Raw genomic sequence first — 230,686 nt, forward strand, 5'->3', positions numbered from 1 at the left:
CGACCAATGACACGTTTAACTTTTTCAAGCTCATTCATTAGGTTGGATTTATTTTGTAAACGTCCAGCTGTATCACAGATTAAGATATCGACACCCTTACTTTTGGCTGCATTAATTGCATCATACATCACTGCAGCAGGATCTGAACCTTCACTTTGGCTCGTCACTTCTACACCAACACGCTCTCCCCAAACCTTAAGTTGCTCTATTGCACCTGCTCTAAACGTATCACCTGCGGCTAGCATTACCTTTTTACCTTCAGCTTGATATCGATGTGCTAATTTACCAATTGTTGTTGTTTTACCTACACCATTGACACCAACCATTAAGATGACATTCAATCTACCATCTTCCAGATTCATGACTTCTGAATGTTCATCGTCTTGATGATAAATTTCAACAATTTTTTCAACGATAACTTCACGTAAATCTTCAGTTTCAGTGATATTTCTACGCTTTGCTTCATCGCGTAATTCTTCAACTAATTGCATTACAGTATTAAATCCGACATCTGCCGTAATTAACATTTCTTCTAATGCTTCAAAGAAGTCTTCATCTACTTTACGGTAACGCGCGATTAAGTTGTTAAGTTGTGCTTGGAAATTTTCACGAGATTTTTCTAAACCAGCTCTAAACTTAGCACCTAATTGCTGTGCTTCTATTTCTTCAAAGTCTTCAATCGAAATCAAACCATCTTCATCAAAGTCTGCTTCTTTTAACTTTTTCGGTTTCTTCTTTTCCTTTTGCTCAACTTGTTCAGCAACCTCTGAATCTTCTTGAGGCTGTCCGTCTGATTCTAATTGTTCTAATTCTTCTTGTTGCTTTGGTTCTTCACTTGAACCCGAAAATTTATCCTTTAATCGTTTGAAAAAGCTCATGCTTGTTCCTCCTCCATGACTTTATCTATCGTATTTAAATTCACGCTTACCAATTTAGAAACACCTGATTCTTGCATTGTAACACCATATAAGCAATCTGAATATTCCATCGTTCCTTTTCTATGCGTTATAACTATAAACTGTGTTTGATCTGATAAGTCTTTCAAATATTGCGCATAGCGAATAACGTTTGCCTCATCCAAAGCTGCTTCTACTTCATCTAATATTACAAATGGCGCTGAGCGTACTTGTAAGATAGCGAATAATAAGGCAATTGCACTTAGAGCACGTTCTCCACCACTAAGTAACGAGAGATGTTGTAATTTTTTACCAGGGGGCTGTACGATTATATCTACACCTGCAGTTAAATAATCATCATCTGTCAGACGCAATTCTGCTTGGCCGCCACCAAATAATGACTTGAAGACCTCAGCAAAATAACCTTGTACTGCATGGAATGTTTCTTTAAAGCGGTCTTTAACTTCCTGGTCCATCTCTTCTATTATTTGTTCTAGTGTCGTTTTAGCTGCTCTTAAATCTGTACGTTGCTCGTTTAAGAAGGTATATCTAGAGTTTATTTCTTCAAATTGTTCAATTGCATTTAAATTGACTGGTCCAAGTTCCTCAATTGACATTTTAGTTAGTTTCACCTTTTTACGAAGCGCTTCAATATCATCATCTAATTCATATAGTTCACTCGCACGTTCATAAGTTAAATGGTATGTTTCGCTTAAATGATCAATCGCATGATTAATTAGGACATCTAAACGTGACTGTTCAGATTTAATATCTTGATACCTGTTTTCTATCGATAAAATATCTTGGTTTGCTTCACTCAATTTTTGATCAGTTGTTTCAATCGTTTCATTTAACTCCAAACGTTTTTGCTTTAATGTTTCAAGTTGTTCAGTTAATTGTGCTTTGGTTTCTTTACTGTCTGTAATTTTTGTTTGAATATTGTTAAATGCCGTTTCACCTGTAACTTCATCTGAATTGAACAATTCGATTTGTTCGTCTAAACGTTGTTGTTGCTCTGAAACTTGTTGTAGTTGTTGTTTTAATTTAGCATCCGTTTGCTTTTGCGTGTTTAAACGCTCTTTGACAACGGCTAAATCTGATTTCTTTTGATGTAATTGTTGTTGTATTTGATTTGAGCTTTCCTTTCCTTCTTTGGAAAGTTTTGTAAAAACATTTATATCATTTTCTAGTTTACCTAATAAATCTTTGATTTCTTGCAAACGCTGTTTTTTATCATTTAAGGTTTGCTTACTCGTCTCACTTTGATAACCATCGTTTTTCTCAAATTGAAATTCCTCATGTTCATCTTTTAAATGCGCTTCATTTTTACGTAGTCTATCCAATTCTAATTCATAACTATGAACTTTTTGTTTAACAGTATTATATTGTTGACCTATATCAAAATATCGCTCACTGTGTTTATCTGAGTCATCTTTAATTGCTTGATATTGTTGCTCAAATTCAACAGTTTGACGTTGATAATCTTCAAGTTGTGCGCGCATTGTAGCAAGTTCATCCTTTTGAGATAGGATACTTTTAGTCTTACGATCACCGCCACCAGTCATAGAACCACCTGGATTAACAATATCTCCATCTAATGTCACAATTCTCGTACGATAACGAATTGTTCTTGCTAAATCATTTGCATGTTTCAATTCTTTAACAATAATTGTATTGCCAAGTAAATTCTGGACAACATTTTGATAAGCATCACTAGTTGATACTGCTTGAGATGCTATATTGACAAATCCTTCAGCTTTTTGTGCTGCAGATAAAATTTCTTGGCTAAGTTGTCTCGGTTGAATGACATTTAACGGCAAGAAAGTCGCACGACCCAGTCCATGTTGCTTTAAATATTGAATTGCTTGTCGTCCATCCTTTTCAGTTTCTACAATAACATGTTGTAATGATGCACCTAATGCTGTTTCAATTGCCTTAGTTAAATCAGATGGTACTTGTACTACTTCCGCAACCGCACCATGAATACCAGAAAGTTTGTCCTTCTTCGCTTTTAAAATATGTTTTACACCATTGAAAAAGTAACTATAATCTTCTTGTTGTGTTGCCAAACTATCAATTCGAGATTTTAATTTTTCATTATAGCGATATGCTTGATGTAATTTGTCTTCATATGTTGTTTGTTGTTGTTTCAGTTGCGTCAATTTACGTTCACATTGAGCAGATTCAGTTTCTAATTCCTTTAATTCCTTTTGCGCACCTTTATATTGTTCTTCTACTGCATTTATTTCTGCTTGTATCGACTTTAATTGTTCAAATGCTTCAATTAATCTTGAATCTAACCTAGATTGTTTAGATTCATTTTCTTGAATTGTATGTTCTAAAAATCGAATATCATTGTTTACATCTGATTGTTCAGACATCAATTGATAATATTCGTCTTTAATTTGTTCTAGTTTTTCATCATGTTGTTCATCAGATACGTATAATTGTGATTCTAATAATTGTATCGTCTCGTTTAATTCCTTTTGTTGCGCTTTCAATTGACTCAGTTGTGTCTTGGCCTCATGTTGTTCTGCTTCTAGTTGTTCTTTCTGACTTTCTAAACTTGCTTGTTCTTCTTCAAAACGAGCATTCGTTTCTGATTGATTTTTTTTGCGTTCTTCAAGTAAATTGAGTTGGCCAGAATACTTTTCAACATCTTCTGTCGCTTTAACTAATTGATAATTTAGTGACTCCACTGTATCATCAAGCTGCTGTCTTTCAGATTTAAATTTATTTAAAGCATTAGTATGTTGTACTTTTTCAGCATCTTTTGCTTCTTGTTGACTTTTAAGTTGATTTAAATTGTCATCTAATTCATGAATATTTTTATTATAGTTTGCAATATCATGCACCGTTACAAGAACATCACTACGTTCCATTTCTTGAGAAAGATGCTTATATTCTTTAGCTATCGCCGCTTCTTCTCTTAATGGTTCAACTCTACCTTCTAAATCATATAAAATATCTTCCACTCTAGATAAATTGTCTTCAGTTTGATTTAGTTTCTGCATCGAAGCTGCTTTACGCTTTTTATATTTTAATACACCAGCAGACTCTTCTAATATTTGCCTTCTATCTACTGGCTTAGCATTTAATATTTCATCCACTCTACCTTGTGAGATAATACTAAACGCTTCTTTTCCTAATCCTGAGTCTAAAAATAAATCCGTAATATCCTTTAATCTAGCGCGGTCATTATTCAAATAATATTCACTTTCACCACTGCGGTACAATCTGCGCGTAACTACAACATCTGTGGCATCAATTTGTAATTTACCAGCACTATTATCAAGCTTCAATTTTACTTCCGCATAATTTTGAGCCTTTCGATGTTCAGCTCCTGAGAAAATGATATCTTCCATCTTCGCCCCGCGTAACGACTTTGCAGATTGCTCTCCTAGCACCCACTTAATCGCATCGGTGATATTACTTTTCCCACTACCGTTAGGCCCTACTATCGCTGTAACACCCTCATCAAATTGTACGTTTGTGTGTTCAGCAAACGACTTAAACCCAACAGCATCTATTGATTTCAAATATACCATGCTATTCTCCTTAAAAAATTACATTGCATTGATTAAATAAACAATGTATTGATTATTCCAAACTGCTTTAATAACAAAGCTATTTAACTTTATTCTTTAATGATTTATAAGCACGTTCTGCTGCTTTTTGTTCTGATTCCTTTTTGGTTTTACCTTTACCTTCAGCTACTGCTGTTCCTTCTAGGATTACTTCTGAAGTAAATAAGCGGTGATGTGCTGGACCCTCTTCATTTATTAATCTATAAGTTACATCACCCTTATTTTGACGATGTACATACTCTTGAAATTGTGTTTTAAAGTCTACCACGCCTTCAAGTTCATCATCTTCAACAAACGGGAAGATTGTCTTTTCTGCAAATTTCCATACAGATGGCAAACCTTGATCTAGATATAACGCACCTACAAAAGCTTCGAAAGCATCAGACACGAGCGACGGTCTCGTACGACCACCCGTTTTTTCTTCACCTTTACCTAATAGAATTAAATTATTTAAGTGAATTTTTTTCGCAAATATTACAAGTGAGGGCTCACAAACAATTGTTGCACGCATCTTTGTTAAATTACCTTCTGGCAATTCTGGGTATTTATCGAACAAATAACGTGAAACCGTCAATTCTAATACCGCATCTCCTAAAAATTCTAATCTTTCATTGTGATCTAAACGATTCATATTAAAATCATTTATAAAACTAGAGTGAGAAAATGCTTGTTGATATAAATCAATTTGATTAAAATTCAAATCTAATTCTTGCATTTTTTCAGCAAACCTCGTTTGGAATGCTTGAACCATTTCCTTTTTTTTATAATTGGTCAATCTCTTTCCTCCTCAGATTTAGAGCTAATCTATTATATACCCTTACATTTTACGTGATTTGTACATAAAACTAAAGAGAAAACTGTTTTAAAAAAACGATAGTAAAACAGCCAACAACACGTCGGGTATTTTACATTGATATTCTCTAAAAATAACAATCGTTGTACTTTTTTAACAATAAAAAATCTGAGCCGTATCTTATAACGACTCAGATATGTGTTTATTATTTTTCAATGCTATTAATAAATTTAACTGCATCACCAACAGTGTTGATTTTTTCAGCTTCTTCATCAGGAATTTCAGTACCAAACTCGTCTTCTAATTCCATAACTAATTCAGCGATATCAAGTGAGTCAGCGCCTAAATCATCTTTGAAAGATGCTTCTTCAGTTACCTTTTCAGCGTCAACTCCTAATCGGTCAACGATGATATCTTTTACTTTGTCAAAGTTTTCCACGTCGATTCACCTCCTTCTAAAAGTTTACTTATAGACTTTTTTATTTTCCCATTTTATCGATTGAAATACAAGTAGTATTTCAACGCTCCAAATGGGAAGTGAATAAATTTACAAGTTAATTCACAATCATCATGCAAAAGTGTAATTAAAATTACAACTTTTTTATAACATTTTTATAAATCGGCCTTTTATTTCAACCATTGACAATTCAATGGTTTTATTCCATAAACATGCCACCATTAACATGAATTGTTTGGCCTGTGATGTATTTTGCCTTATCTGAAGCTAAGAACGCAACAGTATTGGCAATATCTTTATCTTCACCAAAACGTGCTAATGGAATTTGATCTAACATTTGCTCTTTAAGCTCATCACTTAATGCATCCGTCATATCAGAAACAATGAAACCTGGTGCAACTGCGTTTACTGTGATACTTCTAGAAGCTAATTCGCGGGCAACAGATTTCGTCATACCAATAACGCCAGCTTTTGTTGCTACGTAATTTGTTTGACCTGGATTACCAACGGCACCTACCACACTTGATAAGTTGATAATGGCACCACTTCTTTGTCTAAGCATTTGTGGTGTTACCTTTTGAATACAGTTAAATACACCTTTTAAATTTGTATCAATAACGTCGTCCCATTCTTGTTCCTTCATTCTCATAAGTAAGTTGTCACGTGTAATACCAGCATTGTTGACTAGTACGTCCACTGAGCCAAATTGACTTACAACTTCTTTAATCATTGCTTTAACTTCATCACCATTGGCAACGTTGGCTTGTATCGCAAAACTGTCTACACCTTTTGCTTTAATTTCTTCGACTACTGCGTCAGCTTTGTCTTTACTGCCCGCATAGTTCACGGCTACATTGTATCCTTCATCAGCCAATTGTAGTGCAATACTTCGACCTATACCTCTTGATGCTCCTGTTACTAATGCGCTTTTAGTCATTTTCATTCCACCCTTTTACGTCTTCTAATGTTTGAATTGAAGTTACTTTTACATCTCTGTTTATTTTTTTTATTAAACCTGATAATACTTTACCCGGTCCGATTTCTATAAAATGATCAACGCCTTGTGCGATCAACCATTCAGTCGATTCAATAAATTGAACTGGAGAATATAATTGTTTAATCATATTGGCTTTAATGATATTAGCATCTGTTTCTCCTTGTGCATGTACATTTTGAACCACTGGAAACTGTGCATCGTGCCATTCAAATTGATCTACATATTGTGCAAAGTCATCTTCAATCACTTGCATCATTGAAGAATGAAATGGCCCAGAAACTGCTAGAGGTAATACACGTTTCGCACCTCTAGATTTCCCTTCTGCTACTAATTGATCAATTAACGTTTTATGACCTGAAACCACAATTTGACCTGGCGAATTGATATTAGCAGGTTCAATAACTTCATCAGCTGTTGACAAATCTTTACAAATTGCGTTTACTTCATCAAAATCTAAACCAAGCACAGCTGCCATACTACCAACACCATCTGGAAAGGCTGCTGCCATCAATCGACCACGTTTGCGCACAATTTTCACAGCATCTTCAAATTTTAATACGCCGCTTGCAACTAAACTCACATATTCGCCTAAACTATGACCCATTGTATAGTCTGCATCAATATTTTCCAAAGCACTCAGCAAAGCTGAACTATGTGTTAATAATGCAGGTTGTGTATTTTCAGTTTGACCCAGTTTCTCATCTGAATCTGTAAACATCGTTTCTAATAAGTCAAAATCCACAGCAGATTGTGCTTCATTTAATATTGCAGTTGCCGCTTCGTTCTCATTGTATAAGTCACTTGCCATTCCGACCTTTTGTGATCCTTGACCCGGAAAAATTATAGCTGTTTTACTCATTTTCTGCACCTACCGTTTCTTTCATTGTTTGAACAATTCGTTGTTCACCAGCAATTTTTGCTTGTTTGATAGCAGAATAAAATGCCTTTGCACTAGAACTACCATGTGCTTTTACTACTGTACCATTTAAACCTAACAAGACCGAACCACCATATTCTGCATAGTCCATTTTAGTCATTAATTGATTTAAATCTTTACGTAAAATTAAAGCAGCCATTTTATTTTTAAAACTACTTAACAATGTAGATTTAAACATTTTTCCTATAGATTTAGCAACACCTTCGAGATTTTTAAGAATCATGTTACCTGTATAACCATCAGTTACTACTACGTCTGCTACATCTTGCATTAAGCCTTTCGCTTCTACATTTCCCGCAAACTTAAATACTTGTTGCTCAGCCATCAATCCGTAAGCTTTTTTTGTTAAACTATTACCTTTTGCAGCTTCAGTTCCAATATTTAACAATCCAACTGAAGGATGTTCAATGCCACGAATCTTTTGCGCATAGATATGTCCTAATTGTGCATATTGTAATAAATGTTCTGGTTTAGCTTCCGCATTCGCACCAACATCCATAAACACAAACCCTTTACCTGAAATTGTAGGTAATGTTACTACCAATGCTGGTCGTTCTACACCTTTAATTCGCCCAACAATAAACAAACCTGCAGACATGAGCGCACCAGTGTTACCTGCAGATACGCACCCTTCTGCTTCACCTGATTTAACAGCTTCTGCCATTTTTACCATTGAACTATCTTTTTTACGTTTGATTGCGCGTACTGGCTCATCTTCCATAGTAATTTCTTCTGTACAATGTCTCACTTCAACTCTTTCATGTTGAATTGTACACTGAGCTTCATCACCGAATAAAATGATTTCTAAATCACTAAAATCATTTACCGCTTTTTTTACGGCATCTAAAACGATTTGTGGTGCATCATCTCCACCCATCATATCAATAGCTAATTTAACCATCTTGCTCATCCTCACTTATATAATACATTTTAAATGTACCCTTAAATACCAATGCATCTTTTACATATGAATTTACTTGTATTATAAAGTACTTACTTGTACTTTCAATTACGTGTGCTTCTGCACGTACTGTATCATTTAATTTTACTGTTTTTAAAAATTCTACATTACTTTCTTTCGTCAACACACTTGATTTATGTATAAGTGCCACACAAAGCGAATTTGCTTGTGCAAATAATACATGACCACGTGCAATTTGGTTTCTGGTAAATACTGAATCCTCGTCAATATCGATAATAGAAGTTGCTTCACGATTTGGTTGGACATTAATGACGTCCCCAATAATTTCACTGCCGTCGATTGAACGGATACGGTCGTGATTTTTCCTAGCAACTGTCTTGATTCTCTTTCGCAATTCCGGAATATTCAAGTATGTACGGTCCAACCTGATTGTTTGAATACTCACTGAAAACAACGTACTCAAATCCAAATCAGTAATAAAGGGATTTTTTTCTATTTCTTTTTTTATAGCTTCGCGTCGTTCTTGTTTTTTTAACTTCATTTTGCTCAACCCCTACTTTTTAGTACCAAGTCTTAAACATTCCTCACATATCATAACACTTTCTATTTGTTCTACTCAACAAATATCATTATTATCTTTAATTATTTTTCACAATTACTTTTTTAGTAAAGTAGCAAGTAAATAAATTTAGTAACTTAATATTTTTTTCTAAATGATATAGCCATTTTTAACAATAGAAAAATTACAAATTTATTAATCTTTAATTATTTTTAAAATAGTTATTGATTTTAACTAATATTAATTGCATAATGATAAGCAATTCATAAATAAAATATTAATTTGCTTTTTAATAATTTCGGAGGTATTTAAATGAAAAAATTTTTACTCGCAACATTGGCATCGAGTGCAACGATTGCATTGTTAAGTAATACCGTTGACGCTAAAGAGACATCAGCAAGGCAAACGATAACTGAAAGTCAATTAAAGCATCTAGATGATATAAACGTTACAAGCAACCAAGATATTGAAAAATTACTGCAAGATAATGCACAAAAATTAATTCAGAATAAAACGAAAGCTAAAGATGAGAGTTATGTTCGTTCTGCATTTGATCAGTATCATGTCGTTAAGAAAGAAGCTGATCAATCAGGTTCAACACACTATACGCTAGAACCAAATAAAGACAACGTAACAGCGTCTGATAGCCGAATTAAAGTACATGTAAATAACGATAATAAAGTTACTTTAATTAATGGTAATTTAGATAAGCCAAAAATCGAAACAACGAATAAAGTTCAATTATCTAAAAACGATGCAGAAGATAAAGCTCTCTCAGCCTTAGGCATCGATAAAAATAAAATTAGTAATATTAAAGGATATCCTGTTATTAGTGATAATAAACTTGATATTAATAGTGATAAGAAAAAACTTGTTTACGATGTTGAGATTAACTACATACACCCTAAACTTGCACATTGGAAAGTCCAAATTGACGCAAATACAGGTGACGTAATTCGAAAACAAAACTTAATCGAACATGCTAGTGCTACAGGTAAAGGTACAGGCGTAAATGGCGATGTGAAATCACCTTTAAATATTACAAACACACTAGGTAAATATACCTTACACGATACATCTCAAGATACTGAAATCGAAACGCGTTCAGCAAATAGTACTGAATCATTATCATTACCAATTATCAATGGTTCAACTAATTTCAATAAAGATAATCAAAAAGCTGGTGTCGATGCACATTATTACGCTAATTCAGTCTATCACTATTACTTAGACAAGTTTAATCGCAAAAGTTTAGATAATAATAATAAAAAAATTGATTCTGTAGTACATTATGGAAAGCAATATAATAATGCCGCATGGACTGGTCAATATATGGTTTATGGTGATGGAGATGGCAAACAATTTGCACCTCTATCAGGTGCTAAAGATGTAGTAGCTCATGAATTAACACACGCAGTAACTGAAAATACTGCAGCACTTGAATATCATGACCAACCTGGAGCTTTAAATGAATCATTCTCAGATGTCTTTGGCTATTTCAATGATCCTGATAATTGGTTGATGGGAGAAGATGTGTATACACCAGGTAAAGATGGCGACGGATTACGTAGTCTATCAAATCCAGAGAAATATAATCAACCTGCTAATATGGCTGATTATTATAAAGGCACAGACGATGAAGGCGGCGTACATATCAATAGTGGTATCCCTAATAAAGCTGCTTATCTAACTATAAAATCAATTGGCAAATCAAAAGCAGAACAAATTTACTATTTAGCATTAACACAATACCTAACACCTAAATCACAATTCACTGATGCAAAAGCCTCATTAAAAGGGGCTGCAAATCAATTATATGGTGATAATAGTACTGAAACACAAGCAATTGAAAAAGCTTGGAATGATGTAGGCGTTACAGACTAGTAACTGACAATTTGAAACATATTTTCTAATTTAAAAATGCCACGCCCAAAGATTGAATTAATCTTTGGGCGTGGCTATATTTATATTCCTCTATTGCACTTATTTATTCACATCATAATTTCGATTAAGCACATGTTTAGCATATCCATTACATACTAAATCACTACTAGTCAAAGCTCATATATAATAGATTATCTTGAATAAATGTCCTTAATCGCTCATATTGCGGTTCAAAGAACGCACCAGATTGGATTAACTCAGCAGCTTCATCCCTTGCAACTTCAAGCATTTTATAATCTTCAACTACATTGGCTACGAGGAAATCAGGCAGTCCACTTTGCTTTACACCAAAGAAATCACCAGGACCACGCATTTCTAGGTCTCTCTCACTCAATTCAAAGCCATCTGTCGTTTGAGTCATGATATTCATTCTTTCAATTCCTGTTTCAGTTTTCGGAGAAGCAATTAACACACAATAACTTTGATGTTCACTTCTACCAACACGACCACGCAACTGATGTAATGTAGACAACCCAAAACGATCAGCATCATAGATCATCATAAACGTAGCATTGGGTACATTGACTCCTACTTCGACAACAGTAGTTGATACTAAAATATCAATCTCATGATTACTAAATCGTTGCATCACTTCATCCTTATCATCAGATGATAACTTACCATGTAAGAGCCCTACTTTTCCTTCACCATAATATTGTTCTAATGATTCATATAGTGCTACTACGTTTTGTACGTCTTCTAAATGCTCAGAACTTTCAATCAAAGGACAAATGACATAGGCTTGTCGCCCTTTTCTTAATTCAGCTGTCATTTGATTTAACACACTGTCATACGCTTCATGCTTAGACCATGAGGTAATAATTGGCTTTCTTCCTTTTGGTAACTGCTTTATTGAGGATACATCCATTTCTCCAAAGACAGATATTGCCAATGTTCTAGGTATTGGTGTGGCAGTCATAAAGAGTACATTAGTCATCGCACCCTTTTCTCTTAATAATTGTCGCTGATTCACACCAAAGCGATGTTGTTCATCCGTAATTACCAAACCAATATTATGAAATATAACATCATCCTGTATTAATGCATGTGTCCCTATAATACAATCGATTTCATTATTTTCAAGTTGTTCTAAAAGTAGTTTTCTTTTTTTCCCCTTTACCGATCCAGTAAGCAGTGCTACATTCATGCGATCACCAAATATTTCAACTAAACTTTCAGCGTGTTGTTCTGCTAAAATTTCAGTTGGCACCATCAATGCAGACTGATAACCCGCTGTTTTTAAAGCATACATACAAATAGCTGCAACCACTGTTTTACCTGATCCAACGTCTCCTTGTAGTAAACGGTGCATGCGTAATGGTGCCTTTAAGTCTCTGAAAATTTCATTCACACTATTTTTCTGAGCATCCGTTAATTCAAATGGTAAATCTTTAATGAATTGTTTGACTAATTCAATATCATAATCTACTTCGATCGCTTCATCTGATGTTTTTTCAATTCGATTCAACCACTGCATTCTCAATTCAAACATAAATAACTCAGTAAAGGCATATGTACGCCTTGCTTTAAGCAATGATTGTTTATCAGGAGCAAAATGCAACGCATGTAATGTATCATTTAATGTTTCTAATTTATATTTTGCTCTTAACTTATCTGATAGCCACTCATGAATTGTAACTTCACCCAAAACCTGTCGAATCATTTCTCTTAAAGGTTTCTGTTTGATACCTTCTTTTATTCGATATACCGGTTCAAATTGAGTCTCTGATTCACTACTTTGAGTAAAAAACATCCGCATTCCATTGATTTCTTGTTTACTACGGTTCCATTTACCTTTTACTGTAACCATACCGTGCAATTCTATTTTTTTCTTTAAATACGGTTGATTAAAAAAAGTACACTTAACCGCAATATGATTTACCATAATATGCACAGTCAATTTAGATTTATTTCTACCAAAAAAAGCGACAGTAGGCGTTGAATAAACTTCACCCACTACTGTCACTGTCGCCAGATCTTCCGCCTGATTTAAATCTATTACAGTATTATCATCATAGCGTGTCGGTAAATATAATACTAAATCTTCTACCGTATAAATATTCAATTCATTTAGTACAGCCAAACGTTTAGGTCCTAAACCCTTTATCTGTGCTAAAGGGAAAGGACTATCTATTAAGTTGATTTTCGACATTTTAATCACCAAATATTTCTTGTTTTAATCGTTGGCCTGTAGGTGTACCTGCTAGACCTCCTCTTCCAGTTTCACGCAGAGCAGATGGCATCGTTTGGCCAATCTTATACATTGCTTCAATAACTTCATCCGTAGGTATTCTTGAAGTCACGCCAGCTAATGCCATATCGGCAGACACGATTGCATTTGAAGCGCCAGCGGCATTTCTTTTTACACATGGCACTTCAACTAAACCTGCAACTGGATCACATACTAAACCTAGCATATTTTTCAAACAAATTGCAAAGGCTTCGGCAGATTGTTGTGGCGTTCCACCTGCTAATTCAACTGTTGCACCAGCCGCCATTGCAGCTGCAGAACCTACTTCAGCTTGACAACCACCAGCAGCCCCTGAAATGGATGCATTATTAGCTACGACAAAGCCGAATGCACCAGAAGTTAATAAGAAATTTAACATATCCTTTCTACTAGGTTCTAGACGAGGTTTTAAACCAAATAATACACCTGGTACAACTCCCGCAGAACCTGCAGTAGGCGTTGCACAAATTTTCCCCATAGCTGCGTTAACTTCGTTAGTTGCAACTGCTTTACTTACAGCATCTAATAACGTTGGCCCTGCCAATGACTTACCTGATTTAATGTACTCTTGTAATAAGACTGCATCTCCACCAGTTAATCCTGTTGTAGAGGTTACACCTTTTAGTCCTTCTTCTAAGGCATTTTCCATTGTTTGTAAATTTTTATCCATATGAGCATATATTTCTGCTTCTGATAATCCTGTAACTTCCATCTCTTGCTCTAACATAATTTCGTGAATTTTTTTATTTTGTGATTCACATAATGCAATTAATTCTTCCACACTTTTAAACATGTAATAACCTCCATCATGCGTCTCCCATGAGTGAAACCGTCACTACACCATCGACGTTTTTAATTTTTTCTATTATTTCATCGTTAATCGCATCATCTAACTCGCAAGTCATTAATGCTTGGTCTCCTTTTTCTTTTCTTGAAACTTGCATACTACCAACATTAATACTTGAATCTCCTAAGATATTTGCTACACGTCCGATTGTTCCAAAAGTATCCTTATGGAATACTAACAATGCAGGATAATTACCGCTAATAGCAATGTTAAATCCATTGATAGCTACAACTTCAATTTTACCTCCACCTATTGAGACACCTTCAACCGAAATTTCCTTTTCACTATCTCTCATATTAATAATCGCCGTATTTGGATGCGATCTTTCTTCAGCCATCTCAATAAAGTTAACCTTGACACCCATTTCTTCAGCCGTTTCTAAACTTGTCCGTATTCTATCATCATCTGTATCATAGCCAAGCAAACCACCGACTAATGCTACATCTGTACCATGACCTCTATATGTTTCCATAAATGAACCATATAAATAGATATCTACTTGCTTAGGTAGATAATTAAATAAATCACGCGCTACAAGTCCGATTCTAACCGCGCCTGCTGTATGAGAAGAAGATGGGCCGACCATTGTAGGACCGATAATATCAAAGACTGTTTTATACTTCATAATTTATACCCCACTCTTATTTTTAATGTTTCTAATGTGTTGCGCTTACATTTTTGAACGTTGCTATTATTATAACAACTTACTAATCGTTTATAAACCAATTCCGGTTGTAATAATCACTTAAAAACTAAAGCATATTATAGCGCACAATTAATTGTGCACTTATAAGCAAAGCCAATAGTTAATAATAATGGAATTTACTTTTGCAATCAATATGCTAACACATAAAAATATACGCAATTAGATTAATACATCTAACTACGTATATTATGTACCTTACTTTTTAATAGTCTACCTTCACTATTCTACCGAAAATAAATATGGATAAACGGGTTGATCTCCTTGATGAACATCAAGTTCAACATCTTCATAATTTGCTTCTACCCATGATACAATCGCTTCTGTTTCTGATTGATTCGCCTCCGCACCAACTATAAGTGTGACAATTTCACTATCTTCAGCAATCATCGTTTCTAATAAACTTTGCGCTGCATCAATTAACACTGGGTTGCTAGTTACAATTTTATCCTCAATCAAGCCCATAAATTCATCTTTCTTAATTTCAATGCCGTCTATTTTTGTATCACGTACAGCATATGTAATTGCACCCGATGATACCACACTAAGTGTTTCGTTCATACGCGCTTTATTATCTGACAATGAATCTGCTTCATCATAATTGAATAAAGCCGCAATACCTTGAGGTATCGATTTACTTGGTACGACTACCGCTTCAGCATCTACAATGCTAGCTGCTTGTTCGCTCGCCATCATTATATTTTTATTATTTGGTAATATAATTGCACGTTTACATTTAGATTGTTCAATTACTTTAACAATGTCCTCTGTTGATGGATTCATCGTTTGACCACCACTTATAACATGCGTTGCGCCCATTGATTTAAATAACTCAGAAATACCATCACCCATTGAGATGGTAATCACTGCCGTTTCGACTTCATGTGATGCAGTGTTGTTTGATGAATTGCTCTCTTCTTTTTTAACAACTTCTCGATGTTGTTCACGCATATTTTCCACTTTAAGCTTTATCAATTCACCATATTGTTGACCGTAATTGAATACATCACCAGGTTTTTCAGTGTGTACATGAACCTTAACAATTTCATCATCATTAATTACGAGTAAAGAATCTCCAAATGCACTCATGTCATTTCTAAATTGTTGTTCATCGAATGCTTTTTTATCTTTACCAAAGCGTACCATCATTTCTGTACAATAGCCGAATTCAATATCCTCTGTATTAATTACACCATGAAAATCATGTGCTTCATTGACTAATGTGTCTTTATCTAATTTTGTAACTTGTGCATCTATTGTTTCGCCTTTTAATGCACTTAAAAAGCCTTCATAAACAAGTACTAAACCTTTACCACCACTATCTACTACACCTACTTCTTTAAGTACAGGTAATAGATTCGGTGTATTTTCCAAAGATTTTTCGGCTTCTGCTACGATAAATGACAATAATTCTATACAATCCGTTGTTTCTGTAACTTTTGCTTGAGCTGCTGCTCCTGCATCTCTTGCCACTGTCAAGATTGTGCCTTCAACTGGCTTTAATATCGCTTTATATGCAGTATCTACCCCTGCTTGAAAGCTATCTGCTAATTGTTGTGCATTAATCACTTCTAAGTCTTCTAGCTGTTTACAAAATCCTCTGAAAATCTGAGATAAAATAACACCAGAATTACCTCTTGCCCCCATAAGTAATCCTTTAGAAAAAGTTTTACCTAATTCTCCTATATGTTGAGATAAATTTTGCTCTACTGCTTCTCTACCTGATGTCATTGTTAAATTCATATTCGTCCCTGTATCACCGTCTGGTACTGGGTAAACATTTAATGAATCAACTAAATCCGCATGATTTGATAAATTTTGCGCTCCTTGAATTATCATTTCAGCAAATAATTTACCATTAATTTCGCTAACCATTGTACGTTATCCTCCTAGTTTTTCACGCCATTATTCACTCGTACACCTTGTACAAATATATTAATTGAGTTTACTTTTACTTTTAATGTTTGTTCTACTGTATATTTTATTGTTGATTGTAAATTGCTTGCGACTTCAGAGATTTTTGTTCCGAAACTCACAATGATATACATATCTATATTTACTAAACCATTTTCTTCCTTAACAATAATTCCCTTTGCATAATTATCGTATCCTAAAATTTCTGCTATGCCATCTCTAACTTGTTGTCTAGAAGCCATGCCTACAATCCCATAACATTCTACTGCTTTACTGCCTACGACCGAAGCTATTACCTCATTTGAAATGTCTATACTACCATAATCATTCGTGATCTCTAATGTCATCTTTATAGGCCTCCTAGTAATTTGTTATTAAATCATATTTAATTTGCTTCTGATGATAATTTATTATATTTATCCACATTGTACAATTATAGCATAAATTGATTTTAACAAAAGCATTACTGTTATAAAACAGTAATTTTTTTCATGAAAATATTGCTATATAAAAATATCTATGGTACATTATTTGAGTATGTAGTAGATACGTGTATTTATATTTATTAAAGGAGGTACTTTCATGGGCAAACAATGTTTCGTAACAGGTCGTAAAGCTTCAACTGGAAACAATCGTTCACACGCTTTAAATTCTTCTAAAAGAAGATGGAATGCTAACCTTCAAAAAGTTAGAATTCTTGTAGACGGAAAACCTAAAAAAGTTTGGGTTTCTGCACGTGCTTTAAAATCTGGTAAAGTAACTAGAGTTTAATAAATATAATGCACGAAAAAGACCAGTCCTTATGTGGAGGATTGGTCTTTTTTTATTTATTTTATTGTAAAGTTATGACTTATCTCTACTACGAATCACTAATACATTGCCTTTAAAAATCTCAATCTTTCCAAAATCATCAGCTATTTCATTAGAAATCGTTAACGTAGAGCCCTTTAACAAAGTTTCATGATCTAAATTATATTTGAAATGAGTTAGTGAAATTTCAGTTGGTACTGTTGTTGGTACAAATGAGATATATGGTAACGTTGGATTGCGCTTTACAAAATGTTGCCCCGCCGACAAATAGCGAATCTCATTGCAGTCATCAATTAACGCTATTGTTAAGTCTTGCATTTCAAATTCAGGCTTTTCTAAAATTTGGATTGCACCTAAAAAATGATCTAATCTGCCACCCGTGGCACCATATATTTCAATTTCCCTATAACCATAGGCTATTGCTTGTTCCACACCCAATGCTAAATCCGTATCATCCTTTTCCGGATTCAACGGATTAAGTGTGATTTGCCGTTCAATCAAAGCACGTTCATCCTCATTTATAGAATCAAAGTCTCCTACCGCAAATTGTGGTGTGATCTTATGTTCAATTAATACTAATGTCCCACGATCAATCCCTATCCATCGCTCATTAGACTTTCTCTTTAAAATATCAATTGGTAAATTTCTATCCCCACAAAGCAAGTTGACTTTCATCTTTATCAACCTTTCAACAATTTAGTAACTTGTTTATAATCATCTTGTTTAAAGAAATAAGAGCCAGCAACTAGCATCGTTGCGCCATGTTCAATTACATTTTTAACGGTTTCATTATTTATACCACCATCTACTTCTATATCAAAATCGAGTTCCATTCTATCTTTAATAGAAGTTAATTGATCTAATTTTTCGATGCTATCACTGATAAAGCTTTGTCCTCCAAACCCAGGATTTACAGTCATCACTAAGACATAATCTACCATTCTAATAACTGGCAATATTGCATCTACAGGTGTGCCAGGGTTTAATACCACACCTGCCTTTATATTTTGCGATTTGATTTGTTCAATCACTCTATGAATATGCGGCGTTGCTTCTACATGTACAGAAATCATGTCTGCACCATGTTGTGCAAATAAATCAACATATTTCTCAGGTTCCTCTATCATTAAATGCACATCAATAGGTAATTTTGTCCCTTTTCTGACCGCATCCAAAATAGGAAGACCAATCGATATATTTGGTACAAATCGCCCATCCATAACATCGAAATGTACACCATCGACGCCTGCTGCTTCTAAATCCTTTAATTCTTGTTGTAAATTTAAAAAATCTGTTGATAATAAAGATGGATATAATTTTGCCACTAGTATCTTTCCTTTCTATTTGCTATCTCATTGAATAGTTGTACATAATGATCATATCTAAATTGTGCAATATTACCCAATTCAACTTCGGATTTTACCTGACATTTCGGTTCCTTGATATGATTACAATTTCTAAATTTGCACTGTTCACCGAATTCATTTATCTCTAAGAAATAATGTTTTACTTCGTCTTTTTGTATATGATCAAAATCCAATGCACTAAATCCAGGGGTATCAGCTATAAAGCCATTTGACCTTTCATATAATTCAACATGTCGCGTTGTATGTCTTCCTCGATTCAGTGATTTAGATATATGTTGTGTCTCTAATTCTAATTCTGGAAAATAATGATTGAGTAATGTCGATTTTCCAACTCCAGATTGTCCACTTAACACAGCTAATCCTGAACCCCATGCTTGAAACACATCATTAACATCGTCGTTAACACCTATAAATTGTGTTTTATAACCTATTGCTTCGTAAATAGCTAGATTCTGTTTAATCTGACTCGCAATAGTGTCAGTAGTTAAATCCTTTTTCGTTACTAAAATACGCGGACGCAAATGATATGAATGTGCAATAACTAAAAATCGATCTAATAATTGTGTTGAAAAATCGGGCTCCACCGCACTCATAACAATAATGAGATGATCAATATTACTTACAGGTGGCCTCTTCAATTCATTCTTTCTATCATGAACGTGGTGAATATAGCCTTCAGTTACATTCTCCACTTCAAAATCTACGACATCACCAACAATAGGTGAAAATTTATTTTTCCTAAATAATCCACGCGGCTTTGTATCATATAGTTCTCCATCTACATCTACACGATAAACGCCACTAATTGATTTTATGATGCGACCTGTCTTCACTTAGGCACCCCTCTTTTAAATACTATTACTTTATATATTATAGCAAAGCAAATTCATTTTAAATATGAATAAAGCATCTTTATAGAAAATTCATACATTTCTTTTTTAGTATGCTAAGAATTTAATCGTAAAAATTGACTATAATCATAGATTGATTACAAAAAGCATTCTCATATGGTACAACTTTCGAACTATATCACTACACAATTATACAAATACTTTAATAACTTTGTATTATCACACTAAACCATGAGCCTATTTTCATATAATTAAATACTGCTTTGAAATCACTATGACAATGAGACATATTAAACATTTTTATCTCAATAAATAACAAAAGCACCTAGAATAGTTTGATATTGAAACCAAACTGTTCTAGGTGCTTTATTTAAAGGCGATTTATATTCTAAAAATCATAAGGAATATCTTTATCTGCAACTATTTTATTATCAACACGAATTGTGTAACCTGCAGTCTTTCCTTTTTCAATCGTCATCGGAATTTTAACTGTCTTGTTATCTTTAATCTTGAAAGTTTGTGCAGCCGAAGTACCTGGATTGTCTTTATCTCTGATATATACTTTAACTTCTTGTGCTTTATCATCCTTACCTGAATATGGCACTTGATATGTCTCTGTATATTCTTTTGTTGCCTCTTCGTCTTTATCCTCAGATTTATCTTTGTCATCGTCCTTATCTTGATCATCATCTTTATCATCTGCTTTAGGAGCACCAGAAGATACTGTAAAGGCAATCGTAGAACCTTCATCTACTTCTTCAGCTTTTGGAGATTGACTAATAACATTACCTTTTTTAATCTTATCGTGTTCTTGTTCTTCATTGACTACAACTTTAAAGCCTTTACTTTCTAAAGCTGATTTTGCAGATTTAAATGATTTTTTCTCATAATTAGGAACATAAACTTGTTTCACACCTAATGATTCTATTAGTTGTATGCCACTATCTTTAATCTTCACTTTATCGCCAGGATTAATATTTTGATCTTCTATTAAACCTTTAGCAGTATTATTTTTAGTATAGCGCGTATCTACTTTCACATCATCGATACCCAGTTTTTTCAAACGATCAAGTGCTTCATCTTTAGAAACACCATACAAACTTGGCATTTCAACCATTTTCGGGCCTTTTGATAAAATGAGATCAACTTTACTATTTTGTTCAAGTCGTTCGCCCTTTTCCGGGTTTGTTTTAATGATTTTATTTTCTGGATATTTATCACTATATTCACGTGAAATCTTTCCTAGTTCTAGCTTATTGTCATTAAGTATTTTCTCTGCTTGCTTTTCTGTTTTGCCCGATAAATCTGGCGTTTCAAGATATTTATTGCCAAACATCCCCATTGCCATAAACCCAAACAAGCCAAATAGTAATAATACGAGTATCCCTGCATAGATAATCTTTTTACGTTTTGAGCGCTTTTTGGCTGGGACTGCATAAAATGGTTCTTCACTCGATTGAAACGCTTGCTGATTGACAATTGGAATTTGCATTGTTTGCTTTAAATTCTTATTTTTGTCTTCTTTTGTTTTGTTCGCCAACTCCGTTTTATCAATTGCGATGGTTTTCGTATTTGTTTCATCAGATTGATATGTCGGTTCTGATTGTCTTGACGAAGATAATGCTGTGTCTAAATCTACTTCCATTTCATTTACAGTTTGGTAGCGATCTCGTTTATCCTTTTCAGTAGCTTTTAAGACAACGTTGCTCAAGGATTGTGGCACCTCTGAACGTTGTTCTGTAGCATTCGGCATAGGATCTTGAATGTGTTTAATTGCTATACCAACTGCAGTTTCTCCTGAAAATGGTGGTTTCCCGACTAACATTTCATACAAGACTACACCTATAGAATAAATATCTGTGCCATTATCCGTCATTTCTCCACGTGCTTGTTCAGGAGAAAGGTATTGAACCGTACCTAAAACATGATTGGTTTGTGTCATCGTGGTTTCACTTAACGCTTTAGCGATACCAAAATCAAGTATTTTCAATGTTAGATCATCAGTGACAAGAATATTTTGTGGTTTAATATCCCTGTGCACAATCTGAGTTTCATGTGCATGTTTAATTCCATCAATAATCTGCTTTGTAAATGAAATAACCGTTTGTAAATCAAGCGGTTTATGCTGTTGAATATACTCTGCCAAAGTAGGACCTTTAATATATTCCATTACTAAAAAGAAATTTTCATCATTTTCTGTTACATCAAAAACGTTAACAATATTATTATGCGATAACTGACTTAAGTTATGTACTTCACGCTCAAAACGCTTGATCGTCGCTTCCTTTTCCCCAGGAGGAATTCGAATTGCTTTAATCGCAACATTTCGGTCGAGTATTGAATCTTCAGCAAGATAGACTGTACTCATTCCTCCACCACCAAGCTTCTTAATCACTTTGTAGCGTTCATTTATTAAGTTGCCTATCATACTTTATCTCCTTCAATCTCAGCCAATATTACACTAACATTATCATTAGAATCATTAGCTAAAGCTAAGTTAATTAAATTCTGTCCATGTTGCTCTAAGGTATGATCTGTCATCAATTCTTCTTGTATTGCTTGATTCAAGGTGAAATCAGTCAATCCGTCAGAATTTAACAATAGATAGTCAAAGAACTTCGTTTTTTTAACAAAGACATCAGGTGTCACTAATTTATCCGTTCCCATAACCTTAGTAATAATATTTCGTTGTGGATGGTGAAATGCTTCTTCTGGAGTGATTTGTCCCATCATCACTAAGTGATTAACAAAGGAATGGTCATTTGTTATTTGTTCAATTTCTCTACTGTTGACCAAATATGCTCTAGAATCTCCAACATTGGCCACAACGATAAAATGATCAAAAACCAATGCACAAACACATGTAGTTCCCATACCTTTGTATTCAGGATTTTCTACTGATTGTCGATACAAGTCACGATTGATTGCTTTCAAAGTAGTTCTCAACCATGTTTCAGCTTGCTCCTCTTCTATTAGGTTTTCAGCTTCAAAGCGACGTTTTAACTCATCTGTTACAAATTGACTCGCAACTTCCCCTGCTAAATGACCGCCCATACCATCACATAACACTAATAATTGTTGCTCAGTTTGATTGTAAAAAACGCCACCTGCATCTTCATTTTTATCACGATATCTTCCCATGTCAGTAAAAAAATGTGCTTTTAGCATGTCACTACCTCGTTTCTACTTTTCGTTCCTTTGCTCTAAGTTGCCCACAAGCAGCATCAATGTCTGCACCTTGTTCACGGCGAATCGTTGCATTAATACCTAATCGTTTTAATTCTTTTTCAAATTTAAAGATATCTTCTTTTGGTGTTTTAACGTAATTTCTTTCTGGCACGTGGTTTACAGGTATTAAATTGACGTGACAGTTTAACTTCTGAATTAAATGCGCTAACTCTCTCGCATGCTCCACCTGATCATTAACGCCTCCAAATAAACCATACTCAAATGTTACACGTCTATTTGTTTTTTCTTGATAATATTTAATTGCTTCCATCAGTTTTTCAACATTATAAGCTCTATTAATCGGCATTAATTGTGAACGAATTTCATCTTTAGCGCCATGTAAACTCACTGCAAAATTAATTTGTATATCTTCTTCTGCAAAATCATAAATACGTGGAATAATTCCTGAAGTAGACACGGTAATATGGCGTGCGCCAATATTTAAACCATTATCATGATTCACTATTTTCAAGAAATCCATCATTTCATCGTAGTTTTCAAACGGTTCACCAATACCCATGATAACGATTTGAGAAACACGTTCATCTGTTTCATCTAATGCCTTTTGAACAGTTAGTACCTGTGAAACGATTTCTCCAGCTTCAAGGTTACGCTTTAGACCCCCAAGTGTAGACGCACAGAATGTACATCCAATTCGACAACCTACTTGTGTTGTAACACATACAGAGTTCCCATATTCATGACGCATCAACACTGTTTCAATTGTGTAGCCATCTTGTAATTCGAAGAGGAATTTTATTGTACCATCTCGACTTTCTTGTTTAACAACAGTTGTAAGTGTCGTCATTGCAAAGTTATCTTTTAAAATTTCTCTTAATTCTTTTGATAAATTTGTCATTTCATCAATACTATTTACACGTTTTTCATATAACCATTCAAAAATTTGTTTCGCTCTAAACTTTTGTTGACCATGGTCTTGTAACCAATTTTGCATTTCGTCATATCTTAATGAATAAATGGATTGCTTTTCAAAATTGGGAAGAAACTTATTCTTTTTCTTCTTCTCTGCAGTAATCATATATTAATTTTCCTTTCTTTTAATCCTAGTTATGAAAAAGCCATCTGAGTTAAAGTCTTGAGGTAATATTTGCATGGTTTTTACTTTTTCGCCAGTTATTGGATGTTCAAATCCATCAAATTCAAAGTCTTTATTTTCTTTTAAAAATGTATAAATTACATTTTCATTTTCTAATTGTTCTATTGTACACGTAGAGTAAACTAAAGTTCCACCAGGTTTCAAATTATGTTTAACATTATTCAAAATCTCCAACTGAATCTCTACTAAAGCATTGATTCCGTTTTGCGATTGTTCATATTTAATTTCAGGTTTATGTCTTAAAACACCCAAACCACTACATGGTGCATCAACTAAAATCTTATCATACACTTTATCATATTTTTCAGTCGCATCATGTTGAAAAGCAGAAATGTTAGATAATCGTAATTTTCTAATATTAAAATCAATCAAGTCAATTTTATGTTCGTGGATATCTGTGGCATCTACATGACCCGTTTGATTTAAAACTTCTGCGATATGACATGCTTTTCCACCGGGTGCACTACACGCATCAAGCACCATATCACCTTCATTGATATCCATGAGTTCCGCAACAAACATTGAACTCTTATCTTGGATAGATACTAGACCATCTTTAAACATACGTGATTCAATAATCGGTTTTCCACTTACATGTAAACAAATATCTAAATCTCTATCTTGTTCAACAATATAGTCATCATCAACTAAGCGTCTTATCGCATCATCTATTGAAATTCTTGTTAAATTTACTCGTACAGTCTGACCTACTTTTGTTAAATAAGAGGTAGCAATCGCTTCTGTTTTTTCTATACCAAAATGTGTTGTCCAGTGATCGACTAACCATTTAGGCAAGCTATATTGCAAGGCAATACGTTTCTTATCATCAGCAATTTCACTAAAATCAGGTAACTCGCTGCGCATTACATTTCGTAATATACCATTAACAACGTTACCATTATGTGGTCCACCTTTGTATTTTGCAATATTTACGGCTTCATTTATTATGGCATGTTCAGGTATCTTATCTAAGTATACATATTGATAAATACTCATCCATAGTAATTGTCTGACCCAACCTTTTAATTTTGTTTGGACAAATGGTTTCAAGATATAATCTAAGGTATATTTTCTCTTCAATGTCCCATATACCAATTCAGTCAATAAGCCTTTATCCGCTCTAGTCATCTCATATTCAGATAAAACCTCATTGATAACAATATTACTATATGCTTTATCATTTAATATGTCTTGCAATGTCTCAAATGCTAAGCTTCTTACATTTATTTCAGATGTCATGTTAATACCTTCCCGACTAATGATGTTTGAACACCACTTAAATAGTTAGCAGCTAGCATACGTTTTTTTCCTGATACTTGGATATCAGTTAAAGCAATCGCATCATTTGATCCTGTAGCTACAATTATTGCTTTTTTAGTTGTTTCTATAATTGAACCTGGCTCGCCTGATTTCCCTTTTTCAATATGAGCGGCAAATACCTTCAAATTACCATCTTCAAATTGTGTATAGGCAACAGGCCATGGAGATAAACCTCGAATGTGATTGTAAATCGTTTCAGCAGATGCAGTCCAATCAATTTTCTCATCTTCTCTACTAATATTCGATGCGAATGTTGCTTTATTATCATCTTGTGGAATACTATCATTTGTACCATTTATAATAGAAGGCAATGTCTCTTTTAGTAAATCTGCACCTAAAAAGCTCAACTTATCATGCATTGTTCCAACATTATCTTGTGATTCAATTTCAATTTCACTCTGTGAAATAATATTACCAGCATCTAACTTTTTCACCATATACATAATTGTAATTCCTGTTGTTGGCTCACCATCAATTATAGCTTGATGTATCGGTGCACCACCTCGATATTTAGGTAATAAAGATGCATGTACATTGATAGCTCCAAGTTTAGGCGCCTTTAATAAAGACTCAGGTAATAATTGTCCGAATGCAGCTGTGACAATTAAATCTGCATTTAGGTCAATTAGAGTTTGTAAATCTTCAGAGTCTGATAATTTTTCTGGTTGATACACTGGGATACCATGTTGTACAGCAACTTCCTTAACCGGTGGTGGTGTTAGTTTACGCTTTCTTCCTACAGGTCGATCAGGCTGTGTTACAACCGCTATCACGTTATGTTCCGCAATTAACATTTCCAATACCTTTGTTGAAAAATCAGGTGTACCCATAAATATAATTTTACTCATTGTCAAAAAACGCCTCCACTTCAGCTTCAGATAATATTTTTTCTGCCTTATCCGTAAATAACTTACCTTCAAAATGATCAACCATATGGAGTATCATTCGAGCCACATCATCATATGCAGTCATTTCAACTTCATTACCTTGTTTATCGTTAGCCTTTATCACGATCATCTTGCTTCTTGTCACATTTCCATAAACATTAGGTAGACTTACAGAGCCCTCTAAATCCGTCACTTGTTCATTTGATTCATTAATTATTACTGGATTAATTAATTGCAATAAACCATCGATTTCCATATCTATAATCGCTACTTGTTGGTCAATACCAATTTGAGGTGCACAAAGTGCCGAAGCTTCCAAATCATACATTGTATCTTCCAAATCTAGTAACAATTGTTCTAATTCTGAATCAAAAGTTGTAACTGGTGCTATTTGTTTCTTTAAAATAGGATGTTGGTCACTAACAAGTCGTTTAATCGTCATCGAATCGGCTCCTTATAAAAATTCATCAAACTATTATAACTTATTTTAACTAAAAATGCATTACGCATATTCTAAACACGCAATAAATTCAATAACAATCTGCACGTTATTATTACTATTTTTTCTACGAACTATTGTCAAGTCATCATCTCATTAGTCAATCATACAAGCGAACATGTATTGTTTTATTTTTAAAAATAACTAAAGCTCGCCAGATTGAATTCTGACGAGCTTCATTATGTAGTATTAAATTCTACAGATTATTTTCATTTTTATTATCATACAGATAAGCGTTTAATCTGATTACCTTCAGCATCAAAATTTTCTAATGCTAACCAGTCTTCCATTATCATTTTGAGTGTTGGCCATTCAACATCTAACATGGAAAGCCACACGGTATTTCTATTTCTATTTTTATAAATGACATGATTTCTAAAGGTACCTTCATATTTAAAGCCTAAACGTTGTGCTGCTTTAATAGATGGTTGGTTAAGCGAATCACATTTCCATTCATATCTCCGGTACCCTAACGTTTCAAATATATAGCCTGCCAATAAATAATGGACCTCTGTTGCAATTCTAGTTCTTTTCATCTTATTGGAAAAATGGACATGTCCCACTTCAATCGAAGCATTTTTTGGATTAATACGTAATAACGATAATAAACCAAGTGCTTCATTCGTATTATGGTCGACAATTGCAAAGAAATATGGATCTGTTGAGGCAATACGTTGTTCAATATATGCTTGAAACTGTGTATAATTTTGAGGTTGCTCATCTGGTAAATATGTCCAATTCGGTAAATCTTCTGGCGTGCTGAAATGATCAAATAAATCATCTACATGTTTCATGTCTAATTTTTCCAATCTACTATACTGTCCAGTTAAAGTTTGTACATTTGGAAATTCAGGCATATTAAATTCACGTAAAGCCTCACCAATTGGTTGGTCAAATTCATTATAATTCATTTACTTATCTTTCCCCTTTTTCTTTAGGTTCAAGTAATATAGCAAAATTCAAACGAAGTCATCTCCGTTTTATATAACGCTTGATTTATAAGGAAAACTATAACCATTCGTTACCTAAACACTAAAATTAGTTCCTATAATCATTCCACCTTTAACTGTAAAGCGAAATATAAAAATAGGCAATTATTTTTGTGTTAGATCAGATCGTCTGTCGTAGTATTAAAAAATTCAGCTAAAATTTGTACTTCTTCGTTTCCTAATTTAACCTTCTTAGTCTCAATTTGTTTAATGACTTCAGGACTTAATTTGGTATTATATAATGATGCTAAACGATTCGATAATTCTTCAATACTTAATCCAATCGCTTCTCTATTACTAAGTAAACTCATAAGCACAGCCCCTCATACATATTATTTGATTGAAAATCAGTTAACATATTTATGACGTTTAATTCATTTAATATCTAAAAACCACCTTAAAAAATATGAATACAATTTATATTGTTCTCGTTAATATTTAATATAACTGTAATTACAAATAAATGCAAACTAAAATTTGATATTTTTTTTATAAATTCATAAGAAAGTTGACTTAATCCTTATAATTTTAGTCGGTTTTATTTATTTTAAAATGTATTAAAATAAATAGCAAGGTTAATTAGAAATTATTTTAAGATTTTATTACCCTCATTTTAAAATACGAGAAACAATAAAAAACAACTCACTTTTATTAAATCATTAAAGTGAGTTGTTTAAACTTAATTATATTTAATTTTCTTAAACAGTATTATCTAATAGTGATTTAGTGGATTAACTAATCATTAATTAATAATTGTAGCGTTTTTATTACTCCACTCTCATCATTATTTTTTGCAATCAAATTAGCTTGTGCTTTTAATTCCGGGTATGCGTTATCCATTGCGACTTTATATTTCGCAGCTTTAAATAGGTCAATATCATTTAATCCATCTCCAAAAGCAATCGTTTCTGAAATTTCGATGCCTAAATGTTCTTGAATTTTATTTATAGTTGTTCCTTTATTGATTCCTTGCTTCGTAATATCAATCCAACTATCTTCTGAAGCAATGATATATACATTCGCATAACCTTTCGCAAGTAGTTGTGCAGTATATTTACATTTTTGTTGTGCATCATGTACTGTAATCTTTAAAAAATCATCTTTAATTTCTTCAAAACTTTCAATAAGGGTAACATTATGATAAGAACCACGAACAATTTGTAATTCGGAAGGATTCAAGTTATTTAATACAAATGCCGTCTCATCCGTACAGGCGATAATTGTCTGTGCTTCATCTATATGTCTTAAATCATCTATTATCTTTTTCCCTAAACGATTTTCGATTGCAGCTTTATATAGTACTTGCTTGTTATATTTAATTTTAGTTGCGCTATCACCAATAATATATACATCATTCGTGTGTTCACCTATTAACGCCTCAACCCTTTCACACTGTTTTCCCGTACAAAAAACAAATTTAATATCTTTTTCTGTCATTTGATTTTTGAGCAGGTGAAAACTTTCCCTATCAAAGGTACCTTCATTATTAAGAAATGTGCCATCCATATCTGTAACGACGAGCTTTAAATTCATAGAACCCCTCCAATAATTAAATAGTTACAATTTAATTATACCGGTATAATTATCTGAACTCAAACTATTTTTTTCTTTTATAAATGTTCTAATAAAAAAGACCTAACCCTAAGTTGCACATCTTTGATATGTTTCCATAGGTTAGATCCTCTATTACCATAATTTATTTTAATTATTTCAAGTCTTTCTGTAAGTCGGCAGTTGAATGAACTGTCTGTCCTTTTTTCTGCCCTTTTTATATTTTCGTTAACTCCCAAACCCCTTATAACTACTGATAACAAAGCATTTATAACACTAAATTACATCATCATATTAGGATTTATGTCAATTTTTAAAGACAACTTTTCTTTAATATATTGGTCATGATAATAATCATCTAAATATTTTAAGGCATTATGCAAAGCAATTTCACTTTTATATTTTACTAATATTTGAAAGCGATATTCGTTATTGATACGAGCTAAGGCCGCTGGAGATGGTCCAAGGACAAATGCTTTTTCTGACAAATGTTGTAATAAAATCTGATGAATATGTTTTGATGCTTCCATTACTTTTTTCATATCCTTATGCGCAATCGTAAAATTAATTAAGAAAAAGTAAGGTGGATATTTCCCTAACTTTCTATAGTTCATTTCCTTTTCAAAAAAGGCCTGATAATCATTCGCTTGTACGTCTTTAATTGCATAATGATCTGGATTATAAGTCTGAATAATGACTTGCCCTTCTTTCTCATGTCTGCCTGCACGACCAGAAACTTGTGTCAACAATTGATACGTCCGTTCACTAGCTCTGAAATCTGGCAGATTTAACATTGTATCAGCATTTAATACACCTACCAAGGTTATATTGGGATAGTCTAAACCTTTGGCTATCATTTGTGTCCCAAGTAAGATATCTCCATTACCAGCTTCAAAATCATTTAATAGTTTTTCATGTGCCCCTTTACGTGAAGTTGTATCGACATCCATTCTTATAATCCGGGCATCATTAAAGGTATCTTGTAATAATTCCTCTACACGTTGTGTACCTGTACCAACTTGTCTAATATGTTCACTTTCACAACTCGGACAAATATGAGGTGCTGCTTCTTGATGTCCACAATAATGACATTTCAATTGATCCGTAGATTTATGATAAGTCAATGAAATATCACAATTCGGACATTGTGGCACATGACCACAATCCCTACATAACATAAACGAAGCATAACCACGTCGATTCAAAAACAATACAATTTGTTCATTGCGATCTAATCTTAACTGGATTGCTTCTTTAAGTTCTGTAGAGAACATCGAACGATTTCCAGAACTCAATTCTTCTCTCATATCTACAATATTTATTTCTGGCATAGCCTGTTGATTTACTCTATTCGGTAGTGAAAGTAGTTTATAGACATCTTTTTCAGCACGGGCAAAGCTCTCTAAACTAGGTGTTGCACTGCCTAAGACAAGTGGACATTGATGATATTGACTTCGCCATTCAGCGATATCACGTGCATGATATCTCGGATAGTCTTCTTGTTTATAAGAGGATTCATGTTCTTCATCAATAATGATCATCCCCAGTGATTTAAATGGCGCAAAAACGCTAGATCTCGCCCCTACACTTACACTTGCCTTACCGTCTCTAATCTTTTGCCATTCATCGTAACGTTCACCCTTTGACAAACCAGAATGAAGTACGGCTACCTCATCACCAAATCTACGCTTAAATCGCAATACCATTTGAGGTGTTAACGCAATTTCAGGAACAAGCATCATTGCTTGCTTTCCTGATTGTAATACCTGTTCTATTGTTTGAAGGTATACTTCTGTCTTGCCCGATCCAGTTACGCCATGTAACAAGAATGTTCGTTGCGTTCCAGATTCAATAGTTTTGGAGATGGCATCATATGCCGCTTGTTGATCTTGAGTTAGTTGTTGCTTCTTATCTTGTTCGAACACATTTGTTTCAAATGGATTACGTTCTACAATAGTTTCGAACTTTTCAATGTATCCTTTACGTACTAAAGTATCTACACTTGATTTCGAAAATCCCATCGCTTCAATATCTCTTAGTAGTACGATATGTTGACGTTCATCTGCAAGATAAGCGTATAGTTCATATTGTTTCTTAGATTTTTCTAATGTATTAAGAACGTAATCAATATCAATATCTTCGACGATACGAAGTGCTTTTTGCTTTTTCTTTTTCAAACTTTGCGATAATTCCGTGTGCTCTTGTATTACACCTTTTCTTAATAATGGCAATAATTTATCTAAATCACCATTTGCTTGTGCTGCCTTATATAAATATTGGCCGCCATCATTAAATTGTTGCTTTAAGTGTTCTGGCAATTCATTTATTCTGTCTTCATTAACAATAAAATATTTTGTATATTTTGCCTTTATCGCACTCGGTAACATGACCTCGAGCATCGAAATTCGCTTCGTTACAAAATAAGTATTAAACCAATCCGTCAACTCTATTAACTCTGGTGTTAATTCTGGCGTAATATCTTGGATTTCCTTTATTTCTTTTAACTTTGATATATCTATATCGTTATCTGGATGTTCAGTAATTGCCATAATATAACCTTGTATTGTTCTAGGACCAAATGGTACTACAACACGCATACCAATTTGAATCATCGATTGCATTCTAGAAGGCACGAGATAATCAAAGGTGAAATCTACACTTTTAGAAGGTATATCAACGATTACTTTTGCTATCATGTTACTGCCACCTTGTCTCTAAACTGTCAATTATATGTTCTGCAAGGATAACCTTTTTCTCCTTACCTAAACTTAATGCATCGCCATCTTTAAAATACATCGTATAGTCATTATCATCTGAACTAAACCCTATTGTACGGTCTCCAACGTTATTTGCAATGATGACATCAGCATTTTTATGTTGCAATTTCTTTTGAGCATATGCTTCTATATTCTGTGTTTCTGCTGCAAATCCAACTAAATATTGATGTGCTTTGTGTTCACCTAAATACTTTAATATATCTTGAGTACGCTTAAATGTTACTGATAAGGTACCATCTTGCTTTTTCAATTTATGTTCTAGTGGATCTGCAGGAGTATAATCCGAAACTGCCGCTGCTTTAAACACAATATCTTGAGCATCATAACGCGTTTTTACTGCCTGAAACATATCTTCCGCACTTTGGACAGAAACAAATGTAATACCTTCTGGTGGCGTTAAATGCGTAGGTCCTGATACCAATGTCACCTTAGCACCACGTTTAGCTAATGATTCAGCTAAAGCGTAACCAATTTTACCGGAAGAACGATTAGAGAGATACCTTACAGGATCTAATTCTTCAATAGTAGGCCCAGCTGTGATGAGCGCATGCTTTCCATTAAAACTACTGTCAATTAGTGTCTCATCAAAGAACATATTTAAACGCTCAACAATTTGCAATGGTTCTTCCATACGACCTTTTGCAACATAACCACATGCTAAAAAGCCCTCGCCTGGCTCTAAAAATTGATAACCATCTGCACGTAAAATAGACATATTATGCTGGGTTCTTTTATTTTCATACATATGCACATTCATTGCTGGTGCTACAAATTTAGGCGTTTCTGTAGCTAACAATGTAGATGTTACCATGTCATCTGCAATACCATGCGCAAGCTTTGCAATTGTGTTAGCCGTAGCTGGTGCTACAACAATTGCGTCTGCCCAATCACCTAAGGCAACATGTTGGATTTCCTCTGGATTTTGTTCAATAAATGTACTGGTATATACTGGGTTTCTACCGATAGCTTGAAAGGCCAAAGGAGTGACAAATTCTTGGGCATGGTCTGTCAACATCACCCTAACATCATAATTTGCTTGAGTTAATTTACTCGTTAAGTCAATTGCTTTATATGCTGCGATACCGCCAGTTACAGCAAGTAATATTCGTTTCATTACAACGTTCCTCCAACTTATATAAAAATTGTTCATCCATGCCTATCAAATACTTAAAACTAACTGTATTGATTTACATTGCACACATGCTCAGTTCATTACTCCATATTATACACAAATTATGGTTTAAATAAAAAAAGCACACCTTGATGCCACATGGTGTACTTTAAAAATATACAATCAATCGTTTAAAAAGCTTGTATATACGTTATTATATTCATGAATAATTTAGAAAGTGATTATTTAAATGTACCATCTGGGAAAACATCCCCATTGGCAATTTCTTCTAATGCTTTACCTACTGGTTTTTTCGCACTATATTTTTCTAATAATGATGATTCAGGATGCTCATCAATTTCTCGAGCACGTTTTGCAGCTGTTGTTGCAATTAAATATTTAGAATTAATCTTTGCAGTTAATTGGTTTAATGGTGGGTGTAACATTATTTTTTTGCCTCCAATATCATTTTTCTATATTTCGCTTCAATGCGTTCACGTTTCAAATGTTCAGCGTCAACGATAGATTGAATACGTTGCTTTGCTAATTCAACCTCATCATTCACTACAACATAATCATACAAATTCATCATTTCTACTTCTTTACGTGCTTCTTTAACACGACTTTGAATCTTCTCATCTGATTCAGTACCGCGTCCTACTAATCTTTCACGTAAATGGTCTAAACTCGGTGGAGCAAGAAAAATAAATAATGCATCCGGGAATTTTTTACGCACTTGCTTAGCGCCTTCTACTTCAATCTCTAAAAATACATCGTGGCCTTCATCCATCGTATCTTTAACATATTGCACAGGTGTCCCATAATAGTTGCCTACATATTCAGCATATTCTATAAATTGATCTTCTTTAATCAAGGCTTCAAATTCTGACTTTGATTTGAAGAAGTAATCAACACCATCAACTTCTCCCTCACGCATATTACGTGTTGTCATTGAAATAGAATATTTATAAGATGTGGATGGATCATCAAATATTTTCTTTCTAACTGTACCTTTACCTACACCTGAAGGTCCAGATAGTACTATCAATAAACCTTTCTCATTGTCCATGACTTACGACCTCTCTAAGCTATACTTCTATTATTAACACATAATACCATATAAACCAATCCGTTGTATAGCATACTTTGCCACAAACTTCGCCCATGACCAATTCTTTTTGCCATGTTACAATATACTGAATGAATAAAAATAAGGTGGCTGATAACAATGGCATATGATGGTTTATTTACAAGAAAAATGGTGGAATCATTACAATTTCTTGTAGATGGTAGAATCCACAAAATTAACCAACCTGAAAACGACACAATTATCATTGTCGTTCGCCAAAATAGAAAGAATCATCAACTATTACTTTCTATCCATCCAAGCTTTACTAGAATGCATCTCACACATAAAAAATACGACAATCCATTTGACCCACCTATGTTTGCTCGCGTATTTCGTAAACATCTTGAGGGCGGATTTATCAAAGCAATTCGACAAATAGGTAATGACCGTCGTGTAGAAATAGATGTTCAAAGTAAAGATGAAATTGGAGATACTATAAATAGAACAATCATTTTAGAAATAATGGGTAAACACAGTAATTTAATCTTAGTAGACGATACTCGAAAAATAATTGAAGGTTTTAAACACTTAACACCAAATACAAACCAATTCCGTACAGTAATGCCTGGTTTCAAATATGAAACACCTCCCACTCAAAATAAAATCAATCCTTATGATATGAGTGGTCAAGAGGTCTTGAAATACATTGATTTCAATAGTGGTAAAATTGCTAGACAATTATTAAATCATTTTGAAGGTTTTAGTCCACTCATCACTAATGAAATTGTAGATCGACGTCAATTTATGACTGCCGAAACTTTACCAGCAGCTTTTGATGAAGTTATCGCACAAACTAAATTACCAGCAACACCTGTTTTTCATAAGAATCATGAAACTGGTAAAGAAGATTTTTACTTCATGAAATTAAATCAATTTTATGACGATGTGAGTGAATATGAAACAATACATGACTTATTAGATCGTTATTATGATGCTCGAGGAGAACGAGAACGCGTTAAACAGCGCGCTAATGATTTAGTGAAATTTGTGCAGCAACAATTAAATAAATATCATAATAAATTAAATAAGCTTTATGATGAACAAGAAGGTACTAAAGAGAAAGACGAACAACAATTATATGGTGAATTAATTACTGCGAATATTTATCGAATAAAGCAGGGTGATGCTACAGTTACGGCATTAAACTATTATACTGGTGAAGATGTTACAATACCTCTAAATCCAACTAAGGCACCTGCAGTGAATGCACAATATTATTACAAACAATATAACAAATTAAAAACTCGTGAACATGAATTAAAACATCAAATAGAACTCACACAAGAAAACATTTCATATTTTGAAAGTATCGATCAACAATTAAGTCATATTTCTGTAAATGAAATTGATGATATTCGCGATGAATTAGCTGAACAAGGTTTTATGAAGCAACGTAAACAAAGTAAAAAGAAGAAAAAGCAAACCATAGAACTGCAAACCTATACTTCATCTGCTGGAGATACTATTCACGTAGGTAAAAACAATAAACAAAATGATTATTTAACGAATAAGAAGGCAGCCAAGAACCATATTTGGTTCCATACAAAAGACATCCCTGGTTCACATGTCGTTATCCTAAACGATAAACCATCCGAAGAAACAATTAAAGAAGCGGCAATGTTAGCTGGTTATTTCTCAAAAGCTGGTAATTCAGGACAAATTCCTGTAGATTATACTGAAATTAAAAATGTGCATAAGCCTTCAGGTAGTAAACCCGGTTTCGTCACATATGATAATCAAAAAACATTATATGTTACGCCTGATTATGACCATATTCAAAGTATGAAAGTTAACTAAATATTGTTTAAAAAATTTATGATTATAACGCACCATATATAAAACCTATAAAAATGCATGCCAATTTTATTTATCTAACTAAAATTGGCACGCATAAAATTTAAAGCCTTTAAGTGAACGCTCTATTTCGTTTCACTTAAAGGCTTTTCATATAGCAATTTGTCAATTTTATAATATCGATTATCCAGTCAATTAGACATAGCCTTAGCTCATTATAAAATATTGGGTAAACACAAAATAGTACCATTTATACTATTAACTATTGCTAATCATTAACTAAATCAATAGGCATTTGTGTTTAATCACTTCAAATATCAATTTGTTTTAGCCGTTATACATCATAAAATCGTATTATGCTTTACGATAATTAACAGAAAAATTAATATGTTATTTATTCTGGTAATGCAAGCTGAAAGTTAACCCCAAATTGATCTTGTACCCAAGCAAATTCTCTAAATGGTGGCATAGAGGTCTTTGGCATAAGTATCGCACCTCCACTTTTCAAACCGTTAAACAAACGCTCCATTTCCATAGCATTTTCAACAGTTACATAAAGGGACATAGCTGGGTTCATATCTACATCTACACCGTTCACATTATCGATAGCCATAAAAATTTGATCCTTCAATCTAAATATCGCATGTTGAACTTTTCCTGTTGGTGCATTATCACTTTCAGTATATTTAACTAGTGATAAAATTTCAGCATCTTCAAACAAATTAACATATAAATCAATTGCTTTTTCTGCTTGGCCATTAAACATTAAGAATGTCGTAATTTTTGGTATTGCCATAATGTTTGCCTCCTCATTTAATTTACATAAATCGTATTATCGCATTATTATTCTATAAAAATAATGCATTTATCATCTGTAAATGTTGCCGTTTTTAAGAAAGATTCATAAAGCCATTACCTAATACATCTCGCACATCATGAATCACTAAGAATGCATTTTCATCCTCTTCATTAATAAGTTTTTTCACTCTCGTCACCTGAGATTGGGGTACGACGACATAAAGCATGCTAGTTTCATTTTTACCATAACCACCTTTACCATTCAATAATGTTGAACCTCTGCCGGTAAATTGGTTAATTCTATCACTAATAATTTCATTTTTTGCCGAAATCACAGTAACCGCTTTTTTCGGATTAAATCCTTCTATTACAAAAGATGTTGCTCGTTCCGTCACAAATAACATAATAATCGTAAATAAGACATTCGTTAACGGTAATACAAATAAGAATGAAAGCACAACTAAACCATCTAATACAAATATTGCTTGTGATGTTTTAATATCTAAGTATTTATTTAACATCTTAGCAACAACAGATGTACCACCAATCACTCCTCCTGACGCAATAACTAATCCAATGCCAACGCCAACAAGCACACCACCAAATGTAGCATTAACAACAAAATGATGCACACCTGTATTCCAACTTTCCGTTAAATCTAGAAAAATTGAAATTGCAGTATTAGAAATTAATGTATATACTGCTGTTCTTAAACTTAAAAATTTCCAACCAACTAAAATGACGATTGTATTAATAATTAGAGAAGATACTGCCGGAGAAAAACCAAAGCTATACTTTAGTGCTAAGGAAATCCCAACTGTACCCCCATCTCCCAAATTGGAACCTAAAATGAAACAATTCACGGCAATCGCACTAATAAATGATCCAATTAAACATACGAAGATATTCTTAGTATGATTTTTCAATAATTGACGTAACAATTGCATAGACTCCCCCCTTTTTACTGTTACTTGTTAATATGCCCATAATTTATAAAAATATGTATTCACTACCTAAAGATATCGATGAATGGAAAATACTATCAACATCATAATAATATAAAAATTACTTTAGGCATATGATACTAGTTTTGATTGCGAGACTCTTGAGGGAACAGGACAAGCTGAAGACTACAGGCTGAAGCTGTCCCCTAGGAAAGCGAGCAATTACAAAACTACAAGATACACAAAAAATTAAAGCCTAACTCATGTGTAGATTTGTATATGCTGACCACTTTAACGTTACTAGAATAATGCTAATATGCATATACATCGATTAATATTTTGACTTTATATTCAAAGCAGTTAAAATAAATATAAACTAACTTGGAGGAATGATTCATGACTTTTTATATAATTCCCTTACTTGTAGCAGCTTTAGTCTTACTTATAGGTTACCTCATTATTAAAATTATGATCCGTTAAACACATCACAATTTCATCTTAGACAAATCGATAGAACTCATATTCATCGATTTGTCTTTTTTTAATTAAATATCTTTAAACCAATTTACATACTACCTCACAATATGAAACACATCATATCATTTCTAACAGTAACCAGATTAACCTTCTAACTACACCCATCTCACATACAAATCAAAAAACCGACAAAGACTAATGCTTTGCCGGCAATTTAACTTAATATAATTATGATTCAAAAACACTAAAATACTTATAATTCAAAACTAAATATTAAAGTTTACCCTTTTCTTTAATACTTGACTTACACTTTTTATAAATATTCTTCTCTGATGACTTAGAAAGTAATTCATTTTCTTCATCATCATATTGTTGATTTCTATAATCTTCGTCTTTTTTTAAAAATTTGTTTAAGTGTGCAAAATGATTATATGCATCATTCGGGTCCTTTGTCATAACATCCCCTCCGACTATATATTATGACAAGTTATCTCTCCATTCAACTAATGTCTCTATTTCAGATTCAGAAATTTCACCTTTTTCATTTGCCACTTCTATAAGTTCATTATAATCACTTAAAGTATAGAACGGTATACCCGCTGCCTCAAATTGTTCATCTGCTTTTTTCAAACCATAAGTGAAAATTGCCACAACACCAATCACCTCTGCACCCGCTTCTTTAAGTGCATCGACGGCAGTAATTGATGATCCACCAGTTGAAATTAAATCTTCTGCCACGACTACTTTTTTACCTTCACTCTGTGCACCTTCGATTTGGTTTTGTTTACCATGACTTTTGCTCTTAGAACGTACATAATTCATTGGTAAATTCAATGTTTCAGAAATATATGCTGCATGTGGTATACCAGCAGTTGCTGTGCCAGATATAACTTCAACTTCACCAAATTGAGTTTGAATAAGTTCTACTAAACCATCTCTGATTTCTCTTCTAACTGAAGGGTAACCTAATGTCACTCTGTTATCACAATAAATCGGTGACTTAATACCTGAACTCCATGTGAATGGATCATTTGGCGATAGTGATACTGCTTCTATTTCTAGTAATGATTGAGCGATTTGTTTTGCCATATTTAACCTAACCAACTTTCTTTAATTTTATGATAGCTTTCTACTGGATTGTCACTTTGAGTGATCGGACGGCCTACAACAATATGTGTTGAACCGAGTGCCTTTGCTTCTTGTGGTGTTGTGATACGTTTTTGATCATCTGTACTCGTATTTAATGGTCTAATTCCAGGTGTTACTTTTAAGAATGATTCACCTAATTCTGTTGCTAATAATGATGCCTCTAATGGAGAACAAACTACACCATCTAACCCTGATTCTTTTGCTAGTGTTGCATAATTCAATACTGCATCTTCGATAGAAGTTTGTATGTTTTGTTCTTGTTGTAACATTGTTTCTGTCGTTGAAGTAAGTTGCGTTACAGCAATTATTTTAATATCTTTATTATATTTTCGTATACCTTCAACAGCACGCTGCATCATTTCAGAACCCCCTGCAGCATGTACATTAACTAAATCTACGTTTAGTTTACTTAACCCTTCCATCGCTTTTCCCACAGTATTGGGAATATCATGTAACTTTAAATCCAAGAATATATCGTGACCGCGAGATTTAATTGAATTTATTAAACTTGGTCCCGTTTGATAAAAAAGTTCCATACCTACTTTCACAAAAAGTGGCTCATCAAATTGATCTAAAAACTGATTTACAGCTTTCTCAGATTCAAAATCCAAAGCAATTATTGGTAATTGGTTCATCATTTGTCCTACACCTCATTTATAAACTATGTCACTTAGAATTAAGACAAAACAACGCTATTTATTCACGCTATTTTGTCTTATTTGAAAACAAAGTTTACATATTTTTCATTGTAAATGTCATACTTTCAATTACATTTGTTAACGCCGCAGCTGTATCTAACGATGTTAAACAAGGGACACCATTTTCTACTGACGTTCTTCTAATTTGGAAACCATCTCGTTCAAATGTTTTACCTTTTGTCATAGTATTGATAACGATTTGTACTTCTCCATTTTGGATACGTGTTAATAAATCGTCTTCTCCGCCGATTTTTCCAACGATTTCTGCCGGAATATTATTTTCTGCTAACTTATGCGCTGTACCCTCTGTAGCTAAAATTTTATAACCTACTTCATTTAAACGATGCGCAATATTTAATATTTCCTCTTTATCTTTATCACTCACTGTCATTAACACTGTACCATGGTCTTTTACTTCTACACCACTTGCAGTTAACCCTTTGAATAACGCCTTTTCCATCGTTAAATCTTTACCCATGACTTCGCCAGTAGATTTCATTTCTGGTCCTAATGTGATATCAACATTTTTCAACTTATTAAAGCTAAATACCGGTGCTTTGACATATACACCTTCCGAATACGGTTGTATACCTGGTTTGTAGCCATGATCTGTTAATTTTTCACCGATAATCGCACGCATTGCAAGTTGTGCCATTTGAATATCTGTAATTTTACTTAAGAACGGCACGGTACGGCTTGAACGCGGATTAACCTCTAACACGTAAACACCATCATGTGCAATAACAAATTGGATATTAATTAATCCTACAATGTTTAAACCTTTTGCCAAACGAATTGTATAATCTTCCAATGTATCAATTTCTGACTGAGATAATGTCTGAGGTGGGTATACCGCAATCGAATCACCAGAATGGACGCCAGCACGTTCAATGTGTTCCATAATACCTGGGATAATTACTGTTTCACCATCTGAGATAGCATCTACTTCTATTTCTTTACCTGTTAAATATCTATCAACAAGTACTGGATGATCTGGACTCGCTTTTACAGCTTGATTCATATAATCTTCTAATTCTGCATCACTATTGACAATTTCCATTGCTCGACCACCAAGAACGTATGATGGACGTACAACAACTGGATAGCCAATGTTACGAGCATTTTCCAATGCGCCTTCTGGTGATGTTGCTGTTTTCCCTTTTGGTTGAGGCACATCTATAGTATGAAGTAATGCTTCAAATTCCTTTCTATCCTCTGCACGGTTTAAATCTTCTAAAGTTGTTCCTAAAATTTTAACATCATGTTTAGCTAGTTTATCAGCTAAATTGATAGCCGTTTGACCGCCAAATTGTACAACAACACCTTTAGGTTGTTCTAAATCGATGATGTTCATTACATCTTCTTCAGTTAGTGGCTCAAAGTATAATTTGTCTGAAATTGAGAAGTCTGTTGACACTGTTTCAGGATTATTATTAACAATAATAGCTTCATAGCCTGCCTGTTGAATTGCCCATACAGCATGTACTGTAGCATAATCAAATTCAACGCCTTGACCAATTCTAATTGGACCAGAACCTAATACGAGGATTTTTTCTTTTTCTGTAACAATTGATTCATTTTCTTGTTCATACGTACCATAATAATATGGCGTTGCCGATTCAAATTCTGCTGCACATGTATCAACCATTTTATAAACTGGAAGAATATCATTCTCTTTTCTGAGTTGATATACCTCTGCTTCTGACATGTCAAATCGATGTGCAATGACACGGTCACTAAATCCATAATCTTTAGCAAATTTTAAGTAATCAATATTACCTTTATTTTCTTTTAATTGTCGTTCGATATCGATTATATGTTGGAATTTATTTAAGAAGAAATAATCAATTTTAGTCATATTATGAATTTCTTCTAAAGTTGTACCACGACGAATTGCTTCACCAATAAAGAATAAACGTTCATCATCTTGATCACTAATACGTTCTTTAATATAGTCTAAATCGTATGTTTCACCGTTTGGTAAACCTAAATGATGCACACCATATTCTAAAGAACGAATTGCTTTAAGTAATGATTCTTCATACGTTCTACCAATGGCCATAACTTCACCAGTAGCTTTCATTTGAGTACCTAGGACACGCTCACCTTTTTCAAATTTATCAAATGGGAAACGTGGAATTTTTGAAATAACATAATCAAGTGCTGGTTCAAATGCTGCATATGAAGTACCTGTTACAGGGTTTAACATTTCATCTAACGTTAAGCCAACTGCAATTTTAGCTGCTAGTTTAGCAATAGGATAACCTGTCGCTTTAGATGCTAGAGCAGATGAACGTGATACACGTGGATTTACTTCAATAATATAGTAATCCATAGAATGCGGGTCCAATGCTAATTGCACATTACATCCACCCTCAATACCTAGTGCACGGATTACTTTTAGTGACACATCACGTAGCATTTGATATTCAACATCAGATAATGTTTGGCTTGGTGCGACAACGATTGAATCTCCGGTATGAATACCAACAGGGTCAATATTCTCCATATTACATACTACGATGGCATTATCGTTGTGATCTCGCATCACTTCATATTCAATTTCTTTAAAACCAGCAATTGATTTTTCGATTAAACACTGTGTTGCTGGACTATAATGTAAGCCATTTGACACAATTTCCTTTAATTCAGCATCATTATGACAGATACCTCCACCAGTACCTCCCATTGTAAAGGCTGGTCTAACTATTAATGGATAACCAACTTGCTCTTTAAACTCAAATGCTTGTTCTACAGTATTAACTATGTCACTTTCTGGTACTGCTACGTCTAAATCATTCATTAATGATCTAAATAATTCTCTATCTTCAGCTTGTTGAATTGACTCTAATTTCGTTCCTAATAACTGTACGTTATTAGCTGCTAATACACCACTATCATGTAATTGAATCGCCATATTTAAACCTGTTTGGCCACCAAGCGTTGGTAACAATGCATCAGGCTGTTCTTTACGAATAATGCGTGCGATAAAGTCATGTGTTAGTGGTTCAATATAAACCTTATCTGCGATTTCTGTATCAGTCATAATTGTCGCTGGATTTGAGTTTACTAATATGACACGGTAACCTTCTTCTTTTAAAGCTAAACAAGCTTGTGTTCCCGCATAGTCGAATTCTGCAGCTTGACCGATAATAATTGGGCCAGAGCCTATTACTAAAATTGTTTTTATATCATTACGTTTAGGCATTGGTAATTCGCTCCTTCGCTTTATATTCGTTCATCATTTCAATAAACTCATCAAATAAGTAATTTGAATCAGATGGTCCAGGGCAAGCTTCTGGGTGATATTGCACTGAAAATGCAGGTAGTGATTTGTGTTTCAATCCTTCAACTGTTCCATCATTAATTGCGATATGTGTAACTTCTAATTCAGTATTAATTAAGGAATCTTTATCGATTGCATAACCATGATTTTGACTTGTTAATGCTACTTTACCTGTCTTCAAATCTTTAACAGGATGATTTGCACCTCTATGCCCAAACTTCATTTTAAATGAAGTTGCACCTTGTGATAGGGCAAACAACTGATGACCTAAACAAATACCAAAGAATGGAATCACACCTAGAATTCCTTTAATCATTTCAACAGCAACATCTACTTCTTCTGGATCTCCTGGTCCGTTAGATAACATGACGCCATCTGGTGACATTCTGATAATTGTCTCAGCACTTGTATCGTAAGGTACAACAGTGACATTACAACCACGTTCATTTAATTCTCGCACGATATTTTGCTTTTTACCAAAGTCAACTAACACTACACTTAAGTCGTTACCTGTAGATACATAAGGTGATTTTGTAGATACTGTTGTAACTTCACTACGTGGTAAGACTGTTTCTTTCAACTTTGTTATAATGCTTTCAATTTCAGCTTTATCATCGGTAAATGCTGCTTTTAATACACCGTGTTTTCTAATTTTTCTTGTGATACTTCTTGTGTCAACACCAGCAATACCTGGAATTTCAAATTCAACTAGTACTTCATGTAATGTTTTTTGTTTACGGAAGTTACTCGGATGCATACTCGCTTCTTTAACAACGACACCATTAAGTGTTGGTACAAGAGACTCAAAATCATCTCGATTAATACCATAATTTCCAATAAGAGGATAAGTAAATGTAATAATTTGTCCAGTATAAGATGGGTCTGAAATTGTCTCTTGATAGCCTGTCATTGCTGTATTAAATACGATTTCTCCCACAGATAATTTATCTGATCCTAATTTGTAGCCTTCATAATATGAACCATCTTCTAATACAAGGTAGCGTTTTTGCAACATTATTTTTCCTCCTTAAATTTAACTTCGCCTTCTACTAAAGTTAACACTGGTGTACCGTATACTTTATAGCCGATAAATGGTGTATTATGCCCTTTTGATGCAAAATCTTCTGCTTTAATTTCAGTCTCTTTGTCCAAATTGATTACAGTCAAATCTGCAAATCCACCTTCTTCAAGTCGACCATAAGGTAAATCAAATGTTTGAGCAGGTTTAATAGTTAAGTAATCTACTAATTGTTGTAATGACCAGTCTCCATTTTTTACAAAGTGAGTATAAAGTAATGGGAAAGCTGTCTCACTACCAACAATTCCGAATGGTGCTTTTGTCATTGGCTGTGCTTTTTCGTCAGCAGCATGTGGCGCATGATCAGTAGCTATACAATCGATTGTCCCATCTAATAAACCTTCCAATAAAGCTGCTCTATCTTCTTTACTTCTCAACGGTGGGTTCATCTTAAATATAGCATCATCACCAGGAACATCATCTTCTGTGAGCAATAAATGATGCGGTGTAACCTCTGCAGTAACGTGAATGCCTGCTTTTTTAGCATCTCTAATCACACGTACACTCTCTTTAGTAGACACATGACAAACATGATAATGTGCACCAGCAGCTTCCGCCAATAATACGTCACGCGCAATTTGTACTGCTTCACAAATATTCGGAATACCTGGAATTCCTAATTCTTCACTACGTTGTCCTTCGTGCATTGCACCACCATAAATTAAACTGTTGTCTTCGCAATGTGCTACTACAGCTTTATTTACTTTTGCAGCTTGTTGCATAGCCTCATACATCATATTTGCCTGCTGTACACCTACACCATCGTCTGTAAATGCAAATGCGCCTTGATTAGCAAGAGCTTTAAAGTCTACATGTTCTTTACCAGCTTGTCTTACTGTAATCGATGCATAAGGCAATACTCTCACTTGAGCATTTTCTGCAATCAATTGATTTAAACGTTCTAAATTTTCTTCAGAATCAGGAACAGGTCGTGTATTTGGCATTGGACAAACAGTAGTAAATCCACCTCTTGCTGCCGCTTTTGTTCCTGTTTCAATCGTTTCTTTATGCTCTCCACCCGGCTCACGTAAGTGTACGTGTACATCTACTAATCCTGGCGCTACAAATTGTCCTTGTACGTCAATTACTTCTACATCTGAATCTACATCAATTTGCGGAGAAATTGCTTTAATATACTGACCTTCAATAAGAATTGATGTTGTTACGAGTTCATTGTTTTTTAATACTTTAGCATTAGTTAGTAATTTCATTTTTTTGTACCCCTTTTGTTTGTAAAATATAATCTATAACTGCCATTCGTAAATACATGCCATTTTCCATTTGCTTGAAAATGCGAGACTTCGATGCTTCAACCAAGCAATCATCAATTTCAACGCCTCTATTAACCGGTGCAGGATGCATAACAATTGCATTGTCATGCAATCTGTCGTAGCGTTCTTTAGTTAAACCAAATGCTTCGTGATAATTCTTGGATTCAAAGCTAGCTATTTCGCCTGTTTCATGTCTTTCGTGTTGTACTCTTAATAACATTACAATATCGACTTGATCGATGACTGTATCGATATCGACATAAGGCGCTCGAAGTGATTCGTCTTTCCATGCTTCAGGACTGGAGAACATAACATTTGCTCCAAGTGCTGTTAAACTTTGGTAATTGCTGCGTGCAACACGTGAGTTTTTGATATCTCCACATATTAGTATATTTAACCCTTTAAAATCATTGTATTCTTCATAGATAGTCATCAAATCGAGTAAACTTTGTGTTGGATGTTGACCACTCCCATCACCACCATTGATAATAGGAATATTTAACGTTTCTAATTCATCGTAATAGGTTGTTTGTGAATGTCTTATCACCAGAACATCTGCACCCACTTGCTCGAGTGTTTTACATGTATCATAAAGTGACTCACCTTTTTGAACAGATGATGTTGTCGTCTCAAAATCAATTAATTTCAAACCTAACTTTTGTTCAGCTACTAAAAAACTACTCTTAGTTCTCGTTGAATTTTCAAAGAATAAATTTGCTACAAATTTATCTTCGTAATTTCGAGGTTTTAAATCACCCTTTTTGATATCACTTGCGCGTTGTATCAACTCATAAATTTCATCTGTAGTAAGATGTTCCATTGATAATAGATTATCCATCATTTGCCTCCTCAAAATACAATGATTTTAGTTCGTTTCTGTTTTCTCTTTCGGTAAGATTAAATTCAAGATAATTCCTGCGAGAGCTGCGAGAGCCATTCCTTCTATTTCTAATTTCACACCTAGTCCATGTAAATTAAACACTAGGTTGCCTATGCCTATTACTAAAATGACAGATGCGATAACTAAATTTCTGTTACTTGCAAAATCTACTTCACTTTCCACTAACATTCTTAAACCACTCGCTGCAATAATACCGAATAGCAATATTGATACACCGCCCATTACGGGTGTTGGTATTGAAGACACAAGTGCAGTGAATTTTTCTACAAAGCCTAGGATAATCGCTATTACTGCAGCACCACCTATAACATAGATACTGTAAATCTTAGTAATTGCCAATACACCTATATTCTCACCATATGTTGTGCTTGGTGGACCACCAATAACACTTGCAAACATAGTTGATACACCGTCACCAATAATCGATTTATCTAATCCTGGGTCTTTAAAGAAGTTTTTACCGACAATTTTATTTATGACCATTTGATGACCAATATGTTCACTAACCGTTACAAAAACGATGGGTATCAGGACTAAGATCAACCCTATATGAATTGATGGTGTATAGTCTCTAAAGGGTAAGTATACTTCCGGTAAGTGTAACCACTTCGCTTCGACAATTGGTTTAAAGTTAACGAGCCCCATAAAGATCGATACGATGTATCCTGTGATTATTCCAATTAATACTGGAATAAGTGATAAAAACCCTTTGAAGAAACCTTGAACGAGTATCGTAACTAATAAAGTAATCATTGCTACAGCAAGGTAACTTAAGTTGTATCCTTTCATGTCTGAACTATTTTCAAACATTGCCATATTGACCGCTGTTGGTGCTAAGCTTAACCCAATAACCATGATAACTGGTCCTACTACGACTGGTGGTAACAATTTCATCAGCCAGCCTGTGCCACTAATTTTTATCGCTAAACCGATAAGCACGTACATGACGCCACTCATAAATAATGCGGTTAACATGTCGCCTAAACTATGTGAATTCAAGCCAGATATGATTGGCGTGATAAAGGCAAAGCTTGAACCTAGATAGGCTGGTATCTTGGCTTGTGTAATTAATATATATAACAATGTTCCGATTCCTGATGCTAACAGTGCAGAAGATATCGGTAATCCTGTTAAGAAAGGTACAAGTACAGTTGAACCAAACATCGCAAATAGATGTTGAGTACTTAAAAATGCCCACTGTCCTAATTTCGGTTTGTCACGTACATCTAAGACCGGTTTAACTGTCCTTTCAAACATTGTTTCATTTTCCATTGCATTTCGCTTCCTTTCATAAAAAAAATCTCTTTACATCGTATTCATGTAAAGAGACTTCGAAGGGTCTATCAGTTCAATAACCTTAGTTAGATAGTGTATTACAATTGTACTAAGGGTGCTATTGAAGATATGACGGTATAGAAAGTTGCTACTTTTAAATTAGAGTCATCACTGTTACTCTAGTTTAAAAGTTTCACACTTACTAACCTATCCTTTCTCAGTCTCTCGTACTGAATTAAAAGGTTATTATTCAATTACTACTGCATTTCTTGAATCAATCTCATCTAGATAAACTGACACCGCTTCTTCACGCGCTGTCGGTATATTCTTTCCGACAAAGTCAGCTCGAATTGGTAATTCTCGATGACCACGATCGACCAAAGTTGCTAATCCAATCTTTTTAGGTCTCGCATACTGTAATACTGCATCTAAAGATGCGCGTACAGTACGACCTGTATAAAGTACATCGTCTATTATAATTACAACTTGATTGGTAATATTAACATCGATTTCATAGGTTTCTTCATTCGATTGTGCTGTTCTATTCTCTAAATCATCTCGAAACTGCGTTATATCTATTGTTCCAGTTGGTACGACCTTTTCTTCGATGTTTTCTATCTTTTGCTGTATGCGACGTGCTAAAAATGCGCCTCGTGTCTTAATACCTAGTAAAATTAAATTATCAGTACCTTTGTTATATTCTAATATTTCATGCGCAATACGAGTAACCGTACGTTGTATCGCTGCTTCATCCATAATAACGCGTTCTGACATTTTAGGCACCTTCCTCAATTCATATTAATTTGCTTTAGCTACAAGATGATACAAAGAAAACCTCATATCTTCAATGAAGACATGAGGTTTCTCAATAATCGTATCACAAATGAAAACAGAGACATTTCTATGTTATAAGACGCTTTCTCTATCATGAATGTAAATCATTCATGTTTGATTATGCACGAATAGTTACGTTGCATAGATTCATCTGTGTACAAGTTATTAAATTCATGTCTTCGAAGCCTCTCTGGACTTTCATTTAAAGACGTACGTTCGCTTTATTAAACTGTCATTATAATATCATGATTTTATATAATGTGCAAGAACCTGTCTAAGTTGCATTGCGCCTTTTAAATGCATAAATACACTATTCTTATTATAAGTAACCTTTATTGATATCCACTTGCTTTCCAGCCACTATATGATTTAATCATTTTTACATAAAAAATAACCTCATTATCTTTTTGACTCGCGCCATTTTTATAATGAGGTAAATTCATTCATATTACTTGTTATAACCTTTATTTAAAGCATAAGTTATTGATCACTTTTTCTAATATCTGTTAATAATTGCTCAAACTCACTTGGCAATTCCGCAGTTTTCTCAATGTATTCACCTGTAACTGGATGTTCAAAACCAATAACACCTGCATGAAGTGCTTGACCTCCAATGTCTAATGTTTTCTTCGGTCCATATTTAGGGTCACCAACTAATGGGAAACCAATATATTTCATATGAACACGAATTTGGTGTGTTCTACCCGTTTCTAGCTGACATTCAACTAACGTATAATGTTTAAAGTGTTCTAAAACATTGAAATGTGTTACTGCTTCTTTACCGTCATCTACGACATCCATTGATTGTCGATCATTTTTGTTTCTACCAATTGGAGCATCAATCGTACCATAATCATGCGGAATATTTCCATGTACCAATGCAACATATTTACGATTTACAGATTTATCCACCAATTGTTCTACCAATCCACGGTGTGCAATATCATTTTTGGCAACCATCAATAAACCTGATGTATCTTTATCAATTCGGTGTACAATCCCTGGTCGAATCTCACCGTTAATACCTGATAAATCTTTCATTTGATACATTAAACCATTAACCAATGTACCACTGTAATGTCCTGCTGATGGATGTACTACCATGCCCTTAGGTTTATAAACAACTGCGACATCATCATCTTCATAATAAATATCTAAGTTTAAATTTTCTGGTTTGATATCAGTTTCTACGACTTCTTTTTCTGTTACATTTATTTGGTCATTTAATTTTACTTTATAATTTGATTTTACTACTTTACCATTGACTGTGACTAACGATAATTTTATCCAGTCTTGAATTTGAGTTCTCGACCACTCTGAATTTAATTCAGGTAATACTTTGTCTATACGCTGACCTGACAAGTCTGCTTGTTCTATTACAAACTCATGATTACTCATAATTGCAACCTCCTACACTTCTTTTTTCATATCTGTTAATAATGCGACAATAATTAGCAATACACCTATCGTCAAGCTAGCATCTGCAACATTAAATATTGGGAAATTATATCCAAAAATATATGTATCGACAAAGTCTACGACTTCACCATGTAACACACGGTCGATGAAATTACCTAATGCACCGGCAAATAATAAACTAATTGCCACTTGCATCAATAAATTGTGCTTTGCTTCTTTAATATAAAATACTATAAGTACGATAAGGATAATAATAGTAATAATATAGAAGAAACTCATCTTACCACTTAAAATACCCCACGCAGCTCCGTTATTTCTATGTGACGTAATATTTAAAAAGTTAGGAATCACTTCGAAAGAATCTCCAACTTTCATTGAACTCGCTATTATAAATTTAGTGATTTGATCTAAGATTAAAATAACAATCGTAATGAATATAGAAATACCTAAATAGTACTGACGTTTCATGCCTGTACCTCCTATTCTACTATCTGACGCTTTTACAACATCTTTCATTATAGCTTAATCAAACTTATAAAAAAAGTTACAGTTTATATCTATCACATTTATTTTTAGATATGCTTAAAATTTGTCTTTTTTGCAATAATATTTCACTATCTTTCAAACCGTTTACTTAGTTTACATAATATAATTATTTTAAATATACTTTCGTAGTTAACAATACATTGATTCACTTTGCTTTATTTTCTTTAGGATGGATGATGTAATATTTTTTTAATGCTTGTGGACTTATATCTCGCGTCGTAATTTCGAATGGATGATAAAAGTTCATTTCTTTCACTTTGATAGTGCCGTCATCAAAGACACGTTCAATATATGCCACATGTCCATATTTACCTTTAGTAGATTGTAATATACTGCCCACTTTGGGATGATGATTTACAGTATAACCATCCTGTTGCGCTTTTACTTTCCAATATTTAGCATCTCCCCAGGACCTACCAATTTTATTACCCGCATCTCTCACTCTATCAAAAACGTAATTCGTACATTGTCCTTTTACATAATTATTGTGTTTCATCGGATTCGTCGACCATAGTGTATTTTCTGGTTCTGTCATATCTCTATTATCTATACCGTCATAAGTTGCAATTCCTGTAATTATTAAGCCTAAAGTGACTAATGTAGTAATCCTTTTCTTCATGTTTTGACACTACCTTTAACTATAATAATATGCTACATCTATTGCTTGTTACACTTAGTCTTACTATGATCTTTGTTTTATTGAATCAGCTTATTTTCTATACCCTTTTTAATAAATATAATAATGTTAAAAATTTAATTTACCTGAAGTTGTGTATAGTAATTAACTGATATTGTTAGCTCATTTTCTTAAGCGACAGCCTCTGCCTGTAATCTTCGACTCGTCCTGCTTCCTCAGAAGTCTCATCTTATTACTTTCTATAAATTAATATTTAATTTACAATATTCGCTATTTTGGACGATACCATTTGATTTTTTAAAATTAAAACAATAATAGTTATTACTTTATGTCTTGGATTTCACCATATAAATCACATCACATTAAAAATGGCTACGCTCATATCATAAATATAAGGTAGCCATAAACTTAGTGTTTTTTTTGAGTCTATTTTACAGAGCGAAGTTCATTGCAGAATAGCGCTCTTATTTTAAGAATTGGAAATTATAATCCTAATGCTGCAAAATCTGGTAATCTTGTTAAAATTTTTGTCTTAATTTCACTTAAACTAGTGTCTTAACGACAGATTGACAACGTGGACATAAATGATCTAACTCGCCAACAGATCCAAGTTCATCGCTATAATTCCAGCAACGTTCACATTTTTCTCCATGTGCATGTTCAATTTTGATGTCACCATAATTATAGGTTTCACCGCTATCAACTTTATCAACAACTTCAGCTTGTGAAGTGATAAACAATTGTTGTAAATCAGTAAATTGTTGTAAGAATGACGTAGCATCAAAGTGTTCGTTACTACTAATAATTACTTTTGCCTCAAGTGATTTACCGATTACCTTTTCATTACGTGCAACTTCTAAAGCACGGTTAACGTCATCACGCAATTTCATAAATGTATTCCATTTTTCTACAAATGCACTATCAATTTCAACGCGTTCAGGCATACGTGTTAAATGTACACTTTCTTCTTCAACATGAGGTATATGCGACCAAACTTCTTCTGCTGTATGTGCTAAAATTGGAGCCAATAATTTCGTCATATCGACAACAATTTGATATAGCACTGTTTGCATACTACGGCGTTTTAATGAATCTTGTTCTTCGATATACAAGATATCTTTACCATAATCTAAGTAGAAATTACTTAGTTCTACATTAATGAAGTTTTGTAATTCTTGATAAATATCTAAATAGTCAAAGTTATCATAATGATCTAATGTACTTGTTGTAAATTCACGTAATCGATTTAATACATATTTATCAACATCTAATAATTGATCTTCAGCAACTGCGTTTGTATTTGGATTATAGTCATTTAAGTTACCTAACATAAATCTTAATGTATTTCTAATTTTACGATATACATCAGACGTTTGCTTTAAGATTTCTTCAGAAATACGTACGTCAGCTAAATAGTCCACACTACTTACCCATAAACGTGCAATGTCAGCACCTTTTTGTTTCACGATTTGATCTGGCACAATTGTATTACCTAATGATTTACTCATTTTTTTACCTTCGCCATCCATAACAAATCCGTGAGATAATAACATTTTATATGGAGATTGTCCTCTTGTAGCTACTGATGTCGTAATTGAAGAGTTAAACCAACCTCGATATTGGTCACTACCTTCAAGGTATAAGTCAGCAGGATACGATAATTCTGGTCGTTCTTCTAACACACCTCTATGAGATGAACCAGAATCAAACCAAACATCCATAATATCTGTTTCTTTTGTAAATTCACCATTCGGACTACCTGGATGTGTAAAGCCTTCAGGTAATAATGCTTTAGCATCTCTTTCAAACCAAATGTTAGAACCATGTTCTTGGAATAAATCTGCTACATGATTAACTGTTTCTTTCGTCATGATGATGTCACCATTTTCAGCATAAAATACTGGTAGTGGTACACCCCAAACACGTTGACGTGAAATAACCCATTCACCACGGTCACGAATCATATTATAGATACGTGTTTTACCCCAATCAACTTTAAATGTAGTGTCTGTAATCGCATCTAAGATATCTTGACGGACTTTATCAATAGATGCAAACCACTGCGGCGTAGCTCTAAAGATAACAGGTTTCTTTGTACGCCAATCATGAGGGTAACTATGTGTAATAAATTCTAGTTTTAATAATGCGCCTTTTTCTGTTAATAAATCAGTAATTTCTTTATTTGCTTTATCATAAAACAGTCCTGCAAACTGGCCAGCTTCTTCTGTAAAGACACCTTTATCATCTACTGGACTAATAACTGGTAAATTGTATTTTTGACCAACGATATAGTCATCTTCCCCGTGTCCAGGTGCTGTATGAACGCAACCTGTACCTGCATCTGTAGTAACGTGTAAACCGTTAATTACTAATGATGTACGATCAACAAATGGATGCTGTGCTTCAACATATTCTAATTCTTTACCTGTAAATGTTTTATCTAATTTAACATCGTTATCATCCCAACCTAAAGTTTCAGCAACACTTTGAGCTAGATCCTTACCGATGATAAATTTCTCACCATTTACTTCATATTGGCCATAAGTCAAATCAGGGTGTACTGTAATAGCTACATTTGAAGGTAATGTCCAAGGTGTAGTTGTCCAGATAATAAACTTAGCATCTTCATCCACTATGCCTTTACCATCTTTAACATCAAATGCTACAAAGATTGAAGCAGAACGCTTGTCATGATACTCAATTTCAGCTTCAGCTAGTGATGACTCACTTGAAGGTGACCAATAAACTGGCTTTTTCCCTTTATAGATTAAACCTTTATCTGCCATTTCACCGAATAAACGAATTTGAGCAGCTTCATATTCTGGTTCTAACGTAATATATGGATTGTTGAAATCACCCTTGATACCTAAACGTTTAAAGTCATTTTTCTGACCTTCGATTTGTTTTAATGCAAATGCTTCACATTTTTCTCTGAATTCTGCAACAGATAATTCTTTTCGTTTAACACCCTTTTTAGTTAACGCTTGTTCAATTGGTAAACCGTGCGTATCCCAACCTGGTACATATGGTGCATAAAAGCCTTGCATTGATTTATATCGCGTAATAATATCTTTCAAAATTTTGTTTAATGCATGTCCCATGTGTAAATTACCATTAGCATATGGTGGACCATCATGAAGAATATAAGATGGGTTTCCTTTATTTTGGTCTAATACTTTTTGATAAATATTTTTTGCTTCCCATTCTTCTTGAATTTTCGGCTCTTTATTTGGCAATCCCCCACGCATTGGGAAAGCTGTCTTTGGCATTAATAATGTTTCTTTATAATCCATTTTCTACACTCCTTAATACATTTTTCCTCTATTGTGTTTCAATTTAATAACAATAAAAAGAACTCTAAGTTCAATTAACAGGGACGATATAAACCGCGTTACCACCCTATTTAACTCAACTTAGAGTTCTCTCATTGTGCTGTATTGAACTATGGATAACAGTGATATAAGTAATATACATATAAAAGGCTCTCACTATCCCTTTCTCGCTTTGATATGCTGTATTATTACTTACGTGTCTGTTATTTCTTATCTGTACTTTCACTCGTAGCATCAGCTGATTGATTATCCGCTTCTGCTTTAGCTTTTAAAGCTTTCTCTTCTTCTGTTAATTCATTGTCATTTAAATGATTGACATTTTCTTCTGTAACTTGTTCAGCATCTAAGTCATAATTGAGTAAATAATCCCAATCTTCATTTTTTAATAGGTCTAACTGTGCTTCAACAAGCATACGGAATCTAGAACGGAAAATCTTAGATTGACGTTTCATATCTTCAGTTTGGAATGACAAACGACGCGCTTTTTCAACACCGTCATTTACAATTCGATCTGCTTCTGCTTTGGCCTTTGCAATTGTTGCCTCTGCCTCTTTATTTGCTGCAGCTTTTGTCTCTTCACCAGCCTGCTTAGCTTGAATTAAAGCATCGCTAACAGATTGATGAACATCTTTATAAGACTGAATATTCGTCTCTTTATCTTCTATAACTTTTTCTAATTGTTTTTTATCTTCTTTTAATCTTTCGATTTCATTACTTAATTGTTGTAAATAACTCTCTACTTCAGTAGGCTCAAAACCATTTTTGGCTTGAGTAAAAGTTTTATTTTTAATTTCACTAGGTGTAAAAGGCATACATTATCCTCCCTTAATCATACACTATTTTATCATTTCAATAAATACGAGAAATAGTATTCTTTGCAGTTTATTTTATATACTATACTGTAAATGTCGTACAAAAATCAACAATTATTTATTCATAACATATCGTCAACGACAAGTTAAGTATAACATTATTTGAATAAAGTTTCGTATGAAATTCTAACTTTATCCTTTTTCGTAGTACCACCAATGTCAGTAACTTTGGCACGACCAAACCCTTGGATAGATAATAGATCCCCACTTGCTAACTGAAAATCAGCTGCATCGATAATCGTATGATTCACTTTAACGCGCTTCTTATCTATTAATTGTTTGGCAATTGTTCTTGATTTACGAATCATTTCTTTCAATACAACATCAAGTCTTAATGCACTTACGGTTGTATTGAATGACTTCCATTCCTCTTTTGATTGTATCATATCTGATAACGGAATAGAATTAAGTTTAACTGTAGCACCTTTGATGCGATTTAATTCAAGTAACATGTAAGATTCTAATTGTTTTGTCAATGTAAACTGTATTTCTCCATCTATGACGATGTCACCTAACTGCTCTCTTTCAATACCTAATGACATAATTGTACCAAGTATATGTTGATGTTGTAATGTAACGAATTTTTCTGGATAATCAACTGCCATTAGTACAATTTCAAAGTCTGAATCCTCAGGTTCAAAATAAGTAGGCGCTATAATCGCTCGTTTGCGTTCCGCATGTTTACCTCCATACAAATGCACTGTTAATTCTTCGAAACTCGCTACTATTACCTCTAAAATATATTGTTCTCTTGGGTCTAAGAAATTCGTTAGTATTGGTGCATATTGCTCATTAGCTCGTTTACATTTATCCATTAAGTTATCAATAAGTTGTTGTTCTTCTTTTCTAAAATGTTGATAAATATCGATTGCATATCACTCCAAACACAATATAAAAGCACCTATCGTCATACAATGATAACGGGAGGTGCTTAATTATCGATTCATTTTACACTTAAATTCAATTTATAGTTTAGTTTTCCTTACGCAAGATGCATAATTATCATATTAAAAATACTCACTAAACCTCTTTGGAACAACACGAGAACAATAATTGCAACGATGGATGATATATCAATCATGCCTATCGGAGGAATAATCTTCCTAAATGGCTCTAAAAATGGCTCATATATTTTTTGTAAAAATTGTCCGAATTTATTTTCTCGTGCATTCGGTATCCATGACATAAAGAAATAAACAATCATGCCATAATAATAAATTTGAACTAAGAATAATATAAATTTAAATACAGTTGCAAGTAAACCTACATCCATTTATTCTTACCTCTATTCACCTTGATATTCCATGTTATCAATTTGGTCAGTTATATTGCCTGCTACTTCAACATTGTCTGGTGTACATAAAAAGATATCAGTCCCAACACGTTGAATGTCGCCACCAATTGCATAAACAGTACCGCTTAAGAAATCTATGATTCTCTTTGCAGAAACTTTATCAATGCGTTGCAAGTTTACCAAAGTAGCTCGACGATTTTTTAGTTCATCTGCAATATCTTGTGTATCTGAGAATACGCGTGGCTCAAATAAACACATTTTAGAACTTTCTTGTGCAAAGCCGAATTGATCTTGTTCTTGATTATTCATATTCACAACGTTCCTAGTATTATTATTTGATGTATTGCTAGCCATTTGATACTTCCTTTCCCCTGTAGATTGTTGTAATCTAGATGATTGTTTCTTAGGTACGGATTGTATCGCTCTTTGACGTTCATTACTCTCATTATTTGATTGTTCGTTAAAATTATTTTGAGACTGTGCTTGTTGCTTTTGATGTTGTCTATTGTCTTCTTCAGGTGGTGCTTCTAATTGGTCATCCTCTTCTTCAACCACGAAAAATCCGCTAAATAAATCTTTTAAAGCCACGGGGCTCACTCCTCTTTTCCTACAAGTTTAGTCCCAATTCTCACAAATGAGGCACCTGCTTCAGTGGCCAAATGGAAATCATTACTCATTCCCATCGACAATTCAGTACACGGTGCATAATTTAAATTGAGCGCTTTAATTTCATCTCTCTTTATTCTTAATGATTGAAACAAGTCTTTGATATACGACTCATCATCTGTTAACGGAGCCATCGTCATTAGACCGACTACTTCTATATTATCAAATTGTGCTAATTCTTCAATAAAAGTATCTAATTCATCTAATGCCACACCTTGTTTAGATGCTTCGCCTGAAACATTTACTTGTACAAAGCATTTGATTGTGTGTGTCGCTCTCTTATCAATTTCCTTTGCCAATTTAAGACGATCTAACGCATGAAAATAATCCACATCATTGATAACTTCTTTAACCTTTCTAGTTTGAAGCGCACCAATAAAGTGCATTGTCACGTCATTTGGTAAAGCTTGTTGCTTTTGTTGAAAACCCTCTACTCGGTTCTCACCAAAGTGTCTAATTCCTGCACGATATGCATCATTAGCTCGGTCTATTGTAACATACTTTGTAACGGCAATCACGTTTGGCAATGTTGAAATATTACCCTTGTCCGCTGACTGTCGTAGTTGTTGCTCGATGTCATTTAGATTTTCACTTACATTCACTGTATACACCTCTTTATTTTTGACCAATAAATGCTAACATTCTACCAGTTTGACCCTTTTCTACTCTATACGAAAAGAATAAATCCAAATCTTCGGAAGTTGCATAATTAGTAATATAAATATTTTCTTTCGGAACGCCACTATGTTGTAATAACAATGCATTAGCAACCTTTAAATCAATACCATGTCTATCTGACGCTCTCGTTTCTATATACTTTGTACTATCAATTGGCAATGCAGCAAACTTTGCTTTGATATCATCATTAATTTCATATGACATAGATGTAGCTGGTCCTATAACAACCTGTAAATCGTTTAAATTAAAGTCAATTTTATTTATCATTTCAACCACAATTTGCCCAACCGTACCACGCCAACCTGCATGTGCTAAACCTATAAAATGATGCTTTTCACTATAAAAGTATATTGGTACACAATCAGCATAACACATTGTTAATAATACATTAGATTCATAGCTGTACATGCCATCAACCCCATGTAAATCATCAGTTAGTGTATCGATATTCATGCCTTGATGCTCTTCTGTAATTTCTACGACTTTATTTTCATGTGTTTGTATCGGAAACACCCAATGCGCTCTATCAAACTTTATTAATTTAGCTAGTTTTTGTTGATGTTTAGTTATATTTTGTGGATTATCATCAATATATCGCGCCATGTTAAATGCGTGATTTGGATAATTACTAAATCCATTCTTTCGCGTTGTGATACCTAATGTAACATTTTGTAATGGGTCATCTCTATATTCTAAAATATGACTATTTTCCACAAATTTTTCTGGCATTATAAACCCTCCGCTAATTATTATTCAAAATAAATGTTATTCGATTATCCGTTTCCATTTTGATTGACTGTTACTACTTCTAATTTGAATATTGAATAGCCATAAAATAACTTCTAGAATTAAAAATCTAAAAAAGTCATCAGATCTGAGACCTGATGACATAGATACTGTTATTATTACTAACTTCAGCTTAAGTATATTTTGTTTAAGACGTACTATCCGACAAATTAACGTCTAGTTCTTCTTGAACGTCTTTCTTCTCTATTTCTGATGAAGCTTGGAATGTCATCTTCATTTGTTGTATGACTTCTGCTTTCAGTATTGCTTTCTACTGAGTGTGATGAGCTAGCAGCACTTGAACCAATTGAAGTTTCATTAGATGCTACGCTACCACTTGTTGCACTGCTACCAAAACCAGTATTTGAAGCTTTACGACCTTGAGAAGATGGTTTATCTTCAAATCCAGTAGCAATTACTGTAACTACAATCTCATCTTGTAATTCAGGATTGATTACTGTACCGAAAATCATGTTTACATCTTCATCTGCAGCGTCTTGTACAATATCAGCAGCTTCTTGTGCTTCGAATAATGATAATGACTCTCCACCAGTGATGTTCATTAACACACCTTGTGCACCTACGATTGATGTTTCTAATAATGGTGAAGAAATTGCTTTCTTAGCTGCTTCTACCGCGCGGTTTTCGCCAGAAGAAACACCAATACCCATCAATGCAGAACCTTGGTTAGACATGATTGTTTTCACGTCTGCAAAGTCAAGGTTAACTTCACCTGAAACAGCGATTAAATCAGAAATACCTTGCACACCTTGACGTAAAACATTATCTGCTTCTTTAAATGCTTCCATCATAGGCGTTGATTTGTCAACGATGTCTAATAAACGATCGTTAGGGATAACAATTAGTGTATCAACTGCAGCTTTCATTGATTCTACGCCTGCAGCAGCTTGAGTTTGACGTTTACGACCTTCAAAGCCGAATGGACGAGTAACAACACCAACTGTTAACGCTCCCATTTCTTTTGCGATTTTAGCTACGACTGGTGCAGCACCTGTACCAGTTCCGCCACCCATACCTGCAGTTACGAATACCATATCTGCACCTTGGATAGCATCTTCAATTTGTTCACGTGATTCTTCTGCAGCTTTTTTACCAATTTCTGGGTTAGCACCTGCACCTAAACCACGAGTTAATTTTTCCCCAATTTGGATTTTAGACTCAGCTTTAGATAAGTTTAAAGCTTGCCCATCCGTATTGATTGAAATAAACTCAACATTGTTCATACCATGGTCAATCATTCGGTTTACAGCGTTGTTTCCGCCGCCCCCTACACCGATGACTTTTAACGTCGCTAAATGATTAAATCCTTGTTCAAATTCTAACATTTATATTTCCTCCTAGTTTTAATGGCCAATCAATCGAATAGAGATTTCATCAGTTTTTTAAATTTACTTTCATCCTTTTGTTCGTTGTGTTGAGACTTATGTTCAACGTCGCTATCAGCGTTTACTTCTTCGTCATATGTCTCTGTCACTTGTGAATCTTCTGAAGATGAATCTGACGCTGGTGCTTCATCTTGCTTATTCGATTTTTTCTTAAACCAATCAAATCCGCTTGTTTTTGTATTATTCGTCGTCTCATCAGATTCGATAACTTCTTCTTCGAATTCTTCACTGTCATGATTACTTATTGTAACATAATCTAGCAATTCGTCGAAAGTAATGCTACTAGAAATTGTTGAAATTGCTGAAGAGAATTCAGGTTTTCTTATACCCATTTGTGACGGTGTATGAATTCTTACTTTTTCGCTAACCATATCTTGTAATAATTCTTTAACACCTAATAAGTTTGCTGAACCTCCAGTTACTACAAATCCACCATTAACTTTTGTTAATTGTAACTCTTGTAATACATCGAACACTTCAAAGAAGATATCTTCTACACGTGCTTCAATAATATCAGCTAAGTCCTTTTGAGTGAATTGTGCATCCTCTTCACTGTCTACTTGATCCACAGTGAATACATCTTGATCAGATGCTGAATCAAAGAAAGCGTGACCATATTGGTGTTTAACCTTTTCAGCTGTTTCATATGAAGTGTTTAATCCTTCAGCTATGTCTTCTGTAATGTCACGACCTGCCATTTCAATTGCATCCGCATCAACAAGTTCACCACGTTCATAGAAAGCAAGTTGAGTTAAATCTTCGCCGATGTCAATCACACAAGCACCAAGTTCTTTCTCTGTAGCAGATAAAACTGAGTTGTAGTTGTACGCATCAGAATATACATCTAATACATCTACACCACAAGATTCTACACATTTAATCATATTGATTAAGATTGATTTTTGAATCGCAATGACACCTGCATTTACTTTCAAGCTATGTCTCGCAATTAATTCCTTTGGATCAGAAACTTCATTGTCGCCATCAACTAGAAACTTAATCGGAAATGCATTAATTATTTCTGTTTCCGGTACGTTATTTTTTTCTCTGATACCTTCTAGTACATGTTCAATATGTGTACCATTTAATTCAGTATCTTCATAAAATTCTATTTCATTAGATTCATCAAACACTTCAGTGCCGACAATTGGAAGTTTAAGGAACACTTCTTTAATGTCTACACCTGAAGCAATAGAAGCTTTTTTAATTGTATCTTTGACTGCTTGTTTCGCAATATCGAAATCATCGATTTGACCATTTTTAATTCCACTCGTGTAGGTTTGTCCTGTACCTATCACATTAATTCCATTGTGAAATTTTTCGCCTACTATTGTTTTTACACTTGATGAACCGATATCTATACTTACATAATAATGCTCTTCCATAGATAGGCACCTCCTGACAATTACATAATCAAGTTCACACTATTAACAGTTTACAATACAGTTTCGCGGTTGTGAACTATAAACACATGTATTTGTCTAAATTTTTTAATTATTTTTGTCTTTTTTCTTATTTATCTTATTTAAAGCACTTTGCAGCTGATCTTTCGCTTTATCTTCTTGGTTATTTCCTTGTTCAACATTTTTATCCGTTTCTGATTTTTGATCAGAACCACTACTATATGGAATAAAGGAAGCACCAACAGATAAATCAATATAACCTGCTTTTTTCAAGTTTCCACTTTCGTCACGATCTAATGATTGTGACATTTGAGGATAATACTTCATTTTGCTACCAATTGTATTTAAGTTACCTACTACTTGAAGATTATCTGTAGTAAATAATTTCACTTGGTTTTGCATATTGGGTTGTGGATCATATTTAACTTCAGATATTAGCCCCCTAACTTTTGCTGGCATTTCAGCTAACTGTCGTATAATTTTGTCCTTTCGTTCTTTATCGAAACCATCAATAATCGGACCATCATCCAACACACTATCTTGGAAATTTTCCAATTCAGTGCCATCCTCCGTTATTGGAACATATTTATCTTTCTTTTTAATTAATGCCACAATTTGATCTTCTGTCACTTTAACCGTCATTTTATTAGGAAAATGCTTTGTTACTTTGGCATCTTTAACTAATGTGTTTTCTTTTAATTTCTTTTCAGCTTTTGAAGTACTATAAGTATACATTCTTGAATCATCTTTAACATTTATTGCTTTACTGATATCACTCTTCGATACATTATTATTACCTTTTATCTCAACACTACTTATTTTACTCAAAGGTGTGAACATATAGATAAGTATCAATAAGATAAAAAACAACAATACACCGAATACTGAATATTGAATTTGTTTCTGCCTTTTACGCCTTAATTCTCGTTTTTGCTTCAAGTATTCAGAGTCAAATTCACGTACTTTATCGGCCATATTTTTTCACATCCTTTAGAAAGATGGCAAGTGCGCTTTGAATCTATTAATGAACTTTTCTCCACGCTCTTCAAAAGTATTGTATTGATCCCAACTTGCGCATGCAGGAGACAATAGCACTACATCATTCGGTTCAATAATTTCTTGTATTTTATCTACAGCATCTTCAACATCAACTGCCTTAATCACATACTTACCTTGACTCTCACCTAAATTAACAAATTTACTTTGCGTTTCACCAAACGTTACCATCACACGCACATTTTTCATATATGGTATGAGTTCATCGAAGTCATTACCACGATCTAACCCGCCACACAACCAAATAATAGGTTGTTCAAATGAATTTAGTGCAAATTGTGTAGCTAATGTATTTGTTGCTTTGGAATCATTGTAATATTTGTTCGTTTTATTAGTTCCTATATATTGTAATCGATGTTCTATACCTGAGAATGTGGTCAAACTCTCGATGATTGCTCGTACTGAAATTCCTGCTAATAAAGCTGCTAATACAGCAGCAAGAATATTCTCTAAGTTGTGTTCACCAGGTAACACTAAATCATCTTTATGTATGATTCTGAAACCTTTAAACACGATATACCCATCTTTAACGTATATACCATCTACTTCTTGTTGTGTTGAAAAATAATATGTTTTTGCTTTTAAAGTTTCTGACTCAATCAAATGCCTTTGATGATAGTTACAAATCAAATAATCATCTGCTGTTTGATTTTCATAAATTTTTTTCTTTGCATTTTGATAATTTTCTAATGTTTCATGATAATCGATATGTGCAGAGTAAATATTAGTAATAATTGCTATATGTGGCTTATATTGATCTATTCCAAGTAATTGGAATGATGATAATTCAGTAACAAGATAATCAGTTGATGTTACTTCCTGTGCAACCTTTGAAGCAACAAAACCGATATTACCTGATATTTTGCCTGTAACTCGACTTTTTTGAAACATATCACCAATAAGAGAGGTAACTGTTGTTTTACCATTTGTACCTGTTACACCGATAATCGGCGCTTCAGATATTAAATAGCTTAGTTCAACTTCAGTTAATATCTTCAGACCTTTTTTAACAGCTGCATCAATAAGTGGTACGTGGTAAGGAATACCCGGATTCTTAATAACTACAGGATTATTATCCAATAATGACAGTGGATGTTCACCACCAATTACTGTAATACCCATATTTTCTAAATCTTTAGCATGTGAGTCATTACTTAAATCTTTTCCGTCATTGACGATTACATTGGCACCCAATTTATTTAATAATTTAGCTGCTTCATAGCCACTTTTGGCAAGTCCAACAACTAATACATCTCTATTTTCTAACCCTGTATAATTTAGCAATTTAATTCACTCCTATCCATAATCCAATAAGCCCTGAAATTAAACCTACTGTCCAAAACACTGTAACAACTTTTTTCTCGTTCCAACCTACCAATTCAAAGTGATGATGTAATGGTGACATCTTAAATATTCTTTTACCAGTTAATTTAAATGAAGTAACCTGAATCATTACAGATAACGTTTCTGCAACAAATACAAAACCTACGAATATTAATGATAATTCTTGATTTAACATAATTGAAATTGTGGCAAAGATACCACCTAATGCTAAACTTCCTGTGTCTCCCATAAATACTTTAGCAGGGTTTAAGTTAAAAGGTAAAAATCCTAATAATGCAAAAATCATAATCACACAGAATAAGCCGATTGATGTTGCGCCTTGGAAGTATGCCATCAACGCGTACATTATAAATCCAATAATTGATAATCCTGTTGCTAAACCGTCTAAACCATCAGTTAGGTTTACAGCATTAGAAAAACCAACTTGCCAAAATACAATAAAAATGACATATGCAATTGAAAGTGGTACTTCAATACCGATAAACGGAATATGAATGCCCGTTGAAAAATCAGTTAGGTTAAACACTTGACTTAATACAAAGAAAATTACAGCAATACCAATTTGTGCTAGGAATTTTTGTTTACTTGTCAAACCTTGGTTATTCTTTTTCACAACAATAATATAATCATCAATAAAACCAATTAACCCAAATCCTATTGTTACAAATAGCAATAGAATAATTGGATTTGAATTATCGATAAATATAATTGCAAGAATCGATGTAACTATGATACTGATTAAGAAAGTCAGTCCACCCATCGTCGGTGTACCTGTTTTTTTCATGTGGCTTTGTGGACCTTCTTCCCTTATGCTTTGTCCAAATTTCATTCTTTTTAAAGTTGGTATTAATACTGGGACTAAAATAAATGTGATTAAAAGTGCAATGATTGCGAGTAGATAAACCATATTATGCTCCTTTATATATTTAATTGGAATATGTTTTTGTATGTCGTCATGCAGGGTTAAAACATTATGTAAAATGAAACATGGCATATCAGTGATAAGATAATATTTTTGTTATTATCGTTCACTGATATAGCCTATCTTTCAAATTGTTATTCTGTCGTTCTCAAATTTACGAATGGTAAATAAATAACGTCTATTATTCTGATTTATCACTCGATGATTTCTCTTCTTTTTTATCTTTCTTGTCTGTTGTTGACTTATCATCAGCAGATTTTTCAGATGCTGATTTATCTTCTTTAGTTGTTTCTTCTTTTGAGTTTGAACTTGTACTTGCTTCACCATCAATTTCTTCTGATGAAAGTGTAATTTGAATTTTATCATTTTTACTAACTTTTTGACCTTTTGTTACTGATTGGCTAGATACAAAGCCACTACCCTTCATTGTCACTTTAGTATTTGTCATACGTTCAAATGCAATGACTTCTTCTTTTGACCAACCTGTCATATCTGGCATTGTAATATCACCATCAGTTAGTAGTAATACCTTATTATTAGGTAATACTTCTTTATTTGCCGTTACAGATTGACTGGTTACCTTTTCACCATTACCAATAACGATGGCATCTAGGGATTTGCCGTTGATTTTATCTTCGGCTTTCTGAGTAGCCAACCCTTCAACATCTGGAACTTTACTATATTTCACATCTGAACTATCTTTTGTATTGTTCTCTCCGACATTTAAATATTTAAGCGTGTTTGCCATAATTGGTTTGAACGCTTTACTTACACCCATTTCATATGCTTCTTGGTCATTTTGTTGCGCTAAACTCATACCAGCATAAACAATGACCTTTGGATCTTTCTTAGGTGCATCACCGATAAAGCTAACGAAATATGGATTTTCACCTTGGACATATCCTCCATTATCAGGATCAGCAACTTGCGCTGTACCAGTCTTACCAGCGATATCATAACCATCCACACGATAATTTTTAGCGTGACTGTCTTCGCTATTTACAACTTTATCCAACTCTGTACGTACCTTTTTCGCAGTATCTTTAGTAATTGGTTTGCCTGCATACTCTTTTTTACCTTTATAGTAAGTATTATTCGACACTGGATTTGTCACACTGTCGACATACCAAGGTTTAAGCATATTACCATCATTGAAGAAAGCAGATTGCGCTCTTAACATTTGTACCGGAGTAACAGTAGTAGATTGACCGAATGATGAAGTTTTTTGTTGTGCTTCATTATCCCAAGCAATTCCACCAGATGATTCACTATCAAACATGCCGTCTGTAGTTTTGCCAAAACCAAACTTCTCATACCAATGTTTCATCTTATCTGCACCAACTAAGTCTTGTAGATGCATCATTAAGGTATTTGATGAATACGTGAAACCTAATGTCATCGGGATATCTCCCCAACCTACTTTGTTCCAGTCAGAAATTTTAGACCCCATAACCGTTCTCGGTCTTGCAGTATACTCTTTATTTGGTTTGAATTTACCTTCTTGAATAGCAGCTGCTAAACCAAATGATTTAAATGTAGAACCTGGTTCATAGGTATTTTGATATAAATCATTCGCCCATTTTTTCCCGAAGTCTTTTCCTGTTTCAGGGTTAAAAGTTGGTCGTTGACTAAATGCTAATATCTCACCGGTATGCGCATCCATTACCACAGCAAATAAATCTTTTGGTTTATATCTGTCAACCATGCTATCCAACGCTTCTTCAACAAAGACTTGAATATTCGAGTCTATTGTCAGATGAACATCATCACCACGTTTAGGTGTTTTTTCTTTTTTCGTATTCGGTGCAATATAACCCCAAATATCATGAATATATGACAAGGTACCTTTTTGCCCTTTCAGATAACTATCAAAGATCTTTTCAACACCCATCGCGCCTTTAAGTTCCCCACTATCAGGGTCCTTTTGAGCAATACCTATAAGATGAGATGCAAAGTTTCCATTAGGATAAAAACGTTCAGTCTCAGGATATAATGTAATACCTGGTAAATTCATTTTTTCAATTTTTTCCTTTTCTTGATACGTTAAATCGGTACCTTTTTGACCGAATTCAACTTGAAAGGCTTTCTTGTTATTCAACTTATTTTCGATTTCTTTGGCAGACATATCTAAAACCGTTGCTAGTTTTTTTGCAGTTTTCTTTTTATCAGTAACGTTTTTAGGTTTATCGCTACCTTCACTGGCTTTTTTACTCACAATGGCTACAAGTTTATATCGTTCTACGTCTTCTGCCAATATTTTACCGTTTCGATCATAAATCTTACCACGTTCAGGCTGTTCTTGACTGTTTACCAAGTATTTTTCATTAGCTTTTAAAATCAAATCTTCTCCAGATGAGTGGCCGGTCAACATAATATATGAATATCTTAAAACCAACGTAAAAAAGAGCAGTCCGAATCCAAGAATGAGTAGGACTGCCCCTATTTTATTTTGTTTTATTGGTAATTTTGGTTTTTTAAATTTAATTCTTCGCTTCGTCATTATTACGCACTACCTTTACATTGTCGTTCTTAAGGCTCATACCTTGCTTTTTAGCCTTGTCGTAAATGCGTTCATATGATGAGTTCTTTTTAATTTCAGATTCTATTGCGCTATTCTCACTAGATTGCTTTTCTATTTTTGTATCTAAATCTGCAATTTTCCCTCGAGTATCATACGCATCCATTTTTAAAGATAGCATATATATACTGATTAAAGCAATTATTGTTATAAGTCCTATGTATAACATCTTTTCAAATTTTGTTAACTGTACTACAACTTTTCTTTTAACTGTTTTAGGTTGGGTCGAGGGTTTTGTCTCTGGAATTTGTTGTTCAATATTATCATATGGTTGATATACTTTTTCTACTGCCACTCATAATCCACTCCTTATTTCAAGATTTCGGCTACACGTAATTTAGCACTACGCGCTCGGTTATTTATCTCTAAATCATCTTCAGTCGCAATGATAGGTTTACGGTTAACTCGTTTTAATTTTGGTGTGTATGCTTCAGGTATTACAGGTAATCCTCTTGGCACTTCAGGTCCTTTTTCATATTCTTGAAACATTTGTTTACACAAACGATCTTCAAGCGAATGGAAAGTGATGACTGAAATTCGACCGTCTACTTTCACCAATTCAATTGCTTGTTCTAATGAATCTTCGAAAGCTGACAATTCATCATTCACTGCAATTCTAATCGCTTGGAATATTCTTTTAGCCGGATGGCCACCTTTACGTCGAGCTTTTGCAGGAATACCTTCTTTTATAATATCTACAAGTTCTAATGTTGTATTAATAGGTTGTTGTTCTCTGTTTTGTTCGATGCGTCTAGCAATTTGCTTTGAAAATTTTTCTTCCCCATATCTATGGAAAATACGAACCAAACTTTCAAATGACCATTCGTTAACAACTTCGTAGGCCGAAAGTGATTGTGTTTGATCCATTCTCATATCCAATTGCGCATCGTGATGGTAACTAAATCCTCTTTCAGGAACATCTAATTGTGGACTAGATACGCCCAAGTCATAGTAGATACCGTTTACTTTTTCAATATTCAAATCATTTAAAATTTCAGATAACTTTCTAAAATTACTATGTACAAAAGTCACTTTATGTAAATGATCACTCAGTACTTCTTTAGCATTCTCAATTGCATTTGTATCTTGGTCTATTGCTATTAGCCTACCATCATCACTTAATTGCTCTAATAAATAAAGGGCATGTCCAGCTCCACCTAATGTACAGTCGACATATATACCATCTTCTTTTATATTCAAGTAATCAATGGTTTCTTTAAGCATTACGCTGACATGATGAAACACTCTAATTCCTCCATTTAAAAATCAAAATCAATTAAGTCTTCAGCAATATCTTCGAAACTATCTTCAGATTCATCATAGAAATCATTCCATGTTGCTCTATCCCATATTTCAATGCGATTTGATACACCGATGACTGTACATTCTTTACTTAAATTGGCGTATTGTCTTAAATTCTGCGGAATATTAATACGCCCCTGTTTGTCTAATTCCACTTCAACAGCACCAGAGAAAAACATTCTCATAAATTTACGAGCATCTTTCTTTGTCATAGGAAGCGTCTTCATCTTCTCTTCAATAACTTGCCATTCTTCCAAAGTGTAACCAAACAAACACTTATCAAGGCCTCTAGTGATTATAAAACGCTCATTCAAGTCATAACGAAATTTGGAAGGCACTATCATACGTCCCTTTGTATCCAACTGATGTTCGTATTCACCCATGAACATTTATAATCACCTCACCTTCTTATATTTATAATTTACCACATCTCACCACTATCCTCCACTAATTATACAATTTTCACCAAAATTTGTTATAGAACATAAAAAAATGCCCGATTCATCATTCCGATGAATCGGGCTCAACCTTACTCTCTCTAAGGTTTTACAATGATATGATCAAAAGTGTAGGAAAGTGGTGGATAGGTGGAGGGCTTGAACACATCTATCCCAAATTCATTCATTATTTGGATTGGATTCCAAATTCTTTCCTGTAATCCTCCCATTGGGTGGAGCACTTCGTTAATTTCATTAAAATGTTTCATACTTATGTCATTTTCACGTTCAATATTTAATAAATATCGGTTAAGTAGATAATCATATTGCTGTTGATGAATTTCATTATTTTTATCGACTAATAGTCTATTATCATTACTATTTGAAACTTCCAATAATAAGTTTTTATATAATTCATCTTGTCGTTGCTTCATTTGCTCGACTTGTTCTAAGAATGAATCAGAGGCTTGCGCTCTAACAAATCGTTGCTTATCTTCATCTATCCCATCAACTAATACTTTGTTTAAATCAAGTTGATACTGCGATAATAATTTTTCAGTTCTTTCATTAATATAGCTAATACGCAAACGAGGTAAGACAATAGGCATCGATACGTCGACTACTTTGAACACATCACTTAACTCAGCCCAATATTTTATTTCACTCGGACCTCCAATAAATGCAACAGTATTAAACAACCACTCTTCCATTATTGGACGTGTAACAACATTATTAGAAAATCTTCCCGGTTCCTGCTCTAAAATATTTAATAACTCAGCAGTCGAATAAACCTTATCAGATTTACTAAGTTTAAATTGGCCATTTTCAAATGTTAATAACTGTCTCATATTATCTTCGTGTAAGAATAAGTGAACATTTGTATCTGTTTGTATCATTTGTTCTAGTCCACTTTCCTTAGTACGTGCTTGAGTAGCTCTAAATGCTGTGTCGACCTCATGGTGTTGTATGATTAATTGTTTTATAAAAGGCTTTTCAACTTCTCTCAAACCTTCATCATTAGCATCAATGAATAATACGCCATATGCCTTAAATATTTCATTTAATAATGCCTTAAACATATCAGTCCAATTATCGTATTGATCAATCACGTTTCTATATAGATTGATAATGGATTGAGAGTGTTGTGTCTCTGGCAATGCTTGGAAAAACTGATTCAATGTATCACGTAACTCTTCCTTATCAGGAGAATATCTAGAAACATTACTTTCTGGTGGTGTCATAGTATGATATTTAATTTTATGTAGCTTTGCTTTCTTCGAATTATAGGCAAATGTATGATTTACTTCGTCAAAATCATGATCCTCTCCTGCAATCCAAAAAATAGGAACTACTTTTTTATGATATTTTTCTTTTAATTCTTCACTTAACGTTATGATTGAAAAAATTTTATGCAAAGTGTATAGCGGTCCACCAAATAAACCAGCCTGCTGGCCACCAATTACTACTTTTGCACCCTTTTTCAAAGCATCTATATTCTCAACTTGCTCAGATGTAAGTGATAGATCACTCATATACTTTTCAATAACATTAGCTACTGCAATCTCTCTTCCATTATTCTCTAAATCAAATCTCTGCTTAAAGCTATCAGGATTCATTGCATCTAAATGGTAAAATTGCGCTAATGTATGGTCACTATTTTTTAGGTTCGTTATAAATTTATCGTTTTCATTTAGTTTCTCAGTCATACAATACATTCGAAATTCTCCTTATGCTACTCTATTCCTACCTAGTATAAAGTTTATATACTATATTGACAATTTTACGGCTTATAAAAATCCAACTTTTTCATTATCTTTTATTACCTGATTAACAAAAATAGTTTGAACTCTCATAATTAACTTTTATATGTAAACGTACCTCCACAAATTTTCAATTATAAGTAAATACATGTTTAAAACAGTCATTTTTGTGAAAAATCAATATAAATATTGTATAATAGAAATAACAAAACAAAGGGGGAAGCCGTCTATGAGTGAAGTAAAAAGTCTAGGTATCAATTATAAAACAGATGAATTATTTGAAGATTTTAGAAATTTTGGCAACGAAGATTTATATTTAGTTGATGAACTTCGTGGTGAAATGATTGATGCTAGTTCGGATTCGCCATTCTACGGCATTTACGTCGGAGATAGACTAGGTGCAAGGATGGCATTATATAGAAAAGGTGAGGTCGAAGAACAACACTTCCCTGACTTCGAAGATTATAATATCATTTGGAAATTAGAAGTTTTACGTGATTTCCAAGATCGAGGTTATGGTACAACTTTACTAGATTTCGCTAAGAAACAAGGTCTACCAATTAAAGTTATCGCAAGAAATCAATCTAAAGAATTCTTTATTAAACAAGGATTTACTGATTTAAATGAAACAAATAAAGATGGTCATGACGTTCTCGTTTGGACACCATAAACGAAACTGATTCTAGCAGTTTTGTTTAAACATTTTGATTGCGTTAGGAAGCCATTTTTAAAATCAAAACGTAACGAGATTAACTCATATTAAATTGCCGACTCAAAAGTTTGGATTTAAACTTTTGAATCGGCATTCTTTATTTTGAAAGCTTGCGTATTAATATCCAGCGCTTATCTCATATTAATATTATGCTTTAATCTTAATACTTATCTTGTTCTATTTGGCATCTCACATTAAAACCTAGTTAGTGAGGTTATTATTTAAATTATTCATCTTATGTTGCATTTACTTTTACACAGTACATTTATGCACACAAATCACTAGCTATTTATTGGTTTAAAATGATACTTGCTACATCAGACTGTTATACAGTATACATGCTGTCATTTAGTTAAATTAGCAACTAACCCAAAACGATATGTTAAACTGCAAACTATCTTGCAAACATTTCAACTAGAGAATAAGTGAAATGTCTCTCACCTATCACATATGTTTATTTGCATGCATTTAAATTAATCGAATCAATTCTTGCATATCAGTAATTGTAAAATCAGGTTCGATATCAGTAGTGTTTAATTTCTGACGTGGATTGAACCAGCAAGTTTCAATATTTGCGTTTTTTCCACCTAAAATATCAGAAGTCAATGAATCACCTATAATAATTGCATTATTACGCTTGTCCTCACCAATTTCATTAAATACAAAATCAAAGAATTCTGGCATTGGTTTTTGATAACCGGTCTGCTCTGAAACAAACACACCATCGAACCATTGACCAAAAGGCGTTTTTCCAATCCTACGTTCTTGCGTTTCTAGCACACCATTCGTAACAATATATAAGTTGTGTTGTTCTTTTAGCTTTTCTAATGTTTCTAACGTCTTGGGAAAATACTTTATCGGTGCATTGGCTAATTCATCTCTAAAGATATGGTCTGCTTCTACACCATTTACCTTTAACGCATGTAAATCGAAATACGCTTCGAAACGTTTAGATAACACTTCATCCTTAGTTAATAAATTATTCTGAAACGCTTCCCAATGTGATTGATTTACTTTCATAAATGTTTCTAAATCATGCCTAGTTGTATGTAATTGGTAATGTTTAGTTAAATTAAAGAACGCATATGCTTCTGCATCGTGAAAATCGACTAATGTATCATCAAAATCAATAAATATATTTTTACTTTCCATTTTATCCCACTACTTTCTCAATTTACTCGACCGTAATTTCTAATTAAGATAGTAACATATATCACTTAATTCAGCATATAAAATTAGACATTAAAAAATGGCCAAGGTTATCACCTTGACCATTGTCTATATCAATATTAGAATCCGAATAATTTAGAAAGTACGCCTACACCATTTTCAACGATGCTTACAATACCTGTTCCTAATTTAACGTTGTCCCCATCGATTCCTGCTTGTACTGTTTGTTTGATTGCCTCGAATAATTTTTCCATGTTAGTATCTCCTCTACTATTTTTTTATAATTTTCAACTATTAGAATCCGAATAATTTACCTAGTAAGCCAACACCGCTTGATACGATATCAACAATGCTTGAACCTAATTCTGCGTCGTTTCCTGATTTAGCTGCTTCAACTGTTTTTGCGATTGCTTCTGCTAATTTTGTCATTTAAAATCTCTCCCTTTATAATTTATATTTAAAATGTTTAAATTAGAATCCAAATAATTTAGAAAGTACACTTGCACCATTTTCAACGATGCTTACAATGCTTGTACCTAATTTAGCGTTGTCCCCATCGATTCCTGCTTGAACTGTATCTTTAATTGCTTTGAATAAATCTTCCATTAAAAACACTCCTCTATATTTTTTGAGATCTTAAAGCTTTTACAAACTTACAAAATATTTAAAACGATGTTGTGCTTTGGTTTAATAAGCTATCGTTTTGTTATCTATAATATAAAATATAATACAATTGAATTGTGCAATTTTTCCTACTCCACCATTTTTACATCAAATCTGTCTATTTTTACATTGTGAATTACAGTTTTGAAATCCTAACTGTATTATGCACTATTGAATTATATACAATTAGATACAATGATGTATTTTTACAATAATAATATTGATAACTATTTATTATATTCGTTAACTTATTTTGTATTTGTAGTGTGCTATATCATCGGCTCGCTTTCCTAAGGGACAGCTTCAGCCTGTAGTCTTCAGCTTGTCCTGTTCCTTCAGGAGTCTCGCCTTTATATATGTTTCCATTTTTATTTTGTATTAATGAATTATTTTGCTAATCATCTTAGCTTTTTATTTTTGTTGTTTGTATTGATTTAATCTTAATATTTATAAACAATAACGAGATCTAAGTTCATTAACTTATCTTGTGTTTGTAGTGTGCTATATCATCGGCTCGCTTTCCTAAGGGACTGCTTCAGCCTGTAGTCTTCAGCTCGTCCTGTTCCTTCAGGAGTCTCGCCTTTATATATGCTTCCATTTTTATTTTGTATTAATGAATTATTTTGCTAATCATCTTAGCTTTTTATTTTTATCAAGACATAAAAAATCCCCTTCAAAGTTGACGTTTTTGAGTGTCTACTTTGAAGGGAACGATCTTTAATTGTATAACTTTCGTATATAGCACATGGAATTTATGACCCAGACTCTTATGTGTTTACTACTAATAATAAAAATGACCTTTTCGATGAAATGACTAACAAAGTAATATCATTTATACCAATTTCTATATATGACGCCATGTTTGACACCATAAATGATCATTGGTTATTCACTTGAGTCATTACTCCATTGACCTATAATACTAAATGCCGATTATTTCTATTCATAACTAATTCACTCACAACGTTCTATTTACAACGCACAAGTAATGTACGTTGCTTTTTCCGAAGCAACGTACACTGAGCAAATTAATCAATTATTCTAATTCTCTTACAGTTATTTATTAAATACCACTCACGAAAAAATTAAAACATATTTTTATTTAAAATTTTATCAATTAACCAAATAATATTTTTACTCAAAAATATCTAAATAGGATAAAGGAATAGATATGACAAAATCTAATAATATTATATTTGAAAAGTTTAGTTTATTGCTTGAACGAACGATTTATTCGCAGTAATAAAAGTATCCGAATCTGTTTTTAATCTAGGCGTTCCTTTAGGTGATAGGATGACCTTTTCAATCGCTACCACACTGTCAACCTCTAATATATTTATTGTGTTTTTAAAGTTCCTTGAATCATATTCTTTACATTGCTGTAAAATTTTCACTTTTTGTGGTGCTTTATAATAATATTGGTCGTTATTATCTTTAGTGACAGCAGCAACAAACGCCCTATTTGCTGTAATCACTTTATTGTCGTCAATTAATAATCTAGGTGTTCCTTTTTTGGTATGCTCTATGCCATTCACTTCTAATATTTCCCCAACTTCCACACTACGATCGACTTGTGCTTTAAATTCAACATCATGATAAATTTTAAATTTATTAAGCACAGATACAGTTTGTGGATTAAAATGAAAGTATCTTTTCACTTCATTAGATTTTTTATTATTTTTTTCCTTTTGCATAAACTCAGCCTTAAAATTTTGTCTCTTCAAATTAATATTAGAACTCATATTAGGCAAATTCATATTCACTGTATACGGTTTATATTCGTTGTAAATTAATACAATATTAAAATTATATGCAATATCCTCTAATACAGAAGATTTGATATAAATTTTGTTATCTCGTTCAACATATTTCACTTCTTGTGCATGAGGTTCATTATGAATCTCCGTGAACAGCACCTTATCAATGGTAATATCAGGATGTTTATAGACTCTAATTTGTTCATAATGTACATCTTCATATTCGTGCGTACCTTCATATACCGCAAACATTTCTTCCGTGACCGGTATTAAATCCTGTAACTGTTCTGGCATTACGAAATGAACTTGATTATTTTTTATATAGCGATCTGCTTTACCACCTTTAATTAACAGTGCTATATAGTCATATAAATCATCATATCGATGTTCATTCAGTAATTTGAAATTATTTTTATATTTGTCTTCAATTAAATAATCTTCAATATTTTTACCATTCATACGCAACATTTCTGTTAAACGTTTAAAGTAATCGTAGAATTCTGCTTTTTGATGGCTCTTTAAAAATCGTTTTTTATTAAATAACCTGCTTATAAAATCAACTTCAACTATTCTACTAATTGCTTGAAATTCTGCTTTTTCCGGTAAATTTAATTGCAACACTTCTTCTAAAACGGTTAAGTTATCTGCAGTTTTTTCTAATATATTCGTTTCAGTAACAAGTGATTGATTTTCATTGTATCTATTCACATGATAAACCGCTGCTGAGTTCATAGAAGCAGTTTTACATCTGGAAATTGCTTCAATAAAGAATAATTTATCTTCGCCAAACTTTAAATGTTTAAACTTTAGTTTGTTAGATTTTATAACTTCTGCTTTCACAATTTTTCCCGGTGGTCCAACAGCTCTAAATATTTTATCTATTTCATACGGAATGAGACCATTTTCCACTTTAAATGATGTGAACCTTCCCAATTTACTAATTCCTCTATCGTCGTGTTTAATACTTTGTCCAAAGGCAATATCCGAATTATGTTTGTTAGCTTGCAATAGTAACTCTGGAAATCCCTCACTATCCAACCAATCATCTGCATCTAAAAAGGTAATATACTTACCTGTTGCATAATTCATGCCAACATTCCTTGGCTCTGCTGGACTCCCTGTGTTCTTATCTAACTGTATAACTTTTAAAAAATTATATTTTTGTTGATAAGATTCAATAATACTCAACGACGAATCCGTTGAGCAATCATCTACAAAAATCGCTTCAACATAATGATGATCAATATTCAATCGGTTTATTGATTCTATACAATCATGTAAAAACAATTCTTTATTATAAACAGGAACGATAATAGTTACTAATTTATCCATATTAAAACCCCTTTTGGCTGTTCAACATTGAATTACACTAAATTATTTGTATTATCATATTTATACCCAAGGCCACAGGGGTAATATGCAACTATTTTTAACATTTATCTATCATCCACTAAATTATTTAACAACGCGGTAACTTAATTATATTAATGTCGCTTACATATTCAATTTAGCTTAAACAAAAAACCCTTGCTTTTGAATGTATCTCATCACTCAATAAACAAGGGTTTATTACTGTATTACTTATTATTATTTTTATCTTTATTCAAAAACTTCATTAATTTATCTACATACTTGGAATAATCTTTACCTTTTTTCTTTTTCACTTGATCATTCACTTTATTTAATCCTTTTTCTAATTGTCCGTTTTCCACATATTTATTTAGTTGTTGCTTTAATTTTTCTTTCAACAAAATCCCCCTCTATTTATGTATTGATTATCAAACTGTTTATTTGATAATCAATCTATTTATACCTATAACATAATATATTAAACCCTAAATTACTAATTAATCGAACATCATTACATTAATTGTAATATCTGTAATAATTATTTATACTTCATACCACTACTTAAAAATTGATTAAGGGGTTAAATAACTATGGCAAATGTTATTTTTGATGGTACTATCAATGTTAATTCAATAATAAATTGGTTATTAAATCATTATGATGATCATGTATACATATTTTCTAACCAAATTCAAAATTATCAAATGAAAATTCGCCTTAATAAGCGCGTACATTTTAATTATTATGACCATTTTTCTTCATATAACAGTGATATTTTAATTAAAAATATCAAATTCACAATTACTTTAATACCAATTATAAACAACCCTCAACATTTGCGCTTTATTAATAAACATCTCTATCACCAAACGTATGATGCCTATTTAATTACTACCTCATTATGTAATCAAAGTCATAACGAAAGATCAAAAAAACTAAATAATGCGAACATAAGACACTTAAAAATCACAAAACAATCACTCCAAAATAATTTAAAATATATAGATACCACAGTAATCAACACTAGACTGATAGAAATAATTAAAAATAAAGCAAGCACGAATCTTTAGTGAAATTCATTTAAATTATTAAATTATAAAAATATAATACACCTCAAGGCCGATTGACTATATCTAATTACCTAATTAAACTATAATTAATATAAAAATTTCTAAAGGTTGTGACCCCATGAAACAAACTATCGAAGGCTTTATTTATTTAATCATTGTATGTCTATTATTCATGGCATATTTATATCCAATTGTGACATCTGTCTTTGGACTTTAATTCAAGGTAAATGTAATACAAATTTTGATTTACATACATATTTCAAATTTTAAAAGTAACAATGAAATGCTCGAGCACGACTCATATTTAAACATTTAGCGCAAAGATTACATACAATCTATGCGCTTTTTTATTACTATTGCATTTTCAAATCCTATTGCACACCTAGGGTAATGCGTTAGTAATTCGAAAAAATTCGTTACATCTATCAATCATCTAATGACGGTATCTTACATCAGTTAAAATATTGTTTATTGTTTCTTCTATAGACAGCGCTTTTGAAATTGATTTTTCCCCTGGAAAACCAAGATAATCATTAGCAACAAACCAAGACTTTAATTCGGCTAAACCAAAGTCGGTCTCTTTCTTTGAATTATGTCTTCTAACCGTTTCTTCAAATGACAAATCATAGTAGTATGCAAATACATTATCCATCCTATTATTTAAGACATTCCTCAACATGTCACCGTATTTATTTTCAGCTAAAATACCTTCTAGAATGACAAATTCACAATGTTCTATCCCAAATATCAGCATTTTTTCTATTAAAGGAATTGCTAGATTGAATGGGCGATCATGTACATTTAACATTTCCCGTCGAACTACATCTTGTGATATTAATAAATTTCCACGACCCAGTATTTCATGCAATTTGCGAGCAACTGTTGTTTTACCACTACCTGAATTTCCTCTAATAATAATTATATTCACCATAATATATCACCTTATACTAAATTATACTTATTTTAATATGCCCTATTGCTCATAAATAAATCTTTAAATTTTAGATTGTCAAAATGAATTATTAGGGCTATTATTTATATACTTTAGATTTTAGGAGTGACAAATATTGAATACTCTCGGAACTTTATATTTTTTCACTGGAAAAATGGGGGCAGGTAAATCAACAAAATCAAAAGAAATAGCACAAAGAAAAAATGCTGTACTGTTATCAGAAGATGAATGGTTAGCAGCATTATACCCACATCAAATAAAAAACTTCGATGATTATCTTAATTATTCTCAAATAATTAAACCTATATTAAAGATGCACATTCAAAGTATTTTACAAGTTGGCAGTAATGTAGTTATGAACTTCCCTGGAAACACAAGAAAACAACGCGCTTGGCTATTAAGCATTGCAAATGAAATACATGCCAATCACCAGCTCATTTATTTAAACCTTGCTGATGAACAGTGTTTAAAACAATTGAAAAAAAGAGCCGATAAAGAACCTGATAGAAACACATTTGATACGAAAGAAACCTTTGATTATGTATCCAGTTTCTTTGAAGCACCCGATAATACAGAAAAATTAAATATTATTGAAATCACTTCATAGCACATCAACTTAACTTAGTTTATAATTTATCTTAGATAATTAAATAAACTACCATTTAGCTCTTTAATTTGAACGTATTGCTAATTATTTTTTGAAAATGTTCTGATAAAGTAGCATTAAATTTGATTAACCACGATAACATCAACCAAGTTTATAGTTCTAATTACATTGAATTCATAGAATTATATCTAAAAGAAGATAAAAAGACCATTATAGTGAAAAATCATATTTATTTTTGATAGGTGGAGTATTGCTTTATCATTACAAGTTCGATATAATAATTATTGTGTTCAAAAGAGATATGTCCTGGTAGCTCAGCTGGATAGAGCAATGGCCTTCTAAGCCATCGGTCGGGGGTTCGAATCCCTCCCAGGACGCTAATAACTGAAATTTAAACACTTTTCAAAACTAAGAATCCCATAATGACGGGATTCTTTTTATTTTGTCCATCAATAATGTACTATATTAAACTAATTTTTAGGGACCCAAAGTAATATTTTTAAAGCCCACCTATTCATTTAGGTGGGCTTTTCTATATTTGTATCGTTTTCAGTTGTATATTATCATTATCCCATTTGCCTTTTCATAGTGCCGACATAACAGCTTGGCTACTCCACTATCATTAAATATCTGTTAGCTAGTTATATTGCGTTCATTGGTATTTAGAAAACGATGTTTCATAGTCTAGGTTGTTTTAATAGTGCTTATGTAATCAATAACAATGGAAATCTTGTTTCTTTAAGACTATTTTCATCAAATAACACAGGCTATGGTTCCTTTTCATTGGAAGTTTTTCCATATTTAAAGTGTTCTTAGATAACTAAATTAATTAATCACTTATACAATAATACAAAAAGTACATAAACCCATTTATATTCATTTTACTGAATACAAATGGGTTTATGTTTAAATTTCAAATTTATCTTGGTCTATAATTTCATGTTGTCGATTTCTTAATTTAAGTTCTGCTTGTCCAATTGTTTCATCAATTATTAATTCGACATAGCTTTCTTCTATGCTACTTCTAGATTGTGAAATACTTCCAGGATTAACCACATGAACACCACCAATAGTTTCATGTTTTGCCACGTGTGTATGTCCGTAAAACGCAAACTGACATTCATGTGCTTTGGCTTGTTCAGCTAACTGCATACGACTACGATTCACACTATACAGATGACCATGCGTACAAAAAGCCCTTACACCATTGGCTTGCACTACTTCTTCATTTGGAAATTCTGGATAAAAATCAGTATTGCCTTTTACTCTATAAAATTGACTTAGCTCTGTATCATCATATGAAAATTCAGAATCACCTAAATGAATTGCAACATCAACATCTTTATGATATTGTAATACATCATATAAAATACCTTGCTCTGTATGATTGTCACTAATTAATATCCATTTTGTCATTGTTATTCACCTTCTAAGTATGCTTTCAACTTATCTATTGCTCTGCCGCGATGACTGATTTCACTTTTTTCTTCTGGCGATAGTTGAGCCATTGTTTTATTTTTATCTTCTATATAAAAAATTGGATCGTAACCAAATCCATTGTCGCCAATTTTACTCAAGGTAATTTCTCCTTGTACTGTTCCTTTAAATTGCTTAGTTTCTTCGCCAGGTGCACTCATACTAATGACACATACAAATTGCGCCTTTCGATTTGTTTCAGCTTCAAGATTCGCTAGTACTTTTTCAATATTAGCATTATCATCTTTATCTAAACCAGCATATCTGGCGGAGTAAACACCTGGTTCACCGTTTAATGCAAACACTTCTAGCCCACTATCATCAGCAATTACTCTCTTATTCAATGCTTTAGCAGCAGCTTCTGACTTTAAACGAGCGTTAGCTTCAAAGGTATCACCTGTCTCTTCCACGTCGAACCCTTCAATAATTTCTGAAATACCAATAACATTATAGTCTGGGAAAATAACTTTAAAATCATTTATTTTACCTTTATTATTAGTTGCAATTACAATATCTTCCATTATTTCGACTCCTCACATGTTACTTCTATTCGTTCTACTTTCACCTTCATATTTAACCATTCTTCAATAATACGCTCAATGTGTTCTGTATCACCTGTTGCAAAAAACTTATGCTTCGGTTTTCTTTTATAACCTGCGTGTTCATTGCTAAATGTTAATAATGCACTCACTTCTCGTGCAGTTTCTAAACCAGATGAAATGACAACCTTTTCACCACCAAAATATTCATTGATTGGCTGATATAATAATGGATAATGCGTACATCCAAGAATAATCGTATCCGCATCACTATTACGCCATTGTTTAAGTGTTTGATGCATAACAATACTTGTAATAGTTGGATCCTTGTAACGCATTTTTTCTACTAAAGGTACAAATCCAGGACATGCAACACCTGAAACTTCAACATTAGGATTAATATTTTTAATATGGTGTCTATATGCTTCCGATTTTATTGTACCTTCTGTACCGAGAATTAAAACATTTTGATTCTTTGTTGTCATAATTGCAGTGCGTGCACCTGGTTCAATAACACCTATAACCGGTATTGGCAATAAACTCTGTAAATGGTTTAATGCTACAGCAGTTGCTGTGTTACACGCAATTACTAACATTTTGATATCAAATGTCATAAGTTTTTCAGCTAATTCTGTCGTGAATTTTCTAACTTCTGAACCTTCTCTTGGTCCATAAGGGCAACGTTGAATATCCCCTAGATAATAAATGGTTTCATTTGGGAGTTGGCGCATAATTTCTTTCGCAACTGTTAAACCGCCGACTCCTGAATCAATAACGCCTATTGGTTTATCCATATTTGACTTCATCCTCAATTTATTTACTTAATCTTTATTTTAGCACAGTCATAAATTCAAAATCATTTATCATGATTTAAAGTAGGTATATTTTTTAAATTATATATAATATTTCCACCAATTTTTATCTATTTTAAAATATGCTTCTTAAATGAAGTATAAAAAAAGAGACTTAACATCTGTTCAGCACAAATGTTAAGCCTTGTTTACCATAGTTTAAATATTAGTTCACTTGATGATCTGAACCAAAGAATGACTTAAACATATGGAATGAAGTTTCTCTATTTAAAGCTGCAATTGATGTAGTCAACGGAATTCCTTTAGGGCAAGCGTTAACACAGTTTTGAGAATTACCACATTCTTGTAATCCTCCACCACCCATCAATGCATCTAATCTTTCATCCTTAGTCATAGAACCTGTTGGATGTAAATTGAATAATCTAACTTGGGAAATTGCTTGCGCACCAACGAAATCATTTTTACTAGTAACGTTAGGACAAACTTCTAAACATACACCACATGTCATACATTTTGATAATTCATATGCAGTTTGACGTTTTTTCTCAGGCATACGTGGACCTGGTCCAAGATCGTAAGTACCATCAATTGGTACCCATGCTTTCATTCGTTTTAAGTTGTCAAACATTCTTGTACGATCTACTTGTAAATCACGAATAACTGGGAAAGTGCTCATAGGTTCTAATTTAATTGGTTGTTCTAATTGGTCTACGATAGCTGAACAAGACTGTCTAGCTGTACCATTGATTACCATAGAACATGCACCACAAACTTCTTCTAAACAGTTCATGTCCCAAACAACTGGTGTTGTTTTTTCACCTTTACTATTTACTGGATTACGTCTGATTTCCATCAAACATGCAATCACGTTTAAATTTTCTCTATATGGAATTTCAAATTCTTCTTCATATGGTTTAGAATCCGAGTTATCCTGACGTTTAATTATTAATTTAATCGTTTTTTGTTTGCTTTCATTATCTTTTACTGGAGCTTCATTTGCTTCTTTAATCTCTGCCATGATTATTTACCCCCTGTAGACTTAGTAGAATAATCTCGTTTACGTGGTGGAATTAAACTGATATCAACTGGTTCATAAGTGAACTTAGGTGCTTCTGATTTACCTTGATATGTCGCAAGTGTTGTTTTCAACCATTCTTCATCATTTCTATCTGGGAATTCTGGTTTGTAATGCGCACCACGAGATTCATTACGGTTATATGCACCAATCGTAATTACACGTGCTAGAACTAACATGTTCCATAATTGACGAGTAAAGAATACTGCTTGGTTACTCCAAGTTTGTGTATCTTCGATATCAATATTTTGATAGCGTTCCATCAATTCTACAATTTTCTTATCTGTTTCAAGTAATTTTTTATTATCACGTACAACTGTTACGTTAGCTGTCATGATTTCCCCTAATTCTCTATGAATCTTATAGGCATTTTCAGTACCTTTCATAGTTAATAGTTGATCAAATTTTTCTTGTTCTACTTGAACTGCTTTTTCGTACATAGCATCATCTAAGTCAGTGTATGACTTTTCAATATTTGCAATGTAATCTAAAGCGTTAGGCCCTGCAACTGTACCACCATAAATAGCAGAAAGTAATGAATTGGCACCTAATCGGTTACCACCGTGTTGTGAATAATCACATTCACCAGCTGCAAATAAACCTTTAATGTTAGTCATTTGATCATAATCTACGTATAGTCCACCCATTGAGTAGTGTACTGCTGGGAAAATCTTCATTGGTACTTTACGTGGATCGTCTCCAGTGAATTTTTCATAAATCTCAATAATACCACCGAGTTTAACATCTAATTCATGTGGATCCTTATGTGATAAGTCAAGGTAAACCATGTTTTCACCATTGATACCTAATTTTTGATTCACACATACATCAAAAATTTCACGTGTAGCGATATCACGAGGAACAAGGTTACCATAATCAGGGTATTTCTCCTCTAAGAAATACCAAGGTTTACCGTCTTTGTATGTCCAAATACGTCCACCTTCACCACGAGCTGACTCACTCATTAATCGTAATTTGTCATCTCCAGGAATCGCTGTTGGATGAATTTGAATAAATTCACCATTCGCGTACATTGCTCCTTGTTGATATACAATTGATGCTGCAGAACCAGTATTAATCATTGAGTTTGTTGTTTTACCAAAGATAATACCTGGGCCACCTGTTGCCATTATTACAGCATCCGAACCGAATGATTCAATTTCAGATGTAGTCATATTTTGAGCAACAATTCCTCTAGCCATATTATCGTCATCTTTGACTATTCCGAGGAATTCCCAACCTTCATATTTATTAACTAATCCATCTACTTCAAAGCTTCGAACTTGTTCATCCAAAGCATAAAGTAATTGTTGTCCTGTTGTCGCACCAGCATATGCAGTACGGTGATGTAATGTACCACCAAAACGTCTGAAGTCTAATAAACCTTCATTTGTTCTGTTAAACATTACGCCCATACGGTCTAATAAATGAATGATTTGTGGTGCTGCTTCTGTCATGGCTTTAACTGGTGGCTGGTTCGCCAAGAAGTCTCCACCATAAACTGTATCATCAAAGTGAACAGCCGGTGAGTCACCTTCACCTTTAGTATTAACTGCGCCGTTAATACCACCTTGTGCACACACAGAGTGTGAACGTTTAACTGGAACTAATGAGAACAAGTCCACATGTGCACCTTTTTCTGCTGCTTTAATTGTTGACATGAGACCGGCCAGTCCACCACCGACAACAATAACTTTCTTCTCTGCCATAAATTGTCACTCCCCTAAATATATAACTAAGACTTTTAAATTATAAAAATGCGAGAATAGCGCTTAAACCAATATAAGACACTACGATAAACACGATGAGTGATACCCATGTGAAAATTTGTTGTGATCTTTTAGATTGTAGTACACCCCATGTTACTAAGAATGACCATAGACCATTTGCGAAATGGAATGTTACTGATAACATACAAATGATGTAGAAAATTAACCAAAATGGATTAGACACGATATCATGTACCATATCAAAGTTAACTTCATGACCTAATGCACGTTGGATACGTGTTTGCCATAAGTGAATCGCAACAAATATGAATGTTAATATTCCAGTCAAACGTTGTAACAAGAACATCCAGTTTCTAAATCTTGAGTAATGTCCTACATTTTCCTTCGCTGTAAAAGCAATATGTACACCATAAACCGCGTGATAGAAAATCGGAATATAAATGACTACAAATTCCAATACAATTAAAAAAGGTAATGATTCCATAAAGCCTGCCGCTTTGTTAAATGCCTCCACGCCTTTAGTAGCTTGATGGTTTACTAACAAATGGACAAGTAAGAATCCACCTATTGGAATTACGCCTAACAGTGAGTGTAAGCGTCTTAAATAGAATTGATTTTTCGAATATGCCAAAAGGAAGCCCCCCTGTGAAACAAATAAATTTATTTGGTATTCTTTCATACAGTGTATAGTAAAGCGTTTACTTATTTAGTAAAGTTGATGCTAGACAACGAATAAATTTAACGGTGACATGTAAATTAAACTTATTCGTTGTACATCTAATTTAGCGTTGAAGCATATTCCTGATTTAAAATTACATAATTGCTAAAATATGATGCATAATTGATAATATTTCTCAATTATAAAACGCTTACATATACTGTTAAAAAAAAGAATCCCTGTTATTAGATATTGTAACACTAAAATATAAGATTTTGGGCATGAGAATGATTCTCATGCCATAAATTTTGTCACTTCTTGTCATCTAAAGCTTGACGAAGGTTTTGTGCAACCTTAACTGGTAAACCTGCTGCCTGTAATTCTTCAACTGATGCTTCTTTCATTTTCTTGATTGAGCCGAATGTACGTAATAATTTTGTCTTGCGCTTTGAACCTATACCTTCAACCGTATCAAGTACAGATTGAAGACCTGTCTTTTGTCTTGTTTGCCTATGGAAAGTAATCGCAAAACGGTGTACTTCATCTTGAATACGATGTAACAGATAAAATGCCTGGCTATTTTTCTTCAGTGGTATGATGTTGGCTTGTTCACCGTATAATAATTCAGATGTTTGGTGTTTATCATTCTTTTGCAATCCTGCAACAGGAATATCTAGACCAAGTTCATTTTCAAGGACATCAATTACACCATTCATATGTCCTTTACCCCCATCAACAATAATTAAATCAGGTAAAGGTGTACCTTCATTCAACACGCGAGTATATCTACGGCGCACAACCTCTCTCATTGACTTGTAATCATCAGGTCCCTCAACCGTTTTGATTTTATATTTTCGGTAACCTTTTTTATTTGGTTTACCATCTATAAATGACACCATTGCTGATACTGGATCTACACCTTGAATATTGGAATTATCAAATGCTTCGATTCGAATTGGAGTCTGTATCCCCATTCTATCTCCCAATTCTTCTATAGCCTTAATTGTGCGTGACTCATCTTTTGATATTAATTCAAATTTATTTTCTAATGTAACTTCTGCATTATGCTTTGCTAGATCAACCATTTCTTTTTTCTTACCTTTTAATGGTTGTATTATTTTAGTATCAACAACAGACTGAATAATATCCTTATCTAAATGATTAGGTATATGAACTTCTTTTGGCAATATATGTTGATTTAAATCATAAAATTGACCAATAAAGGTATAAAACTCCTCTTCTGGTGTCTGTTGTACTGGAATCATAGTTGCATCACGTTTAATCATATTCCCTTGTCTAATGAAAAACACTTGGATACACATCCAGCCCTTAGATACGCTATAACCAAATACATCTCTTATAGTATTATCGGATGAAGTTATTTTTTGCTTTTTAGTTAAATTATGAATATGTTGAATTAAGTCTCTATATTCCTTAGCTTGTTCAAAATCTAACTTTTCACTAGCGTCTAGCATCTTTTGCTCTAAATTATTTAAAATGGTCTTATCTTCTCCATTTAAGAAATCCGATATCTCTTTAGTCATTTCAGCATACTTTTCTAAATCAACAGGATAGACACAAGGCCCCATACATTGACCAATATGGTAATATAAACACAATTTATCTGGCATTTTGTCACATTTTCTAAAAGGATAAATACGATCTAATAGCTTTTTAGTTTCTTGCGCTGAATATGCATTAGGATAAGGTCCGAAATATTTACCACTATTTTTCTTTACTGTTCTCGTAACGATTAAGCGAGGATGCTTTTCTTTTGTAATTTTTATAAATGGATAACTTTTATCGTCTTTAAGCAATATATTGTAACGTGGTTGATATTGCTTTATTAGATTTAACTCTAGCAATAAAGATTCTGTCTCACTAGAAGTTACGATAAACTCAAAATTACGAATCTCACCTACAAGTCTAGTCGTTTTAGCATCATGTGCTCCTGTGAAATAAGATCTTAAACGGTTACGAAGCTTCTTAGCCTTACCAACATAGATCACTTGATCATTACGATCTTTCATTAAATAACAACCCGGTTCCATAGGAACAACTGACAATTTTTGTTTAATTTCAGCCTGATAGGTTTCCATTATGTGTCCTCCTTTCTATTATAATATTTTATTGACTGCTGAAACTTGCTCTATATTATAAAATAACAAATAACTGTCTAGCAATATATAAAATTGCTTGCAAATTGAAAACTGGGACATTAAATAAATAATGTCCCAGTTCTTCTTAGTTTGACTTATAAGTGTTTATCTAAAACTTCTGCTAAGTTTTCTTTAGGTTGGAAACCAACTACTTTATCTACTGGTTCACCATCTTTAAATACGATTAAAGTTGGGATACTCATAACTTCAAATTTAGCAGCTGTTGATGGGTTTTCATCAACATCTAATTTTAAGATATTAGCTTTACCTTCATAGTCTCCTGCTAATTCTTCTAATACTGGTGCTATCATTTTACAAGGTCCACACCAAGTTGCCCAAAAATCTACTAAATTAACTCCTGATTGAATGTTTTCATCAAAGTTTGAATCTGTTACTTTTACGATTGCCATAAATGCCAATCCTCCTTAAATTTCAAATGATGAGCAAATTATAACAGACTTTATATTATTCTGCATAGCTCTTGCTCACGTTTATTTTAATTCTGCTACGGTTACACCAAAGCCACCTTCACTCGGCATACCATTTCTATATGATGCCACACTTTTATGCTGTTTTAAATGGTTTTGAACACCTTTTTGTAAGGCACCTGTACCTTTTCCGTGTATAATGTAAACTTGTTCGTAATTGCTCAACACAGCTTGATCAAGATATTGATCAACAGCTACCATCGCCTCATCATAACGATAGCCTCTCAAATCAAGTTCCATTTTCACATCTTGTCGATTTTGTCGTCGAACCATTTTTGTAGGTTGCTCTTTTGTTTTTTTCGTTTTCTCTAAATCTTCAATTGGTAATTTCATTTTAATAATGCCCATTTGAACTACAGCTTCATTTTCGTCAATCAACTCTAATACTTCACCTTTTTGTCCATATGTTAATACTTTCACTTCATCGCCGGCTTTAATTTCATCCCACTTTTGTTTTTGAACATTTTGTTTTAGTGAAGTTGATTCATATTGATCGTCTAGTTGTTTCTTTTTATCTATAAGTTCATGCTCTTTTACATCAGCACCCTTTTTATCTCTTAATTCTCGCAATTCTTTAAGTATTTCATCCGCTTCTTTAGTTGCTGATTTCACACGTTGATTTGCTTTTTCTTTAGCTTGTTCTAACATTTGCTTTTCTTGATTTTGATAATTCTCATATTGCTTTGTTAATGATTGATGTGTTTCTTGTGCTTCTCTTAACAGTTGTTCTAATTCAATACGCTGTTCATCAACACGTTTAGAGTTATATTCGAGTGAAGCAATCATTTCATTTATTTCTTGTTCGTCTTGTCCAATCATTGATTTAGCTTTTTGTATAATTTCAATATTTAAACCTAATTTTTTAGAAATATCAAAGGCATTTGAACGACCAGGTACACCCATAAGTAATTTATATGTTGGGCTTAATGTATTTACATCAAATTCAACACTGGCGTTCATTACACCTTGTCGATTATAACTATAAGCCTTTAATTCTGGGTAATGTGTCGTAGCCATAACTAGTGAACCAATTTCATGAACATGGTCTAATATACTCATAGCTAAAGCTGCACCTTCACTTGGGTCAGTGCCTGCACCTAACTCATCAAATAATATCAAACTATTTTTCGTGGCACTTTTTAATATTTCTACAATATTTTTCATATGAGATGAGAACGTGGATAATGACTGCTCTATAGATTGTTCATCACCGATATCACAGTAAACATTTTCAAAGACACTTAATTTACTACCATCCAATGTAGGAATTAACAGACCAGATTGAGCCATCATTATAATAAGCCCCAATGTTTTTAATGTAACCGTCTTACCCCCTGTATTAGGACCTGTAATAATAACAGTTTCTATATCGCTAGCAAATTCAATCGTATTGGCAACCACTGTATCTTTGTCTAGTAATGGATGGAATGCTTTAGGTAAATATACTGTACGCTCTGCTGTAAATTCTGGTTTCGTACCCTTGATTGTTGTTGCATAGCGTGCTTTTGCCGTTAAAAAGTCAATTTGACCTATGATGGACTCTGAAACTAAACAAGCATCAGATTCTTCTGCTACTATACGTGTTAATTCCGTTAATATTCTTTCACATTCAACTTTTTCATCATTACGCAAACGACTAATTTGGTTATTCATTTCCACTATTGATGATGGTTCTATATATAATGTCTGACCTGAAGCTGATTGATCATGCACAATTCCACTAAAATCTTGGCGATATTCAGCTTTAACTGGGATAACATTGCGTTCATTTCTGACAGTAACAATTGCATCCGACAATTTTTTTTGGTTGGACTGACTTTTAACTACTTTGTCTAAATTTTGTTTGATACGTTGTGTCGTACTAGAAATTTTGCTACGAATGCCTTGTAGCTCATAACTAGCATTATCGAACAAGTCATACGCATCACATTTTTGATGAATTTCTTGAAATAAATCATTTAGTACCGGTAATTGTTCCATTCTATCGTTCAGAATTGGATATTTGATTTCTTCATCTTCTTCTAGAATCCCATTATAGAATGTTTTATATTGATTTTGAATTTGAATCAAACGTTTAATCGCATTTAATTCTCTAACATTCAAGACACCACCAATATTGGCTCTATGAAGTAATTGAGTCACTTGTGATAAACCACTTAAACTAGGCATACGATGTTTATTGTATATTTGTGCGATTTCATCTGTTTCATTCATTTGAAATTCAACAGTTTTAAAATCCGTTGCTGGACTCATTTCTGCTACTTTAGCTTTACCTATATCACTCATTGTTTCTTTTTCGACGAGTGCTTTAATTTTATCGAATTCTAAGACATTTAATGACTTCTGTCTCATACAATCCCTCTATTTCTTCATTTTAATATTGTTTTCAATCATTGATTTAAACGCATCTCTAGACATAGTATTTATTACTCTATCTTTAGCTACAAACCCTTTTTGTGCAGTTGCAACGCCATATTGCATAAACTCCAAATGATCAATATGATGTGCATCTGTATTTATAGTCAATTTAACATTAGGATGTTTTTTTAATGTTTCAGCATTTAAATCCAAACGCTTAGGATTGGCGTTAATTTCTAATATAGTATTTGTTTTTTCCGCTAATTCACATAGTTGTCCAATATCAGGTTCGTATCCAGGTCTTCTACCAATAATACGACCAGTTGGATGTGCAATATGCCTTACATAAGGGTTATTACACGCGTTTTCTAAACGACGCATAATCTCTTCTTGTGGTTGATTAAAGCTTTGATGAATTGCCGCAATAACATAATCTAATTGCGCTAAAATTTCATCTTCATAATCAAGACTCCCGTCTGGTAGGATGTCCATTTCAATGCCTGAATATATATCTATTTCTTTATATTTTTCATTCAACTTTTTAATTTCTTCATTTTGACGTAACAAACGTTCAACAGATAAACCATTTGCTACTTTTAAACTTTGGGAGTGATCTGTAATCACCATGAATTCATAGCCTTTAGCAATATTAGCTTTCACCATATCTTCAATACTAAATGCGCCATCACTATAGGTAGTATGCATATGCAAATCACCTTTAATATCACCGAGCTGTATAATATCTGTTAAGTCTTTGTCAAATTCACTACCATCTTCACGAATTGCAGGTGCAATCCAATCTACATTGAAATGTTGGTAAATTTCCGCTTCACTTTGATATTGTAATAATTCACCGTTTTCAGTCTCAATACCATATTCGCTAACTTTTTCGCCTTGTTCTTTAGCTAATTGTCTAATGCGAATATTATGATCTTTAGAACCAGTGAAATGTTGTAACGTGTGATAAAAGGCTGCAGGCTCAATTAACCTGAAATCCACACCTATAGTTTCATCATCATATTCAAGCTCTAATGATACTTTTGTAGCACCCACTGCAACTTCCTTTACTTTATTGGGAATTTGTAACAACGCTTCTTGCACCTTTAAAGGTGACTGTGTACTGATAATAAAATCTAAATCTTTACTCATTTCTTTAAAACGTCTAAAGCTACCTGCCACCTCAAATTTTTCAATTTCAGTAATTGTAGCTAAATATGCTTTAATTTCTGTGTTAAGCCCTCTCATTTGATCAATTGGATACTTTTCTTTTTTAGCACCTAGCGCTTTAACTGCTTCTAAAATATTTTGCTCAGTTTTTTTAGCGAAACCACTTAATGCACTGACTTCGCCATTTTCACATGCACGTTGTAATGACTCCTTATTATCAATATTCAACTCTTTATATAATTTGGCAATTTTTTTACTGCCTAAACCTTGAATTTTCATTAATGGGATAAGCCCTTCCGGCACTTCTTTCTTTAATGTATCTAAAGTAGAAGTTGTACCGTGTTGTCTATATTCATTAATGACTTCACCAACGCCTTTACCAATCCCTTTTAATTCAGTTACATCTTCAATCTCCTCTAATGGACGTTCATCTATTTCTAAACTTTGTGCCGCTTTTCTATAAGCAGAAACTTTAAATGTATTTTCTCCTTTTAATTCCATATAAACTGCTATTTTCTCTAATAATTGAATAATATCTTTTTTCGTCATTACCTTCACCCCATAAAAAAAGGTCAAGACAAGTTACCGTTGCTCTATCAACAGTAAATCGGTTGTGCCCTGACCTCCTATATTTTATTAATATATTATATGTTTAATTGTTGGAAAATTTATATATTGACCACAAAAGTAGATATAAATGGTATATGTGAGATTAATATTTCAGCAATAAAAGATTGCGATAACTGTGTTTGGATGATTGATAAAGGATACAATGCCATAGCATAAATTAAAGTAGTGCATATAATTATTGACGAAACAATACTTAAGAGTACACCAATCAACCGACTCAACATAAACATTTTTTTATATTTGATTATATTATCAAAGCAAACAATTATAGCATAACAAAGAACCTTCGTAATTGTAGCTACAATTAGAAATGCAACTAAATGGTCAAAACGTAACTGTAGATTATCAAATTGAAAAGCAAAATGCATATCATAAGCTCGAGTTTTTGGGAATGGTATAAAGAGCTCTAAATACTGTGACAACTTAATAAAGCACTTTTGTGCAATGTACAATGATAAAAAAGTCGCTCCTAAATGCATAATACTTAACCATACGCCTCTTCTAAACCCAATCATGCCTATGTATAAAAAAATTACTATGATTAATAAATCAATTAACATTAATCTTCACTATTTTTTAATTGCTTTATCTCTTGTTGCAAACGGTAATTTTCTTCTTCTAATTGAACTTTTTCATGCATAATATTAACAGCTGTTAATATCGCTTTTCTTGTAGTATCTAATCCTGTACTTTTTCTTCCTAGAGACTTAAGCTGTTCATCCACTAGATGTGCAACATATCGAATGTGCTCAGGATTATCTTCACCTACAATTGTATAATGTTGATCATTTATCGTTACGTTTATCCTATTTTTAAATTCGCCCATAGTATAACTCCTGACTTAATATAAATTTCCGAATAAAATAAAATTTGTCCTAACATATAACTTTCAATATTTCTAATTTAGAATATTTATCACGAACCATTATACACGACTAAATATTATTTTGTAAGAGGTGTGATTTGTTATATTTGAAAAAATTTATAGTTCGAAGATTTCAAATAATTTTAGAACAATTGAACGATTGCGATATCACAGTTATTCATGCATATTGTTGTTGGGTAGTGTGTATGTTTCATCCTATGGTATGATGAAAACTGTCAATCGAAACAGTAATTTCAAAAAAGAGAGGCAATCAAATGTCAAATGTAGTATATAAATTAACAAATCCTGAAATTCAACAATTAATGTCGAAAATTAACTGCGACACAAGCAAACTACCACAAGGTATGAAAGCCAAAGCCAAATATAAAAACACATCCATTTCCATTTACAACTCAAATAAAGTTATGTTTCAAGGCAAGGAAGCTTCAGCTGTGGCAGGTCAATTGCTACCTAATCATGCAAATACACAAACTGCATCAAAGCATAAAACTACACAATCAAAGATAAATTATAATCAATTTCAATGCATAGGCAGTGATGAAGCAGGAAGCGGAGATTATTTTGGACCACTTACAGTGTGCGCTGCCTATGTTTCAAAAAAACATGTTCAAGTTTTAAAAGAACTCGGAGTTGATGATTCAAAGAAATTAACAGATAAAAAAATCGTCGAACTTGCAGAACAAATTGTTACATTTTTACCTCATTCATTACTAACGATGCACAACACTAAATATAATGAGAAACAATTAGCTGGCTGGTCACAGGTAAAGATGAAAGCTGTATTACACAACGAAGCGATAAAAAATGTTGTAAATAAAATCGAAACAAACGAATTGGACTATATCGTTATTGATCAGTTTGCTGAACGTGGTGTTTATACGCGTTATGCATTAAGTGAGCTTCCACATAGTGACATTACTAAATTCGAGACCAAAGGTGAATCAAAATCTATTGCTATTGCGGCAGCAAGCATTATTTCACGATACGCATTTGTCAAATATATGGATCAAATTTCTGCAGAAGTTCATAGCGAAATTCCCAAAGGCGCAAGTAATAAAGTTGATTTAGCCGCTGCAAGAATTATCGAAAAGAAAGGCATTACCTATTTAGATTCTATTTCAAAGAAACACTTTGCAAATCGAAATAAAGCACAGGCACTTGTTGACAAAAAACGACATTCATAATCAAATTTACATCTCATTTAGAACCTAACATTGCAGTTGTTTATATCTTACTTCACAAATTGTATTTCACACTAAGCCTTGAGTTAACGGTTAATCGTTTGTTGCGCAAATTTATGATTACCAGATATGCTCTTCAGATTTGTATTTTTACCATATGTCAAATTAAACAGTGATAAACAAAACAAAAAGAATTACATCACCAATACTTTCGATGGGGATGTAATTCTTTTTTTGAACTATTTTTATGATTGATTTATTTATAAGTTAAACTAAATTCTTTTCCTTACAAAGTTGTTAAATTATCTAATTGTTGCACCTTGTTGTTGTAACGCTGTTAAGATATCTTCATGTACTGCATTTACCTTATCATCAGTCAATGTTTGTTCAACATCTAAGTATGATAATCTAATTGCAATTGATTTCTCATCCTCTGCAACATGTTCACCTTCATAAACATCAAATACTTGTGCATTTTGAAGTATATCTCCACCATGTGCTTCGATTTCTTTAACAAGCGTTGCGGATGGCACGTCTCGATTTATCACTAATGCAATGTCTCTTGATACTCCAGGGAAACGAGGAATTGGACGATAGTTAATATATCCAACTGAAACTGACATTAATTTATCGTAATTCAATTCAAAGACATAAGTACGTTTTAAGTCATATTCCTTTTCAACTTTTGGATGTAATTCACCAACAAAGCCTATAGTTTCACCATTTAATTTAACAATTGCAGTTCTACCTGGATGTAAGCCTGCAATTTCACCTGCTTCATAATCAAATTGAATATCTAATTTTTCTGCTATACGATCTACGATACCTTTAGCAATAAAGAAATCTATTTCTTCCTTTTTTCCTTGCCAAGTATTAACTGTGTAATCACCAGTTAAGATCCCACTTAGGTACTCAACTTCATCTGGTAATTCACCTTCACCATTACCAAAGAATACATTACCTAGTTCATAAAGTCGGACATCAGCATTTTTACGTGCAACATTATAAGCAACTGCATCAATAAGGTGAGGAATCAAACTTTGTCTCAATGTTGAATGAGCTTCACTCATTGGCATTAACAAGCCGATTGTATCACGCGTTTCTAATGCAAAGTCTTGCGCTCTCTCTTTATCGACTAAAGAATAATTAATTGCTTGGCTTAAGCCTGCACCCTCTAGTGTTTCTTTTACAATACGTGATTTAGCTTGTTTATCAGTCAAAGCACCATGTGTTACATGTTCAAATACCGGCAATGTTGAAGGTATTTCATCATAACCATAAATTCTTGCAATTTCTTCAATTAAGTCTTCCTTAATCGTAATATCTTTACGTCTAGACGGAACCTTGACAGTTAATTCATTATTATTCTTCGTCGTCTCAAAGCCAAGTTGCACAAAAATAGACTCGATTTCTTCAACAGTCAATTCAAAGCCAATTGTATTATTCACTTTATCAACTGAAATATTAATTGGTGTGACGAATGAACCTAAATCACCTTGTGCTACATTATCTGATAAAACTTGTCCATTAGCATACGTTTCTAATAAGTAACAAGCTCGATCGACTGCCTCATTTACAAATTCTGTAGCAATTCCCTTTTCAAAGCGACTAGACGCTTCACTTCTTAAATTCAATCGTCTTGAAGTATGACGAATAGATACCGGATTAAAAATAGCGCCCTCAATTACAACATGCTTTGTAGCCTCTGTTACTTCTGAAAAATCGCCACCCATTACGCCTGCAATGGCAATTGGCGTTTCGCCATTAGTTATAACTATGTCAGATGCTAGTAATGATCTTTCTTGATTATCTAAAGTAGTCATCGTTTCATTCTCATGAGCTTGACGTACTTCGATATGATTTGAACCAATTTGTTCTTGATCAAACATGTGTAAAGGTTGACCGTATTCTAATAGTACATAATTTGAAATATCAACCACATTATTGATAGGTCGAATACCAGCTTTAATTAATCTCATTTGCATCCATTCAGGTGAAGGTGCAATCGTAACATTTTTAACAATACGTGCACTGTAATATGGGACTTTATCAGAATCTTGAACAGTCACTGACAGTTCCTCAGCAGCTTGTTGTGATAATGCTTCTGTTTTAGTCTTTGGTTTATTCATTGCAACGTTGTATAATGCAGCGACTTCATATGCTGTACCCACCATACTTAATGCATCTGCTCTATTTGGTGTAAGATCAAATTCCATTACTTGGTCATCTAAATATAGTGCTTTAAGTGCATCTGTTCCTGGCTCTACCTCTGTAGAAAACACATAAATACCATCTTCAAAGGCTTTAGGCACTAAGTTGCTTGATAAACCTAATTCTTGTAACGAACAAATCATACCTTCTGAGCGTTCTCCACGTAGTTTCGCTCGCTTAATCTTGATACCACCCGGTAATCTACCACCAACTGTAGCGACGATTACTGTTTGTCCTGCATCTACATTTGGTGCGCCACAAACAATTTGCACGAGTTCACTTTCGCCAATATCTACCTGACAAATATTTAGTTTATCCGCATCTGGATGTGGTGCGATTTCTTTAATTTTACCGACAACTAATTTTTTAATTTCTTTTGTATAATCGATAATGTCATCTACTTCGATACCCGTACGTGTAATTTTTTCTGCTAATTCGTTTATTGGTTGATCAATTTCAACATATGTCTCTAACCATTCTTTAGAAATAAACATTATTTTTCACCTCTATCTTCTACTGCTTTAAATTGATTCAAGAATCTTACATCATTAGTATAGAAATGACGGATATCTTCAATTCCATATTTCAACATAGCGATTCTATCAGGCCCCATACCAAACGCAAATCCTGAATATTTATTTGAATCGAATCCAGCCTTCTCAAGTACGTTCGGGTGAACCATCCCTGCACCTAAGATTTCAATCCAACCTGTTTGTTTACATACATTACATCCTGAGCCACCACATTTGAAACATGACACATCTACTTCAACTGATGGCTCTGTGAATGGAAAATAACTTGGTCTTAGACGTATTTCACGATCTTCCCCAAACAATTGTTTAGCTAAAAGTTCTAATGTCCCTTTAAGATCACTCATCTTAATATTCTCGTCTACCACTAATCCTTCGATTTGAGTAAATTGGTGACTGTGTGTCGCATCATCAGAGTCTCGACGATACACTTTCCCTGGACATAGAATTTTAACTGGACCTTCACCATTTCGTTGTTCCATCGTTCTTGCTTGTACAGGCGATGTATGTGTACGCATCAGAATCTCGTCCGTTATATAAAAGCTATCTTGCATATCTCTTGCCGGGTGAGATTTCGGTAAATTTAAAGCTTCAAAGTTATAATAGTCCTGTTCAACTTCAAATCCTTCAACAATTTCATATCCTAATCCTAAAAATAGGTCTTCGATTTCTTCAACTGTACGTGTTAATGGATGTTTGGCACCAATAGACATTTTTCTACTTGGTAATGTCACATCGATTTTTTCAGCCTTTAATTGTCGTTCTAATTCTTCATTTGCTAGAAGTTCACGACGTGATTCTATTTCACCTTCGATTGTTTGTCTAACTTCATTAACTTGTTGTCCATATGCTGGTTTTTCCTCATTAGGTAAATCTTTCATATGTTTCATTAACCCTGTTACAGAACCCTTTTTACCTAAATATTTCACTTTTACATCTTGTAATTCTTTTTCATTTTTAGCTTCATTTATATCGACTAATGCCTGTTGCTTAATTTCAGTCATCGCTTCAGTTTGTGCCATGATTTAACCTCCATTTGTCTATTTTCTTGTTAAGTAAAACCAATAAAAATACAAAAAAGACTTTCATCCCGTTGAAACTGGGACGAAAGCCTTCCGTGGTACCACCCAAATTTATGCATAAGCATACACTTGTAATTATTGATAACGGAGTCATTTCCGACTTAAATCTCTTTAAGTAACCAAAAAGGTGAAAAAAACTAAATGTAGAGATATATCTTTCAGTCTACGGATATACTCCCTTGTGCTACTACATTATTTTAGTTTACGTCTTTTTATTGGTTCATATTCTACTGTTTAACATTACTTTTATTATATACGATTTTCATTTAAAGGGTCAACCTTTCAAATGATAAATCAAGATACTGCCAGCAATAGCAACATTTAAACTCTCTGCTTTTCCATAAATTGGAATTGTTAGGTTTTGAGTTGTTTGCGCCAATAATTGTTGCGACACACCTTCTCCTTCATTACCTAATAATAATGCAAAGTGTTCTTTCGCACTTATCTCGTGAAATGAAACAGCTTCTTCTAATGCCGTTCCGTACACTGGTCCATCAAACGAATCTATAAATGATTCTAAAGAATCAATGATAATCGGTAAATGGAACACACTACCTTGACTGGCTCTTAATACTTTGTCCTGGTATGGATCTGCAGTGCCCTTTTCTAACACAATTAAATCTATACCTGCAGCATCTGCAGTACGAATTAAAGTACCTAAGTTCCCTGGGTCTTGTATACGATCAATCAACAATACTTGCTTTGCTGTTGTTGTTTCATAATTAGGTTTTTCAATTACAGCAAAAAAACCTTGTGGTGTCACAGTTCCAGATAATGCTTCTGCAACTTTTAAATTTATTTCAAATACTTCCTCTGCATATTCAATTAAATCTGAGCTAATTCTAGAAGTATCTACTATAAATAATTGTTTTATCGTTAACTTACTTTGATAAGCTTCTTCGATAAGGTGATAGCCTTCGATAAGGGCTTGACCTGTTTTGTCTCGATCTTTTTTCTTTTTGAGTTTATTTGCATTTTTAACTTTACTATTTTGTGCGGACGTAATCATTTCCATAGCATAGCCTCTTTATTTTCATATTTTAACTTTTAAAAAGTTGTAAGATATTTGTACGTATATTTTTTATAAAGGATAACAAGAAATGTTCCTTTTCAATTAAGATGTTATTTCCTGTATAGTCTACTATATCACCTTTTTCAGGTGAAATCGTCTCTTGTAATTTGATTTTTAGCGTATGTGCTTTAGCGATATCTTTTCGATCCATAATTTGAAAATGTATATGTGGTTCTGATGTGTTACCTGAATTACCTACTTTCGCAATATGTTGTCCGCGAAAGATTTCATCTCCTACTGATACATTTAGTGAATTAGGCTTTAAATGTGCAATTAAACTATATTCATGTTTTGCATGCTTAATTATAATATAATTACCTTGTGGATGTTTTACATTAAATTCTCCAGGTACACAATCTGGAATACCATCAACAACTTCTACAACTTCACCATTAGCTGGTGCAACGACAGTTAAGTTGTAGGCATAGTAATTAGTTAATTGATTAGGGCTACCTTGATAGCTACATTGATCTTTTAACTTCACTAAATCAATAGCATGTTTGTAACGTTTATAATGGAAGTGATGATTTAATAATTCATTATCTCCGCCGGCAATAACCGTCCACGCTTCTTCAATTGGCATAGTATATTGCAGTTTGGAATACTTTGCACTATCTTGATGTTGTATAGGTAATAATGCAAAACCAATTATTTCATTATATTTATTCAATGTAACACTAACACCCGTTGTCCTCTTGTCATCGAACCACAGATATTCGTCTTGTCTGTTTATATGTATATGTTTGTAGAATGAATTCACACTTCTTTTCTCATTATATACTTTTAGTAGCTTTTCCAATTCTAATAGCGCAGATACTTCTTGAAAATCTTCGCTAAAATGATTATATATCCAGTTGACATCACTATTCTCAATTTTTTCAATAATTTTTTGCGGATTCATTGCTTCCATTGATTTCACACAACCTATCGCTCGATATCAAATTTACATCTATATAAATAAAAAATCGCTCAAAAATTATTTAGTGAATAATTAATGAACGATATTAAAAGACTTTCATCAAGTCATTAAATTAATGAAATTATTTTGATACAACTTCTTCACCATTGTATGAACCACAGTTCTTACATACGCGGTGAGATAATTTGTATTCTCCACAATTTGGGCATTCTGTCATACCAGGTACTGAAATTTTGAAATGAGTACGACGTTTGTTTTTTCTTGTTTTAGACGTTCTTCTTTTTGGTACTGCCATGATTAATCCTCCTTATATTCAAACACTAAAATAGTTATTTTCAGATTCAATAATCTATTATACTATAGATTACAAAATTCTGCTATTGCTCTTCGTCATATAATTGTTGTAGTTTTTGAAGCCTAGGATCGATTTGCTGAGACTCAGATTCTTCTGCTTCTTTCGCATTCTCAATCGCTTGCTCTTCGTCAATAACTTCCCAACCATTACCCTCACGTAACATTTGATCACTATTATCTGCGAAAACACGCATTGGCTTTTCAATGATAACTAATTCTTCAGCAATATCCTTTAGATTTATCATGCCATCTGATGCATCATGATAATGTTCATCTTCATCGTCATCACCATACTGATTATACCCTTCTAGATCAAATACTTCTTGAGATCTGATATCTAAAGGAACATCTACTGGAACTAACGTACGCGCACAAGCCATCGTATATGTTCCTGTAACATGCATATCTGCAATGACTTCATTTGATTTTACTGTCAATTCGCCATCAACATTTATTTCAGATAAATCTATTAAATCTAATGATTTTACTAAATGATCAAAATTCACCGTTTGATTGAATTCAAAAGGTTTATCTTGGAATTTTCTTAATTGCGTTATTGACCATTTCATATGGCTTCACCTCTAACAAGCACAAAATTTATTTTAACTTTATAGATATAAGTTGTCAAGATTTTTTCTTAACACAATTATATCTGTTACAATATCTATAATGAATTCTGAAAGGAAGAAATGCAAATGAAAAGCGTTGCACTAGTCACTGAATATAATCCTTTCCACAATGGTCACTTATACCATGCAGAGAAATCAAAGTCAATCACTGATTCTGAAATTTCTATAGCAATCATGAGTGGAAACTTTGTTATGCGAGGAGAACCTGCAATTTATAATAAATTTACTCGAACTCAGATGGCGCTACATGCTGTGGATTTAGTCGTAGAGCTTCCTGCTCATGCTTCACTATCAGCTGGAAGCTATTTTGGTGATGCCGCAGTACGCGTAGCTAATTATTTAAATGTCGACCACCTTGCATTTGGTAGCGAATCGGGCGATATTAATGCTTTTTTAAATCTCGCTGAACAAATGCAAAAAATTGAACAAACCTCAGCCTTTGCTCAAAAAATTAAAGAAGGCAAAAGCTACCCGCGCATACTTAGTGAATTAATTTCAGATAACCATTTATTAACTGAACCTAATAACACTTTAGGGATTTCATATGTTAAAGCCATACAAAAGCATGGCTTTAATATTAATCCAGTTACCATAAAAAGACACGCATCAAAACACCACGATAGTAAAATACAACATATGCACTTTGCAAGTGGTACATCAATCCGACAATCTCTCCAACTTGAAGATCAGGATTGGCAAAACGTAGTTCCATCTCAAATAAAACATTTATACCATTCAAATATTGTGACAACTGAGCGCACATTTAATTACTTAAAGTATGCATTATTAACTCAGAGTCCCTCAAGTTTACAAAATATCTACACAATGACTGAAGGTTTAGAACATAGGCTAAAAGATTTAATCTTGCAAGCAACTTCATTCGAATCATATATGCAGTTAATCAAGACCAAACGCTATACCTATACACATTTACAGCGTGTACTGATGAATGTATTGCTAGATTACACTTATGATGACATACCAACACAAATAGACTCTGTTCGTATACTAGGAATGAATCAACGTGGCCAAAAATACTTAAAATACCTTAAACAACAATTTCCAGACCGAAATTTTGTAACACAAATCAATAAACGTAATGCCATGACATTTAAAAACGAAATTAAGAGTACGAACATCTATAATTTATTATCCAATGATACAGCTAACGACTTTAACACACACGTCATTTTTTAGCCCCACTTCTCGATTTTATCGAGATTAGTGGGGCTTATGCATGAGGCTACTCATGTATTCCTCTATTCACTTCTCGATTTTATCGAGATTAGTCGGGCTTTTGCTTGAGGCTACTCATGTATTCCTCTATTCACTTCTCGATTTTATCGAGATTAGTCGGGCTTTTGCATGAGCACTCTCATGTATTCCTCTATCCACTTCTCGATTTTATCGAGATTAGTGGGGCTTATGCATGAGGCTACTCATGTATTCCTCTATTCACTTCTCGATTTTATCGAGATTAGTGGGGCCTTTGCTTGAGGCTACTCATGTATTCCTCTATTCACTTCTCGATTTTATCGAGATTAGTGGGGCTTATGCATGAGGCTACTCATGTATTCCTCTATTCACTTCTCGATTTTATCGAGATTAGTCGGGCTTTTGCTTGAGGCTACTCATGTATTCCTCTATTCACTTCTCGATTTTATCGAGATTAGTCGGGCTTATGCATGAGGCTACTCATGTATTCACCCTTTTATCAATTGTTCTCGCAATTAAACAGCAAAAAACACCAACCTTTGATGGCTTCATCAAATTTGTTGGTGTCACTGTATTATCTTATTTCTTGAATTTTTCATTTAATGCCTTTTCAACATGTTCAGGCACAAAATCAGATACATTTGCTTTATATGCAGCAACTTCCTTTACTACGCTAGAACTGATAAATGAATAATTAGTGCTAGTCATCATATACATTGTTTCAACATTACTATTTAACTTTTTATTCATTGAAGTTAAGCGTAATTCATATTCAAAATCACTAACAGCTCTTAATCCTCTAATGATAGTTTGAGCACCAATTTGGTCACAAAAATCTACCAATAATCCATCAAAATGATGCACCGTCACATTATCTAAATGTTTAACTGAAGCTTCTATCAAATCTATTCGTTCTTCTACAGTAAATGTACCCGCCTTACTACTATTTCTTAACACACAAATATGCAATTCATCAAAACGATCCGCACTTCTATCAATGATATCAATGTGCCCATATGTAATCGGATCGAAACTACCTGGTATGACTGCTTTAGTTCTAGACATTTTAATCTCCCTTTTCTAATAACAAAGTGTCTGTTAAACCATAATGATATTGTTTAATCTCTCGGAATGGTTCAGTTTTTATTTTTTCATGATGATTAAACTCACAAACGATAATACCATTTTCTTTTAATAAATTAAACTTTGCAATTTGCTCTAAAGCATCATCAATCAACCCTTTTTCATATGGCGGATCTAAAAATATTACATCGAATTGGATTTCACGCTTGGCTAAGGCTTTTAATGCACGTTCTGCATTATTTTTATATACCTCAGCTTGACTTGCAATATTTAAATGGTCTAAATTGCGCTTAATCACTTTAACTGCTTTAAAATTTTGATCAACAAATATTACTTTTTCCATACCGCGTGACAGTGCTTCTATACCTAAAGCACCACTACCTGCAAATAAATCTAACCCTAATCCTGAAACATCATGCAAGCTGTTAAATATCCCTTCTTTGACTTTATCCATTGTTGGTCGTGTGTTACGACCTTCGATGCTCTCTAATGGCTTGCTTTTATGTATTCCAGATATAACTCTCATTTCAACACTTCCATTCTTAAATTATATTCTTTATAATTCATAAGCAAGGAGGAACATAGCTTATGAAACAATCTTTTATTAAAATTGGTGAAGGTTTAACAGATTTATTTGAATTTAATACACTTATCGAATATAACTATGCCCGCATAGATTATATTGTTTACTTTCATACACCGACTTCCGAACACCAACGATCATCTGTAGCCATTATCATGAAACCAACAAGTGGTCGACATTTCCAAGCCATGTATATCATGATTAATGCCTTGAATTATCCATATCCAAATTCCAATAAGAAATTTGAACTAATTAATCAACAGGCTGAGCAGTACAATATAGAAATAAAGGGTGTAGATGTAAAACCACCTGAGACATTTCATGATATAGAACTATATTATAATTATTTAATTAGCGTACTAAGATTACAGCGTTGGATTCCGCCATTACAATAATGTAGCTACAAACCTATGTTTCACTGTACGCAAAGCAAATACATTAAGGCTCTTATTTATGAAAATTCATGTTGTTCCTTTTCATAATGCTTTTTTAAATATTTATAAGGAGAGCCTTCTATTTCTTTCACATACTTTAGTTTCATCAATTTAGTAACTATTTGATCTGAGTCACTTTCATTGATATACATTACAACATAACGTTGCTTTTTATTAGAACTTACGATATGACCAAATTTTCTAATTTGTCTTTCATGTTTCATATGTTTTAAATATATAATTAAACTTGTTCTAGGCACAATATTCATTTTCTTCTCACTCCATTTATTAGCCCTTTTATGATATCATTTCCTATTATTTTTATAAATAACAATTATTTTGCAGTTGAACAATCTTTTGCTATATTACTAAGTATATTTATGTACTAAGGAGGATTTGTACATGTCAAAATTTAATAAAATGTTTAAAGGATCATTCATTGGCTTAGCAGGTATAGTAGGTAGCTTGCTGTTCATTAATAAATATAAAAGAAAGCCTGAAAATTTACCGACACATCATTTTTATAGTCAAACAGCACCCTATATTCTAGCCAATCGCGGTGGATCAGCTGTTAGACCTGAAAATACTAAACTCGCATTTGATAATGCAATTGCTCATAATATAGATGGATTCGCTGTTGGTGTTACCCTGACTAAAGATGATCAAGTCATCGTTTTCAATAGCACCTCATTAGATGCAACAACAAATGGCTCAGGTACAGTGAGTGAACATACGCTTAACGAAATAAAAAAATTAGATGCAGGATACTATTTTACTGATATCAATGGTCAGACACCTTATCGTAACCATAAAGACGCTACTATATTAACCTTAACAGAATTATTAACTTATTATCCAAATGCTAAGGTAAATATTCATTTAATTAATCAATCAACACAACAACGAAACTACCTGATTTGCAAAAAAGTAAATACCATAATTAATGAATATAATTCAGATAATCGTATAGTAATCGGCAGCAATCAAGGAAAAATAATTGATTATTTCAGACACCTTAACCCGAATACAGCAATTGCTGCTAGCAAGAATGATATGATGAAGGGATTTATCCATTTTTATTTAGGTGCTGGCAATTTATTTGCTACAAAAGCACATACCTTTATTCTACCAATTGAACGAAATGGTATAAAATTTAATTCACCACGTTTTATTCACTGGTTAAATGAGCGCAATATCGTTCCTGGATATTGTCATGTTAATAATTTGGATTTGATGAATGACTTAGTCTATCATGGCGCACATACTTTAATTACTGATCGCCCAGACCTTGCAGAGCGCTTTAAACTAACTTATAAATAATCTTGGCTATTATAAAAGGTCGAAGATATAAAGTTTTCGGACAAGTAAAAAAAGGCAATTTCTATTGAAATTATATAGAAATTGCCTTTTTTAATATTCATTTAGAATGATAGCATGTGGCACTATAGTAATGTTTGAATTCATATAATTTATTTTCACGGTTTGTTTGTACACTTTTATTAACCTATCGTGACATATTATTTATAGAGATATACTGAATTTTACAACGTTAGTGTATATTGAGTCATTTCTTACTCTGCATATTTAAGACACCTTGTAAATTTAATTTAATAGTGTTTACTAAATAATACGGATAGACCTTATTTTATTAAATACTTTTTAATATAAATCAACATATTAATGCAACGTATTTTGGCGAGACTCCTGTGGGAGCAAGACAAGCTGAAGACTACAGGCTGAAGCTGTCCCCTAGGAAAGCGAGCCAATAATACTAGATATTGAATAAAACAGCACTCAGATAAATTGAATTCAATCATCTGAGTGCTGTTTTTCTGGGATTTAAGCCCAAACACTTACTTTAAATATAAAATTTTTCTATGTTCCGTTACATTATAACGAACAATTACAAGACCCGCCTGTTGAACAGCCACCAGAATCTTTTTGAAAGAAAGGATTTCCTGTTTCAATTTTTACATTTTCCGAGAATGAATAAGCAATTTTAACTATTACCTCATCAATCAAGTCTTGCAATGCAACTTCCTTTTGTTTGTAATCCATGACGACAGGTAACATTTCATATGCACGTTTTCGCTTTCTCGTTTCTAACATTACCTTTTGATAATCCGGATGATATTTACCAAACCTCATAATTTCATCATAATTTTGCTTCGACTTTAAGAAAGCTTGATATAAAAGATGTGCCTCATCATTATCTGACAATGCTTGTTGCGCCGCTTCATATGCTTTATAAATATGCGAATCCACTATTTTATCACTTAGCGCTTCAATATCATCCAATAACGTTAATGTCTCTTCAGTTATCATTCTTGGTCATCTCCTTTCTTCTTTTCACCTACAAATATGAGTGTATAATAGCCTTCCATTACTTCGCCGCCCATTTCATTATACTTTGCATTCAACATTCTAGAGCGATGCGTATCAGAATTCAACCAACTGTGTATTAACGTCGGTACGTCATTAAAGTCATACCCTACATTTTGACTACTATACGTAAATGGTACTTCCTGAGCATTTAATTGATCTCTTAATGCATCTTCAGTAAATTCAGCACTATCATCTTGTCCTGTTGCTTCGTATAAATTAAACGATGCAATGTGTGCTAATTTATTATTAATTTTTAATGGTTGTGTATTCTTTAATTTGCGCATTTCATTAGTTATTTCATAAAGCGTCATCAACTGATTAGAACTTTGAGCGTATGGCGCATTACCGTGTTTACTTTTTACTTCCTTTTCTTCTTTAGAAGTAACCATTTGATATGGTTTAAATTCAGCTAAAGCATCACTATCTAAAAATCGTACCGCAACGATATGATTCGATTGTTGATCTATATAAATTTGAGCATACATATTTTTAAATTTCACTAATGACTGCGTCTTCATGTCAGTATCAGATAATTCCAGTTCATATTTCTTACCATTGGAAGTAATCGTCGGCTCTGGATTAACGCTGAACTTCTCAAACACATGTGCAGCATTATTAGTAATATGTAATGGTTCAACATTAGCCTTTTTACCTGTTGCATAAACAGATTTAATTATGCCATCTTTGGTTGTAACTAAATAATATGCTTCTTTTTCTTTAAATACGTAGTTTTTATAATTATCTTTATATGGATACACACGATCTGCTTGTCCATATTTTTTAGTCAATTTACTTAGACTTTGACCAACCCACGTCCCTACACCATCTTTGGGCATCGGATTTTCAGCAGTATTTTTACTCTTATCAAAATCCTGAGTTTGTGTTGTTTGTGTTGTTTTCGTAGTATTTTTATTGGGATTTTCTAAAACATCAAACTTTAAACGTGGTGAGTAAAATAGATAAATCAGAAAACAAATTAATACTAAAACACCAATAACTTTAATTATCAGTTTCTTCATCGCTCACCCACCTATTAGCATGTTAGGTTCATTGTACATGGAATTTCATATAACAAGCAAGATAAGACTCTGTATTTGCAAAATCTTCATATAAACGTTATACACAATTTAAATTATGGGTATATGTGCAACAGAGGTGAAATAATAATGACGGATATTAGAATTCATGGAGCAAAACAGAACAATCTTAAAAATATATCAGTCGATATACCAAAGCACAAAATCACCGTGTTCACTGGTCGTTCTGGCTCAGGCAAATCATCTTTAGTATTTAATACCATTGCTGCAGAGTCTGAACGCTTATTAAATGAAACATATTCAACATACATTCAACACCAATTAACACAATATACTAAACCGCATGTAGATTTAATAGAAAACCTACCAGTTTCTATGGTAATCAACCAAAAAAGATTAGGTGGGCATGCACGTTCTACGGTCGGCACAATTTCAGATATATATGCTTCAGTAAGATTATTATGGTCGAGAATTGGTGAACCATTTGTGGGTTATTCAGACATCTTTTCTTTCAATAATCCTAAAGGAATGTGTCCTACATGTTCTGGCTTAGGTTATGTAGAAGATATAGACTTAAATGAACTCATTGATTTTAATAAATCATTAAATGAAGATGCGATACGTTTCCCATCATTTAGGCCAGACAGCTGGCGTGGTAAGCGATATTTATACTCTGGTTTATTTGATAATGATAAAAAGTTAAAAGATTACACAGAAGAAGAATTAAATACTTTTTTATATACTGAACCTAAAAAATTAAAAAACCCACCTTCAAATTGGCCAAAAACTGCAAAATTCGAAGGACTTATCCATCGTTTCAGACGATCTTTTTTATTAAATGATAACTTTGAGAAAAATAAATTCAAGTCTGACATCGAACGTGTTGTATCTTCAAAATCTTGCCCTACTTGTAATGGTAAGCGATTAAATCAAAAGGTATTACAATGTAAAATCAACGAATTAGATATTGCAGATTTTACTGCGCTATCTATTGATGAGGCAATTTCATTTATTGCTAAGTTAACATCTGATAAAGCTAAGACAATTATCGAACCATTATTAAAGCAACTGCAGTCGTTAAGTTATATTGGCTTAAATTATCTGACTTTATCGCGTGAAACTAAATCCTTATCAGGTGGAGAATCACAACGTATTAAACTTATTCGACATTTAAATAGTCCATTAACTGATTTAGTATATATTATTGATGAACCGAGCATTGGCCTACATCCAGAGGATATTAGACGCATAAATGAAATCATTATCTCTCTGAAAGATAAAGGTAATACTGTACTTGTTGTCGAACACGATCCAGACGTAATTTGTATTGCTGACCATATTATCGATTTAGGACCTTTAGCTGGTAAGAATGGTGGGACTATTACCTTTGAAGGTCCGTATCAGCAGTTACTAAATACTACTTCATCTAGTGGTATCGCTTTACGTAAAAATCATAAGTTAAAACCTCAACCCCGCGAATCTCAAGACTTTATCAATTTAAATCATATAACGAAAAATAATTTGATTGATGTTTCGGTCCAAATCCCTAAAAATGTAATGACTGTGGTTACAGGGGTTGCTGGTTCAGGTAAGAGCACATTAATTTCAACTGGATTGAAATATTTTGATAACAGTATTTTCATTGATCAAAAGCCTATACATGCATCTAGCCGTTCAAATCTATTAACTTATTTAAATATTTTTGATGCTGTAAGAGAATACTTTAGTGACCAAACTGGTTTAAAGAAATCATTGTTCAGCTATAATTCTGAAGGTGCTTGTCCTGAATGTCATGGTAAAGGAATTATAAAAACTGAACTAGCCTTTATGCCTGACTTCACACAAGTATGTGACGTTTGTAACGGACAACGCTATAAACCAGAAGTATTAGAAGCTAAAGTTAATAATCATTCTATCGCTGATATTTTGAATTTGACAATAGATGAAGCGCTAGCCTTCTTTGCAGAGAATATTGATATAGAGCAACCTTTACACGCTTTGAAATCTACCGGTTTGAATTATATGACACTAGGTCAAACACTCGATACGCTATCTGGAGGTGAAATTCAACGTGTAAAATTAAGTAAATATTTGACAAAACCTGTAGAGAATCAAATATTTGTATTCGACGAACCCACTACAGGATTACACGAAGATGATATTCCAATATTATTAGACTGTTTTAATAATTTAATTGCTGAGAATAATACACTTATAATTATTGAACATAATTTAACAATGATGACACAAGCTGATTGGATAGTAGATATTGGACCTTATGCAGGTGCTAACGGAGGACAGTGCTTGTATCAAGGATACCCAGCAGGTTTGCTTTCTGTCGAACAATCCCTAACAGCTAAGCATTTACAACGCTATATAAAATAAAAAAAGAGGTGTGCCTATTGGCTCACCTCTTTAGTCTTAATATTGCCCAATATAAGACTAACAATTTCATTTATTAATAGTGTTATAAACCTAATGTTGCTTTAATCAATGATGTCGTTTCTCCACCCGGATATAAAACATAGAGTAATACATAAACTGCGACACCTGTGATTGCCGTAAAGAACCAGATAATTGATGCGATTGGTCCAATTCTTCTATGGATCTTTAACTTATCCTTTAACGCAGTAATAATCTGTACTGCACCTAAGATACCACCGATTGTAGCTAAATTAATATGGAATATTAAAAAGATTGTATAATAAAGTTTTACGGAATCTGGTCCGCCAAAAGCAGTATTACCTATAAAGATTGTTCTAGAAGCATAAATAATAAAGAATGCGAGAGCAAAAAACGCTGCACATAGCATTACCTTTTTATGACTTTCTATTTCCCTTTTCCATATTTTACGCCAACCTATTGCAACAAGGATTGCACTAATAACAATAAAACTCGTACTAATTGTAGGTAAAATTGGTAAATTCATAAATTTCATCCTTATTATTAATTATTAGAACATTTGTATTAATGAGACGACAACAACAAGTACAAAGAATACCACTAAGTAATTTAGTGAATATATAAACATTTTTGTTGCCCATTTTGTTTGATCTGTGCCCTTTTTAAAACTTGTTAATCCCATGTATAACCATCCTAAATTTAATAGTGAGGCTAACACGATAAATGTAACACCTAAATTACTTAATAAAAATGGTAATGGTAATAACAATACAAGCCAGATGAACATACTTACTCTTGTTCGTTTAAAACCTTTAACTGAAGGTAACATTGGAATATTAGCTAATGAATATTCATCTTTACGTTTGATTGCTAATGCATAAAAATGAATGGGTTGCCAACAAAATACAACTAAAAATAATGCAATTGCTGCAACACTAATATTACCCTCAATAGCAGTCCATCCAATTAAAGGAGGTACAGCACCAGGAAAACTTCCAATAACCGTATTCCAAACTGTGTGGCGTTTTGACCAAATTGAATAGAATGAGACATACCCAACTATACCTAATAATCCGATAACACCAGATGGTATATTTAAGGCAAATAATAATGCTTCCCCTATCAACATCATTCCAAAGCTAAGAATTAATAAATTTCTATTTGAAATTCTATCATTGACCGTTGGTCGTTGTTGCTTACTTGGCATGATACTATCAATATCTTGATCATAATAATTGTTCACAGCACAAGCGCCGCCCATAATAAGCGTTGAGCCAACAATCATCATTAAGATTTGTGGTATTGACGAGAGAAAGGAATGATTTGCCATCACAATTGCAAGCCATGAACCAGCAAAAGCAGGAACTAAGTTACCTTGCACAAGTCCCATTTTTATAATCTGTTGCAACTCTTTAAAGGTTACACGACTTGTATTATGCGACAAAGTTTGTTCTTTGTTCATAATCCCCCTCCTATTTTTTTCATATAATACAATGATATATTAAATTAATGCCTTTTACTACATTTATAATAATTTATTTGTGACACTTTAAAGACAATAATAAATCGTCATTTTTATGACACAACTAATTAACGTTTTCTTGTTATAATAATCCTTGAGATTTATTTAACGTTAAACAAGTATGTCTTTTGGGAATATCATTTACAAACTTTTCAATCTGAATTTGTATTAACTGTGATACTAGATTTATTATCCCAATAGTTTTATTAATAAGTGGGGTGTTAATTATTGTTTAACAAGAAAAACCTGAAATGGTTATCTATACTAGCAACATTAATCATGACATGGGTACAACTTGGTGGCGCACTTGTTACTAAGACCGGATCGGAAGACGGTTGTGGTTCAGATTGGCCATTGTGTCACGGTGCATTACTTCCGCAAAATTTACCTATACAAACGATTATTGAATTAAGTCATCGTGCCGTTTCAGGGTTATCATTAATTATTGTTTTATGGTTAGTTATTGTTGCCTGGAAACATATCAGTTACATCAAAGAAGTTAAACCACTTTGTATCATTAGTGTTGGTTTCTTACTTCTTCAAGCTTTGATTGGTGCAGCAGCAGTTATGTGGCAGCAAAATGCATACGTACTCGCATTGCATTTCGGTATTTCACTCGTTTCGTTCTCATCAGTATTTGTATTAACATTGATTATTTTCGAAGTCGATCGCAAATACGAAGCTGATGAACTATTTATCAGAAAACCATTAAGAATATATACATGGTTGATGATGTTAATCGTATACTTAACTATTTATACAGGTGCATTAGTTAGACATAAAAAGGCCAGCCTCGCATACGGTCAATGGCCATTACCATTTAATGATTTAATGCCACACACAGTACAAGATTGGGTAAACTTTACTCATAGAGGCATGGCATTTATCGCATTTATTTGGATAATGTTGACATTCATTCATGCAGTTAATAATTATAGACATAATAGAACCATTAGATATGGTTATACAGCAGCGTTCATCCTTGTATTATTACAAGTCACGACTGGTGCTTTATCTATAATCACACATGTAAACTTATTTATTGCACTGCTACATGCATTATTTATTACATTGTTATTCGGCTTAATTGCTTACTTTGTAATACTCATGCTACGCACAATTCGTAGTGGCGGATAAGTTAACGGGTTCATTAAGAAATATACTTAAATCAAAACCTTAACATATCTTCTAATTAAATAAATAGAATGACGCGTGAACTTTACGATGATAACTTTTATTAACAAGAAACGTCAATTCCTAATGAAATAATAATAGGAATTGACGTTTCTTCTTTTGTTAAATTTTCTGCTGTTTCATTAATATAAAGCATTATAACCATCATATTTATCTAGAACACTAAATAAACGCTTTGATTTATAGAAACATTTCTGAATCTAAAAATCAAAGCGTTGTGTTGTTTATCTAATCGATAGCTCGGACAATAATCAACCTAATCTACTGGCTCTTTTTCAATTTCTATTAATAAATCACCTGTCTCAATGGCTTCACCACTTTGTACAGTAACTTTCTTAATGACACCATCAAATGGCGCTTGTATTGTTGTTTCCATCTTCATTGCTTCAGTTATCAATAATGCTTGACCACTTGTGACATTTTCACCTTCTGCAATTTTCACTTCTGTAACTGAACCTGGCATCTGAGCCCCAATATGATTAGGATTCAATTTATCAGCTTTTGGTTTCACACTTGCATTAGCTTTTACATTTTCATCTTGTATAAAGATACGACGAGCTTGACCATTCATATCATAGAATATAGTACGTACACCTTTTTCATCCGGTTCAGTAATAGTCTTTAATGTAATAATAAGTCGCTTACCAGTATCAATTTCAATTTCAACAGTTTCATTAGAACGCATACCAAAGAAGAAGGTTGGTGTATCTAATAATGAAACATTTCCGAATTGTTCTTGTGTCGCAATAAACTGTTCATATACTTTAGGATATAAAACATAACTTATAATATCCTGTTCAGTAACTTCACTTTGTTGTTTCTCTTCTAATTCTTTTCTTACAGCTTCAAAATCAACAGGTTCTAAATACTCCCCTGGACGGTCTGTTAAAGCAGTTTGTCCTTTTAAGATAACTTGTTGTAGCTCTTTATTAAATCCATTAACCGGTTGTCCGATATCACCTTTAAAGAAGGATACTACAGATTCAGGAAAGTCTAGTTTATGTCCATCTTTAATTACTGCTTCCTCATCTAAATCATTTTGAACCATATACAACGCCATATCGCCGACAATTTTAGAAGATGGTGTTACCTTCACCAAATCGCCAAATAAGAAATTCACTCGACGATACATGTCTTTAACTTCATTAAAGCGATTACCTAATCCTAGACTTTTCGCTTGTTGTCTAAGGTTTGAGTATTGGCCACCTGGCATTTCATGTTTATAGATTTCAGTGTTTGGTGACTTAATATCACTTTCAAAATCGCTGTAATATTGACGTACTGTACCCCAATAATGTGATAATTCTTCCATTCCTTCGATATCAGCACGTAAATTTCTATCAAAACCGTTTAATGCATAATATAATGCATTTCCACTAGGTTGACTCGTTAAACCACTCATTGATGCTACAGCTGTATCTATTACATCAACGCCAGCATCGATTGCTTCTTTATAAATCATCAAGCCATTACCACTAGTATCATGCGTGTGCAAATGAATCGGTAAGTTAACTGCAGATTTCAATTCTCCAACTAATTCATATGCTGCTTTTGGTTTCAATAACCCTGCCATATCTTTAATTGCCAAGATATGGAATCCTTCACGTTCCAATGTTTTAGCCATATTCACATAATATTCTAATGTATAGAGATCAGAGCGTTCAGGGTTTAAGATATCTCCAGTGTAACAAATTGTACCTTCTGATATTTTACCAGCTTCTTGCACCGCTTCATTTGCTACTTTCATTTGATCAACCCAGTTCAATGAATCAAAAATTCTAAATACATCTACACCAGCATCTGCACTTTCGGCAACGAATTTTTTAATCACATTATCTGGGTAATTCTTATAACCTACCGCATTTGAAGCGCGTAATAACATTTGGAATAAAACGTTTGGAATTGCCTTTCTAAGACGTTCTAAACGTTCCCAAGGGTTTTCCTTAAGGAAATTAAATGCAACATCAAACGTTGCACCACCCCATAATTCTAATGAAAAGTTATCTTTCATTACTTGAGCTGTTTTTGATGCAATATTCATCATGTCTTTCGTACGTACTCTTGTTGCCAGTAATGATTGATGTGCATCTCTAAATGTAGTATCTGTAATTAATACATCTTCTTGTTGTTTCAACCAATCAGCAACTGCTTTAGGCCCTTTTTCATCAAGTAATTGCTTTGTACCTTGAAGCTGTTCGATTTCTTTCTTTGCCACTTTTGGTATTGGTGATGTTTCATAAATCGGTTTCGGACGTTTTTCAACATTTGGAAAACCATTAATAGAAACATTTCCAATATACTCTAGTGTTTTTGTTCCACGGTCAAGCGTTGGTTGAATATCAAACAATTCAGGTGTATTCTCTATATACTTCGTTGTGTAATCGCCTGTTTTAAATTGAGGATGTCTCATCACATTTATTAAGAATGGAATATTGGTTTTAACACCACGAATTCTCATTTCTTGTAGTGATCGGTCCATCTTTTCATCAGCTTGCTTAAACGACATAGCATGTGTGGATAATTTAACCAGTAATGAGTCATAATATGGTGAAATTTCTGCACCTTGGAAGCCATCACCTGCATCAAGTCTAACTCCAAAACCACCACTTGAACGATAAGCACTAATTCTTCCTGTATCTGGCATAAAGTCGTTCGTAGGATCTTCAGTAGTGATACGACATTGAATTGCATAACCTAACGTGACAATATCCTTTTGCTCAGGCATATTGATTTCTTCATCAAATAAACTTTCTCCATCAGCTACAAGTATTTGCGTCTTAACAATATCTACACCTGTAATCATTTCTGTAATAGTATGCTCTACCTGAACACGAGGATTCACTTCAATAAAGTAAAAATCTTCACCAGACACTAGGAATTCAACTGTCCCAGCATTAACGTATTCGATATGTTTCATAAGTTGTATCGCTGTATCACAAATACGTTCTCTTAGTTCATCAGATAGTGCTACAGATGGTGCTACCTCAACTACCTTTTGATGACGACGTTGAACAGAACAATCACGTTCATATAAATGAACAATATTCCCATGTTCATCACCAATAACCTGTACTTCAATATGCTTAGGATTATCGATATATTTTTCAATATATACTTCGCTATTTCCAAATGATTTCTCTGCTTCAGATTTAGCACGGTTAAAACCATCTTCAAGCTCTTCACTTGTACGCACAATACGCATACCTTTACCGCCACCGCCACTTGTTGCTTTAATCATTAGTGGAAAACCAGCAGTTTCAGCAAATGCTACAGCAGCTTCATAATTTTCAATTGGTCCATCTGTACCAGGAATTACCCTTAAGTCTGCCTTAATTGCTGTTTCTCTAGCTTTGACTTTATCACCAAACATATCTAAATGTGATACATGTGGTCCAATAAATTTAATGCCTTCTTCGGCACATCTACGCGCAAATGTTTCATTTTCACTTAAAAAACCATACCCCGGATGAATCGCATCCACTTCAGCACGCTTTGCAACTTCAATAATTCTCTCTATATTCAAATATGAATCTGCAGGCCCTAAATCTTCACCTACTAAATAGGATTCATCAGCTTTATATCTATGTAAAGACCCCTTATCTTCATTAGAATAAATAGCAACTGTTTTAATATCTAATTCGGTTGCCGCCCTAAAAATTCTAATCGCAATTTCCCCACGATTGGCCACCATAAGTTTGTTTATTTTTTTCAAAACTTGGTCCCCCTTAAAAGTTTGAATTTTCTAAAAAGTTTGATATTGAATACATTATAGCAAAATACGAACAATGTAAACAGTAAAAAAATCTCACACTTTTTGTTGAATATGACAATTGAAATACCATTAAAGTTGTTTACACTAGTAATTAAATTAACTTTGATTGAGTGATAAACATTGTTTTAAAGCTATTTCTAGCTTATTGTATCATAACTAACAGATAATAAAAAGTTATATATTACGATAAGTTTTTGTTATCATTTATAGTCAGCGTTCTAACTTTTTCGAAATTTATGTGATAATATAAAAAAATAAGCAAACGTTTTCAATGTCTAAACATTGAAATGTTTGCTTATTTTTGTCGTATCAAATCATTTATTAAAACGATTAAATTTTCTAGGAACTTCTACGTTTTTTTGTTGTTTTCTTGCTTGCTTTCTACGATATTCTTCTATTTTAATTTGTTTCGCAGTGATTAATAATAATCCCATAGCAATACTTAAACTAATCATTGAAGAACCACCAAAGCTGATAAACGGCAATGGAACACCTGTTAGTGGGATTGTCCCAGAAATACCGCCTAAGTTTACAAAGGTTTGACTTCCTATATAACTGGCAATACCGACACAAACTAATTTATAGAAGAACGAAGGTGTTTTATTCGCTAGTTGGAAGGCCCTGTATACGATAAAGAATAATAGGCAGATGACAAACAAACCACCGATAAGTCCTAATTCTTCACAAATAATTGAAAAGATAAAATCTGTGTGTGGTTCAGGTAAATAACCTAATTTCATAATACTATTACCTAAGCCCCTACCAAACAGACCACCATTACCTATTGCAATTAATGAGTTTGAAATATGATAACCTGTTCCAGATTCTTTACTAAATGGATTTGCTAATGTACTAAAACGTGCAGTCAAGTAATCAGGTACTAGACCTAATAATAAGAATAACCCACCAATGATAACGATCCCAGTTAGTACTATCAAACCATATTTAATAGACTTTTCTACACCAATACCAGCATAAAATAAAATTGAAAAGAAAATAACTAATATAAGTAACGTTTGACCAACATCTCGTTGTAAAAATACGAGCCCAATACAAAATGATGCCAAAATAATTGGCGACATTAAAATTCTCGGCTCTTTAAACACTTGCGGTCGTTTCTTCTCAATCATATAAGGTATGTACAATATAATCGCAATCTTCAATAACTCTGATGCTTGCAAATTCATAAATCCTAAGTTAATCCAACTTTTAGAACCATTGATATTACTACCAATGACTAAGGTTGCACATAATAATAGAATGATGCCTCCCATCATCCATTGTTGAAACTTTGTCTTTTCCAAAAATTTCACGTTCATAAAGAAAGCCATAAAAAAGACGAGTATCAAACTCATAATGACATACATCAATTGTCTAGTATAAAAATATGTCCCTGATACGGAAACACCACCAGTTAAGGTCCCTTTTGTTGCAGCTACCATGCTGGCGCTATAAACCATAACCAATCCAATAAGACACAGTAATAAATATGTAATTACTAGTGGATAGTCGATATATTTAGCGTTTTTGCCTATATATCGAAAAAATTGCTTTATGTTATTCATTTGACATATCATCCAATTCTAATTTTTAATATCTTATTTTTAAATTTGCAGATTGCATTTTTATTTATTACTTTTTCTTTAAATTTAGTATCTCTATAGCACTATTTAAATTTTATTGTAGTAAGAAAGTGCGCTTTTTACATTATATCAAACATTGTCATAATTTCTCGAATAAATATATCATAAATTATAACTTTTTAATGCTTCGATTTCTAATAATTTCAGAAATAACAAAAGTGACTGCGAAGCAATCAATTATAAATTGATGTTCCAGTCACTTTGCCTGTACTTTATGTAGCTTTAATATTACTACAAAAAAATATTTATTTTAGATCTGGACTTACGCCATACCAGTTTTGAATATTACAAATTAAACATTCGTAAATGCATCATGCAATTTAGAAAGTTCTTTTTCTAATCGAAGCATTAATCCTTTGCCCGCTTCACTGTCAACTAAACCAAGTTCAACAGCGAAATCTACTTCTTTTTGTAATCCAAACATCTGAGTATCGAGTACTTCTTCATACAATGGGCATTGTGGTAATGTAAGATTGTCCATTTGTACTTTAATAAGTTGGAGAATCCTATCAGCATCTTTATTCAACTGGTCATATGCCGCATTATTTAAATCCTGACTCTTTACCATGACATACTCCCCCTATCAATTGTAACTTTATAAATAAAAGTGTATCTTACTGAATAGTAAAAAGCAAGAGTATTCAGTAATATACTAAATACGCTTATGTGTGATAAAATTATATTTAAAGTTAATTTTACATTCACAATAACTAAAGCATACTTCATAAATTGCCTTCTGCTCTAAAGTAAGCGTTTTTATTTACTAGCTTATTTTAGTAAAAGGTAATGAGCTAATGTAATAATGATAATTTTTCGTCACAAAATATTCATTTATTATCGTTGAGTCATTGTTACTCAATATTAGTACTTAATGATTCAAATGATATATTTAATATTATTAATACATAGAATAGTTCAATAGTTATTGTCGAGATTTATCAATAGGAGTGGGATTATGATTCAAATTAAGGGAGCAGTAAATTTTCAAATCACATTAGATAGTACAACTTGGATCTTTGACGACCGTAAGGTACAAATCGAAGACTTGGAAAATGGCGTTTTTGATGGTACCAAACCCATCGCTTTTGAAGACAATAGAGAATGGAATCGTGCAATATTAGAAGGTCAAACCAATCCACCGACACTGAACTCTGAGATTAAATATAAAAAAAGAGCAGTTCTTGAAGGTTCATTTGTCATTAATATGACACCATTTTTCAAAAATGCAGAAATTCAAGAAGGTGCACAACTCATTCGTCTTTCTAATAGCGACCAATCGATTGATGTACCAATTGATTTATTACCATATTTATTCTTCCAATTTTCAAAGGATGGAAAACGTTTATATGATGATAATGCTGTTGATAGCTTTGTATATATTCCAGATCAAGGTTACGATTATCAATTCGAGCATGTTACCCATATTGAGGTGATTTAAATTTGAAACAAGTTCAATGTATCATTTGTGATACGAAGGTTTTTATAGATGAAAACACACTAGAAGCAAAGAGATTGAGAAATGATCCAATGCATACCTTTATGTGTGACGAATGTAAAAGTAGATTAGACACACCTAAACAACGCAACCAAACCTATACATTTAATCATTTAGCTAAAGAGTAGTCATCACAAAACCCGAGTTATATGTTAGTAATGTAGTTAGCCTATTCATGTGATAATTCATGCTATGCACATTAACTAATATATGACTCTTTTTTATAATAAGGTACTAGTCGTTTTATCAATTTAATGAATGATGAAATTTAAAACTGTTATGTTATATGCATGTTGCAGTATAAAACGTGGATAAATTTTTATTGTTTATTAAAAATAAACTGTGCTTTTTTGTATTCTTTACCTAATTTTAAATTTAGTATTTTTTCTAAATTAAGAAGATGTAAGGTATGTATCAAGGTTATGAGGTGATGTCTCTACTCTAAGCATTCTAGCTATGTTCGCTATATTTATACGAAATATTAAAATAAAGAATGCCAACCCAAAAGATTAAAATTTAATCTTTTGGATTGGCATTTTTCAATGATTTATATCCGTAACTCCTATTGTAGTGAATAATCTAATGAGCGATTATATTTACATTTAAGAGATGAAAACTTCATTTATTCTTCTTCTTGCATCATTTGTTTTAAACGTTTAGATTCTTTTTCACGTGCTGACTTTTCTAAGATTGTTTTTCTAATACGAATACTTTCTGGCGTAACTTCTACTAATTCATCATCATTAATAAATTGTAAAGCTTCTTCAAGTGTTAATACTCTTGGACGTTTCATTGTAACTGTTTGATCTTTTGTAGCCGAACGAACGTTAGTTTGATGCTTTTCTTTTGTAATGTTTACAGTTAAATCATTTTCGCGGTTATGTTCACCAACAATCATACCTTCATATACTTCTGTACCTGGTTCCATAAAGTTTGTACCGCGATCTTCAAGTCCCATAATGGCATATGAACTAGCTTGGCCTTGATCCATTGATACTAATGCACCATTTCTACGTCCACCAATTCTACCTTTAACACGTGGTCTAAATTCTTCAAATGTATGGTTAATAATTCCATATCCACGTGTTTGTGACATGAATTCTGTTGTATAACCAATTAATCCACGAGCAGGTACCATAAAGATAATTCGCGTTAAACCATTATCTGTAGTAACCATATCCAACATTTCACCTTTACGTTGGCCTAATGATTCAATAACTGCACCTGTATATTCTTGTGGTACTTCACATTGTACACGTTCAAAAGGTTCACATTGAACGCCATCAATTTCTCTAATAATAACTTGAGGTTTAGAAACTTGTAGTTCAAACCCTTCACGACGCATATTTTCAATTAAGATTGATAAGTGTAATTCACCACGGCCAGCAACAATCCACGTATCTGGAGAGTTTGTTGGAGTAACTTTTAATGAAACATCTGTTTCTAATTGTTGATCTAATCTTTCTTGAATTTGACGTGCAGTTACGAAGTCACCTTCACGACCTGCAAATGGTGAGTTATTAACTTTAAACGTCATTTCTAAAGTAGGCTCATCAATTCTAAGGACAGGTAACGCTTCTTGGTGATCGTGCGGTGTTACAGTTTCACCTACGTTAATATCTTCCATTCCTGAAACTGCGATTAAATCACCAGCTTGTGCTTCTTTAATTTCTTCACGTTTCAAACCGAAGTAACCAAAGATTTTTGTAACACGGAAGTTTTTAACTGAACCGTCTAATTTTAATAGAGATACACTATCTCCTACACGCATTGTTCCACGGAATACACGACCTACACCAATACGTCCAACATAATCATTATAATCTAATAATGCAACTTGGAATTGTAAAGGTTCGTCTTTATTATCTACAGGTGCTGGTACATAGTCGATAATAGTTTCATACAATGATTGCATGTTTTCATCTTGCTTTTCAGCATCTAAACTTGCAGTACCATTAACTGCAGAAGCATATACAACTGGGAAATCTAATTGTTCGTCTGAAGCTTCTAATTCGATAAATAAGTCTAATACTTCATCCACAACACCTTCAGGTCTTGCTTCTGGTTTATCAATCTTATTGACTACTACTACTGGTTTTAGATTTTGTTCTAAAGCTTTTTTCAATACAAAACGTGTTTGAGGCATTGTACCTTCGTAAGCGTCAACAACTAATACAACCCCATCAACCATTTTCATAATACGTTCAACTTCGCCACCGAAGTCTGCGTGTCCTGGTGTATCTAGGATATTAATTCTTGTCCCTTTATAATCTACTGCTGTATTTTTCGCAAGAATAGTTATACCACGTTCTCTTTCTAAATCGTTTGAATCCATTGCTCTTTCATCTACATGCTCATTTTCACGAAAGATACCTGATTGTTTTAATAATTCATCAACTAGTGTTGTTTTACCATGGTCAACGTGAGCGATGATTGCTATGTTACGAACATCTTCTCTTAAATTAGTCATATTACAATTTCCTTTCTCGAGTAAATTCCCACTTTTCTTTGCAACTTTTTTATTATATCATATAATTGGTTAAAGAAAACTATAAAGGTGTGGTTGGGATGCAACAAAAAAAATCTAAAGCAATATTTTGGGTACTCGCTGTCGTAGCGATTGTATTCTTGCTTTTATTTAGCTTTAGTCTAGCAGCTACAAATGTTCCACTGATGATTTTAACACTTATATTATTCATTGCAACATTTGGTTACGGTTTCACGTTAAAAAAGAAATATCGTGAAAATGATTGGCTGTAATTCACTTTAAAAATTAACTTGTATGACAAAGATAACCATTCAAACACCTAAGAAAAAACATAAGCTTCAAATTATAATTAACAAAGCCCTTAAATGAAACATCAATTTCATTTAAGGGCTTTGTTCTTTTATAAATACACTCACTTATGACCTGTTAAACGTTGTTGAATCAACTCTATAATCTCTTTATTTTGAGGAAAGTGATGATATACAAGTTCTTCGTGAAGTTGAGGATTTGCCATAACAATTGAGTTGGCTCTGAATAAGGATAATGGTTGTCCTTGTAAATCAGTACCAACACCTTCTACTTCATTTAATATAATTAAACCACCTGCAAAATCCCAAGGTTGTAACCTAGGTGTTATATATGCTGCCAACCTTCCTGTTGCAACATGAATAATTTCTAATGCTGCCGAGCCATATGCTCTTGCACTTCTTGCTTCATCAACAATTGGCTTAAATACATCTTCTAATTTCGGCTTTGTTAACCAATTGGGATTTATACCGATAATACTTTTCTTTAATGTTGTTGATTCTATAGGTGCAAGTGGCGTTTCATTTTCAAATGCACCTTCACCTACTTTAGCGTGATACAATACATCATTCATCACATCAAAGACAAAACCTGCATATGGTTTGCCATCAGAATAAATGCCTATAGATATAGCAAAGTTCTCCTTTTGATGTACAAAATTCAGGGTACCATCGATTGGATCAACCACCCAGATAATACCTTGTGTATCAGTTAATTCATGTCCATGACCTTCTTCACCTATCACTTTGTGTTCAGGATATGTCTTTTTTATTGTATCATATATAAATAATTCAGTTGCTTTATCTACATTAGTAACTAAATCATTAGGATTAGATTTCGTTTCAATTTCTATGTCTTGTTTCATAATTTTTTTAACATTATTGCCCGCTTCTAAAATCAGACCTTTTGCAAATTCATAAACTGTCATAGTCTCAGCTCCTTAACACTTCTATTATACATTACTTATTACATAAAAAGGTAACGGACGTATTTTTATCTATTTTCTTCATTATATGTATAAGTCCTATTTGAAATTTACATCCAATATCGCTAATAATTTTGTTATACCCTATTTATTATCCCTTCACACGCGTGTTTACATTGTTTAACTTTGAAACAAACCAAATGTATGTTCTTAAATAATGTGCTACAATACAACCAAACTATGAAGTTGTACAGGAGGTTAATATGACAAAATATACTTTTAAACCTAAGGATTTTAAATCATTCCAAGTAGATGGTTTAGATGCACGTATGCAAGCACTCGACGAACATGTTCGTCCACAGCTCACTGCACTTGGAGAGTACTTCGCACAATACTTAGAGACAACTACTGGCGAGCAATTCTATCCTCATGTTGCTAAACACGCACGTCGAAGTGTTAATCCACCAAAAGATACATGGGTTGCCTTTGCTACGAATAACCGAGGCTATAAAATGTTACCACATTTTCAAATTGGCTTATTTGAAGACCAATTATTTGTAATGTATGGTGTAATGCACGAAGCTAAAGATAAAGCCCAACGTGTAGAAGTCTTCGAAGATAAATTTGATGCAATTAAACAATTACCTACAGATTATAGCGTAAGTTTAGACCATATGAATCAAACAAAGACATATATTAAAGATATGTCTGACAACGAACTACATAAAGCAATTGATCGCGTTAAAAAAGTTAAAAAAGGTGAATTCTTTATTGCTCGTACTTTAACACCACAAGCAGCAGAATTAAAATCTGACAAAGCCTTTTTAAGCTATTTAGAAGAAACATTTGAACAACTACTTACTTTCTATAGATAATTCAAATTATCTCTCTATATAAAAGCCATGAATTAAAAATGCCGAGCCTCTTCATATGGCCCGGCATTTTTTATACTTTGCTGTAACTACTACTAATAAATGTATGGATCGTCATCTTTTTTTCTTTTACGTTGTTGTGTTTCCTCATCAAAGGTATTATTGTTGCTATTTCTATTATGTTGCTGATCATTATTGTTGAATGTTTCACCATGATTGTTATTTGTGGTCTTGTTGTTTGGTCTTCTAGCGAATAACATGATACCTGCAATTAACCATAAAATTAATGCAATCAAGTTACTTGAAAAAATAGCTGTCAATGCTGCTACAATTAATAAACATGCAGCTAAAACTCGATTTTTCTTAATTAAAAATGTACCAATTACACCTAATAGCAATGAAACTAACAAATAAATTGTCAATAAAGTCAATGAGGCTTTGAACGTACCTAATGACATCTCTAATCCTTGTTGTTGATTCATTTGATTAAAGATTTCTTTAAAATCAGGTACATTAATCATGAACAAACATAGTACGATAAACAATAAATATACAATACTTAAAGCATTGGCAATCCAAGATAGTATCTTTTCTGCTTTTCTATTCATCTTACTCCTCCTCTCAATGCTTTTCTTCTATCATAGCAAATTTTCATAAGTTTAAACATTCAAGTCAACTATTAATTTTAAGCGTTCAATATAGTACAATTCAAACAATTTCCAAATATTTTAGGTTGACCTAATATTTTTTTTGGGTTAATCTGATGATTATTAAGTTTTATATTGGAGGTGAGGCAATATGTCTCAACAAAATGATACACAACAAAAAAGTATGGACGAAATAAACAATACAGTTACTGTTGTTTCAGACGGTAAGTTCAGTCAAAAGCTATTGTCATATTTAGGACCGGGACTATTGGTTGCTGTTGGCTATATGGATCCTGGGAATTGGATTACATCTATGCAAGGTGGCGCACAATTCGGATACATTTTGCTATTCGTGATTTTACTTTCAAGTTTATCAGCTATGTTATTACAAAGTATGACTGTGAGATTAGGAATAGCAACAGGTATAGATTTAGCCCAAGCTACAAAGCACTACCTCAATAAACCCATGTCCTTTATATTTTGGATAATAGCAGAACTCGCTATTATTGCGACGGATATTGCAGAAGTTATTGGAAGTGCAATTGCACTCGACTTACTGTTTGATATTCCTTTACTTGTAGGTGCTTTAATCACTGTGTTAGATGTCTTTTTACTGTTATTTATTATGCGTTTTGGATTTAGAAAAATTGAAGCGATTGTCGGTACATTGATTTTTACTGTACTGGTTATTTTTATATTTGAAGTATTTATTGCTTCGCCAGATGTTACGAGTATGTTAAATGGATTTGTTCCTCATAGTAAAATTATAACTGATAATAGTGCCTTATTTATTGCATTAGGTATCATCGGCGCAACAATTATGCCCCATAATCTATATCTACATTCATCTATCGTACAAACTAGAATGTATGATAGACATGATATGAAATCAAAAGCGCAAGCTATCAAATATGCTATTTTGGATTCCAATATACAATTATCGATTGCATTTGTAATAAATTGTCTATTACTTATCTTAGGGGCGGCACTTTTCTATGGTGTAAATACTGAAAAACTGGGTGGCTTTTATGATTTATACACTGCATTACACCATCAACCAATTTTAGGCGCATCTCTTGGAGCAATAATGAGTACTTTATTTGCTGTTGCCTTGTTAGCTTCTGGCCAAAATTCTACAATAACTGGTACTATGGCTGGACAAATAGTCATGGAAGGTTTTATTAATTTAAAAATACCAAATTGGTTGAGACGTTTAATCACTAGATTACTTGCAATACTTCCTATTATTTTCTGTTTAATCATTTTCAATAGCAATGAAGCAAAAATGGAACAATTGCTCGTCTTTTCTCAAGTATTTTTAAGTATAGCCTTACCATTTTCACTGATACCATTACAACTTGCAACAAACAATTATGGATTAATGGGTCAATTTAAAAATAAAACTTGGATCAATGTAATCTCATGGATACTTATAACAATATTAAGTATTTTAAATATTTATCTTATTGTTCAAACTTTCCAAGAATTATAACTAACACTTAGATTATATATACTAGAAATCCCCCAAAAATTCCAATGAATATTTGGAGGGATTTTTTATATCAATGTTTGTTAGCGTTATGAAACTTAAACATAAGACTTGTAACGCATCTATTTTAATATATACAATATTAAGCCACACGCATAGCGTATGCTTTATTCCATAATAAAAAGGCAATTTCTATATTATATTAATAGAAATTGCCTTTCTCCATAGTTCAGAAATTTAAATACTTACTGAAACATTTTTAGTTATTTTTCCTTATCTTGCGATTGAGAACCATCTTCTACTGAACGTTCAGCCTTTTGTTGTTTCTCATCATGTGACGTCATTTTTTTACGTTCTTCAAAATTCATTCGACGTTGGTTGGCTGCACTTGGCATTTGTTTACGTCGTTCTTTTTCACGTTGTTTTCGTTCTTTCTTTTCTTGCTTTATGCGTGCTTTTTCTTCTGCACGTTCTTGTTTTTCTCTTTCTTTACGTTGTGCTTCTTCGTATTTCAAGCGTTGTTGTTCTTCATATTCAGCTTGTCTGCGTTGAGCCTCTTCAGCCTCACGTTGTTGTCTTTCTCTTTCCAATGCTTCTTGTTGTTCACGCGTCATTTCATCTTCTTTATGCGCAGTATTATCATTTACAGCATTGCCCTCTTCATCATAAACGCTACTGACATCACCAAAATCGTCTTGTTGTTTTTTATTTTTATAATTATACTTGGCTTGTCTAGATAACACTGCTGGCTCTTCTTCTGAATCGCCATTTGAAGCATTTACCTTTTGTGCCACATCAGAAGAGTATCCACCACGACGTAGTTGATTATCTTCTGAACCTTGTTGCTCTTGAGTAGTTCCTGTGTTAGATTGCGGTTCCTCTCTTACAGGTTCTACCGGCTCACTATAATGACCTTCATTTGTTTGACGTTCAGGACGTTCGTAACGCTCATATGCATCATATGGTTCATCTGCATAATAACCAGGTACAGTTTCAACTTTATCCTTTCTCGCAAACATCATGATTGCTGTGATAAAGAATAGAATCGGTATAATGAGTGGTACAAATAGTAATACTAAAGGTAACGTTATTACAGACGCTACTAAAAATAAAATTCCAGATAATATTCTAATATTCATAGAAATTAAGGCCAAAAATGACACTAATAAACAAATAATGAAATAAACAATTACTGCCCAAATACCATTTTGTAGCCATATTACAAATTGAGTTGTATTTAGACTATTATTCGCGAGTATTTGTTGAATAAAATCATTGCCATTTAAAGATGTCTCTAACCTTTGAATCGATGTATCACTGCTAAATGAAACTAGTGCGATAAACATCGTAATGATGGTTAATAATAGTAAAAATATCCAACTTAACCATCCCAATACTTTTTCAGCTATACGACTCACAGGTCGCCTAACTTGAGTATATTGATCTCCTGACATGTAATCACAACTCCTTATAATGCTTGTCAAATAATTATATCTAATTAATCCTAAAATAACTACTATCTACAATCTATTTTAAGGACATTTTAAAATTTAAAAATCTTTCATTGTATTCACTTAATGCTTCTTTTCCTAAATCTTTATAAACTTCCAATTTAGACTGTGTTTGTTGAGAAGGATAGAAACGGTTATCATGCTTGATTTCAGCTGGTAACGAAGCTCTCGCTGCTTTATTCGGCGTTGCATATCCAACCCATTCTGTATTTTGTTTGTTATTACGTTCATCCAATAAAAAATTCATGAATTTATATGCCCCTGCTTTGTTTTGAGCAGTTTTAGGAATAACCATATTATCGAACCATAAATTTGATCCTTCTTTTGGTACGACGTAATCAAAATCATCATTTTCTTGTACAATTGGTGCTGCCACACCACTCCATACAACAGCAATATTAGCTTCGTGCTGTTCTAGCATCATCGTAACTTCATCACCTACCACACCTTTAACATTAGGACCGAGTTTCGTCAAATTGCTTTCCGCTTCTCTTAGATGTGTGTTATTCGTGTCATTTAAACTATATCCTAATTTGTTGAGTGATAATCCTATAATTTCTCTAGCTCCATCAACAAGTAATATATCATTCTTATATTGTTTGTTATATAAGCTTTGCCAAGAGTCGAATGATGCATTCGGGTAAGCTTTCTTATTATATAAAATACCTACCGTACCAAAAAAGTATGGCATTGAATATTTATTGCCTCTATCATATGGCATATTCATATAATCAGAATCTAAATTTTTAATATTAGGTATCTTTTTATGATTTAAAGGTAATAAAAGATGTTCACTTTTCATCTTTTCTACCGTGTAATCACTCGGAAAGGCCACATCATAATGTGTACCACCGTTACGGATTTTAGCTTCCATAGCTTCATTCGAATCAAATGTCTCATATACTACTTCAATGCCGGTTTCTTTTTGAAACTTTTTGATTAAACTTGGGTCAATATATTCTCCCCAATTATAAACATAAATTTTCTCACCGCTCTTAGTATGTTCTTTAGCAGTATACTTATGACTGATAAATAAACAAATCAAACCAATCAAGATAGAAACAAGTATTAGTTGTAAAAATCGTTTCATCGTTCAATACCTCGCTTCATTTGACCTCTATGTTTGATGAGATTCTGTATTAAGTAATAGCCTAAGACACCTAACAAAATAACCACAAATAGAATCGTAGATATTGCATTAATTTCCATACTAATACCTTTACGCGCCATAGCATAAACCTCAACAGATAAGACGCTGAAACCATTACCAGTAACAAAGAAACTGACAGTAAAATCATCCAATGAATAAGTTAGTGCCATAAAGAATCCTCCAATAATTGCTGGGAATAATTGTGGCAACATGACTTTATTCATAATTTGAAATTCACTTGCTCCTAAATCTCTTGCAGCATCTAGAGTATGATGATTCATTTCATATAATTTAGGTAATACGATAATAACCACAATTGGGATACAAAAGGCAATATGTGAGATTAAGACCGTTGTAAATCCTAACCCTAATCCTGTGAAATGTCCAATTGCTGTAAACATGATTAAAAATGAAGCACCAATCACTACATCAGAAGAAACCATTAATACATTATTCAAAGTAAGTAATGATACACGTATTTTCTTATTTTTTAAATGATACAGTGCAATTGCACCCATCGTACCGATAACAGTAGCAATTGAAGCTGCTAACAAAGCAACTGCAATTGTATTAAAAATGACTGCCATCAACCGATCATCTTGAAATAAATCACGATAATGATCCAGCGTGAAACCTTCAAAGTGTATCATATTACCTGCAGCATTAAATGAATAAACCATCAAAAATAGTATCGGAATATATAACAACGCAGTTAACATAAAGATATATAATTTACCATACCATTTCATGTGATTCACCCTTTTCCATTCGTAGATTTAGTATTTGTAATGATAAGTACAATAGCCATAAAGACAATTAGACATAATGCTATTGTAGAGCCCAGTCCATAGTTTTGAATCACTAAGAATTGTTCTTCTATCGCCGTACCTATATTAATCACTTTATTACCTGCAATCAGTCTAGTAATCATAAACAATGATAATGCCGGAATAAATGTAACTTGTATTCCTGTAAGTACACCTTGTTTTGTTAATGGAATAATGACCTTTCTCAATGTGGTAAATGCATTTGCTCCCAGGTCTGTAGATGCTTGTAGTACGTTATTAGGAATATCTTTCATACTGTTGAAAATTGGTAAAATCATGAATGGAATATAAATATAACTAGCAACAATTAAAAAAGCAGGTGTCGTAAATAACAAATCAGCTTTTGGTAAATGTAGCATAGTCAACACTTGATTGATAATACCATCATGACTGAATATACCAATAAATGCATAGGTCTTTAGCAGTAAATTAATCCACGTTGGTATAATAAGAATTAATAACCATAAACTTTGGTGTTTCGAAGCACGAATAAAATATGCCGCAGGATAACTGATTAGTAATGTGATTATCGTAATTGCTAGAGCATATAAAATAGAATCCCATATCATTTTAAAGTAAGTTGCTGAAAATATTTTTTTATAATTTTCAAAGCTAAAATGACCTTGTAAATCAAAAAATGAAAAATAAATCAACAGCAATACTGGCACAATAATAAACAGTATCATCCATAAAATATATGGTACAAATAAAAATTTATTAATTTGCTTCATTTTCATGCTCCTCATAACTCTCAATACGCTTATCAAATTCCTCTTCTGTTTCACCAGGCACCATAATATGTATTGCTTCTGGATCAAAATATAGTCCTACTTTACTTCCAATTTCAGCCTTTTTAGTGGAATGTATCATCCATTCATAGCCTTTACGATCAATACAGTTTATTTCATAATGGACGCCTCTAAATAACATTGTATCTACCGTGACTTCAAACAAACCTTGTTCTGCTGCTATAAGTGAAATATCTTCAGGTCTAATAACAACTTCAACATGAGTCCCTTCTTCAATTCCCATATCAACACAATCAAAGTCTTGACCGTAAATATTAACAACATAGTCTTTGACCATTTGTCCTTGTACAATATTTGACTCACCAATAAAATCTGCAACAAATCGATTTACAGGCTCATCATAAATATCAGTTGGCGTACCAAATTGTTGTATCTTACCATCTTTCATAACAAAGATATAATCGCTTAACGCTAAAGCTTCTTCTTGGTCGTGCGTTACAAAAATAAACGTAATACCTAATCTGGACTGTATTTCACGTAATTCATACTGCATCTCTGTTCTCAATTTCAAATCTAGTGCCGATAACGATTCGTCCAAAAGTAAAATTTCTGGTTCATTAACAATTGCACGTGCAATAGCTACACGCTGCTTTTGTCCACCACTCATCTCATCAATTGAGCGAGTCTCATAACCAGATAATTTCACTAATGCTAAGGCTTCTTTAACTTTTTGCTTTATTGTTCGCTTATTTAATTTCTTTAATTTTAATCCAAATGCGATATTATCATACACATTTAAATGCGGAAACAAAGCATAGTCCTGGAATACTGTATTTACTTTTCTTTTATTTGCTGGTAAATCATTTATCACTTGGTCTTTGTAAACAATTTCACCATGATCTGTTTGTTCAAATCCAGCAACCAACTTTAAGATTGTTGTTTTTCCACATCCAGAAGGTCCTAATAATGTGTAAAAATGACCCGATTCGATATCTAAATCTATGTTGTCTAAAACAGTTGACCCATCAAACGATTTGCTAACTGATTTAAATGATAATATTGGTTTCATAATTTTTATCCTCCTATAAATAAGATGCAGTAGCAACTACCATAACTCGAGCTTGTGATGTCGATGGATTAAATAGTTTATGTATTTGATTTGCCTTGAAATATAAAGCATCTCCTTGACTCGCATGATACGCTTTATCACCAAGCATCAATGAAATTTCACCTTCTAGACAATAAATAAAAGTATCTGACGGGGATGGCTTAAAGTTTTTATAAGCACTTTTACCTTTCAATGTTAACAATAATGGCTCCATTTCAAACTCATTTGATCTTGTTACAGGCCATGTTAATAAGTAACCTTTATCATATTCATCATAAGTTTTTTGCTCAGCTTGCTTATATAGCACTTTTTCTTCCACTTTAGTTTGAAAAAAATCTCCCGGATTAGTTCCTAATACCTCAAGCACATTTAGAAATGTTTCCATACTAGGTGAAGCATGACCACTTTCAATTTGAGATATATAGCCCTTAGACAAATCCGTGCGTTCTGCCAATTCTTCTTGTGTTAAATTTTTAATACGTCTTAAATCTTTTAATTTTTTACCTATTTCCATAGCGTCACCTATTTTTCAATCTTTCTCATTGCACTCTGAATTTCCAACTTTTTAAAATAGAAATTAAAAAATGCTATATTCTGTTTACTATTATCAAACATTTTGTTTAATGCTTAATAAAAATATCAGAATATAGCAATCATGACAATAGTTATTTATCATTTACACTAAAATATTTTTGTTCTGGTGAACTTTGCACTGCTTTCACTGCTTTATAGCTATTATAGCCACTATTTTTTTCGAATTCTTTGAATATTTGTTTTTCTTCAGCTTTACCTGGCACAACATTTTTAAATTTCTTATATTTATCTATGAGCTGAGTTCCTTCAACTTTTGTTTCGTAATATGCTTCAATTGCGTTAAAAAAAGAAACGACATCCATCATTTCATCATTAGACCAATCTAAATCTATAGGATATTGATATTCCATACTATTAATCCTCCATTCAACCTGACAATATATACTTATTAACCTAAATATATTTTTAAATTAAAAAAATAGCCACTAGTTTGCACCAGTGGCCATTATTCATAAATTGTGTTATAGCACAATTACTATATTACATAGTGTGGATTGGGAATCCAATAGCTTTTTCAGCTGCTTCCATAGACATTTCACCTAATGTAGGGTGAGCATGTACAGTTAACGCTAAGTCTTCAGCATTCATACCAGCTTCAATTGCTAAACCTAATTCAGAGATAATATCAGAAGCACCAGTACCAACAACTTGAGCACCAACTAATGTGTTATCTTCTTTTAATGTTAACAATTTAACGAAACCAGTTGTATCATCTAATGATAATGCACGACCGTTAGCTGCGTATGGGAATTTAGAAGCTTTTACTTCTAAACCTTCTTCTTTAGCTTGAGCTTCAGTGTAACCCACTTGTGCAAGTTCTGGCTCAGTGAAACAAACAGCAGGCATACCGATGTAGTCTACTTCTGAAGCTTCTCCAGCGATAGCTTCAGCTGCAACTTTAGCTTCATAGCTTGCTTTGTGTGCTAATGGTAAACCAGGTACGATATCACCAATAGCATAAATATTGTCAGCAGAAGTACGGCTTTGTTTATCTACTTCTAATAAACCACGATCAGCGAATTTAAGACCAAGTTCTTCTAAGCCTAATTCATCTGTATTTGGACGACGACCTACAGTTACTAATACGTAATCTGCATCAATTGTTTGTTCTTCGCCTTTAACTTCGTATGTTACTTTAACGCCATTATCAGTTTCTTCAGCTGATTTTGCCATAGCTTCAGTTACGATTTCAACGCCTTTTTCTTTCATACCTTTTTTAACAGGTTGAGTCATTTGCTTTTCGAATCCGCCAAGGATATCTTTTGCACCTTCTAAAATCGTAACTTCAGAACCGAAGTTAGCAAATGCAGTACCTAATTCAGAACCGATATAACCGCCACCAACAACGACTAATTTACCAGGAACTTCTTGTAAATTTAATGCGCCAGTTGAGTCGATAACGCGGTTACCAAATTTGAAGTTAGGGATTTCAATTGGTCTAGAACCAGTTGCAATAATCGCGTTTTTAAAGTTATAAGTTTGCGCACTTTTTTCGTCCATAACACGTAAACTGTTGTTATCAACAAAATAAGCTTCACCTTTAACGATTTCAACTTTATTACCTTTTAATAAACCTTCAACGCCACCAGTTAATTTTTTAACTACTGATTGCTTAAATTCTTGAACTTTATCAAATTTTAAAGAAACACTTTCAGCAATTACCCCTAAATTTTCTGAATGTTTTGTTTCATCATAACGATGTGAAGCGTGTAATAAAGCTTTAGAAGGAATACATCCAACGTTTAGACATACGCCACCTAATTCGCCTTTTTCAACGATTGTTACTTTTTGACCTAATTGCGCTGCACGAATTGCTGCAACGTAACCTCCTGGTCCTGCTCCAACTACAATAGTATCTGTTTCAATTGGGAAATCTCCAACTACCATGTTTTACCCCTCCATTAATAATAATTCTGGATTATTTAATAAACGTTTGATATGGTTCATAGCATTTTGTCCAGTTGCACCATCAATTTGTCTGTGGTCAAAGCTTAATGATAATGATAATACTGGTGCTGCTACAATTTCACCATCTTTAACGATTGGTTTTTGAGCAATACGACCAATACCTAAAATAGCTACTTCAGGATGGTTGATAACTGGTGTGAACCATTGTCCACCTGCTGAACCAATGTTACTGATTGTACATGTTGCACCTTTCATTTCATCAGAAGTTAATTTACCATCACGTGCTTTAACAGCTAATTCATTAATTTCATCTGAAATTGCGAACATTGACTTACGGTCAGCATTCTTAACAACAGGTACTAATAAACCTCTATCAGTATCAGCTGCGATACCAATATTCCAGTAATGTTTGTGTACAATTTCGCCAGCTTCTTCATTGAATGAAGTGTTAAGTGCTGGGTATTTTTTAAGTGCAGAAACTAAAGCTTTTACAACATAAGGTAAGAAAGTTAATTTAGTACCTTGTTCTGCTGCAACTTCTTTAAATTTCTTACGGTGATCCCATAACTCTTGAACATCAATTTCATCCATTAATGTTACATGAGGTGCAGTGTGTTTAGAGTTAACCATTGCTTTAGCAATTGCTTTACGCATTGCTGGGATTTTTTCAGTTGTTTCTGGGAATTCGCCTTCAGTAGCAACTGGTGCTGATTGTGTAGCACTTGCAGTTTCTTCAGCTTGAGGTGCTGCTGCACTTTCATTTGAAGCTGTTGCTTGTCCACCATTTAAGTAAGCATCAACGTCTTCTTTAGTAGTACGTCCGTTTTTACCTGTAGCAGCTACAGCTTTGATGTTTACACCGTTGTCACGAGCGTATTTACGAACTGAAGGCATCGCTTTAACACGTTTGCTTTCATCTACGTCTGCATCGTCAGTAGCAACTGGTGCTTCTTCTTTAGCAGTTTCTTCAGCAGCTGGTGCTTCTTCACTTGCAGATTCATCACTATCGCTACCTTTAAATTGCATATCTTCTGCATCAGGTGCATCAATTTTAACAATTGTATCACCAACAACTGCTACTGTACCTTCCTCTACAAGTACTTCTTCGACTGTACCTGAAACAGGAGATGGAATTTCTACAACTGATTTGTCATTTTGGACTTCAGCTAATACATCGTCTTCTTCAATCTGATCTCCAGCTTTTACAAACCACTTTACAATTTCACCTTCGTGGATACCTTCACCAATATCTGGTAATTTAAATTCAAATGCCACGTTATTTCCTCCTAAAAAATCATATTAAGTCAAAATAAGAAAATGAGCGAAAGACATATATGTCAAAACCTCATGCTGTTTTTTATATAAACTTGAAATGAAGTAGGATTTAGCAATAGCTAAAATCCCACTTCTTCAAGGTTATAATTAAAATTCTAATGTTTCTTTTGCTTTTTCAACGATATCATTTTTGTTTGGTAACCAAACATTTTCAGCTTGTGTAAATGGATATACAGTGTCAGCTGCTGCAACACGTGCGATTGGTGCTTCTAATGAAAGAATAGCACGCTCAGCAAGTTCAGATGCAACAGTAGCACCAACACCAGCTTGACGTTGAGCCTCTTGAACGATTACAACGCGACCAGTTTTTTCAACTGATGCTACTAATGTTTCGATATCGATTGGTTGAACAGTTCTTAAATCGATAACTTCTACTGAATAACCGTCTTTTTCAAGTTCTTCAGCAGCTTTTAGTGATTCTTGAACCATAGCACCGTAAGCGATAAGTGTAATATCTGTACCTTCTTGTTTCACACTTGCTTTACCAATTTCAATTGTATACTCTTCTTCTGGAACTTCTTCACGGAAAGAACGGTATAATTTCATGTGCTCTAAATACACGACTGGGTCATTACTTCTGATTGCAGAAATTAATAATCCTTTTGCGTCATATGGATTTGATGGAATTACAACGTGTAAACCTGGAGACTGTGCTAAGATACCCTCTAAGTTATCAGCGTGTAATTCAGGTGTATGCACACCACCACCAAAAGGAGCGCGGATTGTTACTGGTGCTTGTTTTGAGTTACCTGAACGGAAACGTGTACGTGCAATTTGACCTGCAACAGAGTCGAATACTTCAAATACGAATCCTAAGAATTGGATTTCCATTACTGGACGGTAACCTTCAGTTGTTAAACCTAGGGCTAAACCACCGATACCAGATTCTGCTAATGGTGTATCGAATACACGATCTTCACCGAATTCTTTTTGTAAGCCTTCAGTTACACGGAAAACACCACCATTAACACCCACGTCTTCACCGAAAAGTAAAACATTTTCATCGTTTTGTAATTCAGTTTTAAGCGCGTTGTTAATTGCTTGAACCATTGTCATTTGTGCCATTGGTTACTTCGACTCCTTCTCTTTATAGATTTCATATTGCTCTTGTAAATGTTGAGGCATTTCATCGTACATAATTTCCATTAAGTCAGTAACAGTTTGTTTTTCAGTGTTATCTGCTTCTTTGATAGCAGTTTTGATTTCTGCTTTTGCACGTTCGATGACTTCATTTTCTTTTTCTTCAGTCCATAATCCTTTATTTTCAAGGAATTTTCTGAAACGTACTAATGGATCTTTTTTCTCCCATTCAGAATCTTCGTCTGAAGTTCTGTATTTAGTAGGGTCATCTCCAGCCATTGTATGTGGACCATAACGGTATGTTATAGTTTCAATCAATGTAGGACCTTCACCATTAACAGCACGATCACGTGCTTCTTTAGTTGCTTGATATACAGCTAATGCATCCATACCATCAACTTGTAAACCTGGAATACCAACAGAGATAGCCTTTTGAGCTAATGTTGTAGCAGCAGTTTGTTTACTACGTGGTGTTGAAATCGCATAGTTATTATTTTGAATTACAAAAATTGCTGGTGCTTTGTAAGCAGACGCAAAGTTAATACCTTCATAGAAGTCACCTTGTGAAGAACCACCGTCACCAGTATAAGTAATTGCTACAGCTTGTTTACCACGTTTCTTCATACCTAATGCAACACCAGCAGTTTGTACATATTGTGCACCGATAATGATTTGTGGACTTAATGCATTCACACCTTCAGGCATTCTATTCCCTTTGAAGTGACCTCTTGAGAATAAGAAAGCTTCAGTTAAAGGTAAACCATGCCAAATTAATTGAGGCACATCACGGTAACCTGGTAAAATAAAGTCTTCTTTCTCTAATGCGTATTGTGAAGCTAATTGTGAAGCTTCTTGTCCAGCTGTTGGAGCATAGAAACCTAGTCTACCTTGTCTGTTTAATGAGATAGAACGTTGGTCAAGAATACGTGTCCATACCATTCTCTCCATTAGTTCAACGAGTTGTTCATCAGTTAAATCCGGTAATAAGTCTTCATTAACAACATTACCATCTTCATCCAAAATCTGGATCATTTCAAATTGAGACTCAGTATCTTTTAATACTTTCTCTGCATCGAATTGGGCTTGTAATTTCGGAGCCATTCAATTCACCATACCTTTCCCGTATAATAGAAATTCATTTTATCCTCTAGTATTGTATCACAAAACTGTTACACTGTTAAATATTTTAAAAAAGTTCTGTAATACTTAAAATGAGTACAGTTTTAGAACTGTATCATTCTTTTGCACAACTCTGTATTAGTCCTATTTATCGCAATGTTGATACATTACAAGTTACAAAATGTAAGCGCATCCAACAACTATAGTATATCGCGTCATTTTAAAATTTCAAAATATAACTCACCCATTTAACTTATCGTGTCTACTTGTTGCTTTTCATCTTTCACTTTTTTCACTGTATCTGAATATTTTTTAAATGCTTCATTCATTTTTTTGTATGATTCTGATACTTCTTTGGATTTTTTATCTATTTGTGATTGTTCCACATTATCGCCAGATGTATACTCAAACATTGCTTTTTCTTTTTTTAATACATCATCATAGGCATCGGCATATTTTTTATGTGCTTTATATTTATCAAGCTGTGCTTTGTCTAATTTTTTAACCATTTTTTGTTTCTGCTTGTTTTCAATATTATCTATATGCTTTTGACCTTTTTTGTACTGCGCTTCCGACTTATCAAATGCCTTTTCTTCTTTTTCAAATTCATCTTTTCTTTCTTTTACATTATCGACAATTTTCTCAGAAGTTTTTTGTACTTTTTCTTGATTTTTACCACTAACACTTTTAACTAATTTTTGTTTTTCTTGTTCAAGTGTATTTATTTTTTCACCTACAGAATTTACAATTTTTTCCTCATCGTTTGCTTTATCGACTTGTTTATTGTAGTTTTTTATTTCTCCTCTATCAGTTGTGCAACCTGCCATTAAAATTGTAGATGCAAGTAATACACTAACACCGTGTTTAAATTTCATAGTTTGAAATCCTCCTTTATGTGAGTGTTATGTTATATAATATTATATAACAATTCAAATTTATCACTGTATTTTAACTATTAAACTTTGGTATATTTTATATTAAGGAAGGTGTTAGAACAAATGTTAACAATGAAAGACATTATAAGAGATGGACATCCTACTCTTAGAGAAAAGGCTAAAGAAGTTGAATTACCTATATCTGAAGAAGATCGCAATACTTTAAAAGAAATGCGAGAATTTTTAATAAATAGTCAAGACGAAGAGACAGCTAATAAATATGGATTACGCTCAGGTGTTGGTTTAGCTGCACCTCAAATCAATATTTCTAAAAGAATGATTGCTGTATATTTACCTGATGATGGAGAAGGCAGAAGCTATGACCTTATGTTAGTAAATCCTAAAATTGCAAGTCATAGTATTCAAGAAGCATATCTACCAACAGGCGAGGGTTGCTTAAGCGTTGATGAAAATATTCCAGGTCTAGTTCATCGTAAAAACCGAATCACAGTTAAAGCAAAAGACATAGATGGTAACGATGTTCAAATGCGTTTAAAAGGTTATCCAGCTATTATCTTACAACACGAGATTGATCATTTGAATGGCGTGATGTTTTACGATTATATCGATAACGATAATCCACTCAAACCACACCAAGATGCTGTAGAAGTATAGATTGGATGCACTGAAATTATTGTTAAGTTAGTAATTTCTTAAATTCATTTTGAATCAAACAAACGCTTTACATTATATAAAGATGATTAAAGTTAGTATAATTTATCGTACTTTTCCAACTTCTATCACCTTTGCCAATTAATAATTCGTGACACGAGCACATTAATTAACCAGTAAATGACAGTATAATCATTTGCTGGTTATTTTATTTACAATAATTGCATTGTTGATGCACTTCCCAGGACTATGTCTCAAACATCGCCTTAAACTGTCAGGCATCATACTCTGTGGCATTCCACAAAAATACTCTATTTAAAATTTATGTACAGATTATTTTATATAAACCTACTTTCTACTATTATTATAGAATTTCATACATCATCCAAGTCTTAACGTATAACCCAATGATTTATAAATTATCCATTTTAATACAATCTTTTATCAAACCTTAAAAGCATGAACTGTGAGTTAAATTTATTATAGCTATTTTAAAATTCATTTCAGTTCGACATCCTATTTGACTAACAATACTATAGATTGTCATCTTGAAATTATGCTTACACAAAGCGTGCACGTTAAATGTATATTCTCACAACTGAAAATACTGCCAATTTAGACAAACGAATGTAAATTGACAGTATCATAATCCATATTCAGTTTAACGCAACCTGCTCTTAACATTACCAACACGTTGAAACAATGCACTGTTCCAGCCACTTAATCAAGTTAATAATCACTAAAGCCACTTTCAATTACATAAAAACATCTCTACGTTCATTAAACGGAATGTCTAATTTTTGCAATCCTTCCTTCAATTGGTTCAACTCTTGAATATCAATAAACTCAGGATCATGATTATGCTTCACGTAATACTGATTACCACTAATATTATCAACGATTTCACTATAATTAAAAAACATCAATACTTGCTCAGCGCGAATTTCAAATGTAATACCTTCAAAAATTTTATCCGTTCTTTTTTTCTCGTTCTTCACATCTTCAATTATTCTAGTTACTTGTTCCATTCCAATCACCTTCACTTATTCTTCAAACTCAATTTGCTAATTATACTTTCCTTATAATATGTATCTATACTTTATTATCATAAATAAAAATTATAACCTACTCAAGCTTTTAGTAAATTAATTTAAAATTTTCAGAAAATTTTAAGGTTTCATTGCTCTAGCTAACATTAAATTTCACATAAATAATATGGAAAACCATAACTATATTAGCTTACAACAAGATAAAACTGCTTTATTTATTCAACTACATCATGTAAAATGAGATATAACTGAAAATATAAATATATTTGTATTTTTCAAAATGAACGATAATTAAAATAATCCGAAATCATCTAGCAACCATTTGCACATGGTTTACTTATATTTAGTCAATGAAACTACCCCGTACATGATAATTCTCATGTTATTCATACAAAAGTTTGTTTTCATCATCTAAATTAAGGGATTATTTACTATAAAACATTTAATCAAGAATTAGAATCTTAGGAGGAACTATATAATGGCAGTATTTAAAGTATTTTATCAACATAACAAAGACGAAGTGATTGTACGTGAATCAACTCAAACAATTTATGTTGAAGCAGAAACAGAAGAACAAGTAAGAAGATATTTAAAGGAACGTAATTATAATATTGAATTTATTACAAAATTAGAGGGCGCACATTTAGAGTATGAAAAACAATCAGATCATTTCAATGTGGAGAAAGCTGAATAATGAAGCAAATTCATAAAAATGAAGTTGCGGTATACGCGCTTGGAGGCCTAGGTGAAATTGGTAAAAACACTTATGCCGTGGAATATCAAGATGAAATTGTAATCATCGATGCTGGTATTAAATTCCCAGATGATAACCTTTTAGGTATTGATTATGTAATTCCTGATATTACCTATTTAGAACAGAACCAAGACAAAATTGTCGGTCTGTTTATTACTCACGGTCATGAAGATCATATAGGTGGTGTGCCCTACCTACTTAAACAAATCAATGTACCTATATACGGTGGCCCATTAGCCTTAGGTTTAATCCGAAACAAATTAGAAGAGCATCATTTATTACGAACTACTGAGCTCATTGAAATCGATGAAAGTAGTGTAATCAAATCAAAGCATTTTGAAGTGTCATTCTATTTAACAACGCACAGTATCCCAGAAGCTTACGGTGTAATTGTCAATACGCCTGAAGGTAATATTGTTCACACAGGTGACTTTAAATTCGACTTTACTCCCGTTGGAGAACCAGCAAATATTGCAAAAATGGCAAGACTTGGTGAAGAAGGCGTACTGTGTTTATTATCCGATTCAACAAACTCATTAGTACCTGACTTTACGTTAAGCGAACGTGAAGTTGGCCAAAATGTTGAAAAGATTTTCCGAAATTGTTCAGGCCGTATTATATTTGCAACATTCGCTTCTAATATTTATCGCGTTCAACAAGCAGTTGAAGCAGCAATTAAATATAATAGAAAAATTGTTACATTTGGTCGTTCAATGGAAAATAACATTAAAATCGGTATGGAACTTGGCTATATTAAAGCACCACCAGAAACATTTGTTGAACCTAATAAAATAAATAGTATTCCTAAACATGAATTATTAATTTTATGTACTGGTTCTCAAGGTGAACCTATGGCAGCTTTATCAAGAATTGCAAACGGCACTCACAAACAAATTAAAATCATTCCAGATGATACAGTTGTCTTCAGTTCATCACCTATCCCAGGTAACACTAAGAGCATTAACCGTACGATTAATGCATTATACCGTGCAGGTGCAGAAGTCATTCATCATAAAGTGTCGAATATTCATACTTCAGGTCACGGTTCACAAGGTGATCAACAATTAATGTTACGATTAATTCGACCAAAATTCTTCTTACCTATTCATGGTGAATACCGTATGCTAAAAGCGCATGGTCAAACTGGTATTGATTGTGGTGTAGATCCAGACAATGTATTTATCTTTGAAATTGGTGATGTATTAGCACTAACTAAAGATTCTGCAAGAAAAGCTGGACGTATTCCATCAGGAAATGTACTCGTTGATGGTAGCGGTATTGGTGATATCGGCAATGTTGTAATTAGAGATAGAAAATTATTATCTGAAGAAGGTTTAGTAATCGTTGTTGTTAGCATCGATTTCAACACTAATACTTTACATTCAGGTCCTGATATTATTTCACGTGGTTTTGTGTACATGCGTGAATCAGGTCAATTAATATATGATGCACAACGTCGAATAAAAACTGATGTCATTTCAAAATTGAACCAAAACCCAGAAATACAATGGCATCAAATCAAGTCTTCAATTATCGAAACTTTACAACCTTACTTATATGAAAAAACAGCACGTAAACCAATGATTTTACCTGTTATCATGAAAGTTAACGAAGATGGTCAAACACCACCGCCAAGTAAACCAAAAGCAAAAGCAAATAAATCAAACAAACAAAATACAACTAAGAAAAATAATAATCAATCAGAGAAACAACAAGCTAAGTCAACAAAAGTTGCTAAATCACCAAAGAAACCTAAAGCACCTAGAAAGCCTAAACAGCAAAACACAGAATCAGCAACTACGGACGAAAAATAAACGTATCATCGAAATGGTTTCGATGAACATAAAAGACAGTATCTATTACATTGTAATAGATACTGTCTTTTTCATTATTGTTAGTTGATTGTACTATCTTAAATCTCATTCATATAAAGCCAAGTGTCAGGACAAGCTGAAGACTACAGGCTGAAGCTGGCCCCTAGGAAAGTAAGCCATTTATATTAATATTAAACACCCACTAGCATACGAGTATTGTGGATTGATGATTTATATATAAATACAAAAAGACATATTTATTTCAAAAATCCTATGACTATATAATATACAATCATCATTATTCGTGGAAGTATTTTGGCGAGACTCCTGAGGGAACAGGACAAGCTGAAGACTACAGGCTGAAGCTGGCCCCTAGGAAAGCGAGTCATTTATACTAATATTAAACACCCATTCATTTTACATCAAATTAACCCTCAAAGATATTTAATTATTATATATACAAACGGACCAATCCACATTAATGGATTAGTCCGTTTTGATATCATAAATTAACACTTACCTCTAGTATGAATCACATTACTTTAACGAACGACTTTCTTTTCAAAACGACTCAAATCGTTATCATGGCCAATCATAATTAATATATCTCCTATTTCAACACTTAAATTCGGATCTGGAGATACTAAAATTTCTCGACCTCTTTTGATAGCAATGATACTAATACCAAACTGTGCACGAATATCGAGTTGTATAATCGTCTGCCCTGCCATCTTTTCACTAGCTTTAATTTCAACAATAGAATGTTCATCAGCAAGTTCTAAATAATCAAGTACACTAGCACTTGCAACATTATGTGCGATACGTCTACCCATATCACGTTCTGGGTGTACAACCGTATCAGCACCAATTTTGTTTAAAATTTTAGCATGATAATCATTTTGCGCTTTGGCTGTTACTTTTTTAACACCTAATTCTTTCAAGATCAATGTCGTCAAAGTACTAGATTGAATATTTTCACCTATAGCGACAATTACATGATCAAAGTTTCTTATACCTAAGCTTTTCATTACTGCTTCATCTGTAGTATCAGCAACTACAGCATGCGTAGCAATGTCACTGTATTCGTTCACACGTGCTTCATTTGAATCAATCGCCATTACATCCATATCAAGTGCATTTAATTCTCTAACTATACTGCCACCGAATCGACCTAAGCCAATTACCACATATTCTTTATCCATATGCGTCCTCCAATTTAAAAATCGAGGCCATAAGCAGTTTGTTAACTATAAAACTTAGATAACAAATACTGCCTACACCTCTTTAATTAAAACTGTTATTTTTTGCCTTCGACATATTCTTTGTCAAAAACAAATAATTTCATTATTAATATTAACGATGGGATTAATAAAAGTAAAGCAAAAATAAATGCAGTGATTAACGTTATTGCCATACTTGGATTAGTCACGCCATGTTTAATATGAATATATGGGGTTAATATATATGGCAATTTACTTGCACCGTATCCAAAGAATGCGAATCCCATTTGCAACATGACAAAGATAAATGCTACACCGTGTCCTTTTTTTAGATATGTTAAAATCATTGCACCTATAAAGAAGATTAAGCTCAATAAGAACATCCACCAATAATTTGTGACTGCATTCATAAAGTGTGTCTCATTTTGCACTCTTAAAGATAAGAATACAAATATCGAAATCGCAATCATCGGCGGTCCCCAGAATAAGAACCAATATCTAAGTAAACGATATGCTTCAGTATCTCGCGCTCTTGCAGCATAAAATGTTAAGAATCCAGAAGAAATATACAATACCGAAATGACTGCTAAAAATACCACTGCCCATGCATATGGACTTAACAATAATTCCACCCAATTCAAATCGATGTTACCGGCATGCTCTTTAATAAAGCCACCTTCTGAAATTGTTAATGTCGTAGCTAATGCGGCGGGTATAAATAAACCAGCAATTCCATATAAAGCTAACCACGGTAATTTCGTATCTGGACCATAATTTTCAAATGCATAAAAGCTACCTCTAATTGAAATCAAAATAACAGCAATAGAGGCTGGCAGTAATAGCACTGAACCGAAATATTTCGCAGTGTCTGGGAAAAATCCTACCATTCCAACAAAGAAGAAAACGAAGAATACATTCGTTACTTCCCAAACAGGATTTAAGTATCTTGCAATTAAATGATTTATCTTTTTATCTTGTTTCGTTACTTTCGCGTGTAATGTAAAGAATCCTGCCCCAAAGTCAATAGAGGCAACAATAATATAGCAAAATAAGAAAAACCATAGTACTGTGATTCCTATATATGCAAATATCATGATAAATCACCTCTTTCTTGCTTTAGTTTTTCAACGTCTTTATAAGCAGGCTTATGTTTAAACATCCTAATTAATACATAAGACGAAGTAACAATAAGAACGATATATAAGAGTGCGAATAATACCGTAACTAACGTTAATCCACCAGCTTGAGTGGCTGCGTCTGCAACCTTAAGATAGCCTCTAACCATCCATGGTTGGCGTCCTTGTTCTGTTAAGAACCAACCAAATTCTATCGCTAATAATGCTGCTGGCCCTGTTAATAACGCACCATATAACATAGCTTTGGAGTAAGTGAATTTCTTCAATTTTTTAAAGACTAATGTCATTACATAGGCACCTGAAACAACCATACAGAACACACCCATAAATACCATCAAATCAAAGTAGTAATGTACTATCATAGGTGGTCTTAATTCTTTCGGGAACTCATCTAAGCCTTTCACCTTTGTATTAAAGTTATTATCTGCTAAAAAGCTTAATACGCCTGGAATTTTAATAGCACCCGAAACTTCTTGTGTTTTTTCGTCTAAAGTACCAAATAACACTAGATCTGCCTTAGACTCAGTATCAAAATGCCACTCATAGGCAGCAAGCTTCTCAGGCTGTTCTTTGTGAAGAAACTTAGCTGACATATCTCCTGCTAACATTGAGCCTAATGTAAAAATTAACCCTAATATCATCGTAAGCTTAAGTGCCTTTTTATGATATTCGGTATCCTGAGCAAATTTATTCTTTAATAGTTTAAATGCTGCTACTGCAGCTAACACGAACGCCATTGTCATCAATGCTGTCGCTACAACATGGAATGAACGTACTAAGAATGAATCATTAAACATAGCTGCCCAAGGTTCCACATTAATCATTTTGCCATTTTTCATTTCAAATCCTGCAGGTGTATTCATAAATGAGTTAACTGCAGTGATAAAGAACGCTGAAAATGAACCACCTAATATTACAGGTATACTAATCCAAAAGTGCGTCCATTTATTTTTAAATCGATCCCAAGTATATAAGTATATACTCAAGAATATTGCTTCAAAGAAGAATGCAAAAGTTTCCATAAATAATGGTAATGCAATTACGTGACCACCCATTTGCATAAATGTAGGCCACAATAGAGATAGCTGTAAACCAATAATTGTACCTGTCACAACACCGACAGCTACAGTAATGGTATAACCTTTTGACCAACGTTTTGCTAAAGTTATATATTTAGGATCATTATTTCTAATACCTAAAAATTCAGCAATTGCAAACATAAGCGGCATTCCCACACCGATTGTCGCAAAAATTATGTGCACTGCAAGCGTCATTGCAGTTAGAAATCTTGCTAATTCAACTGAATCCATATTATCACCTTTTATTTTTATTTGTGACAAAAATCACAACTTCCATCCATTATAAACCCGTTATATAATTTTTGAAATTATTTCTAACTATAAATTAGTGACAAATTGATGACTATAAGCATATAAATTACACACTTGATAAATATAATAAACTCTCTTATATTAATATAAGTGGATTCAAGAAAGGATGTCTTCAAATGAAAAGTGTCATAATTTATACACAGAATGACTGCCCTCCATGTACTTTTATTAAAAGTTACCTAACTGACAAAGGTGTGGCTTTCGAAGAAAAAAATGTTGCGAATGCACAATATAGAAATGAAATGATGGAATATGATGCATTTGCGACACCTTTTATACTCATTGATGATGAACCAATGTATCAAATTGATATGGAAAAAATTAATCGTACATTAGATATTGAAGCGTAATGAATCTTATTGAAAAAATATAATCATTTTGTACATATCTACCCTTTTTTATAAAAGTTAAATTAATTTTTCCAATCCAATGATGATTGACTGATGTTAAATATAAATAGAGGCAACGTTTCAGCATAATTGAAACGTTGCCTCTATTTATATTAATAAAAAAAGAATTGGCCAATTAACTCGACCAATCCTCCTACTATTTTATATGTTTTCATATGGATCGTTAGAAATTATATTTCTTTGCCCAATCCATAATTATTAGCATTATTTTGCATATTGATTAACTAATGTAGTAACTTCTTCAGTAGTTGCACAATTAATTGCTCTATCTGCTAATTCTTCCATTTCATTTTGACTTAAGCCTTTGATTTGACGACGCACTTTAAGAATCGATGTCGCACTCATTGAGAACTCATCTAAACCTAAACCTAATAACAATGGAATTGCTATCTCATCTCCAGCCATTTCGCCACACATACCTGTCCATTTACCTTCTTTATGAGAAGCTTCAATAACTTGTTTAACTAAACGTAAAATTGAAGGATTATATGGTTGATACAAGTATGATACACGTTCTGACATTCTATCTGCAGCCATAGTGTATTGAATTAAATCATTTGTACCGATACTAAAGAAGTCAACCTCTTTAGCAAATACATCAGCTAAAGCTGCTGTAGAAGGAATTTCTACCATGATACCTAATTCGATATCATCAGATACTTCAACACCTTCTTGTGTTAAATTGTCCTTCTCTTCAAGAAGTAATGCTTTGGCATCACGGAACTCTTGAATTGTAGCAACCATTGGGAACATGATATTTAACTTACCGAATGCAGATGCGCGTAATAATGCACGCAATTGCGGTCTGAAAATATCAGGTTGATCCAAGCATAAACGTATCGCACGATATCCTAAGAATGGATTCATTTCTTCAGGTAAATTTAAATATGGTAACTCTTTATCGCCACCAATATCTAACGTACGAACAACGACACGTTTGTCTTTCATTGTTTCTAATACTTTCTTGTAAGCTTCAAATTGCTCATCCTCAGAAGGCATTTCGTCTCTTCCCATATATAAGAACTCAGTACGATATAAACCAATACCTTCTGCACCATTTTCGATAACACCAGTTAAATCATCTGGTGTACCAATATTTGCTGCTAATTCGGCGTGCTTACCATCAATTGTTGTCGTTTCTTCATCGCGTAACTTTTGTAATTCTTTCTTATCTTCAAAGAAGCGTTCACGCTTATTTTGATAAGCAATCACTTCATCCTCAGTCGGATCAATAATTACCTCACCAGTTAAACCATCAACAATAATCATGTCGCCTTGTTTAACTTCTTGAGTAATTGATTTCGTACCAACAATCGCCGGGATTTCTAATGAACGGCTCATGATAGCAGAATGAGATGTTCTACCACCAATATTCGTTACAAATCCTTGCACAAACTCTTTGTTCAATTGAGCTGTGTCTGATGGTGTTAAATCATTCCCGATGATGACAACGCTTTCATCAATCATACTAGGATTTGGTAATTCAACTCCCAAAATATGTGCCAATACACGTTTAGAAACGTCTCTAATATCAGCAGCACGTTCTTTCATATACTCATTGTCCATTGATTCAAATATTGTGATGAATTGCCCTGTAACATCTGTTAGAGCTGTTGGAGCGTTAACTTGTTCGTTGTTAATCTTATCTTCAATCGGTTGAATTAATTCTGGATCATCTAAGACTAGTAGATGTGCATCAAAGATTGCTGCTTTATCAGCACCAAGGTTCTCTTCTGCATTATTTCTAATCTTAGTTAATTCAACTTTAGATGTATCGATAGCATTTCTGAACTTTTCAATTTCTGAATCGACATCTGTAACCTTTTCACTATTGAATGAAAGGTCTGGTTCTACTAATAAATATGCCTTGGCAATTGCTACACCATCAGATGCAGCAATACCATTAATATATTGTGACATATTAAGCAGTTAAACCTTCTTTAGATAAGATGTCTGTAATTGCAGAAATTGCATCAGCTTCATCGCTACCATCGGCATAGATTGTGATTTCCGCATCTTTACCTACACCTAAACTCATAACACCCATGATTGATTTCAAGTTAACTTTTTTACCATTATATTCTAATTGAATATCTGAATCGAATTTTGAAGCAGTTTGAACAAGCATAGTCGCTGGACGAGCGTGAATACCTGTTTCGTCAATAATTACATATGATTTTTGTTCCATAATATGATTTCTCCTTCGTATAGTTAGAATCGTTAGTTTATTATAAAACCTAGCATAGTTTTATATAATAACATTACCAAATTATAAATAGAAATTCAATTCGTTATTACCCTGATATGACAATAATCAGCAATAATTGAAGATTTTATGAAAACGCTCACGATTTAAAGTAATTCTTTAACTACTTTTTCACATTTTGCAATGTGTTCATCGCCTATTTTTTTCATAAAATAATAACTCACTGAAGCTGATATTGCTTGCCCTAAAATTGGGAACCATTTTGTTTGTTTCGCTAACACGCGTTTAGCTACATCACGAATGACTACTTTTAAGATAGCATCAGATATTTTCTTGCCAATAAATTGGCTCCCTTGTATAGCAGCTAGCGCATAGATACGTTCTCTAACACTATCTCCCATGCTATTAACTTGCTTATGGTCAAGGCCATATATTTTATTTACATCTTCTATAATATCTTTCATTAGTTTGATATCCACACCGAAGTCTAGCCCTGGAATAGGTACCACACTAACACTTGATGACAATAGCGATTTCTTTTTCACTAATGCTTGTGCGCGTTCACGTCTCTCATCTACCTCAAATAAATTAACAGGTAATTGATGTTTTTCTTTGATATCTTCTATATTTAAAACCTTATTTCCTACTTCTTTTGTAAATTTATTAGTAAATTTATTTTTCAAGCCCATCTTATACACTCCTTATAAAAAATGACCATATAAAATTTATACCCAAATTCACAAATTTTATAGTACTTTAACAAAAATTGCTTTCAAATATTTTGAAGGTTTATAATGTGCATGCGTTTTAAAATCTTTAGGTAAGCCCATTACGTCTTGTAGTTCATATGCTACACCAGCATTTTCCAAAGTTTCTTTAACTACTTTTTTAAAGGCTTTTAATGAAAAAGTACTATTGTTGGTACATAATAACATTGTGCCGTTTGGTGCTAAAATATCTAACGCTCCAAGAATCAATTTATCATAATCCTTTAATACTGAAAAAGTTTTCTTCTTATTTCTAGCGAAGCTAGGTGGATCAACAACAATTGTGTCGTAAAATAAATCATGCCTTTTCGCATAGCCATAAAAATCAAAAGTATCCATAACGTAAATATATTGTGATTTAGGATCAATGCCATTCAAACCAAAGTTCTCTTCAGTTAAAGGTCTAGAACGATTGGCTAAATCTACACTTGTCGTATTTTTGGCATTGTCTGCCGCAACAACTGAAAATGCTCCCGTATAACTAAACACATTAAGAATGTTGCGATTATCAGAATAGTGCTCTTTTAATTTTTTTCTTACTTCTTTTTGATCTAAAAATATTCCAGTCATTGGACCATCATCTAAATCTATATTATAAAAAGTAAAGTTTTCTTCGATTACAATTGGGAATTCTGGAGCTACTCCTTCTACAAAACCACCTATAATCTCAGCATCTTTGAAACGCATTTTTTCAAAAATAGAAGTATAATCAAACACTGTTTTTAATGCTTCTAATATTTGATACCTGAATTTATAAATGCCTTTAGAATACCATTGAATTAATAGATGACCATTATAGTTATCTATTGTCAATCCACCTATGCCATCACCTTCACCATTAAATAATCTAAAAGCATTTGTACCGTCTATATTATAGAAATAAGTTCTTTCTTCTTTTGCTAGTTCAAACAATCTTTCAAAAAATGGTATATTAATTTCTTCGTCTTGCTCATAACTTAATACCCAACCAAGTCCCTTATGTTGTCTTCCTACATATGCTGTAGCAATATAAATACCTTGATCGTTAACGATATAAAATAAATCCCCTTCTTTCAAATGGTCATGATCATATATATCATCCGCTTCGACTAATGGATATTGATTTAAATATTTTGTTTCTTTTCCTTTATTTAATGTGGCAGTTTTCATAATATTATGACAGCCTTTCTACTATTTAGTATGATTTTAATTTGCTTATCTATTCTATCATTTCATATACATTGTTACATTAAAAATCTAATTATATCAGTACTTTTTAGTAATGTCAGATACCGTTACTCAACTTTACTTAAATACATAAAAAAACCTACCTTCCTAAATCATATAGGAAGATAGGTAACGTCTACTCACATCATACTTTAATCATTTGCAGGTTGTCGTAACTTAATCGTAAACGCAACAATAACTGCTATTAACATGATAAATAAAATCGGTGTAATGAATATTGATAATAACAATCCATGAACCATAATATTTACAAATTCTGTTAACAATTTAAAGAATAATATGCTTACCATAAACAATTGAAGATAATAGAATCTGCCGCGTAAGAAATTTGTAAGTGTCGTTAAAATATATACAATAATAATAATCATTAGTAAGAACAATGTTACCCATTCAATTACATATTGCGTCTGTGAAATTTCCCAGTCTCCTGACACAAATAATGAATTTCTATTATTGAATTCAATTAATGTAAAGAATAGTAATACCGCACCACACATAAGTTCTACATATGCGCGCTTTAACCATTTTGGTTTCTTCATCCAATTTGGAACATCGTCCTCTTGAATATCAATTTTATTCTTCCATTTTTCGATAAACTTATCTTTCTTTTCTCTAGCCTTTTGAATATCCACACTTCTTCTTGTTTTACGTGTAAATTCTGTAGTTTTGTCTTGTAAATTTTTCCAATGTTCTTTAGTTTGATTTGATACCGAGTCTTTACTAGCTCTAGAAAGCTCTGGGGCTTCCTCACCCAATTCCTCTTTAGTTAAAGGCAGTGATCTTCTCAAGAATAAGAAGTTCCAAATTGCCATTTGACCTAACAACCACATTATTAAGAAAAATGTGTTAACACTAAGAATATCAACTGGGACAATCTCGTCACTATCAATTCTGCCATAAAGCACGATTTGCGTTAATAAATAACTAATACCATATGTGAAAATAATCCATAAATAATGGTACTTTCTATGATGCTTATTTAACTCATCCTTATACACAATGTAACCAATATGCACAGCAAAAGGAATGACAAAAATAATAGCAAAGAAACTATAAACTTGCGTCATTAAAATTAGTGTAATTAAGAAAAATAAAATTCCAATAACTAAAAAGAAGATTGAAATATCATAGTCATAACCTGTCGTTCTATACAGTGTCATACCTAATAATAGGACAACGACACCAAATAAAATAATGATTATGGCGCTTACTATTGGGAAGTTCCCTATATAGTTACTCATCACCCTAATTATTTCACTGAAAAAAGCATTAATAAAATCCCATACATTATGGATATGTAACTCTGGTTTACCTTTACCATTCAATTTATGAATTAAAGGTAAATTAACCAAAATGATGAGACCTGTGAAAAGCGAAACGATGCCTATGATATAGCTATATAGTATCTCGGCGTGTTTCTTTATAAAAGACATACCATTCACCTCAAAGTTATTATATATTAACATTTAGTTCTTGTCTTTAATAATCTAATAAATAAGTCTTTAGTATGATAGATTAGTTGTATTGTCAAAATTCCACATTACTAATGATATTAAACAATTATTTCATTAAATTCGTTAATTTTATTTTTTGTTTTAAAATTTAATGTAAAACACAGCACAATCAAGCTATGTTTATAGTTAATATTATGTGGTATACCATCTATATAATCAAACATCAATAAGGAGTGTCACATATGAGTAAAGAAGAATTAAACAAAAAAGCTGCTGAACAAGCAAAAGAAGCAGAAGAAAAATTAAAAGAACAAAAAGAGTCATCATCAGATGATGTAGAGGAAACTAAAAAGAATATTCAAGACACATTGGATTAATTTAAATAAACGTTTATAATGTCAAACATTATAAAGATTTAGGGTGATGCTTTATGCATCACCCTATTTATATGTCTATCAACCCTATTTAACACCAAAACTTCAGCTATACAAACACCAATTCATACGATTTATTAACTTGTTATTTACCCTTTTATTAAAAAAGTAACCTTGACATAATATTGAAAAAGTCATACATTATAATTAAATTTAAATATAACATTCGCACTAGGGGTGTTTTGTGACTGAGATGAGGTATACCCTCAAACCCTTTGAACCTGATCTAGATTAAACTAGCGTAGGAAAGTGTATTGCGATACTGAATAATTTATTTGAGTATCTGTATGCCAATATCTAAGCGCGCACTTTTTCTAGAAGGTTGTGCGTTTTTTTATTTGGGAGGAAAGTATTATGTCAAAAGGTTTAAAACTATCTGAAATACTTGTTACTGTATTGATTGCAGTGGTATTTGCAGTGATTTATAATCTCTGGAACTTTGTTTATAAGGCAGTTCAAATTACAGGTTTGCATCTTGAAGAATTAACGTATGGCGCTTGGTTTATGGCGGCCGTAGTTGCTTATCTCATCATTCCAAAGGCAGGTATTGCCTTACTTGCTGAATTTGCTGCAGGTGCAGGAGAAACAATTATTATGGGACGTTTCGACATTGCTACAATGATTTATGCATTAGTTCAAGGCTTAGCCTGTGAAATTATCTTTTTAATTTTTAGATATAAATCACGTAGTGCAATGGTAGCAATGTTAGCAGGATTCTTAACTGCAATTGCAACGCTACCAATTGATTTTGCATATGGTTATTTAGGAGAGATTGCAGGTTGGAACTTAGCTTTATATATAGGTTGTAGAGTAATTAGTGGAATTGTTGTAGCTGGACTCCTTTCCTATTATATCGTCAGAGCCCTCGACCAAACTGGTGTTACAAAATTATTTAGACCAGCTACGAAACATGACTACGACAATCTATAAGGAGTCACAATATTGATATCCATAAAAAATTTACGATTAAAATATCCAAATGCAGATAAAAAAATATTCAATAATTTAAACTTAAATATAAATAGTAAAGAAAAGGTACTTTTACTTGGGCCATCTGGTTCAGGTAAAAGTACTTTACTCAATGTGTTAAGTGGTATTCTACCAGAATTAGTAGACCTTCCAATGAAATATGACGACCTTCATATAGACAAAGATTGTGGGGTCATTTTCCAAGATCCAGATACACAATTTTGTATGCCTAAAGTATATGAAGAATTGGCATTTGTAATGGAAAATTTACAAGTTCCTAGAGAAGAAATGGATGAACGTATCGACAATGCTTTGGCTGCAGTTGATTTAGACGTTGATAAAAATCAATACATCAATCAATTGAGTGGTGGTATGAAACAAAAACTAGCGATAGCCGAGACTATTTTACAAGAAACAAACACACTTTTCTTAGATGAACCTACAGCAATGTTGGATGTTTATGCCACTGAAGATTTATGGCAAAAAATCAAACAAATATGGGATAACAAAACAGTGATTATTGTCGAACATAAAGTAGCGCATATATGGCAACACATTGATCGTGTCATACTCTTCAATTATGATGGTGAAATCATTGCCGATGAGACACCTGAAATCATTTTAAAGCACTATGAGTCACTATTATCCGAATATGGTGTCTGGCATCCACATGCATGGGATTACGCACCAAAGCCTTTAAATAAACACTCACAGCACTTTACAACTCAGAGCGTTGTAAATTTCCAAGATATTACGATACAACGTGGAAAAAGACGGTTATTACAAATCCCTGAATTATCAATTAAATCAGGTGAATGGATTACCATAACAGGACGTAATGGAACGGGTAAAACGACATTACTCGAATCGATGATGCAACTCCTGAAATATTCAGGTGACTTATTCATAGATAACAAAAAAATCACAAAAATTAAGCAAGCTGCGCAACACATGTACTTAGTTTATCAGAATCCTGAATCTCAATTTATTACAAACTCAGTATATGATGAAATTTATATTCAATTTAAAAATAAACAAAACACAGTTGAACAAGCCAAACAAGAAACTGAAAATATGTTAACAACATTACAACTCAATTCTGTACAAACGCAGCACCCTTTCGAACTTTCTATTGGTCAGAAAAGACGCTTAAGTGTAGCAATAGCGCTAAGTTCATCTTCAAGATTCATCTTGTTAGATGAACCTACATTTGGACTAGATAGCCATAATACATTTAATTTAATTAAACTATTCCAAAAGCGTGTTCAATCGGGCCAAACAATTATAATGGTCACACATGATAACGAGATAATCTCACGATATGCTACTCGAAAGTTTAATGTTGAAAATCAATTCTTAATAGAAGAAATAGGTGATATTAATGTTTGATCAATGGAAGAAGAAACAGTCCTTCGTAGACGATGTTAATATCATCACGAAGTTATTACTTGGTGTATTGTTATTTTTCTTCGTTATATTAATACATGAATTTGATTATATGGTTTACTTTATGTCATTAATCTTAATATTTATGCTCATATTTAACGGTATAAAATTTAAGATCACGTTACCTTTTGTATTTTTCACAGTCATCTTTAGTATCATTTCCGCCTTATTTATGATTTTCTATGGTGATGGTACACATACACTGTTTAAACTAGGTTTCATTCATATCACAACTGAAAGTTTATATAGAGGGTTGCATTTGGCAATGCGTACTTCAACTGTTGCATTTTTCGGTATTCTTATTGCTTTCACTTCACAAATTGTTATGATTTTTTACAGTCTCATGCAACATTTAAAGGTCAAACCTAAAGTTGCCTATGCATTTATGGCTGCAATTCGTATGGTTCCGCTTATGTTTAGCTCTTTAATCGAGCTAAGAAAATCAGTGAAGATGCGCTATCAAATGATAGACCGAAGCAATTACAGTGGTTTAAAACGGATGAAACATTTAATTATCCCATTATTAAGTCAAAATATTCGAAAAGCACATCAACTATCAGTTGCCATGGAGAAAAAGGGCTTTAAAGACGGAAAACGTACTTACTATTATTACGCCCCGTTTTCTTATAAAGATATTCTCTTTGTCATAATAATTATCCTAATTGCAGTTTGCGCTTATTTTTTATCAGTATTATTACCAATTACTGGTATTCAAGATATTCGAATAACAAATATTTATTAATCTCAAAATTTTCATTTCAATTTAACCAATATTAAATACCGTATCATACTAAAAGCAATTGTCTTTATTAAATAGGAAGACAATTGCTTTTTTGTACTTTAAAATATTGTGAAATTTCCTATGACCATACTTGGTTGTGGCTTGGCAGACTCTTACAGTATCAGCTCAAACCGAAGGCTACAGGCTGAGATTACACCTGTGGAAAGTGTGCCAACCAAGCACTTCAATAAACCAGACCCTAAATCCCAATTACAAAGTATTAAAAAGTTTGTGGCTATTTATAAATTATATCCCGCTTTGAGTTGTCCATTTTTCATGTGGTCGTCTTTCATTTGGCAGAGTTAATTAAGACATGTTTGAATTTTTATACACATGACCCTCGTTCATTTAATTTAGTGCTGTTTATTAAATTATACGAAAGTGTCTTGTTTTTGTAGTAATAACAGATATGAATTTCTTATTGTTTGCGACACTCTTGAGGGTGTAGTTGGGTGTTGTTGGGTGTAGAGATCAAGTCTCGACCCATATCCCCTAGGTAAGCGAGCAATAACAATACGATGTATTGATATAAATAACAAGCCCATCAAAGATTTTGATCTTTGATGGGCTTAATGCTAGGTATTTATGTACCAGTTTCTTTTTCCTATAATAAAAAAACGGATGAATATATCATCCGTTTCTTATCACATATAAATATTTATTTCATCGCCTTATCACTAATATCAGTACGATAAAATAGTGCATCACTTTCAATTTGGTCAACTGCTTTATAGGCATTTGATTTTGCAGTCGCAATATCAACACCTTCGCCCAGTGCCAAAATCACACGACCTCCAGAAGTCACAAACGCATTATCTTCTTTCTTCAATCCACTAACAAAATAACTTCCATCAAGACTAAAGCCAGAAACCTTCTCGCCCTTATCATAACTACCTGGGTACCCCTTAGATGCCAACATAACACCTACCACCGCATCTTCTTTCCACTTAAAATGCAATGGCTGTTTATTATCTAAATCAATGATATGTTGCATTAAGTCACTTTCCATACGCGTTAATAGGACCTGTGCTTCAGGATCACCAAAGCGTGCATTAAACTCAATCACCTTAGGCCCTTCTGCAGTAATGATGGCACCAATATATAACACTCCAAAAAACTGATACCCTTCATTAACAAGTGCATTAGCAATCGGTTGCGCAATTGTATCATTTGTTTGTTGTAAGATATCTTGACCAATATGCGGTACCGGACAATATGCACCCATACCACCCGTATTAGGTCCTTGATCATTGTCATAAGCTCGCTTATGATCTTGAGCGATGCAATCAAATGGTACAGCATAATCACCATTAACAAAGGTCATGAGTGAAAATTCTTCACCTTCTAAAAACTGTTCAAAGACAACAATACCCTCTTCTTCAGGATAAAGTTCCTCAATTCCAGCCAAGGCTTCATCATAATTATTGGCAATAATAACACCTTTACCAGCTGCTAAACCATCTTTTTTCAAAACGACTGGATATTCACAAGTTTGGATATAATCTATAGCGCTTTGCTTGTTAGTAATTTCTTTATATTCTGCAGTTGGAATATCATATTTCGCCATTAATTGTTTGGCGAACAATTTAGAACCTTCTATTTGAGCCGCAGCTTGATTTGGTCCAAACACCTTGATATCTTCACTGTGTAACTTATCTGCTAAACCTTCAGTCAATGGTTGTTCTGGACCTATGATTACCCAGTTGATTTGATGGTCTTTAGCAAATGCCACAATAGCTTCATGATTTGTTTCTGCAATTTCACTATGAACCTCTGCGACTGCAGTCATTGCATCGTTACCTGGAATTGCAAAAATTTCTTTTACGAGTGGTGACTGATTTAATTTATGTGCTAAGACATGCTCTCTTCCGCCTCCACCTACGACAAGTACTTTCATAATGTTATTGCCTCCATAAATTAATGTTTAAAGTGTCTTACACCTGTAGTTACCATTGCAATACCGTGTTTATTGGCCATATCAATTGAATCTTGATCTTTAATTGAACCACCTGGTTGAATTATAGCTTTAATACCGTGTTGTGCAGCTAATTCAACAGTATCATCCATTGGGAAGAAACCATCAGACACCATTACAACATCATCATTGATTTCAATCGCACGTTCAATTGCAACCTTCGCTGAACCTACACGATTCATTTGGCCTGCACCAATACCTACTGTTTGTTTAGTGTTACTTAAAATAACTGCATTACTCTTAACTGATGCTACTACTTTCCATCCCAGTAACATTGCATCCCATTGTGCTTCTGTTGGTTCAACGTCCGTAACGACTGTCATATCTTCACGTTTAGATACAACATTATCTTTATCTTGAACTAAATAACCACCCGACACTGAAACGATTTCTTGTTCGCTGTTATCAATAGTCATATCAATTTCTAACAAACGAATATTTTTCTTTTTACTTAAAACATCTAATGCATCTTGAGTAAACTTCGGTGCAATAATGACTTCTAAGAAAATACCATGTAATGATTCTGCTAATTTAGTGTCTACAGCTCTGTTTAAGGCAACAATCCCACCAAATATTGATTGGTCATCAGCTTCAAATGCGTGTTGATAAGCTTGTTCAATCGTATCAGCTACACCTACACCACAAGGGTTCATATGTTTAACTGCAACTGCTGCTGGTTGATCAAATTGTTTCACTAATGCTAATGCTGCATCTGCATCTTTAATGTTATTGTAGCTTAATTGTTTACCGTGTAATTGTTTTGCACCAGCTAATGTATGTGCTGCATTTGAAGTACGTACAAATGATGCTGTTTGTTGAGGGTTTTCACCATAGCGCAATGTTTCTTTACTATTTTTGAAAAATTCAACAATCGCTGCATCGTACTCGTTTGTATGATCAAATACTTTAACCATTAATGATTTGCGATAAGTTTCATCTAATTGATCATTTTTAATTCTATCAATTACTTCATTATAATCTGCAGGATGAACAATCGTTGTTACATGTTTAAAGTTCTTTGCGGCAGCACGTAGCATTGTAGGACCACCGATATCAATATTTTCGATTGCATCACTTTCTGTTACATCTGGGTTCGCAACTGTTTCTTTAAATGGATATAAATTAACGACTACCATATCGATTAAATCAATTTGCTGTTCCTTTAATTGCTCTAAATGCTCGGGTTTATTTCGATCAGCTAATATACCACCATGTACTGAAGGGTGTAATGTTTTAACTCGACCATCCATAATTTCCTCGAATTGTGTTAAGTCTGAAATTGATTTAACTGGTACATCCGCTTCAACTAAAGCTTTTTTTGTACCACCAGTAGAATATAATTCATAACCTAGTTCTGTTAAAGATTGCGCGAACGGCACAATTCCACTTTTATTTGAAACACTTAAAATTGCTTTTTTCATTATTATTGGCACCTCTTATTGAATAATTTTTGCAATAACTTCTGGATAAAGTTGATGTTCTATTTCCTTGATTCGCTCTTCCAATTGTTCTTTTGTATCATCTGGATAAATCTTACAAGAACGTTGTTCTATAATCTCACCAGTATCCATACCACTATCAACGTAATGCACCGTAGTACCAGTAACTGTTTCACCACTGTCGAATGCTTGTCCAATAGCGTCTTTACCTTTAAACTTCGGTAATAAAGAAGGATGGATATTCAATATACGTCGATCATAAGCATTTAAAATATGCTCACCGATTAATTTCATATAACCGGCCAGTACAATCCATTCTACTTTTTCAGCGGTTAACCACTCTATTATTTTACGTTCATAATCAGCTTTAGAATCAAAGTTTTTCAGCTCATTAATATGCACATCGAGATTAAATTTTCTAGCGCGTTCTATACAATAAGCACTCACTTGATCTGTATATAATGCTGTCACTTCAATATGAGATAAACGACCTGCTTCAATTTCTGTCATTATACTTTCAAAATTACTTCCAGAACCAGACGCGAAAATTGCTATTTTGGTCATTTTATACCCCCGTTAATTGAATCGGCTCTGTGCCTTCAACAATTTCACCAATTTTATATGCTTTAACATCATGCTCTTTTAATATTGCTAATGCTTTATCGGCATCTTGTGCTTCAACGATAATTGTAAATCCGATACCCATATTAAAAACATTATACATTTCAGCTGTTTCGATTTCGCCTTGTTGTTGCAACCAATTAAATATCGGTAATGTTGGGAATGAAGTTGTATCTACTTTTGCAGTAACACCTTCAGGCAATGCTCTAGGAATATTTTCATAGAAACCACCACCAGTGATATGTGTCATCGCATTAATTTGAATAGCTTCCTTTACAGCAAGAACTGGTTTTACATAGAGACGTGTCGGCTCTAAAAATGTTTCTAAATAAGTACGTTGAGCGTCAAATTTTTCTTGTAAATCAACGTTTGATTTTTTAATAAGGTTCCTAACTAAGCTATAGCCATTTGAATGGATACCACTAGACTCTAGACCAATAATCACTTGACCAGGTTTAACATTACTGCCATCAATATATTCGTCCTTTTCAACAGCACCTACAGCAAATCCAGCTAAATCATACTCACCTTCGTGATACATTTCACCCATTTCAGCAGTTTCACCACCAATAAGTGCAGTGTTTGTTTCCTCACATCCGTCACTAACGCCTTTAACAATTTGTTCAATAACTTCCGGTACCACTTTGTTTGTTGCAATATAATCTAGAAAATAAAGTGGTTCGGCACCTGTTGTTAAAATATCATTGACACACATTGCAACGGCATCCACACCAATCGTGTCATGCTTGTTATGATCGATAGCTAATTTTAATTTCGTACCAACACCATCTGTACCTGATACGAGTAAAGGTGCTTTCATATTTAATTGTGAAAGGTCAAATGTAGCTCCAAAGCCACCAAGTCCTCCAAGTACTTCTTTACGCATTGTTCGTTTGACGTGACTAGACATACGTTCTACTGCTTCATAACCTGCGTTTATATCAACACCTGCTTGTTGGTATGCTTTAGACATGAATATTCCCCTCTTTATCAAAATATTGTTTATTATTTTTCAAGTATGTTTTTTGGCGTTCACTTAAATGCTTTACATATTCTTCTTCATAGTCATATAATCCAGCAGGGTAGTCACCTGTAAAGCTTTCTACACATAACCCACTATATGGTACATCTTGATCAAGTCCAATAGAATCGATTAGACCATCAACACTTAAATAAGATAAAGAATCTGCACCAATATAATCTCTAATTTCTTCTGGTGATTTATTTGCTGAAATTAACTCTGCCGTTGTTGATACATCAATACCATAAAAGCTAGGAAACATAAATTCTGGTGATGCGATACGTACATGAACTTCGTTTGCACCTGCATCTTTCAACATTTGAACGATACGTCTACTCGTTGTACCACGTACAATTGAATCATCTACCAAGACAATATTCTTATCATGAACAATATCTTTAACTGCTGATAATTTAACTCTAACACCTTGTTCGCGTAATTCTTGAGTAGGTTGAATAAATGTTCTTGCAACATATTGATTCTTAACTAAGCCCATTTCATAAGGTAAACCACTTTCTTCAGCATAGCCTGATGCTGCTGATAGAGATGAGTTTGGCACACCAATGACCATATCAGCTGTAGGTGCTGGGCTCTCTGTTGCTAACTGTTTACCAGATTGCTTTCTTACTGCATGTACATTTTTTCCTGCAATTGTAGAATCTGGTCTAGCAAAATAAATGTATTCCATTGCTGAAATTGCAGTCGTTGTATGTCGTGTATATGATTCAACTCTGATACCATCGTCGTTAATGACAACATATTCTCCTGCATGAATATCTCGAACAAATTCCGCACCAAGTACATCAATTGCGCAAGTTTCACTAGCTATTATATATGCACCTGTTTTCATTTTACCAACTACAAGCGGTCTAATTGCATTTGGGTCAACAGCGCCATATAAAGCATCCTTAGTTAATAATGCAAAAGTAAATCCGCCTTTAATTTTTCTTAAACTTTCTTGTAAAGCATCTTCAAATGTTGGTGCTTTACTACGACGAATTAAATGCATAATTACTTCTGTATCTGATGACGAATGGAAAATTGAACCTTGATGCTCTAGAGATCTTCTTAAGCTTTGTGCATTTATTAAATTACCATTATGACAAACACCAACACTCATATCATAAAAGTGATATAAAAATGGTTGAATATTCTCAATTCCTTTATTTCCTGATGTAGCATAGCGAACATGTCCAATTGCATGTTGATATGATTTAAATGATTCTAATTGAGTATCAGAAATTGCTTCTGTTAATAGACCTAGGCCACGTTCACCAATGAGGTTCTCCCCATTGGAACAAACGATGCCAGCCCCTTCTTGACCACGATGTTGTAAACTATGCAATCCCATATATGTTAGTTGTGCCGCTTCTTGGTGATTCCAAATACCGAATACGCCACACTCTTCATTTAATCCACTGATGTCATACATTTAGGAATAGCTCCTTCCCATATTTCATTGAGATTTGAAACTTCTCGTGATACCTTTATGTCATTATTAGCAACATTGAATTGGCCATTATCAGTAATTGAACCAATCTCTACAGCATTATCAATATCAAGTGTTTGACCTTCTTTAGCAATTACAATATATCGACCTTGTGTTTCACTGAATAATTGTCCATTTGATAGGTTTACATTCACATCTAAACCTAAACGATAGTGTGCGCTGAATCTTGCTAAAGTTAGTAATAATCCACCTTTACCAACTGTTTGTACATGAGATGCGACACCCGAACGAATAGCCGATTTAATTGCTTCACCTTTTTTAACTTCATCTGATAAATCAATTGCTTCAAATTCATGATTTACTTCTTTATATAATAATTTCTCTATTTGACTTCCACCAAAATCATCCTTTGTATCACCAACTAAATATACCTTGTCGTTCGCTTTTGGTGTGAAATCATTTAAGAAATCAATGTCTTCAATTAATCCAACCATACCTACGACAGGTGTTGGGAATATTGAAGTGCCTCGTGTTTCGTTATATAATGACACATTCCCAGATACAACTGGAGTACTTAATACTTCACATGCTTCAGCCATACCTTTAGTTGAATCAGCTAATTGTTGATAAATTTCTTTCTTTTCAGGTGAACCATAGTTTAAACAGTCTGTCATAGCTAATGGTGTTGCACCCACCGAAATTAAATTACGATACGCTTCTGCAACGACCATTTTCCCACCTTCATATGGGTTATTGAATACATATCTTGCTTCACCGTCAATTGTAGATGCAATAGCTTTCTTCGTATTCTCAACACGCACAACAGAAGCTTGTAAGCCTGGTTTTACAATTGTATTAGCACCGACTTGTTGATCGTATTGTTCATATAAATAGCGCTTAGAAGCAATTGTTGGATGTTGTAACAGCTGCTCAAATACATGATTAACGTCTACATTACTATAGTCATTCTTTTCATTATTATACTCAGGTGCTTCACCTTCTAATACATATACTGGCGCTTCATCAGATAGTGGTTGAACTGGGATATCAGCATATACTTCTCCTTCATAAGACAATACAAAGCGATCTGTATCTGTTACTTCACCAATAACTGCACTATCTAATTCATGTTTATCAAATAATTCTAAAAATTTATCTTCCGTTCCCTTTTCAACAACTAATAACATACGTTCTTGTGTTTCAGAAAGCATCATTTCATATGGCGAGATACCTTGTTCACGTGTTGGCACCTTTTCAAGTTGTAAATGTAAGCCGCTTCCACCTTTGGCCGCCATTTCCGATGATGAAGAAGTTAAACCAGCAGCACCCATATCTTGAATACCTACAAGTTCATCAAATGTAATTGCTTCTAGTGTTGCTTCCATTAATTTTTTACCTACAAATGGATCACCGATTTGTACTGAAGGACGTTTACTCTCACTATCTTCACTCAATTCTTCAGAAGCAAATGTCGCACCATGGATACCATCTCTACCTGTTTTTAAACCTACATAGATGACTGAGTTGCCTACACCTTTAGCTGTACCTTTTTGTACCATATCGTGATCGATAATTCCGACACACATCGCATTTACTAAAGGATTACCATCATAACGATCATCAAATTCAATTTCACCAGCTGTAGTTGGAATACCGATACAGTTACCATAACCACCTATACCTGCAACAACACCACGTAATAAACGGCGATTTTGCTTTTCTGATAATTCACCAAAACGCAAACTATTAAGTAAATTAATTGGTCTTGCACCTATCGATACAATGTCTCTGATAATACCACCAACACCAGTAGCAGCACCTTGATAAGGTTCGACTGCTGAAGGATGGTTATGTGATTCAACTTTAAAAACAACTGCTTGTTCATCGCCAATATCAACTACGCCTGCACCTTCACCTGGTCCCATTAATACATGACTACCTGAAGTTGGGAATTGTGTTAAGAAAGGTTTCGAATGTTTATACGAACAATGTTCACTCCACATTACAGAAAAAATACCTATTTCAGTAAAATTTGGTTCACGACCTAGAATTTCACACACTTTATCATATTCTTTATCACTTAAACCCATATCTTGATATAGTTTTTCTAACTTAATTTCCTCTGCACTAGGTTCAATAAATTTAGACATTTTGTTCCCTCCAACTATTTACCATTGCTTCAAATAATTTTACGCCACTATCTGTACCTAAGATTGATTCAATTGCACGCTCTGGATGAGGCATCATTCCACAAACATTACCTTGTTCATTGACGATTCCTGCAATGTCATTATATGAACCATTAGGATTTTCATTATATTTTAAAATGATTTGATTATTAGCTTCTAAATCTTTATACATTGCATCAGTACAATAGTAGTGACCTTCACCATGGGCTACTGGATAAATAACATCTTCATTTTCTTCGTATAAATTAGTGAATGGTGTTTGGTTATTAACAATTTTTAACGATTCATTTCTGCTTACAAACAAATGTGAATCATTGTGCAATAAAGCGCCTGGTAACAGTCCTATTTCTGTCAAAATTTGAAACCCATTACAAACTCCTAGCACTGGCTTACCTTCATCTGCAAAGCGTTTTACTTCATTAATAATTGGAGCAACACTCGCCATTGCACCTGAACGTAAATAATCACCGAATGAGAAACCACCTGGAATTAGTACGCCGTCATATCCAGCTAATGATGTATTTCTATAATCAACGTAATCAGCCTCTACACCTGTTTTTAAAGCTGCATTATACATATCTCTGTCGCAGTTAGAGCCTGGAAATTTAAGCACTGCAAATTTCATTATGCTTTCTCTCCTTCTTCCAACACTTTATAGCTATATTCTTCAATAACTGTATTGGCAAATAATTTTTCACTTAAAGTAGTAATAACATTATGAACCGCTTCATCTGTAGCCTCATCTACTGTCATATATAAGACTTTACCTACACGAATATCATTAACTTGTTTATAACCTAAATCATGAACCGCACGATTTAAAGCTTGCCCTTGTGTATCTAATACCTGTGGTTGTAATGTGATGTGTAATTCGATAGTTTTCATTATTATAATGCCTCCAGTTTATTTAAAAATGTTTGATAAGTTTCAATAATTGAACCAGTGTCTTCACGATATACGTCTTTGTCAAAGTTAGTATCACTATTTTTATCCCAAATACGACATGTATCAGGTGAAATTTCATCTGCAAGGATCACACGTCCGTCTTGCGTTCTACCAAATTCGATTTTAAAGTCTACTAATCTCAATCCCATTTCATCCATTAATTGTACTAATTTAGCATTGATGGCTTTAGCAGATTGCTTTAAAACTTCTACTTCAGATTCACTTGCAAGATTTAATAAACCAATGTGATCTTCAGTAATAAGCGGATCATTTAAATCATCATTCTTATAGAAGAATTCAACTAAAGGTGTCTCAAATAGATGACCTTTATCAAAGCCTAAACGCTTTGTAATTGATCCAGCTGCAATATTTCTTACCACCACTTCTAACGGAATTATTTCTACAGCTTCAACAAGTTGTTCTGTTTCAGAAATTTGTTCAATAAAATGACTACCAATTCCTTCTTTTTTAATATAGTCAAATATTCTTGAAGTGATTTGGTTGTTCAGACGACCTTTACCTTCGATATGATCTTTTTTGGCACCGTTACCTGCAGTAACTTCATCTTTATACTCAACTCTTAATACATTTTCTGTATCAGTTGAATAGATACGTTTCGCTTTTCCTTCATATAACAAGGACATTAGTGATGTCTCCCTTCAAATTTGTGTAGCAAGTCTACTTCTTGTTGTTCAATATCATCTGTTAGTACGGTTAAATGACCCATCTTTCTATCTGGTTTACGTACGTTCTTACCATATATGTGGACATGCCATTCTGGGTGTTCTGAAAATTGATCCTCTAAAATATCTAAATCTCTGCCTAATAAATTCATCATAATAGCTGGCTTTAAAAGTTCGATAGACTCAGGTAATTTTTGACCAGTAATTGCCAATATATGACTATCAAATTGCGAATAATCACAAGCTTCTATTGAATAATGACCTGAGTTATGTGGTCTTGGCGCAATTTCATTAACATAGAGTTTATTGTCTGTATCGATAAAGAACTCTACTGTGAATGTACCAACAAAATGAATCTTTTCGATTATCTTGTTAACTTCATTACGCGCTTCCTGTTCTTTGTCTACACGTGCAGGAACAATTGTTTTAAATAATATTTGATTTTGATGTTCATTTTCTTGTAATGGGAAATAAGTAATTTGATTGTCATTTCCGATTGTTACTGTTAAAGAAACTTCTTTATACAAATCTAAATACTTCTCTGCAACACATTCTTGATTCGAAATGAGTTCTTGTGCTTCTTCTAAATCCATTTCATCTCTGACTAAAATTTGACCTTTACCGTCATAGCCACCAAATCGTGTCTTAACGATAAACGGATAACCAATTTCTGCTACAGCCTGAGTTATGTCATTTTTTTCCGTTAATTGTACAAACGGCGCAATTTGAGTATTTGCTTTTTGTAATGTTTCTTTTTCGGTTAATCTATCCTGTAACAATTGGATTGCTTCATAACCTTGAGGAACGTTATATTTTGAGACTAGTGTTTGTAGTTGGTTAGCTGAAATATTTTCAAATTCATAAGTGATGACATCTGATGCTTCTCCTAATGACTCCAAAGCTGCTAAATCATCATAGTTTGCATTGATAAATTGATGTGCAACATGTTGACATGGACAATCAGCATCTGGGTCTAAGACAATAACTTTATAACCCATTTTTTGTGCGGATTGTGCCATCATCTTACCTAATTGACCTCCGCCTATGATGCCAATTGTTGAGCCGAATTTTAACTTATTGAAGATCATGCTGCATTTCACTCACTTTCTCGACTAACGATTTTTCATAATTTTCCAAATTCTTTTGGATTGTTTCATTACCGATACTTAACATTCTGGCTGCAAGTATTCCGGCATTTTTCGCACCAGCTTTACCAATTGCTGTTGTAGCGACTGGGATACCACCTGGCATTTGCACGATTGAGAGTAAAGAATCCAGTCCTTTTAAACTCTTCGATTCGATAGGCACACCAATGACTGGCAATGTTGTCATAGAGGCTACCATTCCTGGTAAATGCGCTGCGCCTCCAGCACCTGCAATAATGACATCATAACCATTCGCTCTCGCTTCATTTGAAAATTCAAACATTAATTGAGGCGTACGATGTGCGGAAACTACTTTTTTATCGTACGGTATTCCAAATTGGTCTAACATTTGGCAACTCTCTTTCATTGTTTCCCAATCAGAAGAACTACCCATAATGACTACCACTTTCAAGTTGAACACCCTTTCAGATATTTGAAATAATACTGCTAATAGTTGTATATTACAGATATAGCATAACAACTAAACTATGCTTTTTCAATCAAAAATCGAACTTTATTTTAAAAAAATAACTCAATCTACGTCTTTTGGTTGAAATTTATGCTGTGTTTTATGTTAAAGTTAAGTTAAGGAAGTAAAGTGAAGTTTAAACATTCGAGGAGGACATATTTACATGGTCGCAAAAATATTAGATGGAAAACAAATTGCAAAAGATTATAGACAAGGTCTAAAAGATCAAGTCGAAACATTACAAGCGAAAGGTTTCACTCCAAAGTTATCAGTAATTCTTGTTGGTAATGATGGCGCGAGTCAAAGTTATGTTAATTCTAAAAAGAAAGCCGCAGAAAAAATTGGTATGATTTCAGAAATCGTCCATTTAGATGAAACTGCTACTGAAGCGGAAGTTCTTGGAGAACTTAAACGCTTAAACGAAGATGAAACAGTAAGTGGTATATTAGTACAAGTACCACTCCCTAAACAAGTGAGTGAACAAAAGGTTTTAGAAGCAATCAACCCAGCAAAAGACGTTGATGGATTCCATCCTGAAAATATTGGTAAACTTTATATCGATGAGCAAACTTTTGTACCTTGTACACCTTTAGGTATTATGGAAATATTAAATCATGCAGATATCGATATTGAAGGTAAAGAAGCAGTAATTATTGGACGTAGCCATATTGTTGGACAACCAGTATCAAAATTATTGCTACAAAAAAATGCGACTGTTACGATTCTTCATTCAAGAACAAAAGACATGCATAAACATTTAAAAGATGCAGATATTATTGTAAGTGCCGTTGGTAGACCTGGTCTCGTTACAAAGGATGATGTTAAAGAAGGTGCTGTTGTTATTGACGTCGGAAATACACCTGATAAAAATGGTAAATTAAAAGGCGACGTCGAATATGATGAAGTGAAAGAAATTGCCGGTGCAATCACACCAGTTCCAGGTGGCGTTGGTCCAATGACAATCACAATGGTATTAAATAATACATTAATTGCAGAAAAATTACGTAGAGGTATTGAGTAAGATAATAGTCTGGATGTTAAGATATTTATCCAGTTAAAAAGGCAATTTCTATCGAATGTGATAGAAATTGCCTTTTCCTTTTATTAATAGCTACACAGGTGTTTGGCTTTTCGAACATCATAACCTATTCGTACTAAACAAATAATGATGTTTTCACTATAAAAATGCCACCCCAAGAGATTAATTTAATCTTAGGGGTGGCATTTTTCTGAGGTTTAACTCCCAGTCACTTCTATATATCATTTTTAAAGGGGTAACTTGGTTTTAACGTTATATAAATTATACACCAACACTTAATTTTGGAATAAATGATTCAAAATGTATACGCTCTGTTGCTACTCCAATTTCTTTTAATATACTGATGATGGATTTCAAGAACTCTGTTCCACCACAAACATAAATTTCTGTATCATCTGTTAAATACTGTTTTAAATATTCAGCATCGATATAACCATTTTGGTTTTTGTCGTGAATGATATAACTAGCATTATCTTCATTATTTGCAATTTCAGATAGCTTTTCTTGGAATGGAATTTGGTCAATATCATTCGTGTTTTGAATGAATTGTGCTGTTCCTTGACTAGATACAACGTGTCTAAACATTGGAACTAATGGTGTTACACCGATTCCTGAACCGATAAACAATTGTGGTTTAGACACATGATTTAATGTAAAGTCACCAACTGGTGCAGATAAATTAATCATATCACCAACTTTGAACTCATCGTGTAAAATTGTTGAAACTTCTCCTTCATTATTCTCTGTAACATCTCTTTTAACAGCAAAACTTAATTGATCAACATTACCTTCTACAATAGAATAATGACGTTTTGCACGATATGGTAATTTCTCACTTTCAACATCAACCGTAATATATTGTCCTGGCTCAAATTGACTTAAATCTATTTCAGTTGATTTAATCGTAAATAACTTAATATTGTCAGTAACTTGCTCTATATCAATGAGTTCGAATGGTTTGAAACCACTCCATGCCATTTGTTCATATATTTCTTTTTCAACTGAGATAAACACATTTGCAATTTCACCATAAGCTTTTGTCCAAGTTTGAACGATTGGATTATCATTTTCCAAACTTAGCACATGTTCAATTGCAGCAATTAAATTTTCACCAACTATATCATAACCTGCTGGCGGTACTTGTAGCGCACAATGCTTATATGCAATCTCTTTTACTACTGGTAAAATACGCGTTAAATCTTCAATGTTTAATGCAGCAGCTAATACACTTTGAGCTAATGCTGTGGATTGAAGGCCTCTCTTTTGATTCGTTTGGTTAAACATATTTTTTAATTCTGGATGTTGATTAAACATTCTTTTGTAGAAAAATGACGTGATTTCTGTACCTTTTTCTTGTAATACTGGCACCGTTTCTTTAATAATTGCTTTTTCGTTCTCTGTTAACATGCTTGACACTCCCCTAGCCATTTATTCTTTATTTCACAAATTAGTTTAATACAATTAATTTACATTTGAAAGGTTTACGTGATAAAATTCACAAAAAGTTCAATTTACTAAATTTTAACTGAAATTTTCATTTAAATTTAAAGTCGTACGGTATATTAAGACTATAGTATGATGATTTTAAACGTAGATTACAGTATAGTTAAGTTAAATAAATCAATGGCTTTCATTCGGAGGTTAGCGTTATGAACAAATTATTACAGTCTTTATCAGCATTAGGTGTTTCCGCAACGCTTGTTACACCTAACCTAAGCGCAGAAGCTACTGATAACTCTATTCCAGAATTAAAAGGTACAAAAGATACAATTATACATAAGGGAGAAGCATATCAACCATTAAAAGGTGTCCGTGCGTTTGACAAAGAAGATGGCGACCTGACACATAAAATAACTGTAGATGGTGATATTGATACTTCAAAGCCAGGAAAATATAAAGTCGTTTATAAAGTTGAAGATTCAGATGGTGCAATTGGAAAATCAACACATTATATAGAAGTAAAATAATCAACTAAATTACGTTAAATTGCTTCCAATATACCTATATAAACAACTAAAATTATCCATTCTATTAAAATATGGCACTTTTCACAAAATGTACACATAATTTTAACAAATCTTTAAAAGCCCGTCAGACCTTGAGTCTGTTGGGCTTGTTTTAATTTTACAATAATTTTTTCCTCAGAAAGACTTGTAAATATTGCGTAATATCTTAAAATTGATGGTAAGCCCTACAATTGTAGTATTAGGAGGTCAAAAAAGTGTCAAAATTTAAGTCTTTGCTTCTACTCTTTGGCTCACTAATTTTACTTAGTGGCTGTTCCAATGTAGAAGTTTTAAACCCAAAAGGGCCGATGGCAAGTGACTCGAAGTTCTTGATTATCTATTCAATCATCTTCATGCTTGTTATTATTGCCGCGGTGCTTATCATGTTCGCTGTATTCTTATTCAAATACAGAATAGGAAATACATCAGAATCTGGTAAAATGCACCACAACTCTTTACTTGAAACAATTTGGTTTATTGTTCCTGTGATTATCGTAATTGCTTTAGCCATTCCAACGGTTAAATCACTTTACGAGTACGAAAAACCACCGGCTAAAGAAGATGACCCACTTGTTGTTTACGCTACGAGTGCTGGTTATAAATGGTTCTTTAGTTACCCTGAAGAAAAAATCGAAACAGTTAATCACTTAACTATTCCGAAAGATCGCCCGGTTATCTTTAAACTCCAATCTATGGATATGATGACTAGTTTCTGGATTCCACAATTAGGTGGTCAGAAATACGCGATGACTGGTATGACGATGGACTGGACGTTAACTGCTGATAAAGAAGGTACGTTCAGAGGTCGTAACTCAAACTTCAATGGTGAAGGTTTCGCTCGTCAAACATTTGACGTTCACTCAGTAAGTCAAAGTAAATTCAAGGATTGGGTTAAAGATGCTCAAAGTCAAAAAGTATTAGATCAAGATACATTTGACAAGCAACTTTTACCTACTACTGAAAACAAAAACTTAACTTTCAGTGGTACGCACATGGCGTTTGTTGACCCTGCTGCAGATCCTGAGTATATCTTCTATGCTTATGATCGCTATAATTACGTACAAAAAGATCCAAACTTCAACTCTGAAAAGCAAATTACAGAGGATATATTAGATAAACCGGATCAACCTGCACGTAAACCGCAGATTACAAACGCTAACTACGAACGTCATGGTATGAAAGCCATGATCTTAGGCAACAAAGAGCCATATGATGGTAAATTCAAGAAAGATGAATCACATAATATGGACGAAATGGAAAAAATCTCAAAAGGTGCTAAAGATAAAGAAGCATCTAAAATTGAGAACAAAGATCAAGAGCATGGAGGTGGACATTAATGAATTTTCCATGGGATCAATTGATCGTTCATGGTAACTGGATGATTACAATGGCACAAATTGGTGCGCCATTCTTAGTTATCGGTGTGATCGCAGTAATTACTTACTTCAAGTTATGGAAATATCTTTACAAAGAATGGTTCACATCTGTCGACCATAAGAAGATTGGTGCAATGTACCTAATCTGTGCAGTATTAATGTTCGTTCGTGGTGGTATTGACGCATTACTTATTCGTGCTCAATTAACAATTCCAGATAATAAATTCTTAGAATCAAACCACTATAACGAAATCTTTAGTACGCACGGCGTTATCATGATTATCTTTATGGCAATGCCTTTCGTATTTGGTTTATGGAACGTAGTTGTACCATTACAAATTGGTGCACGCGACGTTGCATTCCCTGTATTGAACAGTATTAGTTTCTGGTTATTCTTCGCAGGTATGATTTTATTCAACCTTTCATTTATCGTAGGTGGATCACCTGCTGCTGGTTGGACAAACTATGCTCCACTTGCCGGAGAATTTAGTCCAGGACCTGGGGTTAACTATTACCTAATAGCAATCCAGATTTCTGGTATCGGAACATTAATGACAGGTATTAACTTCTTCGTAACAATACTTAGATGTAAATCACCTACAATGAAATTTATGGAAATGCCAATGTTCACTGTAACAACTTTCATCACTGCATTGATTGTTATCTTGGCATTCCCTGTGTTAACAGTTGCTTTAGCATTATTCACTACAGACAGAATTTTTGGAACAGCATTCTTCACCGTTGCTGACGGTGGTATGCCAATGTTATGGGCTAACTTCTTCTGGGTATGGGGGCACCCTGAAGTATATATCGTTATCCTACCGGCATTTGGTATATATTCTGAAATCATTCCTACATTTGCTCGTAAACGTTTATTCGGACACCAAAGCATGGTGTGGGCAACTGCAGGTATTGCATTCTTAAGTTTCTTAGTTTGGGTTCACCATTTCTTCACAATGGGTAATGGTGCTTTGATTAACTCATTCTTCTCAATTACAACAATGTTAATTGGTATACCAACCGGTGTTAAACTATTTAACTGGTTGTTCACTTTATACCAAGGTCGTATTAGTTTTGAATCGCCAATGTTATTCTCATTAGCCTTCATCCCTAACTTCTTATTAGGTGGGGTTACTGGTGTAATGTTAGCGATGGCTGCAGCAGACTATCAATACCATAATACTTATTTCTTAGTGGCACACTTCCACTACACATTAGTTACTGGTGTTGTATTTGCCTGTCTTGGTGCTTTAATCTTCTGGTATCCTAAGATGACTGGTTATAAATTAAATGAGACATTAAACAAATGGTGTTTCTGGTTATTCATGATCGGATTTAACGTTTGTTTCTTACCACAATTCGTACTTGGATTAGATGGTATGCCTCGTCGTTTATACACTTATATGCCAGAAGATGGTTGGTGGTTATTAAACGTAATCTCAACTATCGGTGCCCTATTAATGGCATTAGGCTTCATGTTCTTAGTAGCAAGTATCGTATACAGTTTCTTCAAAGCACCACGTGAAGCAACTGGTGATAACTGGGATGGTTTAGGTCGTACTTTAGAGTGGTCTACTGCATCAGCAATTCCACCTAAATACAACTTCGCAATCACTCCAGATTGGAATGACTATGATACATTTGTTGATATGAAAGAACACGGTCGTCATTATTTAGACAACCATAATTACAAAGATATTCATATGCCTAACAACACTGCTGTTGGTTTATGGATGGGTATCTTTATGACGATTGGTGGTTTCTTCTTAATATTTGAAACTATCATTCCAGCAATTCTTTGCTTAATTGGTATCTTCGGAACAATGATTTACCGCAGTTTCCAAGTCGACCACGGTTACCATATCCATGCAGAAGAAGTTGCTGAAACTGAAAAACGTTTACGTGAAGCACGTATAAAAGAAAGGGAGGCTGTAAGTCATGAGTCATGATGCTAACACAATAGATTCTCGTTCGCATGAAGGTAATTTGAATAAACTTGGCTTTTGGATTTTCCTTACAGCAGAATTCTCATTATTTGGTACGTTATTTGCAGCTTTACTGACATTACAACATGGTGGCGACTATGCTGGTAAAATGACTACTGAGTTATTTGAATTACCACTTGTATTAATAATGACATTCTCGTTATTAATTAGTTCTTATACTTGTGGTATTGCAATTTACTACATGAGACAAGAAAAGCAAAAACTAATGATGATTTGGATGATTATCACTGTATTGCTTGGTGTAGTGTTCGTTGGTTTTGAAATCTATGAATTTGCTCACTATGCACATGAAGGTGTTAATCCAACTATTGGTTCTTATTGGTCTAGTTTCTTTATTCTATTAGGAACACATGGTGCCCACGTTTCATTAGGTATTGTTTGGATTACATGTTTATTAATCCAAATTGCAATGCGAGGGTTAAATAAAGATAATGCTCCTAAATTATTTATAGTAAGTTTATACTGGCACTTTTTAGATGTTGTGTGGATTTTCATCTTCACTGCCGTATATATGATAGGGATGGTGTATAGCGGATGAATACAATAGTAAAACACACTGTAGGCTTTATCGCTTCTATCGTTCTAACTATCTTAGCAATATTCGTAACATTGTATACTTCAATGTCATTGAACGCTAAGATTACAATAATTTTCGGATTTGCTTTCATTCAAGCAGCTGTTCAATTATTAATGTTCATGCACTTAACTGAAGGTAAAGACGGTAACGTCCAAGGATTCAAAGTAGTATTTGCGATTATCATTACTTTAATCACTGTTATTGGTACGTACTGGGTTATGCAAGGTGGACACTCAAGTCACTTATAATCCAAAGTAAAAGACTTCTCTTCGGAGAAGTCTTTTTTTATTGTTATGATTTAAAGTGCTTCACAACATTTATTCTTTATTTCATTGTAAAATAATATTATAAGCAAAGTATTTTATTCTTATTATAGGAGGCTATTTATAATGTCTAATAAATTACCAATTATTATTGATACTGATCCAGGTATAGATGATGCTGCTGCCATTAGCATTGCGCTGAACCATCCTGAATTAGATGTAAAAATGATTACCACAGTTAATGGAAATGTAGGAATTGATAAAACTACTGCAAATGCTTTGAAACTCAAACAATTTTTCAATAGCGATGTACCGGTTTATCAAGGCGCTGCACATCCATTGTTAACAGATATCGTTGATGCAAGTGTTGTCCATGGTGAGTCTGGCATGAATGGTTATGACTTCCCTGCTATTGATCAATCGGCCATAAGTGATGTTCATGCTGTAGAAGCAATGAAAACATTACTGTTACAAAGTGACACCCCTATCACACTTGTACCTATTGGACCACTTACGAATATTGCACTACTACTCTCTACATATCCAGAAGTAAAACAACATATCCGTCAAATCGTGCTCATGGGCGGCAGTGCTGGTCGAGGAAATATTACACCATTAGCAGAATTTAATATATTCTGTGACCCTGAGGCTGCACAAATTGTCTTTAATTCAAACCTACCCATTACTATGGTTGGTCTAGATGTTGCTAGAAGTTCTACACTCAGTCATGCTACTGTTAATCAATTAAATCAGTTAAATCAAACTGGCAAAATGTTACATCAATTATTCAGACATTATCGTGGCGATGATTTTGAGAAAGGTACAAACGTTTATGATGCTTATACCATTCTCTATTTATTACATCCTGACAAATTTGAAACAGCTCAAGCAAATGTACAAATAGAAGTATCAGGCCAATTAACTAAAGGTGCAACTGTGACTGATTTTAAATCACCACAGCCAAATTGTACTGTTGTATTATCAATTGATCCTGAAATTTTCAAAAATTTATTTATAGATTCCCTCCAACATTGCATCTAATATACTAATCATATACAAAAAGGTTAAGACAATTTTATCTCATTGTCTTAACCTTTTGTTTTGTTTCATCATAAATACTTACATAAAGTTATTGATTGCCCACTTGATAAGGAACACCCACCTCATTATAAGTACCGATCTGATTCAAAATATTTTTGTATATATATTCTAATAAATTTTCATTTTTAAAATCAAATGTCTCATAGTTAGAACCTAATACAATGATATAACGATTATTAAAATATACTGTGAACGTCTGTCCAAAAAACTTACCATTTATCCTATTCTTATCAGCAAAAGTATAAAAACCATATCTATATGGAATTGGATACGACTTTGTGTAGCTTTCATGAATTAATGGCCCTGTCACTTGGCTATTGAAAAATTGATTGTTTTGTAAACCATAGACTAATTTACACATATCTAGTGGCGTCATATAAAGATTACCAGCACCATAATAATGATTTAAATATTTCGTACGTTGTGCATGTGGTTGCTCACTACCTTCATTCAATTTATAACCCGTTGCCATTTTAAACTTGAAATTTGGATTATTATAGAATGCAGTATGTTGTAAATGTAATGGTTTTAACAAACGTTGATCAAAATTCTCCTCGAAAGATTTACCAGTGATCGCTTCGATAATTTGTGCAAGCACTAAATAATTCGCATCATTATAACGATACTTATTATAATAAGCCTCATCTATGCCTTGTTTGTGGATTGCAGTGACAGCATCATCTAACTTTTTGTATTTTAAGTTAGGTTTATATTTTGCTAAACCACTCTTATGAAAAATTAACTGTTTGACGGTAATTGGTTTATCTGTTTTAAACCATGGTATATACGTTTCGATAGATTGATTTATATCAACTTTATGTTCTTCTTCAAGTTGCTTAATCATTATACCAGTTGTTAGTTTTTGTACAGAGCCAGTTAAATACATTGTGTCGGGCTTATTCGTCCGATTTTTTGTAAAGTTTTGCAAACCGTAACCTTTGTTTAACTTCAATTGGCCATTTTCATATATTGCTGCCGTTCCGTTATATTCATTTTCACTCAAATAATGATCAATATCCTTAATTTGCGGAGAATTACTCATAACTGTCGGAAGCTTTAAGGTTATATGTGATTCATTATTTTTTCTATCTAAATTCTGTTGCTGATTATTCGTGATGCGTGTTTCATTTTTGTTGTGAAATACCTGTATGCTTGTGTAATAAGCCATTAGGAAAATGCCATTGATCAAAAAAACTGCAATAATTGTACGTATAATTGTTCTTGTTGTCATTCATGTTGCCTCTATACGTCTTATTTTATTGAATCAATATATTGATTCACAAATTCAGTTGATATTTTATCGATATCTTCTACATTTAAAGAGAAATAAATTTTCATTTTTGGTTCTGTACCTGATGGTCTTAATGCAATGAATCCTTCATCAAAAACAAATCTGATTAAATTAGCTTTAGGAAGTGTTAATGATTCTGTTGTTCCCTTTACTTTATCTGTTAAATATCCTGATTCATAATCTTCAACCTTTTTAACTTCTAAACCACATAAAGTTGAAAGTTCATTACTTCTAAAGTAATTCATAATACGATTAATTTTTTCGACACCTTCTCTCCCTTCAAAAGATGGCGCCAGTGTTCTATCCTTAAATGCACCAATATTTTTATAAATATCTTCCATCTCATCTTTGAATGTCAAACCATTATTAGCAAGCAAATTCTTATACTTAATTAATAGAGGTACAATCTGAATTGCATCTTTATCTCTTGAAATCGTTTGTGCTAAGTAACCATGACTTTCTTCAAATGCTAGTAATAGTTGTTGTTCATTTTTATTTTCCTTCTCTTCTAAAAGATGAGATATAAATTTAAAGCCAGTTAAGACATTATTTACTTCAACATCTAATGCAAGCGCTAATCTCTCTGCTAATTCACTTGTAACTATTGATTTAATAATAAATTGAGACTTGTTTGCATCAGCTAAATCTTGAAATCTTAATTTCATTAATAACAAGCCAATTTCATTACCATTGAAATAACGATAATTATGATTATCATATCGTTCAATAAATCCAAGGCGATCAGCATCTGGATCTGTTGCAATAATCATTTGTGCATCAGTTTCATTTGCCAATGCTAAACCACGCTCAAACGCTGCTTCATCTTCAGGATTCGCAATTGCAACAGTTGGAAAATTACCATCCGGTAACGATTGTTCTGTCTCTATAACATAATTATTGTATTCAAGTTCTGATAATATCTCGGATACAACTGGTAAACTTGTACCATGTAGACTGGTTAAAACAACTTTAGAATCTTTAATATCGATTGAACCAACAAGTTGCTTTACATTTTCTTTATAGGCATTGGTCAAATCTTCATTAATATATAAAATTTTCTCTTGCTCGACTTGTTGTTCGAAGTCACCTTTTTCAATTTCTAAAGGAGATTGTATACGATTTATGTATGAGCTGAGTTCTTCTGATTGTTCCGGTAACAACTGGCCACCTTTTGCGTCATATATTTTAATACCATTATAATTTTTAGGATTATGGCTCGCTGTAATCATTACGCCTGCATCAGCCTTTAAATGTCTAACTGCAAATGATAATTCAGGCGTTGACTTATAATCTTTTGCTAATATTGGCGTTACACCATTCTGAGCTAAGACACTGGCCATTTCTTGTGAAAATGCCTTAGATAATAATCTAGTATCAAAGTGAATGACTACATTCGCACCTGTTACCTGCTCATTTAAGTACTGTGCAAGTCCCAAAGCAACTTTACGCACTGTAAATGCATTAAGTCTAGCAGGACCTAATCCAAATGTACTTCTTATGCCAGCAGTACCAAACGTTAAGTCACCTTCAAATGCTGCAGCTCTTTCTGTTTCAGTTTGTTCATTATAAAATGGTTTAACTAAACTCTCATCTAATTTATCTAACCATAGTTGTTTCATTCTCTGAGTTCCTCCTTATATCAATCACACAAGGTTAATAATAATTTTCATATTTTAATATTAATATATTTATCATTATATCGTATGTCTTTAAAGAAATCATTTTTCAGACGTGCCATCAATTATTTAACAATAAATCTTAGTTGTGCAAAATTATTGTTTACCCCTATTTTTTAACTTAAACAAAATTCCTTAAATTTACGACTATATTCTTAGTTGAATTTTTTTAATGTTAGTTATAAAATTATAAGTTATAGTACATTTTCTTCTTTACAATAATTTAACAAAGTTAAAAAGAACTATAACTTTCAGAAAAATATAGTAATATGTACAAATCATATGCATGGGGAGCTTCAAACATGAATAAATTTTTTAAATATTTTTTAATATTTCTATCTTTAATTCTTGTAGTTGTTCCAGTAATATTTGCTGTTATTTTATTAAAATCATCCCAAGGTGCTTTTGAAAATTCATTTAACAATGGAGATTCTTCGCGACAATCCAATATTCGTAGCGAAAAGGTGAATCCTTCAAAAGACCCGGTTTCTATTTTATTTTTAGGTATCGATGAAAATAGTGGGCGTGAGAAAAATGGGCAAACTACTGAACATTCAAGAACAGACGCAATGATTTTATCCACTTTTAATGCAGATAAAAACCAAATCAGAATGCTAAGCATTCCTCGAGACACAATTAGTTATATTCCAAAAGTCGGATTCTACGATAAAATTACACATGCGCACGCATACGGTGGCCCTACTGCTTCAATGGACTCAGTAGAAGCAACACTAAACGTTCCAGTTGATTATTACGTTAGAATTAATATGGAAGCATTCGTAGATGCAGTCAATGAACTTGGTGGTATTTACTATAAAGTACCATACGATATAAATGAACCAAACACGAATGATACAGGAAAGATTAAAGTCAAGAAAGGCTACCAAAAATTAAATGGTGATCAAGCGCTAGCTGTAGCTAGAACAAGACACCATGACTCTGATTTAAAACGTGGTCAAAGACAAATGGACTTATTGAAGATATTATTCGCAAAAGCTCAAAAATTAGATTCATTTGATAAATTAGACGATGTCATTCAAATCGTCGGAGATAATTCGAAGCACAATTTTAGTTCCAAAGAAGTAAAGGCATTAGCAACTAAATATTTACAAAATGATATCGATATTAAAAGTAAGCAACTTAAAGGTGAAGATGATTATTTAGATGGTATTTATTATTATAATCCTAGCCTTAAAAGTATTATGAGTACATCCAACTTATTAAGAAAAGACTTAGGTTTACCAAAAATTAAAGATAAAGATGACTTTTTAAATAAACGTGTGAAAGATTTTTATGGTACACTCGTACCACAGACAGAAATTGATAAGAGCTTATTGCGTAAAAATCAAAACGATAGCTCAGATGATAGTGACAATCAACAAGATTCAACATCTACCGAACAAAATAATTCTACTGAGTCGCCTGATTCAACACAAGACAATACCAGCCAACAATATGACTCAAGTCAAGATCAATCAAATTCTCAACAAAGTGACGTTGATCAACAACAAGACGCTAACCAACAACAGCAAAACGATGTAAATCAACAGCAGGCACCATCCGCAGAACCTTCACAACAAGCGCCTACCGGAGACGTGCCTACTAACCAATATTAATCTGTAGAAAGGAGCTCAAATGATGTCGCGAAAAACATATGAAAAACTTGCACACGTTAATGGGATGTTCAATGTTTTAGAACAACAATTGATTCACAGTAAAGATATGGCATTATTTAGAAATGAATTTTTCTATGTAAACCATGAACATCGTGAAAATTATGAAGCATTGCGTATTTACTATAAAGATAGTGATGAAAATCCAGTTGTTGACGGTGCATGTTACATTGTTGCCCTTCCAGAAATATTTGATAAAGTAGATGTGTTTGAATCTGAATTGCCATTTACATGGGTTTATGATCAAAACGGTATTACAGAAACAATGAAACAAATCAGTATACCTATCCAATATTTAATTGCAGCTGCTTTAGAAGTAACAGATGTCCATCTTTTCAAACCATCAGGTTATACAATGGGAATGAATAATTGGAATATTGCACAAATGCGTATTTTTTGGCAATATACTGCAATCGTTAGAAAAAATGCACAGTAAGCTACTACCCTATCGTATAAACGGTAGGGTTTTTTTAATAATCACAAGTCAGGAGATAAAAATATGTTTGAAATTGTAAGAAACGAGAAAATGATGAATGATGCGTTAGACATTAGAAAAGAAGTTTTTGTAGAAGAACAAGGCGTACCTATTGATAATGAAATAGATGAATTTGAAACCATCGCCACACATATTATTGGATACGACCAACACGGAACCCCTTTTGCGACAGCTCGCTTTAGAAATGTAGATAATGTGGCGAAGATAGAACGTGTAGCTATTCTAAAGCAGTACCGTAAACACGGGTATGGCAAACAACTCATGCAAGCCATAGAACATGCCACTGTTGATGAAGGTTACGATACAGTTAAACTTAATGCACAATGTCACGCTCAAGCATTTTATGAATCAATAGGTTATCTTTCATATGGTTCAGTATTTTTGGAAGAAGGTATTGAACATATCGCCATGAAAAAATCTATAAAATAAACTTAATCTAAGAATTACATTTAAACTTCATTTATCATTTGTAATATTTAATATAGTGTAATTTTATAACAATATATTATTAAAGCGTTATAACGCTTTAATTAATATTTTCTTAATTATCCGACATTGAATAAGATTAATTTTATATTACAAAATGATGAAATTAAACAACTCATACTTTAGACGTATTATAATGACACTAAATAATTTTGTTAAAGGGGCAGTTTAATGATTAATAAAAAGTTTACTTATAAAGTACCATCAATTGTAGCACTTACGTTTGCAGGTACTGCTTTGACAACTCATCATGCTCATGCAGCAGAAAATACACAAGATCAAACAAAAAATAAAAATGTGTTAAACGATGAGCAAACTCAACAACAAGGTAAGCAAATTCAAGCAGAAATTAGTAAACCAACAACTAATATTTCTGGAACACAGGCCTACCAAGACCCTACGCAAGTTAAGTCACAAGATGCTGATCAAGTATCTAATTATGATGCACTTCTAGATGATTTAAACAGCGACTCAACAGAAGAAGCAAATACATACACAAATGAAACAGCTTCAAATTCAGAAACTGATGCTGTTACAACTCAACAATCAGATGCGACAGCTGATCAACAAAATTCTGAAGCTAACGACGAGAGCTCAACTCAAGAAGATATGTCTTCTAAAGATGAAACAACAACTGATCAACAAAATTCTAAAGTTAACGATGAAAGCTCAACTCAAGAAGATATGTCTTCTAAAGATGTAACAACAGCTGATCATACAACCACTCAAGAGAATTCATCTGCTGAATCTCAAGATATGAAGTCTCAAGACTCAAATGCAACTGAAGATGCGACAACTAACAGCAATACTTCAGAAAGCTCAGTTAATGAACAACAAAGTGCAACTTCAGAACAACAAAGTACTGAAGATACAACTAAACAGTCAGCACAACTTGATACAAATAACACTAATGTTGAAGCAACACAACAAGACGAAGCTCCAACTACATCAAACAGTAATGTTGCAACACAAGAGAATGATGCTAATTCTGATCAAGCTTCTACTTCAACAAATGAAGTGAAATCAGATGATAATGAAGAGGATACATCAGCAAAGAAACAAGATGAAAATACTACTGATGAGCAAATTTCTAGTGATTCAACAGTAAGCGCGAAGCAAGTTAATGACAGTGCTGATTCAACAGTTTCAACTCAAGACACTAATGATAACAACAGTGCATTAGAAACTAATCATGAAGATGGCGCTGTTGCAGTAGCTACTAAATCAGATTCAACAGACAATGCTTTAGAGTCAAATGAGCAAACTACAACTACTGAACCAGTTGCAAGAAAGGTAGCAGTAACATCAAACAACGACACAGATGAAGACACTACATCTGATGTAACACCTATGTTAAGAACTGCTAATTACACTGCGAATACTTCACAAGCTACAACTACACGTGCTGCAGTTAAAAAAGAAGCAACTACTAAGTCAACATTGCAAAGATATACACCACAAGTCAATTCATCAATCAATAATTATATCCGTAAAAATAACTTTACGGCACCAAATTATGAACAAGATATTGCTAGTTATTTACCACAATATAACTATCGCTATGGTAAACCTGAAGGAATCGTTATGCATGATACAGCAAATGATAATTCAACAATTACTGGCGAAGTTAACTATATGAAGAATAATTACAATAGTGCTTTCGTTCATGCGTATGTTGACGGTAATAGAATTATTGAAACTGCGAATACAGATTATTTAGCTTGGGGTGCAGGTGCTCCTGCTAACGAACGTTTCATTCATGTTGAATTAGTACACACACATGATTATGATTCATTTGCGCGCTCTATCAATAACTATGCTGATTATGCCGCAACTAATTTACGTTACTATGGTTTGAAACCTGATAGCGCTGAATATGATGGTGCTGGAACAGTGTGGACACACAAAGCTGTAAGTACTTATTTAGGTGGCACGGATCACAGTGACCCTCATGGTTATTTAGCAGCGCACAATTACAGTTATGATGAATTATATGATTTAATATATGAAAAGTATTTAATCCAAACTGGTCAAGCTGCGGATTGGGGTACTACATCATCAAATAATAGTGGTAGTACGAACACAGATGACACACCTAAAACAGGACAATTATCCGTTAAGACAAATAGCGGTGTAGGACGTATCAATAGTAAAAACAATGGCGTCTACACAACTGTATATGACAAAAATGGTAAAGCAACAAACCGTACAAACCAAACCTTAAAAGTTACAAAAACAGCTACTCTAGGCCAAGAAAAATACTATTTAGTATCAGATTATAATAAAGGTAATTTAATTGGTTGGGTTAAACAAAATGATGTGAATTATAACACTGCAAAATCAGTTGCTAAAATTAATAAGAGCTACAAGATAAAACCAGGCGAAGTTCTTTACAGCGTACCTTGGGGAACAAGTTCACAAAAGGTAGGCACAGTATCTGGTAAATCTGCACAAACATTTAAAGCAACGAAACAACAACAAATTGGCAAAACAAACTACCTTTATGGCACAGTTAATAAAGTATCTGGATGGGTAAGTTTAAGTAAATTAACATCAAACAGTACTACAACCCCTTCTACTGATACAAATAAATTAATTGTAACTAACCTAACAAACCAACAAGGTACAGTTAATAAAACAAATAGCGGTGTTTATACATCTGTTTATGATAAGCAAGGTGTACAAAAATCATACGTTAATGGTAAAACATTTAAACTAAGTAAAAAAGCTGCACTAGGTAGTAAACAATTTTACTTAATTACAGATAATAAGACGAATACAAATATGGGTTGGATGCTTACTAAAGATATCCAAGTTAAAGAAGCTACAAAAGCAAACAACACTGTAAATAAAACAACAAATGTAAGCAAAATTGGTCAATTAAATACGCAAAATTCTGGAATCAAGACAACAGTATTTGATGAGCAAGGTAAAGATGCTTCTAAATTCTCAGGTAAGACATACACGATTTCAAAGCAACGTACTCAAGGCGATAATACGTATGTATTAATTCAGAATACAAACCAAAAAACACCTATCGGTTGGGTTAACACTAAAGATATTAATACGCGTAATTTAACTAAGGCAGAAGCTAAAAAAGGTCAATATACAATTAAACCTACAAACAATGGTCTATATGCGATTCCTTGGGGTACAAAGGCACAACAAATTGATACTTTAAACAAAGTTGGTAACAATAAATTTAATGCATCGAAATCATTATTTGTTGATAAAGATGAATATATTTATGGAAATGTAAACAACAAGACAGGCTGGATTGCTGCTAAAGATTTAAACCAAGCAACAACTCAAAGCAACCCTACACCACTCAAATATGACTACATTATCTATAATGAAAATGGCCAATATTACTTAGACCCTACTGCTACTAAAGGTGCTGGTTCATTAAGAGACTTCTATGAAGGTATCTTTGATGTATTTGAACAACAAACAATTAATGGTATTACTTGGTATCATGGTAAGTTATCGAATGGTAAAACGGTATGGATTAAAGCAGCTGATTTACGCAAAGAACTTGTAAAATACTATGCAACTGGAATGACTTTAGATCAAGCTGTTGCGCTACAAAAAGGTCTAAATACAAAACCACAAATCCAACGCATACCAGGTAAATGGGAAGATGCAACTTCTGCTGAAATCAAATCAGCGATGGATTCAAACAAATTAGTTAAAGATGCAACTCAAAAATACCAATTCTTACGTTTAGATAAAGCTCAAAATATTAATGCAACAGATTTAAATAAACTATTAGTTGGTAAAGGTATCTTAGAAGGTCAAGGTGCTGCATTTAGTCAAGCTGCTAAAGAAAATAATATCAATGAAGTGTATTTAATTTCACATGCCTTATTAGAAACTGGTAACGGTACATCTACCCTAGCTAATGGTGGCAACGTCGTGAATAATAAAGTAGTTACAAACCAACCTACTAAATATTATAATATGTTTGGTATTGGCGCTGTTGATCACGATGCTGTTAAGCAAGGCTTTATTACTGCTAAAAATAACGGTTGGGACTCAGTTAAGAAAGCGATTGTCGGTGGTGCACAATTTATCGCAAGCTCTTATATCAATCAAGGACAAAACACATTATATAAAATGCGTTGGAACCCTGATAATCCTGGTGTACACCAATATGCAACAGACGTTGCTTGGGCCAAACATAATGCTACAAGAATTAAATCATTCTATGATTCAATGGACAAAGTAGGTAAATACTTTGATGTAAACACTTATAAATAAAGCTTCAATTTCATAAAATTTATGACAAACTAAATAAAGAGAACATGTATCCTTGTAGTAGGATACATGTTCTCTTTAATTTTTAATTTAAGACTTATTACAAATAGATCAACTAAATATGAGCATGATGGACATTTAACTTATTGAGTAATGCATTTAAATTTTCTATATCCACTGCTGTTAAGTTTTGACAACGTGCTTCTATTAAAGCAACGCGTACTTCATTGATTTGTCGTACTAATGCTTTAGCTTCATCCGTTAACGTTAAATCTTTACATCTTAAATCACGACTTGATTGTTTACTAGTAATATAACCCATATTACATAACTTCTTTATCCATCTCGATACAATGGATTGTTCTTTGTTAATTTTCATCGTAAGATCATATTGCGATAATACATCATAACTATATAAGATTCTTAACATTTCTAATTGCTCTGATGTTAAATCTGTACGCTGACCAAAGCGTCTACTTACCAAGTTTAAATCATTGCTTGTTAATGTGATTAATTGTTCTAGCTGTTTATACATGTTGTTTCATCTCCACTATTTAGTTGTTATCTATCTATATATTTAATTATTTTATTCTATAATATTATAATGTTATTCGGGTATATATACAATAAAAATCTACAATGTGACCTATTTCGTTGCATAACCCATTCATTTTATAATAAATTAGTAACAGTAGTATTTAATTTCTACAGAGTAAACAAAAGGAGAATCATGATGAATCAATTAAAAAACAGGGATTACTTCTTTGACAATGCAAGAGCGTTATTGATTTTCCTCGTCGTATTCGGTCATTTATTACAACCATATTCTGGTGAAAGTCGTTTTTTATCATCTTTATATCTGACAATATATAGCTTCCATATGCCTGGTTTTTTATTTATATCAGGATACTTTGCCAAAAAAGCTGGTGAAGGTAGATATATTGAAAAAGTATCAAAAAAACTATTAATTCCATACTTTATATTCTTTGCATTCTTTTCGATATATTACTTTTTAACTGGCAAAGAAGACAGTGTTAGTATGGATCCATTTGATCCAGTATTTGCATTATGGTTCTTGCTCACACTATTTTTCTTCCATGTTATTTTAGTAATAGTAAAGGAATATAAATCATACATTGTTTTACCGATAGCAATTATTGTATCTCTATTTGCCGGATACTCAGACGATATTGATACGTATTTGAGTTTTTCAAGAACAATTATGTTCTTCCCAATTTTCTATTTGGGCTACTTATTTAAATTTGAACATACTAAACTATTTAGAAATAAAAAATTCATACCAATAGCGTTACTTGTATTGGCTGGGTTCTTTACAATTTATTACCTTCACCCTATCAATTCTGATTGGTTACTCGGAGATTCACCATATATCTCTTTGGAAGGTAAGCAAGATTTATATAGTCCAGTTAAAAGATTGCTTTTATACTTTGTAATATTAATTACAATGTTTTCATTTTTAATATTAGTACCTAAAACAAAAAGATTCTTTACATACATAGGTAAAAGAACCATGTATATTTACTTACTACATGGTTTAGTTATAGGCGTTCTACGTGGATACAAAATATATCCATTTAAAGATGATATTTCAACACTTACTTATGTATATTTAGTCTTAGTTACAACACTTATAGTTTTTATATTATCTACGCGGTTTGTAACAAAATGGACGAACCCAATAATCAATTTACAATCCCCTTCTAACTTTAAGGGTTAATTTTAAAATACTGAATTGTAATTATTTCAAATATGTTATGATAGATATACTTTACAATGTATCGACAATCATACATATGATTACAATTCGGTATTTTTTCTTGAGGTGGAATATAAATGAAATTATCTTTAAATGAAAACTCAAAATTTTTAAAGGCACCAAGTATACGTCAATTCTCAAATCGCATGAAACATATCGATGATTGTATTAACTTAACCATTGGCCAACCTGACTTTCCAATGCCAAAAGTAGTTAAGGATGCCTATATTAATGCAATTAAAGAGAATAAGACGACTTATTCGCACAATAAAGGATTACTAGAAACTCGAACGAGTGTTAGTAAATATTTCGAACAACGTTATCATTTTACATATGATTCAGAGGAAATAATTATTACAAATGGTGCTAGTGAAGCTTTAGATACGGCATTAAGAAGCATTATAAATCAAGGGGATGAAATTTTAATTCCTGGTCCTGTATATGCTGGTTACATACCATTAATTCAAACTTTAGGCGGTATTCCGGTCTTTATTGATACTACGGAAAGTAGCTTCAAATTAACTCCAGAATTAATAGAATCACATATAACCCAAAATACAAAAGCCATTTTGCTAAATTATCCAACCAATCCAACTGGTGTCACATTAAGTTATAATGAAGTGGAAGCTTTAGCTCAGTCCTTACAAGACAAGGAAATATTTATAATTAGTGATGAAATTTATGCTGAAAATACATTTTCTGGAGAACATACATCATTTGCTCAATTCACCCAATTACGCGACCAATTATTATTAATTGGTGGCCTGAGTAAGTCACACTCAGCAACAGGTATTCGTATAGGCTTTTTAATTGGCCCAGAATATTTAATTGAAAAGCTAACATTTATGCACGCATATAATTGTATTTGTGCAAATGTGCCTGCTCAAATAGCATGCATTGCTGCTTTAAACGAAGGACTAGAAGCGCCACAATATATGAATGAAGCATATATTGAACGTCGTGACTATTTAATCGAACGTCTTGAAGCATTAGGCTTTGAATTAGACGCAAAACCTGAAGGCGCATTCTATATATTCCCTAGCATCAAGCAATTCACTGACAATGACTTTGATTTTTGTGTAGATGTCTTGGAAAAGGCACATGTTGCCATGGTTCCTGGATCTTCGTTTACTGATATTGGACAAGGCTATGTTCGTATCTCATATGCATATGAATTAGATGCGTTAAAAGAAGGTATGCGTAGATTAGAAAGTTATATTAATCAATATTACAAGTAATTATTTTTAAACAGCACAACATTTCAATAAATCAAAAAGACACCATGTTTACATTATTCGTAAATGTGGTGTCTTTAATATGTATATGCTTTTTAATAAATGCACGATCTGTTTATCTCTTTTCTATATTATAAATATTACGCTCTGCAAAGTTTCTTAACATGTCATGATACGCAAAAGACTCATCATCATTCATATTAAACTGACTAATTACATCTTCACTAATTTGGTTAAAATGTTCCTTTAATTCTATACCTTTATCAGTTAATTGTACCTTTACTCTACGTTCATCATCTTCATTTCTCATACGTTTGATCAATGATTTCTTCTCTAGTCTTTTAATTATAGGACTAATTGTACCTGAGTCTAGATATAATTCATCACATAATGTTTTAATATATATTGGTTTATCATTTTCAATATATAGTAATACAATGTAATTTGGAAAGCTAATATCATACTGCTTTAAATATCTATTAAAACGATTAACAACTTCTTTACTAGTTATATAAAACAGATAACACATTTCTTTTCGCATTTTATTATCTACAGTTGATGTCATTGTTCTCTCCTCAATCCTTTTATTATAATATTAATATATAGTTTAAATTTAGTCAAATATAATAATAAATAGGAAAAGAAGTTTATAAAACTCAATTTACACAAGCAATTCAATCCTACAAAGTCTAATTTAAGAAATTAATTAATATATTTTTGATATATCATAAAAAAAGATTAATCCAGTTATGGATTAATCTTTTTCAATATTATGGGAATTTAGGGAATTGATCGAAATCTGGATCGCGTTTTTCTTTAAAGGCATCTCTACCTTCTTTAGCTTCATCAGTTGTGTAGTATAGTAATGTTGCATCTCCAGCCATTTGTTGTAAACCTGCTAATCCATCTGTATCAGCATTCATTGCTGCTTTAAGGAATCTTAATGCAGTTGGAGAATGTTTCATGATATCTTGACACCATTTTACTGTTTCATCTTCAACATCTGCTAAAGGTACAACAGTATTTACAAGACCCATATCTAAGGCTTCTTGTGCATTATATTGGCGACATAAATACCAAATTTCACGCGCTTTTTTATGGCCAACGATTCGAGCTAAGTACCCAGAACCATACCCAGCATCAAATGACCCCACTTTTGGTCCAGTTTGACCAAAGATTGCATTGTCTGCAGCAATCGTTAAATCACAAACAACATTTAATACGTTACCGCCACCAATTGCGTAACCTCTTACCATTGCAATGACTGGTTTTGGTATAACACGTATTAATCTTTGTAAATCTAATACGTTTAAACGAGGAATTTGGTCGTCACCAACATAGCCACCATGGCCGCGCACTTTTTGGTCTCCACCTGAACAAAATGCTTTGTCACCTTCACCAGTTAAAATAATCACTGAAATACGTTGATCATCTCTAGCTCTAGAAAATGCATCCATCATTTCTTGTACAGTATTTGGTGTGAAGGCATTTCTTCTTTCAGGACGATTAATCGTAACCTTTGCAATACCTTCAAAAAATTCATATTTAATCTCTTTATATTCTTTTAATGTTTCCCACTGTCTAGTCATTTTGCTCCTCCTTATGAATAAAACCTAATACTATTTTATCAAATTCTTGCTGTTGTTCCACATGAACTGTATGACCACTCTTAGAAATATCATAGATATCACTCTGTGGAATCAATTGTTTCATAGACTCAGCTATCTTACAAAACTTTTTATCTAATTCACCAACTATTATACAAGTAGGTGTTGTAATTTGTGAAATCATTGGCCATAAATTTGGCATTACTCCTGTGCCATAATCTCGCAATGCTTTGGCTAAACGATTTGGGTCTTGGCTTAAACGCATCTTTCTAATACGTTTTTTTAGTTCCTTATCTAAATCATATTGTGTATAAAATAATGGTAACTTTTCCCAATCATTTACAAATATTTCCAATCCGGCAATATCCAGTACCTTGGCTCTAGCAAAATCAACTTGCTGACGTTCTGTTCTTGCTGCATCTTCTTGTAATCCTGATGAAGTACTTTCCAACAGTAATCCTTGAAGCTTAACTACACCATTTAAAGCATAATACAGTGCAATTCTGCCTCCCATTGAGTAACCGTGCAAATATATTTGATAATCTGTAAAATTTGCCAATGTATCATTTAATTCATTACAAATAAAGTCAAAATCCCACACTTTATCTTTATCAGATGCATCTTGACCATGTCCTGGTAAATCAACGGTCAAGATATTAACAGCTTCTGACATGGTCTCTAAATGCTCATCAAACGTACTCTGATCACTTATGAAGCCATGTAACATAATTAATAGCTTTTTCGAATCTTGTTGTGATTGATGAAATTTATAATGTAACATTGATAATATCACTCAACTTTTTATATAATTTTTGATGTTGTTCTAAATTATCCTGTCTATCCGTTATAATTTCATAAATATGTGCGCCAAAATTTGAGAGAGCAGCATATTTAAATGACTCTATACTTTCAAACCTTTCAAATGTAAAGTCATAAAGTAATGCCGTATGTTCAAAGTTTAGACCAGTTGGCGTTCCAAATAGACGTTCGAAATACTGATCAGCTGCATCCTTCTGAGGTAAATAAGAGAAGATGCCACCACCGTCATTATTTAATAAAATAATATTTAGACTTATATCATTTAACTTAGACATTAATAAGCCATTCATGTCATGATAAAATGCCAAATCACCTATTAAGAGTGTCGTCTTTTTATGGACTGCCATACCTAAAGCCGTTGATATCACACCATCTATACCGTTTGCTCCTCTATTAGCATAGATATTTGCTTCACAAGTCATAAATAAATTATCTATATCTCTAATAGGCATACTATTACTCACAAATAAAGCGTCTTCGTTAGTCAATTTATCTAATACATTTCCTACAAAGGCAGCCTCATCTGTTGCAGATTTAATGTAATCCTTAACCTCAACTTGAGCTTGCTTTTCAAGGGTTTGCCATTTTTCTAACCAACGCTTACGTTCGACTGTCGCTGTTTCAGACAATTGTCTAAAAAAGTCATTGGCTGACATTTCAAATGATATGCTAGGTGGAATAGGAAAAGCATCTGGAACATCATTATTTTGTACCAATATTTGAAATGCATCCGTTTGTTTCAACCATTGATTTAACTTTTTAGAAATCACAGGCTTGCCAACACGAATAATGAAATCCGGATCAACATCTAAACCTGATCTATACAACAAGTCATACGTTGTAACTACATTCGGATGATGTTCCTTTCTAAGTTGACTTAATGGATCAGCCAATATGGGCACATCATGAATAGTCGAATATGTTAGGACTTGTGTAACATCTTGATGTTGTGTATCACCGACAATAATCAAGCCTTTACGTTTTTGTACAATATTTAAAATGTTATCTAAACTAGTCGTTTTTTGATAATGCGGTAATTGTTTCGTTTCAGTTGTTAATAAATAATCTTTGTCTAAATCAGGTGTTAATGGCTCTCTAAATGGTAAGTTAAAATGAATTGGCCCTCGATGTGGTCCAAATAAATATTGACTTGCCTTCTGCATTTGAAATTGTATCGTTTGAATCATATGATTAGCAGTATCACCTGAATCCGCTATTGGTAAATCAAATTGATAGTTAACAAAGTTCTCAAACATATTCGTTTGATTAATAGCTTGAGGTGCCCCAATGCCTCTCAACTCATGAGGACGATCGCTCGTTAATACAATTAGTGGCAAATGGCTTAATTGGCTCTCTGAGACAGCTGCAGTATAGTTAGCAGCAGCACTCCCAGAAGTGCATAAAATCGCAACAGGTTTCTCACTACCCTTTATCAATCCAAGCGCAAAAAATGCCGCACTACGTTCATCTGGATGAACCCAAGACTTCATTAACGGATGCGCCTCAATTGCTATTGCTAGCGGTGTCGAGCGTGATCCAGGACTAATTACTACTTCTCGCACACCATATGCATATAATTCTGAAACAAAAGTAAATACTTGATCGGTTAAAGCTGCAATATGCTTACTCATAATCATCGACTCCTAAAGCCTTCATCATAGGATTAAATTTGACCGCTGTTTCTTCAACTTCACTATCGGCATCCGAATCAAATACAATACCGCAACCAGCATATAATGTAGCTTGGTTCTTTTTAATAAGCATCGAACGAATCGCGACAATAAATTCACAGTTATCATACATATCAATATAACCAGCTGGTGCGCCATACAAACCTCGTGTACCGAATTCATTTTGTTCAATATACTCAATGGCTTCTTTCTTTGGAAAGCCACCTAACGCAGGGGTTGGATGCAAACTATCCAACAAACCAATATACGACTCATCAATTAATTGTCCCTTGATTTTTGTATATAAATGATACAAATGATCATTAGTTAAAATTTGTGGTTCTTTATTAAATTCAATATGTTCAACATATGGTTTAATATCATGCAATATACTTTCAACAACAAAACGATGTTCATTTAAGTTCTTTTCATCATTTAAGAATGCATCAATATTTGCTTTATCGATTGCATCTTCATGCGTGCGCTTAATCGTCCCTGCAACAGCTTTAGTTGATAATACATCGTCATTCACTTCCATTAATTGTTCTGGAGTTTGTGAGAAAAATACACTTCCTTGTGATTCCAGAACAAATAAATAGCTATTTCGTTCACCTTGTATTGCTTGTTTTAATATATAGGGGATGTTTATATCTTTATCAAATTGAATCATTCGCTTACGCGCAAGTACAATTTTTTTATTTTCGTCTAAAATATCGATTGTATCTTTAACTAAATCACGCCACTCATCTTTATATATATCTTCGATGCGTTTAATCTCTCCACGTTCAAAATCTGGTGAAATATTCGGTTGAGTTAATTTCTCAATAATTGCTAAAAATGTTTCAATTTCAAATTTATCTGTCTCAACAGTATAAGTGATATATGATTTCCCGTGTTCCATTGTTACCAACACTTCAGGTAAAATAAAGTGATTGATACCAAATTCACGCCATTCATCTCCCGATTTATGAGAAGAAAATTGAAATCCTCCACATATCTTAAGATGATGCTTTGTAGAACTCGGATGTATTAAAGCAATGTCATTTTTATATTTTTCCCATTCTCTGAAAATAGACTGTTTATTTTCAAAGTCATTTTTAAACCTCTTAATAGCATGATAGCCAAAGAATGAAGTTTCGTTGTCATTTTTTCTAAAATAAAAACGGTCACCTGCACTATCTTCTGTTATATGAAATAATTCAGTCGGGTCTAATTCATAGTCCAATGTTGCTTCAACTGAAACCCAAGTATGCTTACTCTCATATACCGCTTCGACAATTTCACTTTCCTTGACGTCCAATGTCATCTATTTCACTTCTTTCATTTATCAGTTTTCACTCATTATAATATTGTACCACTTTTCACAATGTGTGTACGGATATGAGCTTAATTCGTTTGTACTAATTTTACGTTATTTGACCTAAATAACATCTTCTATTAAAATTGATTTGATAAAATATTATTAATTTAAAGGATAAGAGGTATTTACACTATGGCATCTCAATATCAACAATATTCAACTGTCAAAAAATATTGGCACTTGATGAGACCACATACATTAACAGCAGCTGTCGTTCCAGTGCTCGTAGGTACTGCTACTGCAAAGATTTTCTTATTAGGCAGCGAAGACCATCTCAGCCTTAGTCTATTCTTAGCGATGTTACTTGCTTGTTTATTAATTCAAGCGGCAACTAATATGTTTAATGAATACTATGATTTCAAAAAAGGGCTAGACGATCATACTTCCGTGGGAATCGGTGGTGCGATTGTACGCAACGGAATGACGCCAAAGCGTGTAATGAATTTAGCTATTGCATTTTATATCATTGCCGCATTACTAGGTATATTCATTGCAATGAATAGTTCATTCTGGTTATTACCTATTGGTCTCGTTTGTATGGCCGTTGGTTATTTATATACGGGTGGACCATTCCCTATTTCATGGACTCCATTCGGCGAACTATTTTCTGGTGTGTTTATGGGTATGTTTATTATTTTAATTTCATTCTTTATTCAAACAGAAAATATTCAGAGTTTAGCGATTTGGATCAGTATTCCAATTGTTATAACGATTGGTTTAATTAATATGGCCAATAATATCCGAGATCGTGTTAAAGACAAAGAAAGCGGTCGTAAAACGTTACCTATTCTTTTAGGCAAACGCTTCTCGATTTATTTCTTAGCATTTATGTATATCGTCGCATATGTTCTAGTAATCTATATAACATTTTTCAAACCTGGTGGCTCTATTTTCTTCTTATTAGCGTTGCTTTCATTCCCTTTACCAATAAAGGCTGTTCGACGTTTCAAAAAATATGACACGCCAGAATCAATGATGCCTGCAATGGCAGCAACAGGTAAAACCAACACATTTTTCGGTGTTTTATATGCACTAGGTATTTATATCAGCGCATTACTGGGTGGTATTTAATTTTAGAGTTCCATCTCACTTAACTCATAATACAAGCGATACAACAACTTAATACGAGTTATTTAGCAGTCGGTACCTTTAGTCAATAGGCCGGCTGCTTTTATATTATTGCGTATAAATCATATGGTGATGCATATGACCATACAAGTCTATTTGACGCTCACTTGCAAAACCCAACTTACTATATACACTCAAAGCAATAGAATTATTTAAATCACAATTTAAACTCCATTTTTGGTCAGGTGCTGTATTGATTACATGTTTAATCAATTGTGTAGCAACTCCTTGACCTCTGTATTCTGCAAATGTTGCCACTGTTTCAATGTACCACTCATCATCGCTTGCTTCTTTAGTTGGCATTGGCGTCCCCAAACGTGAGACATCTTCATCCAATTCTAGCTCGAGCCAAGCATTTTCATATGCTAATTCCTTATCACCTGGATAAGCAATTAAACATCCTGCAACTGCTCCATCTATTTCATAAACCCAAATATTGTCTATATGTCCCCTATAAGGTACCTCAATCATACTGCGCTCTATAATTTGCAACAAACGCTCCTTTTGCACATGACGTACCAACGGAATTTCTAGTTCTTCCCATATGATATAACATAATTGCGCTAACTGTTGTCTATCTTTAGGTTGTGCCTTTCTAATCATAATTGCTCTCCTCATTTACACATTTAATCACCTATTATTATATCTGAAATTATTTTAAAATTCGAAGTTCTTACTTACAATGTCACTAATTTTCACACTTAATAGTTTTTAATTGTTGTTTATACTAATTTATAAGATAATTTATTTATTATTATTCAAAGAGAGGTAAGAGATCGTGAAAGTTAACAAAGTGATATATGTTGTATTATGCTTCTTTCTTGGCTGGATAGGCGTTCACAAATTTTATTCCAATCAATTGTTACAAGGTATGCTCCATTTAGTGTTCTTTTGGACAGGGATTCCATATATTATCGCAATTATAAGTGGGATTATTACTATATTTTTCAAAAAAGCTGATGATAATGGCTTAATTTCATTTGAAAAATAAATCATAATATACTAGTTAAAATAACAAAAAACGGGTATGTACTTTTATATATAACATTTTGAATAAATTGCATAATTGTTAAGGGGGTACTACCTATGGGAAATATTATCAAACGTGTATTTAGAGCTATTGCTGTAAGTTATATAGTAAAGGCGATAAAGAATTTAATAAGTAAAAAATAAACCAACCATTATATATCATAAATCATAAAAACACCGAGTGAGGCACTATAAATGTCTCATCCGGTGTTTTGTATTTTTATATATATGCAACTAACTAATTAATAAGTAAACACACATTTAAGTTAAAAAGATAGCTAATTTTAATTTAAAATGCAATTTGAACACTATACTAACTATTTTCTAATTTGAATTGTTGAATTCTATCTCCTATTTCATCACGTACGCTTTGAAATTTTGTCCAATCCTGTCCAGCTGGATCATCAAATCCCCAATGTTGCTTAGTCACATGCTTAGGTAATACAGGACAATTGTTATCAGCATCACTGCATAACGTAACAACTAAATCAGCCTGGTTCAATATTTCACTATCAATTAAATCCGAGGTATGATTTGAAATATCGATACCTACCTCTAACATAGCTTCTACTGCTTTCGGATTAACACCATGTGTCTCAATTCCTGCAGAATAAACATTCCAATTATCACCTAAAATTTTATGTGCCCATCCTTCTGCCATTTGACTTCTACAAGCATTACCTGTACATATAAAATAGATCGTTTTCTTATTCATTTTATTTCTCCTTTAAAATATAATAAGTGTTAAATATAATCCTAATAACGTAAAAAACAACACTGGGATTGTTATTACAATACCTGTTTTAAAATATGTTCCCCAAGATATTTTGACACCTTTTTGTGATAATACATGTAACCAAAGCAATGTAGCCAAAGAACCAATAGGCGTAATCTTTGGACCTAAGTCAGAACCAATGACATTTGCATATATCATGCCATCCTTTAACACTCCTGTTACATTTGATTGCCCTATCGCAATAGCATCAATCAGTACCGTTGGCAAATTATTCATAACAGATGAAAGTATTGCAGAAATAAAGCCCATTCCCATTACACTACCAAATAAGCCATAATGAGCAATATCATTTAACAAACTACTTAATAACGTTGTTATGCCAACATTTTTCAAACCATATACTACTAAATACATTCCTACTGAAAAAACAACGATATTCCAAGGTGCTCCCTTAATTACCGTCGCAGTATTCACTGCAGCTGAACGTCTGGCTAATAATATAAATAATAAAGCACACACACCAGCTATAATTGAAACTGGTATTTGAATAAATTCACTTATTAAATAACCAATCAATAATATAATCAGGACAACCCATGAAAATTTAAATAATTTCATATCTTTTATTACCGTTACAGGTTCTGCAATATGTTTCGTTTCAAATGAATTTGGAATTGATTTGTTAAAATATAACCACAGAACGATGATACTTGCTATCAATGCAAAGCAATTTGGGATTATCATTCGTGCCATGTATTCCACAAAACCAATATCAAAATAATCCGCCGATACTATATTCACTAAATTACTAACTATCAGTGGTAACGATGTAGTATCTGCTATGAAACCACTTGCGATAATAAATGGGAAAATAACTTTTTTATTAAAACCTAGTGTCCGAACCATTGCTAACACAATCGGTGTTAATATCAACGCTGCCCCATCATTAGCGAAAAATGCTGCGACGACCGCCCCTAATACCATTATATAAATAAACATCTTTAGACCATTACCATTCGATGCCCGGACCATATGTAATGCTGCCCATTCAAAGAAACCTATTTCATCAAGTATTAGAGAAATTAATATTACTGCGACAAAAGTTAACGTCGCATTCCAAACAATTCCAGTCACCTCAAATACATCTGAGAAACTCACTACACCTGTTATAATGGCAATTATTGCACCGATCATCGCCGTAATACCAATATCTAACCCTTTAGGTTGCCAAATTACAAAAAATAAAGTCACTAAAAACAAGACAATTGCAAACACAGTCATGAACTACACTCACCTTTATCGATATCATTACAAATACAACGTACATGATTCGTGTTTATATTATCCAAATGCTCAGTCACTTCAGTCATCAACTTATGATTTAATTGATACATCCGTTTATTGCCTAGTTTACGCATTGTTATTAGTTCAGAATCTAATAACGCCTTCATATGATGACTCAATGTAGGTTGAGAAAATTGAAAATGCCCTAATAAATCATGTGCACAAAGCTCATCACATGATAATAAATCTAATATCTCGAGTCTATTTGGATCTGCTAATACCTTTAACAGCCTTGCAATTTTTTGATATGCCAATCATAGCACCTCCATACTTCTATATAGATTATCATCTATATAGATATCTGTCTATATACTTTTTAAATTAATAGATCACTAGAACTGATATTAAAATTATTTTTAATAAAAAAGTCACCTAATTATTATATTTCTTAATTTTATGGGTAATGTATTTTAACAACATTAAATTGTGATTCAAATTCAATAACTGCTTGATTTATATAAGTAACTTTATTAATTAACAGATAGATTATGGTATCAATGCAAATAGCTATTATTCACAATTATAGGAGTGACACGATGAAAGGAATATTTACATACATTCTGATATTCGTAATAACTTGTTGGATGTTTATCAGCTTGTTAATCAATCATCAACGACAACAAATTGATTTTATAGCTGTAGGTGATAATTTAATACATCCAGTTGTCTATCAAGATGCTAATAACGGAAAAGATTCATATAATTTCCAAAAAATGTACCGACCTATTGCTCCTTACATACAAGACAAAGACCTTGCATATATTAATCAAGAATCACCTCTAGGTGGTGATGATCGCCCATTTTCAGGTTTTAAAAGATTTAATACCCCTTCTGTAGTCGCAAAAGCTGTAATTGATACTGGATTTAATCTCATTAATGGTTCAAACAACCATTCCTTAGATCAAGGCACTAGTGGTATCAATAACAGTTTATCAACATGGCATAAATACCAAGATAAAGCACTATTCACTGGTATGTTTAAAAGTAAGGACGATTATAATAAAACACCTACCATAAACATCAAAAATACTAAAGTATCCATGTTAAGTTATACATTTGGCACAAATAATTTAACACCCAAATTGCCCTATCAAATAAAATATATTAACAAGAAACAAATCAAAAGAGATATAAAAAAAGCAAAACAACATAGTGATTTTATTGTCATTTCTATGCATTGGGGTAAGGAAGGCAGCCACAAGCCAAGTAAAAAACAAAAGGAATATGCTAAATTCTTAGCCAAACAAAATGTCGACGTCGTTATAGGTATGCATCCACATGTAATACAACCTGTTGAATGGGTTAAAGGTACCCAAAACCATAAGACATTAGTCGCTTATTCTCTCGGCAACTTTTTAAATGGCCAAGAAACAGGGACTGAAAGTAATCATTTAGGAGGCAGTATTCAATTTAAAATTGCAAATAATCATAACGACACTAAAATCTCCGACGTAAAATGGCGCTCAATCGTTAATCATTATGAAATGACTGCTCCATATAATGATGACAGTAGGCATCACTTCAAAGTTTATATGTTAAATGATTATCCTAATAAATTAGCTAATCAACATGGTTTGCAATATCAAAGAAATGCTAATATGTCTAAATCACAATTACAACAAATTACGACAAATGTTATTGATAAACGTTTTTTAGACAATAGCAGCTATTAGCATTATGAACGTATTGTTAGTGTAAAGGTTAATTATCTCTATTAACGATATTTATCCAAACACAACAAAAAACCCGTTAAATCAACGTTTAATTACGTCAACTTAACGGGAATTATCTATCTTACGGAAACGGAGGACTTTTCCAAACGCCTATTTTATAGCGTTTAAACGATTTTGTTGTCCGTTTATCGTCCGCTTATTAAAACACCCACCCATTCATTTAGGTGGTTTTTATAAATAGAATGCTATAGAATTAAAAACAACATTATATATCACACTTTTAATTATATATTCAAAACCATTTTGTTTATAATGCAATATTTAAATTTATGTTATAAATATAAAAGGAGTGATTTTTTCGTGAAATATAAATATTCAAGTAATAAAGGGTTGAAATACCCTAAAACAAAAAAATGTTTTGATATTCTGGTGGTAATTGGATTATTGTTACTTTTAATCAAGTTTGGTTTGTTTGTTTATGTCAAAATAAGTGGCAATGAAATAGGATTCCTAAATAGTGACGTCATTTATTCTTTACTTCCATTATTAATTATGATTATAGGAGTGGCAGGCTCGGAAGTGTTAACCAGAAAATCTAAATAGCAAAAACCCACCTATTCATTTAGGTGGGTTTTTGCGTATTCTTGGAATGCAAATAAATTGCTTTATTGTAATTTTACACTTATAGTTAAATGTAATCCTTTTAATTATATATAAACCCCTCACCTAATAATATACATATCTTTATTAAAGGAGGGCCAGATTATGTTTAAAATTGAATATTCGTCAAAGAAAGAGCTTTTAGAAGATATAGATATAATGTTAGAACTAACAGAAATAGCTATGAAAGAGAAAAATTTCAGCAAAGCTTTAATTTTAAAAGGCAAGTTATTTGATAGATTAATATATATTGATAACTTAGATTATAAAAATATGGGCGCTAGTTATTTTAAACAATACTGCATAACTATAAATAGAGCTATAGATAAATCAGGCTTAAAATGGCAAGAATACTCCAAAGATCCTTATGAACATTATATATATAAATTAGATGAAATTAGAATTGAATTAGATTACCATATTTCCTTTTCATAAAAATAATACCTCAAATTCATTTAGCTAATATTTCATATCATCGGATAAAATTTTAAATTTTTATTATAACACTCGAAAAATTAATAAAGATGCTTCTTGTTTTATATAAAGGGGAGATTGTATGAACTTTTTAGCAATTCTTATTATATGTGGAATTATAGGCGGCTTAGTAGGGAAAATTTTAAATTATGAAGTTCCTGATAGTGTGGCAGGTTGCATTATTGCAAGTTGCATAGGCGCTGCACTTGGATATGAGTTTTTACCTCGTTTTGGACCAAGTGTCTTAGGCATAGCCATATCACCTGCATTAGTTGGATCTATCATTTGCATTACTATTATTTCATTAATATTGATTTTTCGTAAAAAAAAGAAAGAGAAGCATCATTCTAAATAAAAAATTAAGGAAGTTGGTATAAAATGAGCCTAGAAAAATGTAGAAAAGAAATAGGATTAAATACATTCGAATTATCGAAACGTTTAAAGTCTATTTATAAAGATACAGATTTAACTTCGGATAAAATTAAAAAAATTGAAAACAACGAAACTAAAGGGACTAAAGAAAACAATCAAGATTTATCAGAATTTTTCAATACTTCTAAGAAAAATATTTGAAAATGCAATAAAATACACCCGCCAAATTGACGGGTGTCCTCTTCTAAACCGTAATCTTAAGAGTAGCCAACATTGTTACTTACCTAAAAAGGCTTGGTAACTATTGATAAGTTTTTTGTATACACGGAATTTGTATGGTTCCCCTAACCGTAGTCCTGAGATATGAGCTTTTTGTAAGGTTAAGCTTAGGTTTTTGCTAGCACGGAATTTAAAATTTGATTTCTATGTACACTTCCCAATTATAGGGCAGCTTCAAATAAATCAAAAACTAATTATAACTCTCTTTCACTATTAGTTAACATATTCCCCTTCTAAATAATTTCAAACTAATAATTAAAAGAAGTAGGCACAGAAATTGCGCCCACCCCTCGAGATGATATAGAATGCCCATACTAAAATTAAGGGGCAAGCTCATGGATTAGTAGCCTGCCCCCATAACACACAGCATGGAAACTGATTTTGTACCAATTAAGTCTTGGGGAAAATTGGTACATTTACACTATAACACTATTATATAAAAAGTACATTAAATATCACTTATAGATTTTAATTATTAAAAAACCACCCAGTAACATGTATGGGTGGTAAAAATACTCTTAGATATGTATTAACTTTCTATTTAGGTTGAACGCTTTGTATACCGTCATATATTTCTTTGATTTTATAGTCTTCTGCATTACCAACGCCATTATTTATATTCTGCATTGCAGTGGATATAACACCATCATAAATAACTTTTTGGTCATCAGGTAAATCTTGACGTGGTACGCTCATAAGAGCATAGGCTTTTTGAGTGTCATGTAAATTATTAACACGGCCTGGTTTCCCATTATTTACAACACCATTTTGTTGTGTACTCTCATTATCATCAGTATTTTCAGTAGATTGTGCAACATTATCATCATTATTTTGATATGATTCTTCTTGTGATTGTTGTACATCTTTAGAACTCTGTGAATCACTTTGTGTGTGGTCATTAAAGTAAAGATCATATGCGAAATATCCTGCAAAACATGCTAAGCCTATAAATATAAGTGTAAATATTGTCCCAAAAAATATTTTCATGATTTTTATTCCTTTCACTTTTATCATCTTAATATTACTAGAAACATATACTTTACTCAATACAGTTTTGTATCGAGTATTGAAGTGATTGGAGTTTAATTTTAAATAAAAAACAACCGCTGTTACACGGTTGCATAATAGACTTCATCATCAATACAGAGAACTATTTATAATTTACCAAATACTTCATATTTTAAACATAAAAATAACCATGCCTTCCCAAGCATGGTTAAAAAAACAAAATTATTATCGTTAGAGATTAGAAAGTGTGTAGTAATTATATATCCTTATACCTTGAAAATAAACATTAAAACAGCCAAATTAATGGCTGCTCAGGGAAAAATCTCATGTCATGGGAGTTGAGTTATAAAATAACTCGCATGACATATACCTTTTTAAATAGCATTTAAACATAAAAAAACAGCCAAATTAATGGCTGCTATAAAGGCTTATCATCATGAAAATTATTGTATAAGGAATTGCCATTACCAGGCTACTTATATATAACCACTTTCATTATATTTAAACATAAAAAAGCAACCAAATTAATGGCTGCTAAAGGCGATCAATCACTATAAAGTATTAAGTAGGGAAGAAATGGGTCTGACTTCCCTATTAGTATATAACCACTTTCATAATACTTAAACATAAGAAAACAGGCACATTATATGCACCTGTTTAGAGGAGTGTATTTTATAATAACAGAATTCAATTAGCTATTTAGTTACTACCCTAAATATTTTAATTAAAACATAAAAAAACAGTCGAATTAACGGCTGCTTCTCATCCTTTATATTAAGGATGACCATGTCAATTTTAAAAGAAAACAAGTATATGTGACTAAAACTTCTCCCACACAAAATGTATATTATCATATTTACCGCAATTTTAAAACGGACATAAATAATAGTTCTAGCCAAATAAAAAAGCAGATACTTTAAGTACCTTCTTTTAAGTGTATATATAATGATCATTTAACAAGTAATCTTATGAATAAGATAGACAGACATTGTATAAGTAAATGAAAAATTTTAAATTAAAATGCGCTATAGACTTGAGTCGTAAAGTATAATAAATTTAATATATATCAAACAGTTATCTGTTTAATATTTTATATTTACATACACTAAAAAGGAGATACATAATAATGAAAAACTTTTTTCTTGCGATAGTTACGCTATTGTTAATTGCACTTTTAGGAACTGCGATATACATTTATAATAATCCTAAAACTGTGCCAAAAATAACTGGGGAAAAAAAGCAAGTTGAGAAGCGAGATTCTAATGATGAAGAAACTACGCACAATACAGATACAAACTCTAATAATACAAACGAGGAAGGATACAATAAAGCAAAGTCAATAAGTGAGATGACCCAAGATGAATACGATAGCTATTTACTTACTCAAACTAGAAGTTATTTAACTAAAGAACAACAAGACCGATATGATTATTTAATGGACAAGTATGGCATTACACCTGGTGATAATGCTTATCACCAACAACACAAAGCTCCTACTCATTCAACTGAAGACCAAAATGTATCAGGCAATAACTCTGAAACCAAATTAAACAAAACGAAAGACAATGAGAAGATAGAGAATAACAATCCGGCAGATCAGCAACAAGTGCAGCAAGCACCTAGACAAGAAATACAGCAAAAATTAGAGGTACCACAAACTCAAAAATCGCAGCAAGATAATAGTCCTAATAAACAAGAAGTAAAAGAAAAAAACGAAGAATAATAGACCTAGATTAATTTCTAGGTCTTTTTATGTATAAAAATAACCGCACTTTCCCAAGCACATTTAAAAAATAAAATAGGGCAAGCACATAAGTGCCTACCCTGTGTAGTATGATATCTAATTTAATTATTGCATAAAAAATACCACCCATAAGGATGGCAGTGAATAATTAAACGTGATAGTAGAAGTGCTCTTACTAGAGCATATTTATATTACCAAATTAAATATCTATATTCAATATAAAAAAGAGCAGACACGGGACATGTGTCTGCATCATTGAAAGCGAGTATGTATATATGTTATCAAAAAATATAAATTATTTCTATATGTTATAAACAAAAAACCACTCCGAAGAGTGGGCGTACAATAATATAAGCGTTTCGTGCAAATAAATTATAACTTATTTAGTAAGCGTTTACAATAATAAAATAAAAAAAGGCGCCGAAGCGCCATTTAAGTGTTTAACGAGGTGATCGTTATACTTAGATTACAATGTCAGTCAATCTCTACTGGAAAGAGACAAAAATATATTATCAAAGTTTTGATTTTTATTCAATACAGAAAGTCGCTACCTATATCATTATAAGTAGCAACTTCCTAACAAGAATTTAATATATTAGATGAAGTGGAGTGGAGATCTTTAATCATATACTCACTTCTAGTTTTTATTTATCCATAAAATTCTAAAATAAACATGAAAAAGCACCTCAAAGGAGATGCTTTCCAGGGTTTGCTCACCCTAATTGTAATGATAAATATTAACAGGACTGCTCTTTCAAAATAACGGGTATGAAAGAGACAAAAACATACTATCAAATTTTAATAAAATTTACAATAATAAAAACCACTCAGAAGAGTGGTAAGTAATTTTTACAAGTATATTTAAATGAGAAGGTATAAAACTTCTTAGTTATAAAATAAAGAGTAAGCTGTCTGAAGACTTACTCTAAAAAGATAGTTATATCTGTAAATCAATAATAATACTTTATATTAAAGTTGTCTACTTTAATTTTTATATAATTTACTTTTTATATTTCAACTAATCACTCCCCATAAATCTCCTAATCCATAGCTCGAACTATTTGGACTTGCTCCGTTCCATGTTCTTATTGGTAAATAGTAACGATATCCATTCCAGTTATAACCAACCCACACATGACCATCTTGTAAGCATACTTCATCATAATTCACATAACCGCCAGGTTGGAAGTTATAGCCGAATTGTGCAGTTGTAAATGGAGAACCAACTCTTGTGATAATTGGTTGATTGCCATTCGTAAATGTTGCACTCTCTACTTTATACCATGTGCCGTATTGGTTTTGTTTCCAATCCGTGTTTGTGGCATTTGTAGAACCCTTAGAGCTTGGTTTTGAACTTCCTTTATCAGTTGAACCTTTTGGAATTTCACCGTTATAATACGCTTTAATTTGGCTTATAAAGTAGTCTTTCGTTTTCTTCTTAACACTATCCGGTGCCATTTGACTAGAAGAATATCCAACATGTAATTTCATACTTCTATGAGGACATTGTGTACTAGAGAGTTGATTGTGTAAGATAACTGTATCGCTATTAACTGGAAGGTTCCATTTCTTCAACAGTCTAGCTGCTTCTTGGAATGCTGCCTGTTCATTCGCCAAAAAGTCTTTATCGCTAGCACTCATTGACTGACAAATTTCAATACCGTAGTAATTTCTATTTCCATAAGTATTTGCCGTATGCCACGCGATATAACTTTCAGGTAATGCTTGCCATACACGATTGCCACTGATATATGAATGTGCAATACCAGCTTCAAGACGTTGTTCACTCGCATTAACCAATTGATCGTGATAGTTCATAGCTGTTCCACTACCTGCATCATTGTGTAATACAATACCTTTAGGCTTATATCCACGTTTACCAAGTATGCTTGCTCTTACTACTGTATCACGGTTGTATATCAACTTCTTAGGTTTTTGTTTAGATGGTTTATTAGGTTTTGTTCCTTTATACAATGGACGGATAAACCACATAGGGAAATCGTAATTGTGTACAACTCTTGTTGCAGTTTCCCAACCTTTCCCACCTTGTTCAGGTCCAGAAGTCCATCCTCCACCTTGCCAATTGTTATCTAATGATACAAATTGCATATAGTTACCATCATAATTCCCGTTTAATACAACAGCCACATGACCATATCCTGCTCCATAGTTACTGTTGAATACAACAATATCGCCTTCCTCTGCTTTGAAATCAACAGTGTTTTCGTACACAGTGGCTAAACCAGCAAAATTATTATCTGTCGGTATGTCTTTCGCACCTTCACCTTTTAATGTACCGTTGCTAATATAAGACCAGTAGAAGTTTGCCAAATCTACACATTGAGCTCCATACCAACCATCATAATCTAAATATTTTCCTTCTAATGACTTGAGATACGAGACTGCTTCTTTTTTAGTCTTTGTAATCGTCATTATTGTATGCCCCCATTATCTTTACTATCGTGGAAAATTTTACCATCTTTATTATCTTGCGTCGCATCTACTGTTGGTGTTGTCCCTTGCTTTTTATCAAGTTTCTTTTGTTTCATTTCAATATTTGCTTCATGACCTTCTTTAGTCACTGGATTATCTTTATAAGCTGTATATAACGCTACGATAGTTAATAAGATTGAACTGATACTATCTTCATCTACTGGTATAGGACTGATGTTTTTAGTCGCTAACCATTGGTTAATAATTGCTAAAATTAATACGATAAATCTTACTGCTGCACCGATTGTCATTTTCATAAATTTAACCTCCAAAATAAAAAGCCGACGCTATGCGCCGACCTTTAGAATTTAATTATTTACATTTCCCAAACCAAAAACATTCCCAAAAACTTGCACCGAAAACTAACGTTTCATTTAAGAAGTTAAGCATTATAATCACTCCTTTCAAAGTTACCAACCGACCAACATCTTAATAGATGTCCATATTAACGAACTAAGTATGGAGAAAAAAGTCCCAATGATTAACCACTTAAGTTGTTGAAATTGCTTTTTATTTTCTTCTCGATTTTCCTTTTCAATTTCTCGTTCTCGGTTAATTGAATCTAATGTGTAATTCATTTTTACATTAATTATTTCTTGTGTATGTTGACCTTTTTCAATTTCTTTTAATGAGTTATGAAGTTTTTCTATAGACTCATTGATTTCTTTTCTATCTTCTTTCATTGTGTTTTCTATATTTCTTAAGCGTTTGTCGTTATATCTGTCTTTATCTTCCAAAATACCGACGCGACGCTCAATATCTTGATTTCCTTCACTACTCACTCTGTCACCTACTTATTCCAAAATAAAAACCCCAAGTTTATGCTTGAGGTTCTGGGTAATCTTCACCCGTTATTTCTTTGTATTGTTCTTTAGTGATACAACCTAATTGAACGTATGTTGCAATGTCCTCGTTTGTATAACAGTTGATATCGTAAAACCATTCGATAGATTTGAATGATGGATACATATTATATTTCCCCTTTCAATTTAGCGATTTCCAACATAGCTTGTGCTTGTTGCTCTTCTAACTTTTTTATACGTTCATCCTTTTTCGTACCTTCCAACACACAGTTAGCTAATTCTTGTTGTGATTTTTGGACTTGTGCCACTGTTTTCGCTAATTGCATTTGTGTTTGTGCTAGCTGCATTTGAATTGCTGTAGGTTCATAGGGTGGCTTATTTGCTTCCCATTCTTCTTTTGTACTACCAATCCATTCATTTCCATTAAAATAAAAAGGTTCATATATTCCTTCAGGTGGCGGTGTTTCCGTCCATGCTTCCTTAGGGTAATCATATTCACCTTCTTCATTTAATTCAGCTAGATATGGTGTGCCATCGTATAAATAAACTACTTTCATAAACTCATCTCCCTCTAATCTTTCCAAGACATTTCACCGTAAGCGTAATCCGTAGATATCCACGCGCTAGAATCACCATTGATATAAAATTTAACGTTACCTGATGGTTCGATAACTAAGTAGCCACCTGCATATTTAGTTGGTATACGAACTGGGAAAGTTTGGGCATTTTTACAAAAGTTACTTGGTAAGTTTGCGATTGTTTGACCAGGTACAATGTTAGATCCATTGATTCTCAAACAACGTTCTGTAACACTACCATTTACAATTGTTCTATATGCACATTTAAAGCCGTTTCTATCACTGTATTCTGTGTTGGTAGATGCACCGTTGATTAAGTTAAATTCAACCCAACCTGTGTCGGTTAATGTACTATCAACACGCTCCCAATCTGACCAAGTATTATAGAACCGTTTAACCCATGCTTGTTTAGAATTATAAGGTCTAAACGTAATTTTTCTGACAACATTTTCACGTTTTTCAACAGTCGTAAAACCAGCTGTCGAACTTGCTCCAGTAATTGGAACAGATGTTGTATAGAAATTCCCTGCAGGCAAATTGTATAAGTTATCTAAATTATCACCTATTGCAATAACCTGGTAACTACCATCATCATTTGTTAACTTATATTTTTGCCAATTAAGGCTATTAACATTAGTGTCCAACTGTTCCGGTGTAACGAAACCATTATCTTCAACCGTTTTATTAAATTCTGCCACTTTTGCATTAACATGTGTGATAGCTTGGTCACTCGTTGCTTTAACACTTTCATTGGCAGTATCTGCAGTGTTTTGTATAGCTGTTTTCGTATTATTAGATAGCGTTGTGATATCTTCAATACTTTGTGAAACTGTCCCATCTATATCTGTCTTAGATTGTGTGATGAGTGTATTAATGTCTGCTTTACCATCAACCACAATCTTATTAAGTGCGTCTTTTCCTTGTTGTAACACTGTTTTCATTTCTGCTACATAATCGGCACCGTTAGCGATGGCTGCTTCGATGTCCTTAACTTCTTGTTCAATACGTTGTTTCAATTGTGAAAACATGCGAATATATTCAATTTTAGTCGTTGAAGTAATTTTATTAATTAATGCGTCTGCAACTTCAAATTTAAATTCTCTAAATACGGCAACCTCATTATATTGTGGATTGCCATCTACATTATTAACGCCAATGTAAACTTGACCAGTAACCGTTGTGTTTGTACAAGCATGTAAAAAAGCACTGTCTAATGTGATCGTGACAATGCCTTGAAACTCATCTTCAATTTCTAATTCAATTACATCTGATACGCTACCATTTGTTGATTCAAAGTAAGCATATGCAGTTAAATTGTTTTTACTAATCAGTAATGGTCCCTTATCGTTACTCAATTGAAATCTTAATATTGCAGTATTTTCATCTAAATTATAAAAGCCAAACCCTAAATCAGATATTGGCTTTAAATAAGGTTCAGATGCAAGTTTGAATAACGCTTTTTTGTCTATTCCGTTTGTCATCTTATCACTCCTATTATTTAATTAAGCAAACGGCAACGCCGTAACCTTTTTCAGTATCAAATGGTGTAGTGATTTCCAACACACGATAGAAACCATTGTTATTATCTTTAGTACCAATCCCTTTATTAGGTTTGATATAATCATTCACCCCTACCGTGTTATCAATCCGAGTGAATACTTGACCCACAAGTCCAACCACATTCCATTCTGGACGTTCACCGCGTGATAGATATTCTTCTTCGTCATTTTCTTTGAAGTCTGGATTGAGTATTGGTACTTCGATTTCTTCTGAATACCAATTACCTTCGTCATCGTGCCATTCTTTTTTCTCTATTTGCGTTTGTGTTACGCCGAACTCATCTTTTAAATATTTATCTTTGTGATGGAACATTTGGTCACCTAATACCACACCAGCAGTGCCCGAAATAACACCAATAGGTGTATCATTTGAGTTTGCCTTTCGAATATATCGACCATCTAACGTTACAATATAACCATTCGGTATTTCTTGACCTGATTGTGATTCAAAATACTCTGCATAGTCTCCAAAGTTTTGTCCGGCTTGAATTGTACCTTTTGATTTAATATTTCCTGATACACTTCGTATTTCTACTGAAGTATTAGCACGTGAAATACTATCGGCATTATATCCCCATAACGTTACGTAGTTATCAAGCGCTTCTACTCCTCGACTATTAACAATCAATTGACCGTATTTACCTTGTGTTGTTTTAGACTCAAGTGAATTGATGATACCGGAACGCGAACCCCAAGCATGTGAGTTCATACCTGCACCTAATAACCAAGAACGGTCAGAATGTGCATATGAATCACCTGTTGTAGCGATTACTGCAGAACGTCTTGATAATGCACCTGACCCTGTCGAGCCACCCATAAATCCCCCGCGTACTGCAGTCGGTACATCTTTGTAAACTTGTTTAAACAATACTGCACCGTTTGTATAACCTTCATGTTGTACACCGATAATTGTCGTAGTAGTGTTATACATTTCAATTGCATTACCTGTACCGTTACCGATTAAGTTTGCACCAATAATTTTGGTGTCATAAACGCCTGCACCACCGGCAATACCGATATTGTTAGATGAATGATGAATATTAATATTACTGAATGTAACTTTTTTCGGTCTGTTTGCACCACCGTAAATTTTGATGTCGGCAATTGCATTTTTGAAACCTCTGATATTGATATTGTTCAACTGAACATTTTCTGCCATAAACTGAACTGCAATAGCTGGACTAGTTGAATCAAATGTACCATCACCAATAGCAGTAAAGTTATTGACCGATACATTTGTGTAAGCACTGATTGAAAGGGCTCTAGGTGTCCAACCTGGATATACTTCGTTTTTATATGGAAATAGTGAGACAATATTTGAAAAAGTGACATCTTTTGCCGTTTTAGATTTAGGGTCAGTTGCTGCTCTATGATGACCAATATGTCTAGCTACATATGAACGGTTGTCTTTATGTGAGATGTGTCCATCAACCACAACCATAGATGCTGCTGATGAAGTTTCATGTGCTTTGATTTCAATACCACATTGGTTATTAAACGTAATGTTATTTGATACCATAACGTTTTGTGAGCCGTCATCAATTTCAATACCATTACTATTACCGTGATAGTTTTTAGGATCATGTGAAACGTTATTCGTAATATTGATAAATCTACTGTGATGCGTTGTAATACCGTCATCACCATGACCAACTGATTCACAATTATTAATACGAATGAATTTACTTTCTAATTCTTCATTAACCCTTGCGCCGTCACCACCGTAATAGTAATCGTCACTAGCATAAGTAATATCGAAACCATGTAATAAAGCATCAATGGATTTAATATCTTCGATATAACCATACTTAACGCCTGCAAATCTAACGTTAGATGATAACGAACCACCACTAGGAGCTGGATGATTGAATTGAATACCCTGACTCACATTCTTTTCATCAAATCTTGCTTTATTACCGTCCACTGAATAACCTTTTGTGCCAATATATTCAGCTGTACCATCCATATCTTTATTTGTGACTGCCAATGTTTCTCTCGGTGCGTCATCTGCAAGTTTAATAATGGTAATACCTTTACCTTCACCCGAAAGAATAGACCTACTCGGCAACTTAATACCATTCTTAATTTTGTATGTTCCCGCCGTCATATGGACATGAACATTACCCGAACCTAATGCTTTTTTAAATGCTTCGTCAGAGTTTGTTTCTCCTGTTGGGTCTGCACCGTAATCGTTCACATTAACAATGCGTTCAATCTTTTTATTTAACTTCTCGTAATTCTCATCAAGTTTTTTCTCAATGCGTGAAAAGTCATAAAATAAACGGTCAGATAATACATTAAATGGTGTACCATCGACCGCTACTCTACTATCTTTTAATTCGTTTATACCGTCACCATTATGACCAATGACTAATTCCCTTACTTTTGCATTTAAATAATTTAGAAAAGTTTCAACACTTACATTTTCATAATCTATTTGTCTTGCATGGTGTGCGTGTTTTTCTTCTGTACGATGATATTTCATGTTACTTGTAATATCTTGATAGAAATTACTTAGCATTTTGAAATTATCAATCGTTTTGTATCGCCATTCTCTACCTATATCAATAGGATAATCCAAATGTAAATTCATATTCCTATCACCCTTTCTATTCTATCCATGTGTGTGATCCATATATATAATCTGTTTCTGTCCATGTCTCTGTGTCTTGTTTATTGAAAACAAGTGTTAATTTACCATTTGGTCGTAATGAGACGATAGCTGGTAAATGAGTGTTTGGCGTTCTAATTGGCCAAGATTGCGATTCAGACACAAAATTTTCTGGCAGATTAGCGATTGTCATACCATTTTGTACATTAGATAAATTAATTCTTACACTTTTTATTTTTACAATGCCTAAAACATTTATTTCTCTGTAGGAACAGTTAAATCCATTGTCACCCTCTGCTTTAAATTCAGTGTTAGGTTTTCCACTTAACGGCGTAAATTCAATCCAATCTGTAGAATCTTTTAATATATCTTCGATATTTTGAATCGCTTTAAAATGTGTTGCAGCATAGTAAGGGTCGCCATAATCATCAAATGGATATTTAATTTCTGTAGGGTTATCCATCTACTAACACACTCCCTATTGAATCTGACGCTAATTTCGGCATAGAAAAAGACGATTCACCAAGTGAGCCGCCTTGCGTTAGATTATTCATTTTTTTAATGTTTCTATTTAAGTTCTGTTGTATTTTAATAATATCAGTTGGAGAATTACTGAAATCTACTTCAACTGGTTTCTGCAACATTGGATGTGATTCCGTTAATTTCACAACTTCTAAATCCAAATTATATCCTAATGGTTTATTGATAAATCTTACTATATTATTTTCTTTAATGTCTCCATTACTAATATATTTTTTGTCATCAACACTTCCTAGATAATTTGTAGTGACTTCTACCGTTGGTTGATCATTGAGTTCTGCTTTTAACTTTTCGTACAGTTCGCCCTTATCTAGAGCTGTATCATCATAAATAGTTGGCGCTTCTGCAAAACCAAAACTATCGATATACGGTGATTTATACTCAGCATATGCATGATAAACATCTGTTCCTTTTAAAACTGCCGTTAAATTTAAAATAGTGGATTTTTCCGTGCCTACATACATGCAAGGTTTAGATTTTTTATAATCAACACCTTTTATACCACCGTTAAAAACCGCTTTAAATGTATGACTTCCTTTCGCTAATCTTTGAGCAATAACTATTTTTTCTGTCGTAGCTGTCTTGCTATAGCATTGATAACTTCCTATTTTTTCGTCATCTAAATAAATATCTAACTTTCCGCCTTTAGACATTTTTTTGAGTGTCCATTCAAGCGTTTCATTTCCCCATTTACATTCAAAAGTTTTTTCATAAGTAGCCCCTAGTTCCTCGGTTCTCCAAGTTCCATCTTTTATAAAAGTCCCTTTGTAACTAAGTTTAGGCGGTTTTATTGGATTATAATTTTTAGTTTCTGCTTTTGTTTTTTTCTTTCCATAACCTTGAATATACGTTTTTACTTCAGTGGTTGTAATAGTAGCTTGTGATTCACTTGAATTATAAGTGTATATAATAGGAATATCAGCCATTTTATAAAAGTCTTTTGGATTGTATATATAAAACTTTTTGTTATCAGCAAAGTAGATATAATCAAATAATTCTGCACCTTCTGTTATAAACTCCATTCCATTTTTATCGCCTAAATCATCTATAGGAACACGTTTATCAAAGTCACCTACAATTTCATATGAGAAACCAAGTTTGTTTCCTGTGAACCCAAAGTTTAAATATTGCTGTAAAGTCATTGTCGGTTTATTGTCGTCTGCAGAATCTTCATTGTTCATTTCTTCGTTTTCGATATCTTTAGGTATATAGTGATTTTGAAATTCCATAAAAATATGTTTAGCTACTATTTCATTTGATAGCATATTTCCGTCATATTTACTTGCCGTTGATTTAATAGTATATTGTTGATTTTTCCATTCTAAAACCATTTCATTTATCAATGCATCGTAAATGTCAGCGTTATTGCTTGTTTTATAAATAGTAAAACTAATAGATCTTTCGTTATTCTTCTCGTATTCATATTTAAATGACCCGAAATCAAAATCAGTTAGAATTTCACCATAAGTTCCTTTTCTGTTTTTTAAAACTAATGCATCCAAATAATTCACCTACCTATATATAAATGGGAAAATCCATTGTGTTGTTGGATTATTGATATTTTCACCTGCAATTTCTATTTCATTAAATCCTGGAGCTAACGTAATCCATTGCCAATTGGTATAAGCTCCCACACGCTTATTATCAATTGTAGGATGAACACCATTTAATACTAACTTTTGACTCTTTTTAATCGCCTTATTATATTTAAAAACATCACCCGTTGTATTGTTAGTGAGTGTAAAACCTTTAGGCGCATCAATATTAATTAATAATCTAAATTTATGTCGGATGTGTGGGTCTATCGTGTCAGTAGAACCGTTATAAATCTTAAATCCTGTAGTGTTGTGTTTATATTTAATATCATCTACCGATAACACGCCAGTTTCAAATTGCCATTCACCACTTGATAAACTAAACTTATCAGTTTCTCTTAATGATTCCGAATAACCTTTAAAAACTACAAAATTTATTTTGAAAGTAGCAAATGAATTAGTTAAATCTTCATTTTCGTTAGCATCACAATAAACAGCATACTTTTTACCTGGTGCATCTGAATGCCAAATAAAATAAGGTTTTCTTTGATAAACAATCTGTCTAAGTTTTTGCTTATATAACCTTAAATCCTTTGTATCTATACCTTTGAAAGAGAAATTGAGTATCAAATTAAAAGGACCGAACGTAGTCGGTCCCATAATCACACCATCAGTTCCACTGATTTCGGTTGTATTAGCTCTCACTTCCACATCATCTTCGATGTAATCTAAAAATTTCAACCTTGGTATATCTGTTAACTTTATATCAATATCTTCATTAAACAATCTAACTTCCTTTTTCAAATTAGAAAGCACCTCCAACGTTATACGCCATCATTTTCGCTTTTTTACCTTGAGCATGGCTCACGTCACGCTCACTAAACCCCATTTCCTTCTGTTCGAGACGTTGATTACTAGCTACTAATTGAGTTAGCAACTCTACCTGTCTTTGAGTAGCTTCTAATTGTTGAGCCATAAAGTTAAGCATTTCATTATCGCTATTACTAGTTGTAGAAGGTGTTCGCATCTGATTAGGACGCTTGTTTTTCTTTTTACCTTCTATATCTTGAGAAGCTAAAGCTAATAATTTCATCGCATCACTTGCTCTACTTGGATCAGTTGGGATTATCCATTCTCCATAACCTTCTTCGGCTAAGTTGTATAGACCAGATGAATTTATAAATCCTCCAGTAGCGTATCCATGACCTTTGCCAATAGCTGATAGCATACCTTTCGCACCATAACGCGCTTTAGCATATCTCATACCTGCTATTAAGTTGTCTAATCCGTTCCAAATATTACCGTGACCAGGTAGTTTATAAGCGTTGAATGTCCCAGGCTTAACCTGTACTAAACCTTTTGCTCTACCGTCTGCTAATCCATCAGTACCACCTAAAGCCTTGGGATTACCTCCAGATTCGGTTTGAATTTGTTTCTTCCATGCGTTAATATATGCTGAAGTAGTAGGTAAACCAGCTAGTTTAAGAGCTTTTTTTACATCACCGCTCCATTTACCTGATTTTCCGCCTCCACCGTCGTTTTGTTTCAACCATTTTAATGGGTCAATTGGCACACCATTTTTTTGTACTTCAAAATGTAGATGCGGTCCAGAAGAACGTCCCGTATTACCCGAAACCCCTAAATAATCACCAGGTTTAACATTTTTACTGCCACTAAACGCATGCTTGCTCATATGGCCGTATATAACCTTTAAATTTCCTTTAACTATATCAACCATATTACCAAAACCGCCATTCCAACCAGAACGAGCAGTCGCTTTACCATTCAATACGCTATATAGTTTGTCATATTTATAATTTAAATCTACACCCATATGTGGACCTGCGAAAGGATAACCAGGCGCTTTTCCATTAGGGCTAAATGGGAAGTTAATACCTTTTGAAAGGTCTATATAGCCACCATCTCCACCTTCTTGCTCATCAAACCATGATTTGAAGGTTTCTATCGCTGCGTTTTTTAATTTACCAAACATACCTTTCATCATATCAAAAGGTAAGCTTGCAGCTTTGTCAATTCCGAAGGCGTTCATATTAACTCCAAATCCTTCTAAAACCTTTTCTAATAATTTCCCTGGTTTTTCTATCCAATCCATCACATCGCCGACTTTATCTTTTAACCAATCTTTGCCCTTGCTAGCCGTTTCTAATGCCTTTCCTACAACTGCTTTTCCACCATCAACTACTTTGCCAGCTAATGCTTTTCCACCTTCGATAACATCTCCTACTATGTTATCTTTCTCTTTATGTTTCTTTGGTTTTTTATTTGATAATGTTCCTTTAGAAAATTGTGGCATTCCACTCAACATAGAATGTGTTTGTGCACCATTCATTACCGAAGAACCTTTAGGTAAGAATGCTGTAGTATCTCTGTTAGGTGTAATAGCTGTTTTACCATTAGGGTAACGAATCATTTCATGTCGGAATCCGCCTGGACCATTTCCTTTTCCTTTGTCTCCAACTGTCGCAAATGTATCACGAGCTATTTTCCCGTTTTTAACAACATTAGTAGTTGTATTAGTATGTTCAGTACCTGTGTGTAACTTAATTTTAGGCAGTTTGTCCATACCTAGTTTTCCTGCTACCCAATTAACACCTTCAATAAGTTTATTTAGACCTTTTTTGACAGAGTCTACCATGCCATTGATAAAACCTTTAATTTTACCAATGATATTTTCTAGACCATCTTTCATTTTGTTAAATGTCTTTTTAACTCCACTCCACAAGCCTGATGCAATCCCGGTAACCTTATCTTTTATAGTATTCCACACTTTAATAGCATTATTTTTCACACTGTTAAAGATTCCAGAAACGCCTTTCTTTAGGGAGTTAAATGTATTTCTAACGCCGTTCCATAGCGCTTTAGCTCTTGAGATAACGCCATTTTTTACATTTGTCCACAATTTTAAGGTAAAGCTTTTAACCGCATTAAAAATGTTCGAAATACCTTTTTTAAGTGAATTAAAAACATTTGTAACACCATTCTTTAAACTTCTTACAATTTTTATAACGCCATTCTTAATAGCATTCCATACTTTAATAGAAAATGACTTTATAGCGTTGAATATAGTTGTAACAATACGCTTAACCAAGTTGAAGTTAGATCTAACCTGTTTAACATAAGCTACAATTATTGCAACTACAGCTTTTTTGAGAGCATTCCATATTTTTATAGCGGCATTTTTCATACCGTTCCATAAAGTACTTAAAACAGATTTTAAGGCTTGTATTGGATGTTGAACAGCATATTTAATACCATTCCATGTGGTAGTTGCTACCTTTTTTAGTGTATTCCATACTGCTATAGAAGAATTTTTAATAGCATTCCAAATATTTATGATATAAGGTTTTAAAAAGCCGAATACAGAAATAGCAGTATTTTTAATAGCAGTCCAAGCTGATATAACTATATTTCTAAAAGTACTATTAGTTTTCCATAAATATATAATACCGCCGACTAAAGCTGTGATTGCAGTTATTACTATGCCTATTGGTCCTGTCATAAACTTAATAGCTAAGCCTAAACCTTTAGTCGCTAAAGTAGCTGCTTTTGTAACACCAGTCCATACAACTGTTGCAGCTGCAGCAATTTTAGACTTGATAGCTTGAGCTGTTTGTGAAGTAGTTAAAGCGGCGATAGCATATCTATAACCGTTAGCTATGCCTTTGGCAGTGGCTGTAACTCCATTCCATATCGCTTGTGATGCTGTAGAAATTTTAGTAACTGCATTATGTCTAATAAAAAAGCTTATCAATCCAGATAAGCCACTAAACATTCCACCAATAAGCCTTGTAAATTTACCAAATATAGTTAGTACTGGCCCCATCGTCACTAATGTAATTCCTAACCATTTAACTATTCCGCCTAATGTCTTTTGCGTACCACCATCTAAACTTTGATACCACTTTATAACGGAATTAATACCACCAACAACTTTGTTGAATGCATTTCCTAATGAGACTCCCCATTGTTCTGCTTGTGGTCCCATTTTATCAATAGTATCAGTAAGGTTGTTCATTAAAGGTTTAAGTTTAGAGAAGAAACCTCCACCTTTGCCACCAGCATCTAAAAATGCAGCGCCTAGACGCCCTACAGCAGCCCACATATTTTGAATTGAAGCACTAAATGATTTAGCACCCATTTCTTTTGCAGCACCGCCTATATTCTTTCTAACTGCATCTTGTAACATCTTACTTGATATTTCGCCTTTCGATGCCATTTCAGTAACTTCTTCACCTGTAACGTTAGCCTCTTTTGCTAACCATTGGTAAATAGGTAAACCTCTGTCAGATAATTCTTGTAATTCTCCGTTATACGCTTTGTTTTGTGTTTGAACTTTGTTAAATATACGTCCCATTTCTGACATATCAGAACCTGCAACGGCAGCAGCATCCCCAGTTGTAGTTAAATATTGAGTTAACTCTTTTCCTGGTTTTATTCCTGCTGCAACAGCATTAGCTGCAGTCGTAGCCGCTTCACCCATACCGAATGACGTTCCTTTAACTGAAGCCATCGCATTATCCATTATCTCAGTAGTATCTTTCGCACTATTTCCTAATGCGGATAATTTGGCCTTTGCAGTATCAATTTCAACTAATCTCGACCAACCTTTTGCAATTGCAATGCCACCAAGAGCCGCACCAGCAGCTAAAGCAGGTTTGGTTATTTTACTAGTTAAAGATTGTCCAACATTTTGAGCTCTACTACCTACTTCTTGCATGTTAGTGCTTACTGATTTAAATTTATTACTTAACTGCCCCATAGAAGTAAAGTTCTCTTTATAATACTGATCTAATCTTCCATACTCATCTTTTAGAGCGTTAATCGAATTAGCTTGTTTATTATATTCTGTTTGCAATCGAACCGCTTTAGCACTATTAGCGCCTTGTTCTTGAGACACTTTTTTATACTGTTGTTCTAATTCAGTTAAATTAGATGTTCCAATTTTTATAGCCTTATCTAATTCACCCATTCGACTTTTATATGATTCAGCACTCTTTTCGCCGTATTTAAAGTTATTGCCTGATAACTTTAGGCTAGAGTTTAGTGATTTAAATTCTCTTTTAATTCCTGCTAAAGTTTTACTAATTCCTGTATCTCTCATGGATAAGTCTATTTGTAACCCTTTAATTCTTTCTGCCATCATCTCACCTCTTTTCCTGATAGAATCAATTACATGAAGGCATCAATCATACTTTCAGTTTTCTTAACGTTTTTCTTGCTTTCGTCTTGAACAATTTCCATAAAAAAAGAGAAAGGCATATCCATTAAATTATTAATGTCTTTGCCTTCCTTCATCATCTTTTTAACAAATTTTTTCATGTTATCTCTAGCGTCTTCCCATGAATTCAAATTGTTAATTTTATTATTTTGTTTTCCTTCTTGAACTTCGAAACCTTGACCAGAGGCAATAAATGTTATTTGCTCTATTAACTCTATGTTTCTAGTTACTGCATCTAAACCCTCTAGCAATTCTTTTTTTGTAAATTGGTTATCGTATATCCTTATAACTAAATCGGATATAGTATGTACATCAACTTCTGAATCTCCTTTTTCGATTCGAGTTAAAATATCCATACATTCATATACCAATTCCAATTTTGTATTTATGCGTGAAACATATACTTCCGAATCAAGTACATTTCCGTCAGAGTCAAAATCTTTAACGAGTTCAATTTTGTTAGATTTCATTGGCAACGCCGCCTATTATTTTAGTAACTCTTTTAATCGTCTTTCGTTTTCTTCGTTAACAAAACCATCAGAGATAAATTGAATTTGATTTTTCATAGTGTCTATTACCTCTGGCGCATTGGTACCTTCTAAAAATTCATCTGCTGTAAATTGTTTTTTGTAAAAATCAACTACAATCTCAACCATATACATAATTGCTTCTTTTTCTGTTTTAAAGTCTCCTTTTTCAACTTTAGCAATTCTATCTTGTAGTTCTAATAAAACTGGTCCAGGCGTAAATGGTGGAGTTAAAAATGTTCTTGATTTAGTTACTTCCCCTTTATCATTTACCTCTTGAATTAATTCAACAAAATTTCTTTTAGTTTTTTTGACCATGTTTAATTTCTCCTTTAAATTTAATTTTTATTTGCAAATAAAAAGAGGGCTTTAAGCCCTCGTTATTGATTACTCTTCAATTTCTTTGATTAACACTTTACCTCGTTTGTTGTCACTTGTAGTCAAATCTAATATACGGTCATGCGAAACCTTTTTATTAGCTGGTTTAGGGTAAGTGTCGCCAGCATTATAAATTTTATTTTTATCTTCTAGATCAATAAATTTGTGCAACACTTTATATTTCTTTTTAGCCATTTAAATTCCTCCTAAGTTATTATGCTCCTAATTCTTCCTCTGGAGTCGTTTCACCGCTATTTCCACCGTCACCTGTGTTACTTTCAGAAGAAGTACCAAATACTGCTTCCCAAATAGCGTCTTTCATAACTGTTGAACCTTTAGCGTCATGGCCCATTAACATAGCTTTTTCTTCTTCGAACCCTTTAACTGGCGCTTGCATAAATTCAGCTGTAGTAGAATCAGAGCTGAATTCCACACCATCTTCTTTGGTGTTGCCTTCAACTTCAGGGAAAGTAAATAAACCTTTAGGTAAGCCAACATATTCACGTGAACCATCTTCCATAGTTTTGGCGAACATAACTGCTACGTATGGTGGAGTATCATTACCAACCGATACAATACCTGACTCTGATTTTTCTAAACCAAATAAAGCCACTCTGTCTTCTAATGGTAATTTATGGAATCCAGCTTCAACCTCAATAGTTCCATTTGCTACTGCCATCTCTGCTACTTGGTTATCACCGTACGCCTTCTCAATATCTTGGTCTTTTGAAACTGAAATTTCTTGTAAATATTTGATACGTTCTGGATCTTTGACCACTTGGATATCTTCTCCGTGCACTTTGTAATAAAATTCTGTTAATCCTGTAAATGAACGATAGCTTTTCTCTGCCATATATAAACACTCCTATAATTTGTAATATTGTTTTCCTTCAAATCGTTTTGCTTGGTGATATAACTTGAACTCCTTGATGTATTCAGGCTTTATAGATGAAGCCTCACCAAATCCAAGTTCATCCCACATAATTCTTTGCAATAAAAAAACGAGCCTATCTGATAGGACTCGTCCGTTAATGCCTGTATTTTGTTTTACGAATACATCTATTTGATAAAGGTACTCATATGTCATATTGTCGTTGTCTGCGAAATCAGCGGGTGTCGGAGTCCCTAAAGGGTCTATGACAATACATGTGTTTTTGATTTCTTGCGCATTTGGATAATCATAAAATTTTATATCGTTTTTATTAACGTTTTTCATAATTTCTTCATTATCTATAATTGCGTTATATATCTTCATTGTTATGTCTTCCACGCCTACACCCGCTTTCTTATCTCATCTTTTACAGTTTTAAAATAAGTTTCTCTGCCTTCACGCATCGCTTTTTCTATCACACCTTTTCCTGATGTGTTCACCCATTTACCAGAACGGTCGAAATGACCGTACTCATTAAGATGGATAATGCGATAACGTTGTTTTGGACCTTTCCAATGAACCTTAACTGTCCTTACGCCACCGATTGTCATCGGCTTAGATAAAGAAGTCTCAGATACAGATTCTCCTGTATCTTCAAACGACTTCATATTATTTTTGATAATTTGCACTACTTTTTGCCCGCCTTTAGTTAACGCGTAATCCGTAATGCGTTTAGTTGCTGATTTTCCAAATTTCTTTTCTAAATATGCGATTATTTCTTTATCACCTTTAACTGTCACAGTCATTCTTCTTCACCAACCACTTTTATATAGTTAGGCGTTTTTGCAGGAGCCACATTTTTGACATTAAAAAACAACCCTGAATATATACCGTTCTTAACTTCAAACGTTTGATTAACGTTCGGTATAAATTGTGGTTGCGGGTTTCTAATATTTAACGTGACTGACCTTTTGCTAAGCTCTAAATTACCTAACTGTACATCCTTTTGCGTCGGTTCATACAAACCGCCAAAACAACTATATACTTCAGTTAATTCACTCATACCAGCCTCTGGGCCATCATTAACATAATCATAAAAAGCAACTCTGTAATCAAGTTGATTAAGATTCATCGGTTGTCACCTCGTCCTTCTCTATGCGCCATTTAACTAAATCACTACGTAGAGTTTGTATAAGAGCCATAGAAGATGCTGGAACATCGAAGGATTGTTCATTTGTTGTTATTGAACGATTGTCATTGTGATGTGCGACAATGTTTAAAACAGCTAAATTGAATAATGGATTATTTTCATAAAACGCCTCATCTTCATCATCCAATGACACAGCTGTTTTAACTTCATTTATCGCTCCAGGCAAATAAACTTCCATAATTAAGTCATCATCAAAATCATGGTCAACACGAATCGCCTTTTTTACTGATTCAACGCTATCTAATTTAAACATTGAAATCACCTACTTTACTTATGCTCCTAATTCACCTTCTGGCTGTTGTCCAGCATCTTCAAATGTTACGAAGAAGCCAGCGTTTTCATCAGCTTGTTTAACATCAAAACGGAAAGCACCCATCAAGTATTTACCGTAGATTTGGTTTTCAATCCATTGAACTGATACGTCAGTACGATCTGCGAAGAATACGCCACGCTTGATATCTCCGATAAATGCTTTTGCATCACCATTAGCACCAAGTAAGTCATCACGAACAACTGTGACATTCATGCCTAACACCGTATTACCAGCTGTGTTAATAATGCTATCTTGTAATAAATAACGACCGTTACCATCTTTCAAAGTGTCTAGTTTTTGGTAGAAACTTTGTGTACAGATGATTTGACGGTCGTATCCTGGGTCTAATTTGACGTTAATAATTGATTTTAAGTCATCGACATTCGAAACTGTTGTTGGATTAAATGATTTTAATACAGTCCCGATTCTTTCGTTTAAAGTATTGATTTTTTGCTCGTTGATATTTTCAGATACAATAGATGTTAAATTAGCAACTGAATCGTCCAATGCTTCTTGCGAGATTGGAATAGATCCACGATAAGTTTGTACTTTCCATTCAATTGATTTGAATTCTGGTTTAGCTAACTCTGGGTTCGCTTCTAATTCTGCAACTGTACTAAATTTAGCATTAGCACGTTTCAAAATAGGATATTCACCACTAGGGCCTTTAACACTTTCTTTTGTTACTAATTGCGATAAGTCTTGTACCGTATTAACTTCTTTTTCTGGAATATATTTAATATCATGCGGAATTGTTACACCTGCATCATCAGATTTAACATTATCGCGTTTTGCTCCTTTAGATTTCATATATTGTTCGAAAGCTAAGACTTCCTCGTTAGTTTCTTGATTTTGATTTAATTTCGCCATAGATCGTTTCGCTCCCTCTTTTTTCTTTTTGTCTTTTTCTTCTTCCAATTTTTCTTCTGTAGGTTCTGCTACTTTTTCAATAGTTGTAGAAGTTTCTTCTGATTTATCATCAGCTGCACCACTATCAATTGGTGAATCTGTTTTTTTATCTTCTGTTTTTTCTTTATCGGCACTCGTTTCGTTATCCGATTTATCTGGTGTAGGTTCTTCTTTTTGGTTGTCAACTTCTTTTGAGCCTTCATCAGTTGGCGGTTCTTCGTCTTGTTTAGGTGCTGATGATTCAATTTCTTGTGATAACTGTTCTAATTCTTCATATTCTTTTTTCTGTGCATCAATATCAGCTTTTAAATTTCTAGCAGTTTCTAAATCACCTTTTTCAACTGCTTCTTGCGCTTTAGAAATTAAATTAGTGATTTCCTTTTTGCGCTCGTCTAAATTTGCCATTCACTCTCACTCCTTAAATTTGGGCATAAAAAATAGCCTTACGTATCAAAACGAAGGCTTTCTATATCTAACGCTATTTTCATTTGTTCAAGTTCTTTTACATGAGTAAGGTCTTCTGAACGTTGAGCTACTATAACCGATGTATCATCATACGCGGGCATAGTTACAACACTTATTTCTCTAAGCTCCGAAATTTGATGGACTACATGAACATAGTCCTCATCTTGCATTTCCCAATGTCTACTACCTTCGTTCTTTTGTGGCAGTGTATAAAAGAAACTACATTCATCTATGTTTCCTAACTTGATGTTTTCGTATATATCACGCCCTGTTGATGTATTAGGTAGATAACATTTAAACTTCAATCCTTTTTCATCAACGTTTATCTCTAACGTGCCTGATTTCGTCCTACCGATAAGCTGTCCCCAATCATGGTCTACTAAGCATTTAACATCTGATACATCAACCCCATCAAATGCAGTTGGCATTATCTTTTCCCTGTAACCATTAGGAGTCATCTTACTAACAGAATTAAAGATTACTGCATACCCTTCGATGACCATATCTTTATAGGCGTCAACGTTGCTATTCGTCATATTCATCACCCCTTTCTACGGAGTTCTTTTCGACTTCTTTGTTTATTTTCGACTCTTGATAATTTTGCAATGTTGATAGTGGTGCTCTATTTAAGTCAACAAGTGGTTCGTTACCACGTTCAATAGGTTGATATCCAAACACACTTCGCGCCTCATCAGTTGATATAATACCTTTACCATGCAACTCAGTAATTCTTTGTAATTGTAACTCGGGGTCTATATCAATAAGTCGTGATGAATCAAATTCCAATTCATAACCAGAATCAATAAACTTAAATACTTTCGTTTCCAATTCTGCAATCATCATCTTGAAAATAGGATCTAATGTACTTTGTAAATACTCAAGATTAGCTTGTGTTATTGAAGTGTTTACCGTTTCGATACCTAGTTTAGATACCGGCAAACCAAAAGCTTTAGCAACCTGAGTTGTACTAAACTTATAACTGTTCAAAAAGTTCAGCACCTCTGTAGGTATTTGTAATCTGTTGAAATCCATAGTGTCATCAATAGCGACTAACCCGCCATTATTTTTAAGTTGGCTGTCAGCAAAGCTTTTTTTCAAATCACTTAATTGTTCTGAATTTATCTGGCCTTTCTTGTATTTAAGTACAGATGTAGATGTTCCTCCATTATCAAAAAAGTTACGTAAGAAACCTTTTGAACCTTGAGAAATCCCTATCTCATGAGCCAGTGCATACAACGGACTGTATCCCACATAACCATCTAACGTGATATATCTAAAATGCAATATATCATCACTAGTGATTTTTACTGCATTACCATCTACATCTTCGCTGACGTTATAGATTACCTCTCCATCTTTTTCTTCTAACCCTACTAAGTCATTGTGTAAAAAATGAAATCCTGTAGGAAAGTTGTTTCCATCTCTTATAATTTCAACAAATGATTGACCATTAAGTAGCATGTTTGCAATGATAATAAATTTAAAGTGCCATCCAGGTAAATCTGAATTTGGGTTTTTATTAAAATATTCCAACACCTGATTCATTACCGTATTTGTTTCGTGGCCTTTCACTTTTAATTTAGTACTTGCTATATCAGCGGAAATTATACGAGTTGCAGTAAATACATCACTATTACGCAAAGCATTTATACCTGTGTAGCTTGCATGAGTACCATGTTCTTGCCAATATAGTATTCTTTCTAAATCTCTATTAATTTTGTCTTGCTTACTTGTGAAACCTAAATCAAGTAACGGCATTTTTATTTCTCACCCCTTTCTGAGGTGTTATCGTATGCTTGGTTTAAGATTGTTGACAAAATAATTAAAAACAATCCACCAATTATATACGCTAACGGTTGCCAAATCATAAATAGCCCGTAAACAAAGCTACTAATACCTACAAGTAACAGTAGCAGCAGGATTATTGCATATACAGTTTTATTCATTAAATCACCTCTTTTTATATGAATAATGGTAGGATTGTTTCCACATCCCACTCATGCTCACTTGCTATTACGTAAGCAAATATAGTCGCCATTAAAGGGTCTATTTTTTGCCTGTTCATTTTCTTTTCTATCATGATTGAGTCATTTACATTTTTAGCAACTGCGTTTTTGATTGCTATGTCTAACAATGGGTTTGTGTGGTGTTTTATATCGCCATTTATCACATTCAACCTAAATTCAAGATTAGGATTGGAAAGCGTTTGTGGTCCTTGCCTAATCTCATATAAATCATAAAACCATTCTCGACGTTCAATCTCTGCTAGCACCCCATGTATAGAGTAAGGATCATAACAAATAGCTTGTACATCTAGATTGTATTTTTTAACGTAATTTTCAATATAATCTAATACTTGATTAGTGTTTATAATTCCGCTAGATAAATCAGTAATAGTGCAATAACCATCACTTGCCAACTGTCGATAATCTATAAGGTCACGCTCAATCTTCCCTTGTAGTCCACCTTTAGTCCCTACAAAAGAGTGAGAAGTTATATAATATTGTTTCTTTATTTCATCTAAATGAATAAAAGATACTGCGGTTAAGTCATCAGCTCTAGATAAATCAAGACCGATATATACTTTAGTATCACTAACATCAAAATCCGCTTCATTCTTCTTCCAATCGTTAAAATCAAGATATGACTCTTCGCTTGCTTGCATCCAATAATTAAAATTTTTCACTAAAACTCTAAACATTGAACCTTTTTTAGTTGCTTCTGCCACGCGTTTTTCAAGAAAATCTTCGATTTGTTCTTTCAACTCATCAGATTCATTAATTAATGGATTAGATTTTGCCCACATGTCTTTGTTTTGCCATTCATCTTCTTTATCTTGCTCGAATATCATCGCAAAGTATTCATCATCTTCATATTTATCGTCCAATATATCTTTAGAATATGGCCATTCATCTGTGTACATAGGAGCGTTTAAATTAAAACCAGCTGTAGAAATAATAAATATCATTGATTGCAGTAAATTACCTTGCCCAGATTCTATTAGTTCTATCATTTCATTTGTTTTAGCTGCATGGTATTCATCTATAACGGCTAAAAACGGTTCGAAACCATCAACCGCTCCAGTATCTCGAGATAACGGTCTTATATATGAACCGTCTTTTGTGTGAGTTAGTAATTCTCGAACCTTCTTTACATCTTTTTTAAGCTCAGGTACTTTCGAAACAAAATACATTAATTGTTTAGCTACCATATTAAAAACGATACTCGCCTGCGACTTATCGTTAGCTGCAGTGAACATTTGCCTCCCTTCTTTTGGTTCTCTGTCGAATAAGAAGGCATATAAAACGAGACCAGACACCAAAATTGATTTACCATTCTTTCTAGACATCGATATGAAGGCTTTTCTAAAACGCAACATATCTGTATCTTTAGTAAACCAACCTCGAACACTTGCAATTATGAACTTTTGAAACAATCCAAGTTTATTAATATTCCCTTTTGTATCAGGTAACGCCTCAACGAATTTAATGACCTTTTTAGCACGATTAGGCTTATAGGTAATAATTCCATTCAGAATCGTTTATCGCTTTGTGTATATCTTTTAAATGTCGTATACAAGCAAATCTAGTATCCTTACACGTTATGTACTCTCCGGTAAGTACTTTCACACAATATTTATAAGCATCATCTTTATACTCTATAGGAATATCCAATAATTCTTCGTGAGTTTTAGGTGTTATTGTATTAGTCATCATCATCAACTCCAAACTCATCGTATATAGATTGCTTTTGTTCATCAGGTGTCGGTACTACTAACCTCATTCGAGAGTCAATAGTCATCCCTAATTGCCCGCAAATAGAACGTAACTCTTTCAATGACTCCATATATGCCATGAAAGCTCCTGTTTTACGATTAGTTTCTGGGTCAACCATACCTTCAATACCATGTTTCTGACTTATAGCACGATATAATGTGTCGTTTTGATCTAACACTTCGCAATATTTTTTTATGAGTGAATAATCTAATTCGGCTATCGGCAATTGTTCAAGCAATGGTACAACCCTCAACCATTCTTTAGCAGCATTTTCAGTTAAACCTTCTGGTACAGTTTCAACATCTATTTTTGCGAACTGCTTTAACCCGTTTTCTTTAAGTTCCGATTGTTCTAATTCTTCTTTCGTTCTATTTCCTAGCTTATTTGCATTTAATTTCGGTTTTCTTCCTGCCATATCAGCACCTCCAGACTTTGTATGACTTTGTGAAAGTTTTCATTTTGGGAATTTGGGCACAAAAAAGGTCGGCTCGTTGTTTCGCCACCCCAGTAGTGACGGGGGTTTTTCTTCGCCCCAAAAAATTTTAGATTATTTTTCATGAATCTTATTATGACAACTTGTACATACCGCCTCTAAATTATCCATATCCAGTCTTTTCGACCAATCCCGTTTCAATTCAACCTTATGGTGAACGATTAAATCTTTGTCATTCACAATACCTTGAGTTAAACAGTGCTGAC

At 33.2% G+C, this 230,686-nt stretch carries 215 protein-coding genes, 1 tRNA gene, 2 pseudogenes and 1 riboswitch (2 of these 219 cut by a window edge); of the genes and pseudogenes, 47 read left to right on the forward strand and 171 right to left on the reverse strand.

Features of this window, described 5'->3' with window-relative positions:
• From ftsY to fapR, 8 genes are all read right to left on the reverse strand, one after another.
• On the reverse strand, positions 1 to 878 hold the 5' portion of the coding sequence (gene ftsY / locus JN168_RS08085) for a signal recognition particle-docking protein FtsY (RefSeq protein ID WP_042738878.1). The gene continues 373 nt to the left of window position 1, outside the view; 878 of the gene's 1,251 nt are visible here — the first part of the coding sequence; its start codon is at positions 876 to 878; its stop codon lies off the left edge, out of view.
• Positions 875 to 4,444, reverse strand: a complete 3,570-nt coding sequence (gene smc, locus JN168_RS08090) for a chromosome segregation protein SMC (RefSeq protein WP_042738879.1) — start codon at positions 4,442 to 4,444, stop codon at positions 875 to 877. The genes ftsY and smc overlap by 4 nt, the downstream gene beginning before the upstream one ends.
• 79 nt (positions 4,445 to 4,523) lie before the next feature.
• Positions 4,524 to 5,234: a ribonuclease III gene (gene rnc / locus JN168_RS08095; protein WP_411841283.1), complete on the reverse strand. Its 711-nt coding sequence runs from the start codon at positions 5,232 to 5,234 to the stop codon at positions 4,524 to 4,526.
• Between the two features lie 247 nt (positions 5,235 to 5,481).
• Positions 5,482 to 5,715 carry an acyl carrier protein gene (locus JN168_RS08100; protein WP_042738881.1) on the reverse strand — a complete coding sequence of 78 codons (234 nt, stop codon included), beginning with the start codon at positions 5,713 to 5,715 and terminating at the stop codon, positions 5,482 to 5,484.
• A gap of 217 nt (positions 5,716 to 5,932) precedes the next feature.
• Positions 5,933 to 6,670, reverse strand: a complete 738-nt coding sequence (gene fabG, locus JN168_RS08105; protein WP_042738882.1) for a 3-oxoacyl-[acyl-carrier-protein] reductase — start codon at positions 6,668 to 6,670, stop codon at positions 5,933 to 5,935.
• The gene (fabD, locus tag JN168_RS08110; protein ID WP_279525753.1) at positions 6,663 to 7,589 is read right to left on the reverse strand and encodes an ACP S-malonyltransferase; all 927 of its coding nucleotides are present in this window, start codon (positions 7,587 to 7,589) and stop codon (positions 6,663 to 6,665) included. The genes fabG and fabD overlap by 8 nt, the downstream gene beginning before the upstream one ends.
• Positions 7,582 to 8,568, reverse strand: coding sequence for a phosphate acyltransferase PlsX (gene plsX / locus JN168_RS08115; RefSeq protein ID WP_042738884.1), 987 nt, complete (start codon positions 8,566 to 8,568; stop codon positions 7,582 to 7,584). The genes fabD and plsX overlap by 8 nt, the downstream gene beginning before the upstream one ends.
• The gene (gene fapR / locus JN168_RS08120; RefSeq protein WP_042738885.1) at positions 8,561 to 9,130 is read right to left on the reverse strand and encodes a transcription factor FapR; all 570 of its coding nucleotides are present in this window, start codon (positions 9,128 to 9,130) and stop codon (positions 8,561 to 8,563) included. Before fapR ends, plsX begins: the two co-directional genes overlap by 8 nt.
• 330 nt (positions 9,131 to 9,460) lie before the next feature.
• Between fapR and JN168_RS08125 the strand changes: the two genes are divergently transcribed.
• Positions 9,461 to 11,032, forward strand: coding sequence for a M4 family metallopeptidase (locus tag JN168_RS08125; protein WP_279525754.1), 1,572 nt, complete (start codon positions 9,461 to 9,463; stop codon positions 11,030 to 11,032).
• Positions 11,033 to 11,198: 166 nt separating this feature from the next.
• On the opposite strand, the gene recG is transcribed toward JN168_RS08125, so the two are convergent.
• From recG to JN168_RS08150, 5 genes are all read right to left on the reverse strand, one after another.
• On the reverse strand, positions 11,199 to 13,244 hold the full coding sequence (recG, locus tag JN168_RS08130) for an ATP-dependent DNA helicase RecG (RefSeq protein WP_279525755.1): 2,046 nt from the start codon (positions 13,242 to 13,244) through the stop codon (positions 11,199 to 11,201).
• Between the two features lies 1 nt (position 13,245).
• Entirely contained in the window at positions 13,246 to 14,115 is an 870-nt protein-coding gene (gene sdaAA, locus JN168_RS08135) for an L-serine ammonia-lyase, iron-sulfur-dependent, subunit alpha (RefSeq protein ID WP_042738888.1), read from the reverse strand.
• Positions 14,116 to 14,128: 13 nt separating this feature from the next.
• Positions 14,129 to 14,794 (reverse strand): L-serine ammonia-lyase, iron-sulfur-dependent subunit beta, encoded by a 666-nt coding sequence (gene sdaAB / locus JN168_RS08140; RefSeq protein WP_042738889.1) that lies wholly within the window; start codon positions 14,792 to 14,794, stop codon positions 14,129 to 14,131.
• 300 nt (positions 14,795 to 15,094) lie between these two features.
• Positions 15,095 to 16,747 (reverse strand): fatty acid kinase catalytic subunit FakA, encoded by a 1,653-nt coding sequence (gene fakA, locus JN168_RS08145; RefSeq protein WP_042738890.1) that lies wholly within the window; start codon positions 16,745 to 16,747, stop codon positions 15,095 to 15,097.
• A 14-nt stretch (positions 16,748 to 16,761) separates the two neighbouring features.
• A complete protein-coding gene (locus JN168_RS08150) occupies positions 16,762 to 17,133 on the reverse strand; it encodes an Asp23/Gls24 family envelope stress response protein (RefSeq protein ID WP_042738891.1) in 372 nt (123 codons plus the stop codon).
• Positions 17,134 to 17,368: 235 nt separating this feature from the next.
• Here JN168_RS08150 and rpmB point away from each other — a divergent pair, with 235 nt between their 5' ends.
• Positions 17,369 to 17,557 carry a 50S ribosomal protein L28 gene (gene rpmB / locus JN168_RS08155; RefSeq protein WP_002483503.1) on the forward strand — a complete coding sequence of 63 codons (189 nt, stop codon included), beginning with the start codon at positions 17,369 to 17,371 and terminating at the stop codon, positions 17,555 to 17,557.
• A 72-nt stretch (positions 17,558 to 17,629) separates the two neighbouring features.
• On the opposite strand, the gene JN168_RS08160 is transcribed toward rpmB, so the two are convergent.
• The 16 genes from JN168_RS08160 to gmk form a co-directional block, all read right to left on the reverse strand.
• On the reverse strand, positions 17,630 to 18,271 hold the full coding sequence (locus tag JN168_RS08160) for a thiamine diphosphokinase (RefSeq protein ID WP_042738892.1): 642 nt from the start codon (positions 18,269 to 18,271) through the stop codon (positions 17,630 to 17,632).
• Between the two features lie 5 nt (positions 18,272 to 18,276).
• Positions 18,277 to 18,921, reverse strand: a complete 645-nt coding sequence (rpe, locus tag JN168_RS08165; protein WP_042738893.1) for a ribulose-phosphate 3-epimerase — start codon at positions 18,919 to 18,921, stop codon at positions 18,277 to 18,279.
• Positions 18,921 to 19,796 carry a ribosome small subunit-dependent GTPase A gene (rsgA, locus tag JN168_RS08170; RefSeq protein WP_042738894.1) on the reverse strand — a complete coding sequence of 292 codons (876 nt, stop codon included), beginning with the start codon at positions 19,794 to 19,796 and terminating at the stop codon, positions 18,921 to 18,923. The genes rpe and rsgA overlap by 1 nt, the downstream gene beginning before the upstream one ends.
• A gap of 406 nt (positions 19,797 to 20,202) precedes the next feature.
• Complete coding sequence (pknB, locus tag JN168_RS08175) at positions 20,203 to 22,242, reverse strand: Stk1 family PASTA domain-containing Ser/Thr kinase (RefSeq protein WP_279525756.1); 2,040 nt, start codon at positions 22,240 to 22,242, stop codon at positions 20,203 to 20,205.
• Complete coding sequence (locus JN168_RS08180) at positions 22,239 to 22,982, reverse strand: Stp1/IreP family PP2C-type Ser/Thr phosphatase (protein WP_107513119.1); 744 nt, start codon at positions 22,980 to 22,982, stop codon at positions 22,239 to 22,241. Before JN168_RS08180 ends, pknB begins: the two co-directional genes overlap by 4 nt.
• Before the next feature lie 4 nt (positions 22,983 to 22,986).
• Complete coding sequence (gene rlmN, locus JN168_RS08185) at positions 22,987 to 24,081, reverse strand: dual-specificity RNA methyltransferase RlmN (protein ID WP_042738897.1); 1,095 nt, start codon at positions 24,079 to 24,081, stop codon at positions 22,987 to 22,989.
• A 3-nt stretch (positions 24,082 to 24,084) separates the two neighbouring features.
• Positions 24,085 to 25,398 carry a 16S rRNA (cytosine(967)-C(5))-methyltransferase RsmB gene (gene rsmB / locus JN168_RS08190; RefSeq protein WP_229367141.1) on the reverse strand — a complete coding sequence of 438 codons (1,314 nt, stop codon included), beginning with the start codon at positions 25,396 to 25,398 and terminating at the stop codon, positions 24,085 to 24,087.
• Positions 25,395 to 26,327: a methionyl-tRNA formyltransferase gene (gene fmt / locus JN168_RS08195; protein WP_042739033.1), complete on the reverse strand. Its 933-nt coding sequence runs from the start codon at positions 26,325 to 26,327 to the stop codon at positions 25,395 to 25,397. The genes rsmB and fmt overlap by 4 nt, the downstream gene beginning before the upstream one ends.
• Positions 26,320 to 26,808, reverse strand: a complete 489-nt coding sequence (locus tag JN168_RS08200; protein WP_042738899.1) for a peptide deformylase — start codon at positions 26,806 to 26,808, stop codon at positions 26,320 to 26,322. The genes fmt and JN168_RS08200 overlap by 8 nt, the downstream gene beginning before the upstream one ends.
• A gap of 278 nt (positions 26,809 to 27,086) precedes the next feature.
• Positions 27,087 to 27,776 carry a GNAT family N-acetyltransferase gene (locus JN168_RS08205; protein ID WP_229367140.1) on the reverse strand — a complete coding sequence of 230 codons (690 nt, stop codon included), beginning with the start codon at positions 27,774 to 27,776 and terminating at the stop codon, positions 27,087 to 27,089.
• Between the two features lie 194 nt (positions 27,777 to 27,970).
• The gene (locus JN168_RS08210) at positions 27,971 to 28,165 is read right to left on the reverse strand and encodes a helix-turn-helix domain-containing protein (protein WP_042738901.1); all 195 of its coding nucleotides are present in this window, start codon (positions 28,163 to 28,165) and stop codon (positions 27,971 to 27,973) included.
• A gap of 424 nt (positions 28,166 to 28,589) precedes the next feature.
• Positions 28,590 to 29,387 (reverse strand): Cof-type HAD-IIB family hydrolase, encoded by a 798-nt coding sequence (locus JN168_RS08215; protein WP_229367139.1) that lies wholly within the window; start codon positions 29,385 to 29,387, stop codon positions 28,590 to 28,592.
• A gap of 299 nt (positions 29,388 to 29,686) precedes the next feature.
• On the reverse strand, positions 29,687 to 32,101 hold the full coding sequence (gene priA / locus JN168_RS08220) for a primosomal protein N' (RefSeq protein ID WP_279525757.1): 2,415 nt from the start codon (positions 32,099 to 32,101) through the stop codon (positions 29,687 to 29,689).
• Position 32,102: 1 nt separating this feature from the next.
• Positions 32,103 to 33,296 carry a bifunctional phosphopantothenoylcysteine decarboxylase/phosphopantothenate--cysteine ligase CoaBC gene (gene coaBC, locus JN168_RS08225; RefSeq protein WP_279525758.1) on the reverse strand — a complete coding sequence of 398 codons (1,194 nt, stop codon included), beginning with the start codon at positions 33,294 to 33,296 and terminating at the stop codon, positions 32,103 to 32,105.
• A 239-nt stretch (positions 33,297 to 33,535) separates the two neighbouring features.
• Positions 33,536 to 33,739 carry a DNA-directed RNA polymerase subunit omega gene (rpoZ, locus tag JN168_RS08230; protein WP_042738905.1) on the reverse strand — a complete coding sequence of 68 codons (204 nt, stop codon included), beginning with the start codon at positions 33,737 to 33,739 and terminating at the stop codon, positions 33,536 to 33,538.
• On the reverse strand, positions 33,739 to 34,362 hold the full coding sequence (gmk, locus tag JN168_RS08235; protein ID WP_042738906.1) for a guanylate kinase: 624 nt from the start codon (positions 34,360 to 34,362) through the stop codon (positions 33,739 to 33,741). The genes rpoZ and gmk overlap by 1 nt, the downstream gene beginning before the upstream one ends.
• Before the next feature lie 159 nt (positions 34,363 to 34,521).
• Between gmk and JN168_RS08240 the strand changes: the two genes are divergently transcribed.
• A complete protein-coding gene (locus tag JN168_RS08240) occupies positions 34,522 to 36,219 on the forward strand; it encodes an Rqc2 family fibronectin-binding protein (protein WP_042738907.1) in 1,698 nt (565 codons plus the stop codon).
• Positions 36,220 to 36,610: 391 nt separating this feature from the next.
• Here the strand turns inward: JN168_RS08240 and JN168_RS08245 are convergent, their stop codons facing one another.
• The 31 genes from JN168_RS08245 to bshC form a co-directional block, all read right to left on the reverse strand.
• Complete coding sequence (locus tag JN168_RS08245; protein WP_042738908.1) at positions 36,611 to 37,012, reverse strand: VOC family protein; 402 nt, start codon at positions 37,010 to 37,012, stop codon at positions 36,611 to 36,613.
• Between the two features lie 94 nt (positions 37,013 to 37,106).
• Positions 37,107 to 37,961 carry a YitT family protein gene (locus tag JN168_RS08250; protein ID WP_279525759.1) on the reverse strand — a complete coding sequence of 285 codons (855 nt, stop codon included), beginning with the start codon at positions 37,959 to 37,961 and terminating at the stop codon, positions 37,107 to 37,109.
• 747 nt (positions 37,962 to 38,708) lie between these two features.
• Positions 38,709 to 38,891: a hypothetical protein gene (locus JN168_RS08255; protein WP_042738910.1), complete on the reverse strand. Its 183-nt coding sequence runs from the start codon at positions 38,889 to 38,891 to the stop codon at positions 38,709 to 38,711.
• 21 nt (positions 38,892 to 38,912) lie between these two features.
• Entirely contained in the window at positions 38,913 to 39,524 is a 612-nt protein-coding gene (gene pyrE, locus JN168_RS08260) for an orotate phosphoribosyltransferase (protein ID WP_279525760.1), read from the reverse strand.
• A 2-nt stretch (positions 39,525 to 39,526) separates the two neighbouring features.
• Positions 39,527 to 40,219, reverse strand: coding sequence for an orotidine-5'-phosphate decarboxylase (pyrF, locus tag JN168_RS08265; protein ID WP_107512248.1), 693 nt, complete (start codon positions 40,217 to 40,219; stop codon positions 39,527 to 39,529).
• A 97-nt stretch (positions 40,220 to 40,316) separates the two neighbouring features.
• Positions 40,317 to 43,490, reverse strand: a complete 3,174-nt coding sequence (gene carB, locus JN168_RS08270) for a carbamoyl-phosphate synthase large subunit (RefSeq protein ID WP_042738912.1) — start codon at positions 43,488 to 43,490, stop codon at positions 40,317 to 40,319.
• A complete protein-coding gene (locus JN168_RS08275; RefSeq protein ID WP_229367137.1) occupies positions 43,483 to 44,583 on the reverse strand; it encodes a carbamoyl phosphate synthase small subunit in 1,101 nt (366 codons plus the stop codon). Before JN168_RS08275 ends, carB begins: the two co-directional genes overlap by 8 nt.
• The gene (locus JN168_RS08280; RefSeq protein WP_279525761.1) at positions 44,583 to 45,857 is read right to left on the reverse strand and encodes a dihydroorotase; all 1,275 of its coding nucleotides are present in this window, start codon (positions 45,855 to 45,857) and stop codon (positions 44,583 to 44,585) included. The genes JN168_RS08275 and JN168_RS08280 overlap by 1 nt, the downstream gene beginning before the upstream one ends.
• The gene (locus JN168_RS08285) at positions 45,841 to 46,755 is read right to left on the reverse strand and encodes an aspartate carbamoyltransferase catalytic subunit (RefSeq protein WP_042738915.1); all 915 of its coding nucleotides are present in this window, start codon (positions 46,753 to 46,755) and stop codon (positions 45,841 to 45,843) included. The genes JN168_RS08280 and JN168_RS08285 overlap by 17 nt, the downstream gene beginning before the upstream one ends.
• A gap of 27 nt (positions 46,756 to 46,782) precedes the next feature.
• Positions 46,783 to 48,090: a uracil-xanthine permease family protein gene (locus JN168_RS08290; RefSeq protein WP_042738916.1), complete on the reverse strand. Its 1,308-nt coding sequence runs from the start codon at positions 48,088 to 48,090 to the stop codon at positions 46,783 to 46,785.
• Between the two features lie 249 nt (positions 48,091 to 48,339).
• Entirely contained in the window at positions 48,340 to 48,867 is a 528-nt protein-coding gene (pyrR, locus tag JN168_RS08295; protein ID WP_042738917.1) for a bifunctional pyr operon transcriptional regulator/uracil phosphoribosyltransferase PyrR, read from the reverse strand.
• Positions 48,868 to 49,407: 540 nt separating this feature from the next.
• A complete protein-coding gene (locus tag JN168_RS08300; protein WP_042738918.1) occupies positions 49,408 to 50,325 on the reverse strand; it encodes an RluA family pseudouridine synthase in 918 nt (305 codons plus the stop codon).
• Between the two features lie 12 nt (positions 50,326 to 50,337).
• On the reverse strand, positions 50,338 to 50,814 hold the full coding sequence (gene lspA / locus JN168_RS08305) for a signal peptidase II (RefSeq protein ID WP_042738919.1): 477 nt from the start codon (positions 50,812 to 50,814) through the stop codon (positions 50,338 to 50,340).
• 223 nt (positions 50,815 to 51,037) lie between these two features.
• On the reverse strand, positions 51,038 to 51,511 hold the full coding sequence (locus JN168_RS08310; RefSeq protein ID WP_042738920.1) for a CHAP domain-containing protein: 474 nt from the start codon (positions 51,509 to 51,511) through the stop codon (positions 51,038 to 51,040).
• A 560-nt stretch (positions 51,512 to 52,071) separates the two neighbouring features.
• Entirely contained in the window at positions 52,072 to 54,822 is a 2,751-nt protein-coding gene (gene ileS / locus JN168_RS08315) for an isoleucine--tRNA ligase (protein WP_279525762.1), read from the reverse strand.
• A 242-nt stretch (positions 54,823 to 55,064) separates the two neighbouring features.
• Positions 55,065 to 55,673 carry a DivIVA domain-containing protein gene (locus JN168_RS08320; protein WP_042738922.1) on the reverse strand — a complete coding sequence of 203 codons (609 nt, stop codon included), beginning with the start codon at positions 55,671 to 55,673 and terminating at the stop codon, positions 55,065 to 55,067.
• Positions 55,674 to 55,831: 158 nt separating this feature from the next.
• Positions 55,832 to 56,602 carry a YlmH family RNA-binding protein gene (locus JN168_RS08325; protein ID WP_042738923.1) on the reverse strand — a complete coding sequence of 257 codons (771 nt, stop codon included), beginning with the start codon at positions 56,600 to 56,602 and terminating at the stop codon, positions 55,832 to 55,834.
• 113 nt (positions 56,603 to 56,715) lie between these two features.
• Positions 56,716 to 57,006: a YggT family protein gene (locus JN168_RS08330; protein WP_042738924.1), complete on the reverse strand. Its 291-nt coding sequence runs from the start codon at positions 57,004 to 57,006 to the stop codon at positions 56,716 to 56,718.
• A gap of 12 nt (positions 57,007 to 57,018) precedes the next feature.
• Entirely contained in the window at positions 57,019 to 57,615 is a 597-nt protein-coding gene (locus tag JN168_RS08335; protein WP_042738925.1) for a cell division protein SepF, read from the reverse strand.
• Between the two features lie 5 nt (positions 57,616 to 57,620).
• The gene (locus JN168_RS08340) at positions 57,621 to 58,295 is read right to left on the reverse strand and encodes a YggS family pyridoxal phosphate-dependent enzyme (protein WP_042738926.1); all 675 of its coding nucleotides are present in this window, start codon (positions 58,293 to 58,295) and stop codon (positions 57,621 to 57,623) included.
• A gap of 13 nt (positions 58,296 to 58,308) precedes the next feature.
• The gene (gene pgeF / locus JN168_RS08345) at positions 58,309 to 59,100 is read right to left on the reverse strand and encodes a peptidoglycan editing factor PgeF (RefSeq protein ID WP_279525763.1); all 792 of its coding nucleotides are present in this window, start codon (positions 59,098 to 59,100) and stop codon (positions 58,309 to 58,311) included.
• 227 nt (positions 59,101 to 59,327) lie between these two features.
• Positions 59,328 to 60,503: a cell division protein FtsZ gene (gene ftsZ, locus JN168_RS08350; RefSeq protein ID WP_279525764.1), complete on the reverse strand. Its 1,176-nt coding sequence runs from the start codon at positions 60,501 to 60,503 to the stop codon at positions 59,328 to 59,330.
• A gap of 29 nt (positions 60,504 to 60,532) precedes the next feature.
• Positions 60,533 to 61,948 (reverse strand): cell division protein FtsA, encoded by a 1,416-nt coding sequence (gene ftsA / locus JN168_RS08355; RefSeq protein WP_232154924.1) that lies wholly within the window; start codon positions 61,946 to 61,948, stop codon positions 60,533 to 60,535.
• A gap of 105 nt (positions 61,949 to 62,053) precedes the next feature.
• Positions 62,054 to 62,941 (reverse strand): cell division protein FtsQ/DivIB, encoded by an 888-nt coding sequence (locus JN168_RS08360; protein ID WP_052495422.1) that lies wholly within the window; start codon positions 62,939 to 62,941, stop codon positions 62,054 to 62,056.
• Between the two features lie 15 nt (positions 62,942 to 62,956).
• Entirely contained in the window at positions 62,957 to 64,306 is a 1,350-nt protein-coding gene (gene murD, locus JN168_RS08365) for a UDP-N-acetylmuramoyl-L-alanine--D-glutamate ligase (RefSeq protein ID WP_229367131.1), read from the reverse strand.
• 1 nt (position 64,307) lies between these two features.
• Positions 64,308 to 65,273 (reverse strand): phospho-N-acetylmuramoyl-pentapeptide-transferase, encoded by a 966-nt coding sequence (gene mraY / locus JN168_RS08370; RefSeq protein ID WP_042738931.1) that lies wholly within the window; start codon positions 65,271 to 65,273, stop codon positions 64,308 to 64,310.
• Positions 65,274 to 65,469: 196 nt separating this feature from the next.
• Entirely contained in the window at positions 65,470 to 67,788 is a 2,319-nt protein-coding gene (locus JN168_RS08375) for a penicillin-binding protein (protein ID WP_229367130.1), read from the reverse strand.
• Positions 67,769 to 68,161, reverse strand: coding sequence for a cell division protein FtsL (ftsL, locus tag JN168_RS08380; RefSeq protein ID WP_042738933.1), 393 nt, complete (start codon positions 68,159 to 68,161; stop codon positions 67,769 to 67,771). Before ftsL ends, JN168_RS08375 begins: the two co-directional genes overlap by 20 nt.
• A gap of 14 nt (positions 68,162 to 68,175) precedes the next feature.
• Positions 68,176 to 69,111 carry a 16S rRNA (cytosine(1402)-N(4))-methyltransferase RsmH gene (gene rsmH / locus JN168_RS08385; protein ID WP_042738934.1) on the reverse strand — a complete coding sequence of 312 codons (936 nt, stop codon included), beginning with the start codon at positions 69,109 to 69,111 and terminating at the stop codon, positions 68,176 to 68,178.
• A 14-nt stretch (positions 69,112 to 69,125) separates the two neighbouring features.
• The gene (mraZ, locus tag JN168_RS08390; RefSeq protein ID WP_042738935.1) at positions 69,126 to 69,557 is read right to left on the reverse strand and encodes a division/cell wall cluster transcriptional repressor MraZ; all 432 of its coding nucleotides are present in this window, start codon (positions 69,555 to 69,557) and stop codon (positions 69,126 to 69,128) included.
• A gap of 149 nt (positions 69,558 to 69,706) precedes the next feature.
• Positions 69,707 to 71,320: a bacillithiol biosynthesis cysteine-adding enzyme BshC gene (gene bshC, locus JN168_RS08395; RefSeq protein ID WP_232154922.1), complete on the reverse strand. Its 1,614-nt coding sequence runs from the start codon at positions 71,318 to 71,320 to the stop codon at positions 69,707 to 69,709.
• 274 nt (positions 71,321 to 71,594) lie between these two features.
• Here bshC and JN168_RS08400 point away from each other — a divergent pair, with 274 nt between their 5' ends.
• Positions 71,595 to 72,035: an N-acetyltransferase gene (locus JN168_RS08400; RefSeq protein WP_042738937.1), complete on the forward strand. Its 441-nt coding sequence runs from the start codon at positions 71,595 to 71,597 to the stop codon at positions 72,033 to 72,035.
• Positions 72,036 to 72,545: 510 nt separating this feature from the next.
• On the opposite strand, the gene JN168_RS08405 is transcribed toward JN168_RS08400, so the two are convergent.
• The 6 genes from JN168_RS08405 to JN168_RS08430 form a co-directional block, all read right to left on the reverse strand.
• Positions 72,546 to 73,229 carry a YjjG family noncanonical pyrimidine nucleotidase gene (locus JN168_RS08405; RefSeq protein ID WP_042738938.1) on the reverse strand — a complete coding sequence of 228 codons (684 nt, stop codon included), beginning with the start codon at positions 73,227 to 73,229 and terminating at the stop codon, positions 72,546 to 72,548.
• Positions 73,230 to 73,366: 137 nt separating this feature from the next.
• Positions 73,367 to 73,501, reverse strand: coding sequence for a beta-class phenol-soluble modulin (locus tag JN168_RS08410; protein WP_042738939.1), 135 nt, complete (start codon positions 73,499 to 73,501; stop codon positions 73,367 to 73,369).
• Between the two features lie 40 nt (positions 73,502 to 73,541).
• Entirely contained in the window at positions 73,542 to 73,676 is a 135-nt protein-coding gene (locus tag JN168_RS08415; RefSeq protein WP_042738940.1) for a beta-class phenol-soluble modulin, read from the reverse strand.
• 42 nt (positions 73,677 to 73,718) lie between these two features.
• Positions 73,719 to 73,853 (reverse strand): beta-class phenol-soluble modulin, encoded by a 135-nt coding sequence (locus JN168_RS08420; protein ID WP_042738941.1) that lies wholly within the window; start codon positions 73,851 to 73,853, stop codon positions 73,719 to 73,721.
• Positions 73,854 to 75,115: 1,262 nt separating this feature from the next.
• A complete protein-coding gene (locus JN168_RS08425) occupies positions 75,116 to 76,999 on the reverse strand; it encodes a DUF5776 domain-containing protein (RefSeq protein WP_279525765.1) in 1,884 nt (627 codons plus the stop codon).
• 245 nt (positions 77,000 to 77,244) lie between these two features.
• The gene (locus JN168_RS08430) at positions 77,245 to 77,415 is read right to left on the reverse strand and encodes a hypothetical protein (RefSeq protein WP_167706513.1); all 171 of its coding nucleotides are present in this window, start codon (positions 77,413 to 77,415) and stop codon (positions 77,245 to 77,247) included.
• Between the two features lie 192 nt (positions 77,416 to 77,607).
• Here JN168_RS08430 and JN168_RS08435 point away from each other — a divergent pair, with 192 nt between their 5' ends.
• Complete coding sequence (locus tag JN168_RS08435; protein WP_042738943.1) at positions 77,608 to 78,087, forward strand: hypothetical protein; 480 nt, start codon at positions 77,608 to 77,610, stop codon at positions 78,085 to 78,087.
• A gap of 433 nt (positions 78,088 to 78,520) precedes the next feature.
• On the opposite strand, the gene JN168_RS08440 is transcribed toward JN168_RS08435, so the two are convergent.
• Complete coding sequence (locus JN168_RS08440; RefSeq protein WP_042738944.1) at positions 78,521 to 79,018, reverse strand: kinase; 498 nt, start codon at positions 79,016 to 79,018, stop codon at positions 78,521 to 78,523.
• A gap of 136 nt (positions 79,019 to 79,154) precedes the next feature.
• Here JN168_RS08440 and JN168_RS08445 point away from each other — a divergent pair, with 136 nt between their 5' ends.
• Positions 79,155 to 79,646: a P-loop nucleotide/nucleoside kinase family protein gene (locus JN168_RS08445; RefSeq protein ID WP_082039190.1), complete on the forward strand. Its 492-nt coding sequence runs from the start codon at positions 79,155 to 79,157 to the stop codon at positions 79,644 to 79,646.
• Between the two features lie 303 nt (positions 79,647 to 79,949).
• Positions 79,950 to 80,023: transfer RNA gene (locus JN168_RS08450), tRNA-Arg, on the forward strand.
• A 529-nt stretch (positions 80,024 to 80,552) separates the two neighbouring features.
• On the opposite strand, the gene JN168_RS08455 is transcribed toward JN168_RS08450, so the two are convergent.
• The 12 genes from JN168_RS08455 to zapA form a co-directional block, all read right to left on the reverse strand.
• A complete protein-coding gene (locus JN168_RS08455; RefSeq protein ID WP_042738945.1) occupies positions 80,553 to 81,062 on the reverse strand; it encodes a YfcE family phosphodiesterase in 510 nt (169 codons plus the stop codon).
• 2 nt (positions 81,063 to 81,064) lie between these two features.
• On the reverse strand, positions 81,065 to 81,643 hold the full coding sequence (locus JN168_RS08460; RefSeq protein WP_042738946.1) for an XTP/dITP diphosphatase: 579 nt from the start codon (positions 81,641 to 81,643) through the stop codon (positions 81,065 to 81,067).
• Positions 81,643 to 82,455 (reverse strand): glutamate racemase, encoded by an 813-nt coding sequence (gene racE, locus JN168_RS08465; protein WP_042738947.1) that lies wholly within the window; start codon positions 82,453 to 82,455, stop codon positions 81,643 to 81,645. Before racE ends, JN168_RS08460 begins: the two co-directional genes overlap by 1 nt.
• 223 nt (positions 82,456 to 82,678) lie before the next feature.
• A complete protein-coding gene (gene sdhB, locus JN168_RS08470) occupies positions 82,679 to 83,491 on the reverse strand; it encodes a succinate dehydrogenase iron-sulfur subunit (RefSeq protein WP_042738948.1) in 813 nt (270 codons plus the stop codon).
• A 2-nt stretch (positions 83,492 to 83,493) separates the two neighbouring features.
• Positions 83,494 to 85,257 carry a succinate dehydrogenase flavoprotein subunit gene (gene sdhA / locus JN168_RS08475; RefSeq protein ID WP_042738949.1) on the reverse strand — a complete coding sequence of 588 codons (1,764 nt, stop codon included), beginning with the start codon at positions 85,255 to 85,257 and terminating at the stop codon, positions 83,494 to 83,496.
• Positions 85,258 to 85,297: 40 nt separating this feature from the next.
• Positions 85,298 to 85,909: a succinate dehydrogenase cytochrome b558 subunit gene (locus JN168_RS08480; protein ID WP_042738950.1), complete on the reverse strand. Its 612-nt coding sequence runs from the start codon at positions 85,907 to 85,909 to the stop codon at positions 85,298 to 85,300.
• Positions 85,910 to 86,247: 338 nt separating this feature from the next.
• Complete coding sequence (gene uvrC, locus JN168_RS08485) at positions 86,248 to 88,035, reverse strand: excinuclease ABC subunit UvrC (RefSeq protein WP_279525766.1); 1,788 nt, start codon at positions 88,033 to 88,035, stop codon at positions 86,248 to 86,250.
• A gap of 155 nt (positions 88,036 to 88,190) precedes the next feature.
• The gene (trxA, locus tag JN168_RS08490) at positions 88,191 to 88,505 is read right to left on the reverse strand and encodes a thioredoxin (protein WP_042738952.1); all 315 of its coding nucleotides are present in this window, start codon (positions 88,503 to 88,505) and stop codon (positions 88,191 to 88,193) included.
• Positions 88,506 to 88,586: 81 nt separating this feature from the next.
• The gene (locus JN168_RS08495; protein WP_279525767.1) at positions 88,587 to 90,935 is read right to left on the reverse strand and encodes an endonuclease MutS2; all 2,349 of its coding nucleotides are present in this window, start codon (positions 90,933 to 90,935) and stop codon (positions 88,587 to 88,589) included.
• Positions 90,936 to 90,944: 9 nt separating this feature from the next.
• Positions 90,945 to 92,657, reverse strand: coding sequence for a DNA polymerase/3'-5' exonuclease PolX (gene polX / locus JN168_RS08500; protein ID WP_279525768.1), 1,713 nt, complete (start codon positions 92,655 to 92,657; stop codon positions 90,945 to 90,947).
• A 119-nt stretch (positions 92,658 to 92,776) separates the two neighbouring features.
• Positions 92,777 to 93,298 carry a CvpA family protein gene (locus JN168_RS08505; protein ID WP_042738955.1) on the reverse strand — a complete coding sequence of 174 codons (522 nt, stop codon included), beginning with the start codon at positions 93,296 to 93,298 and terminating at the stop codon, positions 92,777 to 92,779.
• Positions 93,298 to 93,564: a cell division protein ZapA gene (gene zapA / locus JN168_RS08510; RefSeq protein WP_042738956.1), complete on the reverse strand. Its 267-nt coding sequence runs from the start codon at positions 93,562 to 93,564 to the stop codon at positions 93,298 to 93,300. Before zapA ends, JN168_RS08505 begins: the two co-directional genes overlap by 1 nt.
• A 314-nt stretch (positions 93,565 to 93,878) precedes the next feature.
• On the opposite strand from zapA, the gene rnhC reads away from it, so the two are divergent.
• On the forward strand, positions 93,879 to 94,808 hold the full coding sequence (gene rnhC / locus JN168_RS08515; protein ID WP_279525769.1) for a ribonuclease HIII: 930 nt from the start codon (positions 93,879 to 93,881) through the stop codon (positions 94,806 to 94,808).
• A 299-nt stretch (positions 94,809 to 95,107) separates the two neighbouring features.
• On the opposite strand, the gene pheT is transcribed toward rnhC, so the two are convergent.
• The 6 genes from pheT to JN168_RS08545 form a co-directional block, all read right to left on the reverse strand.
• Positions 95,108 to 97,510, reverse strand: a complete 2,403-nt coding sequence (pheT, locus tag JN168_RS08520) for a phenylalanine--tRNA ligase subunit beta (RefSeq protein WP_232139293.1) — start codon at positions 97,508 to 97,510, stop codon at positions 95,108 to 95,110.
• Positions 97,510 to 98,568, reverse strand: coding sequence for a phenylalanine--tRNA ligase subunit alpha (pheS, locus tag JN168_RS08525; RefSeq protein WP_232139294.1), 1,059 nt, complete (start codon positions 98,566 to 98,568; stop codon positions 97,510 to 97,512). The genes pheT and pheS overlap by 1 nt, the downstream gene beginning before the upstream one ends.
• Positions 98,569 to 98,902: 334 nt before the next feature.
• A complete protein-coding gene (locus JN168_RS08530) occupies positions 98,903 to 99,643 on the reverse strand; it encodes a TrmH family RNA methyltransferase (RefSeq protein WP_107512169.1) in 741 nt (246 codons plus the stop codon).
• Between the two features lie 25 nt (positions 99,644 to 99,668).
• A complete protein-coding gene (locus tag JN168_RS08535; RefSeq protein WP_042738961.1) occupies positions 99,669 to 100,610 on the reverse strand; it encodes a M23 family metallopeptidase in 942 nt (313 codons plus the stop codon).
• A gap of 130 nt (positions 100,611 to 100,740) precedes the next feature.
• Entirely contained in the window at positions 100,741 to 100,914 is a 174-nt protein-coding gene (gene rpmF / locus JN168_RS08540) for a 50S ribosomal protein L32 (RefSeq protein WP_001830121.1), read from the reverse strand.
• 82 nt (positions 100,915 to 100,996) lie between these two features.
• Complete coding sequence (locus JN168_RS08545; protein ID WP_279525770.1) at positions 100,997 to 101,542, reverse strand: YceD family protein; 546 nt, start codon at positions 101,540 to 101,542, stop codon at positions 100,997 to 100,999.
• 126 nt (positions 101,543 to 101,668) lie between these two features.
• Here JN168_RS08545 and JN168_RS08550 point away from each other — a divergent pair, with 126 nt between their 5' ends.
• Entirely contained in the window at positions 101,669 to 102,799 is a 1,131-nt protein-coding gene (locus tag JN168_RS08550; RefSeq protein ID WP_279525771.1) for a nucleotidyltransferase, read from the forward strand.
• Between the two features lie 597 nt (positions 102,800 to 103,396).
• Here the strand turns inward: JN168_RS08550 and coaD are convergent.
• Both coaD and rsmD read right to left on the reverse strand, forming a co-directional pair.
• A complete protein-coding gene (gene coaD, locus JN168_RS08555) occupies positions 103,397 to 103,882 on the reverse strand; it encodes a pantetheine-phosphate adenylyltransferase (RefSeq protein WP_042738964.1) in 486 nt (161 codons plus the stop codon).
• A 1-nt stretch (position 103,883) separates the two neighbouring features.
• Complete coding sequence (gene rsmD / locus JN168_RS08560) at positions 103,884 to 104,426, reverse strand: 16S rRNA (guanine(966)-N(2))-methyltransferase RsmD (RefSeq protein ID WP_042738965.1); 543 nt, start codon at positions 104,424 to 104,426, stop codon at positions 103,884 to 103,886.
• 62 nt (positions 104,427 to 104,488) lie between these two features.
• On the opposite strand from rsmD, the gene JN168_RS08565 reads away from it, so the two are divergent.
• Entirely contained in the window at positions 104,489 to 104,878 is a 390-nt protein-coding gene (locus JN168_RS08565; protein ID WP_042738966.1) for a DUF7147 family protein, read from the forward strand.
• 56 nt (positions 104,879 to 104,934) lie between these two features.
• Here JN168_RS08565 and JN168_RS08570 read toward each other — a convergent pair whose 3' ends face one another.
• Complete coding sequence (locus JN168_RS08570; RefSeq protein WP_042738967.1) at positions 104,935 to 105,186, reverse strand: YlbG family protein; 252 nt, start codon at positions 105,184 to 105,186, stop codon at positions 104,935 to 104,937.
• 133 nt (positions 105,187 to 105,319) lie between these two features.
• On the opposite strand from JN168_RS08570, the gene JN168_RS08575 reads away from it, so the two are divergent.
• Complete coding sequence (locus JN168_RS08575) at positions 105,320 to 106,237, forward strand: glycerophosphodiester phosphodiesterase family protein (protein ID WP_279525772.1); 918 nt, start codon at positions 105,320 to 105,322, stop codon at positions 106,235 to 106,237.
• A gap of 570 nt (positions 106,238 to 106,807) precedes the next feature.
• Here JN168_RS08575 and JN168_RS08580 read toward each other — a convergent pair.
• Positions 106,808 to 107,242 carry a YlbF/YmcA family competence regulator gene (locus tag JN168_RS08580; protein ID WP_042738969.1) on the reverse strand — a complete coding sequence of 145 codons (435 nt, stop codon included), beginning with the start codon at positions 107,240 to 107,242 and terminating at the stop codon, positions 106,808 to 106,810.
• A complete protein-coding gene (locus JN168_RS08585) occupies positions 107,239 to 108,321 on the reverse strand; it encodes a CAP domain-containing protein (RefSeq protein ID WP_042738970.1) in 1,083 nt (360 codons plus the stop codon). Before JN168_RS08585 ends, JN168_RS08580 begins: the two co-directional genes overlap by 4 nt.
• Positions 108,322 to 108,468: 147 nt before the next feature.
• On the opposite strand from JN168_RS08585, the gene JN168_RS08590 reads away from it, so the two are divergent.
• On the forward strand, positions 108,469 to 110,724 hold the full coding sequence (locus JN168_RS08590) for an ATP-binding cassette domain-containing protein (RefSeq protein WP_279525773.1): 2,256 nt from the start codon (positions 108,469 to 108,471) through the stop codon (positions 110,722 to 110,724).
• A gap of 82 nt (positions 110,725 to 110,806) precedes the next feature.
• On the opposite strand, the gene JN168_RS08595 is transcribed toward JN168_RS08590, so the two are convergent.
• On the reverse strand, positions 110,807 to 111,268 hold the full coding sequence (locus tag JN168_RS08595; RefSeq protein ID WP_042738972.1) for a DUF420 domain-containing protein: 462 nt from the start codon (positions 111,266 to 111,268) through the stop codon (positions 110,807 to 110,809).
• Between the two features lie 24 nt (positions 111,269 to 111,292).
• Positions 111,293 to 112,204 carry a heme o synthase gene (gene cyoE, locus JN168_RS08600; RefSeq protein WP_107513445.1) on the reverse strand — a complete coding sequence of 304 codons (912 nt, stop codon included), beginning with the start codon at positions 112,202 to 112,204 and terminating at the stop codon, positions 111,293 to 111,295.
• A 288-nt stretch (positions 112,205 to 112,492) separates the two neighbouring features.
• On the opposite strand from cyoE, the gene JN168_RS08605 reads away from it, so the two are divergent.
• Positions 112,493 to 113,401: a COX15/CtaA family protein gene (locus JN168_RS08605; RefSeq protein WP_042738974.1), complete on the forward strand. Its 909-nt coding sequence runs from the start codon at positions 112,493 to 112,495 to the stop codon at positions 113,399 to 113,401.
• A gap of 313 nt (positions 113,402 to 113,714) precedes the next feature.
• Here JN168_RS08605 and JN168_RS08610 read toward each other — a convergent pair whose 3' ends face one another.
• From JN168_RS08610 to JN168_RS08620, 3 genes are all read right to left on the reverse strand, one after another.
• Positions 113,715 to 117,170 (reverse strand): pyruvate carboxylase, encoded by a 3,456-nt coding sequence (locus tag JN168_RS08610; RefSeq protein WP_042738975.1) that lies wholly within the window; start codon positions 117,168 to 117,170, stop codon positions 113,715 to 113,717.
• Between the two features lie 374 nt (positions 117,171 to 117,544).
• A complete protein-coding gene (ftsW, locus tag JN168_RS08615; protein WP_042738976.1) occupies positions 117,545 to 118,795 on the reverse strand; it encodes a cell division peptidoglycan polymerase FtsW in 1,251 nt (416 codons plus the stop codon).
• Positions 118,796 to 119,165: 370 nt separating this feature from the next.
• Positions 119,166 to 119,441: an Fpa/YlaN family protein gene (locus JN168_RS08620; RefSeq protein WP_042738977.1), complete on the reverse strand. Its 276-nt coding sequence runs from the start codon at positions 119,439 to 119,441 to the stop codon at positions 119,166 to 119,168.
• 387 nt (positions 119,442 to 119,828) lie between these two features.
• On the opposite strand from JN168_RS08620, the gene JN168_RS08625 reads away from it, so the two are divergent.
• Together JN168_RS08625 and JN168_RS08630 are read left to right on the forward strand one after the other, a co-directional pair.
• Positions 119,829 to 120,311: a hypothetical protein gene (locus tag JN168_RS08625; RefSeq protein ID WP_042738978.1), complete on the forward strand. Its 483-nt coding sequence runs from the start codon at positions 119,829 to 119,831 to the stop codon at positions 120,309 to 120,311.
• Positions 120,312 to 120,313: 2 nt separating this feature from the next.
• Positions 120,314 to 120,496, forward strand: a complete 183-nt coding sequence (locus JN168_RS08630) for a YlaI family protein (RefSeq protein ID WP_042738979.1) — start codon at positions 120,314 to 120,316, stop codon at positions 120,494 to 120,496.
• A 494-nt stretch (positions 120,497 to 120,990) separates the two neighbouring features.
• Here JN168_RS08630 and typA read toward each other — a convergent pair whose 3' ends face one another.
• Positions 120,991 to 122,838 carry a translational GTPase TypA gene (gene typA / locus JN168_RS08635; protein ID WP_042738980.1) on the reverse strand — a complete coding sequence of 616 codons (1,848 nt, stop codon included), beginning with the start codon at positions 122,836 to 122,838 and terminating at the stop codon, positions 120,991 to 120,993.
• 98 nt (positions 122,839 to 122,936) lie between these two features.
• Between typA and JN168_RS08640 the strand changes: the two genes are divergently transcribed.
• Positions 122,937 to 123,128, forward strand: a complete 192-nt coding sequence (locus JN168_RS08640) for a DUF5325 family protein (protein WP_042738981.1) — start codon at positions 122,937 to 122,939, stop codon at positions 123,126 to 123,128.
• 140 nt (positions 123,129 to 123,268) lie between these two features.
• Here JN168_RS08640 and JN168_RS08645 read toward each other — a convergent pair whose 3' ends face one another.
• Positions 123,269 to 124,090 carry an inositol monophosphatase family protein gene (locus JN168_RS08645; RefSeq protein WP_042738982.1) on the reverse strand — a complete coding sequence of 274 codons (822 nt, stop codon included), beginning with the start codon at positions 124,088 to 124,090 and terminating at the stop codon, positions 123,269 to 123,271.
• Between the two features lie 260 nt (positions 124,091 to 124,350).
• Between JN168_RS08645 and JN168_RS08650 the strand changes: the two genes are divergently transcribed.
• Positions 124,351 to 124,962: a YktB family protein gene (locus JN168_RS08650; RefSeq protein ID WP_279525774.1), complete on the forward strand. Its 612-nt coding sequence runs from the start codon at positions 124,351 to 124,353 to the stop codon at positions 124,960 to 124,962.
• A 92-nt stretch (positions 124,963 to 125,054) separates the two neighbouring features.
• On the opposite strand, the gene JN168_RS08655 is transcribed toward JN168_RS08650, so the two are convergent.
• A complete protein-coding gene (locus tag JN168_RS08655; protein WP_279525775.1) occupies positions 125,055 to 125,567 on the reverse strand; it encodes a DUF4064 domain-containing protein in 513 nt (170 codons plus the stop codon).
• A 190-nt stretch (positions 125,568 to 125,757) separates the two neighbouring features.
• Between JN168_RS08655 and JN168_RS08660 the strand changes: the two genes are divergently transcribed.
• A complete protein-coding gene (locus JN168_RS08660) occupies positions 125,758 to 127,098 on the forward strand; it encodes an Nramp family divalent metal transporter (RefSeq protein WP_279525776.1) in 1,341 nt (446 codons plus the stop codon).
• A gap of 260 nt (positions 127,099 to 127,358) precedes the next feature.
• Here the strand turns inward: JN168_RS08660 and auxB are convergent, their stop codons facing one another.
• The 12 genes from auxB to JN168_RS08720 form a co-directional block, all read right to left on the reverse strand.
• Positions 127,359 to 128,549, reverse strand: a complete 1,191-nt coding sequence (auxB, locus tag JN168_RS08665; RefSeq protein WP_279525777.1) for a lipoteichoic acid stability factor AuxB — start codon at positions 128,547 to 128,549, stop codon at positions 127,359 to 127,361.
• A 73-nt stretch (positions 128,550 to 128,622) separates the two neighbouring features.
• The gene (locus JN168_RS08670) at positions 128,623 to 129,696 is read right to left on the reverse strand and encodes an ABC transporter substrate-binding protein (protein WP_042738987.1); all 1,074 of its coding nucleotides are present in this window, start codon (positions 129,694 to 129,696) and stop codon (positions 128,623 to 128,625) included.
• Positions 129,693 to 130,505, reverse strand: coding sequence for an ABC transporter permease (locus JN168_RS08675; RefSeq protein WP_042738988.1), 813 nt, complete (start codon positions 130,503 to 130,505; stop codon positions 129,693 to 129,695). The genes JN168_RS08670 and JN168_RS08675 overlap by 4 nt, the downstream gene beginning before the upstream one ends.
• A gap of 5 nt (positions 130,506 to 130,510) precedes the next feature.
• The gene (locus JN168_RS08680) at positions 130,511 to 131,314 is read right to left on the reverse strand and encodes an ABC transporter permease (RefSeq protein ID WP_107513109.1); all 804 of its coding nucleotides are present in this window, start codon (positions 131,312 to 131,314) and stop codon (positions 130,511 to 130,513) included.
• Positions 131,301 to 132,401 (reverse strand): ABC transporter ATP-binding protein, encoded by a 1,101-nt coding sequence (locus tag JN168_RS08685; protein WP_042738990.1) that lies wholly within the window; start codon positions 132,399 to 132,401, stop codon positions 131,301 to 131,303. Before JN168_RS08685 ends, JN168_RS08680 begins: the two co-directional genes overlap by 14 nt.
• A 13-nt stretch (positions 132,402 to 132,414) precedes the next feature.
• A complete protein-coding gene (locus tag JN168_RS08690; protein ID WP_042738991.1) occupies positions 132,415 to 132,954 on the reverse strand; it encodes a helix-turn-helix domain-containing protein in 540 nt (179 codons plus the stop codon).
• Positions 132,955 to 133,105: 151 nt separating this feature from the next.
• Positions 133,106 to 133,384, reverse strand: coding sequence for a UPF0223 family protein (locus JN168_RS08695; protein ID WP_042738992.1), 279 nt, complete (start codon positions 133,382 to 133,384; stop codon positions 133,106 to 133,108).
• 130 nt (positions 133,385 to 133,514) lie between these two features.
• Entirely contained in the window at positions 133,515 to 134,921 is a 1,407-nt protein-coding gene (gene lpdA / locus JN168_RS08700; RefSeq protein WP_042738993.1) for a dihydrolipoyl dehydrogenase, read from the reverse strand.
• 3 nt (positions 134,922 to 134,924) lie between these two features.
• On the reverse strand, positions 134,925 to 136,217 hold the full coding sequence (locus tag JN168_RS08705) for a dihydrolipoamide acetyltransferase family protein (protein WP_042738994.1): 1,293 nt from the start codon (positions 136,215 to 136,217) through the stop codon (positions 134,925 to 134,927).
• A gap of 147 nt (positions 136,218 to 136,364) precedes the next feature.
• The gene (locus tag JN168_RS08710) at positions 136,365 to 137,342 is read right to left on the reverse strand and encodes an alpha-ketoacid dehydrogenase subunit beta (RefSeq protein ID WP_042738995.1); all 978 of its coding nucleotides are present in this window, start codon (positions 137,340 to 137,342) and stop codon (positions 136,365 to 136,367) included.
• A gap of 3 nt (positions 137,343 to 137,345) precedes the next feature.
• Entirely contained in the window at positions 137,346 to 138,458 is a 1,113-nt protein-coding gene (gene pdhA / locus JN168_RS08715) for a pyruvate dehydrogenase (acetyl-transferring) E1 component subunit alpha (RefSeq protein WP_042738996.1), read from the reverse strand.
• 266 nt (positions 138,459 to 138,724) lie between these two features.
• Entirely contained in the window at positions 138,725 to 139,351 is a 627-nt protein-coding gene (locus JN168_RS08720; RefSeq protein WP_042738997.1) for a YkyA family protein, read from the reverse strand.
• Between the two features lie 123 nt (positions 139,352 to 139,474).
• On the opposite strand from JN168_RS08720, the gene def reads away from it, so the two are divergent.
• The gene (def, locus tag JN168_RS08725) at positions 139,475 to 140,026 is read left to right on the forward strand and encodes a peptide deformylase (protein ID WP_042738998.1); all 552 of its coding nucleotides are present in this window, start codon (positions 139,475 to 139,477) and stop codon (positions 140,024 to 140,026) included.
• Positions 140,027 to 140,778: 752 nt separating this feature from the next.
• Here the strand turns inward: def and JN168_RS08730 are convergent.
• Positions 140,779 to 141,051 (reverse strand): hypothetical protein, encoded by a 273-nt coding sequence (locus tag JN168_RS08730; RefSeq protein WP_042738999.1) that lies wholly within the window; start codon positions 141,049 to 141,051, stop codon positions 140,779 to 140,781.
• Positions 141,052 to 141,550: 499 nt separating this feature from the next.
• On the opposite strand from JN168_RS08730, the gene JN168_RS08735 reads away from it, so the two are divergent.
• Both JN168_RS08735 and rnjA read left to right on the forward strand, forming a co-directional pair.
• Positions 141,551 to 141,766 carry a DNA-dependent RNA polymerase subunit epsilon gene (locus JN168_RS08735; protein ID WP_042739000.1) on the forward strand — a complete coding sequence of 72 codons (216 nt, stop codon included), beginning with the start codon at positions 141,551 to 141,553 and terminating at the stop codon, positions 141,764 to 141,766.
• On the forward strand, positions 141,766 to 143,640 hold the full coding sequence (gene rnjA, locus JN168_RS08740) for a ribonuclease J1 (RefSeq protein ID WP_042739001.1): 1,875 nt from the start codon (positions 141,766 to 141,768) through the stop codon (positions 143,638 to 143,640). Before JN168_RS08735 ends, rnjA begins: the two co-directional genes overlap by 1 nt.
• Positions 143,641 to 144,182: 542 nt before the next feature.
• On the opposite strand, the gene JN168_RS08745 is transcribed toward rnjA, so the two are convergent.
• The 3 genes from JN168_RS08745 to JN168_RS08755 all read right to left on the reverse strand — a co-directional run bounded on the left by JN168_RS08745 (position 144,183) and on the right by JN168_RS08755 (position 147,306).
• Complete coding sequence (locus JN168_RS08745) at positions 144,183 to 144,842, reverse strand: potassium channel family protein (protein ID WP_042739002.1); 660 nt, start codon at positions 144,840 to 144,842, stop codon at positions 144,183 to 144,185.
• 95 nt (positions 144,843 to 144,937) lie between these two features.
• The gene (locus JN168_RS08750) at positions 144,938 to 145,954 is read right to left on the reverse strand and encodes a cytochrome d ubiquinol oxidase subunit II (protein WP_107527967.1); all 1,017 of its coding nucleotides are present in this window, start codon (positions 145,952 to 145,954) and stop codon (positions 144,938 to 144,940) included.
• Positions 145,951 to 147,306, reverse strand: coding sequence for a cytochrome ubiquinol oxidase subunit I (locus tag JN168_RS08755; RefSeq protein WP_042739904.1), 1,356 nt, complete (start codon positions 147,304 to 147,306; stop codon positions 145,951 to 145,953). The genes JN168_RS08750 and JN168_RS08755 overlap by 4 nt, the downstream gene beginning before the upstream one ends.
• Before the next feature lie 197 nt (positions 147,307 to 147,503).
• Between JN168_RS08755 and JN168_RS08760 the strand changes: the two genes are divergently transcribed.
• The gene (locus tag JN168_RS08760; protein ID WP_042739890.1) at positions 147,504 to 147,737 is read left to right on the forward strand and encodes a glutaredoxin family protein; all 234 of its coding nucleotides are present in this window, start codon (positions 147,504 to 147,506) and stop codon (positions 147,735 to 147,737) included.
• Positions 147,738 to 148,001: 264 nt separating this feature from the next.
• On the opposite strand, the gene ptsP is transcribed toward JN168_RS08760, so the two are convergent.
• From ptsP to auxA, 5 genes are all read right to left on the reverse strand, one after another.
• The gene (gene ptsP / locus JN168_RS08765; protein WP_279525778.1) at positions 148,002 to 149,717 is read right to left on the reverse strand and encodes a phosphoenolpyruvate--protein phosphotransferase; all 1,716 of its coding nucleotides are present in this window, start codon (positions 149,715 to 149,717) and stop codon (positions 148,002 to 148,004) included.
• Between the two features lies 1 nt (position 149,718).
• Positions 149,719 to 149,985 carry a phosphocarrier protein HPr gene (locus JN168_RS08770; protein ID WP_042739888.1) on the reverse strand — a complete coding sequence of 89 codons (267 nt, stop codon included), beginning with the start codon at positions 149,983 to 149,985 and terminating at the stop codon, positions 149,719 to 149,721.
• 164 nt (positions 149,986 to 150,149) lie between these two features.
• A complete protein-coding gene (locus tag JN168_RS08775; protein ID WP_042739887.1) occupies positions 150,150 to 150,692 on the reverse strand; it encodes a hypothetical protein in 543 nt (180 codons plus the stop codon).
• 57 nt (positions 150,693 to 150,749) lie between these two features.
• Positions 150,750 to 151,919, reverse strand: coding sequence for a class I SAM-dependent rRNA methyltransferase (locus JN168_RS08780; RefSeq protein ID WP_042739886.1), 1,170 nt, complete (start codon positions 151,917 to 151,919; stop codon positions 150,750 to 150,752).
• Between the two features lie 209 nt (positions 151,920 to 152,128).
• The gene (gene auxA, locus JN168_RS08785) at positions 152,129 to 153,430 is read right to left on the reverse strand and encodes a lipoteichoic acid stability factor AuxA (RefSeq protein WP_279525779.1); all 1,302 of its coding nucleotides are present in this window, start codon (positions 153,428 to 153,430) and stop codon (positions 152,129 to 152,131) included.
• Between the two features lie 263 nt (positions 153,431 to 153,693).
• On the opposite strand from auxA, the gene graF reads away from it, so the two are divergent.
• The 4 genes from graF to JN168_RS08805 all read left to right on the forward strand — a co-directional run bounded on the left by graF (position 153,694) and on the right by JN168_RS08805 (position 157,042).
• Positions 153,694 to 153,828 (forward strand): glycopeptide resistance-associated protein GraF, encoded by a 135-nt coding sequence (graF, locus tag JN168_RS08790; protein WP_198643875.1) that lies wholly within the window; start codon positions 153,694 to 153,696, stop codon positions 153,826 to 153,828.
• A 220-nt stretch (positions 153,829 to 154,048) separates the two neighbouring features.
• Positions 154,049 to 154,150: riboswitch (TPP riboswitch) on the forward strand.
• A gap of 89 nt (positions 154,151 to 154,239) precedes the next feature.
• A complete protein-coding gene (locus tag JN168_RS08795) occupies positions 154,240 to 154,815 on the forward strand; it encodes an ECF transporter S component (protein ID WP_042739884.1) in 576 nt (191 codons plus the stop codon).
• A 12-nt stretch (positions 154,816 to 154,827) separates the two neighbouring features.
• On the forward strand, positions 154,828 to 156,243 hold the full coding sequence (locus JN168_RS08800) for an ABC transporter ATP-binding protein (RefSeq protein WP_279525780.1): 1,416 nt from the start codon (positions 154,828 to 154,830) through the stop codon (positions 156,241 to 156,243).
• The gene (locus JN168_RS08805) at positions 156,236 to 157,042 is read left to right on the forward strand and encodes an energy-coupling factor transporter transmembrane component T family protein (protein ID WP_042739882.1); all 807 of its coding nucleotides are present in this window, start codon (positions 156,236 to 156,238) and stop codon (positions 157,040 to 157,042) included. The genes JN168_RS08800 and JN168_RS08805 overlap by 8 nt, the downstream gene beginning before the upstream one ends.
• Positions 157,043 to 157,739: 697 nt before the next feature.
• On the opposite strand, the gene purD is transcribed toward JN168_RS08805, so the two are convergent.
• Genes purD through purE form a run of 11 tightly spaced genes read right to left on the reverse strand, consistent with a single transcriptional unit; the run spans position 157,740 to position 168,961 of the window.
• Positions 157,740 to 158,978, reverse strand: coding sequence for a phosphoribosylamine--glycine ligase (purD, locus tag JN168_RS08810; RefSeq protein WP_279525781.1), 1,239 nt, complete (start codon positions 158,976 to 158,978; stop codon positions 157,740 to 157,742).
• Positions 158,979 to 158,998: 20 nt separating this feature from the next.
• Positions 158,999 to 160,477 carry a bifunctional phosphoribosylaminoimidazolecarboxamide formyltransferase/IMP cyclohydrolase gene (purH, locus tag JN168_RS08815; protein WP_279525782.1) on the reverse strand — a complete coding sequence of 493 codons (1,479 nt, stop codon included), beginning with the start codon at positions 160,475 to 160,477 and terminating at the stop codon, positions 158,999 to 159,001.
• Between the two features lie 15 nt (positions 160,478 to 160,492).
• A complete protein-coding gene (gene purN, locus JN168_RS08820; protein WP_107512253.1) occupies positions 160,493 to 161,059 on the reverse strand; it encodes a phosphoribosylglycinamide formyltransferase in 567 nt (188 codons plus the stop codon).
• Between the two features lies 1 nt (position 161,060).
• Entirely contained in the window at positions 161,061 to 162,089 is a 1,029-nt protein-coding gene (gene purM / locus JN168_RS08825) for a phosphoribosylformylglycinamidine cyclo-ligase (RefSeq protein ID WP_042739878.1), read from the reverse strand.
• Positions 162,082 to 163,569 carry an amidophosphoribosyltransferase gene (purF, locus tag JN168_RS08830; protein WP_107512255.1) on the reverse strand — a complete coding sequence of 496 codons (1,488 nt, stop codon included), beginning with the start codon at positions 163,567 to 163,569 and terminating at the stop codon, positions 162,082 to 162,084. The genes purM and purF overlap by 8 nt, the downstream gene beginning before the upstream one ends.
• On the reverse strand, positions 163,548 to 165,737 hold the full coding sequence (gene purL, locus JN168_RS08835; protein ID WP_042739876.1) for a phosphoribosylformylglycinamidine synthase subunit PurL: 2,190 nt from the start codon (positions 165,735 to 165,737) through the stop codon (positions 163,548 to 163,550). Before purL ends, purF begins: the two co-directional genes overlap by 22 nt.
• Complete coding sequence (purQ, locus tag JN168_RS08840; RefSeq protein WP_042739875.1) at positions 165,730 to 166,401, reverse strand: phosphoribosylformylglycinamidine synthase subunit PurQ; 672 nt, start codon at positions 166,399 to 166,401, stop codon at positions 165,730 to 165,732. Before purQ ends, purL begins: the two co-directional genes overlap by 8 nt.
• Complete coding sequence (gene purS / locus JN168_RS08845) at positions 166,401 to 166,661, reverse strand: phosphoribosylformylglycinamidine synthase subunit PurS (protein ID WP_042739874.1); 261 nt, start codon at positions 166,659 to 166,661, stop codon at positions 166,401 to 166,403. The genes purQ and purS overlap by 1 nt, the downstream gene beginning before the upstream one ends.
• Before the next feature lie 2 nt (positions 166,662 to 166,663).
• Complete coding sequence (gene purC / locus JN168_RS08850) at positions 166,664 to 167,365, reverse strand: phosphoribosylaminoimidazolesuccinocarboxamide synthase (RefSeq protein WP_229367107.1); 702 nt, start codon at positions 167,363 to 167,365, stop codon at positions 166,664 to 166,666.
• Positions 167,365 to 168,492, reverse strand: a complete 1,128-nt coding sequence (purK, locus tag JN168_RS08855) for a 5-(carboxyamino)imidazole ribonucleotide synthase (protein WP_042739872.1) — start codon at positions 168,490 to 168,492, stop codon at positions 167,365 to 167,367. The genes purC and purK overlap by 1 nt, the downstream gene beginning before the upstream one ends.
• The gene (gene purE, locus JN168_RS08860; protein WP_107512257.1) at positions 168,479 to 168,961 is read right to left on the reverse strand and encodes a 5-(carboxyamino)imidazole ribonucleotide mutase; all 483 of its coding nucleotides are present in this window, start codon (positions 168,959 to 168,961) and stop codon (positions 168,479 to 168,481) included. The genes purK and purE overlap by 14 nt, the downstream gene beginning before the upstream one ends.
• A gap of 220 nt (positions 168,962 to 169,181) precedes the next feature.
• On the opposite strand from purE, the gene folD reads away from it, so the two are divergent.
• A complete protein-coding gene (gene folD, locus JN168_RS08865; RefSeq protein ID WP_279525783.1) occupies positions 169,182 to 170,039 on the forward strand; it encodes a bifunctional methylenetetrahydrofolate dehydrogenase/methenyltetrahydrofolate cyclohydrolase FolD in 858 nt (285 codons plus the stop codon).
• Between the two features lie 279 nt (positions 170,040 to 170,318).
• On the opposite strand, the gene JN168_RS08870 is transcribed toward folD, so the two are convergent.
• Entirely contained in the window at positions 170,319 to 171,464 is a 1,146-nt protein-coding gene (locus JN168_RS08870) for a globin domain-containing protein (RefSeq protein ID WP_279525784.1), read from the reverse strand.
• A gap of 242 nt (positions 171,465 to 171,706) precedes the next feature.
• On the opposite strand from JN168_RS08870, the gene JN168_RS08875 reads away from it, so the two are divergent.
• The 6 genes from JN168_RS08875 to rihC all read left to right on the forward strand — a co-directional run bounded on the left by JN168_RS08875 (position 171,707) and on the right by rihC (position 177,326).
• Positions 171,707 to 172,024 (forward strand): DUF5011 domain-containing protein, encoded by a 318-nt coding sequence (locus JN168_RS08875; protein ID WP_042739868.1) that lies wholly within the window; start codon positions 171,707 to 171,709, stop codon positions 172,022 to 172,024.
• Positions 172,025 to 172,278: 254 nt separating this feature from the next.
• Positions 172,279 to 173,400, forward strand: coding sequence for a cytochrome aa3 quinol oxidase subunit II (qoxA, locus tag JN168_RS08880; RefSeq protein ID WP_042739867.1), 1,122 nt, complete (start codon positions 172,279 to 172,281; stop codon positions 173,398 to 173,400).
• Complete coding sequence (qoxB, locus tag JN168_RS08885) at positions 173,400 to 175,388, forward strand: cytochrome aa3 quinol oxidase subunit I (RefSeq protein WP_107512261.1); 1,989 nt, start codon at positions 173,400 to 173,402, stop codon at positions 175,386 to 175,388. The genes qoxA and qoxB overlap by 1 nt, the downstream gene beginning before the upstream one ends.
• Positions 175,378 to 175,983, forward strand: coding sequence for a cytochrome aa3 quinol oxidase subunit III (gene qoxC, locus JN168_RS08890; RefSeq protein WP_042739865.1), 606 nt, complete (start codon positions 175,378 to 175,380; stop codon positions 175,981 to 175,983). The genes qoxB and qoxC overlap by 11 nt, the downstream gene beginning before the upstream one ends.
• A complete protein-coding gene (gene qoxD, locus JN168_RS08895) occupies positions 175,980 to 176,270 on the forward strand; it encodes a cytochrome aa3 quinol oxidase subunit IV (protein WP_042739864.1) in 291 nt (96 codons plus the stop codon). The genes qoxC and qoxD overlap by 4 nt, the downstream gene beginning before the upstream one ends.
• Positions 176,271 to 176,411: 141 nt before the next feature.
• The gene (gene rihC, locus JN168_RS08900; RefSeq protein ID WP_042739863.1) at positions 176,412 to 177,326 is read left to right on the forward strand and encodes a ribonucleoside hydrolase RihC; all 915 of its coding nucleotides are present in this window, start codon (positions 176,412 to 176,414) and stop codon (positions 177,324 to 177,326) included.
• Positions 177,327 to 177,414: 88 nt separating this feature from the next.
• On the opposite strand, the gene JN168_RS08905 is transcribed toward rihC, so the two are convergent.
• Both JN168_RS08905 and JN168_RS08910 read right to left on the reverse strand, forming a co-directional pair.
• A complete protein-coding gene (locus JN168_RS08905; protein ID WP_279525785.1) occupies positions 177,415 to 178,617 on the reverse strand; it encodes a serine hydrolase domain-containing protein in 1,203 nt (400 codons plus the stop codon).
• 20 nt (positions 178,618 to 178,637) lie between these two features.
• Complete coding sequence (locus JN168_RS08910) at positions 178,638 to 180,296, reverse strand: phospho-sugar mutase (protein ID WP_279525786.1); 1,659 nt, start codon at positions 180,294 to 180,296, stop codon at positions 178,638 to 178,640.
• A 359-nt stretch (positions 180,297 to 180,655) separates the two neighbouring features.
• Here JN168_RS08910 and JN168_RS08915 point away from each other — a divergent pair, with 359 nt between their 5' ends.
• The 4 genes from JN168_RS08915 to JN168_RS08930 all read left to right on the forward strand — a co-directional run bounded on the left by JN168_RS08915 (position 180,656) and on the right by JN168_RS08930 (position 187,268).
• Entirely contained in the window at positions 180,656 to 181,969 is a 1,314-nt protein-coding gene (locus tag JN168_RS08915; RefSeq protein WP_042739860.1) for an LCP family protein, read from the forward strand.
• A gap of 22 nt (positions 181,970 to 181,991) precedes the next feature.
• Positions 181,992 to 182,462 carry a DUF2538 family protein gene (locus JN168_RS08920; protein ID WP_042739859.1) on the forward strand — a complete coding sequence of 157 codons (471 nt, stop codon included), beginning with the start codon at positions 181,992 to 181,994 and terminating at the stop codon, positions 182,460 to 182,462.
• A 63-nt stretch (positions 182,463 to 182,525) separates the two neighbouring features.
• The gene (locus JN168_RS08925; protein WP_042739858.1) at positions 182,526 to 182,951 is read left to right on the forward strand and encodes a GNAT family N-acetyltransferase; all 426 of its coding nucleotides are present in this window, start codon (positions 182,526 to 182,528) and stop codon (positions 182,949 to 182,951) included.
• Positions 182,952 to 183,179: 228 nt separating this feature from the next.
• Positions 183,180 to 187,268, forward strand: coding sequence for a glucosaminidase domain-containing protein (locus JN168_RS08930; RefSeq protein ID WP_279525787.1), 4,089 nt, complete (start codon positions 183,180 to 183,182; stop codon positions 187,266 to 187,268).
• A 112-nt stretch (positions 187,269 to 187,380) separates the two neighbouring features.
• Here JN168_RS08930 and JN168_RS08935 read toward each other — a convergent pair whose 3' ends face one another.
• Positions 187,381 to 187,800, reverse strand: coding sequence for a MarR family transcriptional regulator (locus JN168_RS08935; RefSeq protein WP_042739857.1), 420 nt, complete (start codon positions 187,798 to 187,800; stop codon positions 187,381 to 187,383).
• 198 nt (positions 187,801 to 187,998) lie between these two features.
• On the opposite strand from JN168_RS08935, the gene JN168_RS08940 reads away from it, so the two are divergent.
• Together JN168_RS08940 and JN168_RS08945 are read left to right on the forward strand one after the other, a co-directional pair.
• On the forward strand, positions 187,999 to 189,003 hold the full coding sequence (locus JN168_RS08940; protein ID WP_042739856.1) for an acyltransferase family protein: 1,005 nt from the start codon (positions 187,999 to 188,001) through the stop codon (positions 189,001 to 189,003).
• Between the two features lie 116 nt (positions 189,004 to 189,119).
• On the forward strand, positions 189,120 to 190,280 hold the full coding sequence (locus JN168_RS08945; protein ID WP_229367104.1) for an aminotransferase class I/II-fold pyridoxal phosphate-dependent enzyme: 1,161 nt from the start codon (positions 189,120 to 189,122) through the stop codon (positions 190,278 to 190,280).
• 112 nt (positions 190,281 to 190,392) lie between these two features.
• On the opposite strand, the gene JN168_RS08950 is transcribed toward JN168_RS08945, so the two are convergent.
• The 5 genes from JN168_RS08950 to JN168_RS08970 form a co-directional block, all read right to left on the reverse strand.
• The gene (locus JN168_RS08950) at positions 190,393 to 190,842 is read right to left on the reverse strand and encodes a MarR family winged helix-turn-helix transcriptional regulator (RefSeq protein WP_042739854.1); all 450 of its coding nucleotides are present in this window, start codon (positions 190,840 to 190,842) and stop codon (positions 190,393 to 190,395) included.
• A gap of 205 nt (positions 190,843 to 191,047) precedes the next feature.
• A complete protein-coding gene (menB, locus tag JN168_RS08955; protein ID WP_042739853.1) occupies positions 191,048 to 191,866 on the reverse strand; it encodes a 1,4-dihydroxy-2-naphthoyl-CoA synthase in 819 nt (272 codons plus the stop codon).
• Positions 191,859 to 192,665, reverse strand: coding sequence for a 2-succinyl-6-hydroxy-2,4-cyclohexadiene-1-carboxylate synthase (gene menH, locus JN168_RS08960; protein ID WP_279525788.1), 807 nt, complete (start codon positions 192,663 to 192,665; stop codon positions 191,859 to 191,861). Before menH ends, menB begins: the two co-directional genes overlap by 8 nt.
• Complete coding sequence (gene menD / locus JN168_RS08965; RefSeq protein ID WP_229367103.1) at positions 192,652 to 194,334, reverse strand: 2-succinyl-5-enolpyruvyl-6-hydroxy-3-cyclohexene-1-carboxylic-acid synthase; 1,683 nt, start codon at positions 194,332 to 194,334, stop codon at positions 192,652 to 192,654. The genes menH and menD overlap by 14 nt, the downstream gene beginning before the upstream one ends.
• Positions 194,327 to 195,679: an isochorismate synthase gene (locus JN168_RS08970; protein ID WP_042739850.1), complete on the reverse strand. Its 1,353-nt coding sequence runs from the start codon at positions 195,677 to 195,679 to the stop codon at positions 194,327 to 194,329. The genes menD and JN168_RS08970 overlap by 8 nt, the downstream gene beginning before the upstream one ends.
• 186 nt (positions 195,680 to 195,865) lie before the next feature.
• Here JN168_RS08970 and JN168_RS08975 point away from each other — a divergent pair, with 186 nt between their 5' ends.
• Entirely contained in the window at positions 195,866 to 196,804 is a 939-nt protein-coding gene (locus JN168_RS08975; RefSeq protein ID WP_042739849.1) for a 1,4-dihydroxy-2-naphthoate polyprenyltransferase, read from the forward strand.
• 105 nt (positions 196,805 to 196,909) lie between these two features.
• On the opposite strand, the gene JN168_RS08980 is transcribed toward JN168_RS08975, so the two are convergent.
• Positions 196,910 to 197,464 (reverse strand): GNAT family N-acetyltransferase, encoded by a 555-nt coding sequence (locus JN168_RS08980; protein ID WP_042739848.1) that lies wholly within the window; start codon positions 197,462 to 197,464, stop codon positions 196,910 to 196,912.
• 175 nt (positions 197,465 to 197,639) lie between these two features.
• Here JN168_RS08980 and JN168_RS08985 point away from each other — a divergent pair, with 175 nt between their 5' ends.
• Positions 197,640 to 197,852 carry a TM2 domain-containing protein gene (locus JN168_RS08985; protein ID WP_042739847.1) on the forward strand — a complete coding sequence of 71 codons (213 nt, stop codon included), beginning with the start codon at positions 197,640 to 197,642 and terminating at the stop codon, positions 197,850 to 197,852.
• 351 nt (positions 197,853 to 198,203) lie between these two features.
• On the opposite strand, the gene arsC is transcribed toward JN168_RS08985, so the two are convergent.
• The 3 genes from arsC to JN168_RS09000 are packed head-to-tail and all read right to left on the reverse strand — an operon-like array spanning position 198,204 to position 200,224.
• Complete coding sequence (gene arsC / locus JN168_RS08990) at positions 198,204 to 198,605, reverse strand: arsenate reductase (thioredoxin) (RefSeq protein WP_107527811.1); 402 nt, start codon at positions 198,603 to 198,605, stop codon at positions 198,204 to 198,206.
• Between the two features lie 12 nt (positions 198,606 to 198,617).
• A complete protein-coding gene (gene arsB / locus JN168_RS08995) occupies positions 198,618 to 199,907 on the reverse strand; it encodes an arsenite efflux transporter membrane subunit ArsB (protein ID WP_042739845.1) in 1,290 nt (429 codons plus the stop codon).
• Entirely contained in the window at positions 199,904 to 200,224 is a 321-nt protein-coding gene (locus JN168_RS09000; RefSeq protein WP_042739844.1) for an ArsR/SmtB family transcription factor, read from the reverse strand. The genes arsB and JN168_RS09000 overlap by 4 nt, the downstream gene beginning before the upstream one ends.
• Positions 200,225 to 200,506: 282 nt before the next feature.
• On the opposite strand from JN168_RS09000, the gene JN168_RS09005 reads away from it, so the two are divergent.
• From JN168_RS09005 to JN168_RS09025, 5 genes are all read left to right on the forward strand, one after another.
• Positions 200,507 to 201,643: a CapA family protein gene (locus JN168_RS09005; RefSeq protein ID WP_082039225.1), complete on the forward strand. Its 1,137-nt coding sequence runs from the start codon at positions 200,507 to 200,509 to the stop codon at positions 201,641 to 201,643.
• A gap of 360 nt (positions 201,644 to 202,003) precedes the next feature.
• Positions 202,004 to 202,246 carry a hypothetical protein gene (locus JN168_RS09010; RefSeq protein ID WP_279525789.1) on the forward strand — a complete coding sequence of 81 codons (243 nt, stop codon included), beginning with the start codon at positions 202,004 to 202,006 and terminating at the stop codon, positions 202,244 to 202,246.
• Between the two features lie 162 nt (positions 202,247 to 202,408).
• The gene (locus tag JN168_RS09015) at positions 202,409 to 202,738 is read left to right on the forward strand and encodes a hypothetical protein (protein ID WP_279525790.1); all 330 of its coding nucleotides are present in this window, start codon (positions 202,409 to 202,411) and stop codon (positions 202,736 to 202,738) included.
• A gap of 121 nt (positions 202,739 to 202,859) precedes the next feature.
• Positions 202,860 to 203,132 carry a GlsB/YeaQ/YmgE family stress response membrane protein gene (locus tag JN168_RS09020; RefSeq protein WP_279525791.1) on the forward strand — a complete coding sequence of 91 codons (273 nt, stop codon included), beginning with the start codon at positions 202,860 to 202,862 and terminating at the stop codon, positions 203,130 to 203,132.
• Positions 203,133 to 203,155: 23 nt separating this feature from the next.
• Positions 203,156 to 203,350: a hypothetical protein gene (locus JN168_RS09025; protein WP_279525792.1), complete on the forward strand. Its 195-nt coding sequence runs from the start codon at positions 203,156 to 203,158 to the stop codon at positions 203,348 to 203,350.
• 615 nt (positions 203,351 to 203,965) lie between these two features.
• Here the strand turns inward: JN168_RS09025 and JN168_RS09030 are convergent.
• Positions 203,966 to 204,415: a hypothetical protein gene (locus tag JN168_RS09030; RefSeq protein WP_279525793.1), complete on the reverse strand. Its 450-nt coding sequence runs from the start codon at positions 204,413 to 204,415 to the stop codon at positions 203,966 to 203,968.
• A 1,147-nt stretch (positions 204,416 to 205,562) separates the two neighbouring features.
• Between JN168_RS09030 and JN168_RS09035 the strand changes: the two genes are divergently transcribed.
• Positions 205,563 to 206,159 carry a hypothetical protein gene (locus JN168_RS09035; RefSeq protein ID WP_279525794.1) on the forward strand — a complete coding sequence of 199 codons (597 nt, stop codon included), beginning with the start codon at positions 205,563 to 205,565 and terminating at the stop codon, positions 206,157 to 206,159.
• 1,035 nt (positions 206,160 to 207,194) lie between these two features.
• On the opposite strand, the gene JN168_RS09040 is transcribed toward JN168_RS09035, so the two are convergent.
• The 27 genes and pseudogenes from JN168_RS09040 to JN168_RS09165 form a co-directional block, all read right to left on the reverse strand.
• The gene (locus JN168_RS09040) at positions 207,195 to 208,613 is read right to left on the reverse strand and encodes an SH3 domain-containing protein (RefSeq protein ID WP_279525795.1); all 1,419 of its coding nucleotides are present in this window, start codon (positions 208,611 to 208,613) and stop codon (positions 207,195 to 207,197) included.
• Positions 208,613 to 208,924 (reverse strand): phage holin, encoded by a 312-nt coding sequence (locus tag JN168_RS09045; RefSeq protein ID WP_279526273.1) that lies wholly within the window; start codon positions 208,922 to 208,924, stop codon positions 208,613 to 208,615. Before JN168_RS09045 ends, JN168_RS09040 begins: the two co-directional genes overlap by 1 nt.
• A gap of 159 nt (positions 208,925 to 209,083) precedes the next feature.
• Positions 209,084 to 209,455, reverse strand: a complete 372-nt coding sequence (locus tag JN168_RS09050) for a DUF2951 family protein (protein ID WP_232153929.1) — start codon at positions 209,453 to 209,455, stop codon at positions 209,084 to 209,086.
• 37 nt (positions 209,456 to 209,492) lie between these two features.
• Positions 209,493 to 209,642, reverse strand: coding sequence for an XkdX family protein (locus JN168_RS09055; RefSeq protein WP_279525796.1), 150 nt, complete (start codon positions 209,640 to 209,642; stop codon positions 209,493 to 209,495).
• Position 209,643: 1 nt separating this feature from the next.
• The gene (locus JN168_RS09060) at positions 209,644 to 210,033 is read right to left on the reverse strand and encodes a hypothetical protein (RefSeq protein ID WP_119472648.1); all 390 of its coding nucleotides are present in this window, start codon (positions 210,031 to 210,033) and stop codon (positions 209,644 to 209,646) included.
• Positions 210,034 to 210,047: 14 nt separating this feature from the next.
• Positions 210,048 to 211,535 carry a BppU family phage baseplate upper protein gene (locus tag JN168_RS09065; RefSeq protein ID WP_119472647.1) on the reverse strand — a complete coding sequence of 496 codons (1,488 nt, stop codon included), beginning with the start codon at positions 211,533 to 211,535 and terminating at the stop codon, positions 210,048 to 210,050.
• Positions 211,536 to 211,548: 13 nt separating this feature from the next.
• Complete coding sequence (locus JN168_RS09070) at positions 211,549 to 214,206, reverse strand: peptidase G2 autoproteolytic cleavage domain-containing protein (protein WP_279525797.1); 2,658 nt, start codon at positions 214,204 to 214,206, stop codon at positions 211,549 to 211,551.
• A 16-nt stretch (positions 214,207 to 214,222) separates the two neighbouring features.
• Complete coding sequence (locus JN168_RS09075; protein ID WP_042738340.1) at positions 214,223 to 214,687, reverse strand: hypothetical protein; 465 nt, start codon at positions 214,685 to 214,687, stop codon at positions 214,223 to 214,225.
• The gene (locus JN168_RS09080) at positions 214,680 to 216,266 is read right to left on the reverse strand and encodes a phage tail protein (RefSeq protein ID WP_279525798.1); all 1,587 of its coding nucleotides are present in this window, start codon (positions 216,264 to 216,266) and stop codon (positions 214,680 to 214,682) included. The genes JN168_RS09075 and JN168_RS09080 overlap by 8 nt, the downstream gene beginning before the upstream one ends.
• 9 nt (positions 216,267 to 216,275) lie before the next feature.
• A complete protein-coding gene (locus JN168_RS09085) occupies positions 216,276 to 217,103 on the reverse strand; it encodes a distal tail protein Dit (RefSeq protein ID WP_279525799.1) in 828 nt (275 codons plus the stop codon).
• 1 nt (position 217,104) lies between these two features.
• Complete coding sequence (locus JN168_RS09090) at positions 217,105 to 221,460, reverse strand: peptidoglycan DD-metalloendopeptidase family protein (protein ID WP_279525800.1); 4,356 nt, start codon at positions 221,458 to 221,460, stop codon at positions 217,105 to 217,107.
• A 29-nt stretch (positions 221,461 to 221,489) separates the two neighbouring features.
• Positions 221,490 to 221,618 (reverse strand): phage tail assembly chaperone GT, encoded by a 129-nt coding sequence (gpGT, locus tag JN168_RS14020; RefSeq protein WP_415843840.1) that lies wholly within the window; start codon positions 221,616 to 221,618, stop codon positions 221,490 to 221,492.
• A gap of 78 nt (positions 221,619 to 221,696) precedes the next feature.
• Positions 221,697 to 222,008, reverse strand: a pseudogene (gene gpG, locus JN168_RS14025) (phage tail assembly chaperone G); the annotation flags it as partial.
• Between the two features lie 15 nt (positions 222,009 to 222,023).
• On the reverse strand, positions 222,024 to 222,383 hold the full coding sequence (gene gpG, locus JN168_RS09100; protein ID WP_107590298.1) for a phage tail assembly chaperone G: 360 nt from the start codon (positions 222,381 to 222,383) through the stop codon (positions 222,024 to 222,026).
• 69 nt (positions 222,384 to 222,452) lie between these two features.
• The gene (locus JN168_RS09105) at positions 222,453 to 222,638 is read right to left on the reverse strand and encodes a hypothetical protein (protein ID WP_107579406.1); all 186 of its coding nucleotides are present in this window, start codon (positions 222,636 to 222,638) and stop codon (positions 222,453 to 222,455) included.
• A gap of 19 nt (positions 222,639 to 222,657) precedes the next feature.
• Positions 222,658 to 223,296 (reverse strand): major tail protein, encoded by a 639-nt coding sequence (locus JN168_RS09110; RefSeq protein ID WP_107579405.1) that lies wholly within the window; start codon positions 223,294 to 223,296, stop codon positions 222,658 to 222,660.
• Positions 223,297 to 223,308: 12 nt separating this feature from the next.
• Complete coding sequence (locus JN168_RS09115; protein ID WP_107590300.1) at positions 223,309 to 223,713, reverse strand: hypothetical protein; 405 nt, start codon at positions 223,711 to 223,713, stop codon at positions 223,309 to 223,311.
• Positions 223,714 to 223,715: 2 nt separating this feature from the next.
• Positions 223,716 to 224,120, reverse strand: a complete 405-nt coding sequence (locus JN168_RS09120; protein WP_107579403.1) for an HK97-gp10 family putative phage morphogenesis protein — start codon at positions 224,118 to 224,120, stop codon at positions 223,716 to 223,718.
• A complete protein-coding gene (locus tag JN168_RS09125; protein ID WP_107579402.1) occupies positions 224,117 to 224,446 on the reverse strand; it encodes a hypothetical protein in 330 nt (109 codons plus the stop codon). The genes JN168_RS09120 and JN168_RS09125 overlap by 4 nt, the downstream gene beginning before the upstream one ends.
• On the reverse strand, positions 224,436 to 224,777 hold the full coding sequence (locus tag JN168_RS09130; RefSeq protein WP_279525801.1) for a head-tail connector protein: 342 nt from the start codon (positions 224,775 to 224,777) through the stop codon (positions 224,436 to 224,438). Before JN168_RS09130 ends, JN168_RS09125 begins: the two co-directional genes overlap by 11 nt.
• An 18-nt stretch (positions 224,778 to 224,795) precedes the next feature.
• Entirely contained in the window at positions 224,796 to 226,151 is a 1,356-nt protein-coding gene (locus tag JN168_RS09135; RefSeq protein WP_279525802.1) for a phage major capsid protein, read from the reverse strand.
• Between the two features lie 38 nt (positions 226,152 to 226,189).
• The gene (locus tag JN168_RS09140) at positions 226,190 to 226,747 is read right to left on the reverse strand and encodes an HK97 family phage prohead protease (protein ID WP_232165333.1); all 558 of its coding nucleotides are present in this window, start codon (positions 226,745 to 226,747) and stop codon (positions 226,190 to 226,192) included.
• Positions 226,737 to 227,969, reverse strand: coding sequence for a phage portal protein (locus JN168_RS09145; RefSeq protein WP_279525803.1), 1,233 nt, complete (start codon positions 227,967 to 227,969; stop codon positions 226,737 to 226,739). The genes JN168_RS09140 and JN168_RS09145 overlap by 11 nt, the downstream gene beginning before the upstream one ends.
• Positions 227,970 to 227,971: 2 nt before the next feature.
• The gene (locus JN168_RS09150; RefSeq protein ID WP_279525804.1) at positions 227,972 to 228,157 is read right to left on the reverse strand and encodes a hypothetical protein; all 186 of its coding nucleotides are present in this window, start codon (positions 228,155 to 228,157) and stop codon (positions 227,972 to 227,974) included.
• 14 nt (positions 228,158 to 228,171) lie between these two features.
• A pseudogene (locus JN168_RS09155) lies at positions 228,172 to 229,924 on the reverse strand (terminase large subunit).
• Positions 229,917 to 230,402 (reverse strand): phage terminase small subunit P27 family, encoded by a 486-nt coding sequence (locus JN168_RS09160; protein WP_107579395.1) that lies wholly within the window; start codon positions 230,400 to 230,402, stop codon positions 229,917 to 229,919. Before JN168_RS09160 ends, JN168_RS09155 begins: the two are co-directional and overlap by 8 nt.
• A gap of 132 nt (positions 230,403 to 230,534) precedes the next feature.
• Positions 230,535 to 230,686, reverse strand: the final stretch of a protein-coding gene (locus tag JN168_RS09165) for an HNH endonuclease (protein WP_107579394.1). It continues 199 nt past the right edge of the window; 152 of the gene's 351 nt are visible here — the last part of the coding sequence; the start codon falls outside the window, past its right edge; it ends in the stop codon at positions 230,535 to 230,537.

It is taken from the genome of Staphylococcus gallinarum, assembly GCF_029774255.1.
Lineage (GTDB): Bacteria > Bacillota > Bacilli > Staphylococcales > Staphylococcaceae > Staphylococcus > Staphylococcus gallinarum.

Excerpts from the sequence above, each read along its gene's own strand:
- smc (WP_042738879.1), bottom strand. The coding sequence starts at position 4,444 with ATGGTATATTTGAAATCAATAGATGCTGTTGGGTTTAAGTCGTTTGCT.
- rnc (WP_411841283.1), bottom strand. The coding sequence starts at position 5,234 with ATGGTTCAAGCATTCCAAACGAGGTTTGCTGAAAAAATGCAAGAATTA.
- fabG (WP_042738882.1), bottom strand. The coding sequence starts at position 6,670 with ATGACTAAAAGCGCATTAGTAACAGGAGCATCAAGAGGTATAGGTCGA.
- fabD (WP_279525753.1), bottom strand. The coding sequence starts at position 7,589 with ATGAGTAAAACAGCTATAATTTTTCCGGGTCAAGGATCACAAAAGGTC.
- plsX (WP_042738884.1), bottom strand. The coding sequence starts at position 8,568 with ATGGTTAAATTAGCTATTGATATGATGGGTGGAGATGATGCACCACAA.
- fapR (WP_042738885.1), bottom strand. The coding sequence starts at position 9,130 with ATGAAGTTAAAAAAACAAGAACGACGCGAAGCTATAAAAAAAGAAATA.
- JN168_RS08125 (WP_279525754.1), top strand. The coding sequence starts at position 9,461 with ATGAAAAAATTTTTACTCGCAACATTGGCATCGAGTGCAACGATTGCA.
- recG (WP_279525755.1), bottom strand. The coding sequence starts at position 13,244 with ATGTCGAAAATCAACTTAATAGATAGTCCTTTCCCTTTAGCACAGATA.
- sdaAA (WP_042738888.1), bottom strand. The coding sequence starts at position 14,115 with ATGTTTAAAAGTGTGGAAGAATTAATTGCATTATGTGAATCACAAAAT.
- sdaAB (WP_042738889.1), bottom strand. The coding sequence starts at position 14,794 with ATGAAGTATAAAACAGTCTTTGATATTATCGGTCCTACAATGGTCGGC.
- fakA (WP_042738890.1), bottom strand. The coding sequence starts at position 16,747 with ATGGTTAGCGAAATTAATGGTAAATTATTTGCTGAAATGATAATTCAA.
- JN168_RS08150 (WP_042738891.1), bottom strand. The coding sequence starts at position 17,133 with ATGACATTAGAGATCACGAATGATTATGGTAGTATAGACATTTCAAAT.
- rpmB (WP_002483503.1), top strand. The coding sequence starts at position 17,369 with ATGGGCAAACAATGTTTCGTAACAGGTCGTAAAGCTTCAACTGGAAAC.
- JN168_RS08160 (WP_042738892.1), bottom strand. The coding sequence starts at position 18,271 with ATGAAAGTCAACTTGCTTTGTGGGGATAGAAATTTACCAATTGATATT.
- pknB (WP_279525756.1), bottom strand. The coding sequence starts at position 22,242 with ATGATAGGCAACTTAATAAATGAACGCTACAAAGTGATTAAGAAGCTT.
- JN168_RS08180 (WP_107513119.1), bottom strand. The coding sequence starts at position 22,982 with ATGCTAAAAGCACATTTTTTTACTGACATGGGAAGATATCGTGATAAA.
- rlmN (WP_042738897.1), bottom strand. The coding sequence starts at position 24,081 with ATGATTACTGCAGAGAAGAAGAAAAAGAATAAGTTTCTTCCCAATTTT.
- rsmB (WP_229367141.1), bottom strand. The coding sequence starts at position 25,398 with ATGACATCTGAAATAAATGTAAGAAGCTTAGCATTTGAGACATTGCAA.
- fmt (WP_042739033.1), bottom strand. The coding sequence starts at position 26,327 with ATGAGTAAAATTATATTTATGGGTACACCTGATTTTTCAACAAAGGTA.
- JN168_RS08200 (WP_042738899.1), bottom strand. The coding sequence starts at position 26,808 with ATGACGATTAAACGACTTGTTAGTGACCAACATCCTATTTTAAAGAAA.
- JN168_RS08205 (WP_229367140.1), bottom strand. The coding sequence starts at position 27,776 with ATGAATTATAATGAATTTGACCAACCAATTGGTGAGGCTTTACGTGAA.
- JN168_RS08210 (WP_042738901.1), bottom strand. The coding sequence starts at position 28,165 with ATGAGTTTACTTAGTAATAGAGAAGCGATTGGATTAAGTATTGAAGAA.
- JN168_RS08215 (WP_229367139.1), bottom strand. The coding sequence starts at position 29,387 with ATGAATTTAAAGCTCGTCGTTACAGATATGGATGGCACATTTCTTAAT.
- priA (WP_279525757.1), bottom strand. The coding sequence starts at position 32,101 with ATGATAGCAAAAGTAATCGTTGATATACCTTCTAAAAGTGTAGATTTC.
- coaBC (WP_279525758.1), bottom strand. The coding sequence starts at position 33,296 with ATGAAACGAATATTACTTGCTGTAACTGGCGGTATCGCAGCATATAAA.
- rpoZ (WP_042738905.1), bottom strand. The coding sequence starts at position 33,739 with ATGTTACACCCACCATTAAACCAATTAACTGCAAAGATTAATTCTAAA.
- gmk (WP_042738906.1), bottom strand. The coding sequence starts at position 34,362 with ATGGACAATGAGAAAGGTTTATTGATAGTACTATCTGGACCTTCAGGT.
- JN168_RS08240 (WP_042738907.1), top strand. The coding sequence starts at position 34,522 with ATGGCATATGATGGTTTATTTACAAGAAAAATGGTGGAATCATTACAA.
- JN168_RS08245 (WP_042738908.1), bottom strand. The coding sequence starts at position 37,012 with ATGGCAATACCAAAAATTACGACATTCTTAATGTTTAATGGCCAAGCA.
- JN168_RS08250 (WP_279525759.1), bottom strand. The coding sequence starts at position 37,961 with ATGCAATTGTTACGTCAATTATTGAAAAATCATACTAAGAATATCTTC.
- JN168_RS08255 (WP_042738910.1), bottom strand. The coding sequence starts at position 38,891 with ATGACAAAGGACCCGAATGATGCATATAATCATTTTGCACACTTAAAC.
- pyrE (WP_279525760.1), bottom strand. The coding sequence starts at position 39,524 with ATGGCAAAACAAATCGCTCAATCATTACTAGAAATAGAAGCAGTATCA.
- pyrF (WP_107512248.1), bottom strand. The coding sequence starts at position 40,219 with ATGAACCAATTACCAATAATTGCTTTGGATTTTGAATCTGAGAAAGCT.
- carB (WP_042738912.1), bottom strand. The coding sequence starts at position 43,490 with ATGCCTAAACGTAATGATATAAAAACAATTTTAGTAATAGGCTCTGGC.
- JN168_RS08275 (WP_229367137.1), bottom strand. The coding sequence starts at position 44,583 with ATGTTGCAAAAACGCTACCTTGTATTAGAAGATGGTTCATATTATGAA.
- JN168_RS08280 (WP_279525761.1), bottom strand. The coding sequence starts at position 45,857 with ATGAAATTACTAACTAATGCTAAAGTATTAAAAAACAATGAACTCGTA.
- JN168_RS08285 (WP_042738915.1), bottom strand. The coding sequence starts at position 46,755 with ATGGATAATCTATTATCAATGGAACATCTTACTACAGATGAAATTTAT.
- JN168_RS08290 (WP_042738916.1), bottom strand. The coding sequence starts at position 48,090 with ATGGAAAATGAAACAATGTTTGAAAGGACAGTTAAACCGGTCTTAGAT.
- pyrR (WP_042738917.1), bottom strand. The coding sequence starts at position 48,867 with ATGTCAGAACGCGTTATTATGGATGAAGCAGCGATACAACGTACGGTT.
- JN168_RS08300 (WP_042738918.1), bottom strand. The coding sequence starts at position 50,325 with ATGAGTAATCATGAGTTTGTAATAGAACAAGCAGACTTGTCAGGTCAG.
- lspA (WP_042738919.1), bottom strand. The coding sequence starts at position 50,814 with ATGAAACGTCAGTACTATTTAGGTATTTCTATATTCATTACGATTGTT.
- JN168_RS08310 (WP_042738920.1), bottom strand. The coding sequence starts at position 51,511 with ATGAAGAAAAGGATTACTACATTAGTCACTTTAGGCTTAATAATTACA.
- ileS (WP_279525762.1), bottom strand. The coding sequence starts at position 54,822 with ATGGATTATAAAGAAACATTATTAATGCCAAAGACAGCTTTCCCAATG.
- JN168_RS08320 (WP_042738922.1), bottom strand. The coding sequence starts at position 55,673 with ATGCCTTTTACACCTAGTGAAATTAAAAATAAAACTTTTACTCAAGCC.
- JN168_RS08330 (WP_042738924.1), bottom strand. The coding sequence starts at position 57,006 with ATGGATGTAGGTTTACTTGCAACTGTATTTAAATTTATATTATTCTTA.
- pgeF (WP_279525763.1), bottom strand. The coding sequence starts at position 59,100 with ATGCCAGAAAAATTTGTGGAAAATAGTCATATTTTAGAATATAGAGAT.
- ftsZ (WP_279525764.1), bottom strand. The coding sequence starts at position 60,503 with ATGTTAGAATTTGAACAAGGATTTAATCATTTAGCGACGTTAAAAGTC.
- ftsA (WP_232154924.1), bottom strand. The coding sequence starts at position 61,948 with ATGGAAGAGCATTATTATGTAAGTATAGATATCGGTTCATCAAGTGTA.
- JN168_RS08360 (WP_052495422.1), bottom strand. The coding sequence starts at position 62,941 with ATGGCCGATAAAGTACGTGAATTTGACTCTGAATACTTGAAGCAAAAA.
- mraY (WP_042738931.1), bottom strand. The coding sequence starts at position 65,273 with ATGGTTTATCTACTCGCAATCATTGCACTTTTAATCACATTTATTTTA.
- JN168_RS08375 (WP_229367130.1), bottom strand. The coding sequence starts at position 67,788 with ATGACGAAGCGAAGAATTAAATTTAAAAAACCAAAATTACCAATAAAA.
- mraZ (WP_042738935.1), bottom strand. The coding sequence starts at position 69,557 with ATGTTCATGGGTGAATACGAACATCAGTTGGATACAAAGGGACGTATG.
- bshC (WP_232154922.1), bottom strand. The coding sequence starts at position 71,320 with ATGTATTGTATGACTGAGAAACTAAATGAAAACGATAAATTTATAACG.
- JN168_RS08400 (WP_042738937.1), top strand. The coding sequence starts at position 71,595 with ATGAGTGAAGTAAAAAGTCTAGGTATCAATTATAAAACAGATGAATTA.
- JN168_RS08405 (WP_042738938.1), bottom strand. The coding sequence starts at position 73,229 with ATGGAAAGTAAAAATATATTTATTGATTTTGATGATACATTAGTCGAT.
- JN168_RS08410 (WP_042738939.1), bottom strand. The coding sequence starts at position 73,501 with ATGGAAAAATTATTCGAGGCAATCAAACAAACAGTACAAGCAGGAATC.
- JN168_RS08415 (WP_042738940.1), bottom strand. The coding sequence starts at position 73,676 with ATGACAAAATTAGCAGAAGCAATCGCAAAAACAGTTGAAGCAGCTAAA.
- JN168_RS08420 (WP_042738941.1), bottom strand. The coding sequence starts at position 73,853 with ATGGAAGATTTATTCAAAGCAATTAAAGATACAGTTCAAGCAGGAATC.
- JN168_RS08425 (WP_279525765.1), bottom strand. The coding sequence starts at position 76,999 with ATGGATAAATTAGTAACTATTATCGTTCCTGTTTATAATAAAGAATTG.
- JN168_RS08435 (WP_042738943.1), top strand. The coding sequence starts at position 77,608 with ATGGCAAATGTTATTTTTGATGGTACTATCAATGTTAATTCAATAATA.
- JN168_RS08440 (WP_042738944.1), bottom strand. The coding sequence starts at position 79,018 with ATGGTGAATATAATTATTATTAGAGGAAATTCAGGTAGTGGTAAAACA.
- JN168_RS08455 (WP_042738945.1), bottom strand. The coding sequence starts at position 81,062 with ATGACAAAATGGATATTAATTAGTGACAATCATACAGAGCAAGGTATT.
- JN168_RS08460 (WP_042738946.1), bottom strand. The coding sequence starts at position 81,643 with ATGGAAGATATTGTAATTGCAACTAATAATAAAGGTAAAATAAATGAT.
- racE (WP_042738947.1), bottom strand. The coding sequence starts at position 82,455 with ATGGATAAACCAATAGGCGTTATTGATTCAGGAGTCGGCGGTTTAACA.
- sdhB (WP_042738948.1), bottom strand. The coding sequence starts at position 83,491 with ATGGCAGAGATTAAAGAAGCAAATGAAGCTCCAGTAAAAGATAATGAA.
- sdhA (WP_042738949.1), bottom strand. The coding sequence starts at position 85,257 with ATGGCAGAGAAGAAAGTTATTGTTGTCGGTGGTGGACTGGCCGGTCTC.
- uvrC (WP_279525766.1), bottom strand. The coding sequence starts at position 88,035 with ATGGAAACCTATCAGGCTGAAATTAAACAAAAATTGTCAGTTGTTCCT.
- trxA (WP_042738952.1), bottom strand. The coding sequence starts at position 88,505 with ATGGCAATCGTAAAAGTAACAGATTCAAACTTTGATGAAAACATTCAA.
- JN168_RS08495 (WP_279525767.1), bottom strand. The coding sequence starts at position 90,935 with ATGAGACAGAAGTCATTAAATGTCTTAGAATTCGATAAAATTAAAGCA.
- polX (WP_279525768.1), bottom strand. The coding sequence starts at position 92,657 with ATGACGAAAAAAGATATTATTCAATTATTAGAGAAAATAGCAGTTTAT.
- JN168_RS08505 (WP_042738955.1), bottom strand. The coding sequence starts at position 93,298 with ATGTTAATTGATTTATTAATCATAGTAATTTTTTTATACATAGGCATG.
- zapA (WP_042738956.1), bottom strand. The coding sequence starts at position 93,564 with ATGGGCGAATTTAAAAATAGGATAAACGTAACGATAAATGATCAACAT.
- rnhC (WP_279525769.1), top strand. The coding sequence starts at position 93,879 with ATGTCAAATGTAGTATATAAATTAACAAATCCTGAAATTCAACAATTA.
- pheT (WP_232139293.1), bottom strand. The coding sequence starts at position 97,510 with ATGTTTATTTCTAAAGAATGGTTAGAGACATATGTTGAAATTGATCAA.
- pheS (WP_232139294.1), bottom strand. The coding sequence starts at position 98,568 with ATGGCACAAACTGAAGCGATGACTGAAATTAAGCAACAGGCATTAGTC.
- JN168_RS08530 (WP_107512169.1), bottom strand. The coding sequence starts at position 99,643 with ATGGAAATGATTACGTCCGCACAAAATAGTAAAGTTAAAAATGCAAAT.
- JN168_RS08535 (WP_042738961.1), bottom strand. The coding sequence starts at position 100,610 with ATGGAAGCAATGAATCCGCAAAAAATTATTGAAAAAATTGAGAATAGT.
- rpmF (WP_001830121.1), bottom strand. The coding sequence starts at position 100,914 with ATGGCAGTACCAAAAAGAAGAACGTCTAAAACAAGAAAAAACAAACGT.
- JN168_RS08545 (WP_279525770.1), bottom strand. The coding sequence starts at position 101,542 with ATGAAATGGTCAATAACGCAATTAAGAAAATTCCAAGATAAACCTTTT.
- JN168_RS08550 (WP_279525771.1), top strand. The coding sequence starts at position 101,669 with ATGAAAAGCGTTGCACTAGTCACTGAATATAATCCTTTCCACAATGGT.
- coaD (WP_042738964.1), bottom strand. The coding sequence starts at position 103,882 with ATGTCTAGAACTAAAGCAGTCATACCAGGTAGTTTCGATCCGATTACA.
- rsmD (WP_042738965.1), bottom strand. The coding sequence starts at position 104,426 with ATGAGAGTTATATCTGGAATACATAAAAGCAAGCCATTAGAGAGCATC.
- JN168_RS08565 (WP_042738966.1), top strand. The coding sequence starts at position 104,489 with ATGAAACAATCTTTTATTAAAATTGGTGAAGGTTTAACAGATTTATTT.
- JN168_RS08570 (WP_042738967.1), bottom strand. The coding sequence starts at position 105,186 with ATGAATATTGTGCCTAGAACAAGTTTAATTATATATTTAAAACATATG.
- JN168_RS08575 (WP_279525772.1), top strand. The coding sequence starts at position 105,320 with ATGTCAAAATTTAATAAAATGTTTAAAGGATCATTCATTGGCTTAGCA.
- JN168_RS08580 (WP_042738969.1), bottom strand. The coding sequence starts at position 107,242 with ATGATAACTGAAGAGACATTAACGTTATTGGATGATATTGAAGCGCTA.
- JN168_RS08585 (WP_042738970.1), bottom strand. The coding sequence starts at position 108,321 with ATGAAGAAACTGATAATTAAAGTTATTGGTGTTTTAGTATTAATTTGT.
- JN168_RS08590 (WP_279525773.1), top strand. The coding sequence starts at position 108,469 with ATGACGGATATTAGAATTCATGGAGCAAAACAGAACAATCTTAAAAAT.
- JN168_RS08595 (WP_042738972.1), bottom strand. The coding sequence starts at position 111,268 with ATGAATTTACCAATTTTACCTACAATTAGTACGAGTTTTATTGTTATT.
- cyoE (WP_107513445.1), bottom strand. The coding sequence starts at position 112,204 with ATGAACAAAGAACAAACTTTGTCGCATAATACAAGTCGTGTAACCTTT.
- ftsW (WP_042738976.1), bottom strand. The coding sequence starts at position 118,795 with ATGAATAACATAAAGCAATTTTTTCGATATATAGGCAAAAACGCTAAA.
- JN168_RS08620 (WP_042738977.1), bottom strand. The coding sequence starts at position 119,441 with ATGGTAAAGAGTCAGGATTTAAATAATGCGGCATATGACCAGTTGAAT.
- JN168_RS08625 (WP_042738978.1), top strand. The coding sequence starts at position 119,829 with ATGATTCAAATTAAGGGAGCAGTAAATTTTCAAATCACATTAGATAGT.
- typA (WP_042738980.1), bottom strand. The coding sequence starts at position 122,838 with ATGACTAATTTAAGAGAAGATGTTCGTAACATAGCAATCATCGCTCAC.
- JN168_RS08640 (WP_042738981.1), top strand. The coding sequence starts at position 122,937 with ATGCAACAAAAAAAATCTAAAGCAATATTTTGGGTACTCGCTGTCGTA.
- JN168_RS08645 (WP_042738982.1), bottom strand. The coding sequence starts at position 124,090 with ATGACAGTTTATGAATTTGCAAAAGGTCTGATTTTAGAAGCGGGCAAT.
- JN168_RS08650 (WP_279525774.1), top strand. The coding sequence starts at position 124,351 with ATGACAAAATATACTTTTAAACCTAAGGATTTTAAATCATTCCAAGTA.
- JN168_RS08655 (WP_279525775.1), bottom strand. The coding sequence starts at position 125,567 with ATGAATAGAAAAGCAGAAAAGATACTATCTTGGATTGCCAATGCTTTA.
- JN168_RS08660 (WP_279525776.1), top strand. The coding sequence starts at position 125,758 with ATGTCTCAACAAAATGATACACAACAAAAAAGTATGGACGAAATAAAC.
- auxB (WP_279525777.1), bottom strand. The coding sequence starts at position 128,549 with ATGTCAGGAGATCAATATACTCAAGTTAGGCGACCTGTGAGTCGTATA.
- JN168_RS08670 (WP_042738987.1), bottom strand. The coding sequence starts at position 129,696 with ATGAAACGATTTTTACAACTAATACTTGTTTCTATCTTGATTGGTTTG.
- JN168_RS08675 (WP_042738988.1), bottom strand. The coding sequence starts at position 130,505 with ATGAAATGGTATGGTAAATTATATATCTTTATGTTAACTGCGTTGTTA.
- JN168_RS08680 (WP_107513109.1), bottom strand. The coding sequence starts at position 131,314 with ATGAAGCAAATTAATAAATTTTTATTTGTACCATATATTTTATGGATG.
- JN168_RS08685 (WP_042738990.1), bottom strand. The coding sequence starts at position 132,401 with ATGAAACCAATATTATCATTTAAATCAGTTAGCAAATCGTTTGATGGG.
- JN168_RS08690 (WP_042738991.1), bottom strand. The coding sequence starts at position 132,954 with ATGGAAATAGGTAAAAAATTAAAAGATTTAAGACGTATTAAAAATTTA.
- JN168_RS08695 (WP_042738992.1), bottom strand. The coding sequence starts at position 133,384 with ATGGAATATCAATATCCTATAGATTTAGATTGGTCTAATGATGAAATG.
- lpdA (WP_042738993.1), bottom strand. The coding sequence starts at position 134,921 with ATGGTAGTTGGAGATTTCCCAATTGAAACAGATACTATTGTAGTTGGA.
- JN168_RS08710 (WP_042738995.1), bottom strand. The coding sequence starts at position 137,342 with ATGGCACAAATGACAATGGTTCAAGCAATTAACAACGCGCTTAAAACT.
- pdhA (WP_042738996.1), bottom strand. The coding sequence starts at position 138,458 with ATGGCTCCGAAATTACAAGCCCAATTCGATGCAGAGAAAGTATTAAAA.
- JN168_RS08720 (WP_042738997.1), bottom strand. The coding sequence starts at position 139,351 with ATGAAATTTAAACACGGTGTTAGTGTATTACTTGCATCTACAATTTTA.
- def (WP_042738998.1), top strand. The coding sequence starts at position 139,475 with ATGTTAACAATGAAAGACATTATAAGAGATGGACATCCTACTCTTAGA.
- JN168_RS08730 (WP_042738999.1), bottom strand. The coding sequence starts at position 141,051 with ATGGAACAAGTAACTAGAATAATTGAAGATGTGAAGAACGAGAAAAAA.
- JN168_RS08735 (WP_042739000.1), top strand. The coding sequence starts at position 141,551 with ATGGCAGTATTTAAAGTATTTTATCAACATAACAAAGACGAAGTGATT.
- rnjA (WP_042739001.1), top strand. The coding sequence starts at position 141,766 with ATGAAGCAAATTCATAAAAATGAAGTTGCGGTATACGCGCTTGGAGGC.
- JN168_RS08745 (WP_042739002.1), bottom strand. The coding sequence starts at position 144,842 with ATGGATAAAGAATATGTGGTAATTGGCTTAGGTCGATTCGGTGGCAGT.
- JN168_RS08750 (WP_107527967.1), bottom strand. The coding sequence starts at position 145,954 with ATGATATTTGCATATATAGGAATCACAGTACTATGGTTTTTCTTATTT.
- JN168_RS08755 (WP_042739904.1), bottom strand. The coding sequence starts at position 147,306 with ATGGATTCAGTTGAATTAGCAAGATTTCTAACTGCAATGACGCTTGCA.
- JN168_RS08760 (WP_042739890.1), top strand. The coding sequence starts at position 147,504 with ATGAAAAGTGTCATAATTTATACACAGAATGACTGCCCTCCATGTACT.
- ptsP (WP_279525778.1), bottom strand. The coding sequence starts at position 149,717 with ATGTCACAATATATTAATGGTATTGCTGCATCTGATGGTGTAGCAATT.
- JN168_RS08770 (WP_042739888.1), bottom strand. The coding sequence starts at position 149,985 with ATGGAACAAAAATCATATGTAATTATTGACGAAACAGGTATTCACGCT.
- JN168_RS08775 (WP_042739887.1), bottom strand. The coding sequence starts at position 150,692 with ATGGGCTTGAAAAATAAATTTACTAATAAATTTACAAAAGAAGTAGGA.
- JN168_RS08780 (WP_042739886.1), bottom strand. The coding sequence starts at position 151,919 with ATGAAAACTGCCACATTAAATAAAGGAAAAGAAACAAAATATTTAAAT.
- auxA (WP_279525779.1), bottom strand. The coding sequence starts at position 153,430 with ATGTCTTTTATAAAGAAACACGCCGAGATACTATATAGCTATATCATA.
- graF (WP_198643875.1), top strand. The coding sequence starts at position 153,694 with ATGAGTAAAGAAGAATTAAACAAAAAAGCTGCTGAACAAGCAAAAGAA.
- JN168_RS08795 (WP_042739884.1), top strand. The coding sequence starts at position 154,240 with ATGTCAAAAGGTTTAAAACTATCTGAAATACTTGTTACTGTATTGATT.
- JN168_RS08805 (WP_042739882.1), top strand. The coding sequence starts at position 156,236 with ATGTTTGATCAATGGAAGAAGAAACAGTCCTTCGTAGACGATGTTAAT.
- purD (WP_279525781.1), bottom strand. The coding sequence starts at position 158,978 with ATGAAAGTACTTGTCGTAGGTGGAGGCGGAAGAGAGCATGTCTTAGCA.
- purH (WP_279525782.1), bottom strand. The coding sequence starts at position 160,477 with ATGAAAAAAGCAATTTTAAGTGTTTCAAATAAAAGTGGAATTGTGCCG.
- purN (WP_107512253.1), bottom strand. The coding sequence starts at position 161,059 with ATGACCAAAATAGCAATTTTCGCGTCTGGTTCTGGAAGTAATTTTGAA.
- purM (WP_042739878.1), bottom strand. The coding sequence starts at position 162,089 with ATGTCTAAAGCATACCAACAAGCAGGTGTTGATATAAACGCAGGTTAT.
- purF (WP_107512255.1), bottom strand. The coding sequence starts at position 163,569 with ATGTATGACATCAGTGGATTAAATGAAGAGTGTGGCGTATTCGGTATT.
- purL (WP_042739876.1), bottom strand. The coding sequence starts at position 165,737 with ATGTCTAAATTTATTGAACCTAGTGCAGAGGAAATTAAGTTAGAAAAA.
- purQ (WP_042739875.1), bottom strand. The coding sequence starts at position 166,401 with ATGAAATTTGCAGTGCTTAAATTTCCAGGCTCTAACTGCGACAGAGAT.
- purS (WP_042739874.1), bottom strand. The coding sequence starts at position 166,661 with ATGAAAACTATCGAATTACACATCACATTACAACCACAGGTATTAGAT.
- purC (WP_229367107.1), bottom strand. The coding sequence starts at position 167,365 with ATGTCCTTGTTATATGAAGGAAAAGCGAAACGTATCTATTCAACTGAT.
- purK (WP_042739872.1), bottom strand. The coding sequence starts at position 168,492 with ATGATCTTCAATAAGTTAAAATTCGGCTCAACAATTGGCATCATAGGC.
- folD (WP_279525783.1), top strand. The coding sequence starts at position 169,182 with ATGGTCGCAAAAATATTAGATGGAAAACAAATTGCAAAAGATTATAGA.
- JN168_RS08870 (WP_279525784.1), bottom strand. The coding sequence starts at position 171,464 with ATGTTAACAGAGAACGAAAAAGCAATTATTAAAGAAACGGTGCCAGTA.
- JN168_RS08875 (WP_042739868.1), top strand. The coding sequence starts at position 171,707 with ATGAACAAATTATTACAGTCTTTATCAGCATTAGGTGTTTCCGCAACG.
- qoxB (WP_107512261.1), top strand. The coding sequence starts at position 173,400 with ATGAATTTTCCATGGGATCAATTGATCGTTCATGGTAACTGGATGATT.
- qoxC (WP_042739865.1), top strand. The coding sequence starts at position 175,378 with ATGAGTCATGATGCTAACACAATAGATTCTCGTTCGCATGAAGGTAAT.
- qoxD (WP_042739864.1), top strand. The coding sequence starts at position 175,980 with ATGAATACAATAGTAAAACACACTGTAGGCTTTATCGCTTCTATCGTT.
- rihC (WP_042739863.1), top strand. The coding sequence starts at position 176,412 with ATGTCTAATAAATTACCAATTATTATTGATACTGATCCAGGTATAGAT.
- JN168_RS08905 (WP_279525785.1), bottom strand. The coding sequence starts at position 178,617 with ATGACAACAAGAACAATTATACGTACAATTATTGCAGTTTTTTTGATC.
- JN168_RS08910 (WP_279525786.1), bottom strand. The coding sequence starts at position 180,296 with ATGAAACAACTATGGTTAGATAAATTAGATGAGAGTTTAGTTAAACCA.
- JN168_RS08915 (WP_042739860.1), top strand. The coding sequence starts at position 180,656 with ATGAATAAATTTTTTAAATATTTTTTAATATTTCTATCTTTAATTCTT.
- JN168_RS08920 (WP_042739859.1), top strand. The coding sequence starts at position 181,992 with ATGTCGCGAAAAACATATGAAAAACTTGCACACGTTAATGGGATGTTC.
- JN168_RS08925 (WP_042739858.1), top strand. The coding sequence starts at position 182,526 with ATGTTTGAAATTGTAAGAAACGAGAAAATGATGAATGATGCGTTAGAC.
- JN168_RS08930 (WP_279525787.1), top strand. The coding sequence starts at position 183,180 with ATGATTAATAAAAAGTTTACTTATAAAGTACCATCAATTGTAGCACTT.
- JN168_RS08935 (WP_042739857.1), bottom strand. The coding sequence starts at position 187,800 with ATGTATAAACAGCTAGAACAATTAATCACATTAACAAGCAATGATTTA.
- JN168_RS08940 (WP_042739856.1), top strand. The coding sequence starts at position 187,999 with ATGAATCAATTAAAAAACAGGGATTACTTCTTTGACAATGCAAGAGCG.
- JN168_RS08945 (WP_229367104.1), top strand. The coding sequence starts at position 189,120 with ATGAAATTATCTTTAAATGAAAACTCAAAATTTTTAAAGGCACCAAGT.
- JN168_RS08950 (WP_042739854.1), bottom strand. The coding sequence starts at position 190,842 with ATGACATCAACTGTAGATAATAAAATGCGAAAAGAAATGTGTTATCTG.
- menB (WP_042739853.1), bottom strand. The coding sequence starts at position 191,866 with ATGACTAGACAGTGGGAAACATTAAAAGAATATAAAGAGATTAAATAT.
- menH (WP_279525788.1), bottom strand. The coding sequence starts at position 192,665 with ATGTTACATTATAAATTTCATCAATCACAACAAGATTCGAAAAAGCTA.
- menD (WP_229367103.1), bottom strand. The coding sequence starts at position 194,334 with ATGAGTAAGCATATTGCAGCTTTAACCGATCAAGTATTTACTTTTGTT.
- JN168_RS08970 (WP_042739850.1), bottom strand. The coding sequence starts at position 195,679 with ATGACATTGGACGTCAAGGAAAGTGAAATTGTCGAAGCGGTATATGAG.
- JN168_RS08975 (WP_042739849.1), top strand. The coding sequence starts at position 195,866 with ATGGCATCTCAATATCAACAATATTCAACTGTCAAAAAATATTGGCAC.
- JN168_RS08980 (WP_042739848.1), bottom strand. The coding sequence starts at position 197,464 with ATGATTAGAAAGGCACAACCTAAAGATAGACAACAGTTAGCGCAATTA.
- arsC (WP_107527811.1), bottom strand. The coding sequence starts at position 198,605 with ATGAATAAGAAAACGATCTATTTTATATGTACAGGTAATGCTTGTAGA.
- arsB (WP_042739845.1), bottom strand. The coding sequence starts at position 199,907 with ATGACTGTGTTTGCAATTGTCTTGTTTTTAGTGACTTTATTTTTTGTA.
- JN168_RS09005 (WP_082039225.1), top strand. The coding sequence starts at position 200,507 with ATGAAAGGAATATTTACATACATTCTGATATTCGTAATAACTTGTTGG.
- JN168_RS09015 (WP_279525790.1), top strand. The coding sequence starts at position 202,409 with ATGTTTAAAATTGAATATTCGTCAAAGAAAGAGCTTTTAGAAGATATA.
- JN168_RS09020 (WP_279525791.1), top strand. The coding sequence starts at position 202,860 with ATGAACTTTTTAGCAATTCTTATTATATGTGGAATTATAGGCGGCTTA.
- JN168_RS09025 (WP_279525792.1), top strand. The coding sequence starts at position 203,156 with ATGAGCCTAGAAAAATGTAGAAAAGAAATAGGATTAAATACATTCGAA.
- JN168_RS09030 (WP_279525793.1), bottom strand. The coding sequence starts at position 204,415 with ATGAAAATATTTTTTGGGACAATATTTACACTTATATTTATAGGCTTA.
- JN168_RS09035 (WP_279525794.1), top strand. The coding sequence starts at position 205,563 with ATGAAAAACTTTTTTCTTGCGATAGTTACGCTATTGTTAATTGCACTT.
- JN168_RS09040 (WP_279525795.1), bottom strand. The coding sequence starts at position 208,613 with ATGACGATTACAAAGACTAAAAAAGAAGCAGTCTCGTATCTCAAGTCA.
- JN168_RS09045 (WP_279526273.1), bottom strand. The coding sequence starts at position 208,924 with ATGACAATCGGTGCAGCAGTAAGATTTATCGTATTAATTTTAGCAATT.
- JN168_RS09055 (WP_279525796.1), bottom strand. The coding sequence starts at position 209,642 with ATGTATCCATCATTCAAATCTATCGAATGGTTTTACGATATCAACTGT.
- JN168_RS09060 (WP_119472648.1), bottom strand. The coding sequence starts at position 210,033 with ATGAAAGTAGTTTATTTATACGATGGCACACCATATCTAGCTGAATTA.
- JN168_RS09065 (WP_119472647.1), bottom strand. The coding sequence starts at position 211,535 with ATGACAAACGGAATAGACAAAAAAGCGTTATTCAAACTTGCATCTGAA.
- JN168_RS09070 (WP_279525797.1), bottom strand. The coding sequence starts at position 214,206 with ATGAATTTACATTTGGATTATCCTATTGATATAGGTAGAGAATGGCGA.
- JN168_RS09075 (WP_042738340.1), bottom strand. The coding sequence starts at position 214,687 with ATGGATAACCCTACAGAAATTAAATATCCATTTGATGATTATGGCGAC.
- JN168_RS09090 (WP_279525800.1), bottom strand. The coding sequence starts at position 221,460 with ATGGCAGAAAGAATTAAAGGGTTACAAATAGACTTATCCATGAGAGAT.
- gpGT (WP_415843840.1), bottom strand. The coding sequence starts at position 221,618 with ATGATGAAGGAAGGCAAAGACATTAATAATTTAATGGATATGCCTTTC.
- gpG (WP_107590298.1), bottom strand. The coding sequence starts at position 222,383 with ATGGTCAAAAAAACTAAAAGAAATTTTGTTGAATTAATTCAAGAGGTA.
- JN168_RS09105 (WP_107579406.1), bottom strand. The coding sequence starts at position 222,638 with ATGGCTAAAAAGAAATATAAAGTGTTGCACAAATTTATTGATCTAGAA.
- JN168_RS09110 (WP_107579405.1), bottom strand. The coding sequence starts at position 223,296 with ATGGCAGAGAAAAGCTATCGTTCATTTACAGGATTAACAGAATTTTAT.
- JN168_RS09120 (WP_107579403.1), bottom strand. The coding sequence starts at position 224,120 with ATGACTGTGACAGTTAAAGGTGATAAAGAAATAATCGCATATTTAGAA.
- JN168_RS09125 (WP_107579402.1), bottom strand. The coding sequence starts at position 224,446 with ATGAATCTTAATCAACTTGATTACAGAGTTGCTTTTTATGATTATGTT.
- JN168_RS09130 (WP_279525801.1), bottom strand. The coding sequence starts at position 224,777 with ATGTTTAAATTAGATAGCGTTGAATCAGTAAAAAAGGCGATTCGTGTT.
- JN168_RS09135 (WP_279525802.1), bottom strand. The coding sequence starts at position 226,151 with ATGGCAAATTTAGACGAGCGCAAAAAGGAAATCACTAATTTAATTTCT.
- JN168_RS09140 (WP_232165333.1), bottom strand. The coding sequence starts at position 226,747 with ATGACGAATAGCAACGTTGACGCCTATAAAGATATGGTCATCGAAGGG.
- JN168_RS09145 (WP_279525803.1), bottom strand. The coding sequence starts at position 227,969 with ATGCCGTTACTTGATTTAGGTTTCACAAGTAAGCAAGACAAAATTAAT.
- JN168_RS09150 (WP_279525804.1), bottom strand. The coding sequence starts at position 228,157 with ATGAATAAAACTGTATATGCAATAATCCTGCTGCTACTGTTACTTGTA.
- JN168_RS09160 (WP_107579395.1), bottom strand. The coding sequence starts at position 230,402 with ATGGCAGGAAGAAAACCGAAATTAAATGCAAATAAGCTAGGAAATAGA.